Annotated in this window: 192 protein-coding genes and 8 pseudogenes (2 of these 200 only partly in view); 91 read left to right on the forward strand and 109 right to left on the reverse strand. The window is 69.8% G+C overall.

Annotated features, from left to right (window positions below):
• From MJQ72_RS10530 to MJQ72_RS10545, 4 genes are all read left to right on the forward strand, one after another.
• On the forward strand, positions 1-425 hold the 3' end of the coding sequence (locus MJQ72_RS10530) for a histidine kinase (protein ID WP_240598988.1). Its footprint begins 646 nt before the window's first position; the window shows 425 of its 1,071 coding nt (coding positions 647-1,071); its start codon lies beyond the left edge, outside the window; its stop codon occupies positions 423-425.
• Positions 404-1,060, forward strand: coding sequence for a response regulator transcription factor (locus MJQ72_RS10535; RefSeq protein ID WP_240598989.1), 657 nt, complete (start codon positions 404-406; stop codon positions 1,058-1,060). Before MJQ72_RS10530 ends, MJQ72_RS10535 begins: the two co-directional genes overlap by 22 nt.
• Before the next feature lie 82 nt (positions 1,061-1,142).
• The gene (locus MJQ72_RS10540) at positions 1,143-1,682 is read left to right on the forward strand and encodes a hypothetical protein (RefSeq protein ID WP_240598990.1); all 540 of its coding nucleotides are present in this window, start codon (positions 1,143-1,145) and stop codon (positions 1,680-1,682) included.
• 142 nt (positions 1,683-1,824) lie between these two features.
• Positions 1,825-2,448, forward strand: a complete 624-nt coding sequence (locus tag MJQ72_RS10545) for a hypothetical protein (protein WP_240598991.1) — start codon at positions 1,825-1,827, stop codon at positions 2,446-2,448.
• A 187-nt stretch (positions 2,449-2,635) separates the two neighbouring features.
• Here MJQ72_RS10545 and MJQ72_RS10550 read toward each other — a convergent pair whose 3' ends face one another.
• From MJQ72_RS10550 to MJQ72_RS10625, 17 genes and pseudogenes are all read right to left on the reverse strand, one after another.
• A complete protein-coding gene (locus MJQ72_RS10550; protein WP_240598992.1) occupies positions 2,636-3,679 on the reverse strand; it encodes a 3-deoxy-7-phosphoheptulonate synthase in 1,044 nt (347 codons plus the stop codon).
• Positions 3,666-5,071, reverse strand: a pseudogene (locus MJQ72_RS10555) (DHA2 family efflux MFS transporter permease subunit). The gene MJQ72_RS10550 and the pseudogene MJQ72_RS10555 overlap by 14 nt, the downstream one beginning before the upstream one ends.
• Positions 5,068-15,015 carry a non-ribosomal peptide synthetase gene (locus MJQ72_RS10560; protein ID WP_240598993.1) on the reverse strand — a complete coding sequence of 3,316 codons (9,948 nt, stop codon included), beginning with the start codon at positions 15,013-15,015 and terminating at the stop codon, positions 5,068-5,070. The pseudogene MJQ72_RS10555 and the gene MJQ72_RS10560 overlap by 4 nt, the downstream one beginning before the upstream one ends.
• Entirely contained in the window at positions 15,009-15,326 is a 318-nt protein-coding gene (locus MJQ72_RS45035; RefSeq protein ID WP_396427040.1) for an ABC transporter ATP-binding protein, read from the reverse strand. The genes MJQ72_RS10560 and MJQ72_RS45035 overlap by 7 nt, the downstream gene beginning before the upstream one ends.
• A 12-nt stretch (positions 15,327-15,338) precedes the next feature.
• A pseudogene (locus tag MJQ72_RS45040) lies at positions 15,339-15,784 on the reverse strand (ABC transporter ATP-binding protein); the annotation flags it as partial.
• Entirely contained in the window at positions 15,781-16,803 is a 1,023-nt protein-coding gene (locus MJQ72_RS10570) for an iron chelate uptake ABC transporter family permease subunit (RefSeq protein ID WP_240598994.1), read from the reverse strand. The gene MJQ72_RS10570 and the pseudogene MJQ72_RS45040, both read right to left, overlap by 4 nt.
• Complete coding sequence (locus tag MJQ72_RS10575) at positions 16,800-17,783, reverse strand: iron ABC transporter permease (protein ID WP_240598995.1); 984 nt, start codon at positions 17,781-17,783, stop codon at positions 16,800-16,802. Before MJQ72_RS10575 ends, MJQ72_RS10570 begins: the two co-directional genes overlap by 4 nt.
• A complete protein-coding gene (locus MJQ72_RS10580) occupies positions 17,780-18,784 on the reverse strand; it encodes an ABC transporter substrate-binding protein (RefSeq protein ID WP_240598996.1) in 1,005 nt (334 codons plus the stop codon). The genes MJQ72_RS10575 and MJQ72_RS10580 overlap by 4 nt, the downstream gene beginning before the upstream one ends.
• Before the next feature lie 27 nt (positions 18,785-18,811).
• Positions 18,812-19,666: a siderophore-interacting protein gene (locus tag MJQ72_RS10585; protein WP_240598997.1), complete on the reverse strand. Its 855-nt coding sequence runs from the start codon at positions 19,664-19,666 to the stop codon at positions 18,812-18,814.
• Positions 19,663-19,896, reverse strand: coding sequence for a phosphopantetheine-binding protein (locus MJQ72_RS10590; RefSeq protein WP_016333892.1), 234 nt, complete (start codon positions 19,894-19,896; stop codon positions 19,663-19,665). Before MJQ72_RS10590 ends, MJQ72_RS10585 begins: the two co-directional genes overlap by 4 nt.
• Complete coding sequence (locus MJQ72_RS10595; RefSeq protein ID WP_240598998.1) at positions 19,893-20,564, reverse strand: isochorismatase family protein; 672 nt, start codon at positions 20,562-20,564, stop codon at positions 19,893-19,895. Before MJQ72_RS10595 ends, MJQ72_RS10590 begins: the two co-directional genes overlap by 4 nt.
• On the reverse strand, positions 20,561-22,183 hold the full coding sequence (locus MJQ72_RS10600; RefSeq protein ID WP_240598999.1) for a (2,3-dihydroxybenzoyl)adenylate synthase: 1,623 nt from the start codon (positions 22,181-22,183) through the stop codon (positions 20,561-20,563). The genes MJQ72_RS10595 and MJQ72_RS10600 overlap by 4 nt, the downstream gene beginning before the upstream one ends.
• Positions 22,180-23,373 carry an isochorismate synthase gene (locus MJQ72_RS10605; protein ID WP_240599003.1) on the reverse strand — a complete coding sequence of 398 codons (1,194 nt, stop codon included), beginning with the start codon at positions 23,371-23,373 and terminating at the stop codon, positions 22,180-22,182. The genes MJQ72_RS10600 and MJQ72_RS10605 overlap by 4 nt, the downstream gene beginning before the upstream one ends.
• A gap of 156 nt (positions 23,374-23,529) precedes the next feature.
• Positions 23,530-24,279, reverse strand: coding sequence for a 2,3-dihydro-2,3-dihydroxybenzoate dehydrogenase (dhbA, locus tag MJQ72_RS10610; RefSeq protein WP_240599005.1), 750 nt, complete (start codon positions 24,277-24,279; stop codon positions 23,530-23,532).
• A 304-nt stretch (positions 24,280-24,583) separates the two neighbouring features.
• Positions 24,584-25,045 carry a GerMN domain-containing protein gene (locus MJQ72_RS10615; protein ID WP_240599006.1) on the reverse strand — a complete coding sequence of 154 codons (462 nt, stop codon included), beginning with the start codon at positions 25,043-25,045 and terminating at the stop codon, positions 24,584-24,586.
• On the reverse strand, positions 25,042-26,448 hold the full coding sequence (locus tag MJQ72_RS10620; RefSeq protein WP_240599007.1) for a sensor histidine kinase: 1,407 nt from the start codon (positions 26,446-26,448) through the stop codon (positions 25,042-25,044). Before MJQ72_RS10620 ends, MJQ72_RS10615 begins: the two co-directional genes overlap by 4 nt.
• Positions 26,445-27,179, reverse strand: a complete 735-nt coding sequence (locus MJQ72_RS10625) for a response regulator transcription factor (RefSeq protein WP_315860849.1) — start codon at positions 27,177-27,179, stop codon at positions 26,445-26,447. Before MJQ72_RS10625 ends, MJQ72_RS10620 begins: the two co-directional genes overlap by 4 nt.
• 154 nt (positions 27,180-27,333) lie before the next feature.
• On the opposite strand from MJQ72_RS10625, the gene MJQ72_RS10630 reads away from it, so the two are divergent.
• Positions 27,334-27,864 carry a M15 family metallopeptidase gene (locus MJQ72_RS10630; protein ID WP_240601295.1) on the forward strand — a complete coding sequence of 177 codons (531 nt, stop codon included), beginning with the start codon at positions 27,334-27,336 and terminating at the stop codon, positions 27,862-27,864.
• A 15-nt stretch (positions 27,865-27,879) separates the two neighbouring features.
• Here the strand turns inward: MJQ72_RS10630 and MJQ72_RS10635 are convergent, their stop codons facing one another.
• Positions 27,880-28,896 carry a trans-acting enoyl reductase family protein gene (locus MJQ72_RS10635; protein WP_240599008.1) on the reverse strand — a complete coding sequence of 339 codons (1,017 nt, stop codon included), beginning with the start codon at positions 28,894-28,896 and terminating at the stop codon, positions 27,880-27,882.
• 99 nt (positions 28,897-28,995) lie between these two features.
• Between MJQ72_RS10635 and MJQ72_RS10640 the strand changes: the two genes are divergently transcribed.
• Positions 28,996-29,928 (forward strand): helix-turn-helix domain-containing protein, encoded by a 933-nt coding sequence (locus MJQ72_RS10640; RefSeq protein WP_240599009.1) that lies wholly within the window; start codon positions 28,996-28,998, stop codon positions 29,926-29,928.
• Here MJQ72_RS10640 and MJQ72_RS10645 read toward each other — a convergent pair.
• Genes MJQ72_RS10645 through MJQ72_RS10660 form a run of 4 tightly spaced genes read right to left on the reverse strand, consistent with a single transcriptional unit; the run spans position 29,909 to position 34,694 of the window.
• Entirely contained in the window at positions 29,909-30,730 is an 822-nt protein-coding gene (locus MJQ72_RS10645; protein WP_240599010.1) for an SGNH/GDSL hydrolase family protein, read from the reverse strand. The genes MJQ72_RS10640 and MJQ72_RS10645 overlap by 20 nt on opposite strands.
• A gap of 10 nt (positions 30,731-30,740) precedes the next feature.
• Positions 30,741-31,997, reverse strand: coding sequence for a carboxyl transferase domain-containing protein (locus MJQ72_RS10650; RefSeq protein ID WP_240599011.1), 1,257 nt, complete (start codon positions 31,995-31,997; stop codon positions 30,741-30,743).
• Positions 31,990-33,405 (reverse strand): acyl-CoA synthetase, encoded by a 1,416-nt coding sequence (locus MJQ72_RS10655; protein WP_240599012.1) that lies wholly within the window; start codon positions 33,403-33,405, stop codon positions 31,990-31,992. The genes MJQ72_RS10650 and MJQ72_RS10655 overlap by 8 nt, the downstream gene beginning before the upstream one ends.
• Positions 33,406-33,416: 11 nt before the next feature.
• A complete protein-coding gene (locus tag MJQ72_RS10660; RefSeq protein WP_240599013.1) occupies positions 33,417-34,694 on the reverse strand; it encodes an SLC13 family permease in 1,278 nt (425 codons plus the stop codon).
• A 145-nt stretch (positions 34,695-34,839) separates the two neighbouring features.
• Here MJQ72_RS10660 and MJQ72_RS10665 point away from each other — a divergent pair, with 145 nt between their 5' ends.
• Positions 34,840-35,544: a FadR/GntR family transcriptional regulator gene (locus tag MJQ72_RS10665; RefSeq protein WP_240599014.1), complete on the forward strand. Its 705-nt coding sequence runs from the start codon at positions 34,840-34,842 to the stop codon at positions 35,542-35,544.
• Here MJQ72_RS10665 and MJQ72_RS10670 read toward each other — a convergent pair.
• Entirely contained in the window at positions 35,541-36,149 is a 609-nt protein-coding gene (locus MJQ72_RS10670; RefSeq protein WP_240599015.1) for a TetR/AcrR family transcriptional regulator, read from the reverse strand. The two genes, MJQ72_RS10665 and MJQ72_RS10670, sit on opposite strands and share 4 nt — an antisense overlap.
• 81 nt (positions 36,150-36,230) lie before the next feature.
• Between MJQ72_RS10670 and MJQ72_RS10675 the strand changes: the two genes are divergently transcribed.
• Positions 36,231-37,121 carry an alpha/beta fold hydrolase gene (locus tag MJQ72_RS10675; protein WP_240599016.1) on the forward strand — a complete coding sequence of 297 codons (891 nt, stop codon included), beginning with the start codon at positions 36,231-36,233 and terminating at the stop codon, positions 37,119-37,121.
• Between the two features lie 216 nt (positions 37,122-37,337).
• On the opposite strand, the gene MJQ72_RS10680 is transcribed toward MJQ72_RS10675, so the two are convergent.
• Positions 37,338-38,516 carry a PLP-dependent aminotransferase family protein gene (locus MJQ72_RS10680; protein ID WP_240599017.1) on the reverse strand — a complete coding sequence of 393 codons (1,179 nt, stop codon included), beginning with the start codon at positions 38,514-38,516 and terminating at the stop codon, positions 37,338-37,340.
• A 112-nt stretch (positions 38,517-38,628) separates the two neighbouring features.
• Here MJQ72_RS10680 and MJQ72_RS10685 point away from each other — a divergent pair, with 112 nt between their 5' ends.
• A complete protein-coding gene (locus tag MJQ72_RS10685) occupies positions 38,629-38,979 on the forward strand; it encodes a hypothetical protein (protein ID WP_240599018.1) in 351 nt (116 codons plus the stop codon).
• Here MJQ72_RS10685 and MJQ72_RS10690 read toward each other — a convergent pair.
• Positions 38,976-40,199, reverse strand: coding sequence for an FAD-binding protein (locus MJQ72_RS10690; RefSeq protein ID WP_240599019.1), 1,224 nt, complete (start codon positions 40,197-40,199; stop codon positions 38,976-38,978). The two genes, MJQ72_RS10685 and MJQ72_RS10690, sit on opposite strands and share 4 nt — an antisense overlap.
• Before the next feature lie 74 nt (positions 40,200-40,273).
• Here MJQ72_RS10690 and MJQ72_RS10695 point away from each other — a divergent pair, with 74 nt between their 5' ends.
• The 4 genes from MJQ72_RS10695 to MJQ72_RS10710 all read left to right on the forward strand — a co-directional run bounded on the left by MJQ72_RS10695 (position 40,274) and on the right by MJQ72_RS10710 (position 44,073).
• A complete protein-coding gene (locus MJQ72_RS10695) occupies positions 40,274-41,509 on the forward strand; it encodes an ArsB/NhaD family transporter (RefSeq protein ID WP_240599020.1) in 1,236 nt (411 codons plus the stop codon).
• A 12-nt stretch (positions 41,510-41,521) separates the two neighbouring features.
• Positions 41,522-42,292, forward strand: a complete 771-nt coding sequence (locus tag MJQ72_RS10700) for an IclR family transcriptional regulator (protein ID WP_240599021.1) — start codon at positions 41,522-41,524, stop codon at positions 42,290-42,292.
• Between the two features lie 32 nt (positions 42,293-42,324).
• A complete protein-coding gene (locus MJQ72_RS10705; RefSeq protein WP_240599022.1) occupies positions 42,325-43,500 on the forward strand; it encodes a 4-hydroxybenzoate 3-monooxygenase in 1,176 nt (391 codons plus the stop codon).
• A gap of 93 nt (positions 43,501-43,593) precedes the next feature.
• Positions 43,594-44,073: a hypothetical protein gene (locus tag MJQ72_RS10710; RefSeq protein WP_240599023.1), complete on the forward strand. Its 480-nt coding sequence runs from the start codon at positions 43,594-43,596 to the stop codon at positions 44,071-44,073.
• A 59-nt stretch (positions 44,074-44,132) separates the two neighbouring features.
• On the opposite strand, the pseudogene MJQ72_RS10715 reads toward MJQ72_RS10710, so the two are convergent.
• Positions 44,133-44,707, reverse strand: a pseudogene (locus MJQ72_RS10715) (TetR/AcrR family transcriptional regulator).
• Between the two features lie 104 nt (positions 44,708-44,811).
• Here MJQ72_RS10715 and MJQ72_RS10720 point away from each other — a divergent pair.
• A complete protein-coding gene (locus MJQ72_RS10720; protein ID WP_240599024.1) occupies positions 44,812-45,321 on the forward strand; it encodes a hypothetical protein in 510 nt (169 codons plus the stop codon).
• Here the strand turns inward: MJQ72_RS10720 and MJQ72_RS10725 are convergent.
• Positions 45,298-47,079, reverse strand: a complete 1,782-nt coding sequence (locus tag MJQ72_RS10725; RefSeq protein ID WP_240599025.1) for a bifunctional sugar phosphate isomerase/epimerase/4-hydroxyphenylpyruvate dioxygenase family protein — start codon at positions 47,077-47,079, stop codon at positions 45,298-45,300. The two genes, MJQ72_RS10720 and MJQ72_RS10725, sit on opposite strands and share 24 nt — an antisense overlap.
• Positions 47,069-47,917 carry a shikimate dehydrogenase gene (locus MJQ72_RS10730; RefSeq protein ID WP_240599026.1) on the reverse strand — a complete coding sequence of 283 codons (849 nt, stop codon included), beginning with the start codon at positions 47,915-47,917 and terminating at the stop codon, positions 47,069-47,071. The genes MJQ72_RS10725 and MJQ72_RS10730 overlap by 11 nt, the downstream gene beginning before the upstream one ends.
• A gap of 112 nt (positions 47,918-48,029) precedes the next feature.
• Here MJQ72_RS10730 and MJQ72_RS10735 point away from each other — a divergent pair, with 112 nt between their 5' ends.
• The 3 genes and pseudogenes from MJQ72_RS10735 (at position 48,030) to MJQ72_RS10745 (ending at position 51,106) form a co-directional block, all read left to right on the forward strand.
• Entirely contained in the window at positions 48,030-48,671 is a 642-nt protein-coding gene (locus MJQ72_RS10735) for a TetR/AcrR family transcriptional regulator (RefSeq protein ID WP_240599027.1), read from the forward strand.
• A 122-nt stretch (positions 48,672-48,793) separates the two neighbouring features.
• Positions 48,794-50,100 (forward strand): annotated as a pseudogene (locus MJQ72_RS10740) (MFS transporter).
• A gap of 64 nt (positions 50,101-50,164) precedes the next feature.
• A complete protein-coding gene (locus MJQ72_RS10745) occupies positions 50,165-51,106 on the forward strand; it encodes an alpha/beta hydrolase (RefSeq protein WP_240599028.1) in 942 nt (313 codons plus the stop codon).
• On the opposite strand, the gene MJQ72_RS10750 is transcribed toward MJQ72_RS10745, so the two are convergent.
• Both MJQ72_RS10750 and MJQ72_RS10755 read right to left on the reverse strand, forming a co-directional pair.
• Positions 51,103-52,218, reverse strand: a complete 1,116-nt coding sequence (locus MJQ72_RS10750; RefSeq protein WP_240599029.1) for a CdaR family transcriptional regulator — start codon at positions 52,216-52,218, stop codon at positions 51,103-51,105. The two genes, MJQ72_RS10745 and MJQ72_RS10750, sit on opposite strands and share 4 nt — an antisense overlap.
• Positions 52,219-52,619: 401 nt before the next feature.
• Positions 52,620-53,195, reverse strand: a complete 576-nt coding sequence (locus tag MJQ72_RS10755) for a TetR/AcrR family transcriptional regulator (protein ID WP_240599030.1) — start codon at positions 53,193-53,195, stop codon at positions 52,620-52,622.
• A gap of 79 nt (positions 53,196-53,274) precedes the next feature.
• Between MJQ72_RS10755 and MJQ72_RS10760 the strand changes: the two genes are divergently transcribed.
• Positions 53,275-54,162 carry an SDR family NAD(P)-dependent oxidoreductase gene (locus MJQ72_RS10760; RefSeq protein WP_240599031.1) on the forward strand — a complete coding sequence of 296 codons (888 nt, stop codon included), beginning with the start codon at positions 53,275-53,277 and terminating at the stop codon, positions 54,160-54,162.
• Here MJQ72_RS10760 and MJQ72_RS10765 read toward each other — a convergent pair.
• Positions 54,152-55,419, reverse strand: a pseudogene (locus MJQ72_RS10765) (PepSY-associated TM helix domain-containing protein). The gene MJQ72_RS10760 and the pseudogene MJQ72_RS10765 sit on opposite strands and share 11 nt — an antisense overlap.
• A gap of 234 nt (positions 55,420-55,653) precedes the next feature.
• A complete protein-coding gene (locus MJQ72_RS10775) occupies positions 55,654-56,199 on the reverse strand; it encodes a hypothetical protein (protein ID WP_240599032.1) in 546 nt (181 codons plus the stop codon).
• Positions 56,200-56,256: 57 nt separating this feature from the next.
• Here MJQ72_RS10775 and MJQ72_RS10780 point away from each other — a divergent pair, with 57 nt between their 5' ends.
• The 6 genes from MJQ72_RS10780 (at position 56,257) to MJQ72_RS10805 (ending at position 63,750) form a co-directional block, all read left to right on the forward strand.
• A complete protein-coding gene (locus tag MJQ72_RS10780; protein ID WP_240599034.1) occupies positions 56,257-57,453 on the forward strand; it encodes an MFS transporter in 1,197 nt (398 codons plus the stop codon).
• Positions 57,454-57,485: 32 nt separating this feature from the next.
• The gene (locus tag MJQ72_RS10785) at positions 57,486-58,490 is read left to right on the forward strand and encodes a LacI family DNA-binding transcriptional regulator (protein WP_240599035.1); all 1,005 of its coding nucleotides are present in this window, start codon (positions 57,486-57,488) and stop codon (positions 58,488-58,490) included.
• 422 nt (positions 58,491-58,912) lie between these two features.
• A complete protein-coding gene (locus MJQ72_RS10790; RefSeq protein WP_240599037.1) occupies positions 58,913-60,286 on the forward strand; it encodes an ABC transporter substrate-binding protein in 1,374 nt (457 codons plus the stop codon).
• The gene (locus tag MJQ72_RS10795) at positions 60,264-61,238 is read left to right on the forward strand and encodes a carbohydrate ABC transporter permease (protein ID WP_240599039.1); all 975 of its coding nucleotides are present in this window, start codon (positions 60,264-60,266) and stop codon (positions 61,236-61,238) included. Before MJQ72_RS10790 ends, MJQ72_RS10795 begins: the two co-directional genes overlap by 23 nt.
• Positions 61,235-62,104 carry a carbohydrate ABC transporter permease gene (locus MJQ72_RS10800; RefSeq protein WP_240599041.1) on the forward strand — a complete coding sequence of 290 codons (870 nt, stop codon included), beginning with the start codon at positions 61,235-61,237 and terminating at the stop codon, positions 62,102-62,104. Before MJQ72_RS10795 ends, MJQ72_RS10800 begins: the two co-directional genes overlap by 4 nt.
• A gap of 47 nt (positions 62,105-62,151) precedes the next feature.
• Positions 62,152-63,750 carry an alpha-amylase family glycosyl hydrolase gene (locus MJQ72_RS10805; RefSeq protein ID WP_240599043.1) on the forward strand — a complete coding sequence of 533 codons (1,599 nt, stop codon included), beginning with the start codon at positions 62,152-62,154 and terminating at the stop codon, positions 63,748-63,750.
• Here MJQ72_RS10805 and MJQ72_RS10810 read toward each other — a convergent pair whose 3' ends face one another.
• Positions 63,751-65,301, reverse strand: coding sequence for a BTAD domain-containing putative transcriptional regulator (locus MJQ72_RS10810; protein WP_240599044.1), 1,551 nt, complete (start codon positions 65,299-65,301; stop codon positions 63,751-63,753).
• Between the two features lie 139 nt (positions 65,302-65,440).
• Here MJQ72_RS10810 and MJQ72_RS10815 point away from each other — a divergent pair, with 139 nt between their 5' ends.
• Complete coding sequence (locus MJQ72_RS10815) at positions 65,441-65,872, forward strand: organic hydroperoxide resistance protein (RefSeq protein WP_240599046.1); 432 nt, start codon at positions 65,441-65,443, stop codon at positions 65,870-65,872.
• Positions 65,873-65,904: 32 nt separating this feature from the next.
• On the opposite strand, the gene MJQ72_RS10820 is transcribed toward MJQ72_RS10815, so the two are convergent.
• Positions 65,905-68,616: a LuxR family transcriptional regulator gene (locus MJQ72_RS10820; protein ID WP_240599048.1), complete on the reverse strand. Its 2,712-nt coding sequence runs from the start codon at positions 68,614-68,616 to the stop codon at positions 65,905-65,907.
• A 132-nt stretch (positions 68,617-68,748) separates the two neighbouring features.
• On the opposite strand from MJQ72_RS10820, the gene MJQ72_RS10825 reads away from it, so the two are divergent.
• The 5 genes from MJQ72_RS10825 to MJQ72_RS10845 all read left to right on the forward strand — a co-directional run bounded on the left by MJQ72_RS10825 (position 68,749) and on the right by MJQ72_RS10845 (position 74,074).
• Positions 68,749-69,183 (forward strand): cupin, encoded by a 435-nt coding sequence (locus MJQ72_RS10825; protein ID WP_240599050.1) that lies wholly within the window; start codon positions 68,749-68,751, stop codon positions 69,181-69,183.
• Between the two features lie 17 nt (positions 69,184-69,200).
• The gene (locus MJQ72_RS10830; protein ID WP_240599052.1) at positions 69,201-70,772 is read left to right on the forward strand and encodes a tannase/feruloyl esterase family alpha/beta hydrolase; all 1,572 of its coding nucleotides are present in this window, start codon (positions 69,201-69,203) and stop codon (positions 70,770-70,772) included.
• Between the two features lie 340 nt (positions 70,773-71,112).
• Positions 71,113-72,450, forward strand: a complete 1,338-nt coding sequence (locus MJQ72_RS10835) for an alpha-lytic protease prodomain-containing protein (RefSeq protein WP_240599054.1) — start codon at positions 71,113-71,115, stop codon at positions 72,448-72,450.
• The gene (locus MJQ72_RS10840; RefSeq protein WP_240599055.1) at positions 72,435-73,076 is read left to right on the forward strand and encodes a sigma-70 family RNA polymerase sigma factor; all 642 of its coding nucleotides are present in this window, start codon (positions 72,435-72,437) and stop codon (positions 73,074-73,076) included. The genes MJQ72_RS10835 and MJQ72_RS10840 overlap by 16 nt, the downstream gene beginning before the upstream one ends.
• Positions 73,073-74,074 (forward strand): LysR family transcriptional regulator, encoded by a 1,002-nt coding sequence (locus MJQ72_RS10845; protein WP_240599056.1) that lies wholly within the window; start codon positions 73,073-73,075, stop codon positions 74,072-74,074. Before MJQ72_RS10840 ends, MJQ72_RS10845 begins: the two co-directional genes overlap by 4 nt.
• A gap of 12 nt (positions 74,075-74,086) precedes the next feature.
• Here the strand turns inward: MJQ72_RS10845 and MJQ72_RS10850 are convergent, their stop codons facing one another.
• Positions 74,087-74,323 (reverse strand): hypothetical protein, encoded by a 237-nt coding sequence (locus MJQ72_RS10850; protein ID WP_240599057.1) that lies wholly within the window; start codon positions 74,321-74,323, stop codon positions 74,087-74,089.
• A 144-nt stretch (positions 74,324-74,467) separates the two neighbouring features.
• Here MJQ72_RS10850 and MJQ72_RS10855 point away from each other — a divergent pair, with 144 nt between their 5' ends.
• Genes MJQ72_RS10855 through MJQ72_RS10865 form a run of 3 tightly spaced genes read left to right on the forward strand, consistent with a single transcriptional unit; the run spans position 74,468 to position 76,458 of the window.
• Positions 74,468-74,941: a DUF6130 family protein gene (locus MJQ72_RS10855; protein WP_240599058.1), complete on the forward strand. Its 474-nt coding sequence runs from the start codon at positions 74,468-74,470 to the stop codon at positions 74,939-74,941.
• Positions 74,928-75,347 (forward strand): thioesterase family protein, encoded by a 420-nt coding sequence (locus MJQ72_RS10860; RefSeq protein ID WP_240599059.1) that lies wholly within the window; start codon positions 74,928-74,930, stop codon positions 75,345-75,347. The genes MJQ72_RS10855 and MJQ72_RS10860 overlap by 14 nt, the downstream gene beginning before the upstream one ends.
• Positions 75,348-75,366: 19 nt before the next feature.
• Complete coding sequence (locus MJQ72_RS10865; protein ID WP_240599061.1) at positions 75,367-76,458, forward strand: aldo/keto reductase; 1,092 nt, start codon at positions 75,367-75,369, stop codon at positions 76,456-76,458.
• Positions 76,459-77,646: 1,188 nt separating this feature from the next.
• Here MJQ72_RS10865 and MJQ72_RS10870 read toward each other — a convergent pair.
• Complete coding sequence (locus tag MJQ72_RS10870) at positions 77,647-78,210, reverse strand: ABATE domain-containing protein (RefSeq protein ID WP_240599062.1); 564 nt, start codon at positions 78,208-78,210, stop codon at positions 77,647-77,649.
• Between the two features lie 80 nt (positions 78,211-78,290).
• On the opposite strand from MJQ72_RS10870, the gene MJQ72_RS10875 reads away from it, so the two are divergent.
• Positions 78,291-79,433, forward strand: a complete 1,143-nt coding sequence (locus tag MJQ72_RS10875) for an epoxide hydrolase family protein (protein WP_240599064.1) — start codon at positions 78,291-78,293, stop codon at positions 79,431-79,433.
• 78 nt (positions 79,434-79,511) lie between these two features.
• On the opposite strand, the gene MJQ72_RS10880 is transcribed toward MJQ72_RS10875, so the two are convergent.
• A complete protein-coding gene (locus MJQ72_RS10880; RefSeq protein ID WP_240601297.1) occupies positions 79,512-80,156 on the reverse strand; it encodes an alpha/beta fold hydrolase in 645 nt (214 codons plus the stop codon).
• A complete protein-coding gene (locus MJQ72_RS10885; protein ID WP_240599066.1) occupies positions 80,156-81,163 on the reverse strand; it encodes a hydroxyacid dehydrogenase in 1,008 nt (335 codons plus the stop codon). Before MJQ72_RS10885 ends, MJQ72_RS10880 begins: the two co-directional genes overlap by 1 nt.
• 182 nt (positions 81,164-81,345) lie before the next feature.
• Here MJQ72_RS10885 and MJQ72_RS10890 point away from each other — a divergent pair, with 182 nt between their 5' ends.
• The 9 genes and pseudogenes from MJQ72_RS10890 to MJQ72_RS10930 all read left to right on the forward strand — a co-directional run bounded on the left by MJQ72_RS10890 (position 81,346) and on the right by MJQ72_RS10930 (position 91,094).
• On the forward strand, positions 81,346-82,674 hold the full coding sequence (locus tag MJQ72_RS10890) for a sugar ABC transporter substrate-binding protein (RefSeq protein ID WP_240599071.1): 1,329 nt from the start codon (positions 81,346-81,348) through the stop codon (positions 82,672-82,674).
• On the forward strand, positions 82,671-83,627 hold the full coding sequence (locus tag MJQ72_RS10895) for a carbohydrate ABC transporter permease (protein WP_240599073.1): 957 nt from the start codon (positions 82,671-82,673) through the stop codon (positions 83,625-83,627). The genes MJQ72_RS10890 and MJQ72_RS10895 overlap by 4 nt, the downstream gene beginning before the upstream one ends.
• Positions 83,624-84,490: a carbohydrate ABC transporter permease gene (locus tag MJQ72_RS10900; protein WP_125690702.1), complete on the forward strand. Its 867-nt coding sequence runs from the start codon at positions 83,624-83,626 to the stop codon at positions 84,488-84,490. The genes MJQ72_RS10895 and MJQ72_RS10900 overlap by 4 nt, the downstream gene beginning before the upstream one ends.
• 21 nt (positions 84,491-84,511) lie before the next feature.
• Positions 84,512-85,813 (forward strand): alpha-L-fucosidase, encoded by a 1,302-nt coding sequence (locus MJQ72_RS10905; RefSeq protein ID WP_240599075.1) that lies wholly within the window; start codon positions 84,512-84,514, stop codon positions 85,811-85,813.
• Between the two features lie 13 nt (positions 85,814-85,826).
• Positions 85,827-87,269, forward strand: a complete 1,443-nt coding sequence (locus tag MJQ72_RS10910) for a polysaccharide lyase 6 family protein (RefSeq protein WP_240599077.1) — start codon at positions 85,827-85,829, stop codon at positions 87,267-87,269.
• Between the two features lie 82 nt (positions 87,270-87,351).
• Positions 87,352-88,388: pseudogene (locus MJQ72_RS10915) on the forward strand (LacI family DNA-binding transcriptional regulator).
• Positions 88,385-89,146 carry a sugar phosphate isomerase/epimerase gene (locus tag MJQ72_RS10920; RefSeq protein WP_240599079.1) on the forward strand — a complete coding sequence of 254 codons (762 nt, stop codon included), beginning with the start codon at positions 88,385-88,387 and terminating at the stop codon, positions 89,144-89,146. The pseudogene MJQ72_RS10915 and the gene MJQ72_RS10920 overlap by 4 nt, the downstream one beginning before the upstream one ends.
• Positions 89,143-89,775: a GDSL-type esterase/lipase family protein gene (locus MJQ72_RS10925; protein ID WP_240599081.1), complete on the forward strand. Its 633-nt coding sequence runs from the start codon at positions 89,143-89,145 to the stop codon at positions 89,773-89,775. Before MJQ72_RS10920 ends, MJQ72_RS10925 begins: the two co-directional genes overlap by 4 nt.
• A gap of 17 nt (positions 89,776-89,792) precedes the next feature.
• Positions 89,793-91,094: a protein kinase domain-containing protein gene (locus MJQ72_RS10930; protein WP_240599082.1), complete on the forward strand. Its 1,302-nt coding sequence runs from the start codon at positions 89,793-89,795 to the stop codon at positions 91,092-91,094.
• Positions 91,095-91,174: 80 nt separating this feature from the next.
• Here MJQ72_RS10930 and MJQ72_RS10935 read toward each other — a convergent pair whose 3' ends face one another.
• The 3 genes from MJQ72_RS10935 to MJQ72_RS10945 all read right to left on the reverse strand — a co-directional run bounded on the left by MJQ72_RS10935 (position 91,175) and on the right by MJQ72_RS10945 (position 93,618).
• The gene (locus tag MJQ72_RS10935; RefSeq protein ID WP_240599083.1) at positions 91,175-92,191 is read right to left on the reverse strand and encodes a LacI family DNA-binding transcriptional regulator; all 1,017 of its coding nucleotides are present in this window, start codon (positions 92,189-92,191) and stop codon (positions 91,175-91,177) included.
• Positions 92,192-92,836 carry a flavodoxin family protein gene (locus tag MJQ72_RS10940; RefSeq protein ID WP_240599085.1) on the reverse strand — a complete coding sequence of 215 codons (645 nt, stop codon included), beginning with the start codon at positions 92,834-92,836 and terminating at the stop codon, positions 92,192-92,194.
• Between the two features lie 77 nt (positions 92,837-92,913).
• A complete protein-coding gene (locus tag MJQ72_RS10945; protein ID WP_240599086.1) occupies positions 92,914-93,618 on the reverse strand; it encodes an alpha/beta fold hydrolase in 705 nt (234 codons plus the stop codon).
• A 126-nt stretch (positions 93,619-93,744) separates the two neighbouring features.
• On the opposite strand from MJQ72_RS10945, the gene MJQ72_RS10950 reads away from it, so the two are divergent.
• The 4 genes from MJQ72_RS10950 (at position 93,745) to MJQ72_RS10965 (ending at position 97,342) form a co-directional block, all read left to right on the forward strand.
• Positions 93,745-94,305 carry a TetR/AcrR family transcriptional regulator gene (locus MJQ72_RS10950; protein ID WP_240599088.1) on the forward strand — a complete coding sequence of 187 codons (561 nt, stop codon included), beginning with the start codon at positions 93,745-93,747 and terminating at the stop codon, positions 94,303-94,305.
• A gap of 80 nt (positions 94,306-94,385) precedes the next feature.
• Positions 94,386-95,969 carry an AMP-binding protein gene (locus MJQ72_RS10955; RefSeq protein WP_240599090.1) on the forward strand — a complete coding sequence of 528 codons (1,584 nt, stop codon included), beginning with the start codon at positions 94,386-94,388 and terminating at the stop codon, positions 95,967-95,969.
• Positions 95,970-96,061: 92 nt separating this feature from the next.
• Positions 96,062-96,502, forward strand: a complete 441-nt coding sequence (locus MJQ72_RS10960; protein WP_240599091.1) for a hypothetical protein — start codon at positions 96,062-96,064, stop codon at positions 96,500-96,502.
• A gap of 66 nt (positions 96,503-96,568) precedes the next feature.
• Entirely contained in the window at positions 96,569-97,342 is a 774-nt protein-coding gene (locus MJQ72_RS10965; RefSeq protein WP_240599092.1) for a tyrosine-protein phosphatase, read from the forward strand.
• A 131-nt stretch (positions 97,343-97,473) separates the two neighbouring features.
• Here the strand turns inward: MJQ72_RS10965 and MJQ72_RS10970 are convergent, their stop codons facing one another.
• Both MJQ72_RS10970 and MJQ72_RS10975 read right to left on the reverse strand, forming a co-directional pair.
• On the reverse strand, positions 97,474-98,751 hold the full coding sequence (locus tag MJQ72_RS10970; RefSeq protein ID WP_240599094.1) for an MFS transporter: 1,278 nt from the start codon (positions 98,749-98,751) through the stop codon (positions 97,474-97,476).
• A complete protein-coding gene (locus MJQ72_RS10975) occupies positions 98,748-100,130 on the reverse strand; it encodes a M20 family metallopeptidase (protein WP_240599096.1) in 1,383 nt (460 codons plus the stop codon). Before MJQ72_RS10975 ends, MJQ72_RS10970 begins: the two co-directional genes overlap by 4 nt.
• A gap of 120 nt (positions 100,131-100,250) precedes the next feature.
• On the opposite strand from MJQ72_RS10975, the gene MJQ72_RS10980 reads away from it, so the two are divergent.
• Complete coding sequence (locus MJQ72_RS10980) at positions 100,251-101,174, forward strand: LysR family transcriptional regulator (protein ID WP_240599098.1); 924 nt, start codon at positions 100,251-100,253, stop codon at positions 101,172-101,174.
• Here MJQ72_RS10980 and MJQ72_RS10985 read toward each other — a convergent pair.
• On the reverse strand, positions 101,149-102,732 hold the full coding sequence (locus MJQ72_RS10985) for an FAD-binding oxidoreductase (protein WP_240599099.1): 1,584 nt from the start codon (positions 102,730-102,732) through the stop codon (positions 101,149-101,151). The genes MJQ72_RS10980 and MJQ72_RS10985 overlap by 26 nt on opposite strands.
• Before the next feature lie 149 nt (positions 102,733-102,881).
• Here MJQ72_RS10985 and MJQ72_RS10990 point away from each other — a divergent pair, with 149 nt between their 5' ends.
• Both MJQ72_RS10990 and MJQ72_RS10995 read left to right on the forward strand, forming a co-directional pair.
• Positions 102,882-103,403 (forward strand): HAD domain-containing protein, encoded by a 522-nt coding sequence (locus MJQ72_RS10990; protein ID WP_240599101.1) that lies wholly within the window; start codon positions 102,882-102,884, stop codon positions 103,401-103,403.
• Positions 103,404-103,615: 212 nt separating this feature from the next.
• Positions 103,616-106,138 carry a LamG-like jellyroll fold domain-containing protein gene (locus tag MJQ72_RS10995; protein ID WP_396426936.1) on the forward strand — a complete coding sequence of 841 codons (2,523 nt, stop codon included), beginning with the start codon at positions 103,616-103,618 and terminating at the stop codon, positions 106,136-106,138.
• Between the two features lie 21 nt (positions 106,139-106,159).
• On the opposite strand, the gene MJQ72_RS11000 is transcribed toward MJQ72_RS10995, so the two are convergent.
• Positions 106,160-107,815: a DUF885 family protein gene (locus tag MJQ72_RS11000; protein ID WP_240599102.1), complete on the reverse strand. Its 1,656-nt coding sequence runs from the start codon at positions 107,813-107,815 to the stop codon at positions 106,160-106,162.
• Positions 107,816-107,944: 129 nt separating this feature from the next.
• On the opposite strand from MJQ72_RS11000, the gene MJQ72_RS11005 reads away from it, so the two are divergent.
• A complete protein-coding gene (locus tag MJQ72_RS11005) occupies positions 107,945-108,943 on the forward strand; it encodes an enoyl-CoA hydratase/isomerase family protein (RefSeq protein ID WP_240599103.1) in 999 nt (332 codons plus the stop codon).
• Here MJQ72_RS11005 and MJQ72_RS11010 read toward each other — a convergent pair.
• Genes MJQ72_RS11010 through MJQ72_RS11020 form a run of 3 tightly spaced genes read right to left on the reverse strand, consistent with a single transcriptional unit; the run spans position 108,931 to position 112,623 of the window.
• A complete protein-coding gene (locus MJQ72_RS11010) occupies positions 108,931-109,635 on the reverse strand; it encodes a hypothetical protein (RefSeq protein WP_240599104.1) in 705 nt (234 codons plus the stop codon). The two genes, MJQ72_RS11005 and MJQ72_RS11010, sit on opposite strands and share 13 nt — an antisense overlap.
• Complete coding sequence (locus tag MJQ72_RS11015; protein ID WP_240599105.1) at positions 109,628-111,544, reverse strand: DEAD/DEAH box helicase; 1,917 nt, start codon at positions 111,542-111,544, stop codon at positions 109,628-109,630. The genes MJQ72_RS11010 and MJQ72_RS11015 overlap by 8 nt, the downstream gene beginning before the upstream one ends.
• Positions 111,448-112,623: a hypothetical protein gene (locus MJQ72_RS11020; RefSeq protein WP_240599106.1), complete on the reverse strand. Its 1,176-nt coding sequence runs from the start codon at positions 112,621-112,623 to the stop codon at positions 111,448-111,450. The genes MJQ72_RS11015 and MJQ72_RS11020 overlap by 97 nt, the downstream gene beginning before the upstream one ends.
• Before the next feature lie 90 nt (positions 112,624-112,713).
• On the opposite strand from MJQ72_RS11020, the gene MJQ72_RS11025 reads away from it, so the two are divergent.
• On the forward strand, positions 112,714-113,325 hold the full coding sequence (locus MJQ72_RS11025; protein WP_240599107.1) for a hypothetical protein: 612 nt from the start codon (positions 112,714-112,716) through the stop codon (positions 113,323-113,325).
• A 1-nt stretch (position 113,326) separates the two neighbouring features.
• On the opposite strand, the gene MJQ72_RS11030 is transcribed toward MJQ72_RS11025, so the two are convergent.
• Positions 113,327-113,755 carry a MarR family winged helix-turn-helix transcriptional regulator gene (locus tag MJQ72_RS11030; RefSeq protein ID WP_240599108.1) on the reverse strand — a complete coding sequence of 143 codons (429 nt, stop codon included), beginning with the start codon at positions 113,753-113,755 and terminating at the stop codon, positions 113,327-113,329.
• Between the two features lie 70 nt (positions 113,756-113,825).
• On the opposite strand from MJQ72_RS11030, the gene MJQ72_RS11035 reads away from it, so the two are divergent.
• On the forward strand, positions 113,826-114,458 hold the full coding sequence (locus tag MJQ72_RS11035; RefSeq protein WP_240599109.1) for a TIGR03086 family metal-binding protein: 633 nt from the start codon (positions 113,826-113,828) through the stop codon (positions 114,456-114,458).
• 85 nt (positions 114,459-114,543) lie between these two features.
• On the forward strand, positions 114,544-115,698 hold the full coding sequence (locus tag MJQ72_RS11040; RefSeq protein ID WP_240599110.1) for a hypothetical protein: 1,155 nt from the start codon (positions 114,544-114,546) through the stop codon (positions 115,696-115,698).
• Here the strand turns inward: MJQ72_RS11040 and MJQ72_RS11045 are convergent.
• Positions 115,643-116,524, reverse strand: a complete 882-nt coding sequence (locus tag MJQ72_RS11045; RefSeq protein ID WP_240599111.1) for an alpha/beta fold hydrolase — start codon at positions 116,522-116,524, stop codon at positions 115,643-115,645. The two genes, MJQ72_RS11040 and MJQ72_RS11045, sit on opposite strands and share 56 nt — an antisense overlap.
• 87 nt (positions 116,525-116,611) lie before the next feature.
• Here MJQ72_RS11045 and MJQ72_RS11050 point away from each other — a divergent pair, with 87 nt between their 5' ends.
• The gene (locus MJQ72_RS11050) at positions 116,612-117,217 is read left to right on the forward strand and encodes a TetR/AcrR family transcriptional regulator (protein WP_240599112.1); all 606 of its coding nucleotides are present in this window, start codon (positions 116,612-116,614) and stop codon (positions 117,215-117,217) included.
• Here MJQ72_RS11050 and MJQ72_RS11055 read toward each other — a convergent pair.
• Positions 117,201-117,920: a TetR/AcrR family transcriptional regulator gene (locus tag MJQ72_RS11055; protein WP_240599113.1), complete on the reverse strand. Its 720-nt coding sequence runs from the start codon at positions 117,918-117,920 to the stop codon at positions 117,201-117,203. The genes MJQ72_RS11050 and MJQ72_RS11055 overlap by 17 nt on opposite strands.
• A gap of 83 nt (positions 117,921-118,003) precedes the next feature.
• On the opposite strand from MJQ72_RS11055, the gene MJQ72_RS11060 reads away from it, so the two are divergent.
• On the forward strand, positions 118,004-119,470 hold the full coding sequence (locus MJQ72_RS11060) for a carotenoid oxygenase family protein (RefSeq protein ID WP_240599114.1): 1,467 nt from the start codon (positions 118,004-118,006) through the stop codon (positions 119,468-119,470).
• Between the two features lie 45 nt (positions 119,471-119,515).
• Here MJQ72_RS11060 and MJQ72_RS11065 read toward each other — a convergent pair whose 3' ends face one another.
• The 7 genes and pseudogenes from MJQ72_RS11065 to MJQ72_RS11095 all read right to left on the reverse strand — a co-directional run bounded on the left by MJQ72_RS11065 (position 119,516) and on the right by MJQ72_RS11095 (position 127,355).
• The gene (locus tag MJQ72_RS11065) at positions 119,516-121,534 is read right to left on the reverse strand and encodes a DUF5682 family protein (RefSeq protein WP_240599115.1); all 2,019 of its coding nucleotides are present in this window, start codon (positions 121,532-121,534) and stop codon (positions 119,516-119,518) included.
• A 2-nt stretch (positions 121,535-121,536) separates the two neighbouring features.
• Positions 121,537-122,280 carry a hypothetical protein gene (locus MJQ72_RS11070; protein ID WP_240599116.1) on the reverse strand — a complete coding sequence of 248 codons (744 nt, stop codon included), beginning with the start codon at positions 122,278-122,280 and terminating at the stop codon, positions 121,537-121,539.
• Positions 122,277-123,388, reverse strand: a pseudogene (locus tag MJQ72_RS11075) (AAA family ATPase). Before MJQ72_RS11075 ends, MJQ72_RS11070 begins: the two are co-directional and overlap by 4 nt.
• A gap of 19 nt (positions 123,389-123,407) precedes the next feature.
• The gene (locus tag MJQ72_RS11080) at positions 123,408-124,778 is read right to left on the reverse strand and encodes a VWA domain-containing protein (protein WP_240599117.1); all 1,371 of its coding nucleotides are present in this window, start codon (positions 124,776-124,778) and stop codon (positions 123,408-123,410) included.
• Positions 124,775-126,148 (reverse strand): hypothetical protein, encoded by a 1,374-nt coding sequence (locus MJQ72_RS11085; protein WP_240599118.1) that lies wholly within the window; start codon positions 126,146-126,148, stop codon positions 124,775-124,777. The genes MJQ72_RS11080 and MJQ72_RS11085 overlap by 4 nt, the downstream gene beginning before the upstream one ends.
• Positions 126,148-126,645, reverse strand: a complete 498-nt coding sequence (locus MJQ72_RS11090; RefSeq protein ID WP_240599119.1) for a hypothetical protein — start codon at positions 126,643-126,645, stop codon at positions 126,148-126,150. The genes MJQ72_RS11085 and MJQ72_RS11090 overlap by 1 nt, the downstream gene beginning before the upstream one ends.
• 71 nt (positions 126,646-126,716) lie before the next feature.
• Entirely contained in the window at positions 126,717-127,355 is a 639-nt protein-coding gene (locus MJQ72_RS11095) for a haloacid dehalogenase type II (protein ID WP_240599120.1), read from the reverse strand.
• A gap of 64 nt (positions 127,356-127,419) precedes the next feature.
• On the opposite strand from MJQ72_RS11095, the gene MJQ72_RS11100 reads away from it, so the two are divergent.
• Complete coding sequence (locus MJQ72_RS11100; RefSeq protein WP_240599121.1) at positions 127,420-127,974, forward strand: CGNR zinc finger domain-containing protein; 555 nt, start codon at positions 127,420-127,422, stop codon at positions 127,972-127,974.
• Positions 127,975-128,046: 72 nt separating this feature from the next.
• On the opposite strand, the gene MJQ72_RS11105 is transcribed toward MJQ72_RS11100, so the two are convergent.
• From MJQ72_RS11105 to MJQ72_RS11115, 3 genes are all read right to left on the reverse strand, one after another.
• A complete protein-coding gene (locus MJQ72_RS11105) occupies positions 128,047-131,052 on the reverse strand; it encodes an AAA family ATPase (RefSeq protein ID WP_240599122.1) in 3,006 nt (1,001 codons plus the stop codon).
• Positions 131,049-131,474 (reverse strand): hypothetical protein, encoded by a 426-nt coding sequence (locus tag MJQ72_RS11110; protein WP_240599123.1) that lies wholly within the window; start codon positions 131,472-131,474, stop codon positions 131,049-131,051. Before MJQ72_RS11110 ends, MJQ72_RS11105 begins: the two co-directional genes overlap by 4 nt.
• Positions 131,475-131,793: 319 nt before the next feature.
• Positions 131,794-132,513, reverse strand: a complete 720-nt coding sequence (locus MJQ72_RS11115) for a trypsin-like serine protease (protein WP_240599124.1) — start codon at positions 132,511-132,513, stop codon at positions 131,794-131,796.
• Between the two features lie 280 nt (positions 132,514-132,793).
• Here MJQ72_RS11115 and MJQ72_RS11120 point away from each other — a divergent pair, with 280 nt between their 5' ends.
• The gene (locus tag MJQ72_RS11120) at positions 132,794-133,489 is read left to right on the forward strand and encodes a nitroreductase family protein (RefSeq protein WP_240599125.1); all 696 of its coding nucleotides are present in this window, start codon (positions 132,794-132,796) and stop codon (positions 133,487-133,489) included.
• A gap of 174 nt (positions 133,490-133,663) precedes the next feature.
• Complete coding sequence (locus MJQ72_RS11125; RefSeq protein ID WP_240599126.1) at positions 133,664-135,055, forward strand: Gfo/Idh/MocA family protein; 1,392 nt, start codon at positions 133,664-133,666, stop codon at positions 135,053-135,055.
• A gap of 48 nt (positions 135,056-135,103) precedes the next feature.
• Here MJQ72_RS11125 and MJQ72_RS11130 read toward each other — a convergent pair whose 3' ends face one another.
• Positions 135,104-135,892, reverse strand: coding sequence for an adenylate/guanylate cyclase domain-containing protein (locus tag MJQ72_RS11130; RefSeq protein ID WP_240601299.1), 789 nt, complete (start codon positions 135,890-135,892; stop codon positions 135,104-135,106).
• A gap of 227 nt (positions 135,893-136,119) precedes the next feature.
• Between MJQ72_RS11130 and MJQ72_RS11135 the strand changes: the two genes are divergently transcribed.
• Entirely contained in the window at positions 136,120-136,716 is a 597-nt protein-coding gene (locus MJQ72_RS11135; RefSeq protein WP_240599127.1) for a DUF6801 domain-containing protein, read from the forward strand.
• Positions 136,717-136,786: 70 nt separating this feature from the next.
• Positions 136,787-137,614 (forward strand): hydrolase, encoded by an 828-nt coding sequence (locus MJQ72_RS11140; RefSeq protein WP_240599128.1) that lies wholly within the window; start codon positions 136,787-136,789, stop codon positions 137,612-137,614.
• Here the strand turns inward: MJQ72_RS11140 and MJQ72_RS11145 are convergent.
• From MJQ72_RS11145 to MJQ72_RS11170, 6 genes are read right to left on the reverse strand one after another with little or no spacing between them, the layout of a single operon-like run.
• Complete coding sequence (locus tag MJQ72_RS11145; protein ID WP_240599129.1) at positions 137,607-138,932, reverse strand: MFS transporter; 1,326 nt, start codon at positions 138,930-138,932, stop codon at positions 137,607-137,609. The two genes, MJQ72_RS11140 and MJQ72_RS11145, sit on opposite strands and share 8 nt — an antisense overlap.
• Positions 138,933-138,953: 21 nt before the next feature.
• Positions 138,954-139,799, reverse strand: a complete 846-nt coding sequence (locus MJQ72_RS11150) for a DUF3592 domain-containing protein (RefSeq protein ID WP_240599130.1) — start codon at positions 139,797-139,799, stop codon at positions 138,954-138,956.
• Between the two features lie 9 nt (positions 139,800-139,808).
• Positions 139,809-140,336 carry a hypothetical protein gene (locus MJQ72_RS11155; protein ID WP_240599131.1) on the reverse strand — a complete coding sequence of 176 codons (528 nt, stop codon included), beginning with the start codon at positions 140,334-140,336 and terminating at the stop codon, positions 139,809-139,811.
• A gap of 58 nt (positions 140,337-140,394) precedes the next feature.
• Positions 140,395-143,418, reverse strand: a complete 3,024-nt coding sequence (locus MJQ72_RS11160; RefSeq protein ID WP_240599132.1) for a tetratricopeptide repeat protein — start codon at positions 143,416-143,418, stop codon at positions 140,395-140,397.
• Between the two features lies 1 nt (position 143,419).
• Positions 143,420-144,463, reverse strand: a complete 1,044-nt coding sequence (locus tag MJQ72_RS11165) for a hypothetical protein (RefSeq protein WP_240599133.1) — start codon at positions 144,461-144,463, stop codon at positions 143,420-143,422.
• Positions 144,460-145,767 (reverse strand): hypothetical protein, encoded by a 1,308-nt coding sequence (locus tag MJQ72_RS11170; RefSeq protein ID WP_240599134.1) that lies wholly within the window; start codon positions 145,765-145,767, stop codon positions 144,460-144,462. Before MJQ72_RS11170 ends, MJQ72_RS11165 begins: the two co-directional genes overlap by 4 nt.
• Positions 145,768-145,911: 144 nt before the next feature.
• Here MJQ72_RS11170 and MJQ72_RS11175 point away from each other — a divergent pair, with 144 nt between their 5' ends.
• The 4 genes from MJQ72_RS11175 to MJQ72_RS11190 all read left to right on the forward strand — a co-directional run bounded on the left by MJQ72_RS11175 (position 145,912) and on the right by MJQ72_RS11190 (position 153,058).
• Positions 145,912-147,624 carry an ABC transporter ATP-binding protein gene (locus MJQ72_RS11175; protein WP_315860851.1) on the forward strand — a complete coding sequence of 571 codons (1,713 nt, stop codon included), beginning with the start codon at positions 145,912-145,914 and terminating at the stop codon, positions 147,622-147,624.
• Positions 147,621-149,390, forward strand: coding sequence for an ABC transporter ATP-binding protein (locus MJQ72_RS11180; RefSeq protein WP_240599135.1), 1,770 nt, complete (start codon positions 147,621-147,623; stop codon positions 149,388-149,390). Before MJQ72_RS11175 ends, MJQ72_RS11180 begins: the two co-directional genes overlap by 4 nt.
• 9 nt (positions 149,391-149,399) lie before the next feature.
• Positions 149,400-149,954: a TetR/AcrR family transcriptional regulator gene (locus MJQ72_RS11185; protein ID WP_240599136.1), complete on the forward strand. Its 555-nt coding sequence runs from the start codon at positions 149,400-149,402 to the stop codon at positions 149,952-149,954.
• 119 nt (positions 149,955-150,073) lie between these two features.
• On the forward strand, positions 150,074-153,058 hold the full coding sequence (locus tag MJQ72_RS11190) for a family 16 glycoside hydrolase (protein WP_240599137.1): 2,985 nt from the start codon (positions 150,074-150,076) through the stop codon (positions 153,056-153,058).
• Between the two features lie 70 nt (positions 153,059-153,128).
• Here MJQ72_RS11190 and MJQ72_RS11195 read toward each other — a convergent pair whose 3' ends face one another.
• From MJQ72_RS11195 to MJQ72_RS11205, 3 genes are all read right to left on the reverse strand, one after another.
• Positions 153,129-154,922, reverse strand: coding sequence for a collagen binding domain-containing protein (locus MJQ72_RS11195; protein WP_240599138.1), 1,794 nt, complete (start codon positions 154,920-154,922; stop codon positions 153,129-153,131).
• Positions 154,923-155,006: 84 nt separating this feature from the next.
• Positions 155,007-155,753, reverse strand: coding sequence for an EI24 domain-containing protein (locus tag MJQ72_RS11200; RefSeq protein WP_240599139.1), 747 nt, complete (start codon positions 155,751-155,753; stop codon positions 155,007-155,009).
• Positions 155,754-155,762: 9 nt separating this feature from the next.
• Entirely contained in the window at positions 155,763-157,103 is a 1,341-nt protein-coding gene (locus tag MJQ72_RS11205; RefSeq protein ID WP_240599140.1) for an FAD-binding protein, read from the reverse strand.
• Positions 157,104-157,184: 81 nt separating this feature from the next.
• On the opposite strand from MJQ72_RS11205, the gene MJQ72_RS11210 reads away from it, so the two are divergent.
• Together MJQ72_RS11210 and MJQ72_RS11215 are read left to right on the forward strand one after the other, a co-directional pair.
• On the forward strand, positions 157,185-158,357 hold the full coding sequence (locus MJQ72_RS11210; RefSeq protein ID WP_240599141.1) for an MFS transporter: 1,173 nt from the start codon (positions 157,185-157,187) through the stop codon (positions 158,355-158,357).
• Positions 158,354-158,770: a Dabb family protein gene (locus tag MJQ72_RS11215; RefSeq protein WP_240599142.1), complete on the forward strand. Its 417-nt coding sequence runs from the start codon at positions 158,354-158,356 to the stop codon at positions 158,768-158,770. The genes MJQ72_RS11210 and MJQ72_RS11215 overlap by 4 nt, the downstream gene beginning before the upstream one ends.
• Before the next feature lie 8 nt (positions 158,771-158,778).
• Here the strand turns inward: MJQ72_RS11215 and MJQ72_RS11220 are convergent, their stop codons facing one another.
• Entirely contained in the window at positions 158,779-159,774 is a 996-nt protein-coding gene (locus MJQ72_RS11220) for a hypothetical protein (protein WP_240599143.1), read from the reverse strand.
• Between the two features lie 127 nt (positions 159,775-159,901).
• On the opposite strand from MJQ72_RS11220, the gene MJQ72_RS11225 reads away from it, so the two are divergent.
• The 3 genes from MJQ72_RS11225 to MJQ72_RS11235 all read left to right on the forward strand — a co-directional run bounded on the left by MJQ72_RS11225 (position 159,902) and on the right by MJQ72_RS11235 (position 162,982).
• Positions 159,902-160,474, forward strand: a complete 573-nt coding sequence (locus MJQ72_RS11225) for a TetR/AcrR family transcriptional regulator (protein ID WP_240599144.1) — start codon at positions 159,902-159,904, stop codon at positions 160,472-160,474.
• 8 nt (positions 160,475-160,482) lie between these two features.
• Positions 160,483-161,625, forward strand: coding sequence for a GDSL-type esterase/lipase family protein (locus MJQ72_RS11230; RefSeq protein WP_240599145.1), 1,143 nt, complete (start codon positions 160,483-160,485; stop codon positions 161,623-161,625).
• Positions 161,626-161,887: 262 nt separating this feature from the next.
• On the forward strand, positions 161,888-162,982 hold the full coding sequence (locus MJQ72_RS11235) for a S1 family peptidase (protein WP_240599146.1): 1,095 nt from the start codon (positions 161,888-161,890) through the stop codon (positions 162,980-162,982).
• 18 nt (positions 162,983-163,000) lie between these two features.
• On the opposite strand, the gene MJQ72_RS11240 is transcribed toward MJQ72_RS11235, so the two are convergent.
• Entirely contained in the window at positions 163,001-163,897 is an 897-nt protein-coding gene (locus MJQ72_RS11240; protein WP_240599147.1) for a LysR family transcriptional regulator, read from the reverse strand.
• Positions 163,898-163,977: 80 nt separating this feature from the next.
• Between MJQ72_RS11240 and MJQ72_RS11245 the strand changes: the two genes are divergently transcribed.
• Complete coding sequence (locus tag MJQ72_RS11245; RefSeq protein WP_240599148.1) at positions 163,978-164,385, forward strand: hypothetical protein; 408 nt, start codon at positions 163,978-163,980, stop codon at positions 164,383-164,385.
• On the forward strand, positions 164,382-165,950 hold the full coding sequence (locus MJQ72_RS11250) for a multicopper oxidase family protein (protein WP_240599149.1): 1,569 nt from the start codon (positions 164,382-164,384) through the stop codon (positions 165,948-165,950). The genes MJQ72_RS11245 and MJQ72_RS11250 overlap by 4 nt, the downstream gene beginning before the upstream one ends.
• A 371-nt stretch (positions 165,951-166,321) precedes the next feature.
• Here MJQ72_RS11250 and MJQ72_RS11255 read toward each other — a convergent pair whose 3' ends face one another.
• From MJQ72_RS11255 to MJQ72_RS11265, 3 genes are read right to left on the reverse strand one after another with little or no spacing between them, the layout of a single operon-like run.
• A complete protein-coding gene (locus tag MJQ72_RS11255; protein WP_240599150.1) occupies positions 166,322-167,071 on the reverse strand; it encodes a fumarylacetoacetate hydrolase family protein in 750 nt (249 codons plus the stop codon).
• Positions 167,068-169,965: an FAD-binding and (Fe-S)-binding domain-containing protein gene (locus tag MJQ72_RS11260; protein ID WP_240599151.1), complete on the reverse strand. Its 2,898-nt coding sequence runs from the start codon at positions 169,963-169,965 to the stop codon at positions 167,068-167,070. The genes MJQ72_RS11255 and MJQ72_RS11260 overlap by 4 nt, the downstream gene beginning before the upstream one ends.
• 10 nt (positions 169,966-169,975) lie before the next feature.
• Entirely contained in the window at positions 169,976-171,142 is a 1,167-nt protein-coding gene (locus MJQ72_RS11265) for an alanine--glyoxylate aminotransferase family protein (protein WP_240599152.1), read from the reverse strand.
• 156 nt (positions 171,143-171,298) lie between these two features.
• Between MJQ72_RS11265 and MJQ72_RS11270 the strand changes: the two genes are divergently transcribed.
• Complete coding sequence (locus MJQ72_RS11270) at positions 171,299-172,624, forward strand: SLC13 family permease (RefSeq protein WP_240599153.1); 1,326 nt, start codon at positions 171,299-171,301, stop codon at positions 172,622-172,624.
• A 69-nt stretch (positions 172,625-172,693) separates the two neighbouring features.
• Here the strand turns inward: MJQ72_RS11270 and MJQ72_RS11275 are convergent, their stop codons facing one another.
• On the reverse strand, positions 172,694-173,431 hold the full coding sequence (locus MJQ72_RS11275) for a GntR family transcriptional regulator (RefSeq protein WP_240599154.1): 738 nt from the start codon (positions 173,429-173,431) through the stop codon (positions 172,694-172,696).
• A gap of 112 nt (positions 173,432-173,543) precedes the next feature.
• On the opposite strand from MJQ72_RS11275, the gene MJQ72_RS11280 reads away from it, so the two are divergent.
• Genes MJQ72_RS11280 through MJQ72_RS11290 form a run of 3 tightly spaced genes read left to right on the forward strand, consistent with a single transcriptional unit; the run spans position 173,544 to position 175,490 of the window.
• Positions 173,544-173,897 (forward strand): RidA family protein, encoded by a 354-nt coding sequence (locus MJQ72_RS11280; protein WP_240599155.1) that lies wholly within the window; start codon positions 173,544-173,546, stop codon positions 173,895-173,897.
• Complete coding sequence (locus MJQ72_RS11285) at positions 173,890-174,534, forward strand: transcriptional regulator (RefSeq protein ID WP_240599156.1); 645 nt, start codon at positions 173,890-173,892, stop codon at positions 174,532-174,534. Before MJQ72_RS11280 ends, MJQ72_RS11285 begins: the two co-directional genes overlap by 8 nt.
• Positions 174,531-175,490, forward strand: coding sequence for a pyridoxal-phosphate dependent enzyme (locus MJQ72_RS11290; protein ID WP_240599157.1), 960 nt, complete (start codon positions 174,531-174,533; stop codon positions 175,488-175,490). Before MJQ72_RS11285 ends, MJQ72_RS11290 begins: the two co-directional genes overlap by 4 nt.
• A 252-nt stretch (positions 175,491-175,742) precedes the next feature.
• Here the strand turns inward: MJQ72_RS11290 and MJQ72_RS11295 are convergent, their stop codons facing one another.
• The 10 genes and pseudogenes from MJQ72_RS11295 to MJQ72_RS11340 form a co-directional block, all read right to left on the reverse strand.
• On the reverse strand, positions 175,743-176,720 hold the full coding sequence (locus MJQ72_RS11295; protein WP_240599158.1) for an alpha/beta hydrolase family protein: 978 nt from the start codon (positions 176,718-176,720) through the stop codon (positions 175,743-175,745).
• A 13-nt stretch (positions 176,721-176,733) separates the two neighbouring features.
• Positions 176,734-178,299 carry an acyl-CoA carboxylase subunit beta gene (locus tag MJQ72_RS11300; RefSeq protein ID WP_240599159.1) on the reverse strand — a complete coding sequence of 522 codons (1,566 nt, stop codon included), beginning with the start codon at positions 178,297-178,299 and terminating at the stop codon, positions 176,734-176,736.
• Positions 178,296-184,715, reverse strand: coding sequence for a type I polyketide synthase (locus tag MJQ72_RS11305; RefSeq protein ID WP_240599160.1), 6,420 nt, complete (start codon positions 184,713-184,715; stop codon positions 178,296-178,298). Before MJQ72_RS11305 ends, MJQ72_RS11300 begins: the two co-directional genes overlap by 4 nt.
• A pseudogene (locus MJQ72_RS11310) lies at positions 184,712-186,471 on the reverse strand (fatty acyl-AMP ligase). The gene MJQ72_RS11305 and the pseudogene MJQ72_RS11310 overlap by 4 nt, the downstream one beginning before the upstream one ends.
• A gap of 169 nt (positions 186,472-186,640) precedes the next feature.
• Complete coding sequence (locus MJQ72_RS11315; protein ID WP_240599161.1) at positions 186,641-188,017, reverse strand: MFS transporter; 1,377 nt, start codon at positions 188,015-188,017, stop codon at positions 186,641-186,643.
• Between the two features lie 124 nt (positions 188,018-188,141).
• The gene (locus MJQ72_RS11320) at positions 188,142-189,059 is read right to left on the reverse strand and encodes a helix-turn-helix transcriptional regulator (protein WP_037336653.1); all 918 of its coding nucleotides are present in this window, start codon (positions 189,057-189,059) and stop codon (positions 188,142-188,144) included.
• 182 nt (positions 189,060-189,241) lie between these two features.
• Positions 189,242-191,011 (reverse strand): alpha/beta hydrolase, encoded by a 1,770-nt coding sequence (locus MJQ72_RS11325; RefSeq protein WP_240599162.1) that lies wholly within the window; start codon positions 191,009-191,011, stop codon positions 189,242-189,244.
• 279 nt (positions 191,012-191,290) lie between these two features.
• Complete coding sequence (locus MJQ72_RS11330; RefSeq protein ID WP_240599163.1) at positions 191,291-191,773, reverse strand: flavodoxin family protein; 483 nt, start codon at positions 191,771-191,773, stop codon at positions 191,291-191,293.
• A gap of 62 nt (positions 191,774-191,835) precedes the next feature.
• Entirely contained in the window at positions 191,836-192,738 is a 903-nt protein-coding gene (locus MJQ72_RS11335) for a serine hydrolase (RefSeq protein WP_240599164.1), read from the reverse strand.
• A complete protein-coding gene (locus MJQ72_RS11340; RefSeq protein WP_240599165.1) occupies positions 192,735-193,616 on the reverse strand; it encodes a LysR family transcriptional regulator in 882 nt (293 codons plus the stop codon). Before MJQ72_RS11340 ends, MJQ72_RS11335 begins: the two co-directional genes overlap by 4 nt.
• 101 nt (positions 193,617-193,717) lie before the next feature.
• Between MJQ72_RS11340 and bla the strand changes: the two genes are divergently transcribed.
• Entirely contained in the window at positions 193,718-194,608 is an 891-nt protein-coding gene (gene bla, locus MJQ72_RS11345; protein ID WP_240599166.1) for a class A beta-lactamase, read from the forward strand.
• 53 nt (positions 194,609-194,661) lie between these two features.
• Here the strand turns inward: bla and MJQ72_RS11350 are convergent, their stop codons facing one another.
• From MJQ72_RS11350 to MJQ72_RS11360, 3 genes are all read right to left on the reverse strand, one after another.
• Complete coding sequence (locus MJQ72_RS11350) at positions 194,662-196,536, reverse strand: Calx-beta domain-containing protein (protein ID WP_240599167.1); 1,875 nt, start codon at positions 196,534-196,536, stop codon at positions 194,662-194,664.
• Positions 196,537-196,889: 353 nt separating this feature from the next.
• On the reverse strand, positions 196,890-197,432 hold the full coding sequence (locus MJQ72_RS11355) for a hypothetical protein (protein WP_240599168.1): 543 nt from the start codon (positions 197,430-197,432) through the stop codon (positions 196,890-196,892).
• A gap of 158 nt (positions 197,433-197,590) precedes the next feature.
• Positions 197,591-198,067, reverse strand: a complete 477-nt coding sequence (locus MJQ72_RS11360; protein WP_240599169.1) for a MarR family winged helix-turn-helix transcriptional regulator — start codon at positions 198,065-198,067, stop codon at positions 197,591-197,593.
• An 81-nt stretch (positions 198,068-198,148) separates the two neighbouring features.
• Between MJQ72_RS11360 and MJQ72_RS11365 the strand changes: the two genes are divergently transcribed.
• The 3 genes from MJQ72_RS11365 (at position 198,149) to MJQ72_RS11375 (ending at position 199,975) form a co-directional block, all read left to right on the forward strand.
• Positions 198,149-198,574, forward strand: coding sequence for a Rid family hydrolase (locus MJQ72_RS11365; protein WP_240599170.1), 426 nt, complete (start codon positions 198,149-198,151; stop codon positions 198,572-198,574).
• Positions 198,575-198,649: 75 nt separating this feature from the next.
• Entirely contained in the window at positions 198,650-199,045 is a 396-nt protein-coding gene (locus MJQ72_RS11370) for an ATP-binding protein (protein ID WP_240599171.1), read from the forward strand.
• Positions 199,046-199,057: 12 nt separating this feature from the next.
• Positions 199,058-199,975, forward strand: a complete 918-nt coding sequence (locus MJQ72_RS11375) for an LD-carboxypeptidase (RefSeq protein ID WP_240599172.1) — start codon at positions 199,058-199,060, stop codon at positions 199,973-199,975.
• A 1-nt stretch (position 199,976) separates the two neighbouring features.
• On the opposite strand, the gene MJQ72_RS11380 is transcribed toward MJQ72_RS11375, so the two are convergent.
• The 3 genes from MJQ72_RS11380 to MJQ72_RS11390 form a co-directional block, all read right to left on the reverse strand.
• On the reverse strand, positions 199,977-200,900 hold the full coding sequence (locus tag MJQ72_RS11380; protein WP_240599173.1) for a chlorophyllase: 924 nt from the start codon (positions 200,898-200,900) through the stop codon (positions 199,977-199,979).
• A 66-nt stretch (positions 200,901-200,966) separates the two neighbouring features.
• Positions 200,967-201,698, reverse strand: a complete 732-nt coding sequence (locus MJQ72_RS11385; RefSeq protein WP_240599174.1) for an aminoglycoside adenylyltransferase domain-containing protein — start codon at positions 201,696-201,698, stop codon at positions 200,967-200,969.
• A 17-nt stretch (positions 201,699-201,715) separates the two neighbouring features.
• Positions 201,716-202,618, reverse strand: coding sequence for an NmrA family NAD(P)-binding protein (locus MJQ72_RS11390; RefSeq protein ID WP_240599175.1), 903 nt, complete (start codon positions 202,616-202,618; stop codon positions 201,716-201,718).
• Between the two features lie 97 nt (positions 202,619-202,715).
• Between MJQ72_RS11390 and MJQ72_RS11395 the strand changes: the two genes are divergently transcribed.
• Positions 202,716-203,270 carry a TetR/AcrR family transcriptional regulator gene (locus MJQ72_RS11395; RefSeq protein WP_240599176.1) on the forward strand — a complete coding sequence of 185 codons (555 nt, stop codon included), beginning with the start codon at positions 202,716-202,718 and terminating at the stop codon, positions 203,268-203,270.
• Positions 203,271-203,315: 45 nt separating this feature from the next.
• On the opposite strand, the gene MJQ72_RS11400 is transcribed toward MJQ72_RS11395, so the two are convergent.
• Entirely contained in the window at positions 203,316-207,011 is a 3,696-nt protein-coding gene (locus MJQ72_RS11400) for a CARDB domain-containing protein (RefSeq protein ID WP_240599177.1), read from the reverse strand.
• Between the two features lie 268 nt (positions 207,012-207,279).
• Here MJQ72_RS11400 and MJQ72_RS11405 point away from each other — a divergent pair, with 268 nt between their 5' ends.
• The 3 genes from MJQ72_RS11405 to MJQ72_RS11415 all read left to right on the forward strand — a co-directional run bounded on the left by MJQ72_RS11405 (position 207,280) and on the right by MJQ72_RS11415 (position 209,663).
• Positions 207,280-207,636: a hypothetical protein gene (locus MJQ72_RS11405; protein ID WP_240599178.1), complete on the forward strand. Its 357-nt coding sequence runs from the start codon at positions 207,280-207,282 to the stop codon at positions 207,634-207,636.
• A gap of 315 nt (positions 207,637-207,951) precedes the next feature.
• Positions 207,952-208,605: a trypsin-like serine protease gene (locus tag MJQ72_RS11410; protein ID WP_240599179.1), complete on the forward strand. Its 654-nt coding sequence runs from the start codon at positions 207,952-207,954 to the stop codon at positions 208,603-208,605.
• 62 nt (positions 208,606-208,667) lie between these two features.
• Positions 208,668-209,663 carry a LuxR C-terminal-related transcriptional regulator gene (locus MJQ72_RS11415; RefSeq protein ID WP_240599180.1) on the forward strand — a complete coding sequence of 332 codons (996 nt, stop codon included), beginning with the start codon at positions 208,668-208,670 and terminating at the stop codon, positions 209,661-209,663.
• Between the two features lie 174 nt (positions 209,664-209,837).
• On the opposite strand, the gene MJQ72_RS11420 is transcribed toward MJQ72_RS11415, so the two are convergent.
• Positions 209,838-210,479, reverse strand: a complete 642-nt coding sequence (locus MJQ72_RS11420; protein ID WP_240599181.1) for an SMI1/KNR4 family protein — start codon at positions 210,477-210,479, stop codon at positions 209,838-209,840.
• 242 nt (positions 210,480-210,721) lie between these two features.
• On the opposite strand from MJQ72_RS11420, the gene MJQ72_RS44610 reads away from it, so the two are divergent.
• On the forward strand, positions 210,722-210,853 hold the full coding sequence (locus tag MJQ72_RS44610) for a hypothetical protein (RefSeq protein WP_255355316.1): 132 nt from the start codon (positions 210,722-210,724) through the stop codon (positions 210,851-210,853).
• Here the strand turns inward: MJQ72_RS44610 and MJQ72_RS11425 are convergent.
• The 3 genes from MJQ72_RS11425 to MJQ72_RS11435 all read right to left on the reverse strand — a co-directional run bounded on the left by MJQ72_RS11425 (position 210,843) and on the right by MJQ72_RS11435 (position 212,916).
• Entirely contained in the window at positions 210,843-211,058 is a 216-nt protein-coding gene (locus MJQ72_RS11425; RefSeq protein ID WP_240599182.1) for a hypothetical protein, read from the reverse strand. The two genes, MJQ72_RS44610 and MJQ72_RS11425, sit on opposite strands and share 11 nt — an antisense overlap.
• A 55-nt stretch (positions 211,059-211,113) precedes the next feature.
• Positions 211,114-211,866: a trypsin-like serine protease gene (locus tag MJQ72_RS11430; protein WP_240599183.1), complete on the reverse strand. Its 753-nt coding sequence runs from the start codon at positions 211,864-211,866 to the stop codon at positions 211,114-211,116.
• Between the two features lie 75 nt (positions 211,867-211,941).
• Positions 211,942-212,916 carry a LysR family transcriptional regulator gene (locus tag MJQ72_RS11435; RefSeq protein ID WP_240599184.1) on the reverse strand — a complete coding sequence of 325 codons (975 nt, stop codon included), beginning with the start codon at positions 212,914-212,916 and terminating at the stop codon, positions 211,942-211,944.
• A gap of 97 nt (positions 212,917-213,013) precedes the next feature.
• Here MJQ72_RS11435 and MJQ72_RS11440 point away from each other — a divergent pair, with 97 nt between their 5' ends.
• A complete protein-coding gene (locus tag MJQ72_RS11440) occupies positions 213,014-213,970 on the forward strand; it encodes a M64 family metallopeptidase (protein WP_240599185.1) in 957 nt (318 codons plus the stop codon).
• A gap of 7 nt (positions 213,971-213,977) precedes the next feature.
• Here the strand turns inward: MJQ72_RS11440 and MJQ72_RS11445 are convergent, their stop codons facing one another.
• The 5 genes from MJQ72_RS11445 to MJQ72_RS44810 all read right to left on the reverse strand — a co-directional run bounded on the left by MJQ72_RS11445 (position 213,978) and on the right by MJQ72_RS44810 (position 218,408).
• Positions 213,978-214,427 carry an SRPBCC family protein gene (locus MJQ72_RS11445; protein WP_240601301.1) on the reverse strand — a complete coding sequence of 150 codons (450 nt, stop codon included), beginning with the start codon at positions 214,425-214,427 and terminating at the stop codon, positions 213,978-213,980.
• A 68-nt stretch (positions 214,428-214,495) separates the two neighbouring features.
• Positions 214,496-215,380, reverse strand: coding sequence for a helix-turn-helix domain-containing protein (locus MJQ72_RS11450; RefSeq protein ID WP_240599186.1), 885 nt, complete (start codon positions 215,378-215,380; stop codon positions 214,496-214,498).
• A gap of 80 nt (positions 215,381-215,460) precedes the next feature.
• Complete coding sequence (locus tag MJQ72_RS11455) at positions 215,461-216,516, reverse strand: LLM class flavin-dependent oxidoreductase (RefSeq protein WP_240599187.1); 1,056 nt, start codon at positions 216,514-216,516, stop codon at positions 215,461-215,463.
• A gap of 257 nt (positions 216,517-216,773) precedes the next feature.
• A complete protein-coding gene (locus MJQ72_RS11460) occupies positions 216,774-217,385 on the reverse strand; it encodes a SecDF P1 head subdomain-containing protein (RefSeq protein ID WP_240599188.1) in 612 nt (203 codons plus the stop codon).
• Between the two features lie 18 nt (positions 217,386-217,403).
• A complete protein-coding gene (locus MJQ72_RS44810) occupies positions 217,404-218,408 on the reverse strand; it encodes a YbhB/YbcL family Raf kinase inhibitor-like protein (protein WP_315860852.1) in 1,005 nt (334 codons plus the stop codon).
• A gap of 76 nt (positions 218,409-218,484) precedes the next feature.
• Here MJQ72_RS44810 and MJQ72_RS11475 point away from each other — a divergent pair, with 76 nt between their 5' ends.
• The gene (locus MJQ72_RS11475; RefSeq protein WP_240601303.1) at positions 218,485-219,135 is read left to right on the forward strand and encodes a GntR family transcriptional regulator; all 651 of its coding nucleotides are present in this window, start codon (positions 218,485-218,487) and stop codon (positions 219,133-219,135) included.
• 101 nt (positions 219,136-219,236) lie between these two features.
• Entirely contained in the window at positions 219,237-221,915 is a 2,679-nt protein-coding gene (locus tag MJQ72_RS11480) for a beta-N-acetylglucosaminidase domain-containing protein (RefSeq protein WP_240599189.1), read from the forward strand.
• On the opposite strand, the gene MJQ72_RS11485 is transcribed toward MJQ72_RS11480, so the two are convergent.
• The 6 genes from MJQ72_RS11485 to MJQ72_RS11510 all read right to left on the reverse strand — a co-directional run bounded on the left by MJQ72_RS11485 (position 221,896) and on the right by MJQ72_RS11510 (position 228,558).
• Positions 221,896-222,777: a hypothetical protein gene (locus MJQ72_RS11485; protein ID WP_240599190.1), complete on the reverse strand. Its 882-nt coding sequence runs from the start codon at positions 222,775-222,777 to the stop codon at positions 221,896-221,898. The two genes, MJQ72_RS11480 and MJQ72_RS11485, sit on opposite strands and share 20 nt — an antisense overlap.
• Positions 222,778-222,790: 13 nt before the next feature.
• Complete coding sequence (locus tag MJQ72_RS11490; RefSeq protein WP_240599191.1) at positions 222,791-224,086, reverse strand: choice-of-anchor B family protein; 1,296 nt, start codon at positions 224,084-224,086, stop codon at positions 222,791-222,793.
• A 93-nt stretch (positions 224,087-224,179) separates the two neighbouring features.
• Positions 224,180-225,322 (reverse strand): epoxide hydrolase family protein, encoded by a 1,143-nt coding sequence (locus MJQ72_RS11495; RefSeq protein ID WP_240599192.1) that lies wholly within the window; start codon positions 225,320-225,322, stop codon positions 224,180-224,182.
• 102 nt (positions 225,323-225,424) lie between these two features.
• Positions 225,425-225,988 (reverse strand): hypothetical protein, encoded by a 564-nt coding sequence (locus tag MJQ72_RS11500; RefSeq protein ID WP_240599193.1) that lies wholly within the window; start codon positions 225,986-225,988, stop codon positions 225,425-225,427.
• 112 nt (positions 225,989-226,100) lie between these two features.
• Positions 226,101-227,354: an HNH endonuclease signature motif containing protein gene (locus MJQ72_RS11505; RefSeq protein WP_240599194.1), complete on the reverse strand. Its 1,254-nt coding sequence runs from the start codon at positions 227,352-227,354 to the stop codon at positions 226,101-226,103.
• Between the two features lie 595 nt (positions 227,355-227,949).
• Positions 227,950-228,558 (reverse strand): TetR/AcrR family transcriptional regulator, encoded by a 609-nt coding sequence (locus MJQ72_RS11510; RefSeq protein ID WP_240599195.1) that lies wholly within the window; start codon positions 228,556-228,558, stop codon positions 227,950-227,952.
• Positions 228,559-228,723: 165 nt separating this feature from the next.
• Between MJQ72_RS11510 and MJQ72_RS11515 the strand changes: the two genes are divergently transcribed.
• The 3 genes in view from MJQ72_RS11515 to MJQ72_RS11525 are tightly spaced (at most 26 nt apart) and all read left to right on the forward strand, a layout consistent with a single transcriptional unit that may run on beyond the window.
• Entirely contained in the window at positions 228,724-229,512 is a 789-nt protein-coding gene (locus tag MJQ72_RS11515) for an SDR family NAD(P)-dependent oxidoreductase (protein WP_240599196.1), read from the forward strand.
• A gap of 26 nt (positions 229,513-229,538) precedes the next feature.
• The gene (locus MJQ72_RS11520) at positions 229,539-230,666 is read left to right on the forward strand and encodes a DUF5938 domain-containing protein (RefSeq protein ID WP_240599197.1); all 1,128 of its coding nucleotides are present in this window, start codon (positions 229,539-229,541) and stop codon (positions 230,664-230,666) included.
• A 16-nt stretch (positions 230,667-230,682) separates the two neighbouring features.
• A protein-coding gene (locus tag MJQ72_RS11525) for an AMP-binding protein (protein ID WP_240599198.1) crosses the window boundary here: on the forward strand, positions 230,683-230,686 show its 5' end (the start). Its footprint extends 1,526 nt past the window's final position; only the first 4 of its 1,530 coding nucleotides appear in the window; it begins with the start codon at positions 230,683-230,685; its stop codon lies beyond the right edge, outside the window.

Genomic DNA, 230,686 nt, shown 5'->3' on the forward strand with positions numbered 1-230,686 from the left:
ACCGCACCCTCGACCCGCGTGACGACGAGGTCCGGCGGCGATGCGCGCTCGCGGCCACGCAATTACGGCGCCTGTTCGCGGAGAACGACGACGTCCCCGACCCGCTGCTGCACGAGGTGTCGGCCTGCGTCGATCTCGCCGAGCGGCGGGGCCTGACGGTCACGCTGGCGGTCAGCGGCGAACCGGCCCCGGTCCCGACCGCCGTCCGCCGCGCACTGACCGCTCCGCTGATGACCGCGCTGGTCGCCGCCCGATCCCAGGCCAGGGTCAGCGTCCTGCGCGCGGACGACGAGATCCGTGTCGCGGCGATCACGGACGGTGAACCGTGTGTGACGGAGAACGGATCGGGCGCCGTCGACGTCGAATGGCACGCACTGGGAGAACGATCGTGGATGGAGGCGAAATGGCGTTCGCGACCGAACTGACCGCGGTGGTCGTCGACGATCATCCGGCCGTACGGGCCGGGGTCGTGCACTGGCTGTCCTGCGGCACCCCGCCGGTCACCGTCGTGGCCGAAGGCGAGGACGTGCGGGCCGCGTGGATCGGCGAGGGCGCGCAGGCCGACGTCGTCATCCTCGACCTGCACCTCAACAGCACCACCCCGGCGATGGGCGATCTGCGGCGGCTCACCGAGGCGGGCCGGCGCGTCGTCGTCTACTCGATGCGGGCCGACGACGAGACCGTCCTGCAGTGCCTCGAACTCGGCGCGCTCAGCTATCTCACCAAGGCCGAGGGCGCGGAGCATCTCCTCGAAGCCGTGCGCACCGCGGCGGCCGACCGGTCGTACACGCCGCCGTCGCTGGCGGGCGCGATGGCCGGCGACCGCTCCGAGCGGCGCCCCGCCCTTTCCGCGCGGGAGACCGAGGTGCTCATCGAGTGGTTCCAGTCCGAGTCGAAGGACTTCGTGGCGCACCGGCTGGGGATCTCGCCGAACACGGTCAACTCGCATCTCGAGCGGATCCGGGTCAAGTACGCCCAGATGGGCAGGGAGGCCCCGACCAAGGCCGCGCTCGTCGCGCGGGCGATCCAGGACGGGCTGATCGGCGTAAGCGATTTGTGACCGGTTGTGGTGCGATCGGACCACTCTCGCCTCCTCCCGTTGCGGCTACGTTGCGTGACGAGCCACGAGTCCGAGGAGAGCCATGAAGTCCGCCCTGATCGCCACCTGCTGCGCCGCCGCGCTGCTGCTTTCCGCCTGCGGCGGGGAAGAGAAGGGCGACAAGACCGTCCGGGCCGACGGCACCCTGGCGCCGGGCAGCACGCTGAAGGTCGGCGAACGCGCCGTCGTCCCGTTCGAGGACGCGGGCAAGTCCGGCACGATCGCGATCACCGTCAAATCGATCGACATCGGCCCGAAGGAGGACCTCGCCGAGTTCAAGAACAAGGGCGAGGGCACGCTCCCGGTCTACGTCCGGATGGTGGTCGAGAACGTCGGCGGGACGGATCTCTCCGGCACTTCGGTGTCGGTGCGCGCGCTGGGCCCGGACGGCAAGAGCACCAAGGTGGTCATGGCCAACAGCACCGCGGCCTGCAAGGGCGGCGAGGCGGCGGCCGACTTCACCACCGCCGGCGCGACCTACGAGACCTGCAAGACCGAAGGCGTCAAGGACGGTGACGAGGTCGGCGGCGTGGCGTTCCGCGACGGCGAATACCAGGACGACCCGATCACCTGGAAGAAGTGAACCCGTCCCCATTAGGCCGATAAGCGTAACCGATTCGTGACCTGCACTGGTGCGAATGGACCACACCGATGTAGTCCTTCATCAACTACGGTGCGTGGCGAGAACGCCGGAGCAGAGTTCGGCGGGGAGTCCGAGGAGATCCATGAAGTTCGACCGTATCGCTCTGTCCGCCACCGGCTGCGCCGCCGTGCTGCTGCTTTCCGCCTGCGGCGGTGAGGAGAAGGGTGGCAGTCCGGCCCCCGCCCCGTCGCCCGCGCCGACGTCGGCACCCGCGTCCTCGCCCGCGACCAGCGGTACCGTCCCGGTCTCGAACGCGGACGCCACCGCGCCCGGCACCTCGCTGAAGGTCGGTGAGCGCGCCGTCGTCCCGTTCAAGTACGGCAACGACAAGAGCGGCACCATCGCGATCACCGTCAAGGCGATCGAGCTCGGCCCGAAGGAAGACCTCGCCTCCTACGGCGAGAAGGCCAAGGGCATGACGCCGGTCTACATCCGGATGACGGTCGAGAACGTCGGCGGCACGGACCTCACCTACAGCACGGTGCGGATGCGCGCGGTCGGCCCGGACGGCAAGAGCACCGGCGTGATCATCACCGGCGAGACCTCCGCCTGCCAGTCCGAGTCGGCGAAGAAGGACTTCAAGACCGCCGGCGCGACCTACGAGACCTGTGAGCTCCAGGCCATCAGGGACGGCGGCGAGCTCGGCGGCGCGGAGTTCAACGACGGTGACGGGTACAAGGACGACCCGATCGTCTGGAAGAAGTAGCCGCTACCGAGCGGCAATCCGTGAAGGCCTCCTTGAGGGACTCTGGGTCCCTCAAGGAGGCCTTCACGGACTTCCGACCCCGGTTCAGACCGCCGTCGGCGGTCTGTGGCACAACGTGTCCGAGTTCCGCGGCAAGAAGATCGAGCTGACCTCCCCTCGTGAGTGGTGAGGACGGTTCTAACCGGCCTCACCACTCACGAGGCAGCCCTTTCCGCGGTCCGCTCAGCCGCCGCACCGCGTTCGCGCAGGCGAGGGACTCCAGCAGCGGGACCGTCCGCTCCCAGCCCAGGCAGGCGTCCGTGATGCTCAGGTCGGGCCGGGGCCGTGCGGAGCCGACCTCCTGCCTGCCGTCGGAGAGGTACGACTCGATCATCACCCCGGCCAGCGCGTCGTTGCCCGCCGAGATCTGGTCCGCCAGGTCGGCGACGACCACGGGCTGCCGGTTGTGGTCCTTGCCGCTGTTGCCGTGCGAGGCGTCGACGACGAGCCGGTGCGGCAGGCCGGCGGCGGTCAGCGCGTCGAGGGCGTCCGCGACCGCATGGGCGTGGTGATTGGGTTTCGGGCCGCCGCGCAGGACGAGGTGCGCGTCCGGGTTCCCGGCGCTGCGCTGGATCCGCGGGCGTCCGTCGGCGGCGGCGCCCGGGAACACGTGGGGCAGTGCGGCCGCCCGGACCGCGGCCACGGCGGTGTCCAGCCGCCCGGACACACAGTTCTTCATGCCCACCGGCATCGGCAGCCATGACGCCAGCTGCCGGTGCGGCTGGCTGGCGACGGTCCGCGCGCCGATCGCGCCCCAGCTGACGGTGTCCGCGAAGTACGGCGCCAGGAACGGGTCGACGAACTCGTACGCCAGCGGCAGCCCGGTCGCCGCGGCGTCGTCCAGGAACCGCCGTCCGATCCGCACCCCGGAAGCGAGATCGCCCTTGCCGTCCAGGGTGGGGTCGGGCACCAGGCCGGTCCAGCCCGCGATCGTCCGCGGTTTCTCCAGGTAGGCGCGCAGGACCACGACGAGGTCGTCGGCGAACCGGCGCGACGCCTCCGCGAGCCGATTCGCGTACTCGAGCGCGCCGTCGGTGTCGTGCACCGAACAGGGGCCCACGACGACGAGCAGCCGCGAGTCTCGCCGCGCGAGGACGTCGGCGACGGTTTCCCGGTGCCGGGTGATCTCCTCCGGGACGAAGCCGTTCGTGACCACCTCGGCCGGGCTGGGCAGCTGGTCAAGCATCCGCATGACCTTTCTCCTTGTCGGGGGCGGCTTCCCCGGCCCGGGGCAGCCGCGTCGCACCGGCCACCGCCACGACGGCGAGGCCGAGAACACACCAGAACGCGTCGGCGAAGGCGGCGGCGACATCCGGGCCGCGTGCGGCCAGCCGGGCCTGCAGCACCACGGCCAGCACCGCGGTGCCGATCGATCCGCCGAGCGTGTTGAGCAGATTCAGGGCCCCGGCCGCGCGGGGCAGCCGGGCGGGTTCGACCCGGCGGTAGACGATCGTCATCACCGGCGCGCCGATCAGCGCCGCGCCGAAACCGCGCAGCAGCAGGGAAACCACGATCACCCAGTCCGGGAGACCCGGGCCGAGCTGGGTGAACGGGGCGGTGCCGAGGGCGACCAGCCCGATCCCGCTCAGCACCAGGGTGCGCGGCAAGAGCCGGTCGACGAGCCGGTTCACCAGTACCGATCCGACCGCCGCGCCGATGCCCTGGGGCACCAGCAGCAGTCCGGTGTCCCAAGTGGACAGTCCGGGGCCGCGCTGGAGATAGAGCGGGAGCAGGAACATCGTGCCGAACACCGACGCGCCGAGCAGCACCAGCGCCAGCGCGGCGACCCCGAACGGCGGCTTGGTGAACAACCGCGGATCCAGCAAAGGCGCTTCGGCCCGCAGACCGTGCCGGACGAACGCCGCCAGCATCACGACGCCGAGCGCGACGGCGATCCCGGCGACCACCGGTGTTCCTCGCTCGAACCAGGTGAGCCCGAAGACCAGTACCGCGAGCCCCGGCGACAGCAGCAACGCGCCCCGGAAGTCGAAGGGCTCGCCCTTGCCCCGGGTTCGCTCGCGGGAACCCAGCGCCGGGCCAGGAACACCGCCGCCACACCGATCGGGAGATTGACGTAGAACAGCCACGGCCAGTCGGCGACCGCGAGGATGGTGCCGCTCGCCAGCGGGCCGAGCACCGGCGACAAGAGCGGCACGAGGCCGACGACGGCGATGACCCGGCCGATCCGGTCCCGCCCGGCGGCCCGCGCCAGCAACGCCTGGCCGGTCGGCGGGAGCAGACCGCCCGCGAGTCCTTGCAGGACACGGAACGCGATGAGCGCGGGCAGCGTCGGCGCCAGCGCGCACAACAGGGACGCCAGCAGGAACACGACGACGGCGGTGAGCCAGACGCGACGGCCGCCGAACCGATCGGCGAGCCAGCCGGACGCCGGCACGGCGGTGACCACGGCCAGCAGATACGCCGTCGTCACCCATTGGACGCCGGTGACCGGCGCACCGAACTCGTCGGCGAGGGTGTCGACACCCACCGAGACGATCGTGCTGTCCAAAGTGGCCATGAAGGTGCCGAGCACCAGCACGGCCGCCGTGCGCCACAGCGCGGCGTCGATCGGGCGCGCGGTCACCGCTCCCCCACGAATCCGGCGGCGTCGCCGTCGAGCCAGGACGGCAGCTTCCGCAGGTACCGGACCAGGTCTTCGGCCAGCGACCGGGCGTCCGCCTCCTTCGCGTACAGAACGCCTTCCCAACCGTGTTCGCCGGGGACGACGGTGACGCTCACCGGGTGATGCGTGCGTTCGCGGAACCTCGTCCCGGTGACGGTCAGGCCGGGCGCGGGTTCGCGCAGCTTCGCCGGATCCACCGGGTAGTTCTCGAATACGAGCAGGCTGTCGAACAGCCGCTCACGCCCCGCCAGCGAAGCGAGTTCGAGCAGGCCCATCCGGTGGTGCGCGGTCATCGCCTGCTGCCGTGCCTGGAGGTCGGCGAGCGCCTCGGCGACCGTCCCGGTGAACCTGGCGCGGACCGGGACACTGTTCGCCAGCAGGCCGATGACGTCCTCGACACCGTCCACATCGGACGTCCGGTTCGAAGTCATCACCCCGAAGCTGACGTCGGAACGTCCGGCGTGGGTCGCGAGCACGGCCGCCCACGCACCTTGGAGCAAGGTGTTGGCGGTGAGGCCCCGCGCCGCGCCCAGCTTGGTCAGTTCCGCGACCAGCGCACTGTCCACAGTGAACAGAGCGGGGACGGCGGAGCCGCCGGTGCGCGGCAAGTGGTCGCCTTCGGGAAGGCCGTCCAGCTCCCTGCGCCACGCCCGGACGTCGGCCGAGTGATCGGCCGCGGCGAGCAGTCGCGTGTACCGCGTCGGCGGCACCGGCTCCGGCAACGGCTTTCCCGCGTACAGCGCGAACAGTTCGCCCAGGATGCGCGGTGCGGACCAGCCGTCGGACAGCAGATGATGGCTGGTCAGCACGAGCGTGTGACTGCCGTGCCTCAGGACAGTGACCCGCCACAAAGGACCGTGGGCCAGGTCGAACGGTTCCGCGAGTTCCTCGTCCAGCGCTTCGTCCACTTCGGACACATCACGCACGCGGAAACCGGCCCGCGGCTCGGCGGGGATCACCTGAACCTCGTGCGACGGCGGGAACACCGCGCCCAGGTTCGGCTGCCGTCGCACCAGCGCTTCCGCCGCCGACCGCAGTGCCTCGACGTCCAGGTCACCGGACAGCGTGAACGCCGCCTGCACCGGGTACGGATCTTCGTCCCTGGCCCGGGACTCGCGCAGGATCACCTCCTGCAACGGGGTCAGCGGCAGGATCTCGCCGGGCCCCGGCACGTCGGCGGCGAGAGCGTCCAGCTCACGCCGGAAGTGCTCGCCCAGCACGGCGATCTCGTCTTCGGTGAACAGCGCGGACGGCCAGGTGAAGCGGACACCGAGCGTGCCACCGTCGGGGACCATCGCGTTCACCGTCAGCGCGTACGGCAACGGCATCGCCGCGCCGCCTCCCGAACCGAGCGGATCGGCGTCCGGCGGGCGCTGCCAGAAGGATTCCTCGACCGGGGCCGCGGGGAAGCGGCCGAGGTAGTTCCAGGCCACCTCCGGCCGGGGGCCGTCGACGTCGAGAATCCCGTGTCCGAGCCCGTCGCCCGCCGCACGCAGGTGATCGCGCACGGCCCGCAGCGCGTCCGGCAACGGTCCGGACGGCGGGGCGATCCGCGCAGGATGCACGGCGGTGAACCAGCCCGCGGTCTGCGCGAGGTCGACCGTGCCCGCGAAGTCGGGGGTGTGTCCCGGACGTCCGTGACTTTCGACGGCGACGAGCAGGTCGGCGCCGGTCCCGCGCCAGGCGCCGACCGCGCGGGCGAGCGCGGTCAGCAGCACGGTGTCCGGGCCGGTGCGGTAGGCCGTCGGCAGCGCGGTGAGCACGGCGTGGGTCGTTTCCTCGCCGAGGTCGATCCGGTGGTGCCGCGCGGTCGCCACGGTGTCACGCGCCGGATCGAGCCTGGTCCGGCCGAGCGTGCTCTCCGGCGCGGCGGCGACACCCTGCCAATACCGCGTTTCGTCCTCTCGATGCGGGGCGGCCGCGCGCAGCGACCGTGCCCAGCCCAGGAACGACTGCCCGCGCCGGTGCAGGGTGTTGCCGTGGAAGGCCTGTTCGACGTCGTCGAGCAGGACACGCCAGGTCACCGCGTCGGCGACCAGGTGATGCGCCACCAGCAGCAACCGTCCGGGACGGTCGCCGGTGTCCGCCAGCACCGCCCGCACCAGCGGGCCGGTGCGCGGGTCCATCCCCGCGACGATCTGCTCGATATGGACGTCCAGCGCCGCACGAGGATCACCGGACACGCGGACGGCCGTGAGCACGTCGGCACCGGTCACGGCGCCGACGTCCGGAACGCGAAGCGCGTCTTCGACCAGATGCGCGCGCAGGACGTCGTGGCGGGCGAGAACGGCGTCGAGCACCGAGGTCCAGCGGACGACGTCGTCCGCCGAGGGCACGCAGATCTCGACCCACTGGCAGAACCCGTCGGCCGCCTTTCCCGCGCGCCGCACCAGATCGCGCATGATCGGTGTGAGCGGGGCGTCACCGACCGCGTGGACCTCTTCGGCCCGTTCGGGTTCGCCACAGCGCGCGGCGATCCCGGCGACCGTGCCGCCTTCGAGGACGTCGCGCGCGGTCAGGTGCAGCCCTTCCCGGCGGGCGCGGGAGACCACCCGCAGCGAGGCGATGCTGTCCCCGCCCGCGTCCAGGAATCCGTCGTCGAGGCCGACGTCGGGGCCGAGCAGCTCGCGGACCACCCGTAGCAGTACGGCTTCCGCCGGGGTCGCGGGTTCCCGTCCGCCGTCGGAGCGGGCTTCCGGCGCGGGCAGCGCGGCCCGGTCCAGCTTGCCGCTCGGGCCGAGCGGGAGCCGGTCCAGCGGCACGAACGCGGCAGGCACCATGTACGCGGGCAGTTCCGCGGCGAGGTACTCGCGCAGTGCCGCCGGGTCTGGCTCGGCGCCGTCCACAGGGACGACGTAGGCGACCAGCCGGTCCTCTCGGACGATCACGGCGGCGGCACGCACGGCGTCGTGCGCGGTCAGCGCGGTCTCGATCTCGCCGAGTTCGATCCGGAACCCGCGCAGTTTGACCTGGTGGTCGGCGCGGCCGAGGAAGACGATCTGCCCGTCCGAGCGCCAGCGGACCAGGTCACCGGTGCGGTACATCCGCTCCCCCGGCGGACCGAACGGATCGGCGACGAACCGTTCCGCCGTCAGCGCCGAACGGCCGACGTAGCCCTGCGCGAGCTTCGGCCCCGCGAGGTACAGCTCGCCGGTGACGTTCGTCCCGACCGGGAGCAGCCCGCCGTCGAGCACATACGCGCGGACCTCCGGGTCCGGGCGGCCGATCGGCAGCGGACCGGGGTCGGCCGGGTCGTAATGCCAGGTGACCGAGTTGATGGTGACCTCGGTCGGGCCGTAGGCGTTGAACAGCGCCCGCCGGTTCCCCCAGCGCCGCGCCAGTTCCGGGTCGAGCCGTTCGGCGCCGACGACGAAGAACACGTCCGGGTCGACGGTCGCGTCGTCGGGCATCGCGGAGAGGAACGAGGGCAGCAGGTTGAGCCCGGTGACGCGGTGCTCCGCGGCGTAGGCGAGCAGGTCGTCGCCGGACACCCGCACCTCCTCCGGCGCGATCACCGAAGTGCCGCCGGACAGCAGCGGCAGCATGAACTGCCAGAAGGCGACGTCGAAACTCGTCGAGGCGAAATGCAGGTACCGCTCGGCGGTCCCGATCCCGACGATGTCCTCCTGCAGCGCGATCAGGCTCGGCACGCCGCGATGCGGCACCGCCACACCCTTGGGTTTGCCGGTGGTGCCGGAGGTGTAGATGACGTACGCGATCGCGTCCGCACACAGGGAAACGCCCGGATCTGCGTCCTCAGTGGACAGTGAAGCCGGGTCGATCACCGGGAGGCCTTCGACGTCCGAAGTGGACACGACGGCGGCGGGCGCGATGTCGTCCAGCATGTACGCGAGCCGATCGGCCGGGTAGTCCGGGTCCATCGGCACGTGCACCGCACCGGCCTTGATCACGCCGAACAGGGCGACCACGAGGTCGACGTCGCGGCGCAGCAGGACCGCGACCGGGTCCTGTGGTTCCACCCCGGCGTCGATCAGGGTGTTCGCGAGCCGGTTGGCGCGGCGGTCCAGTTCGGCGTAGGTCAGGCTCCGGTCGCGGCACACGACAGCCTCGGCGTCCGGCGTCTCCCGGACCCAGCGCCCGAACTCCTCCAGCATGCCGCCACGTTCGCGCTTCGGTTCCGGTCCTTCCCCGAGCCGCAGCATCGCGCGTTCTTCCTCGGCGCCGAGCGCCCGCAGCCGGGAGACCGGTCGCGCCGGGTCCGCCACGATCTCGTGCAGCACCGCGCGCAGCCAGCGACCGTAGGACTCGGCCTCCTCGCGGGTGAACGCCTGCTGCTGGTACCCGAGACCGACGGTGAACTCGTCTCCGGGCAGCACGATCACCGTGAGCGGGTAGTGCGTCGCATCGGTGATGTCGACGCCGACGAGATCGAGGCCGGGTGCCAGGGTGGTGCGGGCGCGGCTGGAGAGCGGGAAGTTCTCCATCACCAGCATCGTGTCGAACAGGTCGCCGACCCCGGCCGCGCGCTGGATGTCCGGCAGCCCGGCGTGATGGTGCTCGGTGAGCCGCACGCTTTCGGTGTGCACGCGCTCCAGCACGGTGGCCGCGGTGTCGGCGGCGTCGAACCGCACGCGCACGGGGATCGTGCTGCCCAGCTGACCGATCATGCGCTCGACGCCGGGGACGTCGGCCGGGCGGCCGGAGACCGGGCAGCCGAAGACGACGTCACGACGTCCGGTCAGTCTGGCGAGCAGCACTCCCCATGCGGTCTGGAACACCGTCGTCGGGGTGATGCCGCGTTCGCGGGCGAAGGCGCGCAGCCGTTCGCTGAACTCCCCGCCCAGTTCCACGGTGACCCGTTCCGGACGATCCACAGTGGACTCGACACTCGCCGGGGCGAGCCGCGTTCCTTCATCCAATCCGGACAGTGCCTCGCGCCACGCCGCCAAAGCCGCATCCGGGTCGCGTTCGCCGAGCACCCGGTGGTACTCCGAAAGCGGGGGCGCGACCGGGGCCGCCGGGCCACCGCCGAGTTCGGCGTAGGTGGCCAGCAGCGTGCGGCCGACCAGCGGCATCGACCAGCCGTCGAGCAGCGCGTGGTGATTCGTGAGCACCAGGCGGTGCTCGTCCGGGCCGAGGGTCAGCAGCAGGAACCGGATGAGCGGCGGCGTGGCCGGGTCGAAGGGCCGGACGAGTTCGGTACGGCACTCGGCCTCGACCTGATCCGGCGAGACGGTCGCGAACCGCCAGTCCAGCGTGACCTCGGCGGGCACCACCTGGACGACCTCGCCCGCGTCGGTGGTATGCAGGTGGACACGCAGCGCGGGATGCCGCCGCAACACTTCCGCGGCGGCCTCGCGCATGCGGTCCGCGTCGAGCGCGCCGCTGAGCAGGGTGACTGCCTGCACCACATAGACGTCGGTGTCTTCGGTGCCGCGCGCCAAGGTGTGGAAGGAAAGCCCGGTCTGCAACGGCGTCGCGGGCAGGACATCCTCGACGCGGCCGAGGCGTTCCAGCGCGTCGATGTCGTCCTGGCCGAGGCCGACCAGCGGCAGATCCGACGGGGTGAGCCCGCCCCCGTCCGGACCGATCCGGTCGGCGTGCGCGGCCATCGCTTCCAGCGCTCGCGACCACTCTTCTTGAAGCGCGGCAACGCTTTCCTGCGGCAAGACCGCGCCGGCCGCGGTCCACTCCACGGCGAGCCGCGGACGGCCGTCCTCACGGACGAAGCAGTTCAGCGCCAGCACCTGTTCCAGCGACTTGGCTTCCGGTTCGGTGACCGCGAACGGGTCCTCCTCCGGCAGCCGCCAGCCGGTGCCGGGCAGGGCCGCGAACCGGCCGAGGTAGTTCAGGACGACGTCCGGCGGCGGGACGGCGGCGAGTTCGTCCCGGGTGAGCGGGTCGAGATACCGCAGGACACCGAAGCCGACGCCGTTGTCCGGGACCGCGCGCTTGGCCTCCTTCGCGGCCCGCAGCAGCTTCCCGGCCGCGTCCCCGCCCGCGAGCGCGCTGTCGAAGTCCGCGGTCGCCGCCACCGCGCCGGCGGGCACGCGCAGCGGATGCTCGGCGGTGAACCAGCCGACGGTACGCGAAAGGTCCAAGCCGTCATGGTCGCGGCCGTGTCCTTCGAGCGACACGGTTTCGGCGTCGACGGGGGCGCCACGCCATGACCTCAGAGCCAGCACGAGCGCCGCGAGCAGGACGTCGTCCGGCCCGGCGCGATAGGCCGCCGGCAACGCGGTGAGCACCGCTTCGGTCTGCTCCGGGGTGGCGAGCGTGACCGACCGCCGGGCGGTCGCGACCGTGTCGATGCCGCGGTCGAGCGGCCGGTGGCCGAGACGCGGGCCGTCGAGCGCGCCGCGCCAGTGGTCGAGTTCGCCGCGCCGGGCGCCGGAAGTCCCTTGCTCCGCGAGCAGGAGCGCGTGCCGCCGCCACGACGTCCCGACCGGTGCGAGCGGCTCACCGGCACAGGCCGCGCGCAGATCCGGCAGGAGGACCCGCCACGAGACCCCGTCGACCGCCAAGTGGTGCAGCACGATGACGAGGTGGTCCGGCAGCAACGCGACCTTGAGCACCCCGGCCCGCGGGTCCAGGGACTCCGCGAGTTTCGCCGCGACCTCGGCCGGTTCGCCGGTCGTCTCGACGATCACGTCGGACGCCCGCACCGCCCCACGTTCCCGGATCCGCATTTCGTCCTCTGAATGCAGGCGGAGGACATCGTGATGGTCGAGCAGCGTTTGCACGCCTTCGGTCAGCAGGGTGGGCGGAAGGTCCTCGTCGAGCCGGACGGCGGTCCATTGCGTGTAGCCGGCGATAGCCGTGACGTCCGGATGCGGATCGAGCAGGGCGCGGACGATCGGCGGTGCGGGTACGATGCCGACCGGCTCGTCCGGCGGGTCGGCCGGGGCACCGATCTCCGCGCTCGCCGCCGCCAGCGCCTCGAAACTACGGCGGGCCAGCAGGTCACGCGGGCGCAGGTCTAGACCGTGCGCGCGCAGCCTGCTGCTGACGCTGATCGCGGTGATGCTGTCGCCGCCCAGCGCGAAGAAGTCGTCGTCGACGGCGACCTCGTCGACGCCGATCACCTCGGCGATGGTGGCGCACAGCAGCCGTTCGCGGTCGGTGGCCGCGGTGCGCCCGGCCGCCGCGCGCGGGGCGGGCAACGCGGGACGGTCGATCTTCCCGTTGGGGGTCAACGGAAGCGTGTCGAGCACGACCACGGCGGCGGGCACGAGATGCTCCGGTACCCGCGCGGCGAGTTCGGCGCGGACCTCGTCCGGGACGACCTCGCCGACGACGTAGCCGACGAGCCTGGGCCCGCGCACCGCGGCGGCGGCCGCGCGCACCCCGGGAACCGCGGCCAGCGCCGCCTCGACCTCGCCGAGTTCGACGCGATGACCGCGTACCTTCACCTGGCCGTCACGGCGGCCCAGGTACTCCAGCCCGCGGCCGGGCACCCAGCGGGCGAGGTCCCCGGTGCGGTACATGCGGTCGCCGGGCGCGCCGAACGGATCGGCGACGAACCGCTCGGCGGTCGCGCCGGGACGGCCGAGATAGCCGCGCGCCAGATGCGGGCCCGCCAGATACAGCTCTCCCGGCGTTCCGGCGGGCGCGGGACTCAGCGCGGCGTCGAGCACCCGCACCGCCGTACCCGGCACTGCGGTGCCGATGGTCGGTTCGCCGTCGTCCAGCCAGGATCCGGCACCGTCCACAGTGGCCTCGGTCGGGCCGTACATGTTGCGGGCGCGGACACCGGACTCGGCGACCCGGCGCCACAACGCGGGCGGAGTCGCCTCGCCGCCGAGGACGAGCAGCGCGGGCGCGCCGGGGCCGTCGAGCAGCCCGGCGTCGACCAGCGGCGCGGCCATCGACGGCGTGGTGTCGACGACGTCGATCCGGTCGCGGGCGAACGCGGCCAGCAGTTCGTCGGCGTCTCGCGCGACGTCGGTGCCGTAGACGTGGAGTTCGTGCCCGAACAGCAGCCACATCAGCTGGTCGAGCGCGGAGTCGAAAGCGAACGAGTAGGTGTGCGCGACACGCAGCCGCCTGCCCGCGGCGCGTTCGGTCTCGGCGACCGTGGTCGCGCGGTGGTGGCGCAGCAGCGTCGCGAGCCCGCCGGCCCGGCCGAGGACGCCCTTGGGCCGTCCGGTCGAGCCGGAGGTGAAGATGACGTAGGCGAGATGTTCCGGGTGGCGGACGATCTCCAGCGGCGAAGAGTCCAGAGTGGACAGATCGGTGTCGCCGAGCAGCAGCTGCGGTCCCGGCACGATTTCCGGGTCGTGGGCCACCGTGAGCACCGCGCCGGCTTCGGCGGCGAGCTCCCGCAGGCGCTCGACGGGATGCGTGAGATCCAGCGGCAGGAAGGCGGCCCCGGCGTCGAGCACCGCCAGCAGAGCGACGACGAGATCCGCCGACCGCGGCAGGGCCAGCGCGACGACGTCGTCCGCCCCGACGCCGCGCGCCCGCAGCGCCCGGGCGAGACGGTGGACCCGGGTGACGAGTTCGCCCGCGGTCAGCCGTTCGACGCCGGAGACCAGCGCGGTCTGTCCGGGATCCAGCCGGTCGAGAAGTTCAGGTACGTCGAGGAGTTCGCTCTCCGGGGCGGGTGTCGACCAAGCCTCCAGCAGCGTGTTCCGCTCCCCCGCCGGGACCAGATCCGCACCGGCGACCGCCGGTCCGTCCGGTTCGGTCAGCGCGGTGATCAGGCAGCGCAATGCGGTCAGCTTGGCGTCGACGGCGGCCTGATCGTGCGTCCGCGCGTCGACCTCGAAACCGAGCAACAGCCCGCCGTCCGAGGTCGGGAGCACGGACAAGCCCATGTCCTCGGGCGGCCCGCCGGCGACGTTGCGCATCGTGCCGTGCGAGCCCGCGAAGTCGAGCTTCAGGTCGAACGCCTTGAGGTTGATGCCGCGGCCGTGCAGCAGCGCTCCGGCGCCGGGCACCGCGAGATCCTGCGGCAGGTCTTCCCCGCGGTACCGCTGGTGCGTGCGCATTTCCTTCAGCGCGCCGGCGACCCGCGCGGTCAGCTCGGCCGCCGAGTCCTCCGGGAGGACGGTGACCCGCAACGGCAGCACGTTGACCGCCATCGCCGGCGTCCGCAGCGCCGCGCCCTCGCGGCACATCAACGGCATCGCGAACACGACGTCGGTCCAGCCGAGCACGCGGTGCAGGAACGCGGCGTAGCAGGCGATCAGCGCGTCGCCCCACGTCGTCCCGGCGCGTTTGCCCAGTTCACGAAGCCGGGCCAGGTCCGAAGCCGGCAGGACCGACCGGGCGGTGACCGTGTGCTCCGGCGGGCCCGACGCGCTTCCGGAGTCGTCGAGATCCGGCAACGGCGTGAACCGCTCGCGCCAGTACTCGCGGTCTTGGGCGAACCGTTCGCTCTCGCGGTAGGCACGATCGGCCTCGACGAGATCGGCGAACCGGGCGAACGTCGAAGCCGGAACGTCCTTGCCCTGGACCGAAGCCGTGTAGCGGGCGGCGGTCCGGCGCGCGAGCATCGCCGCGGTGTAGCCGTCGAACACCAGGTGATGCCCGAGCTGGGTGAACCACACGTGCGAGTCGGACAGCCGCAGCACCAGGTGGGCGAACAACGGCCGGTCCACCATCCCGCGGCAGGCCTCGGCGACCCGGCGGCGTTCGGCGTCCACGCGCTCGTGCGCGGCGGCGACCGGATCGGCCTTCCCGCGCAGATCCACCACCTGCGGCAACGGCAGCGCGTCTTCCGACACGACCTGACGCGGACCGTCCGGTGTCTCGAAGACCCGCAACCGCAGGCTGTCCGCCTCTTCGGCGGTCGCCCGGATCGCTTCGGTCAGCGCGACGACGTCGACCGGCTCTTCACCGACGATCTCGATGACGTCGCCGACGACGTAGTACGGCGAGTCGGGTTCGAGGCGCTGCGCGGTCCAGATGCCCAGCTGGGCACCGGTGAGGTTCAGCATGAAGGCACCACCATCGGGGTTCCGGTCACCGGGTCGGGCACGACGACACTGGGGAGATCGAAGACCTCCTTCATCAGCTCCGCGTCGACGATGTCTGAGGGCGCGCCCTCCGCGACGATCCGGCCGTCCCGCAGGGCGACGAGATGGTCGGCGTACCGGCAGGCCTGGTTGATGTCGTGCAGGACCGCGATCACCGTGCGGCCTTCGTCGCGCAGCCGCGCCAGCAGGCTCAGCAACTGGTACTGGTGCGCGATGTCCAAAAAGGACGTCGGTTCGTCGAGCAGCAGGTACGGCGTCTTCTGCGCGAGCACCAGCGCCACCCACACCCGCTGACGCTGCCCGCCCGAGAGCTCCTGCACCGGCCGGTCGGCCAGCCCGCCACCCCGGCCGCGGTCATCGCGTCGAGCACCGCGCGTTCGTCCTCTTCGGACCAGGTGGCGAACAGCGATTGGTGCGGGAACCGGCCGCGCGCGACCAGCTGCCGGACGCGCACGTCCTCCGGCGCGACCGGATCCTGCGGCAGGAAACCGAGTTCCCGCGCCAAACCCTTGCCGTGGAAGGAACCGACGTCCTTGCCGTCGAGCAGGACGTCGCCGTCGGACGGCCGCAACAGCCGGACGAACGCGCGCAGCAAGGTGGACTTGCCACAAGCGTTCGGCCCGACGACGGCGGTGAACGCGCGGTCGGGCACGTCGAGGCTCAGCCGGGTCGACACGACCCGGTCGCCGTAGCGCAGGGTCAGGTCGCGAGCGGTCAAGCGGGCACTCATATGCGCCGAACCTCCTTGGTGAGCAGCCAGATCAGGTAGCCGCCGCCGATCACGGTGCTGACCACACCGACCGGCAGCGATTCCGGCGCGAGCAACATCTGGGCGGCCAGGTCGGCGCTGGTCAGCAGCACGGCGCCGGTGAGGGCCGCGGGCAGCAGGGCGATACCGGGCGTGCGGGCCAGCCGCCGCCCGATCTGCGGTGCCGCCAGCGCGATGAACGCGATCGGACCGGCCACGGCGGTGACCGTGGCCGTGCAGCCGACGCCGATCAGCACCAGGGCCAGCCGCAGCCGGTCCCAGCGGACGCCGGTGGTGACCGCCAGCGCGCCACCGAGCGCGGCCTGGTGCAGCGCCGGTGCCCTCGTGAACAGCACGACGAACAGCACCGCGAGCACCCCGAACGGGATGGCGACGTCGTCCCAGCCGACCCCGTTGAGGGAACCGGCGTTCCAGCCGACGGCCGCGATCGCGATCTCGAGTTCGGCACGCAGCACGATCCACGAGTTGAGCGCGGTCAGCATCGCGTTGATCGCGATCCCGATGACGATCAGCCGCAGCCCGGACAGCCCGCCGCCGAGCGACAACGCGTAGACGACGGCCGCCGTGATCACGCCGCCGAGCACCGAACCGATGGTCAGCTGCGTCGACGTCCCCGAGAGCACGGTGATCGCGAACAGGGCGCCGGTGTAGGCGCCGGCGTCGAGACCGATCACATCCGGGCTGCCGAGCGGGTTGCGGGTGACGTTCTGGAAGATCGCGCCCGCCAGGCCGAGCGCGGCACCGAACACCAGCCCGGCCAGTACCCGGGGCAGCCGCCATTCGCGGATGACCACGCCCGGCCCGCCACCCGAACCGGTGAGCGCGGCGAACACACGGGCGGGACTCGCCCACGCCGCGCCGTAGCAGAGCCCGAGCAGGGTCAAGCCGGCGATGACCACCAGCATCGCCACGAGGAAGACGAGGGTGCGGCGTTCGATCCGGGCGGAGAACCGCCCGCGCCGCAGGACGAGTGCGTTCACAGTGGCGCCGCCCCGTATTTGCGGACGGCCCAGATCAGCACCGGGCCGCCGAGGAACGCGGTCACGATCGCGACCGGCACCTCGCCGGTCGGCAACAGGACCCGGGAACCGACGTCCGCGGCCAGCATCAGGACCGGGCCGAGCAGCGCGGCGAACGCGATCAGCCACGGGATCGAGGCACCCGCCACCCGCCGGGCCAGATGCGGCACGATCAGCCCGACGAACAGGATCGGCCCGGCCAGCGCGGTCGCCGCGCCCGCCATCAGCGTGATCAGCAGCAGGGTGATCGTCCGGACGCGGGCGACGTTCGCGCCGAGCGTATGCGCAACCGTCTCGCCGAGCGCGATCGCGTTCAGCTGGCGGCTCACCGCGAACGCGCCCAGCAGGGACAGGCCGATGACGATCAGCGGGACCGTGGTCGGCGCCTGTTCCCGGCCGGCCAGCGAACCCACCGACCAGAACCGGTAGACGTCGAAGGTGTCCGGGAACAGCAGCCGCAGCCCGAGGGTCAGGCCCAGCAGCACCGCGCTCAACGCGGTCCCGGCAAGCACCAGCCGCAGCGGCGACTTGCTGCCGACCGCGTACACCAGTGCCGACGCGCCGAGCGCGCCCAGCACCGCCAGGCCCAGTTCGGCGGGCGCCGACGCGGCGAGACCGAACGACGAGCCCACCGCGATGGCGAACCCGGCCCCGGCGGTCACGCCGAGTACGCCGGGTTCGGCCAAAGCGTTGCGGGACAAGGCCTGCACGAGCACCCCGCCGACGGCGAGCGCCGCGCCGACCCCGATCGCCAGCACCGCCCTCGGCATCCGGATGTCCAGGACCACCGCCCGGTCACTCGGATTCCCTTCGCCCAGCAGGGCACGCACGACCTCGCCGGGGGCGATGGCGTGCGCGCCGATGCCGACGCTCAGCACGGCGACCACGACGAGCCCGAGCAGTGCGGCGCCGAGCAGCGCGGACCGCCCGGTGGTGGTCACTTCTTGAGCAGCGGCGCGAACGCCTGGTCGACGGCGTCCAAAGTGGACGTCGCGGCGCGGTAGGTGGCGGCCTCGGTGTAGCGGAACGGGTAGACCTTGCCCGCCTTCACCGCGGGGAGTTCCTTCCACAGCGGCGAGTCGAGGACGTACTTGACCGGCGCGGGCACGGAACCGTCGGCGGCGACCGAGTAGGTGATGGCGTCGGCCTGGGCGAACGCGGTCGAGAGCTCTTCGATCGACGGGTACTCGCTGACGTCCTTGGAGCCGCCGCCCTTGACCTTGACCTGGCCGTAGTAGGTGGCGCCGACGTCCTGCGCGACGTTGGTGCCCCAGGAACCGTTGAACTCACGCTGGAAGTTGCCCTTGGCGACCTCGCCGTAGGCACCGACGTGGCCCAGCTTCAGCTGCGGCAGCACGGCCTTGTACTTCTCGGCCAGTCCCTTGGCCTTGGTGTCGTACGCGGTCTTCAGCGCGTCGAACCCGGCGGCCGCACCGGCGGCGTCGGCCTGCTTGCGCGACAGCTCGCGCCACATCGACGGCACCGACGGGCCGATGGCCACGACCGGCGCGATCGCTTCGAGCCGCTTGATGTCGATGTCGGCGAGCACCGGCTTCGGCACGCCGATCACGATGAGGTCTGGATCCGCCTGCGCGATCGCCTCGTAGTTCGTCTCCGACGCCGACTCGCCCGCGACCTTCGCCAGCTCGTCGTACTTCTTGCGCTCCTGCTCGTTGAACAGCGGGATCCCGCGCTTCCAGCTGGACACCCCGACCAGCGGCGCGCCCGCTTCGAGCAGGGCGGGCACGGCGTAGCCGGTGGCGATGACCCGCTTCGGCGAGACCGGGATGGTGATCTGGCCGTTGTCGGCCGCGAACACCCGGGTCTGACCGCCGTCGGCGGCCTTGCCGTCGTCGCCAGCACCGCAGGCGGTGGCCGCGGTCGCGACCGTCAGCGCGAGCGCGATCGCTCCGGCGAGGCGTCGGGTTCTAGTGGTGCGCATGGGTTTCCTCGTTCTTCTTGGTGGGGATCAGTGGTCGTGCTCGTCGTCGAAGTCCGCGACGCCGCGTTTCCAGTAGCCGGTCACGTCGTGGTCGTCCTTGCCGAGCCCGAGGTCGTTCTTGAGCCAGCGGCGCAGCGGTTTGATCTGCCCCGCTTCACCGGCGACCCAGGCGTAGAGCCGTTCGCCCGCGGGGACCTCGATCGTCTGGACCGCACGGGCGAGGACGTCGGAGGCGCCCGGCGCGACGTCGCCTCGGTACAGCCAGTGCACCTCGACGTCTTCGGGCGCGGACAGCTCGATCTCCTCGCTCGCGTCGGTGACCTCGATGAACGCCCAGCCCGCGGCGGTACGCGGCAGTTCTTCGAGCCAGCGCGCGATCGCGGGAAGCGCGGTGACGTCACCGGCGAGCAGGTACCGGTCGTAGGTGTGCGGCACGATCAGCCCGCCGGGCGGGCCGGCGACGTGCACCGGGGTGCCGGGCGTGACCTTCTCGGCCCAGCCGGAACCGAGCCCGCCTTCGTGCAGCGCGACGTCGAGGTCGAGTTCCCCGGAAGCCGGGTCGTACCGGCGGACCGTGTACTCGCGCGACGTCGGCGACGGCTTCGGCCAGCGCAGCATGTCGCCGTCCTGCACCGGGAGCCGCGGCTCGGCGTCGAGCTCCGGGAACAGGATCTTCACGTGTTCGTCGGGTGAATGCGCCTCGAAACCCGCCGTTCCCGGCCCGCCGAGGGTGACCCGGAGCAGCCCCGAACCGACCATTTCGGTGCGCACGACCTCGGCCTGCCGGATGCGGATCGGATACGGCACCTTTTCCGCGTGCCGTCCCGCCCGGACTTCGGCGATGCGCTCCAGATGCCGGTGGCGATGATCGGCGCGGCTCACGCGGTGCTCCCGGTGAGGACCCGCGTCCAATGGCCGAGGGTCGGCTGTTCGGCGAGGTCGGCGAACTCCAGGGTGTCGGCGCCCTCGGTGCGCCACTGCTCGACCAGGCCCATGATCCGCATCGAGTCGAGGCCGAGATCGGTGAGGTCGGTCTCCGGCTTCAGCTCGGCCGGGTCGCAGCCGAGCAGTTCGGCGACGTCGGCGTGGATCTTCTCGACGGTCAAGCTCATCCCTGTGCTCCGGCGTGGATCGGGGCCAGCGCGGCGAGCGCGGCGGCCGTGGTGGTCAGTGCGCCGCAGCGCTGGGCGACGTACTCGCAGGCCTGGTCGTGGCGTTCGCGGGAGAAGTCCGCGACCGCGTCGCCGACCAGGAACGGCTGGATGTCGCGCATGAACGCCTCGACGGCGGTGGCCTGGCAGCCGATATGCGCGTAGACACCGGTGATCAGCAGCTGGTCCCGGCCCGCTTCGGCGAGCTGCTCGGTGAACGTGCTGCGCTGGAACGCGCTGTAGCGCCACTTCGTCAGGACCTTGTCCCCCGGCTTCGGGGCGAGCTCGGGCACCACATCGGCCGCGGCCGGGTCGTCCTCGATGACCGCGCCGATGCCGTCGCCCCAGAACTCGGTGAGCAGGCCGCGGTCCTCCGCGGCCTGGTGGCCGGGCTGCGCGGTGTAGAACACCGGCACACCCGCGGCGCGGGCGGCGTCGGCCAGCGCGGCGATGTTCGCGACCATCTCCGGGACCGGGGATCCCGCGTACGGCGCGAGGAAGTACCGCTGCGCGTCGTGCACCAGCAGCGCGGCGCGGGCGGCGTCGGGCTTCCAGCCGACCCGTCCGGCGGGCAGCTCGGCCTCCGTCGGGAGGGCGTAGGGCTCGATCTTGGGCAGTGACACGTTCACTTCTCCTTCGCCAAGGCGGCCAATGCCGCCCGCAGCTCGCGTTTGCTGGTCTTGCCGACGCCGGTCACCGGGAACTCCGGCACCACCTGGACCAGATCGGGCACCTTGAACGCCGCGACCCCGCGCTCGCGGACGAACCGGCGCAGCTCCGCCGCGGCGGGCTCGGCACCGGCCGCGGGAACGACGTAGGCGCAGGTCCGCTCGCCCAGGTACGGGTCCGGCACCGCGACGACGGCGGCGTCGAGTACACCGGGATGGGCCATCAGGTGGTTCTCGACCTCTTCCGCGGCCACCTTCTCGCCACCGCGGTTGATCTGTTCCTTGGCCCGCCCGACCACTTCCAGATGTCCGGACGGGTGTTGCCGCACGAGATCCCCGGTGCGGTAGAAACCGTCCTCGGTGAACGCGGTCTTGTTGTGCTCGGCCGCGCGGTAGTAGCCGCGGATCGTGTACGGCCCCCGGGTCAGCAGGGCGCCGACCTCCCCCGCCGCGACGACGTCGTCCGAAGTGGACAGTGGGTCGTCCGGGTTCACGACACGGATCTCGTCGTCGGGCGAGATCGGCCGTCCCTGTGTGGCGAGAACGTACTCGTCCGGGTCGTCGAGCCGGGTGTAGCAGACGAGCCCCTCGGCCATGCCGAACACCTGCTGCAGACGGCAGCCCAGCGCGGGCCCGATTTTCTCGGCCAGTTCACGGGCGCATTTCGCACCGCCGACCAGCAGGACGTCCAAAGAGGACAGATCGCGGGTGGTCCGCGCGGCCGCCTGCGCCCACGCGGCGGCCAGCGGCGGCACGAGCCCGGTGATCGTCACGCCCTCGGCTTCGATCAGCCGGAACGCGGTGTCGGCGTCGGGACGTGGCGCGAACACCGTCGCCGCGCCCGCGTGCAGCGCGCCGAGCAGGCCGGGCGAGCTGAGCGGGAAGTTGTGCGCGACCGGCAACGCGGCCAGGTACACGCTTTCCGGGCGCAGGCCGCAGATCCGGGCGCTTTCCCGGACGCTGTAGAGATAGTCGTCGTGCGTGCGCGGGATCAGCTTGGGCAATCCGGTGCTTCCGCCGGACAGCTGGAGGAACGCGACACCGGCGGGATCAGGATCCGGCAGGGCGCGCGGAGTCGCCGCTTCGAGTACGGCGAATTCCTCCGTGCCGACGACGAACACGTTGCGCACCGAAGGGATTTCCGCGGCGACTGTGCGTGCCATGGCCGCGTGGTCGAACCGTTCGTGTTCGCCGACGGTCAGGATCGCCGCGGCCTCGCTCTGCTCGGCGAAATGCCGCAGCTCGCTCGCGCGGTGCGCGGGCAGCGCGAACACCGGCAGCGCGCCCGCCCGCCACAGTCCGAACACGACGGACGCGAATTCCGGCACGTTCGGCAGTTGCACGACGACCCGGTCGCCGGCCTGGATCCCGGCCCCGGCGAATCCGGCGGCGAGCCGGTGCGCCCGTTCGTCGAGTTCGGCGAACGTCCAGCGGGCTTTCTCGCCGATCACGGCGAGGCGCTCGGCGTAGGCCTCGGCGAGGCTGGTCAGCAGGTTGCCGAAGGTCTGGCCGCGCCAGTATCCCGAAGCCCGGTAGCGCGCGGCGGTTTCCGGCGGCCAGGGCACGTGGTCGGCGGTCATTCCACTCCCTCCAGACCGAGGGCCCGCAGCATGGTGCCGAATTTCGCGCCGGTCTCGGCGAGTTCGGCCGCCGGATCGGAACCCGCCACCACTCCCGCGCCGGCGAACAGCCGGACGGTCCGGTCACGGACTTCGGCACAGCGGATCGTGACGACCCATTCGCCGTCGCCGTCCTGATCGGTCCAGCCGACGAGACCCGCGTAATAGCCGCGATCCTCCGGTTCGAGCGCGGCGATGGTGTCGCGGGCGAGCGCGGTCGGGACGCCACAGACGGCGGGTGTCGGATGCAATGCCTCGGCCAGTCCGAGCGCGGACGAACCGGCGTCGGTCGCGTCGGCGAGGCGTCCGCTGATCTTGGTCGAGAGGTGCCACATCGTGGGCGTGCCGATCACCTCGGGTTCGGCGGGGACGTCCAGGTCGACGCAGAACCGGCCCAGCACTTCGGCCACCTGGGCGGCGACGTGGGCGTGTTCGTCACGGTCCTTTTCGGACGCCAGCAGATCGTCGATCCGGCGGGCGTTCTCGGCTTCGTCGGCGACGCGGGGCCGCGATCCCGCCAGCGGATTGGCCGTGACGACGCGACCGCGGCGGGAAACCAGGAGTTCCGGGCTCGCGCCGATCAGGGTGCGCGGCGCGAGATCCCCCGGCGCGCTGACGTCGACGGCGAAGGCGTGGGCCGCCGGGTCGGCGTGGACGAGACGGGCCAGCAACCGCGGCACGGCGACGGGGTCGCCGCCGGTGACGTCGAGGCAGCGGGCCAGCACGATCTTACGGAGGTCACCGTCGCGGATCTCGTCCAGCGCCTTGGCGACGGCAGTGGTGTAGACCTCTGGCGCGGGCCGCGGCGACACCGTCCAGTTCCCGCCGAGCGGGGCGACCGGACCACTCGCCTTCGGCGGTCCTGCCTTGCGCACGAGGGCGGGCACCACCAGGCTGCTCGGCGCGTCGGGCCGGAATCCGATCGCGCCGACGACGACGGGTTCGGTCACCCCCGCCACGAGAGCGGCGTCGAGGACTTCGGCGGCCGCACGGGCCCGCTTGCCCGGCGCCGCGTGGACCGGGGCGTACACCCCGTCGGCGAGCAGCGATCCTCGAGCGGACGAGTAGTAGAACGATCCGGGCAGGTACGCCGCCAGCAGATCGGCCGCCTGATGGACCGGCCTTGGCCGGGCCGGTGCAGGTGAGGACACGACTGGATTCCCTTTCGCGAATACTACTGACCAGGTCGGCACTCTTGTGGTGTCGCAGTGCCTCATCTCGGCGCGGAACGCAACCCCCGGACCCGCCTTTTCGGTTAGCCTAACCTAATCGTACGGACCCGAAAAGTCTTCGTTGCGTCATCGAGATCACGCGCGGAGCGTCGCGCCGCCGTCGACGTAGAGGTTCTGCATCGTGATGTGCCGCGCGCGGTCGGAGGCCAAAAACAGTACGGCGTCTGCGATATCGGCGGGTTCGGCTATCCGGCCCAGTGGTATGCCGACACGGTATTGCTCCGGATTTCCCGCGATGACACGGTCCGCGCCGTTCTCGTCCGTCCACAGTAGACGTTGCATATCGGTGTCGGTCGAGCCGGGCGAGACGATGTTGCAGCGGATACCGGAACCGGCGAGTTCGAGCCCGAGACAGCGGGTGAGCATCGTCGCCGCGGCCTTCGAAGCGGCGTAGGCCGCCATCCCGGTGCGCGGGACTCCGGCGGCGTTCGACCCGACCGTCACCAAAACGCCGCTGCGGCGAGGAAGCATCCGGCGGGAAGTCTCGCGGAGCACGGTGAAGACGCCGGTGGAGTTGACCGCGAAGGTCGCCGCCCAGTCCTCGTCGCTCGTGTCGCAGACAGACCCGGGCTTCAGTACACCCGCGACGGACACGCCGATCCCGATCGGCCCGAGTTCGCTTTCGACCTCGCCGACCACCCGCGCGACGGCGGCGGGATCACCGACGTCCGCGACGAACGAGGTCACCCCATCCCGGGAAGCGCCTTCGGCCAGATCCACCGCCGCCACGATCGCGCCCGCCTCGGCGAGCCCGTCCACGACGGCCGCCCCGATCCCGCGCGCGCCTCCGGTGACGAGCGCGACCTTGCCCCCGATCCCGTCCACCCCACGACCACCCTACATCCCGTTTGCTTAGCCTTGCCTAAGCTAGCGGGCCGGGCCGGGCAAAGCGAGGGACCGACACCGGTGATTCGGGCCACTCCCGATCTTGGCGCGAGACGGCAAAAATGCCGTGGTACACGCCGCCGGCGTATGCCTCGGCCCTAGGAAGCAGCCGGCCGGAAGACGTAACTCGCGTGATCAGACGCGTAACTCGCGTGCTTGAAGGCGTAACTCGGGTGTGCGGCGCCTGAGCACGCGAGTTACGCCTTCAAGCACGCGAGTTCCGTGTTCGAGCACGCGAGATCGCTTAGCCGGGCAAGGGACACGACAGCGGACCGCGCACGGATCCTTCGCCCCGCAACGTGATCTGCGCGCTGCCGCCGAGGGAATCCCTGGCGGTGCACACGATCTGGTCGACCGCTCTCGCCGACAGCCGGGCGACGCCGACCGAGAGGGTCACCGTGATCCCGTTCGGCGCGGGCGTCTGGTCCAGCACCGCGGTTCCAGGCGGGACTTCGGTGGTGTAATGCCGTTCCCGCTCGCTCTCGTCCGGTCCGGCGGCGAGCAGGTCGAGCGGGCTCGCCGGGGACAACTCGTCGGCGAGCGGGCGCAGCACCCGGACCGGTTGCCCGCCGGACAGGAAGTAGAGCACCGCGGCGTTGGCCGGGCCCGCCGGTGCGGGCGCACCGGTGATCACGGCGCTGGGCCGGACACCGCAGCCCGCGACCACCGCCACGAGCAGAAGCACCGCGAGCCAGGTCTTCCTCATGCCGTCGCTCCCGGTCGGGGCAGGCGCAACGTGAACACCGCGCCACCGTCGGCACCGTTGGCCGCGCTCAAGGTGCCGCCGTGCAGACGTGCGTTCTCCCAGGCGATCGCCAGCCCGAGCCCGCTGCCCCCGGACCTCGTCCTGGCCGAATCCGCCTTGTAGAACCGGTCGAACACATGCGGCAGCACGTCGGACGCCAGCCCGGGACCGCGATCCGAGACCTCCAGCGTGATCTGCTCCCCCGCTTCGAAAAGCCGGAGCGTGACGGGCTTTTCCCCGTGCCGCAACGCGTTCCCGACCAGATTCGCCACGATGACGTCCACCCGCCGCGGATCGCACTCGGCGAAGATGCCGGAGGGCAGGTCTCCCTCCACCTCGCCCGTCCAGCCCCGGATGCGCAGGCTCGCCGCGATCACCTCGGCGACGTCGACTTCTTCCGGTGCCAGCGCGGCGGCCCCGGCGTCGAAGCGGGAGACCTCGATGAGGTCGTTCACCAGCCGCGTCAGATTGTGCGTCTCCTCGATGCTCATCTTCGCCGCGCGCCCGGCGTCCCCGGGCAGCCTCGACGCCTCCTGCTCCAGCACGTCCGCGACCGCGGTCATCGCGGCCAGCGGGGTGCGCAGTTCGTGCGAGACGTCGGCGACGAACCGCCGCGCGTCGGATTCCATCCGTTCCAGCTCGCCGACGTGGCGTTCGAGCGACTCGGCCGTCTCGTTGAACGTCCGCGCCACCCCGGCCAGCTCGTCCGAGCCGCGGACGCTGACCCTGGCCCGCAGATCACCCTTGCCCAGCCGCAGCGCCGCGTCGCCCAGCTCCCGCACCGGCCGCAGGACCCCGCGGGCGGCCAGCAGCGCCAGCCCGATGGCGAAAACCAGCGCCACGCCGCCGATCAGCCAGGCCCGGGCGGCGAGTTCACCGATGTTCTGCTGCTCCGGTACCAGCCAGCGGGCCACGTAGGCCTCGATTCCGGAGGCCTGCCGCTTGCCGTTCGGAAGGACGACGGTGAACGCGGTTCCCACCACCAGCATCGGTGTCCCTTCGGACATGACCCGCTGCCAGGCGACCGACCCCGACTTGACCTCCGCCCGGAGCTCCGGCGAGATCAGCGCTCGCATCTGCTCGCTCCCGACCGCCTTGTCCTCGTAGAAGACCAGGGAGTTCAGGTCGCGATCCGCCAGTTCCCCGCTGATCCGGTGCAGCGTCCCGTCGCTCGGCGGCAGCGGGCCGAGCGGATACAGCGCGGTGGCCTTGTCGACCAGGACGCGGGCGGTGGCGTCCTGTGCCTGCTGGAGGATCAGTGTCCGGGACTGGACATAGGTGCCGCCGGCGACCGTCGCGGCGGTGATCACGACCAACAGGCTGAACGCCACCAGCAGACGTGTCCGCAGACCCCAGAACTTCACAGCGGCCCGAACCGGTAGCCGAATCCCCGGACCGTCTGCACGTACACCGGCGCGGACGAGTCGTCCTCGATCTTCGCGCGGAGCCGCTGCACACAGGCGTCGACGACCCTGGAGTCGCCGAAGTAGCCGTGCTCCCACACGCTTTCCAGCAGGTACTGGCGGCTGAGCACCCGGCCGGGCACCTGCGAGAGTTCCAGCAGCAGCCGGAGCTCGGTCGGGGCGAGGGCGACGGGATCGCCGGCCTTGGTCACCGTCAGCCCGGCGCGGTCGATGCCGAGATCGCCGTGGCGCTCGATCTCGGTCTGTGCGGGCACCGCGGGCGCCGGTTGCCCGGTCCGCCGCAGCACCGCGCGGATCCGCGCCTCCAGCACCTGGGCCCTGGCGGGTTTGACCACGTAGTCGTCCGCGCCGGCGGCGAGCCCGGCCACCACGTCGATGTCCTCGTTGCGCGCGGTGAGCATGATGATCGGCAGATCCCCCGCCGCGCGGATCCGGCGGCAGACCTCGAAGCCGTCGAGTCCGGGCAGCATGAGGTCCAGCACCACGATGTCCGGCGGGCGCGACGCGAGCCGGGCGAGCCCTTCCTCGCCGGTGGCCACCGCGTCGACCGCGTGGCCACGTCCGCCCAGCGCCATGCTGAGCCCGTCACGCACGGCCTGATCGTCCTCGATGAGCAGCACCCTGGGCATGCCGACGACTATCGCAGCGCCGGACGGAATCCGCTCGTCCATGACACGCCATGATGCCCATCCTGTTTCCGCGGGACGTCCACGGAATGTCATCGTTGCGTCACGGCGCGATCCGTGCGGAACGGTGACATTTTCGTCGGCGTCCGCGCACGTCGCCGCGATCGGGTTCGGACAGGCGGCGGCGACCGTTGACGGCATGAAGGAACTCGTGCTCGCCGCGATCACCCGCGTCCTCGCGGTACTGCTGCTGATCCCGGCGTGGCTGGCCTCCCCCGGCCAGGCCCGCCGTCTCGCCTGCGGATGGGCGCTTTCGCTCCGGTTCCCCGCCGAGAACCTCGCCGGGCTCACCGCCGGAACGCTCGCCGCGTTCGCCGACGCCAGGACCGAGGCGTTCTGGCGGCATCGCACGCTTCTCGGCGTCACCTCGGGGCATCGGGACGCGGCCGAGCAGCATCGGCTGTTCCTCGACGAGGCCGGGCGAGGGGGAAAGCGTGTCCTGCCGCCCCAGGATTCCGCGCACGTCAGCGGTACCGCGCTGGATGTGCGGCCGCGTGAGGGCGCGCAGTGGCTCGAAGACCATGGCGCCCGCTTCGCGCTCTACCGGATCTACGACAACGAATGGTGGCACTTCGAGTACCGGCCCGGCGAGGCCCCGCCCGCGCGGCTGCCGCATCCCGGCTGGCGGATGACGCACTCGCGTACCAGCGAACAGCCGGGGCCGTGGTGAACCGGATCGCGCCACTCACACCGGAACTCCGAACCCCTCCACCGTCACCCGTGGTGCCAGCGCCGCCAGGAAGCCGGCCGCGTCGAAGATCTCGCCCGCCGACACGACCCCGGTCGCCTTGGTCCGCCCGTCGAGCACACGCTCGGCGGCCTCCACCACCAACGGTGCCGTGATCGCGTAGATGTCCTGCCCCCGCGCGACGATCCGCCGTTCCTCACCGCCGGACCGCACGACGACGTCGACCACGAACTCCTGCGAAGACGGGCCGTCCGCGGCGCGGGTCGGCGTCTCGGGCGTCACCACCTCCCGAGCCGCGTTCACGGTCATGTACGTGGTCACTTCGGGAATGTCGAGATGGCTCGGGACGGTAACGACGTCGGCCATCGTGAACTCGCCGAGCACGGCACGGGTCCCGAGCGGTGCGGGGAAATCCCAGTCCAGCTCCGGCAGCGCGTCGTCACGGCGTTCGATCCGGCCGCCGGAGAACCGGATCCGCTTGCCGTCGCGCCGTTCCCGCGAGACCCTCCCCGCCGCCCGGGTCCCTTCCGTCGGATGCCAGCTGCTCAACGCGTAGGCGACGTGTGCTTCGTCCGCGGACGTCCACTCGCCCATCGCGGCGGTGACCATCAGGTCGCCGAGCCCGCCGAAGAACGCCATCGCCGGGATCACCGTCGCGCCCTCGGCCCGGTCGCGGAATTCCGCGAAGGTGTCCATGTTCGCTTCGAGTTCCGCGGCCACGTCCAGGTACGGGATGCCCGCCCGCAGCGCCGCTTCGATCACCGGGGCGGCGGTGTCGGCGAACGGTCCGGCGGCGTTGATCACCGCGTCCGCGCCCGCTAACGCGCGGTCGAGCGAACCCGCGTCGCCGACCGAAGCCTGCCGGATCTCGACGTCGGGCCAAGGCAGGCCGCGCAGCTTGGTCTCGTCGCGCCCCACGGCGAGCACGCCGAATCCGCGCTCGCGCAATTCCGCCACCACGAACCGCCCGGTGTGCCCGTAGGCCCCGAACACCGCGACGTCGTACGTACCCATGGTTTCTCCTGCCCTCGGTTGATCCACTGTGGACCATCCTGTCCACGGAGCCCGCCGATCGACAGTGTCCGGAACGCCATCATGCGTACACTTTCGGACATGAGCACGGTCGCCCTCGCCGCCACGGACGGCATGCTGCAGTTCGAACTGTCCATCGCCCACGAGGTCTTCGACACGGGCCTGTACGAATTCGGTGTCCACGGCTCGAAGCCGGTGAAGGTCGGGCGCTTCCTGCTCGAACCGGATCACGGGCTCGAAAGCCTCGCGCGCGCCGGCACCGTCATCGTCCCCGGCTGGGCCGACATCGACGTCGATCCGCCCGCGGACCTGGTCGAGGCGGTGCGCGCCGCCCACGAAGCGGGCGCGCGGGTCGCCTCCCTGTGCACGGGCGCGTTCGTCCTGGCGGCCGCCGGCCTGCTCGACGGCCGCCGCGCGACGACACATTGGGCGCACACCGATGTCCTCGCCGCCCGGTATCCGGCCGTCGAGGTCGATCCGGACGTCCTCTACGTCGACAACGGCAGCGTGCTCACCTCGGCGGGCAAGGCCGCCGCGATGGACCTGTGCCTGCACCTGGTCCGTCGCGACCACGGGTCGGCGGCCGCGAACACCGTCGCCCGGCGCCTGGTCGTCCCGCCGCACCGCGCGGGCGGGCAGGCCCAGTTCGTCACCACCCCGGTGCCCGACCAGGACGACCATCCGCTCGGCGGGCTGCTCCCCTGGATCACCGAACGGCTGGACCGGCCGCTGACCGTCGAGGACCTCGCCCGGCAGGCCACCATGAGTTCCCGCAACCTGGCCCGGCATTTCCGGTCGGCGACCGGGACGACGCCGCTGCGCTGGCTGCTGATCCAGCGCATCCGCCGCGCGCAGGAACTCCTGGAGCGGACCGACGACAGCGTCGACCTGATCGCGGAGGCCACCGGGATGCGCACCGCCGCGACGTTGCGGCGGCATTTCAACCGGACCGTCGGCGTGCCGCCGGACACCTACCGGCGCACCTTCCGCGCGACTAACGCAGACGTGCCGTGATCAGGTCCGCGACGGCCGCCATCCCGGCCTCGTTCGGGTGGTACGGCACGCGGCCCTGCGCGGCCGGGTAGCGCTCCATCCACGGCACGGCGGCGCAGGCGTCGTGCTCCGCGCTGGCCGCGGCCGCCGGGATCAGGGTGGCCCGCTCGTCGCGCGCCGCCCGCCGGGTCGCCGCCGCCAGCCGGTCCGCCACCTCGCGTTCGAAGGCGAGTTGCTCCGGAGTGAGCGGGACGCCGTCGCAGGCGGGCCGGGTGCCCGGCACGATCGTCAGGTAGTCGACGACCAGCACGCGTGCCCGCGGCGCGCGGCGATGGACCGCCTCGATGACGGCGCCGATCTTCTCGTGCACGGTGGTGAGCGCTGTGCGGACGGCGTTTCGGTCGACCTGGCCGCAGTTCGTGCCGCCGGTGTTCTGGCAGCCGTAAGCGAACAGGCTCCCGACATAGCCGACGTCGTTGCCGCCGATGGTGATCGTCACGAGCCGGGTGTCCCGGGTGACGGCCTCGATCTGCGGCGGCTGCCCGGCCTGCCCGGTGGTGAGGATGTTCGCCGTCGTCGCGCCGCTGCAGGTGACATCGGTGAGGGCCAGACCGCGTTCCCCGGCGACGAGACTCGCGTAGTTCTTCGTCGAACGTCCGCACGCCGCCGGGGTTCCGGGCTGTTGTGGCGGGATTCCCGGCCCCGCCGCGAAGGAACTGCCCATCGCGACGTAGCGGGCGGGCGCGTCCGCTTGTGCGGGTGGGGTGGCCAGGAAACCGAGCGAGGCCGCGGCGAGCACCGCGGCGGATATCCGCTTGAACATGTCGAACCCCTTATCTCACGAAGGTGACCGGTTCCGGTCCCGCGATGCCGTCGATGGCACCGAGGGCGAGCAGATCTTCGGGGCGTGGCTTGAGCGCGTCGGCGAGCGCGGGGACGTCTTCGTGGCCCCGCTTGAGGATCCCGGCCGCCAGTTCCGGGGCGATGACGGAGAAACAGGCGTCCGGGGTGAGCCAGATCCGGTCCGCCGAGCAGAAGGCGAGCGCGCCGCCCGATCCTCCTTCACCGATCACCAGGGTAGTGATCGGCACCTGCGCCGACGCGATCGTGCCGAACAGTCCGGCGATCGCGTTCCCGGCGCCGCCTATCTCCGCCGCCGGATCGGCGGCCGCGCCCGGGGTGTCGACGAGTGTCAGTACCGGCAGCCCCAGCCGGTCGGCGAGACGGATCAGCCGGGTCGCCGACCGGAAACCGCCGGGTGCGGTCGCCGTCCCGGTCTGCGCCGCGAACGCGATCGCCCGTCCGCCCCGGCTGCCGATCCCGCAGACGGCGCCGTCGTCGGCACCGCCTCGGAGGGTGACGCGGGTGTCGAAGTAGTCGCGGAGGTAGGCGTCCGCGCGGGGCCGGTCCGCCGATCGGGCACGCTCGACGGCCCGCCAGCCGTCCGGCGCGGGATCGAGGGCGCCGAGCGCGCGAGGCAGATCCGCCGGACGGTTCCGGGAACCGCCGGTCAGCAGGCCGAGCCAGACCTCCAGCCGGTCGGCGATCGCCTCCTCGGCCACCAGTTCGTCGACATATCCGGCCGCGAACTGGTTTTCCGCCGTATAAGCGGGATCGTCGGCGTACCGCGGCGGCCGGACCCGGCGTCCGGCGAAGCCCACCTGGGCGCCGGGCACGGCGAGCACGACATCGGCGTCGGCGCCGAGTGACGCCCAAACCCCGCCGGTGGTGGGGTGCCGCGCGACGGTGATGTGCGGCAGTCCTTCTTCCCGCAACCGCGCGAGACCGCGCGCGATCCGTTGCAGTTGCCGCAGCGCGGGAACACCTTCCTGCATCCGCGTGCCGCCCGTGGACAACAGGGACACGACGGGAAGCCGGTGTAAGCGGGCCTGATCAAGCGCCTCTTCGAGCAGCGCGCCGGTCCTGGTGCCGACCGAGCCGCCGAGGAAACCGAACTCGAAGCGGATCGTCACGACCTCGTGGCCGCCGATCTTCGCGCGCTCCCAGACGACCGACTCGTCCGTGCCCGTACGTTCCCTGGCGCGGGCCAGCGCATCGGCGTAACCGTCCCAGCCCAGCGGGTCAGTCATGGAGCGCCCGCTTGAGGACCTTGCCCATCTCGTTGCGGGGCAACGCTTCCAGGTAGCGCACCACACGCGGCCGCTTATGCGGTGACAGCAGCCCGGCGACGTGGTCGGCGAGTTCGCCCGCCGTCGGCTTGTCCGCGGCGGGGACGATCCAGGCCACGATGCGCTCGCCGAGGTCGTCGTCCGGTTCCCCGGTGACGGCCGCTTCGGCGACCCCCGGATGCTCCAGCAGCGCGTTTTCGATCTCGCCCGCGCCGATCTTGTAGCCGCCGCTCTTGATCAGGTCGGTGGCGCGGCGGCCCACGATGCGCACGTAACCGTCCGGATCGCGCATCGCCATGTCGCCGGTCTTGAACCATCCGTCGTGCAGCGCGGCTTCCGTGGCGTCCGGCCGGTTCAGGTAGCCGAGGAACAGGTTCGGCCCACGGACCTCGATCTCGCCGACCGTCTCGCCGTCGAGCGGTTCCCCGGCGTCGTCGACCAGCCTCAGTTCGACACCGGGCACCGGCGGGCCGACCGCGCCGGGCCGCCGGTCACCCGTGGCGCGGACGCCGCAGTTCATCAGTGTCTCGGTCATGCCGTACCGCTCGACGACCCGTTGCCCGGTCGCGGCGGTGATCCGCTCGTGATCGGTCGCGGGCAGGGCCGCCGAACCCGAGACGAGCAGCCGCGCCGCGCCCACCCCGGCGGCCAGTGCGGGATCGGCCTCGCAGTCGGCCGCCAGCCGGTGATACATCGTCGGGACACCGAAGAGCATCGTCCCTTCCCCGGCGAGTTCCTTCGCGGCGGCTTCACTCGAGAACCGCCCGAGGTGGTGCAGCGAGCCGCCCCGACGCAGCGGGCCGACCACGCCCAGGATCAGGCCGTGCACATGGAAGAGCGGGAGGGCGTGCACGAGGACGTCGGCTTCGGTCCAGTCCCAGATCTCGGCGAGCGCGTCGAGATTCGACGCCACGGCCCGGCGCGGCAGGAGGACCCCCTTCGGCGGCCCCGTGGTCCCCGAGGTGTAGATGACGAACGCCGGAGCCTCCGGATCCGGTTCGCCGCCTCGCCATGGCGTGCCTCCGGTGTCCAGCTCGATCGGAACCCGCCGCAGCGCCCCGAGTTCCGGCGGCAACGCGGCATCCGGCTCGGCCAGCACGAGATCCGGCGCGCTGTCGGCGACGATATGCGCCAGTTCGCGTGATCCGGCCTTCGGATTGATCGGCACCACCGGGACCCCGGCGGTCAGCGCGGCGACGATCGCGACACAGGTCCGCAGTGTCGGTGTCGCCCACACCGCGACCCGTGTGCGACCGGCCAGCCCGGCGGCGAGCGGGCCCGCGACGGACGCGAGTTCGCCGTAGGTCAGGGATTCGTCGCCGAACCGCAGGGCGGCGCGGTCGTTCCCGGCGGTCAGTCCGGACAGCATGGATCTCCTCCTCAGCCCCAGTTGGGCACGACGAACACGAGCCAGGCGATCAGTGGCACGACGGCCACCACGAGCGCCCCGTAGACCAGCAGCTGTTTGAAGAACTTGTCGCGGTCGACGTCCTTCGCATTGGCGAGGACGAGCGCGCCGTTGGTGGAGAAGGGACTGACGTCCACCATCGTCGCCGAGACCGCGAGGGCGGCGATCATGCCGACCGGCCCGATCGTGCCCTGCGCCAGGAACGGGACGGCGAGCGGGATGAGCGCGCCCATCAGCCCGACCGAAGACGCGAACGCGGAGACGATACCGCCGATGTAGCAAAGGAGAAGCGCGGCGAGCAGCGGGATCCCGACGGTGGTGACCGCGTTGCCGACGTAGTCGATGGTGCCGATCTCCTTCAGCACCGCCACGTAGGTCAGCACACCGCAGATCAGCAGCACGGTCGGCCAGGTGATCTCGGAGACCGCGGAACGGCTGGTCTTGGGCCACGCGACGCTCAGCAGGACGGCGACGGTGATGGCGGTCAGTCCGGGGTCGAGGTCGAACACCAGGGTGCCGACGACGAGCGCGACCAGGCCGGTCAGCGTCACGATCTTGGGCCCGTCCAAGGGAATGCGTTGTTCGTGCGGCAGCGGTTCCTCGTCGGTCTCCGCTCCGCCGGCGCCCGCCGTCACGAGCTGGCGGCGGCGCAGTTTGGTCCCGCCGAGGACGACGAAGAGGACGCCCGCGATGGCGAGGTTCATGCCCAGGCTCGCGAAGAACAGCACCACGGGACTGCCGTCGATGTGGTTGCGTTCGACGATCCCGTTGACGATCGAGCCGTAGACGCTGATCGGCGAGAACCCGCCGCCCTGCGCGCCGTGCACCACCATCGCGCCCATCAGCAGCGGGCTGATCTTGTAGCGGGCGGCGAAACCGAGCGCGATCGGCGCGACGATCGCGCAGGCCGCCGGGCTCACCGCGCCGATCGCGGTGAGCGCGCCGGTGACCACGAACATCACCCACGGGATGAGCGCGATCCGGCCGCCGACCAGCCGGACGGCCGCGGCCACCAGCCAGTCGGTGGTGCCGTTCGCCCTGGCGATGGCGAACAGATAGGTGACCCCCACCAGCACCACGAAGATGTCGCCGGGGAAGCCGGCGAAGATGCCGTCGGTGTCCAGTCCACCGGCGAGGGTGCCGACGAGGAACGCGCCGGCGAAGGCGAGCGCCCCCATGTTGATCGAACGGGTCGTGGCGAGGGCGAAGATCACCACGAGGACGAGGATCGAGATCAGCTGGGCGGACATGACCGTCCTCCTTGACGGCGGGAGCCCCCTGGCGAGTGGCCGAGTGGACTAGTGGCTGAGCCACTTTCCCTGCGAGTGGCTCACCCTGTCAAGAGATGAGTGGTAAATTGGCTTAGCCACTTGTCCAGTCAAGGGAGGGGGCCGGGTGCCGGAGGCGTTGAGCCGGTTGAACCGGGCGAAGCTCTACGAGCAGGTCGTCGAGCGGATCAAGGCGCACGTCGAGGAGTCCGGCCTGCACGCGGGAGACAAGCTCCCCAGCGAACGCGACCTCGCCGAGCGGCTCGGGGTCAGCCGCGCGTCGATCAAGCAGGCGATCGTCGTGCTCGAAGTGCAGGGGCTTCTGGAGTCCCGGCACGGCGGAGGCACCTACCTGCGCAACGATCACCTCGACGTCGAGCCGGTCGACGAACTCGTCGCCCGCCGCAGCCGGCTTCCGGAAGTGCTCGAAGCCCGTGAAGCGCTGGAGACCAAGCTGGCGGAGCTGGCCGCGCTGCGGCGATCCGACGCGGATCTCGCGGCCATCGACGCGGCACTGGAGTTCATGAAGTCCGAGATCGAAGACGGCAGGCACGGCGCCGAAGGCGACCGCCGGTTCCACGAAGCGATCACGGCGGCCGCGAACAACGCCCTCCTCGCCGAGTTCATGCGCTCGATCGACACGCAGATCGCGGAAAGCCGGAACGAGTCGCTTCGGCAACCCGGCAGGCCGTGGCGTTCGCTGAGCCAGCACCGCAGGATCGCCGAGGCCATCCGAGCCGGCACCCCGAAGGCGGCCGCGAAAGCGATGCGAGAGCACGTGCAGACCGTCAGCAAGGTCCGGCTGCTGACCTGGGACCCGCAGGCCGACTAACGCGCGAGCAGGCCTTTCGCGGCGATCTCCGTGGCCACGGTGAGCAGGCGGCGAAGCTGCTTTTTGTCGCGGCGCAAGGCATCCGGCCGCCAGCCTAGGCTGATGACGCCGTTCCAGGCCGCCCACAGCACCGTGGCGGCCTCGTCGGCGTCGACGTCTCGCAGGTCGCCCGCCGCCATCCCCTCGCGCAGGGCGCGCACGAGCCGCGAGTTCTGCTCGGCGACCGACCGGGCGAGCCGTTCGGCGAGTTCGTGGCCCGCCGCGTAGCCGCCGGGCTCGCGGGGGAACGCCAGCATCCGGAAGTAGTCGGGGTTGGCCAGATAGAACGCCAGGTACTCGTCGGCCGCGGCGTAGATCTGCTCGATCGGCGTGCGGCCCGGGACATAGGCGCGGTCCATGTACTCGCGGTCGGCCTGGAGCGCGCGTTCCACCACCGCCGCATGCAGGCCCGCCTTCGAACCGAAGTGGTTGTAGAGCGAGCCGACCGCGACGTTCGCCCGTTCGGCGATCTGCTCGACGGTGACGTCGTCGACGGGGCGTTCTCGAAAGACCTCGTCCGCCGCGCGCAGGAGCGCGGCGATGGTCCGTTCCTTGCGCGGGTCCACGCGGTGAGCCTAGCGGTTCTTGTAACCGTTGCAAGAACCACGCTACAGTTCTTGCAACGGTTACAAGAAAGGGCGGCGGCCATGACGGACTGGGCGGGTACCGGCTGGCGCGATCCCCGGCTGGGCGCCGTGAAGGAGGCCGAACTCCCCTCGGGGACCGTGCGGTACCACGAGGCCGGGACGGGGCCAGTGCTCGTCTTCGTCCACGGCTACCTGGTGAACGCGAATCTCTGGCGAGCGCTCGTCCCGCTGCTCTCCCCCGCTTTCCGCTGTGTCACCCCGGACTGGCCGCTGGGCGGCCATCTGGTCCCGATGCGGCGGGACGCCGACCTGAGCCCGCCGGGGATGGCCGCCGTGATCGCGCAGTTCCTCGAAGCGCTCGACCTGACCGACGTCACGCTGATCGGCAACGATTCCGGCGGCGCCTACAGCCAGATCGCCGCCGCGGCGTACCCCGGCCGGATCGCGCGCCTGGTCCTCAACAGCTGCGAAACCCCGGAGTGCTCCTGGCCGCCAGGGCCCGGCGGATTCGGGCTCCTCAAAGCGACCGCCGCCCATCCGGCGACATATCGGCCGCTCTACCAGGTGCTGCGGATCCGCCGCACCTGGCGCTGGCGCAACACTTACGGCTGGCTGGCCAAGTACCCGATCGACGCCAGGGCCATGGAGAGCTTCATCGGCCCGGTGCTGACCGATCCGGCGATCCGCCACGACGGCCGCAAGGCCATCGGCAGCGTGTCCGCGCGGTACAGCCGCGAGGCGGCGGCCCGCCTCACCGGCTCCTTCGCCAAGCCGATCCTGCTGGCGTGGGCGGCCGACGATCGCGTGTTCCCGCTCGCCCACGCCCGCCGGTTCGCCGAGCGGCTGGGCGCGCCGTTGAAGACCATTCCCGACAGCTACGCGTACACGGCCGAAGACCAACCGGCGAAAACCGCCGCCGTGATCACCGAATGGGCGCGGCAGCTTCTTTGAGAGACCGGACGGCACCCGTGATCAGACGGACGCCACACGTGACTGCATGGACGACACGCGTGACTGCTCGGACGGCACCGGCCCGCGGCCGGTCCGCCGCAAGTCGTCCACCTGATCACACGTGTCGTCCGCCTGGACACGCGTGTCGTCCGTCTGGACACGCGTGCCGTCCCCGCAGTCACGCGAAACCGCCCGGCTGCGGGGACGCCACTCACGTCACGGCGTCAAGACCTTGCCCAACCGCCGCAATCCTTCGGCGATCGTCTCCGGCCCGTGCGCGGCGAACGAGAGCCGCAACGCCGACCGGTCCGGCTCCCCCACCTGGAACGCCGAGCCCGGCACGAAAGCGACGTCGTGACGCAACGCCTCGGGCAGCAGCCGGTCCGTGTCCGCGCCACCGGGAAGGGTGACCCAGACGAACATGCCGCCGTCCGGGTCGGTCCATGTCGTTCCCGGCGGGGTGATCGCGGGCAGCTCGGCCATCATCGCGTCACGGCGCACGCGGTAGGCCGCGCACAGCCGCCGCACATGCGCGTCGAGATCCGCAGTGGCCAGGTACTCGGCCGCGGCCGCCTGATCGACGGTCGAGGTGTGCAGATCGGTCGCCTGCTTGAGGATCGTGACCCGCCGCAGGAGCTCACCCGGCGCCCGGAACCAGCCCAGCCGCATCCCCGGGGAGATCACCTTCGAGAAGGAGCCGAGGTAGATCGTGCGCCCGGCGAGTTCCGGACGGGCCGACAGCGGTTCCTCGCGTTCGCCGCGATACCGGAGCTCGTGGTACGGGTCGTCCTCGACGAGCCAGAACCCGTGGCGGGCGATCACTTCCGCGAGCGCGCGACGTCGTTCCGGACCGACCGTGCGCCCGGACGGATTCGAGAACGTCGGGACCAGATACAGCAGCGAAGGCCGTTCCCTGGCCGCGATCTCGTCCAGCGCGACCGGGTCGATCCCTTCCCCGTCACCGGGAACGGGCACTATCCGCGCTTCGGCGAGCTGGAAGCACTGCAGTGCCGAGAGGTACACCGGTTCTTCCACCAGCACGGTGGCGCCCGGGTCGAGCAACGCGGTGCTCAGCAGTTGCAGGCCCTGCTGCGATCCCGTGGTGATCAGGAGATCGTCCACAGTGGTCGGAAGCCCGCGGCCGGACAGCCGCCGCGCGAGCAGCTCACGCAGCCGCGGATTCCCTTCGGTGGGCGAATACTGCAAGGCGCGCCGGGCGGGGCCGTCCGCGAGCGCCCGGTCGAAGGCGGCGCGGAGGCCGTCCACATCGAACAGTTCCGGCGCGGGCATGCCGCCGGCGAACGAGATCACGCCCGGACGGGCGGTGAGCGCGAGCAGGTCGCGCACGGGAGAACTGGTGACGCCGTCCATCCGACGGGCGAGAGGAAGAGACATGGAAGCTCCTCGGGAGAAACGTGCGGCTCCGGTGCAGCAGCCGGGGATCTTCCCGTGCGAGCAAGCAACTGTCGCCACGATAGCAGTTTCCGCCTGCCCTAGGCTGTCGTCCGTGCCACTCGTGGAAATCACCTACGCGCCCCACCTTCCCGAAGCCACACTGCGCGAACTCGGCTCGGTCCTGCCGCATCTCGTGTCCCTCGCGGTCGAATGCCCGGAGGAGCCTTACGACGGCGACCTCCAGCCGGGCGACGTGGAACTGCGCTTCCGCACGCCGGGACCGTTCGACCGCTTCGGGCTCGACCTCCTGGTCGAGGTCCGGTCGAAATGGTTCCCCAGCCGCGCGGACAACCGCCAGGAGCGGGTGGACCTGCTGCGCACGAGCATCGAGTCCGCGACCGGGATCGACGACGTCGGCGTGTATCTCTCGCTGCCCGTCGCGGCTTGGTCGCAGTCGGACTAGCGCTCCCCGAACACGTGCCGCCGGACGAACGGGCCGCGGAACTTGCCGTCCGGGTCCAGTTCGGTGGCCAGCGCCCGGAAATCCGCCAGCTTCGGGTAGTCCGCCGCCCGGTGGAAGAGCTTCCCCCAATGCGGCCGGACCTCGAACGGCGCCAGCCGGTCCTCCATGACGGGCAACAGCGCGCGGACCGCGTCCTCGTCCGGCAGCCAGGTGAAGTGCAGTGCCACCCGGTCGCCGCCGTGGAACGGGCTGAGCCACAGCTCGTCTCCCGCGACCGTGCGGATCTCCGAGGTGAGCAGGAGCGGTGCCAACCGGTCCCCGATGGCGCGCATCGCCTCCATCGCCGCGACCGCGTGCCGGACGGGCACGAAGTACTCGGTCTGCAGCTCGTTCCCGATACTGGGCGTGAAATCCAGGCGGAAATGCGGGATCCGCTCGTGCCACGGCCCCGGCACCCCGAGCTGCCGCGTGCAGTTGTCCGCCGGGATACCCGCCGCGTGGGCCGGATGCCGCGGCCCGTCCGCCGCCTTCGCGCCGAAGAAGTCCGCCTCCGGCAGCCCCGGTCCCTTCACCCAGACCTGGTCGACCTCGTCGCGGGCCCAGTTCGTGAACAGGCTGACGCTGTAACCCGCGTCCTGGATCTCGTCGAAGCGTTCGTACACCGACTCCCAGGGCAGGCCGTCGAAGACGTCCTGTCGGAGGTCGAAGGACGGCACCAGGTCGAGGGTCAGCCGCGTCACCACCCCCAGCGCGCCGAGCCCGACCACGACCCCTTCGTGCCCGGAGTACGTCTTCACCTCACCGTCGGCGGTGACGAGCTCCAGACCGGACACCGCCGACGCCAGGCTCTGGTTACGCCGCCCGGAACCGTGGGTCGCCGTCGCCACCGTGCCCGCCACGGTGCAATGAGGCAGTGAAGCGAGGTTGGCCAGCGCGAAACCGGCCGCGTGCACCTGCACGGCGATGTCGCCGTAGCGGGCCGCCGCGGGCACCGTGACCGTCGCCGACTCCGGGTCGAGGACGACCTCCGTGCCGAGCGCGGACAAGTCGAGCAGGACACCACCCGGACAGTCCGCGATGTCGTTGAAACAGTGCCTGCTGCCGAGAGCCTTGACCGCGTCCGCCCGGGCGACCGCTTCCTGGACCTCGTCGAGGCCGCGCGGGCGGAGGATCCGTTCCGCTTCGTAGGTCCGATTACCCGCCCAGTTCGTCTCGCGCACCGGGCCCAGCCTAGATTGCGGACGTCGGCTCCACACCGAGGAGGTTCGCGCTGACCGGCATTCCCGGCGAGACGATGTCCATCGCGCTCCTGCTGATCGTCCTGGCCTTCGCGGTGATCCGGCCACGCGGTCTCCCGGAGGCGGTCGCCGCCGTCCCCGCCGCCGCGATCGTGCTGGCGGCCGGGGCGATCTCGTTCCCCGACGCCCTCGACGAGGTCACCAGGCTCGCCCCGGTCGTCGGTTTCCTCGCCGCGGTACTGGTCCTGGCCAAACTGTGCGACGACGAAGGGCTGTTCCAGGCGGCGGGAACGCTCATGGCGCGGTTCAGCCGGGGAAGGCCGCGGCGCCTGCTGCCCGCGGTGTTCGCGGTCGCGGCGGCGGTCACGGTGGTGCTCAGCCTGGACGCCACCGTCGTCCTGCTGACCCCCGTCGTGTTCGCCACCGCCGCGCGGATGGGCGCGCGGGCCAAACCGCACGCCTACGCCTGCACGCATCTGGCGAACTCGGCCTCGTTGCTGCTGCCGGTGTCCAATCTGACCAATCTGCTCGCCGTCGCCGCGACCGGGATCTCGTTCCTGCGGTTCACCGCGCTGATGACCTTGCCCTGGCTCGCGGCGGTCCTCACCGAATACGTGGTGTTCCGCCGGTTCTTCGCCGCCGACCTGGCGGCCCGGCCGCGGGGCGGGAAGGTGGTCCCCGCCGGGAAGGTGCCGGCGTTCGTCCTGGTCGTGCTCGGCCTGACGCTGGCAGGCTTCGTGCTCACGTCGCTGCTGGACGTCAGTCCCGCGTGGGCCGCGTTCGCCGGCGCCGCCGTCCTGGCCTGCCGCGCCCTCGTGCGGCGGCGGACCTCCCCCGCCGCGATCGTCCGCTCGGCGAGCCTCCCCTTCGTCGCTTTCGTGCTCGCGCTGGCGATCGTGGTCCGCGCCGTGGTCGACAATGGACTCGACGAGGCGCTCGGCCATCTCGTGCCGACGTCGACCTCCTTCGCCGCCCTGCTCGGCGCCGCCGCGGTCGCGGCCGTACTCGCCAACCTGATCAACAACCTGCCCGCGGTGCTCGTGCTGCTGCCGCTGGCCACCCCGGGCGGGACACCGGTGGTGCTGGCCGTGCTGATCGGGGTCAACCTCGGCCCGAATCTCACCTACGTCGGCTCGCTGGCCACGTTGTTGTGGCGGCGGATCCTGCACCGGCACGACGCCCGGCCCGATCTGGGCGAATTCACCCGGCTCGGGTTGCTCACCGTTCCGGCGTCCATCGTGCTCGCCGTCGCCGGCCTGTGGCTCGGGCTCGCCCTGACTTCCACTCAGTGAGAACATGGACGAATGCCCGGCAATCTGTCCACGCCCGGCGCCGGTGTCGTCTCGCGGGCGTTCGCGCTGCTCGGCGCCTTCGACGTCGACCATCGTGAGCTGTCGCTGACCGAACTCGCGAGCCGGGCCGGCCTGCCGCTGCCCACCGCGCACCGGCTCGCCCGCGAGCTCGTGGGCCTGGGCGCGCTGGAGCGACGCGATGATCGCTATGCCGTCGGCAGGCGGCTGTGGGACCTCGGACTGCTCGCCCCCGTCCAGTTCGGACTGCGGCAGATCGCCGCTCCGTTCCTCCAGGATCTCTACGGCGCGACCGGCGCCACCGTGCACCTCGGCGAGCGGGACGGCGACCAGGTGCTCTACCTCGACCGGCTGTCCGGGAACGCGTCCGTACCGGTCGTCAGCCGGATCGGCGGACGGCTGCCGCTGCACGCCACCGGCGTCGGGAAGGTCCTGCTGGCCTGGGCGCCGGAGGACGTCCAGCGTCAGGTGCTCACCTCGCTGACCCGCGTCACGCCCTACACCGTCACCCAGCCCGGGCGCCTGCGGGAACAGCTGCGGCGTGTCCGCCGGGAGGGCTACGCGCAGACCGTCGAGGAGATGAGCCGGGGCGCGTGTTCGGTGGCCGTCCCGGTCCGCCCGTCCGGTGGCGAGGTCGTCGCGGCACTCGGCCTGGTCGTCCCGGATCTGAGCCGCGGCAAGGCGCGGCTGGTCTCCGCGCTCCAGGTCGCGGCCGCCGGGATCGGCCGGAGCCTGCGGGTTTCACTGAGTGGAAGCGAACGCTAGGACTTCGGCCGCCACGCGACCAGACTCCGGTCATGCGTACCCCAGTCGCCATCGTCGGTGCCGGCCCGGCCGGACTCCTCCTGTCGCATCTGCTCGATCTGGCGGGGGTCGAATCGGTGCTCGTGGAGACCCGCTCGCGCGAGTACGTCGAGGCGAGGATCCGGGCCGGCATCCTCGAACAGTCCACAGTGGACCTACTCCGCGAGACCGGCCTCGGCGACCGGCTCGACCGGGAGGGCGACGAGCACCGCGGGATCTACCTGCAGTGGCCGGAGGAACGGCACCATCTCGACTTCGTGGACCTCGTCGGGCGGAGCGTCACCGTGTACGGCCAGACCGAGGTGACGAAGGATCTCGGCAAGGCGCGTGCGGCCGCTGGGCAACAGATCCACTACGAAGTCACCGACACCGCCGTGCACGACATCGAGACCGATCGGCCGTACGTCACCTTCACCGACGCGGACGGCGCACAGCAGCGGCTGGACGCCGACGTCGTCGTCGGCTGTGACGGCTCCTTCGGGCCTTGCCGCACCGCGATCCCCGACGCCGCGAAGCAGACTTGGGAGCGCACCTATCCCTACTCGTGGCTCGGCGTCCTCGCCGACGTCGCCCCGTCGACCGACGAACTCATCTACGCGTGGCATCCCGACGGTTTCGCCATGCACTCGATGCGGTCGGCCACCGTCAGCCGGCTGTACCTGCAGGTGCCCAACGGCACCGACATCGGCACCTGGTCCGACGAACGGATCTGGGAGGTGCTCGCGACCCGGCTCGGCCACGGTCAGCACGGCTGGACCCTCACGCCGGGACCGATCACCGACAAGAGCGTGCTGCCCATGCGCAGTTTCGTGCAGCAGCCCATGCGGCACGGCCGTCTCTTCCTCGCCGGCGACGCCGCCCACATCGTGCCGCCCACCGGCGCCAAAGGCCTCAACCTCGCCGTCGCCGACGTCGCCCTCCTCGCCCCCGCGCTGGCCGCTTTGGTGCGGGACAAGGACTTCAGGCTCGCCGACGCCTATTCCGACACCGCGTTGCGCCGGGTCTGGCGGTGTACGCATTTCTCGTGGTGGATGACGACGATGCTGCACCGCTCGGACGACCCGTTCGACCGGCAGCTGCAGCTTTCGCAGCTGCAGTGGCTGGCACGGAGCGAAGCGGGCCGGGCCGGGCTCGCGGAGAACTACGCGGGGCTGCCCATCGGGTTCTGAGCCGAACCCCACGACACGAAGCGTTGTCACCGCATAGGATCGTCCCGACGTGGCCGGACGTCCCGATCTCCGGCGGAGAGCTGGAAGGCAGACATGTCACCCTTTGCGTTCGCGAGCATCGAGACCATCCCACTGGTACTACAGCTCGCGGTGGGCCTGCTCGGGCTGATCGTCTCGGTCAAAGGACGCGCTCGTGGGGTCTCCGGCCTGATGGTGGCCGCTTTCGCGATCATGCTCGCCACGACGGTGCTGGCCATCGTGTGGCAGTTCGTGGCGTTGAACGTGCCGGACTGGAGCGAATCCGGCGGCCTGAGCATCGACGGCATCCGTACGATCTACCTCGCGGTCGCCCTCGTGTTCGACATCGCCTCGCTGCTCTCCTGGCTGCTGGTCGCGATCGCGGTCGTCAAGAGCGGCCGCTTTTCCCGGCCGCAGCAAGGCTTCGCGCCGCCGGCCAGCTACCCGATGGGCGGCCAGCCGGGCTACCCGGCCGCGCAGCCGGGCTACGCCCCGCCCGCTCCTCCGCAGCAGGCGCAGCAGCCCACCCCTCCGGCACAGCAGCCGCCGAGCTAGCGGGCTCCGCTGCCTCAAGACTCGTGAGTGGCAAGGACGGTTAGAACCGTCCTTGCCACTCACGAGGTGACGTGAAGCCGCAGCAGGTCTTCGACTCCCTCAAGGAAGGTTTCACAGATCGGCCCCGGGTCGGTCAGGCAGCCGGTGGCCATCGCGCCGTCCCGCAGCAGGACGAAGCGCCGGGCGGCGACCTCGGCCCGCGCGCTTCCCGAGCGGTCCAGTACGGCGGTGATCACCCCGGCGAACCAGTGGCGGTGCGCGAGGACGGCTTTGTGCACCGGATGGGCCGGGTCCGGATACTCCGACGCGGCGTTGAGGAAGGCGCAACCGCGGAAGCCGGGTGACCGGATGCCCTCGGTGATGTTCGCGGCGATCGCCCGCAGCGTGTCGGCGGCCGCCGCCCCCGGGCGACGATGGCCTCGATCTCCCCGCGGATCGCCTGGTCGGCTTCCTGCAGGTAGTAGACGATCAGATCGTCCTTGCCCGGGAAATGCCGGTAGAGGGTCGCGCGGGTCACCTTGGCCTCGGCCACGATCCGATCGATGCCCACGGAGTGGATGCCCTCCGTGTAGAAGAGCCTGGTCGCCGTGGTGAGCAGCCTTGCGCGCGCTTCGGAAACTTGACCTTGAGACATTACGACCAGCTTACGGGATAGAACGTTCGGTCTTGACCGCACCGCACCCTCCTGTCAAGGTCGCGGTAGACCGAACGTTCTCCTCACCTCATCAAGGAGCTCCTGTGAGCAGCCAAACCGCCACCCTCCGGCGCTTGTACTTCGTCCGTTTCGGCTTCGCCCTCGTGTGGGCGGGCCTGCTGTTCACGAGTGCGTCGAAGCTCGGGCCGGTCAGTGTCGCGCTGCTCGTGCTGTACCCGCTGTTCGACGTCGCCGCCGCCGTCATCGACCTTCGCTCGTCAGAGAAAGCACCGGGCCTGTACGTCAATATCGCGATCAGCGCGCTCGCCGGTATCGGCCTCGTGTTCGCCGCCGCGTCCGGCATCCCGGCGGTGCTGCGTGTCTGGGGCGTCTGGGCGATCGTGTCGGGCCTCGTCCAGCTCGCCGTCGGCCTCGGCCGCCGCAAGCTGGGCGGTCAGTGGGCGATGATCGCCAGCGGGGCCATCTCGACCCTCGCCGGCACCGCCTTCGTCCTGCAAGCCGCGCAGCCGGATGCTTCTTTGCTCAACCTGGCCGGATACGCCGTGCTCGGCGGGGTGTTCTTCCTCGTCTCAGCGATCCGCCTGGGTCGCTGACGCCAGGCTGAGGCGCCGCTCCCGGTGCGCGGTCATGTACACCGGCGTGTTGACGACCCCGTAGCCGCGATAGCCGCCGATCCGTTGCACCACCTCGAAAAAGACCCGGGAGCCGACCAGCTCGGTGCAGAAGTGCAGGAATTCGCCGTGTTCGTCGCGGTCGTACAGCACCGAGTTCTCCCGCAGCCGCGCGGCGAAGGGCAGATCGAACCGCGCTTCGAGGTCGTCGTAGTAGTTCCCGGGGATCTCCAGCACCGGCGCACCGGCCTCCCGCAGGGCGCGTGCGACGGCGATCGCGTCGTCGCACGCGAACGCGATGTGCTGCGGCGAAGGCACCGCCGGTGCCCACTCCCCTCGTCTCACCAGTGCGCTGTCCAGCGTCAACCGGACCTCACGATCGCCGACCGCCCGGCTGCGCACGAGCCCGAACGGCGCCGCGAACTCGGACACCGGCTCGGGCCGCAGGCCCAGCACCGAACGGTAGAACAGCGTCGCCTCGTCGAACTGGTCGAAAGGCTGGGTCAAGGCGATGTGGTCGATGCCGGTGATCCCCGCCCCGGACGGCGCCGTCCCGGTCGGGACGAAGTCCTGAAGCCATCCGTCGTTGCCGCAGAAGAAGATCTCGGTGCCGTCCGGCGCGGCGACGGCGGAGAGGTCCGCCTCGCCGGGGCCGTGCTCGCGGGGCAGCACGGGCGCGAGCAGGGTCTCCGCGCGCCGCGCCGACCCGGCCGGGTCCGCGCTGGTCAGGCCGAGGGCGCCGATCGTGCCGTCCGCGGCGGCCTCGTTCACCAGCAAACGCGCCGATCCCTGTTGCCACAGCTGGACCGGCTTCGTGCGATGGGTTCCGACGTGCGCGAAACCGAGGTCCGCGAGCACGGCCCCCGGAACGGCGAGTTCCGCGAAGGCGGGCCCGTCCAGCCGAGGAGCCTCGGGAACCTCAAGGGCACCGACGGATTCGCGGAGGGCCACCAGCGATCGCATGGCGTCGACGGCGGCGGGCCGCGGATCCGCCTGCCGGAAGACGTCGTTGAAGACCTCCAGCGAAAGCGGGCCTCGATAGCCGGCCGCGAGCACGTGCCCGGTGAACGTGGTCAGGTCGAACGCGCCTTGCCCGGGGAAGAGCCGGTGGTGCCTGCTCCAGTGCAGCACATCCATGTCCAGCAAGGGCGCGTCGGCCAGTTGCAGGAAGAAGATCTTCTCCCCCGGGATCGTCCGGATCGCGCGGGGATCGCTGCGCCGGGACAGGATGTGGAAGCTGTCGAGACAGACGCCCAAGGCCGAGTGATCGGCCCGCCGCACGATGCGCCACGCGTGCTCGTAGGTGTTCACGAACCGGCCCCACGCGAGCGCTTCGTAGGCGACGCGGATTCCGCGCGACGCGGCCAGCGAGGCCAGCTCATGCAGCTGCGCGGCGGCGAGATCGTCGTCGTCGACGGCGTCCGGCGAGACCGATGAACAGACCAGGACGGTGTCCGCCCCGAGTTCGGCCATGAGGTCGAATTTCCGGCGCGCCCGGCGGAGATTCGCCCGGAGCACGTCCGGCGGCACCGCCTCGAAATCGCGGAACGGCTGGTAGAGGTCGATCGTCAGCCCGAGATCGGCGCAGAGCCGCCGGATCTCCGACGGCGACCTCCTCGACGCGATCAGATCGTTCTCGAAGATCTCGACACCGGGGAAACCCGCCGCGGCGGCCGCGGCGAGTTTGTCCTCCAGCGTGCCGGAAAGGCAGACGGTCGCGATGGCGGTGTCACCAGACATGGGCGGGTTTTCCTTCCAGCGCTTCGAAATGCCGGAGCATCCGGTCGGCGTCCGGCTCCGCGCCGGTGAACAGGCGGAACGAGTCCGCCGCCTGGAAGACCACCATCCCGCCGCCGTGCAGCGTCCGGCATCCCCGTTCGCGCGCCTGCTTGAGCAGCGTGGTCTCCAGCGGCCGGTACACGATGTCGGCCACCCACATCCCCGGGTGCAGCGATCCGGCGGGAACCGGCGACCCCGGGTACGCGGCCATCCCGGTCGGCGTGGCGTGGACGAGGCCGTCGGCGCCCCGGACGTCGTCCAGCGAACCGGAAAGGGCCCTGCCCTCGCCGAAACGCCGTCGCAGCGCGGAGACCAGGGTTCCGGCGCGTGCGGCGTCGACGTCGTGGACGATCAACCGTCCGGTGCCCAGGGAAAGCAGGGCGTGGGCCACGGCCGCGCCCGCCCCGCCCGCGCCGAGGAGGACGACGGTGTCCATGTCGGCGTCCGGCAGCCCTCGGGTGAGGTTGCGGGCGAAACCGGTCGCGTCCGTGTTGTGCCCGGTCGCGAGCCCTTCGCGGAGCACCACCGTGTTCACCGCGCCGAGCGCCGCGGCGTCGGGTGCGACCTCGTCGAGATACGGCAACACCTGTTGCTTCACCGGATGCGTGATGTTGAGACCGTCGAAGCCCGCGGTCCGCGCGGCGGCCAGCACGTCGCCGATCGGCTGCCTCAGCACGTCGAGGTCGAGACGCCGGTAGAGATAGCGCAGCCCGAGTTCGTCGGCTTCCCGTTCGTGCAGCGCCGGGCTCAGCGACGGCCCGATACCGGTGCCGACCAAGCCGATGAGGTAGCTGCTCACCAAGATCCTCCGTTAATGTACGAACTAGTGAGTTCACTGTAGCGCGGACCGGTCGGCACGAGAAGGGCTGCGCTACAGTGAGGCCTTCCACCAGCGGTTCGGAGGGAGTCAGGTGGCCGCACTGTCGTCCGAGGTCGAGCGCCAGCGCGACAAGGAACGCACCCGTGCCGAAATCCTCGCGGTGGCCACCAGGGAGTTCGCCGACAAGGGCTACGCCGGCGCGAGGGTGGACGAGATCGCCGCTCGCACGAGCACCACGAAGCGGATGATCTATTACTACTTCGGCGGCAAGGAGCAGCTCTACGTCGCCGCGCTCGAACGGGCGTACGCGACCATCCGCGGGCTCGAACAGGATCTGGACGTCGACCACCTCGAACCCGAGGACGCGATCCGCCAGCTCGCCGAGCTCACCTTCGACCACCACGAGGCGAACCCGGATTTCATCCGCCTCGTGAGCATCGAGAACATCCACCACGGCGAGCACATCGCACGCTCGGAAGCCTTGTCCGGCATGGCGAACCCGGCCCTCGACGTGCTCTCCCGCATCCTCGACCGCGGCCGTGAGGCCGGCCGGTTCCGCGAGGACGTCGACGCCCTCGACGTGCACATGGTGATCAGCTCGTTCTGCGTGTTCCGCCTCGCGAACCGGCACACCTTCTCCGCGATCTTCGGCCGGGACATGCTCGATCCGGCGCGCCGCGCCCACTATCGCCTGATGCTGGGCGACCTGGTGATCGAGTACCTGACCGCCTGAATTCCCGGCTCTTGACAACCGGGGCACGGTCTCGCACGCTGTATTAACTAACTAGATCGTACATTGATGGTTCGTCCCCTTGGAGCGTCGACGTGGCCTCTCCCTCCCCTGTCACGCAAGGCATGCCCCGCAAGGCCGCATCGGCCGCCTGGATCGGCAGCGCCTTGGAGTACTACGACTTCTTCATCTACGGAACCGCCGCCGCGCTGGTGTTCAACAAGGTCTTCTTCCCCGCCTCCTCCCCGCCACCGGCACCCTGCTCGCGCTGGCGACCTTCGGCGTCGGCTATCTCGCCCGCCCGGTCGGCGCCTTCGTGCTCGGGCACGTCGGCGACCGCCTGGGCCGCAAGAAGGTCCTCGTGTTCACGCTGGTGCTGATGGGTGTCACGACGTTCCTGGTCGGCTGCCTGCCGACGTATGCCTCGATCGGCGTGCTCGCGCCGGTCCTGCTGGTGGTCCTCCGTCTGCTGCAAGGACTTTCGGCCGCCGGCGAGCAGGCGGGCGCCAACTCGATGTCACTGGAACACGCGCCGCCCCACCGGCGCGGCTACTACACGAGCTTCACCCTCAGCGGCACCCAGGCCGGGCAGATCCTCGCCACCGCCGTCTTCCTGCCGATCGCCACGCTCCCCCAGGACCAGTTGCTCACCTGGGGCTGGCGGATCCCGTTCTGGTGCAGCGCCGTCGTGGTGGTCGTCGGTTTCGTGATCCGGCGCAAGATCGACGAAACCCCGGTGTTCGAACAGAACCGGTCCGACGTCGCCAAACTGCCGGTCGCCGTGCTGTTCCGGTCGCACTGGAAGGACGTGCTCCGCGTCGTCGTCGCGGCCACCATCGCCTCGGTCAGCACGATCTTCACCGTGTACGCGCTGAGCTACGCGGTCAACACGATCGGGCTCGAGCGCGGGCCGATCCTGTGGGTCGGCGTGCTGGCCAACGTCGTCGCGCTGCTCGCGATCCCTCTGCTGGCAGGGCTTTCCGATCGGATCGGCCGCAAACCCGTGTTCATCGCGGGCTGTCTCGCCTGCGCGGTGCTGATCTTCCCGTACCTGTGGTCCATTTCGGACGGTTCGTATCCGCTGATCTTCGCGGTCGGCATCCTGCTGTTCGGCGTCGCCTACAGCGCCGTCAACGGGGTGTGGCCGTCGTTCTACGGTGAGATGTTCAGCGCCAAGGTCCGGCTTTCGGGGATGGCGATCGGCACCCAGATCGGCTTCGCCATCGCCGGATTCGCCCCGAGCGTGGTGGCCGCGATCGGCTCCGGGAAGGACGACTGGCTCGGCGTCGCCGTCTTCACCGCCGCCGTCTGCCTCCTCAGCGCCGCGGCCGCGCTCACCGCGCGCGAGACGCACGGCGTGCCGACCGAGGACCTCGGCGTGGTGCGCGTTCGGCGGATGAAGGAGCCCGCTTCCGCGACGCGTGGCGGATGACTCCCCGCGGCCGGGGCGGCCATCATCGGTGGCGGATCCTCCCGCCGAGTCAGGAGTGCGACCGATGACCTACGCGTACGACCCGGAAATCGCCCCGGCCGTCCCGCTGTTGCCCAAGCTGGATCTCGCCGATCTGCCCGCCACCCGGGAACGGCTGAAGGCGGTGCTCGCCGAACTCCACGGCGTGGTGGACGAAACGGGTGTCACCATCCGTGAGGAACGGGTGCCCGGCCCCGAAGGCGCCCCGGACGTCCGGGTGCGGATCTACACGCCGGACCGGATCGCCGCCCCCGCCGCGATCTTCGACGTCCACGGCGGCGGGTTCGTCATCGGCGATCTCGAGATCGACCACGCGGCGAACGTGCGTTTCGCCAGGGAGATCGGCGTCGTCGTGGTGTCGGTCGACTACCGGCTCGCACCGGAAGCACCGTATCCGGCGGCGCTCGAAGACTGCTACGCGGCGCTCACCTGGCTCGCGAAGAACGCGGCCGAACTCGGCGTCGACCCCGGCCGGGTGGCGATCCACGGCATCAGCGCGGGCGGCGGGCTGTGCGCGGCGCTCGCCCTGCTCGCCCGCGACCGGGGCGGGCCGGCGATCGCGTTCCAGTACCTCGGGGTGCCGGAGGTGGACGACCGGCTGGAGACGCCGAGTATGCGGGCGTTCGTCGACACTCCACAGTGGAACAAGCCGAGGGCCGAGATCAGCTGGGATTGCTATCTGGGCAAGGGGGTTCGCGGCGGCGCGGACGTCCCCGTCCACGCGGCGCCCGCGCGGGCGGTGGACCTGAGCGGCCTGCCGCCCGCCTACGTTTCCGTGATGGAGTTCGACCCGTTGCGAGACGAAGGGATCGCTTACGCGCAGGCCCTCCTCGCCTCCGGGGTCACCACCGAGCTGCATCTGTTCCCGGGGACGTTCCACGGCTCGTCGTCGGTGGAGCACGCCGCGGTGAGCAAACGCGAGGTCGCCGAAGCGATCGCCGTGCTCGCGCGGGCGCTGGAGGTCTAGGCCCGCGCCAGGCGGCGGGCGAGCAAGGCGAGACGCGCACGGAAGCGATCGCCCGGCTCGTCCAGCCGCCAGCCCAGCGCGTCCTCGACGTGCGCCAGCCGTGCCGCCACCGAACTGTGGTGCCGGTGCAGCGCGATCGCGGCCTGCCGTAGCGATCCCGTGCGGCAGAACGCTTCCAGTGCCGCGACGTCGGCGGCCCCGGTCGGCGTCGCGGCGAGGGCGTCCAGTGCCCGCACGTCCTCCTGTCCCCGTAGCCGGGCCACCGGCACCTCGGCGAGCAGGGTGAGCGACCCCAGGTCGCCGTGCACCACGATCGGCTCGACGGCGGGAACGGCGAACCGCTCCGCCAGCCTGGCCTGCAGCCACGAATCACGCGCCGCGAGTCCCGGGACGGCGTCACCGACACCGACCCGCACCCCGTCGGCGGCATCGCGTTCCTTCGCCCGATCGGCGAGGGCGGAGCGCAGCGCGTTCACGATCGCGTCGTCGTCGCGAGGTTGCAGCAGTACAGCGGCCACCTCGCCCACTGTCGCCACATGCAGCCGGGGCAGCGAACCACCCCGTGCGAGCAGCCCGACCGCGGCCGCTCCGGGATCGCGGCCGTCCTCGGCAGCGACGGCCAAGACGCGGACCGGCCGTCCGGCGGTCAGGCCGAGCAGCCGGAGCGCCCTGGCCCGGTCCTCCTCCCCCGCCTGCTCGCCCAGCAGCAGCTCGACGAGCGCGGGATCCGCCAGATGTGGCGCGTTTCCCTCGGGTTCGGCGCGGCCGAGGACGCGCGCCGCCATCGCGAACCGCTCCAGTACGAGATCGTCGAGCGGCCCCGGCGCCCCGGCACGCTCCAGCCAGACCTTCCCCGGTGGCTCACCGAGGTCGGCCGAAGCGGGCTCTGTCACCGCTTCGGCGGCGGGCTCGCCGTCCGGCGCGAACCGCAGTGGCGCCGGGACGCCGTCCCGGCGCAGCCCGGCCACGCAGCCCGCGAGCGCCGCGGTGGCCCGCACCAGATCGGAGAGACGGGCCTGCCGGGCCACGAGCTCGTCGAAATAGGCGATGACCCGGACGGCGGCTTCCGCGTCGGCGTCCACCTCGGACAGCCGCAAGAGCAGACCCTTCATCGCTCCAGGTTATTCGAGGGGCAGGGCAAAGGTGGCTTCCTAGCCGGGCGCTTCGGTGCCCCGATGCGCCCAATGTGGCATTGGGGACGCTCACCGTCTCCCATGTCGCATTGGGCGCACTCAACTCGCCGAGACGCTAAGGGGCCCATCGCCGCATCAGACGCAGCGAAAGCCCCCTTCAGCCCAGCTGACGAGCACGCCACCCTTGCCTCACCTCTGGTTGTCGAGAAGAGGGTTAGAACGACCATGGCCACTCACGACCCCCGCGCAAAGCATCCAAATCGGACAGGCAGAGGGATCTTGATGTCCTTTATGGATGATCGGCTTACGCCTGCTTGGGCGGTCGACGGGAACAGCCTGCGGCAGGGTTCGCACCACCGGTCACCTTTGCCTCGCCCTGGTCAGAACCCCGGCCAGCCGCGACGGAGAAAGGCGAACGCGGCGTCCAGCGCGGCGGCGGGATCCGCCTCGACCCCGGCCAGATCCGGGACCTCCAGGACATAACGCGCCAGCAGCCGCACGGAGAAATCGTCCTGCCCCGACGCTTCGGCGATGACCTTCGCGAGCGCGTCCTCACACCCCGTCCACAGCGCCCTGGCGTAGGCGCGCAGCGCCGGGGTGGCCACCACCAGATCCGCGACCCGGCGTGCCGTCGGATCGCGATCCGGGTCGAACGGACCGCGAGTCGCGAGGAAATCCCGCAGCGCCTCCAAGATCGAGGTGCCCTCGGCCCTGTCACGCACCGCGGCGGCCAATGCCGCTTCGCGCTCCTGGCCGTGGCCGAGGACCAGCGCCTCCTTGCCACCCGGGAAGTGCGCGAACAGCGTGGACACCGCCGTGTCCGCGGCGTCGGCGATCTCCGCGACGGTGACGTTGTCGAAACCCCGTTCCAGGAACAGTTCTCGCGCCGCCTCCGACAGGGCCTGCCGTGTCGCCGCCTTCTTGCGTTCACGCCTGCCCGGCTCGGTCGCTCCCATGCGCCCACACTACATCGAAGTCACTCCGAATTCGAAACGAGTGTATCTTCGGAGTGACTTCGACTTCGAGGAGCGCGCCGTGAGCCACTGGGACGTCCACCACCTGCCGCGTGCCGACGGCAAGACCTTCCTGGTCACCGGCGGCAACGCGGGGATCGGCTATTTCGTCGCCGAGCAGCTCGCCGGAACCGGTGCCACCGTGCTCCTCGGCAGCCGGGACACCACCAAGGCGGAGGCGGCGATCGCTTCGATCCGGTCCTTGGTGCCGGACGCGAAACTCGGGCACCTGCGGCTCGATCTTTCCGACCTCTCGTCCTCAGTGGACACTCAGGGGATCGAGCGGCTCGACGCCGTCGTCTGCAACGCGGGCGTACTCCTGGAAGGCCGGCCAAGGCAGGAGACCGCCGATGGCCTCGAACTGACCTTCGCCACCAACCATCTCGGGCATTTCGTGCTGGTGCACCGGCTGATGCCGTTGCTCGAAGCGGCGGAAGCCGGTCGCGTCGTCACCACGGGCAGCTTCGTGGGCAAGTCCGCGGAACTTGACCTGGACGACCTCCAGAGCAAGCGGGACTACCAGCCCAAGCGCACTTATGCGCGCTCGAAGCTGGCGCAGATGCTGTTCGCCTTCGAGCTCGACAGGCGGCTGCGCGCGGCCGGGAGCCAGGTACTGAGCGTCGTCGACCATCCCGGCGGTGCGCTCGATTCGCTGACCCCGCCGAGGCCGGTGCGCACCGAGGCCGCCGGACGGAAGTTCCCGGCCGGGCTTCTGTTGCAGGGCAAGGACGCCGGCGCTTGGCCCGCGGTACGCGCGGTGCTCGATCCTTCGGTGCGCGGCGGCGAGATGTTCGGCCCCCGCGTGTTCGGCCTGCGCGGTGAGCCGAGGCGGGAGCCGGTTCGAGGGAAGCTCGCCGACACCGCGCTCGCCGCCCGATTGTGGGCGGCGAGCGCGGAACTCACACGGTGACGTCGGTCGAGTCCGGTGTGGACTTGCCACGGGATCGCAAGCCCAGCAACAGATCGATCACCAGGAACGCCAGCAGGCTGATGCCGAGCAGCGGCACGAACCAGCCGATCGCGGCGGCCAGGACGAGGAGCCCGACCAGCAGCCAGGGCGGCGCCTTGCGCCACTGACCGCGCGGGATGGGCCGCCCGAAGGTGAGCCCGGTGGCGCGGGTCGGCCTGCGCTGCCACCACATCCGGTAGCCGAGCACGACCAGCGTGACCAGGCCGGCGCCGAGCAGGAGCAGCACGATCTGGTTGGGCCAGCCGAACAGCACGCCCATATGCGCGTCGATCCCCCAGCGGGCGAGCTTCGCCATCAGCGGGTAGTCGGCGAACCGCACCTCGCCCAGGATCTGCCCGGTGGTCCCGTCGACGGCGACGGCGTCGACCTGCGTCGGCCAGCCGCGCTCGATTTCCGCCACCTGCCAAGGCGCCCCGGGCTTCGTGGGCAGCCCGATCTCCACCGAGGCGGCGTCGATCCCGGCGGCGCGGGCGGAGGCCAGCATCGCGTCCACGCTCTCGGGTTTCGCGGGCGCCGGTGCGGCGGGGGCTTCGCCGTGGCCGGCGTGTCCGGCGTGTTCGTCAGCACCGGTCACCTTCAACGCCGGAGTGGCCCAGCCGAGGGATTCGCGCAGCGCGGAGACGTTCTCGCCCGCGTACGCCGACCACGTGAGCCCTGTCGCGGACAGGAACAACGCGCCGAGCAGTACCCACAGGCCGACGGATCCGTGACGGCGCATCGACTTCCCGCGTGCGGACTCGGCCTTCTCGGCCCGGCGGGCACGACGGCGGCTCACCCACAGCACCAACCCGCCGAGCGCGACCACCCACAGCCAGGAGGCGGCGAGTTCGCTGTAGAGCCGCCCCGGCTCGCCGAGCAGCAGGTTGCGGTGCAACTGGTCGAGCGTGGTCCGGAACGGCAAGGCGCCACTCGTGCCGTACGCGACGAGGTCGCCGCGCACCTGCGCGGTGGCCGGATCGACGAACACCGCCCGCCGTTCGGACTCGCCGAGTCCTTCCTCGGCGAACAGCACCCGGGTCGTGTCTCCCGGCTCGGGGCGGGCCGGACGGCGACCAGATCGCCGCCGGGGTGGGCCGCTTGAGCCGCCTTGACCTGGTCGGCGAGCGAGGCCTGGTTCAGCCCGACCGGAGCGCGGAGCTGGTCGGAGTAGATCCAGGACTCCATCTGCGGTGTCGCCGCGTAGAGAACGCCGCTCAACGCGGCGATGAGGATGAACGGTCCGACGAGAACGCCGGCGTAGAAGTGGAGACGGAGGAACAGTCCGCGCCAGCCGGTCGCGCGCGGCGGGCTCGTGGTCGGTTCGATTCGCGTTGCCATGGGGGAACTCCTGAGGCGTCGGTGGGGAGGCGTGCGCCTGCGCCGCGCGCCGGGGTGGTCACGGCACGCGCGCTGAGCCCTGCCGCGACACGGGTCTCGGCAGGGTTTCGGGGATCAGGCGGACGTCACCGGCGGGCCGCGCCGGGAAAGCACGTCTCGCAGGAGCGCCTCGGTCGCGGGGAACTCCAGCGCGAGCGGGACGCGGATCCGCAGCGGCGCCGTCGCGGGCCGCGGTGTCAAGCGCCGGGGAAGAACCGAGGCGATGAGCGTCGTGAGCGCGTACACGACGTGCTCGGCGCCCGCGAGCACCATCGCCACCACCAGGGTCGCGGCGGCGTGCCCGGCGGCCATGGACAGGCCGTTGCCTGGGGATTCGGCGTGGTGGGCGTGCGATTGCCAGGTCAGGAAGGTCAGGCAGGCGTGCATCGCCAGCTGCCCGCCCGCCACCAGGCCGAGGATGGCGAGCGGGCCACGGCGGCGTCCCGCGAACGCGTACGCCACCCAGCTCAGCAGGGCGACGAGCAGCACGACGACACCGAGGTCGGGGACGCGACCGCTGGTCCCGACGTGGGCGCCGGTCGCCAAAGTGCCGGTCAGGACCCCCACGGCCCCGCCGCGGAGGCGCCGGGCCGGGCCTCGGGTCGGGGTCGGCGTGCGCACGGGAGGCAGAGTAGAGCGCGAACGGGCCCGTTGTCTCTCCTTGCTATCGTCGGCCCGGTGTTCCGCAGCCTGTCGTTCCTCCGGCTCTGGACCGGGAACACCGCCTCCGGGCTGGCGACCTGGGCCCTGCCGTTCATTCTCGGGCTGGCGGTGCTGGAACGGTCGCTTTCGGCTGTGGACCTCGGCATCGTGCTCGCCGCGCGGACGGCGGGATTCCTCGTGGCAGTCCCGGTGGCCGGTGTACTGGCCGACCGGCACTCCCGTCGCGGCGTCGTGCTCTGGGCAGGTCTCATCGCCGGTCTCGCCACTCCGCTGATCGCCACGGGAATGGGCCGGTCGGTCCTGCTGATGGCCACCGCGGCCGCCGTCGTCGGGGTCGGGCAGGGCGCGTGCCGTCCGGCGTTCCAGGCGCTGACCGCCGAGGTGATCGCCGAAGACCGGCGCCAGCAGGCCAACGCCGCGATGACCCTCGCCGTCCGGGTCACGACCTTGGTCGCGCCGGGGCTCACCGCCCTGCTCTCCCAGTTCGCTTCGACGTCGGCGCTGGTGATCGGGACCGGCGTGCTGTGGCTGGGCGCGGCGCTGATCCCGCCGCGAGGCACTTTCACGCCCGCCCCGGCCGCCGCCGGGGCCCGCTTCTTCGGCGAGTTCGCCGACGGTCTCCGTGAAGCCCGCCGCCACCCGTGGTTCCTGGCCGGGCTCGGCGCGCTGACCGCGGTCGTCGCGACCGGCTATTCCGCCACCGGTGTCGTGCTGCCGCTGGTCAGCCGGGACCGCTATGACAGCGAAACGGTACTGGCCGCCGGGCTCACCGCGTACACCCTCGGCGCGCTCGCGGGCGCCGTCGTCATCGCGCGCTGGCGCCCGAAGCGCCAAGGCTGGACGGCGCTGGCAGGGCTCGGCTGCTACGGATTCGCGCCCTTGAGCCTGCTGTTCCCGGTGCACCCGGCCTTCGTCGCCGCCGCCTACGCCGTCGCCGGGCTGGGCATCGAACTGTTCAACGTCCCCTGGTTCACCGCGACCCAGCGGGAGGTCGAGCCGGGGAAGCTCGCGCGCGTGTCCTCTTTGGACTTCCTGTTCTCCTACGGCCTCGCGCCCGCCGGGCTCGCGTTCATCGCGCCCGCGATCGACGGGTTCGGGGCGGCGCCGGTGCTGGCCGCCTGCGCGGTCGTCTGCTTCGCCGCTCCGGCGGCCGCCGCCCTCGTTCCTTCCTCGCGGGACTTCCGGGCAACCGCACCGATCAAGAGTGTCTAGTTCTTGCGCTCGCTTGCGGTAATGTTTCAGCCATGACGCGTCGTCTTGCCGAAGTCGCCCGCAAGGTCGGGGTCAGCGAAGCCACGGTCAGCCGGGTGCTCAACGGCCGGTCCGGGGTCTCCGCGAGCACCCGGGCCGCCGTCCTCACCGCGCTGGACGTGATGGGCTACGAACGGCCGACCCAGCTGCGCGGAGATCGCGCCCGCCTGGTCGGACTGGTCCTGCCCGAACTCCAGAACCCCATCTTCCCCGCACTGGCCGAGATCATGGGCAACGCACTGGCCCAGCAGGGATTCACCCCGGTCCTGTGCACCCGCACCGCGGGCGGTGTCTCCGAAGCGGAGTACGTCGAACTGCTCTTGCAGCAGCAGGTCTCCGGTGTCGTGTTCGCCGGCGGGCTCTACGCCCAGGCCGACGCGGTGCACTCCCACTACCACCATCTCGCCGAGCGCCGCCTGCCGACGGTGCTGATCAACGCCGCCGTCGACCACCTCGGGCTGCCGCAGATCTCGTGCGACGACGCGGTCGCCGTCGAGCAGGTCGTCGGGCATCTGAGCTCGCTCGGCCACGAGAAGATCGGCCTCGTCCTCGGCCCGAACGACCACGTCCCGTCCCAGCGCAAACTCGAAGCCTTCCGCGCCTATGCGGGGAAACTCGGGCTCCCGGTCCTGGACGAGCTCGTCGAACACGGCATGTTCTCCATCGAAGGCGGGCACGCGGCCGCCGCCCGGCTGTACCCGCGAGGCGCGACCGCCGTCCTCTGCGCGAGCGACCTCCTGGCCCTGGGCGCGATCCGCGCGGCCCGGCGGCAGGGACTGTCCGTCCCCGAAGACGTCTCGGTGGTCGGGTACGACGATTCCGCCCTCATGAACTGCACCGACCCGCCCCTCACCACGACCCGCCAGCCGATCGAGGCGATGGGCCGCGCCGTGGTGGAACTGCTGGTCAAGCGCATAAACGGCGGCGAGGTGGCGGCCGAGGAACTGCTGTTCGCGCCCGAACTCGTCGTCCGGGGCTCCACCGCGCGCCGCACCTAGCCACCCCGACGAAGGCCACCCGAGACGGACACGGGGCGAAGGACGCTTTCCGCTCGTGCGATGCGGGGAAAACGTCCTTCACCCCAGGCCGGACCCCGTGTGCCGGAAGCCGTATCACGCGTGCCTGGAGCCGTATCACGCGTGCTTGAAGCCGTATCACGCGTGCTTCGGGGCGGATCTGAGTGTTACGCCTCCAAGCACGCGAGTTACGGCTTCAAGCACGCATGTGCGGTGAAGTACGTGAAGGCCCCCTTCCCTCGACTCAACCGAAGGAAGGGGCCTTCACGCGCTTGGGGCACCAAGCGACGGGCACTGTCGGGAAGTTGCAAGTTCTCATCCAGTTATTGCGTTAATCCGGGGCTTCACTTTAGAGTGACCGCAATCACGTGACAGCCGTCGCGATCCCGAGATGAGGCTTGAAGATGAGCAGCACTTGGTCCCCCACCGTGCGCCGCCGGATGTTCTGCCTGCTCCTTGCGGGTGGACTCACCCTGGGGACGGCCGCCTGCGGTGCCGATTCCGGCGAGAGCGCCGGGGGCAAGGTCAAGATCACGGTCACCGGCCAGCCCCCGACCAGCCAGCCGTTCGAGCGCGGCGTGTTCGACGCCGACGTCAAGGAGTTCGAGGAGAGCCACCCGGACATCGACATCGAGCCGCACGAAGGGTTCATGGACCCGAAGACGTTCTCCGCCAAACTCGCCGGCGGGCAGCTCGAAGACGTCTACTACGTCTACTTCACCGATCCGGCGCAGATCATCGCGCGCCGCCAGGCCGCCGACATCACCGAAGCGGCCAAGGGCCTGAAGAACTTCGGCGACATCAAACCGGAATTACTGGACAACTTCCGGGATGCCGACGGCAAGCTCTACGGCCTGCCGACGATGAACTACAGCCTGGGCCTGCTCTACAGCCGCCCGCTGTTCCAGAAGGCCGGGCTCGATCCGAACAAACCGCCGCAGACCTGGGACGAGGTCCGCGCGGCCGCGAAGAAGATCGCCGCGCTGGGCAACGGCACCGTCGGATACGCCGACTACAGCAAGAACAATCAGGGCGGCTGGCATCTGACCGGCTGGCTCTACTCCATGGGCAGCGAGGTCGCCCGCAAGGACGGCGACAAATGGGTGGCCGCCTTCAACAACGAGAAGGCCAAGGCCGCGCTGAACCAGTTGCGCGCCATGCGCTGGGAAGACGACACCATGGGCAGCAAGCAGTTGCTCGAAGCCCAGGACGTCCAGCGCATGATGGGCGCGGGCCAGCTCGGCATGTACATGGCCGCCCCGGACAACGTCCCGGTGCTCGTCAAGCAGTTCAACGGCAAGTACGAGGACTACGGCGTCGCGGGGATGCCGGGCGGGCAGGGCACACTGCTCGGCGGCGAAGGCTACATGATCAACCCCAAGGCCTCGCCGGAGAAGATCAAAGCGGGCCTGGAATGGGTCCGCTGGAAGTACCTCAACCCGGAGCGCTTCGAGAAGCACGTCCAGCAGTACGTCGACGGCAAGCAGCCGGTCGGGCTGCCGGCCGAGCCGACCCCGGACGTCTGGCAGGGCGCCGTCCGTGATCAGCAGCTCGCGATCAAGGCCAAGCACGCCAACGTTCCCGCCGAGAACTTCCAGTCCTATGTGGACTCCAGCGCGCGGATCAAGGGCAGTATCGAACCGCCGAACGCGCAGCAGGTCTACGCCATCCTCGACAGTGTGATGCAGGCGGTGCTCACCGATCGGAACGCGAATATCGATCAGCAGCTGTCGTCGGCGGAGTCGAAGGTCAACAGTGTCCTCGCCCAGGTCAAGTAGCGTCCTCGACTGGCCCGCGACGGCGTCGTCGCGGGCCGGTCGGCCGGTCGCCTCCGCGGCCGAACGCCGCCGGAACCGGTTGCGCCGCAAGCTCAAGGAGAACGTCACCGCGTACGGCCTGCTGTGCGCCGCGCTCGTGGTGTTCGCCCTGTTCTCGTGGTACCCGATCGTGCGCGGGGTGCTGCTGAGCTTCCAGCAGGTCGATTTCGTCAACCCGCCGACGTGGGTCGGGTTCGACAACTTCACCCGCCTGTTCGAAGACCCGCTGTTCGGCATCGCCTGGCGCAACACGCTGTTGTTCACCGGGCTCGCGCTGGTCTTCGGGTTCGTGGTGCCGTTCCTGACCGCGGTACTGCTCAACGAACTGCGGCACGCCAAGGCGTTCTTCCGGCTCGCGGTCTACCTGCCGGTGATGCTGCCCCCGGTGGTCACCGCCCTGATGTGGAAGTGGTTCTACGACCCGGGTGCCGGCCTGTTCAACTCCGCGCTCGGCGCCGTCGGCCTGCCCGGCGGCCAGTGGCTGGACTCGAGCGACACGTCGATGCTGTCGCTGGTGTTCGTGTCGACGTGGGCGAACATGGGCAGCACCACGCTGATCTACCTCGCCGCGCTCGGCACCATCCCCGGCGAGCTCTACGAAGCCGCGGAGCTCGACGGCGCGGGGCTGTGGAAACGCCTGATCCACGTCACCCTGCCGCAGACGAGGTTCGTGCTGCTGGTGCTCCTGCTGCTGCAGGTGGTCGCGACCATGCAGGTGTTCACCGAACCGTACGTGATGACCGGCGGCGGACCGGACGACTCCACCGTCACCGTCCTCCTGCTGCTGTACCGCTATGCCTTCGTCTACAACGACTTCGGCTCGGCCAGCGCGTTGAGCCTGCTGCTGTTCGTCGCGCTCGGGGTGTTCTCCGCGTTGTACGTGCGCCTGACCCGGAAGGCGGATGAGTCATGAGGACGCTCGTCTCCCCCAGCACGCTCCGCAGCCCCGGCGGCAAGATCGGGTACGCCGTGATCTTCGGCTGCACGCTGCTCCTGTTCGTCATCGCGTTCCTGTTCCCCCTGTACTGGGCGGTGACCGGCGCGATGAAGTCACCGCAGGAACTGGCGCAGACGCCGGCGACGTTCATCCCGGACGAGTGGCATCCGGAGACCTTCGCCGACGCGTGGGACCAGCTGAGCCTCGGCAAGTACTTCCTCAATACCGTCGTCGTCGCCGGCGGCGCCTGGCTGGCGCAGCTGGCCATCGACGTCCCCGCCGCGTTCGCGTTGTCGAAGCTGCGGCCGAAGTTCGGCAACGTCGTGCTCGGATTGATGCTCGCGACGTTGATGCTTCCCGCCGCGGCCTTGCTGGTGCCGACCTACGTGACGATCACCGACCTGCCGTTGCTGGACATCAACCTGATCAACTCACCGGCGGCGGTCTGGCTGCCCGCCGCCGCGAACGCGTTCAACATCTACCTGCTGAAACGGTTCTTCGACCAGATTCCGGACGAGCTGATCGAGGCCGCCCGGCTCGACGGCGCGGGGCCGGTGCGCACGCTGTGGCGCATCATCCTGCCGATCTCCCGGCCGATCCTGGCCGTGGTCTCGATCCTCGCGGTGGTGGCCGCGTGGAAGGACTTCATCTGGCCGCTGCTGGTGTTCCCGGACACCGAAAAGCAGACGCTGTCGGTGATGCTGCAGCGCGTCGCCATCGACATGCCGCTGAACGTGCTCGTGGCAGGCATGGTGCTGGCCAGCCTGCCGATGGTGGCGCTGTTCCTGGCGTTCCAGCGGCATATCCTCGCCGGGCTCACCGCCGGCAGTCTCAAAGGCTGACTCTCGCCGCATTCGGGGTTTCCACCAACGATTGGGAGGGCATTTTCGTGACCGCATCAGGGCAGACCGTCGGATGGTGGCGGAGCGCGGCGATCTACCAGGTCTACCTCCGCAGTTTCGCGGACGGGAACGGTGACGGCGTCGGCGACCTCGCCGGTGTCCGCGCGCGGCTGGACTACCTGGCCGAACTGGGGATCGACGCGATCTGGTTCACCCCGTGGTACCCGTCGCCGATGGACGACGGCGGCTACGACGTCGCCGACTTCCGGGAGATCGACCCGCTCTTCGGCACGCTCGCCGAAGCGGAGGACCTGATCGCCGCGGCCCACGCCAAGGGGATCCGCGTGATCATCGACATCGTGCCGAACCACTGCTCCGACGAGCATCGCTGGTTCAAGGAGGCCCTGAACGCCGAGCCGGGATCACGCGAGCGGCAACGGTTCTGGTTCCGGCCGGGCCGCGGGCCGGACGGCTCCGAGCCGCCGAACAACTGGAAGTCGCGCTTCGGCGGCTCCGCCTGGACGCGGGTCCCGGACGGCGAGTGGTACCTGCATCTGTACAGCTCGCGCCAGCCGGACTTCAACTGGGACAACCAGGAGATCCGCGCCGATTTCGAGGACGTGTTGCGGTTCTGGTTCGACCGCGGGGTCGACGGTTTCCGCATCGACGTCGCCGACGGGCTGGTGAAGGACCCGCGGCTGCCCGACGTCGATCCCGGCGACGAGACTCCGTTCTCCGATCAGGAGGGGCTGCACGAGATCTACCGGTCGTGGCGCAAGATCGCCGACAGCTACCCGGGTGACCGGGTGCTGGTCGGCGAGATGTGGCTGCCGGACATGTCGCGGGCCGCGCGATACCTGCGCCGCGACGAGCTGCACGCGGCGTTCAACTTCGATTTCCTGGTGTGTCCCTGGGATTTCGCCCGGTTCAGAGATGTCATCCAGCGCACGCTGGCGGCGCACGAGGAGGTCGGCGCGCCCGCGGCGTGGGTGCTGTCGAACCACGACGTCACCCGCCACGTGACCCGGTACGGCCGCGAGGGCGACACCGGTTTCGCGTTCGCGGACCGGCTGCACGGCACCCCGGTGGACCGCGAACTCGGGACGCGCCGGGCGCGGGCGGCGGCGTTGCTGACCATGGCGCTGCCCGGCGGTCTCTATGTGTACCAAGGGGAAGAGCTCGGCCTGTGGGAGATCGAGGACATTCCGGGCGAACTCCGGCAGGATCCGGTGTGGGCCCGGACGAACGGCGCCGACCCCGGCCGTGACGGCTGCCGTGTCCCACTCCCCTGGTCCGGTGACGCGCCGCCGTTCGGTTTCGGCACCGGTGGGTCGTGGCTGCCCCAGCCGGGGGAATGGCGTTCCAGCACGGCGGAGGCGCAGGCGGCCGAGCCTGCGTCGATGCTCCGCCTCTACCGCTCCGGTCTGCGCCTGCGGGACGAACTCCCCGCGCTCGGCCCCGGCGACCTGGAGTGGCTGGAGCTGGGCGAAGGTGTGCTCGCGTTCACCCGGGAGCCGGGTTTCGCCTTCGTGCTGAACTTCTCGGACGGGCCCGTGCCGCTGCCGCCGCATCGCGAGGTGCTCATGGCCAGCGGCCCGGTCGACGGCGAGCTCCCGTCGGACACGGCGGTGTGGCTGCTCACCTGATCACCGGCCGGTCGTGACCCGGCTGATCCGGCCGCGCATCCGTGCGCGGCCCACCGGGTCACGCCAGGCGAGGTGCCTGTCGAGCACCTCACGGAGCACACCACCGAGGACGAGGCCGTGGGGGGCGGTCTCGACGCAGGCGTGGTCGCGGAGCCAGTCGAACAGCTCCGACGAGCGTCCTCCCGGCAGCACGGACCTGAGGAGGTCTTCGGTGGTGTGGTCCGCTTGCGCGCACACGTACAGCGCCCAGCGATGCGCCTCCGTCGGTGGATCACCGGCCAGGTGCGCATAGACAGTGTCGACCACGTAACGTGCCGCGTCCGCCCGGGGCGACCTGCTGACCTCGGCGGCCAAGGCGAGCGCGAACGGGTTGCCCGCCGCGAAGTCCACAATGGACTTTCGAAGCTCCGGACCGACGCCGCGTGCTTCGAGCAGCGCCGCGGACTCGTTGTCGCTCAAGGCTTCGAGCTTCCGGATCGTGATCCGCCCCGACCACGCCGGATCGACCAGCAGCGTGGCGTCCGGACCGCTCCGGCCCGCGATCACGACCGTGACGTCTCCGGGCAGGCGGCGCAGGACCTCCGCCGGATCGGCGAGCCCGTCGACGAGCCGCACGGGTTTGCCCATGGCCGCCGCGTCGTCGGCGAACTTCCGCAGCAAGGTCGACTTCCCGATCCCCGGCGGTCCGGTGAGGAACAGCACCCCGCCTCTCGCGAGCAGCCGACGGAATTCCGCACGTTCGCGTTCACGTCCGACGAACAGCGGGTCCGGTGCGCGGAGCGGGGGCGTTCGCTCGTCTTCGGCCCGGAGCACGTTCTCGTGCAGCGCCCGCAGTTTCGGCCCCGGCCGGACCCCGAGTTCCGCGTCGAACAGGTCGTGGATCGAGCGGTAGAGCTCCAGCGCCTCGGCGCGGCGCCCGCCGCGCTGGAGGGCGAGGAGATAGATCTCGTACAGCGGTTCCTCGAGACGGTGGCGCTCGATCAGCGCGGGCACCTCGGCCATCACCTCGTCGTGTTCCCCGAGTTCGAGGCGCAGCCGGAGCAGCTCCTGGGTGGCGGTCAGCTTCAGCCGCTCCAGGCGCGTGCGCTCGTGTTCGGCCGCCTCACCGGGGACGCCGGCCAGCGCCGTTCCCGTCCACAGTCCGAGCGCCCGCTCCAGCAGCTTCGCCGCCGCCTCCACGGTGTGCGCCTGACGCGCGCTCTCGATCAGCCCGGCGAATTCGACCGCGTCCACCTCGAAGCGATCCGGGTCCAGCCGGTAGCCGCCCGACCGCGAGACGATCGCCGAACCCAATCCCTGCAAGGAGAGCAGCCGCCGGAGACGGGAGATGTAGGTCCGGATGACGGCCTCGCCGGTCGCGGGCGCCCGCTCGCCCCAGAGGCCGTCGATCAGCTCGCCGGTCCGGACGAAACTGCCCGCGTTGGCCAGCAGCAGCATCAAGACCGCCTGCTGCTGCGGCGAGCCGAGGTCCAGCCGGGTGCCGCCGCTGGTGAACCCCGGCGGGCCGAGCACGGTGAACCGGTACCGGACTTCCTGCGGCAGAAGGGACATGCGCGGAAAGGTAGGCGGGCCCCGCCCGCGGCGGCGACCGTCGGACGACGTCGTCGGCGTACGTCGTCCACCGGTGACGTACAGGAATGACGTCATCCGACGGTCGCCGAGGTCGGGGGCGGGTTCCTACGGTTGCGGCATGTCTGAAACCACGTACACCGCCGTCGCCACTTCGACCGCGGAAGGCCGCAACGGCGGCCGCGCGACCTCCGACGACGGCGTGCTCGACCTCGGCCTCGCCGTCCCGAAGGCCTTCGGCGGCTCCGGCGACGGCACGAACCCCGAGCAGCTGTTCGCCGCGGGCTGGGCGTCCTGTTTCGTCGGCGCCGTCCGCCGTGTCGCGGGCGTCAAGAAGGTGAAGCTGGAAGACCTCGCTGTCGTCGCCGAGGTGACCCTGCACCACGACACCGACGCGGGCGAGTTCCACCTGAGCGCCGCACTGCACCTGGAGGCCTCCGGTATCGACCAGGCCACCGCCGACGAACTGGTCCAGGGCGCGCACCAGGTGTGCCCGTACTCCAAGGCGACGCGCGGGAACGTCGAGGTCACGCTGGACGCCACCGTCGCGTGAGGCGTCACGCCTCGTGAGTGGCAAGGACGGTTCTAACCGTCCTTGCCACTCACGAGCCCCAGCACTCCCTTGAGCTCCGCCCGCGAACTCACCCCGACCTTCGGGAAGATCCGGTGCAGATGCGTGCCGACCGTCCGGTGCGAGAGGTAGAGCCGCTGCCCGATCTCCCGGTTCGTCAGGCCTTCGGCGGCCAGTTGCACGATGCTCAGCTCGTGCGGGGTCAGCTTCTCCCGCGCGTCGGGACCGCGGTTGGGGCTCGACTCCCCCGCGCTCCGCAGTTCGCGGCGCGCCCGTTCGGCCCACGCGGTCATGCCGAGCGCGTCGAACGTCTCCCGCGCGGTGCGCAGGTGCGCCCGCGAGTCCACGGCTCGCCGTTGCCGCCGCAGCCATTCGCCGTAGGCCAGGTGCAGCCGCCCGCGTTCGGCGGGCCAGCCGTCCAGCTCCGCCCCCAGCGCGGTCTCGAACAGTTCGTCGCTCGGTTCGAGTACGGCGCGGGCGTAGCGCAGGCCGATGTGCAAAGCGGGCGCCGGGGTCGTCACGGCGAGCCGCTCCATCTCCGCGACGATCTCGCGCAGGGTCTCGGCCTGTCCCGCCCGGACCGCGACCTCGGCGAGTTCCGCGACGAAGTAGACGCGCAGCGCGAGCTGGAAGGCGGGATCGGCGGGGTCGAACAGTCGCCGCAGGTCGGCGAACGCGTCGTCGAAGCGGCCCTCGCTCGACGCGGCGATCCCTCTGGCGAGCTGCACGGTCGCCAACACCGGACGGGCACCGGCGGCGAGCGCGGTCCGCTCGGCCTCGTCCGCCAGCGTCTTGGCCTGTTTGTGCTCACCTCGCAGCGCGGCGATCTCGGCCTGGACCGCCGTGGCGAACCCGTACATGAACGGCTGCCCGGTCTCCTTGGCGAATTTCGCCGCCTCCGCCGCGGCAGGCACCGCGCCAGCGAGGTCACCGAGCCGGACCCTGCTCCACGCCTGGACCGCCAAAGCGCGCGGCAGCAACCCGAGCCTGCCTTGCGCCCGCAGCCCCGGAGCGGCGGCCGCGGAGAACCGGGCGGCCAGATCGACCGCGCCGACCTGCAGTGACGCGCTGCCGAGAAAGCGGTCGACCTCGGGATCTTCACCGGTGGCGGCGGCGAGTCCGCGCAACTGCCCGAGCACGGCCTCGGCCCGTTCGAACGGCGCCACGTAGGCGGCGACGGCCACCAGCCGCGGGTCCGAATCCTCCACCGGGAGACGGTCCGCGACGGCCAGCAGCGTCCGCCGCGTGTCCGCGCCGGGTTCGGCCCAGAAACAGCGCATGGCCGCACCCCACAGGACACGCATCGCCGGATCCGGATGCCCGTCCTCCGCGACCGACTCGGCCAGCCGCGCCAGTTCCGCGATCCGCGACAGATCCTCCCGGGCGCCGTCCTCGAATCCGCTGAGCAGCCAGCTCGCCGTCGCTCGCTGCCGTGGCGTGAGCTCGCCCGCGCGTGCGTCCCGGACGAGCCTCTCCGCCGTCTCCCGGCCACCGGATTCGACGGCCAGCTCGGCCGCGCGCAGCAACCGGTCCGCCCGGCGCTCCGGATCGAGGCTCAGCAGGGCCGCCTGCTCCAGCGCGGCGACGGCGGCCGTCGCTCCGCCGCGGTGCCGGGAACGGCCCGCGGCGTTCTCCAGTTCCCTGGCCACGGTCTCGTCGGCGCCGGTCGCGGCCGCCGCCTGATGCCAGGCACGGCGATCGGGCTGTTCGCGGAAGATGCCGGCGAGGCTCAAATGCGCGCGTCGCCGTTCCTCGACCGGCACCGAAGCGGGAATGGCCGAACGCATCAGCGGATGCCGGAAAGACAGCGTCCTGGCTTCGAGGTCGATCAGCCGGGCTTCGGCGGCCGGCGTCAGCACCGACGGCTCGACCTCTTCGCCCAGCAGCGTCGTGGCCGCCGCGAGGGTCTCGGTGAGCGAGCCGGTCTCGTTCAGTGCGGCGACCAGCAAGGTCGTGCGAGCCGGTTCCGGCAGGGCGGTGAACCGGGCGCCGAACGTACGCTCGAGCCGTTCGGTCAGCGGCAGCACGGGATCCGAGGTGCCGGTCACGGCCGACGGCAGCTCGGTCAGTGCCAGCGGATTGCCGTCGGCCTCGGCGAGGATCCGGGACCGGACCGACGAGGTGATCCCGGGGGCGACGGAGTCGAGCAGCTCGGCCGCCACTTCCCCGGGGAGGCGTTCCAGGTCCATCGAGGACAGTCCCGCGTCGCGCAGCGGCGATGGCTCCCCGTCCCGCAGGGTCGCGATCAGGACGATCGGTTCCGTCTCGATCCGCCTCGCCACGAACGCGAGCGCGTCGGCGCTCTCGCGGTCCATCCACCGGACGTCTTCGGCGACGATCAGCAACGGCTTGGCCGCCGCCTCCTCCGAAAGCAGGCTCAGCGCGGCGAGCCCGACCAGGTACGCGCTCGGCTCCGCCCCTTCAGCGAGCCCGAGCGCCGCCCAGAGCGCCGCTCGCTGCGGCGCGGGCAGCATGTCCGCGCCCGCCCGGACCGGATGGAGCAGCTGGTGCAGCGCGGCGTACGCGAAGTTGCGTTCCGCCTCGACGCCGGTCGCCCGCAGCACCCGCAGGCCCCCGAGCGTCGCCGCGGCCACGGCCTCCGCGACGAGGGCGGACTTCCCGACGCCCGGTTCGCCCCGGATGAGCACGCCGCCGCAGCCCGCGGCGGGACCGTCGACGAGCTCGCTCAGGTCCTTCAGCTCGGCTTCCCGTCCGAAAAGCGGCATGGTGCGGCATTCCTCCCCTCGGCCGTGGGCGGCCGCCCGTCCGACGATACCCAAACGGTCCGGTTAGGACTTCCCGGCGGCGTCCACAGGATGTAGACGGCGTGTCAACACGATCGGCCTAGCTTCGGTCGCGTGCACCACGTTTCCCGGCTCGCCCTCGCCCTCGCGCTCACCGGTTCGGCCGTCGGGCTCGCCCCCGCGACCGCGAACGCCACCCCCGGCCGCGGTGTCAGCGCCGTGACGCTCTTCGACCACGTGGTCGGCGGCACCCAGTACGTGCTGAAGGAGATCACGCTGGCGCCCGGCGGCAGCACCGGCTGGCACTTCCACCCCGGCCAGGTACGCGGCGTGGTCGAGCGTGGCGTCCTGAGCCACCACGACGCGACCTGCGCGAGCGACGGCGTCTACCACGCCGGGCAGGCGATCACCGAGGAGAGCGGCCCCGGTTACGTCCACATCGGACGCAACCTCGGGACCGAGCCGGTCGTGCTCGAAGTGCTCTACCGGGTGCCCGCGGGCCAGGCACTGGCCGTCGACGTGCCCAACCCCGGCTGTTCGTTCGACTGATTCCCCGAAGGAAAGTGATGAGACGCAAGAAGTTGTTCCTGGCGGCCGCACCGTTGGCCGCCCTGCTGCCGCTGGTGCTGACCTCGGTCACCCAGACGGCGCCCGCCGCCACCGCGGCGACGTCGTGTGCGGCGGTCCCCGTGGCGGCGCCCGAGGGCGCACGGATCGAGTCCGTCCAGGCGGAGCAGAAGCCCGGCGGCACCGTCACGTTCCCGCCCACCCAGTTCACGCCGCCCGCCACGATCACCGACGTGCCCGCGTACTGCGAGATCACCGTCACCCTGACCCACGGCAAGGCGGGCGATCACGTCAAGGTGGCCGTCACCCTGCCTCAAACCGGGTGGACCGGCAGGCTTCAGGCGGTCGGTGGCAGCGCGTACACCGCCGGCCACTTCGGCGCCCCGCTCGTCCAGGCGGTCAAGGACGGCTTCAGCGGCGTGACGACCGACGCCGGCGTCCCGTTGACCTTCCTCGACACCTCGTGGGCACTCACGCCCCAGGGCGAGATCGACAAGCCGCTCGTGACGAACTTCGCGACCCGGTCCGTGCACGAGGCCGCCCTCGTCGGGAAGGACGTGACGCAGAAGTTCTACCAGCGAGAAGTCGCCTACTCGTACTGGAACGGCTGCTCGACCGGTGGTCGTCAGGGCTATTCGGAGGCGCAGCGGTATCCGGGTGACTTCGACGGCGTCCTGGCGAACGCGCCCGCCGTGCACTGGGCGGAGTTCGCGGTCGCGACGCTCTGGCCGCGGGTCGTGATGAACCAGGAGAAGACCTTCCCGGCGACGTGCGTCTTCACCGCGTTCCAGCAGGCCGCGATCAAGGCCTGCGACGGCAGGGACGGGGTCACGAACGGCATCGTCGACCGGCCGGACGAATGCGGTTACGATCCGCGGTCGCTCATCGGCACGAAGGTGCTCTGCGGCGACAAGGAGGTCACCGTCACCGCGGCGGACGCCGAGGTCGTGCGCAAGATCTGGGCCGGGCCGACCGACGAGCACGGACGACGGCTCTGGGCAGGACTGCCCAAGGGAGCGGATTTCGGCCCGGTGACGACGGCTCCCGGCTTCCCCGTGGCCACGGGCTGGGTGCGGACGTTCCTGAAGAAGCAGCCCGCGTTCGACACCGAGAAGATCACCTACCGGCAGTTCGCCGACCTGTTCCGCCAGTCGGTGCGGGAATACGACGACGTCATCGGGACCTCGGACCCGGATCTGTCGGACTTCCGCCGCGCGGGCGGCAAGCTGATCACCTTCGTCGGCACCGACGACCAGCTGATCCCGCCGGGCGGCACGCTGCGGTACCGCCACGAGGTGGAGCGTGAGCTGGGCGGCTCGAAGCGGGTGAACGACTTCTACCGGCTGTTCCTCGCGCCGGGTGTCGCGCACTGCGGCGGCGGCGCGGGCGCCGCACCGACGAACGCGCTGGGCGCGCTCGTCGACTGGGTCGAGCACGGCAAGGCACCGGCGACCCTGCCCGCCGCGAACGGCGGCAAGACCCGCGATCTCTGCCCGTATCCGCAGGTTTCGCGGTACCGCGGCCACGGTGATCCCGCGGTGGCGTCGAGCTACCGCTGCACCGGCCGCTGAGGTCCTCCACACCCGTGTCCGTCGTGCCGGCGCCCCCTCCGGCACGACGGGCACTTCCTCACGTTGTGAGAAGTCTTTGCCCTACCCGTCAAAAGTACGGTATTGACGACAGTGGACACCGCGACGGGCCAGCTCGCGCGGCCGCGCACCACTTCTCGTGAAGACGGCTGAACCGTTGCACCGCAACGGAATCACCGGCCGGATCAGCACGGAACACCGCCATATCGCCCCGCGTCACAGCCGGGCGATATGACCCAAATGGTATGTACCAGTCGAGTGATGCGCCTCGTACGGTCGGGAACGAATCCCCCTCCCCGCCCGTTTCGAGGAAAGCGTTGAAATGAACAGAAAGATCTTAGCCGCGGCTGCCGCGGCCATAACCGGGGCAGGCTTGGTCACCGCCATCGCCCTCACTCCCAGCGCGAGCGCCGGTCAGCAAGCCACCGCCGGCGACCAGGCCCAGTCCGAAATGCTGGCCGCGATGGCCCGCGATCTGAAGATCAGCCCCGAACAGGCCAAAATCCGCCTCGCGAGCGAACAGCGCGCCGCGGTCGCCGACACCACGCTGAAGAAGCAGCTCGGCACGTCGTACGCCGGATCGTGGCTGGACGGCAGCGGGACCACGCTGACCGTGGCGGTCACCGACGCCGCCGTGGGCGACCTGGTGCGCGCCGCGGGGGCGACCCCCAAGACCGTCGCCCGCAGCGCCGCCGACCTCGACGCGGCGAAGCTGCGCCTGGACGCCAAGTCCACCCAGGCACCGAAGACCGTGCCCGGCTGGTACACCGACGTCACCACCAACTCGATCGTCGTCCTCGCCAACGCCGGTGGCGAAACCGCCGCGAAGTCCTGGGCGGCCGCGGCCGGCGTGCCGGCCGGTCTGTTCCGCGTCGAGGCGAGCACCGAACAGCCGCGTCCGCTGATCGACATCATCGGCGGCAACGCCTACACCTTCGGCTCGGGCCGCTGCTCCATCGGTTTCGCGGTCGAGGGCGGCTTCGTCACCGCGGGCCACTGCGGCACCACCGGCACCCGCACCTCGAACCCGAGCGGGACCGTCGCCGGCTCCAGCTTCCCCGGCAACGACTACGCCTGGGTCCGCGCCGACGCGGGCAACACCCCGCGCCCGCTGGTGAACCGCTACCCCGGCACCGTGCCGGTCGCCGGTTCGACCGAGGCGCCGGTCAACTCGTCGGTGTGCCGCTCCGGCTCCACCACCGGCTGGCGCTGCGGCACCATCCTGCAGAAGAACACCTCGGTCACCTACCCCGAGGGCACCATCACCGGCCTGACCCGGACCAACGCCTGCGCCGAACCCGGCGACTCCGGTGGTTCGTGGCTCACCGGCGACCAGGCGCAGGGCGTCACCTCCGGCGGCTCCGGCAACTGCACCTCCGGCGGCACCATCTACTTCCAGCCGGTCTCGGAGATCCTGAGCGTCTACAACCTGCGCCTGACGGTCAGCGGGAACCCGCCGTCCAGCACCACCACCACGCCCACCACCCCGACCAGCCCGACGACGTCGAACCCGCCGGGCGGCACCTGGGCGCCGTACACGTACTACGGCTCCGGCGCGACCGCCACCTACGGCGGCAGCAACTACCGGGTCATCCAGCCGCACACCTCCATGCCCGGCTGGGAACCGCCGAACGTGCCCGCGCTTTGGGAACTCGCCTGACCTGGACCGCCCCCGGCGACCCGACCTCGCCGGGGGCGGCCCCTCCCCTTCACGACGGCGCGCGGGCGGCGGATCTCGAATCCCTCGTCCCCCGCGCCCGCCGCGGTGACCCCGCGGCCACGAACGAGCTGATGAGCATCGTCCAGCCGGTGGTCGCGGACTACTGCCGGAGCAGGATGGACGGAACAGACGCGCGGGAGATCGCCGCGGAGGACGTCGCGCAGGAGACCTGCCTCGCCGTGCTCACCGCCCTGCCCACCGCGAGGACCGCCGGCGGTTCCTTCCTCGCCGCCGTTCTCGGGATCGCCGCCCGGAAGGTCGCCGCTGCCTTCCGGCGGCGAGCCCGGGACAGATCGGTTCCCACGCCCGATCCGCCCGAACGCGCGACACCCGAGACCGACGAACCCGAGCGCCTCGCCCTCGCCGCCGACGGCCACGACCGGTTGACGCGGCTGATGAGCACCCTTCCCGGGATGCAGCAGGAGATCCTCCGGTTGCGGATCACGGTGGGGATGACGGCGCCCGAAACCGGGGCGGTCCTGCGGGTGAGTCCCGGCCTGGTCCGGGTCGCCCAGCATCGCGCCCTGCACAAACTCCGCACGATCATCAGCGAGGAAGACCTGTGATCAGCCCCCTGATCGGTCCCGCGGACGGCCACACCTGGCCGGTGGAGATCGATGTCCGGCATCTGCGCCTGCTCGACGCGATCGCGTCGGCGGGCAGCATCGCGCAGGCCGCGACCTCGCTCGGGCTGTCCCAGCCGGCGTTGAGCGCACAGCTCCACCGGGTCGAGCGGGCACTTGAGCGGACGGTGTTCGAACGCGACCGGCACGGCGTGCGTCCCACCGCCCTGGGCGAAGTGCTGCTGAACCACGCGCGACGCGTACTGGCCGCCGCGGACGACCTCGAACTGGCGATCCGCCGCTTCCGCACCGCGCCGTCCGAGGATCTGCTCCGGATCGGCGCGCTCCCGACCGTGTTCGCCGAGACGTTGAGCGGCGTGGTCGCCGCGGCCGCGCCCGGCCGTCCGGTCGAACTGCTCGCGATCACGAGCCGGACGGCGTTGTTCTCCGCGCTCCTCGACGGCACGGTGGAATTGGCGCTGTACGTGGATCACCCCGGCCAGGAGATCGAGCCGCCCGACGGCGTCCACCTGCTTCCCGTCGGGACGGAGCCGGTGTTCGTGATCGTGTCCCCGGAGCATCCCGTCGCCGGACGCGGCGAGGTGTCCCTGGCGGAACTCGACGGGTCCTCCTGGCTCGCGGTGGCGGGCGGGGACGACGAGTTCCACGAGCACCTGACCGACCAGTGCGCCCGCGCCGGTCTCGGCGCGATCACCGTGCAGGAGCTGGCACCGGCGGTGCTGCGCCGGACCGTCCGGCGTGACCCTCGCGCGGTGGCACTGGCCCAGTCTCTCGATTCGGGCTCCACGATGCCCGGTTCGGTGGTGGCGCTGCGAGGCGTGCCGCTGAGGACGCGGCATCTCCTGCTGTGGCGCGACGGTTCACCGGTCGACGTCCAGGCTGTCCGAAGTGGACTGGTGCACGCGATCACCGAGCTGGCCGCGATCCGGCACCGCCTTCCCGAGTGGGCCGCGGCCAACCCCGGGTGGCTCGGCACCTGAGCGGTGCCCTGGTCAGCGCTGGATGCAGTCGAGGCCAAGCCCGAACGCCGTGACGACGTACTGGCAGATATGCGTCGCGTGCTCCTCGTCGGTTTCCAGGCATCCCACCGGAACACCCAGCAGATCGACGGCGCAGGACGCGTAGAACTGGTTCGGGCTGCCGGGCACCGGGTCGGCGACGGCGGGCGAAGCGCTCGCGGCGACCAGGAAGGTGACGGCGGCGGCCAATGCGGCGATACGGGACTTCATGATTCTCTCCCTTGCCGGATATCCGGGGTATTCCCCGGTCCACCCGCCTTCACCTGGTGATCACCGGAAAGTGTCACGGTGACGTACACCGATGACGTCATCCGACGGGCGCCGCGGGCCTTTCGCCCGGCCTAGCGTGATCTCATGCCCGCACTTGGGAAGTTCGCCCTCGCCGCCGCCGTTCTGCTCACCACCGCCTGCAGCGCCTCCCCGCCCGCTCCGGCTGCGCCCGCTCCCCCGGCCGCGGCCGCCGCCTGGTCGCCCGCTCCCGTGGTGCCGCTGCCGTCGCAGCCTCCGCCGTCGCTGGTCGTCGACGCGCCTTTGCCCGATCAGCTCGCGATGGGCCTGGTCGTCCTGCGGTACCGGGCGGAGAACCTCCGGATCGTCCCGGTCTACGGCCCGGCCGCCCTGGACGTGTCGCCGCGGATCGGTCACATCCACGTGACCGTCGACGACGCGGCATGGCACTGGGCGGACGGCAGCGGAGAACCGCTGATCATCCAGTCGCTGCCGGCGGGACCGCACAAGGTGTGGATCGGTCTCGCCGATCCGACGCACAAGATCCTCGACGAGAAGACGGTGAACTTCGTCGTTCCTGTCCACAGTGGACACCATTGAGATGGCCGTCTTCACCCTGACCTTGACACCGCGCCGGGCCGAAACCGACTTCAACGGCCACGTCACCGCGATCGCCTATCACGAGTGGGCGGATCGTGCCCGGGTCGCCTATCTGCGGCGCGCCGGAGTCGCTTTCGTGCAGGGCGAATCCGGCCCTGTCCTGCTGGAAGCGCGGATCAATTACCTGAACGAAATCCGCTTCGGCGACGAGATCACGGTCTCCGTCGAACCCGACTTCGGCACCGGGAAGACCTGGCGTGTCCGACAGCGCTTCCTGCGCTCCGACGGGGTTCTCGCCGCACGGATCGAATCGGTCTGGGGCCTGCTCGACCACTCGACCCGGCGGCTGACCGAAGACCCGCTCCATGCCCTCACCGCACTGGCGACCGACCCCGGCCACCTCTGAATTCCCGGAGTTTCCTTCCATGACACTCGATCAGTACTACCTGCTCGGCCGCTCGGGACTGCGCGTCAGCCGGATCGCGCTCGGCACGATGAACTTCGGCACCGGCGGTTTCCACGCCGCGTACGGGAAGACCGAGGACGAGGTCCGCCCGATCTTCCGCCGGTATCTCGAGGCGGGCGGGAACTTCGTCGACACCGCGGACTTCTACACCGCGGGCGAAAGCGAGACCATCCTCGGCCGCCTCATCGCCGAGGCCAAGGTGCGCGACCGGGTCGTGCTCACCACCAAGTACACCAACAGCGTCGACCCCGGCGACCCGAACGCCGGCGGCAACGGCCGCAAACATCTGATCCGGGCACTCGAAGCGTCGTTGCGGCGGCTCGGCACCGACCACGTCGACCTGTTCCTGCTGCACACCTGGGACCGCGTCACGCCGGTCGAAGAGGTGATGCGCACGTTCGACGACCTCGTGCGCGCCGGAAAGATCCGCTACGCCGGGCTTTCCGACGTACCCGCTTGGTACGCCGCGCGAGCGCAGAGCTTCGCCGAGGCGAACGCGCTGACCCCGGTCGTCAATCTCCAGCTTCCCTACTCGCTCGTGGAGCGGACCATCGAGACCGAACACGTGCCGATGGGACGGCATCTCGGGCTCGGCGTCACCGCTTGGAGCCCGTTGGCCGGCGGATTCCTCACCGGCAAGTACCGGCCGTCCGGCGAGACACCGTCCGGCGAAGGCAGGCTGAGCGATCCGGGGAACCCCGGGAGGTCCTGGACGGACCGGGACTGGGCGTTGCTGAAGCCGCTGGAGAAGGTCGCGGACGAACTCGGTGTCACGATGGCCCAGGTCGCGATCAACTGGGTCGCGACCCAGCCGGGCGTCGCGGCCGCCATCGTCGGCGCGAGCAGCGCGGACCAGCTGGGCAAGAGCATGGCCGCGCTCGACTTCGAACTGCCGCCGGAATCGCGGGCGCTCCTCGACGAGGCGAGCGCCGTTCCGCCGGAGTCGGTGTACCGGATGTTCACGCCCGAGTATCAGAACTGGGTGATCTCGCCCGGGGTGAAGATCGGAGACAAGCCGGCGGGATACGCGCCTGGGGTGCGGAACTGGTGATTTGAGCTCCAGGTGTCGTGGGGGTTGCGACGGCTGTTTCGCGGGGACAGCACCGGTCGTCGGTGGTGCGGTTTGCTCCCGTGTGCCTGAAGCCGTCGCCGTTTTACGGTGATGGACTGGAATGGCTGGTTGCCATTTCCTGGCAACAGCCTGGGCGATCGACTGGCGAAGCCGACCTCGTACCGGCGCCGCTGATCGGACTGTCGCCGGTTCGCGGCAACGCACCGGAGTTCCATGGCGCGGTCCGCGCGCCTGAAACCGTCGCCGTTCACCGGCAACCGGCCAGACAGCCAAGACGAGTTTCACGTGACCTCGTCGCCGAATCCCGGCAACAGCCTGGGCAGCCGATACGCGAAGCCGACCCCGCGCGGCAGCCACCGTCAGGACAGTTGCCGGTGCTCGGCAACGAACCAGCCCTCCGAGACAGACCGCCCGGACGGCATTGCCGCGTGCCCGAACCCGCCGCCGTTTTCCGGCCACGGCCCGGAATAGCTGGTCGCCATTTCACGGCAACAACCTGAGCGACCGACTCGCGAAGCCGACCCCGCACCACCGCCGCCGACCGAACTGTCGCCATTTCGCGGCAACGCACCGGTCTTCCACGGCACGGACACTCCCGTCAACCTGAACCCGTCGCCGATTCCCGGCAACAGCCAGGGCAACCGACCCCGTCAAGACGATTGCCGTTTCCCGGCAACGAACCAGCCCACCGAGACGGACCGCCCGACATCACTGCCGCGCGCCTGAACCCGTCGCCGTTCTCCGGCCACGGCCCGGAATGGCCAACTGAGCTGGTCGCCATTTCCCGGCAACACAGCCTGAACAGACAAGCCGCGAAGCAAACCCAACAGTTGCCACATCCCGGCAACCAACCAGCCACCGCGTCACAGACCATCCACCACACAACCGCAGACAGGAACCCGTCGCCCTTCTCCGGCCACGGCCCGGAATCGCCAAGTCAGCTGGTCGCCATGCCCCGCCGACAGCCCGAGCGACCCAACCCACGAAACCGACCCGTCAGAACAATTGCCGATTCCCGGCAACGAACCACCCGCCGTGGCGCGGACCGCACCCGGCAGCACCGTCGGCCACCAGACCCCCTCGCCGATTCCCGGCAACAGCCAGCGCCGCCCAGGCAGTCACGCCCCCCAGCAACGAACCGCCACAAGCCCGAGCGCACAAGCCCGATCAAGAACTCCCGGAGTTCTTCCGCTGATTGGCATGGAACCGCGCCTTCTTCTGGCGATTCCCGCACGTGTTCATGTCACACCACCGGCGCGTGCGGCTCTGGCTGGTGTCGAAGAACGCCGCCAGACAGGTCGGCGACGCGCACAACGCCATTTTCCCGTCCCGTTCGCCCGAGATGATGCTGATCGCGTCGGCGGCGATCACGCTGAGGGCGTCTTCCACGCAGGCCACCCGCCATCGTCGCTCCCCTTCGGGCGTCAGGACGGCCGCGGCCCGCCCCTGAGTGCTGCGGTCGTTGATGACTTGGACGGCAGCGGCGGGCAGGGTTTCCCGGGTCGCGGTCGCCGTCGCGGCGGCGTGAATCGCTTCCCTCAGTTCGCGGGCGAGATCGAGCTCGGCGGTGGTGCAGGACTCCACGGCGAGGCCGCTCACCGCCAGCCAGTCCACGAGCCGCTGCGGCGTGGGGATGCGCTCCACGGCCTCACCGCGACGCTCCGTCAGAGTCGCCGTGAAGCTGGTCGCCAGCACGCTGCCGAGGCGGAAGTCGGGGAAACCGGAACGCATGGAACCACCTTAGCCGGTTGCGCTCCGGCTGGGCGACCTGTTAGAACCGTCTTAGCCGGTTCCAACGACGAGGAGGCCAAATGACCAGCGACGTGCACCCGTTCGAAGCCCACGCGACCGACGCCGACCTCGACGATCTGCGTGCGCGATTGGCCGCGGCGCGGCTACCGGAAGCCGAGACGGTGCCCCGCTGGGGACAGGGCGTTCCGCTCGCCGATCTCGTCGAGGTCGTGGACTACTGGCGCACCGGGTACGACTGGCGACGGTTCGAAAAGCGCCTCGACCGGATCGGCCAGTTCCGCACGACCATCGACGGACTGGGAATCCACTTCCTGCACCGCCGATCCACCCGCCCGGATGCCACTCCCCTGGTACTGACGCACGGCTGGCCGGGCAGCGTCGCCGAGTTCGTCGACGTGGTGGACGAACTGGCGGACCCGACGGACCCGGCCACACCGGCGTTCCATGTCGTGGTCCCGTCGCTGCCAGGTTTCGGTTACAGCGACAAACCGGCCACCACCGGATGGGGCACCGAAAAGATCGCGGCCGCCTGGGTCGAGCTGATGGGCAGGCTCGGGTACGACAGGTTCGCGGCCCATGGCGGCGACTGGGGAGGCAACATCACCACGGTCCTCGGCGGGAGGTTCCCGGAACACGTCCTCGGCATCCACACGACGTTCGCGGAGGGACCGCCCGGGCTGACGACGGAGGGGCTGACCCCGGCCGAACGCGAGTGGACCGAGGAAACCCACGACTTCTGGCACCACCGCGCGGCTTACGCCAAACAGCAGGCGACGCGCCCGCAGACCATCGGTTACTCGCTCGTCGACTCGCCGGTCGGCCTGCTCGCCTGGATCCTCGACAAGTTCGCCGAGTGGTCGGACACCGAGGACAGCCCGTTCGAGACGATCTCCCGGGACCGCGTCCTCGACGACGTCACCCTGTACTGGCTGACCCGGACCGGCGCGTCGGCGGCCCGCATCTACTACGAAAGCCACAACTCGCTCGATCCCGAGCTCCGGGTCGACGTCCCGTCGGCGATCACGATGTACCCCCGCGACATCGAGAAGTATCCGCGTCCCTGGGCGCAGGAGCGGTACCGGCGGCTCGTCCGCTGGAATTCACCCGAATCCGGCGGCCATTTCCCGTCACTGGAGGTTCCCGGATATTTCGTCAAGGATCTGCAGGCCGGACTCGCGGCCGTCCTGGCCGCCGCGGTATAGGTCGTTATACGAAACCGTCGGCTATCGCCCTCGGCCAGCGGGTCACCCCGGAGAACCTCCCCCAGGCACGAATCCGGATCACGCCGGCCCGAGGAACTCCCCCGCCACCGCCGCGAACTCCGCCGGCCTGGAGCTGTGCACCCGGTGCCCCGCGTCCTCGATGATCTCCAGGCGGCAGTCCGGGATCAGCCCGCACATCCGCTCCAGCGACGCACAGGTGACATGGCTGGACGGCCCGCCGCCGATCAGCAGAGTCGGCGCCGTGATCGCGCCGAGCCGCTCCCACCAGGCGGGGTCGGGCGTCCGGAGCTCGGTCATGATCGGATCGATCAGCCGCCAGTCGAACGGCAGCGGTTCGGACGGCCTCTGCGTGGGAGGCAACGGCTCCAGTGGCTCAAGCGGTGGCGGCGGGGTGTCCTCGACGACCAGCCGCCGCACGCGCCCGGGCAGTCTCTGGGCGAGCAGCACGGCGACCCGGCCGCCCATCGAATGGCCGACCACGTCCGCTTCCTCGCCGAGGAGCCCGGCCACGCCGTCGGCCATCGCGTCGAGCGAGTAGTCCTCGATGTGGGCACTCTCGCCGTGTCCCGGCAGGTCGACGGCCAGGACACGACGAGCCAGGCGGGCAGCGAAATCGTCCCAAGTGCCCGCTTTGCTGCCCAAGGCGTGCAGCAGGACGACGGGCACCCCGCCGGACGGGCCGATCTCCCGGAAGGCGAGCATCACGCCCGCAGGTGCGCCCGGTCCGGCGCGACGGCGTGCCGCAGCGGCTCCCCGAGCACGAACCGCCGCAGCTCTCCCGCCACGAGTTCGCCCATCCGCGCGCGCTCGGCGCCCAGCGCGCCCGCCAGATGCGGGGTGAGCACCACGTTCGGCAACGTGTACAGCGGCGAGTCCGGCTCCGGCGGTTCCGGCCAGGTGACGTCGAGGATCGCCGTCAGATCCGGACGTCCGGCCAGCACCGGGACGACCGACGGCTCGTCGACGACGGCACCGCGGGCGGTGTTGATCAGCGTCGCTCCGACGCCCATCCTGGCCACCAGCTCGCCGTCGACCAGCCCTTCGGTCTCCGGGAGCAGCGGCGCGTGCAGGCTCACCACGGGGCAGGTGGCGAACAGTTCCTCCAGGCCGACCAGCCGCACGCCGAGGCCCTCGGCGGTCGCCGGGTCGACGACGGGGTCGCTCGCGAGCACCTCGACGTCGAAACCGCGCAAATGCGACGCGACGAGAGCACCGATCTCGCCGAGGCCGAGCAGGCCGACGCGGGACCGGTAGGCACCCGCGACCCGTGGATCCGGCGGATAGACCCGCCGCTCCCGGATCTCCCGGGAGATGCGATGCACCTGCTTGAGTCCTAAGAGGACCTGGGCAAGGGTGAACTCGGCGACCGGGACGGCGTTCGCGGCCGCGGCCGACACGATCGGCAGCTCGCGCGCCCAGAACTCGGGCGTGGTCAGCGGCCGGACCGAGCCGGCGGCTACGAGCACGGCCCGCAGATCGCGCGCGTGTCCCAAAAGGACGGAGTCCAGCACCGGCGCGCCCCAGCCGGACAGCAGGATTTCGACGCCTTCCAGCGCCGACGGATGCTCCGCCAGCCGCTCGCGGGTGAGCGGCTCGCGCAGGTCCGCCAGCGTGCCGATCTCCTTCAGCACCGCCTCGGGGTAAACGTCGTCGCGGCGGCGCTCCTCCATCACGAGAAGTGCCGTCGGCCGGTGTCGCAGCTCGGTCATCCCTACCTCCGGCGGCGACCATACATCGGATGCTCGAGCCGGTCCACGCCCGGCGAGTCCCGCGCAGAGGCAAACAGGGGCGATTGAAATTCGTAATGATCGGACCATTGACCGGAGACCGGGAAAGCGCTTACCGTCCCCTCCGAGGTAGACAGCGTGGTCCACAGTGAACAGGAGAAGCGATGCGGAAATCGCGGTGGATCGGCGTGGGACTCACTGTCTCAGCGCTGGTCCTTTCGGGCTGCTCGGCAGGCCCCGCCGGAACGAACGTCGCGCAGGACACCAAGGCGCCGTTGGAACTGTGGACCCGGACGACCCCCGGCGGCGCCGGTGAGCAGGCCACGAAACGGCTCGCGGAAGCCTTCGAGAAGGCCACGGGGTTCAAGGTGCAGGTCACCGCGATCTTCGACGACTTCGAGACGAAGCTGGCCCAGCGCGCCGCCCAGCGCGACCTGCCGGACATCGTGATGAACGACGTCACCCAGGTCGGCACGCTGAAGAGCCAGGGTCTCGTGCGCGAGATCGACCAGGGCAAGATCAAGCACGCGTCGGAGCTCACCGAGCAGGCGCTGAAGTCCAACCAGGCCCCGGACGGCAAGCTGTACGGCCTGCCCTACAGCGCGCAGGCCTCCGCGCTGCTGATCCGCAAGGACTGGCGCGAGAAGCTCGGCAAGGGCGTCCCGCAGAGCTGGGCCGAACTGGCGGACCTCGCCAAGGCCTTCACCACCGGCGACCCCGACGGCAACGGCAAGGCCGACACCGCGGGCCTGAACGCGACGTTGTCGACCAAGCGGGGTTACGCCTCCTGGTACTTCTCGAACTTCCTGTGGGCCGCGGGCGGCGACTTCATCACCGAAACCGGCGGCGGCAAGTACAAGCCGGCGATGAGCACGCCCGAATCCGTGGCCGCGGTGCAGTGGTTCCGCGACCTCGGCTGCAAGGACAACGTGATCCAGCCCGGTTCGGTCACCATGCCGACCCCCGCGACCAACGAGACCTTCGAAGCGGGCAAGGCCGGGATGTACGTCGTCGGCCCGTACCTGCTGCCCCGCTTCGACAAGTCGCTCGGCAAGGACAAGTACGAGGTCGTCCCGATGCCGAAGGGCGCCAAGAACGCCGACGTGCTCGCCGAGGGCCTGTCGATCTTCATGATGGCCGGTTCGCCGAACCAGGCGGGCCAGGACGCTTTCGGTGACTTCGCGATCTCGGCCGACGGCCAGAAGATCGGCATGGAGGGCGAGTCGGCCTTCATCGTGCAGCTCCCGGTGAACAAGAACGTCGACATCTCCCAGGTCCGCTCGGACCCGCGCTGGAAGACCTACGCCGAGATCTACGCCAAGTCCGGCCACTACGCGCCGTCCATCCCGAACTGGACACCGGTCCGCCAGGACACCGCCGACACGATCAGCGCGCTCGTCGCCGACTGCAAGCTCGATCTCAAGGCGGAACTGTCCAAACTCGACACCAAGCTCACCGCGACCTTGCAGCAACAGGGGATCAGCGCCTCATGACCGTAGATCACGCCAAGCCGGCGGCCGTCGGCGCGGATCGACCCGCCGTGAAGCGGGCGCCCGCGCCGAAGGCCCGCAGGCGCAGCGACCGCGACGGGAAGTGGTGGACGCCGTGGCTGTTCCTGGCACCCGCCCTCATCCTGTTCGTGTACTTCAAGTTCATCCCGATGATCACCGCGGTGACGATGTCCTTCCAGGACGTCCAGCCGTACCTGGGCAACCAGTGGGTCGGCGGGCAGAACTACAGCACCGTCCTCGGTGACGAGGCGTTCCACTCCGCGATCTGGCACACCGTCGTGATCGCGGTCGGGCAGACCGCGGGGTCGATGATCCTCGGCCTCGCGCTCGCCCTGCTGATGGAGGGCCAGAGCAAGCGGCTGAAGTTCCTGCGGTCGGCGGCGTTCCTGCCGGTGGTCGTGCCGATCGCGGTGGTCGCCGAACTCTGGCGGATCATGTACCACCCGACCGAGGACGGGATGCTGAACTCCATCCTCGGCCTGGTCGGGCTGGGCCCGTCGGGATTCATCAACGACCCCGACTCGTCGATGATCTCGGTGATCATCACCGGGATCTGGCGCGGCGCCCCGTACGACATGATGATCTTCCTCGCCGGTCTGGCGGGCATCGACCGCGGTCTCTACGAAGCGGCCACTGTGGACGGTGCCTCCCGCTGGCGCAAGATCCTCCATGTGACGCTGCCGGGCCTGCGGTCGGTGTTCTCGATCCTGTTCGTGCTCGCGGCGATCCGCGGCCTGCGGGTGTTCACCGAGGTGTTCCTGCTGACCAACGGCGGGCCGAACGGCTCGACCGAGGTAGCGATGACCCTGATCTACAAACTCGGCCTGGAACAGAACAGGCTGGGCGTCGGTGCGGCGGGCGCGGTCCTGTTGTTCCTTGCGACGCTCGTGCTGACCCTGTTCGTCCAGGTGCTCCGACGGAGGCGAGACGCATGACCGCGGCCAACGATTCCGCACTCGGCCTCGACGCCGTCAAGTCGCCGGCCGGGCGGATCCTGAAGTTCGTCCTGTACGCCCTGCTGCTCCTGGTGTTCGCGGGACCGCTGCTGGCGCTGCTGGTCAGCGCGTTCAACGACGTCTCCGACCCGACGGCGCTGAGCGTCGTCCCGTCGAGCCCGACCCTGGACAACTTCGGCATCGCCTTCGACCTGGGCGTGGGGATGTACCTCCTCAACTCGTTCCTGGTGGTGGGCTTCGGCCTCCTGCTGCAGGTCGTCATCTCGGTGCTCGCCGGTTACGCTTTGGCACGCAAGAAGTTCCGGTTCATGACCTTCGTGCTGGTCGCGATCCTGGCGACGCTGATGCTGCCGGAGGAGATCCTCGCGATCCCGCTGTCGCTGATCCTGTCGGATCTGCCGGTGGTGCATCTCAATCTGATCGGCAGCCTGGCCGGGATGATCGTGCCGCTGGGCGCGTGGGCCTTCTCGATCCTGGTGATGACCGAGTTCATGAAGGACGTCCCCCGCGAACTCGAAGAGGCCGCGCGCATCGACGGGGCAGGCGACCTGCGGATCTTCGCGCAGATCATCCTCCCGATGTGCAAGCCCGCGCTCGGCGTGATCGGCGTCTTCGGCTTCACGATGATCTGGGACCAGTACCTGCTGCCGTTGCTGGTGTCGACCGACGCTTCGACCTACACCCTGCCGCTGGCCCTGCGGACATTGCGGATCGACACGAACGTCACGCCCGGCGTGATCATGGCCGCGTCGCTGCTGGCGCTGCTCCCCTCGGTCGCCGCGTTCCTGTTCTTCCAGCGTTCGTTCGTCCGCGGCCTGGCCTCGGGCGCGCTCAAGGGCTGACCCACCACACCAAGGAGCGAAGTGAGTTCCACCGCCTGGTTCACCCACGACCGGTTCGGGATGTTCGTCCATTGGGGACTGTATTCCCTTGCCGCCCGGCACGAATGGGTCCAGAACCGCGAAAAGCTGACCGACGAGCAGTACCGGGTGTACTTCGACCATTTCGAGCCGGACAAGTACGAACCGCGGTCCTGGGCGCGGGCCGCGAAGGCCGCGGGCATGACCTACGTCGTGCTGACCACCAAGCACCACGACGGTTTCTGCCTGTGGGACAGCGATCTCACCGACTTCAAGGTGACGAACACGCCGTATGGCAAGGATCTGCTCGGCCCGTTCGTCGACGCCTGCCGCGAGGAAGGCTTGAAGGTCGGCTTCTACCACTCGCTGATCGACTGGCACCACCCGGCTTTCCCCGTCGACGGCACCCATCCCCGCCGTGACGACGCGGAGTACATCGCGGCGCACCAGTACGCCGACATCGCCGAGTACCAGCTCTATCTCCACGGTCAGGTGCGCGAACTGCTCACCCGCTTCGGCACGATCGACTACCTGTTCTTCGACTTCTCCTACAAGGGCCGCAAGGAATGGTGGGGCGGCAAGGGACCGGACGACTGGGACTCCCCCGGCCTGCTCGAGCTGGTCCGCGAACTGCAGCCCGGCATCCTGGTCAACGATCGCACCGGGATCCCCGGCGACTTCATCACCCCGGAGCAGTATCAGCCGTCCGGTCCGATGGCCCGCGACGGTGTCCCCGTGGTGTGGGAGGCGTGCCAGACCCTCAACGGCAGCTGGGGTTACGACCGCGACAACCTCGACTACAAGAGCCCGGAACTGCTGATCCGGATGCTGGTCGACGGCGTGTCCAAGGACGGCAACCTGCTGCTCAACGTCGGCCCGAACGGCCGGGGCGAGATCGACCCCCGCGCGCACGAAGTCCTCGCCGAGATCGGCCGCTGGATGGACCGGCACGAACGCTCCATCCGCGGCTGCGGGCCCAGCGAGTTCACCGCGCCCGCCGACGGCCGCTACACCCAGCGCGGCGACCGGCTGTACCTGCACCTGTTCAGCTGGCCGATGAACCACGTCCACCTGCCCGGGCTCGCCGGGCGGGTGCGTTACGCCCAGTTGCTCGACGACGCCTCGGAAATCCGGCAGGTGCACACGGATCCCGGGCAGACCGCGCAGAACACCCAGATGGGCGGGCAGCCGGAAGGCACGCTCACCCTCAAACTCCCCATCCGGAAACCGGACACCCCGGTCCCGGTGATCGAACTGTTCCTGAGCACGAAGAGCCCCGCCGCCGAAACCCTCCCCACCGATTGAGCACGGAGGCATCATGGATCGCAGAAGGTTCCTCAGCGGCGCCACCCTCGGCGCCGCGCTGATCACCGTCCCCTGGGTCACCGCGGGCACGGCGTCGGCCACACCGAACGGGTTGTGCGCCCTGAACGTCAGTTCGCTGACCGAGCTGCAGAACGCGATCAACAAGGCGGGCCCCGGTGCCGTCATCACCGTGAACAACGGCACCTACACCGTGCCCACGGGCAAGCCGATCAGCATCAAGGGCAGGCGCGGCACGAAGGACCAGCCGATCACCATCGTCGCCCAGTCCCGCGGCGGGGTGACGTTCAACGGTGAGCAGAGCTTCGTCTTCGACGACTCCACCGGCGTCACGATCAGCGGGTTCAAGTTCCGTCAGAGCACCACGCTGGAGATCCCGGCGAACTGCTCGCGGATCCGGCTGACCCGCAACGATCTCCAGTTCGCCGACCTCCCCGACCTGCACTGGGTGATGGTCCGCGCCGACAACAGCAAGATCGACCGCAACCACTTCCACCACAAGACGACCCTCGGCGTCATGCTCTGCATCGAGGGCGCCGACGAAGACAAGATGGCGGCGGACGTCGAGGTCTTCCGGAACTACTTCTCCGACCACACCTTCCCCGGTGACAACGGCGGCGAGCCGATCCGGCTCGGCGTCAGCCCGCGCGCGCTGAGCACCGCCGGCGCCAAGATCGAGTTCAACCTGTTCGAACGCGCGAACGGCGACCCGGAGGCGATCTCGATCAAGTCGTCGGGCAACTTCATCCGCAACAACACCATCCGGAACAGCCTGGGCGGCATCGTGCTGCGCCACGGGAACAAGTCCGTCGTCGAATCCAACTTCATCCTCGGCGGCAAGGAGGGCATCCGGATCTACGGCAACGACCACAAGATCCTCAACAACTACGTCGCCGGGGTGTCCGGCACCGCGCTGGTCGTCGGCAGCGGCTCCGTCCGGGACCACTTCCCGGGTGAATCGAAGGAATCGCGGCGCGGCAACGACGCGGCGGACCGCGTGCTCATCGCGCACAACACGCTGCTGAACAACGGCGGCACGCTTTCCGGCGAGACCAAACGGACGATCGAACCGCGCGACTGCACGATCTCCGACAACATCCTCGTCGGGAGCAACGGCGACCTGGTCACGATGAGCACCACGGGCAACTTCACCTGGTCCGGCAACATCCTGTGGGGTTCGGGCGGGGACGGCAACATCCCCGCGGGCACCTTCCGCCGGGTCGACCCGAAGCTCGTGCAGGGCGGCGACGGGGTCTCGCGGCTCGCCGCGGGCAGCCCCGCGATCGACGCGGCGACCCTGTCGGCCGCGCCGGTCACGCTGGACATCGACGGTCAGGCCCGCGGCAGCCTGCGTGACGTCGGCGCCGACGAGTACTCGACGGCCGCCATCGCCAACCGGCCGCTCACCACCGCGGACGTCGGCCCCGCCGCTCCGTAGCCGGGCGGTCGCCATCAGAGCCGGGCTCACGCCGGTGTCAGCCCACACCGGCGTGAGCCCACCGCACCACCGAGGAGGAAGCATGGCGCAGCGTGCCGCGGGTTCGGCCACCCTGGCCGATGTCGCCCGCGAGGCCGGAGTGTCCCTCGCGACGGCGTCGAGGGCGCTCAACGGCGGGACCAGACAGGTCAGCGGGACGCTGCGCGAATCGGTGCTGCGGGCCGCGGAACGCTTGCAGTACACGGCGAACGTACCCGCGCAGGCGATGGCCCGGGGTCGCGGCAACGTCGTCGGGCTGCTGGTGCACGACATCGTCGACCCGTACTTCTCCTCGATCGCGTCCGGCGTGATGCGCGTGGCCGCCCGGCACGGGCTGACGGTCACCATCGCGAGCACGGAGAACCATCCGGAGAAGGAACTCGAGTACGTCACGACCTTGCGCGGGCAACGGGCGCGGGCGGTCATCCTCGCCGGTTCGCGTACCGAAGGCGATGCCCTGCAACGAAACCTGACCAAGGAGCTCAAGGCGTTCGAGGCCGCCGACGGCCAGGTCGTGGTGATCGGGCAGCGGAAGCTCCCCTTCGACACGGTCATGCTGGAAAACCGCGCGGGGCGGCTGATCTGGCCGAACAGCTCGCCCTGCTCGGACACCGCGACTTCCTCGTCCTCGCCGGGCCGCTCGGCCTGATGACTTCACGAGATCGTGTCCTCGGCTTCCGTGACGGCCTCGCCCGGCAAGGTATTCAGCTGCCCGAGAACCACGTGCTGCGCGCGGAGTTCACCCGTGACGGTGGCTACGCGGCGATGGTGCGAGCGATCGAGAACGGCTTCCGCGGCTGCGTTTTCGCGGTCAACGACGTGATGGCCGTCGGCGCGATGGCCGCCTGCCGCGACCGTGGTCTGCTGGTCCCCACGCAGATCGCGATCGCGGGATTCGACGACATTATTACCTTGCGCGACATAAGGCCTTCGCTGTCGACTGTGCGTGTGCCGATCGAGCGTATGGGCGAGCGGGCGATCGACTTCATCCTCGACACCCGCGCCGACGACCCTCGTGTCCTGGCGATCACCGGCGAGGTCGTGCTGCGGGAAAGCACTCAACCGTTGGAGGGAAAATGATCCGCCCGGGACTGTGTTCGGTGACGCTGCGGCGGCTGGACGCCGACGAAGTCGCCCGTCGCGCCGAGAAGGCCGGACTTCAGGTGGTCGAATGGGGCGCCGACGTCCATGTGCGCCCGGGTGACGACTGGGCGGCCGAGCGCGCGTTCGAGGCCATGGCACGGCACGGGCTCACCTGCGACTCCTACGGCTCCTACTTCCGCGCGACCCCGATGGAGGCCGGGAAGTTCGGCGAGATCGCCGCCACCGCGGTCCGCCTCGGTGCCTCGCGGATCCGGGTGTGGGCGGGGAAAGCGGGCTCCGAGGACGTCGACTCGTACGAACGCGAGCAGATCGTCGCCGGTCTCCGCGAGGCCGCCGACGTCGCCAACGAGCACGGCCTCGAAGTCGCGCTGGAGTTCCACGGCGGAACGCTGACCGACACCGCCGAATCCACCGTGCGGCTGCTCGAAGAGGTGGGCCGCGACAATCTCGGCACCTACTGGCAACCGCCGCAGGACCTGCCGGACGAGCAGGCGCTGGCGGGGCTCGAGCTGGTCCTCGACCAGGTGCGCGCGGTGCACGTGTTCTCGTGGTGGCCCAGCAACGAACGGCGTCCGCTGACCTTCCGGGCCGAGCTCTGGACCCGCGCGTTCGGCCTGCTCGCCAAGGCGGGGCGACCGCTCGACGCGCTGCTGGAGTTCGTCCCGGACAACGACCCCGACCTGATCCCCGGCGAGGCGGACTCGCTGCGGAAGCTGATCGAGGCGGGCGCGTGAGGTTCACCGAAGCCGACCGCCTGCTGTTCGCCGGCGACTCCATCACCGATTCCAGCCGCGACCGCACCGATCCCGCGTCGCTCGGCAAGGGCTACGTGCGGCAGATCGCGGACCTCCTCGGCGACGGGCCGGAGGTGGTCAACCGCGGGATCAACGGCAACCGGATCTACGACCTCGAAGCCCGCTGGGCCGCCGACGTCCTCGCGGCGGATCCCACGGTGCTGACGGTGAAGATCGGCATCAACGACACGTGGCGGACGTTCGACCGCGGCCTGTCGAGTCCGATCGGAAAGTTCCGCGACGCCTACTCCCGGCTGCTGGCCGGCGCGCGGGAGCACCTCCCGGCCGAGCTGTACGTGATCACGCCGTTCCTGCTGCCGGTGGAGCCGGAGCAGCAGGACTGGGTCGCCGATCTGGCGCCCCGCATCGAAACCGCGATCGACGTGGCGACCGAGTTCGGCGCGCGGCTGATCCGCGCGGATCTGTTCATGCCGCGCGCGGCGGAAGAGCACGGGGCGGCGACGCTGGCGCCGGACGGCGTCCACCCCAGTCCGCTGGGACACCGGCTGCTCGCCGAAGCCTGGCTCGCGGCGGCCGGGGCGCCGGTCGGAGAGGTTCCGCTCCGCTAGCGGATACAGTTGCGTCCGTGAACCGGGATGCCGTCATTGCCGGACGTTACCGGCTGGAGCGCGAGGTCGGCCGGGGCTCGATGGGCGTGGTGTGGCGGGCGCGGGACGAGCGGCTCGACCGCACGGTGGCGCTCAAGCAGATGCTGCCGGACACCTCGCCGGACGGCGCGCCCTTCCGGTCGATCGTGCGCGCGATGCGGGAGGCCAGGGTCGCCGCGCGGCTCAAGCATCCGCACGCCGTCACCGTGTACGACGTCGTGGAGCAGGACGGAACCCCGTTCCTGGTGATGGAGTACCTGCCGTCGCGGCCGCTGACGGAACTCCTCGCGGACGACGGCCCGCTCCCCGCCGGCCGGGTGGCGGAACTCGGCGCGCAGATCGCCTCGGCGCTGGCCGCCGCGCACGAGGACGGGATCCTGCATCGCGACGTCACGCCCAACAACGTCCTCATCACCGGCGACGGCCAGGCGAAGATCGCCGACTTCGGCCTGTCCCACGCGACGGGCGAAGGGACCATGACCGGCGGCGGGCTGGTCGTCGGCACTCCCGCGTACCTCTCCCCCGAGGTCGCGGACGGCGAAGAGCCCGGCTATCCGTCGGACGTGTTCTCACTCGGCTCCACGCTCTACACCGTGGTGGAAGGCGCGCCGCCGTTCGGCACCGACGCCAACCAGATCGCCCTCCTCAAACGGGTCGCCCGCGGCGAGATCGTCACGCCGCGCACCACCGGCCCGCTCACGGACGTCCTGCTGCGCATGCTCCGGCGCGATCCCGCGGAGCGGCCGGACATGGCCGAGGCCGCACGGATGCTCGCCGCCGTCGCCGACGGCCGTCCGGCGATCCTGACCGGTACGAAACGGCTTCCCGCGCCCACCCGCCGATCGCGCCTGCCGATCGCCATCGCGGGCGGTGTCGTGGTGGCGGGTGGTGTCCTGGCGGGGATCCTGCTGTCCGGCGGCGACCCACCCGACCCGGTCGCCCCGGTGGCGGCGCCGACCCCGCCTGCCGCGAAACCGGTGTGCGAAGCGCGTTACGAGATCGCCAACCGCTGGCCCGGCGGCTCGGAGATCCGCGTGTCGGTGCGCAACGCCCAGGACACCCGGCTCACCGGCTGGGAGGTCAGCTGGACCCTGCCGCCCGGCACCCGCATCGCCAACCTGTGGAACGGTTCCCTCGTCCAGGACGGCGACCGCGTGCGAGTGTCCGAAGTGGACTGGAACGCGGTGCTGCCCGCCGGCGGGACGACCACTTTCGGCTTCATCGCGACCACCGAGGGCGACGGCGGGGACGCGCCGGTCGCGGTGTGCCGGAGCTCCTGACCGGAGGCTGAAGGGGACTTTCCCCGCATCTCACGCGGTGAAGGACGCTTTCGTCGCATGACATGCGGTGAAAGCGTCCTTCAGCAACGGCAAGTGGATGCCCGCGCGTTGAGCCGCACCGGAACCTCGATCCGGTGCGGTCCACCGTCCATGCCCTCCACGAGATCCATCAACGCCGTGGCCGCGCGGCCGCCCACCTCGCGGGGATGCACGAACATCCCGGTCACCTGTGGCGAAACGAGCTGAAGCGAACCACTGTCGACGGCACTGCAGATCCCGAGCCCGCCGGGTACCGCGAGCCGCCGGCGGCGGGCCTCGTGCAGGACTCCGAGGGCGAGGTTCTCCGACGTCGTGAAGACGGCGTCGGGGCAGACGCGGCGGTCGAGCAGGCTGCCCAGCGCCTCCGCCGTGCCTTCGGTGGTCGGCGGCTCGTCGATCTCGGCCACCACCGGCTCCAGCCCCCGGTCTCGCATCCAGCCGGTGTAGCCCGCGACGAGGTCCGCCGCGTAGGACCGGCGGGTGTCGGTGGTGATCATCGCCGGCCGCTCGTAACCGTTGCCCGCCAAGTGATCCAGCATCAGCCGGGCGGCCGCGACCAGGTCGTTGTCGACGACGACAGGCACCGGGCACGGCGCCGCCATCGGACGCCCAACGGTCACCAGCGGCCGGTCGCGGCACCAGCCGGTCGCGAAGAAGGGCTCGTCTCCCCTGGGGTCCACCAGGATCGCGCCGTCGACGGCGAAGGCGTTCAGCCGGTCGAGGTCGGCGTCCGTCGGCGCCAGGAGCAAGGCGTACGACCGTTTCGACGCGGCTTCGGCCGCCCCGTTGAGCACTTCGAGGAAGTAGTCCGAATTGGGCACGAGCGCGCAGGCGCTGCTCGCGTCGACGGAGTTCGCGAGCTGGATCGCCAACGTGCGGCTGCGCCGGGTGACCAGCTGCTGCGCGTGCACACTCGCCTGATAGCCGAGGTCGGCCGCCGCCCGCGCGACCCGCTCCCGGGTCTGCTCCGAGATCCGGCCCTGCCCGCTGAGCACGTGGGAGACGGTGGTGATCGAGACCCCCGCGGCGGCGGCGACGTCACGGATGGTCGGCGACACTCAGGCCTCCACGGGCGGTCCCCAGACGCGGTTCGGCCGGTCGGTGTCCAGCCGATAGTCGGTGACGTGGGCGTCGCCCAGCCTACGGCCGAGGTCCTCCGCCGCCGCCAACGGCCGGGCGGGATCGCGCTCCACCTCGCCCCGGCTGTTGCCGACGCCGACCACGATCCCGGCGAGGTCCTGGCGCAGGTACCGGGTGAGTTCCTGGAACTGGGCCTCGAGGCCGAGCGTCGCGCCGCGATAGCTCTCCTCGCACGAGATCAGCACCGCGGCGCGTTTGCCCATCAGCCCCGGTACGACCTCGGCGGTGTGCGGCGAGCTGCCGGAGGTGTAACAGAAGAACCGGTCGAAGAAGGATTTGAGCCGCCCGGTCATGCCGTACCAGTGCAGCGGTGTCGCGTAGACGATCGCGTCCGCCGGGAGCACGTGCTCGAACAGCAGGCGCTCGTAACCGTCCCCGATGCCGCAGGACCCGTCGTTCAGCCGGCAGTCACGGCAGTCCCCCAGCGGCGACTCGACGAAATCGGAGAGCCGGACGAAATCGACCGTATGCCCCGCTTCCTCCGCCCCCTTGGCCAGCGCCTGCGCGAGAGCCCAGGAATTGCCTTCACGACGCGGGCTCGAATCGAGCACCAAGACCTTCACGTGGTTCTCCCCGGAGAGGCTGCCAAAACGCTTTTGCAGTCTCTCCGGGGAGGGTTTCACCTGTCAAGCGACCGAGGTCAGGCGACCTTGGCGGCCGCCGCGAGGACGACCTCCGCGACGACGTCCGGCCGCGAGACCGAGACGGCGTGCGAAGCATCGACCCTGGTGACCTCCGAACCGGCGCGTTCGGACATGAACGCCTGCGCGGCGGCGGGGATCGCGTGATCCCGTTCGGCGATCAGCGCCCACGACGGCAGGTTCTTCCACGCCGGCTCACCGTCGAACGGCGTGCCGAGGGCGCGCTCGGTGACCGGACGCTGGGTGACCGCCATGACGTCGGCGGTCTCCGCGGGGACATCGGCCGCGAACACGTCCGAGAAGTTCTCGGGCTTGATCGACAGCTCCCCCTGGGCGGCCAGGACGTTCGTGGTGTCCGGGCCGAGCTTGCCGCCCTCGAACCGGCCGGACAGCTCGAACACGCTCTCCCCCGCCTCCGGCTGGAAGGCGGCGATGTAGACGAGCGCCTTGACGTTCGGCGCGGTGGTGGCCGCGCGGCTGATCACCACACCGCCGTAGGAGTGCCCGGCCAGCACCACGGGGCCGTCCACTCCGTTGACGACGTCGGCAACATAGGCCGCGTCGGACTCGATGTCACGCAGCGGGTTCGCCGCCGCCAGAACGCGATAGCCCTGCTCGCGCAGCTTCGGGACGACACCGTTCCAGCTGGACGAGTCGGCGAACGCACCGTGAACCAGGACGATGGTGGGCTTCTGGTTGCTCATGGCTGGCTCCTTCGAGTCAGAGAGAATGATCGGTCTTTCTCCCTCAACCATGGCGCCCCGGGATGCCTTCCGCAACGTGACGAAGCCGACCTGGTGGAATGACCGTTCTTTCTCTAGAGTTGAAAGATGCCGACTGTCGACCGGGACGTACACCCCAAGATCCGGCTGCTCGAGACAGCGTCGCGGCTCTTCTACGCCGAGGGCATCCATGCCGTCGGCGTGGAGCGCCTGGTCTCCGAAGCGGCCGTGACCAGGGCGACGTTCTACCGCCACTACCCCACCAAGGACGACCTCGTCGCCGCCTACCTGAGCACCACGAGCGAGCGGATCCGCGCGGGCGTCGGCACGGCGACACAAGGGAAGCCAGCCCGCGAAGCGCTGCTCGCCGCGCTGGGCATCATCGGCGACCGGACACTCGACGACGACTTCCGCGGTTGCCAGTTCCTCAACGCCGCCGCCGAATACCCGGATCCCGCACACCAGGTGCGGCAGGTCATCGACGACCACCGGACCTGGTTCTTCGGCGTGCTTCGCGACCTGGCGCGCGACGCGGGTCATCCCGATCCCAGCCACGCCGCCCGCACCCTCGTCCTCCTCCGCGACGGCGCGCTTCACGGCGGGAACCTCGACGACCCCGAAACCGTGCGGGCCACCCTGGCGCGGGCCGTGACCGACGTCGTGGACTGAGCTTCATCGCGTCTTCTCGACGGTCGTAACAAGTGCTACCTTCGCGGGAGGGGGCACGGCCGGACCGAGGAGCGGCGACGATGAGGCTTTCTCCCAGCGCGCATGTCGACCCGTTCTGCCGCGACCGGCTGCCTCCCGCCGATCAGTGGCCGGAGTTCGTCTTCGCCCTGCCGGAGCTCCGGTATCCCGACAGGCTGAACGCCGCGACCGCGCTGCTCGACGACACCGTCACCCGGTTCGGGCCCGACCGGCCTTGCCTGCTCTCCCCCACCGAAACGTGGTCCTACGGCGAAGTCCTGGCCCGCGCCAACCGCGTCGCCCACGTGCTGGTCGCCGAATTCGGTGTGGTTCCCGGAGATCGCGTGCTGCTGCGGGGCACCAACACACCGTGGCTCGCGACGGTGTGGCTGGCCGTGCTCAAGGCGGGAGCGGTGGCCGTCACGACCATGCCGATGCTGCGGCGGGCCGAACTCGACAAGATCATCGGCCGCGCGAAGCCCGCGCTCGCCGTCTGCGACGAGCGCCTGCTGGACGAACTCCCGCCCGATCTGCCCGTCGTGGCGTACGGAACGGAACTCGCCGCCCGCGCGGAACGGCATCCGGCGACGTTCGCCGACATCCCGACCGCGGCCGACGACGTCGCCCTGCTGGCCTTCACGTCCGGCACGACGGGCTCCCCGAAGGCGACGATGCATTTCCATCGCGATCTGCTGGCGATCGCCGACACGTTCTCCCGGCACGTCGTGCGCCCGACATCCGACGATCTCTTCTGTGGCACACCACCGCTGGCCTTCACCTTCGGCCTCGGCGGCCTGCTGGTCTTCCCTTTGCGCGCGGGAGCGGCGACGCTGCTCGTCGAACGCGCCACTCCCGCGGAACTCGCCGCCATCGTCGCCGAGAAGGCGGTCACCGTCCTCTTCACCGCCCCGACCGCCTACCGCGCGATCCTCAACGCCGGCGAGGGAAAACTGCTGGCCGGAGTGCGCCGGGCCGCCTCCGCGGGCGAGTCGCTTCCCGCTCCCGTGGCCGAGCGGTACCGGGAGATCGTCGGGCGGCCGCTCATCGACGGGCTCGGCAGCACCGAAATGCTGCACGTGTTCATCTCCGCCGCCGACGACGACGCCCGCCCCGGCGCGACCGGAAAGGTCGTGCCCGGCTACGAGGCGGCCGTTCTCGACATCGACGGTTCGCCCGTGCCGGACGGCACACCCGGGTTCCTGGCGGTCCGCGGCCCCACCGGCTGCCGCTACCTCGAAGACCCGCGCCAGCGCGACTACGTCCGCGACGGCTGGAACTTCACCGGCGACACCTACGTGCGCGACGCCGACGGCTACTTCCGGTTCGTCGCACGCAGCGACGACATGATCATCTCGTCGGGCTACAACATCGCCGCCCCGGAGGTCGAAGAGGTCTTGCTGACGCATCCGGACGTGGACGAATGCGCCGTGATCGGCACGCCGGACCCGGATCGCGGTTCGGTCGTCACGGCGTTCGTCGTCCCCCGGCCCGGCGCCGAACCCGGCACGGATCTCGTGAAAGCCCTGCAGGACCACGCGAAGGCGACCGCGGCGCCGTACAAGTACCCGCGGCGGGTGCGGTTCATCGAGGCGTTGCCGCGCAACGCGAGCGGGAAGCTGCAGCGTTATCTGCTGCGGGAATTGTGATCCTGCTTCTGCTTTCATGGCATGAAAGCAGAATAAAAGCGCTCCCAGGATCCTAGGTGCTTCGCTGTCGGACAGAGCACGAGGGGATTGTCATGAAAGTTCGTTCGAGGGTCGTCGCATGTCTTGTGTCGGTGTTCATGGCGTTCGCGCTGACGTTCGCCGGCGCGGGATCCGCGGCGGCGGACCAGTCGAAATCCATCTCCGGGAAGTCGCCGGACGGCGGCGCGAGCTTCAGCGGGACGCTGACCTGGACCGGCCGGGGCAGCTTCAAGGCCGACGTCACGTTGAAGGACGCGAAGTGCGACGGGAACCCCGTCTACTTCTACTTCATCATCAACAAGGGGTGGACGAGCGAGTGGCAGGGCAAACGGCGCGACAACAACGAGGGCTGCGGCAAGACCATCACCTGGAAGGGCATCGCGGGATCTGACACCAACGGTATCTACGGTCCCACGCTGCGGGTGTGCACGGACATCCGTCCGGGGTTGGACTCTTGCAAGGAGTACGGCTACGACAACCCGTACTTCCCGTAACCGGCCTCACCCGCCGATCGGCTCGGGCTTCCGGGCCGATCGGCGGATCTTGGAGAATGCTCGACCATGCGCACAAGCAGAGCTGTGAACTGGGAAGGCTTCTACAACACCAGGGATCTCGGCGGCTTGCCGACCAGGTCGGGCCACACAACTCGCTACGGCGCCTTCTTCAGGGCGGCCGACCTTCGTTTTGTCACCGGCGAGGGCTGGGCCCAGGCGCGGCAATCCGGCGTCCGAACCATCGTCGACCTGCGCAACGCCGACGAGATCCGGCCCGCAACGGCAAAGTCCCCGACAGCGGTGGCCGGGTCGGCGCACTTCACCGCCACCGCCGCAGGGACGACCACACCGGCCGGCATCGACCGCATCGAGGTACCCCTCGACGAAATCGAGGACGGAGAGTTCTGGCAGCACATCAACCGTGAGCAACTCAACGGCAGTCCGCTCTACTACCGTCCCTTCCTCGAACGGAAAGCCGGCCGATGTGCCGCCGTCATCACCGCGCTCGCCCGCTGCGGACCTGGCGGCGTCCTGTTCCACTGTGGAGCGGGACGAGACCGCACCGGCCTGATCACTCTCCTGCTGCTGGCGCTGGCCGACGTCCAGCCGGAGGCCATCGCAACGGACTACGACCTGTCCACCGAGGCCCTGAAACCCCTGTTCGCCGCGATGGGCACCGAGGACCAAGGACCAATCATCCAGTCCATCCTCACCAACCGCGGCACCACGACCCGAGCCGCCGTCCTGAGCACCCTCGATGGCCTCGACGTCGAGCGATATCTCCTCGCCGCCGGTGTCAGCAACACCGACCTCGACAGCATTCGCGGCAGACTCCTGTAATCATGCACACTGCCCGAACCCGGTCAGAGGTGACATCAAAATCCCGGCAATGCCTCAGCATGCCCGGACGAAGCCAGACCTAGCCAACCGTTTCCTTCCGCGGAACGACGAGGGTACGGATACGCCCGCCTTCACCGAATCCCGCGCCGCCGATTCGCCGCGACCAGCGCGACAATACTCAGCGACGCCGTCGCCAAAAGGTAGTAGCCGGGCGAAACCGGCGATCCGGTGGCCGCGATCATCGCGGTCGCGATGGTCGGCGTGAATCCGCCGAAGACCCCGACGGTGGCGTTGTAGGCGAACGAGAGCCCCGTCGCCCTGGTGTGTGCCGGGAAGACGTCGGCCATCACCGAAGGAAGCGCGCCGAAGTAGGCGGCCTTCAGCAGTCCCAGGATCGTCATCGTCACCGTGAGAGTGAGGAACGACGGCGAGGTGGTGACCCACAGGTACAGCGGCACCACGCCGGCCCCGATCACCGCCGCGGCGCCGATCATGATCCTGATCCGGCCGTGCCGATCGGTGAGCAGTCCCACGATCGGCGTCACGACGGTCAGGATCGCCGCGGTGATCATCAGCGCGACGAACGACAGCGAGTCGTCCAGGCCGAGGTTCTTGATCGCGAACGTCGGCAGCGACTGCAGGATGAAGTTCAGCGAAGTCGAGACGACCAGCGCTCCCCCGGCGATCAGCAGACCGCCCCAGTGGAAGCGGAACAGCGTCCGGACCGGCGTGGACTTCGGCTGATCCTCCTTGGTGGCCACGGGTTCGTCGACGTGACGCCGGATGTAGTAGCCGACCGGGCCGACGAGCAGCCCGAAGACGAACGGGATCCGCCAGCCCCACGACGTCATCGCGTCCGCGCTGAGCGAAGCCGTCAGAGCGGCGGCGAACCCGGCCGACATCAGCGTCGCGAAACCCTGGCTGGCGAACTGGAAGCTGCCGAGGAAACCCTTGCGGCGATCGTCCTGTTCGATCAGGAACGACGTGGCCGCCCCGAATTCCCCGCCCGCGGCGAATCCCTGGATCAGCCGCGCGACGATCACGCCGACCGGCGCGAGGAACCCGATCGTCGCGTAACCCGGCATCACCGCGAGCAGGAACGTCCCGATGACCATCAGCCAGATGGTCAGCACCAATGCCTTCTTGCGGCCGAACCGGTCGGCGTAGGCACCGAGCACGAGCCCGCCGAGCGGGCGCACGAGGAACGTGATGCCGAAGACGGCGTATGCCTGGACGAGCTGGACGGCGGCGTTCCCGCCGGGGAAGAAGGTCTTGCCGATGTAGGCCGCCATCAGCGCGTACACACCGAGGTCGAACCATTCGAGCGCGTTGCCGATGGTCGCCGCGGCGATCGCGCGCCGCGTCGACGACGGCGTCCGGGGCTTGGCCTCCGTCTGGTCGGTCGTCATGCCTCCTCCCCGCGCCGTCCGAGCGCGTGGAACAGCGCCGTGGCGAGGACGAGCCCTTCCCGGGCGATCGGCGCGGGCAAATGCTCGTCGGGCGCGTGCTGGAGGCATCCGGGATAGGAGTGCGGCAGCCACAAAGTCGGGAGGCCGAGCAGGTCGGTGAACACATGGTTCGGCAGTCCGCCGCCGAAGCTCGGCAGGATCGCCGCCCGCCGCTCGGAAACCTCGTCGAGTACGCCCTTCGCCCAGCCGACCCACGGGTCGTCGACGGGGGTGCGGCTGGCGAGGAAGCTGCCCTCCGCGGTGACATCGACCATCGAGAACCCGTTCGCGGCAAGGTGTTTCGTGATCGCCTCGCCCACGCCGTCGACGTCGGTTCCGGCGACGTAGCGCAGCTGCAGCATCGCGCGGGCGCGGCCGGGGATGGCGTTGACCGGCCGGTCGATGTCGGCCGCGCCGAGCGAAAGGACTTCGAGCGTGTTCCAGCCGTACAGCCGCTCGGCCGCGGTCAGGCCGGTGTCTCCCCATCCGGCGTCCAGCGCCGGATCGCCCGGCTTGTTCCCGATCTCGAGGTCCGCGAGCGCCGCACGGACACTGTCCGGGAGCTCGGGCGGCAGGAGTTCCGGCACCTGGACACGGCCGTGCCCGTCGACGAGACACGCGATCGCCCCGGCGAGGGTGGTGGCGGGATTGCGCAGGACGCCGCCCCAGTTCCCGGAATGGTAGGCGTCGGGCCGGAGATCGACGTCTAGGGCGATCCGGACGCTGCCCCGCGCGCCCAGGAACAACGTCGGCGTCGCCGCGTCCAGGCGCGGACCGTCGGATGCGATGAGGACGTCGGCGCTCAGTGCCTCCCGGTTCGCCTCGACGAACTCGTCGAGCCCGGGTGAGCCGATCTCCTCCCCCGTCTCGAAAAGGAACTTGAGGTTGAAGCCGAGCGAACCCGTTTCGGCGAGGAGCAGCCTGAGCGCGGTCAGGTTGATCAGGTGCTGTCCCTTGTTGTCCGCCGAACCGCGGCCATACCAGCGCTCGCCGTCGGCGGTCAGTGTCCACGGATCCCGGCCTTCGCTCCACCGGCCCTCGTGCCCGTCGACGACGTCGGCGTGGCCGTAGCAAAGCAGGGTGGGCAGCCGCGGGGACTCCACGCGGGTGCCGATCAGGAACGGCCCGCCGTCCGGGTCGGGGTTCGGGTACGTCTTCACGGAACAGCCGAGCGCGGTCAACGCCGGGGTCAGCACTTCGTCCAGGTATGCCTTGATGGCAACGCGGCCGCTCGGATGATCGCTCACCGTCGGATATCGGACGAGTTCGGCGAGCTCGGCGAAGAACGCGCCCGAGTCGACGTGTTCGTGGGCCTTCGTGACCAATTCCGCTGGGATCACCGCGTTGTCTCCCGATTCGCTCGACGGGTGTCGCAGAGGAGCGTAAGTCGGTTTGCGTACCGTGACCATTGCCGTTTACCGTGCTCCGCGTTCTCATTGCGGCAAACCTGCGGAGTTCTGATGCGACTACTGCCGATCGCGTTGACGTACTTCCTCGAAGTCGCCCGCACCGGCTCGGTGTCCGAGGCGGCGACGGAACTGACGGTGGCGCCCTCGGCGATCAGCCGTCAGATCGCCAAACTCGAAGCGGGTATCGGGGTGCCGTTGTTCGTCCGGCATCCGCGCGGCATGGTGCCGACCGAGGCCGGGACCCGGCTGCTCGACCACGTCCGCCGCAGCGAGGCGGAATCGGCCGTCCTCGTCGACGAACTCCGCACCGGCCGCGGGCTGCACGCCCGGTCCCTGACGGTCGCCTGCTCCGAAGGATTCGCCCGCCGCGTGGTCCCGCAGGCCATCGCCGCCTTCCGGCGCGACCACGACGTCACGTTCCACATCGATGTCGTGACCAGGGAAGAGGCGACGCGCCGGGTCCTCGAAGGCGCGGCCGACGTCGCCGTCACGTTCGCGACCGGGCCTCAGCACGGGGTGCGCGTCGAGAGCGCCGTCGTGGTCCCGGTGTACGCGATCGTCCCGCTCGATCATCCACTGACCACTCGTGACTCCGTAGGACTCGCCGAACTCTGCGCGCATCCGCTCGCACTTCCCGCGCCCGGGCAGAGCCTGCGCGACCTGTTCGACATCGCCGCGCGGATCGAGAACCTCACCGCGCATCCGGTGCTGGAGTGCAACGAACTGAGCCCGAAGTACGAATTCGTCCGCTGTGGCGGCGGGATCGCCCTGGTCGGCGGGCTGGGTGACATCGAACGGGACGCGGCCACCGAAGGGGTCGCGTACGTGCTGCTCGACAACGCCGTGTTCCGCAAACGCGAAGCCCAGGTGCAGACCATGGCCGGGCGGACATTGTCCTTGGCGGCCATGCGGTTCACCGCGCTGCTGACGTCGTTCGTCCGCCCTCCGGTCAGCCGATCAGCACTCCCGGATTGAGGATTCCCGCCGGGTCGAGCGCCGACTTGGCGGCGGTGATCGCGGCGGCGAACGGATCGGGACGCTGCCGGTCGTACCAGGGCCGGTGATCGCGGCCGACGGCGTGGTGATGGGTGATCGTGCCGCCATGGCCCGCGATGGCCTCGGAGACGGCGGCCTTGATCTCGTCCCATTGGGCGACCGTGCTCCCCCAGCGCCCGGCGGCGTAGATCCCGTAGTAGGGCGCGGGACCGTCGGGGTACACGTGACTGAACCGGCAGGTGACGACACCCGCGCCACCGCACACCGCGTCGATCGCGGCGCGGGCCGCCGAGGTGATCGCGTCGTGGAATTCCGGGAAGCCGTCCCACGTGCACGCGGTCTCGAAGGTCTCCACGATGAGGGAGCGGCGGGCCAGCGCGTCGCGTTGATAGGGCATCCGCAAGAACGACGATCGCCAGGCCGAGGCGCTGTCCTGACCGGAGGATTCCCTGCCGCGCCTGGCTTTCACGACACCGCCGTGGCCGGCGGTCAGTTCGAGCGAGCGGTCGAGCCAGGTGTCGACCGGGTGATCGGCGGATTCGAACGCGACGAGCAGGAGGCCGCCGCCCACACTCGCGCCCGCGTTGATGAACGCCTCCGCCGGGTCGAGCAGACGGCAGTTCGACGGGTACAGCCCGGACTGCGCGATGGCGCGGGTGGCGGCGACGGCGTCTTCCTGCCGTTCGAAGGCGACGGACGCGGTCACCTGCCAGACCGGCCGGTCCTGCAGGCGCATCCAGGCTTCGGTGATCACGCCGAGCGTTCCCTCGGAGCCGAGGAACATCCGGTCCGGCGAAGGGCCGGCGCCCGATCCCGGCAGGCGCCGCGATTCGCTGATCCCGGCGGGCGTGACGACACGCAGCGCTTCGGTGAGATCGTCGATATGCGTGGCGAGGGTGGCGAAATGCCCGCCCGCGCGGGTGGCGAGCCAGCCGCCGAGGGTCGAATGGGCGAACGACTGCGGGAAATGCCGGAGGGTCAGCCCCAGCGGCCGGAGCCGGTCTTCCAGCGCCGGTCCGAAAATCCCGGCCTGGATCCGGGCCGCGCGGCTGACCGTGTCCACTTCGAGCACCTCGCCGAGACCGGCCAGATCCATCGAAACCGCGGGGCCGTCGAACCGCGGCTCGACCCCGCCGACCACGGAACTGCCGCCACCGTAGGGAATCAGCGGGATCCCGGAGGAGGTGCACCAGTCCAGGAGGTCGACGACGTCCTGTTCCGTACGCGGGCGGGCGACCAGATCCGGGACGTGGTCGAGCCGTCCGAGCAGGTTGCGGACGACGTCGCGGAACGCCTTGCCGCGGGCGTGGGACAGCCGGTCGACCGGCACGTCACTGCACAACGCGGCGAGCGCCGCGGGCGGCCGGATCCTCGGCGCCGGGAGGTCGAGATCCGCGGGGTCCGGTGGCGCGTGATCGGTGAAGTCGTGGCCGGGCAACACACCCGAGGTGCGGGCGACCAGCGCGTCGGACTCTTCCTTGGACAGTTCGCCGTCGGTGGTGCCCCAGCCCCACCACGAACGCTCCTCGGCCGGCATCGTCGCCTCCGTTCGATCTGACTCGATAGTAAGTTACTTGCGAGTCAATTCTCGTGTCAACGCGTGAACCTCTCCCGGCCTCCGGCACCTTCAGCGGCTTCGCGCGCCTGCCTCCGCGCAGGCGCCGCGAAGACGGATAGCGTCGCTCCATGACATCCGGCCCCGAGCGGCCCCCTCTGATCTACCTCGACGTCGACGGCCCGCTCATCCCGTTCGGCTTGGAGCCGTCGCACTACCCGTCGTTCGAGCCTTTGCCGCAACACGACGAGAACCCGCTTCTCGGCAGGCTCGACCCTTCGCACGGACCGCGGCTGCGGGCCCTCCCCGGCGAACTCGTCTGGGCCACGACCTGGCTGCACGACGCCAACGACTCCCTCTCCCCCAGGCTCGGCCTGCCCCGCCTGCCCGTCGTGGACTGGCCGGAGCCGTCCGACAGCGACGAGTTCGACGCCCGCATCGGCCTGCACTGGAAGACCCGTCCCCTCCTGGACCACGCCCAGGGTCGCCCGTTCGCCTGGATCGACGACGAGATTTCCGGCCTGGATCGCGACTGGGTGTCCGGCCACCACGCCGGACCGGCCCTGCTGCACCGCGTCGATCCCCAGCGAGGCCTGACCGGCGACGACTACCGCGAACTCGACGAGTGGCTGCGGGAATCCCGCCGCTCCTGACACACCGGACAGCTCTTCCGCGCAGGACCGATTCGACGCCTTCGACGCTTTACAACGTTGTATCAACGATGTAAAAACATCCTGACGGCCAGCCGTGGCCCGGCTCACACCGGTTCCCACCGGCCACGGGGTCGTGGTTTCACGCCTGCACAGGTCCAGTGGGAGGCGCACCTCCGCCGAGGCGGCCGCCCCCGGAGAAGGGTGTCGAGCAGATGTTGCCAACGTTGTCACCACAACGCCCCCGGAGGCCGAGACGCTTCCGGAAACCCCTGACCGCCGCGGTGGTCGCCCTGACCGCCCTGGCGTTGACGTCGGGGGCCGCGACGGCCGCGGAGAGCGGCTGGAAGATGGGCAAGCCACGCCTGACCACCCCGTGGACGAACCAGGTTTCGCCCGCCAACGCGTTGCCCGAGTACCCGCGGCCGCAGCTGGTGCGCGAGAACTGGCAGAACCTCAACGGGGTCTGGGAGTTCGCCGGCGCCGCGCCCGGCGAGGTCCCGCCCTTCGGCGAGAAGCTCGCCGAGAAGATCCTGGTCCCCTACCCCACCGAATCGGCGCTGTCCGGGATCCAGCGGCACGAGGACTTCATGTGGTACCGGCGCACGTTCACCGTGCCCCGGAACTGGAACGTCGGCAAGGACAACACCCTCCGGATCAACTTCGGCGCGGTCGACTACAAGGCGAAGGTCTACGTCAACGGCAAGGAGGTCGCCGCGCACCAGGGCGGCTACGGCGCGTTCTCCGCGGACGTCACCTCGGCGCTGAAACCCCGGGGAGAGCAGGAGATCATCGTCGGCGTCGAGGACCGCACCGACGCCACCTGGCAGCCCGTCGGCAAACAGCGCCGCGTCCCCGACCGCGGGATCTTCTACGAAGGCGCCTCGGGTATCTGGCAGACGGTGTGGATGGAACCGGTCGCGGCCAAGCACGTCGGCACGCTCGGCATGGTCCCCGACCTCAAGTCCTCCACGCTCAAGCTCACCGTCGACACCGGAGGGAACTCCGGGCTGACCGTCGAGGCCGTGGTCCGCGACGGCCGGAAGGTGGTCAGCCGCAGCACGGCGTCCGCGGCCGGGACGATCTCGCTGCCGGTGCCCAAGGCGAAACTCTGGTCACCGGATTCGCCGTTCCTCTACGACCTCGACGTCGAACTGAAGGACGGCCGCCGCACCGTCGACAAGGTGTCGTCCTACTTCGGCATGCGTGAATTCGGCACCGCGAAGGGCGCCGACGGCAAACTCCGGTTCACCCTCAACGGCAAGATCCTCTTCCTCCAGTCCACTTTGGACCAGGGCTACTGGCCGGACGGCATCTACACCGCGCCGACCGACCAGGCGCTGCGGTTCGACCTCGAACAGCACAAGGTCCTCGGGTTCAACACGGTCCGCAAGCACATCAAGACCGAACCCGACCGCTGGTATCACCACGCCGACAAGCTCGGCCTGCTCGTCTGGCAGGACATGCCGTCGATGCGCACCGGCGGCCGCCCGCCCGTCGACGCCCAGCAGCAGTTCAAGGCCGAGCTGAGGGAACTGGTGGAGCAGAAGAAGAACTGGACCTCGATCGTCGGCTACGTGCCGTTCAACGAAGGCTGGGCGGAGTGGTCGCGCGAGGAGACCGGCAAGGTCGCCGAGAGCGTCAAGGCCCAGGACCCGACCCGGCTGGTCAACGCGCACAGCGGGGTCAACTGCTGCGATTCGCTCGGCGACTCGGGTAAGGGCGACGTCCTCGACTGGCACGCCTACCCCGGCCCCGCGAAGCCGATGCCCGACGCCAAGCGGATCTCGATCGACGGCGAGCACGGCGGCTACGGTCTCGAGATCGAGGACCACATGTGGTTCGGCGAAGGACACGCCTACGAGATGGTGAAGGACCAGGCGACCCTGAACAGCCGCTACGTCCAGAACCAGCGCGACGTGCTCGCGGCGGCACAGAGCTGCGGTATCAGCGGCTCGATCTACACGCAGATCACCGACGTCGAGCACGAGGTCAACGGCTTCTTCACCTACGACAGGCAGGTGAAGAAGATGGACTTCGCGCAGGTGCGGGCGGTCAACCAGGCGATCATCCGCAACGCCGACGGCAGCGGATCGGGCGCGCCCGATCCGGGCCCCGGCACTCCCGGGATCGACGGTGTGCACGCCTACAAGTTCGACGAGGGCACCGGATCCAGCGCCAAGGACTCGGTCGGCACGGCGCACGCCACACTGACCAACGCGCAGTGGGCAGGCGGTGTCCAGGCCGGTGCGCTGGCCTTCGCGGGCAACGGGCAGGCCGATACCGGGGCGAACCTCGTCAACACAGCCGGGAGCTACTCGGTTTCGGCGTGGGCCAAGCTGGATGAGGCGAGCGGCGCGTTCCAGACCGTCGTCAGCCAGGACACCGGCCGCGACAGCGCCTTCTTCCTGCAGTACTCCGGGCAGGACCAGCGGTGGGCGATGAGCTTCGTCGGCCTTCGCGCCCTGTCGCCGGAGAAGCCGGAAGTCGGTCGCTGGTACCACCTGACCGGCGTCCGCGACGCGAAGGCGGGCACGTTGTCGCTGTACGTCGACGGCACGAAGGTCGCCTCGCAGAACGCCTGTTCGGCCGCCCCGAGCACCGGGCACACGGTCATCGGCCGCGGCCAGTACGGCGGCCAGCAGGTCGACTTCCTGCGCGGCGCGGTGGACGACGTCCGGTTCTTCGACCGGCCGCTGTCCGACGCCGAGGTCGCGACGCTCGCGAAGCGCGACTGAGCCCGAGCACGCGGCGCCGGGTCACTCCCGGCGCCGCGTGTCCGTCACCCATTCCCGCACGATGTCGCCGAGCACGGGCAGCGGCACCTGCCCGTTCCTCAGCACCACGTCGTGGAAGTCGCGGATGTCGAACGCCTCTCCGAGCTGTTCCACGGCGAAGGCGCGCAACCGCTGGATCTCCAGCCTGCCCGTCATGTACGACAGCGCCTGCCCTGGCCATTCGATGTAGCGGTCGGTCTCCGACTGAACCTCGACATCGCTGAGCACGCAATGTTCGGCGAGGTAGTCCACGCATCGCTGCCTGCTCCAGCCCAGCGCGTGCAGTCCGGTGTCGACGACGAGCCGCGCGGCGCGCAAGGAATCTTCGGCGACCATGCCCAGCCGCATCACGTCGTCCGAGTACAGCCCCATCTCGTCGGCGAGCCGTTCGGTGTAGAGCGCCCAGCCCTCGTCGAACGCCGACAGCGGGACGAGTTTGCGCAGCCGCGGCACGTCGTCGAGTTCGAAGGACACGCAGGCCTGGAAATGGTGCCCTGGAACGGCTTCGTGGAAGGCGACGGACTCGGCGATGAACCGGAACCGCTCGGTCACCCGGTAGGTGTTGGTGGAGTAGACGCCGGGACGGCTGCCGTCCGCCGACGGCGGCATGTAGTACGCCTGCGCGGCCGACGGCCCGTCGGCTTCCGGCACGGGGCGCACCACGCATTCGGCCGACGGTATCCGCCGGAACCAGCCGGGCGCGGCGGCCGCGGCCCGCGCGACCGCTTCCGACGCGGTCGTGATCATCTCGTCCGCGTCCCGCCAGCGCAGCGACGGATCGGTGCGCATCCGCAGCCGGACCGCGGCGGGATCGTCCTCGCCGAACACGGCCGCGCCGAGCCGCCGGTACTCCTCGTCCAGCGCCCGGCCGAGTTCGAGACCGGTCTCGTGCAGTTCCTCCGGCGAGATCCCGGTGGTGGTGTGCGTCTTGACCAGGCCGGCGTAACTCTCCTTGCCGCCCTCCAGCCAGCAGAGGCCCGGCCGGTCGTCGGGGCGGCCACGTCCGGCGATCTCCCGGACGAGCACCTCGCGATAGGCGACAAGCGCCGGCCGCACCCGCTCGGTGAACAGCCGCTCCCGTCGCGCGACACGGTCGCCGGTCAGCGTCGGGACGAGCACCGGGTGGCGTTCGGCGGCCAGGATCCGGTCCAGGTAGTCGACGGCGTTACGCACCGCGCGTTCCGCCGGCGTCCGGCCCGCCGCCACCCCGGCCCGGTGGCGCTCGGCCAGTGCCGCGAAGAACTCCGGGAACGCCGCCAGCCTGGCCAGATAGTCCTCCTCCGCCTGTTCCCCCGACGGCTCCAGCTGCGGAAGCCACGCCAGCGCCCCGATCCCCTCGGCCACCATCGGATCGGCGAGGATGAATTCCGTCAGCCGCGAATCGAGCCTGGTCAGGAGCGATTCCGCGTGATGGGCGACGACCCCGAGGGTGATCCGGTCCGGATCGGTGGACCGCGCGGCCTGCCCGGCGATCCGGACGGCCCGCTCCCGCAACCGGTCGTCGCCCGCCTCCGAAACGTCCCGCAGTTCGTGGTCGTGCCCGGGGACGTTGTCGAACGTCGCCATCAAAGGGAGTTCGGTCGCGAGGACGTCGAGGAGTTCGTCGGCCAGCTCCGCCGCGGTGGGCTCATCGCTCATGACCGATGACTACCAGACCGGACCCGGCGATCGCTGGCAGATATTAGCAATCGCAAAGCGGGTTCCTCGAGATCGAGGCGTACGCCACAACCTCCACATAGTAGGACTTCCTACTTTTAGGGTGGCTTGGTGAACGACGTCCAGTTCCTTGTCGAGAGCGGAATCGGCCGGATCACGCTGAACCGGCCGCGTGCGCTGAACTCGCTGAACCACGGCATGGTGCTCGCCATGCTCGACCACCTCGAAGCGTGGCGCGCCGATCCCGAAGTCCGTGCCGTGCTGATCGACGGCGCCGGCGATCGCGGGCTCTGCGCCGGCGGCGACATCCGCGCCATCTACGAAGACGCGCGCGGCGGCGGCACCGCGTCGTTGCGGTTCTGGGCCGACGAGTACCGGCTCAACCTCCTGATCTCGCGCTACCCCAAGCCGTATCTCGCGCTCATGGACGGGCTCGTGATGGGCGGCGGGGTCGGCGTCTCCGCGCACGGCAGCCACCGGATCGTCACCGAACGCTCCCGCGTCGGCATGCCCGAGACCGGCATCGGTTTCGTCCCCGACGTCGGCGGCACGTATCTGTTGTCGCGGACTCCCGGCGAACTCGGGACGCATATCGCGCTCACCGCCGGGGCGATCTCCGGGCCCGACGCGATCCACTGTGGACTCGCCGATCACTTCGTGCCCAGTGAACGGATCCCGGACCTGCTCGACGCACTCGCGTCGCGCCCCACGGACGCCGCGCTGGAGCTGATCTCCGAGCCCGCGCCGCCGAGCGCGCTGGCCGCGGACGCCGCCTGGATCGACCACTGCTACGCGGCGGACACCGTCGAAGAGATCCTGGCCCGGCTTCACGCCGGGGGTGACGCGGCCGCCACCGCCGCGAAGGAGATCGAGGCGAAGTCGCCGACCACGCTGAAGGTGACCCTGCGGGCGCTCCGATCGGCGGCGGCGATGCCCGACCTGGGAACCGTGCTGGCTCAGGAATACCGGATCTCGGCCCACGCACTCTCGACCGCCGAGTTCGCCGAAGGCATCCGGGCACAGATCATCGACAAGGACCGTGCGCCGAAGTGGTCGCCCGCCACTCTGTCCGAAGTGGACGAAAGGATCGTCGACGCCTACTTCTCCTGACCGGTGATCGCCCGGTAGAGCGGCCGTAGCAGGGCGGTGACCGATTTCCCGTCCACTGTGGCCTTGAGCGGCGGGACCTCGTCGAGCAGTCCCAGCGGATCCCCGGCGGCCGGGCGTCGCCTGTTCGTGACGTCCCCGGCCGGGCCCCAGCCGAAGAAATCGTCCATCACCTCGTCGAGCACCGGTGTCTCGTCTTCCGCGGCGGGAGCTGTCACGCGCGCACCCGCCTGCCGTCCGATCTCTTCGAGCAGGGTCGCGCGATCGCGGCCGCGGAGCGTGAAGATCGAGAACGGATCCGTGTCCCCCTCGAGGGCGATCAGGCTCGCGACGAGGTGATCGCACGGGACGCGGGTGCCGGGACACGTGCAGTCCAGCGACAGTTCCCACGCCGCCTCGGGGAACAGCGGCACCTGCTCGGCGGCGAAGAAGCGATCGATGCCGTCCGGGACCCGTCCGTCGAGCAGGGCGGCCCTCGTGGGCTCGTCCGCGACGACGGCGGCGACGACGGCCGTCCACACCTGTTTGCCGAACGCTGGCAAACCGATCCGGACCTCGTAGAACCGTTGCCTGGTCACCCGGACCCTGGCGACGGCGGCCCCCGGCCCGAGCGTGAACGTGTCGACCGTGCAGGGCGGCACGAGTCCTCTGTGGACACCCAATTCGTCGAGCGCCCGGCGGAATCCCTCAGTCATCGGCCGCCTCCCGGCCGAGCGTGAAGACCTCGCGCAGCGAATCGGTGGACAGCTCGGTGAGCCAGTCCTCCCCGTCGGTGACGACGAGATCGGCCAGCGCCTCCTTCTTGGTGATGACGTCGTCGATCCGTTCCTCGATGGTTCCGGGACAGACGAACTTCCGCACCTGGACGCTGCGCCGCTGGCCGATGCGGAACGCGCGATCGGTGGCCTGTTCCTCGACCGCCGGATTCCACCACCGGTCGAGATGCAGGACGTGGGTGGCGGCGGTGAGGGTCAGCCCCGCTCCCCCGGTCTTCAGCGACGCGAGCAGGATCGACGGGCCCTCGCCCGACTGGAAGTGCTCGACGATCGAGTCTCGGCGCCGCTGTGACAGTCCGCCGTGCAGGAAGGCGATCTTCACGTTCAGCCGGTGCGAGAGATGCGGCACGAGCAGGTGGCCGAACTCGGCGAACTGGGTGAAGCACAGCGCGCGGTCGCCCGAGTCCAGGATCTCCGCCAGGAGTTCTTCGAGCCGGTCGACCTTGCCGGAGCGGTGCCCGATCGGCGAACCGTCGTGCAGCAGATGCGCGGGATGGTTGCAGATCTGCTTGAGCTTGGTGATCGCGGCGAGGATGTTGCCGCGCCGTTTGACCCCGGCGCTGTCGGCGATCTTCGTCATCATCTCGTCCACGGTCGCGCGGTACAGCGTCACCTGTTCGCGGGTGAGCCGGTATTCCTGCAGGATCTCGATCTTCTCGGGCAGGTCCTCGAGGACGGTGGGGTCGGTTTTGAGGCGCCGCAACAGGAACGGCCGGGTCAGCCGGCGCAGCTCAGTGGCCGCGGCGAGGTCTCCCCGGCGCTCGATCGGCACCTCGAACCGCTCACGGAACTCTTGCCTGCCACCGAGGACGCCGGGGTTGAGCAGATCCGAAAGCGACCACAGGTCGGCGAGCCGGTTCTCCACCGGCGTCCCGGTCAGCGCGACCCGGTGCCCGGCCGGGATCCGGCGCAAGGCCTGTGCGGGTCCGGTGTTCTGGTTCTTGACCGCCTGCGCCTCGTCGAGCACGAGCCGGTGCCAGCGGATGCCCGCGAGTTCGTCGGCGTCGCGGGCCGCGGTCGAGTAGGTGGTGACGACGAGATCCACGCCCTCGGCCCGCACGCGGCCGCGCTCGGCACCGTGATGGAGGTGGACACGCAACTCCGGGGCGAATTTGGCGGCTTCCCGCTGCCACGTCCCGAGCAACGACATCGGGCAGACCAGCAGTGTCGGCCCTGTGTCGCCGTGCGCCCTCTCCCTCGCTTCGAGCGCGAGGAGCTGGACGGTCTTGCCCAGCCCCATGTCGTCGGCGAGGCAGGCGCCGAGCCCGACCGACGTCATGAACGAAAGCCAGGCGACACCACGGCTCTGATAGGGCCTCAGCGTCGCCACGAAGGTCGGCGGCAGCTCGACCGGCTCGATCGTGCGCTGGATTCGTCCGGCGAGGAAGTCGTCGATCCAGCCGTCGGTGGTGACTTCGGTGACCGGCAACGGCGCTTCGAAGCCGCCGCGGAGCAACTCCAGCAGGTCCGCCGGGGTGGGCAGCGGCGGTTTCTCGCGGCCCGGATCGCGGCGGAGGTACTCCAGGCCCGCGCGCAGCAGCTCCGGGTCCACGCTCACCCACCGGCCGCGCAGCCGCACCAACGACGACTTCGCGGCCGCGAGCCCGGCGAGTTCCTCGTCGGTCAGCGCGTCCTCCCCGACCGCGAGCGCCCAGCGATACGAGGCGAGCTGATGCCGCCCGAGCCGGTGCACGGCGGCCTGGTCGACCGGCGCGCCGCGGACGGACAGCTTCAGCGCGAGCTTCCGCCTGCCGCCCCAGCTCGCCGGGAGCTGGACGTCGAATCCGGCCGCGACCAGCTGTTCCGCGCCGCCATCGAGGAACTCCACGGCTTCGGCGACAGTGAGGTCGTAGGTGCCCGGCCTCTCGGCCTCGACCGCGGGGCCGAGCAGCGGCAGTACCCCGGCGGCACGCTCCAGCTCGGCGGCGAAGAGACCTTCGGGTCGGTGAACTTCGCGCCCGCCTTGCCGGACCAGACGTCCTCGGCCGGGAGCAGGAGACTGGGGTCGGCCGCGGAGCGCAGGAGGAAACGCAGCTGCCACTTGGTCCCGTCACCGGTCTGGTCGTCCGGATCGTCGGCCGGGCCGTGCAACGTCGGAACCTCGTCGAGCCGGAGGCAGACCGTGCCCTCGGTGAGGTCCGTGTCGCCGATCGCGTCCCACGCCGCGATGCCCTCGGCGACGATCCCCATCCGTCCCGGCGACTGCGTTACCCGGTCATCGGCGCTCTTCAGCGCGTGGAGCCACGACCCGAACGGTCCTTCGCGCCCGTCGCTTTCCGTGGCGAGCCCGGCGGCACCCAGCCGATCGCGGACCGCGGCGTCGACCAGGGTGTGGAGGGCGTCGGTGACGAGCGCCGCCGGATCCGGCCCGGGATGTTCGGCCCGGCCGACCGGTGGGGTGGCCGCGATCAGCGCCCGGACCGCGACCGCGTCACCACCCCTGGCCACCGGACGCCAGCGCGCCCGCGCCACGATCTCGTTCCGCACGAGCGTCGGCAGCACCCGGCCGCGGCGGACCAGGTCGTCCGCCAGCCGGACGACGGCACGGAGATGGCGGACCGAAGTGCCGTAGCCGACCGTCTCGGCCAGGTCCTCCAGCTCCGACGGGTCGATCAGGAGCGCCGGCACCGACCAGGGTTCCAGCGTCGGTTCCGGCTGCGGACGGCCCCGCGCGCCCAGCTCGGGCGAGGCGATCGGGCCGCCGCGCCGCGACGGCAACAGCAGGACTGCCGTCGCCGGCTTGCCGGGATGCAGGGCGGTCAGATCCGCCACCGACGCGGCGAACGGATGCGGCCGGGCCGCGCTCGACGGCCGCATCGACGTCGTCGCCGGGCGGGCGCCGTGTTCGCCCCAGAGCACGATCCCGCGGCCACGGGACCACAAGCCGTGCACGACCAGTGGCGACATGTTCCCCCTCTCCGCGGTCTGGTCCCTCCAGCATGCCCGGCCCCGATCAGCGGCCGGTCAGCGAGGGGCCCGGCTGCTACGGTCCTCCCGATGGAAACGGTCCTGGACACGATCGATCCGCGCGAGGCGCTGACCATCCTCGGCCCCTCGAAGGGCAAGCACCGGGGCGGCGACGTACTGGAATCCGGTGCCACCTGGCCGGAGCCGATGCTTCGCGCACGGGCAGACGTCCTGGCGATGTCCAAGGTGGACGATGGCGGACTGCTGCCCGCGTGGCAGCGCTACAACGGGAACTTCTACCGCAACGTCGGCGGCGCGCTGGGCGAGGCCGCCGCGTCCGGACGGTTGCTGATCCTCAGCGGCGGCTACGGGATCCTGCGCGCCGACGAGCCGATCTCCTACTACGACCGGAAACTGCGGCTCAGTGACTGGCCGCCAGGCGTGCTCGCGGACGCCGTACTGGGGGAAGCACGCCGGATCGGCGCGACGAAGGCGGTCACGTTCGTGTCCGCCAGCGCCGACTACGCGAAACTGGCCCGGCGGATCCCCTGGGATATCGAGGCCTTGCTGGTCACGATCGAGTTCCATGGGGGCGGTGCGCAGGTCGAGGTGCCGCGGCGGCTGGCACAGGCGTTCAGCGCGTGGTGGCGCCGGTCGCCGTCGGACTATCCGGCCGGGATGGTCGTGGAGGAGCTGGGCTGACTCACGGCCAGCGCGCTTCGGAAAGCACGCGCGCGGCCTTGAGGAACGCCTTGCGGTCGGCGGCCGACAGCTGACCGAGCAACCGTTCCTCCTGCTCCTGGATCCGGGCTTGAGCCGACCGCCGCGACGCGCGGCCCGCCTCGGTGATCCCCAGCAGCCGGACCCGGCGGTCCTTCGGATCCGGCTCGCGGGTGATCAACCCGTCCGCTTGGAGGGCGTCGAGGGTGCCGATGATCCGGGTCTTGTCCGCGCCGATCGCCTTGGCGAGGGCGGCCTGCGTGCGGACGGGCCCGTCGTCGAGGGCGCTCAGCACCACGTAGCCCCACATGGTCAACCCGTGCTCGGCCAGCACCGGCGTCTCGGCGTTCATCAGCCGTCGCATCAGCCCACCGAGCATCGCCGCCAGATCCGGCCTCCCCTGCTCCGCCATGCGCAGACCATACCGACCGGAGTTCCGGTACCGGTTGACGAACTCGTATGCATATGTAGATGATATGCACATGCCTATTGATGAACTCCGCATCCTCGACGCCATCGTGACCCGGGCCAGCCTGGATCTCGTCACCAAGATCACCCCCGCCGACCTGGCGAAACCGACACCGTGCAGCGCCTGGACCCTGCACGGCCTGCTGGCGCACATGGCCACCCAGCATCACGGCTTCGCCGCCGCGGCCGAAGGCGAAAGCCACCTCGACCATTGGCGGCTGCTCCCGCTGGGCGACGACCCCGTCGGCACCTACCGCGCCTCGGTGAACCGCGTGCTGAACGCCTTCGTCCCCCACGACCTCGCCGACCGGAAGTTCGCCCTTCCCGAGTTCTCCACCGAAGTCACCTTCACCGCGGAGCAGGCTCTCGGCTTCCATTTCGTGGACTACCTGGTGCACTCGTGGGACGTGGCCAAAACCCTCGGCCTGCCGATCACGTTCCAGCGAGAGGTCCTCGACGCCGGGCTGCGGTTCGCCAAGGCGATCCCGGACGGAAAGAGCCGGAACGCGCCGGGAGCCGCTTTCGCACCGGCCGTCGACGCGACGGGACAGTCCGATTTGGACACGATCATGGCCCTGCTGGGTCGCTCCCCATCGTGGCCGGACGAGGTGGTCCCCCACAGGAACCTCACGCCGCGCTCTGCGTGAGAACCGCTGCTCCATCGGCTCGATGTCGACCGGCATCGGTGTGACGGCCGGTGACAGGGGCCAAGACGTGGTTCACCGTCGGAGGATGGACCATTCGCTGGACGCGTTCCGTGGCCGGCTGTTGATCCAATGCCGGTCGGCCACGGTGGCGTCTGTCCTCGACATCGCCGAGCAGACCGGCGCGGGTCTCGTCCTGACCGGTGCCTCGCCCGAGAACACCGTCCGGCGGCTTCGGGACCGGAGGTTCGACGGCCCGATCCTCTGCGACGCCGACCGGTATTCGGGCAGGCGCAGAATCAGTGCGGGCCGAGGCACCCACCCTGCCTGGATCCGCCGCCAACGCGACCTCGGCTTGGTTCCCCTGACCGACTCCGGCTACCTGGCGCCTCGCAATTGGACGGGACTGAAGGCGATTCTCCAAGCGGCGAGCAGGGAGCCGGCACCCACCGTCGCAGTACTCCCCATGTCCACACGATGGTTCGCCACAGCGGCGATCTGTGCGGCGCTGGTACGGGAGATCAACCGTTACGCCGTGCCCGTCGCGCTCGTACTCGAGCACGAAGCCGATCCATTCGGACGCCAGTACCTTCTCAAGGGCATCCTCCGGCTCTTGGCCGCCGCGACGGCTCCGGTCCTCTTGTTGCGGTCCGACGTCTCCGCGGTCGGCGCGCTCTGCCACGGCGCCCACGCCGCGGCCGTCGGCACGATCGGCGCGCTTCGCCATCTCTATCCCGTCACAGCCCGCGGCCCGCGACGTCCGATCGGATCGTCAGCGTTCGTGACGCGCCTTCTCGGCTACCACCGACTCGAGACCTGCAAGGAGGTCTTCGCCGACACACCCGACCTCGCCCATCTCTGGACCTGCGATTGCCCCGTCTGCGGAGGAGCGCCACCAGACCGGCTCGGCACGGCCGACAACCCGGGTGTGGCAGCCGCCCGTCATTCGCTCTACTGCGTCCTCGACCTTCACGCGGAGCTCTTCCGTGGCCTGAGAACTCGCGAGCAACTCGTCAGTTCGTGGCACGAAGCGTGCAGCCACGCCCTCTACATCCACGATCAGGTCGCCGAGACCGCCGACCGCTGGCGAAAGCCCGCCAATCTCCGCACGTTGAACGCGATCACCGAAGACCCGCTGCCGTATCGCGACCGAATCCCCGGACAACCCGTGGAGCATGGACCGCGAGTCACCCCGCCGCATCGGCGCGAGACCCTCGCACCGACTCGAGAATCCGGGCGGTGACGAGGTCGGGCTTCTCCAACGAGAGCCCATGAGTCGCCTTGGGCACGACCTCGACCTCGATGTGCGGGCTCAGTGACCCGAGCCGGGACGCCACCGCGCGAGCGTCGTGGATGACACTGCGCTCGCCGACGACGATCCGGGCGGGTACGTCGATCGCCGCCAGCTCGTCATCGCCGAACAGGTGCAGCTCAGGAAGATGCTGCTTGTACTTGAGCGCGGCGAAGAGCAGAGGTCGCACGGTGTGCCGCACGTCCGGATCTCCCGACGCCACCAGCCGCAGGAGCCACTTGGGCAGGAACCAGCGGAAGATCTCGCGGAAACTCCACCAGATGAAGCTCCGGCCGATCACGCCGAACCCCGCGGCTTCGATGGCGACGACACCGGCGATCCGAACGGTGGACCGCGTCGCGAGATTCAGCGCCAGCCAGCCACCCCTCGAAACACCGGCGAGATGGACCTTTTCGTGGCCTGTTCCCGCGAGCACGCCTTCGACGACCTCGGCGAGCCAGTCCGCGCAGTCTTGCGCGGACTCGAGCGGCGCGGTCTGGATCGATCGCCCGGGCTCGCCGAGGGAGTCGACCGCGTGGACCCGGTACCGGACGGCGAGTTCGGCGATATGCGGATACCAGGACAGTGACGTGCCCATCCCGCCGGAAAGCAGCACGATCGGCGGGCCGCCCTCCGGGCCGGAGCTGCGAACTCGCGTCGGGCCGAATCTCGTGTCGACGTCCAGCTCTTCGGCGGGAACCGGCCACTTCCGCAGAACCTCGTCGTAGACGGCGAAGAAACGCTCCTCGGCCTTCTTGTCGGTGAACTCCCCCAGCATCGGGCCTCCTCGGTTTTATGGTGCACTTGCACCATAACAGTGGGTGGCCATTTCGGCCACCCCTCACCGGCATGGCAGAGTGACCGCGTGCCGAAACGTGTGGACCACCAAGAGCGCAGGCGCGAGATCGCGGAGGCGCTCTTCCGGATCGCCGCCGCCCAAGGACTGCAGGCGGTCACGCTGCGTGCGGTGGCCGCGGAGGCGGGCATCTCGATGAACCTGGTCCAGTACTACTTCCCGACCAAGGAAGAGATGCTGCGCTTCTCCTGGCAGCGGATCGTCGAGCTGACCATGGAGCACGCCGGGAAGACCATCGGCGAGGCGATGAAGTCGGAGGACGAGCGCACCATCGTGCGCGCCTATCTGACCTCCGTCCTGCCGGACGGCGAGCGCGCCCGCATGCTCTCCGCCGTCCAGATCGCGTATTTCGCCGTCGACGTCACACGCGGGAGCCAGGATCCCGATCAGGAACCGCTTCTGCCCCACCTGGTCCACGCGATCACCGAGCTGCTTCGCGCAGCCCAGGAGAAAGGCGACGTTCCCGCCCGCCTCGACCCCCGTCTCGAGGCGGACTCCCTCGCGACGATGTCCGCCGGCCTCGTCACGGCGATCATGGTCGACGCCTACACGGCCGAGCGCGCGTCGGAGATCGTCGACTACCGGCTGGACGGGGTGTTCAGCGGCGCTCGATGAGCGCTTCGATGCCGTCCAGGATGCGACCGAGACCGAACTCGATGTCCGCTTCCTCGATTCCCTCTTCGGCGTACGCCTCACCGGAGATCACGGCGGCGACGCGGATATAGCCCCGCTCTTCGAGACGCGGCCCCAGGAACGAGCCGAGCGCCCGCACCTGATCGGAAGGGCTCGCGTTCACGTCCCGAAGCAACGACGCGGTGCTGCGCACCCATCCGTCGACCAGCACCGCGCAGCCCGTGACGTCCTGGGCGCCCAGTCCCGAATCCGCCATCCCCTCAAGGAAGTTCTCCAGCCACCCCAAGAGATTCGGCGTACTGGGCGCGCGCCGCACCGGCAGGTCGATCAGCCACGGATGACGGCGGCAGCGTTCCAGGAGCGCGCGGGCCCAGGCCGTGACCGCGGCGCGCCAATCGCCGGGCGCCGGCTCCGGCGGCGGCCCCCAGGCCGCTTCGGCCACGAGCACGAGCAGTTCCTCTTTGGAGCTCAGATACCGGTAAAGCGCGTTCGCGGTGACGCCGAGGCGTTTGGCGATCGAAGGCATGGACAGTCCCGCATAGCCTTCCGCGTCGGCCTGCGCGATGGCCGCGTCGACGATCTGGTCGAGGCTGTATCCCGGTTTCGGCCCGCGCCGGGGCGCCGGGGCGTGCCCCCAGGCCAGCGCCGTGCCCGGCGGCAGCAACTCGATCTCGACGTCGTCCATCGGGGCATTGTTGCACCCAAAACCGGTAAAGGCATACACTGTTCATGGCATACACAGTTACGGCATGATTCGGGGGATCGACCATGACCGAACCGACCAGGCGGAACGTGCTCCGCGGGGCGGCCGCGCTCGCCATCGGCGGAACCGCCGCGAGCTTCGGAAGCAGCACACCCGCCTTCGCCGCGCAGGCTCCGGCGAAACCGCACTACCCGTTCCTCGAAGGCGCGTTCGCGCCGGTCGCCGAGGAGGTGACCGCGTTCGGCCTGCCGGTCACCGGCCGCATCCCGAGCGATCTCTGCGGGCGGTACCTGCGCACCGGGCCGAACGTTCTCGGCCTCGAAGATCCGCGCGCCCACCACTGGATGCTGGGTGAGGGCATGGTGCACGGTGTCCGGCTGCGCGACGGCAAGGCCGAGTGGTACCGCAACCGCTGGGTGCGGTCGTCCGGGGTCGCGGCGAAACTCGGCGAGCGGTACCCATGGCCCGTGCCCGCCGAGGATTTCGCGCCGAACACGCACGTGATCGGCCATCACGGCCGCATCCTCGCCCTGCAGGAGTCGGGCGCCCCGCCCTACGAACTCGACGGCGAGCTGAACACGGTGGGGCCCTTCGATTTCAGCGGTTCGCTGGAAGGCTCCTACACCGCGCACACCAAATTCGACGCCCGCGCCGACGAGTTGCACGCGGTCACCTACCACCCGACCTGGGACCACGTGCGGCATCTGATGGTCGACCGGACCGGCCGTGTGGTGCGGACCACCCGCATCCCGGTCACCGACAGCCCGATGATGCACGACTTCGGCCTCACCGAGAACTACGTGGTCGTCTTCGACGTGCCGGTCACCTTCGATCCGCAGCCGGGCAAGGTGGTGCCGTACAAATGGAACACCGATCACCCGGCCCGGGTCGGGGTGATGAACCGCGACGGAGGCCCGGTCCGCTGGTTCGCGGTGGATCCGGTCTTCTACTCGCACACGCTCAACGCCTACGAGCAGGGCTCCACGGTGGTGGTCGACCTGACCACGATGCCCGCGCCGTTCGAGGTGGCCGGTAAGCAGGGCTTCGGCGGTCCGTCGGCGTCGGGCCCGCCGGTGCTGGAGCGCTGGACGATCGATCTCGCGCAGGGCCGGGTCCGGCGCCGCGTTCTCGACGACCGGCCGCAGGAGTTCCCGCGGGTCAACGAAAGCCTGGTGTCGCGACGGCACCGGTACGGCTACTCGGCCTCTCCCGGCGAACTGTTCGACGTCTACCTGGACAAGCCGTCCGGCTCCTTCGGCAACGCGCTGATCAAGCACGACCTGCGGAACGGGCGCTCGGAAGTGCACCGATTCGGCAGGGGCGCCGACGCGAGCGAAGCGGTGTTCGTGCCGTCTTCCCGCGGCAAGGCCGAGGACGACGGCTACGCCCTCGCCTACGTCAACAATCCCGACCGCAACGCGTCGGACCTGGTGATCCTCGCCGCCCAGGACTTCACGGCGAAGCCCTTGGCGCGTATCCACCTGCCAAGGCCGGTACCGCTGGGCTTCCACGGAAGCTGGGTCGCCGACTGATCGAGAGGGCTGTCGCCGGGAGCCCCGGCGACAGCCCTCTCGGTTTCACACTCCGGTGAGCACCTCCTCCAACGCGGCGGCGGAGTCCGGATACCGTTCGAGCAACGCCAAACCGGTGGGTGCGGTGCTCCCCCACGGCTCGTCGCAGCCCAGCAGACCTGCCACCGCGTCACACGCCGCCGGATGCGCCGCCAGCAGCGCGAGGCCGCCGCCCTTGGTCTTCCTTGTCACCGCGCGGGGTTCCGGCCGGCTCTTCCAAGGCGGAACCCATTCGTCCAGCGCCGCGAGGCGGCCGGGGAAGATCCGTCCGGCTTCCCGTACGAGCAACGGCACCAGCTCGGCTCCCCGGGACCGCAGCGTGGTGATCAACGTCGGCAACCACGGCAGCAGCAACCTGTCCGGGAGCTCGGCGAAGGCGTTCGATACCGCTTCGACGACGAAGTCCGCCAGTCCCGGCGCCGGCTCCAACGCGTGCACGAACCCGCTCAGGTAGCGCGGATATGCGGGCAGCACCATCGGGTTCGCCAGCAAATCGGCGCACCGCTCCCGCAGCTCCGCACGGGAGAGACGACCGAGCTGCACCTGCGCGGCCCACAGCAACGCCACCTTCGACGGCTCCTGCGGATGCGATCCGACGATGGCCAGCTCCAGCTGCGTGCGGTCGCAGCCCAGCGACAAGGCGAGCGACTCCATGCTGAACAGGAAGCCCAGCATCGCGGCGACCTGCTCGACACCGGCTTCCTCGTCGGCGAAGGCCGCCGGGAGCAGCGTGCAGTAGTGCGCGTACCCCGTCCTGACGAAGTCCTCGATCCATCGAGGCAGCACCGGTTCGCTGGTCCGGTAGTGCGCCAGCAGCCTCCGCACCCGTCGCAGCACTTCCGGAGCGCCGTCGACGGTGCGTTCGGTGGCCAGCACCTCCAGCGCACGCGTCCCCAGCTCCCCCGCGAGGCGGGCGCTGCGCAGGTAGAGCGTCGCGTCTTCGACCGCGCCGAGCACCTTCGCGGCGGTGGCGTGCGGATGGTAGGCAGCGCGCCGAAGCCGTTGCTCCAGCACCTGTTCGACGCTGACACCCTCGTAGCCCAGCTCGATGAGGGCCCGTTGGTGCGTACCCAGCGCCAGATCCCATGACTCCTGGATCGGCCGCTCACCGAGCCGCCGCTCGCCCATGATCGGCCTCGCCGCACCGTGCGGCATCAGGTAGCGCAGCATCCACAGCAGATCGGAGCAGGGCTCCAGCTCCGGCCTCGACGCGATGTCGAGCAGCGCCCGTTGCACACCGCGTTGCTGCAGCTTGAGGTTCAGCGGCTCCAGCCTGTCGTGCACGTCGCGGGCCAACGGCGGCAACGCGTCGTACCCGACCTGGCCGATCCGGTCGCCGCCCATCATGATCTCGACGAGGCGGCGTACGTCGCGCCTGCCGGGCACGACGTCCTTCTCGATGCAGGTGACCGCCGCGTCCTGGAAGTCGTACGGTGTCGGCTTGGCGCGGTCGCGCATACCCGCCAGCAGGATCGAGGTCTCGAAGACCGCGATGGCGTCGGCCGTCGAGGCCAGGTACCCGTTCCGACGCGCCGCCCGCACGATCTCGACCGACCAGCCCAGCAGCTCCGCTTCGTTCAGCCTGTCGAGCACAGGGGGCCGTTGCAGGAAGCCGGAAAGCTGGTCCGATGGATCCACTACCACCGGATCCGGTGTCGGCGCGGGCAGCTCCGCGGCCTTCTTCCGCTTCGGCCCGCCCACCTGGCCTTCCAGCTGGAACTGCTTCACCTTGGTGCGTTTGAGGTTCTTGGCCCACTCGGTCGCGGCGATCGACACCGATCCCCCGGCGAGCCCGAACTGTGCCTCGATCGAGGCGTGGCTCGACGGGATCAGCCCGTACTGCCAGGTGCTCTCGCTGCGCGGGCTGATCACGAACCCGTCGGTGCCTTCGACGCCGAACTCCGCGACCCGGCTGGCCGCGTGGAAGGCGCCGCAGATGTAAAGGCAGTCCGCCGGGTCCGCGCCCGAGGCGGCAAGGTGCTCGCGCATACGGGTCCACATGTAGCGTTCGCGATCTTCGTCCACCTTCACATGCCGGGTGTCCCCGGCGCGAGACGGCGGAACAGGCTGCCGATCAGGAACATCACCTGGCGATAGGTGTCGTGGTCGCTGTCGCCGAGTGGCAGCTCGACGTACTGGTGCCACCATTCCGACCAGTGCCGCACCCGCCCGTGCCGCAGCAGGTGTTCCTCGAGTTCGGCGAACCGGGGCCGCAGATCACCGATTTCGACGCCGACCGCGTCACCGTGCAGCGCGGCTTCCTCCTCGGCGGGCGGCGCGTCCGGATCGGTGGACGGTTCACGTTCGTTCCATTGGAAGACGTGGTCCGCCGACCGGTCGACGAGGACGAGCTCGACGCCCGGGGTGTCGAGGGCGTACGCGATCGCCTGGTACTCCGCCGAAGCCTCGGTGATCGGCGCGACGACGGACAAGGGCGCCCACTCCGCGGGGAAGCCCTTCACCTCAGTCGCGAAAGCCTGCACCGCCACCGGGAGACGGCAGTTGCGCAGCTCGGTCAGCAACGGCGCCATGTCCTCGCACAGTTCGAGGTACACCACCTTCGGCTGCTTCTCCCGCAGCCGCCGTGCCATCGCCACGGCCGAAGCCGGGGAATGGTGGCAGACCGGGAAGATCTCCAACGGCTCACGCACCGCGCGATCGACGTCGTCAACGAGCCCGAGCAGGATGCCCTCCAGCGCGCCGGGCCCGTCGGCGAAAGCGGCCGCGGCCTCCTGCAGCTGGCCGCGCAACGCCTCGAAGGCGCCGCTCACGAGAGGGAGGCGATCGCGTCGCGGCCGCCGTCGAGGAACTCCGGCCAGTCCCCGCCCTCGTCCTTGCTGCGCGGCTCGACGACGCCGTGCAGGTATTTGTTGAGGATCGCCAGATCCTCCGGCTCACGGCGGGCGAGCGAGCCGACCAGCGAGGATGCGAGCGTACGGGCGGTCAGCTCGCGCTCCCCGAAGAAGTTGCTGTGCAGTACCGCGTCTTCGAGTACACCGATCTGTTCGGCCGTGGACAACGCCGACTCCAGCTTCTCGTCGTCGCTGCCCGCCGACGCCGCCGCGGCACGAAGGTCGCCGAAGCTGCGCAGGAGCACGTCGAGCAGGGTCGGCGGCACGTCCAGCTCGATCTGGTGGCGGCGCAGGAGTTCCTCGGTGCGGAAGCGGACGATCTCCGCCTCGCTCTTCTTGTTCGTCACCACCGGGATGCGGACGAAGTTGAAGCGACGCTTGAGCGCGGACGACAGGTCGTTCACACCGCGGTCGCGGCTGTTCGCGGTGGCGATCACGGAGAAGCCGGGTTTGGCGAAGACGATGCCGTCGCTGTCCAGCTCCGGCACCGAGATGTACTTCTCCGACAGGATCGAGATCAGCGCGTCCTGCACGTCACTGGTGGACCGGGTCAGCTCCTCGAACCGGCCGATCGAGCCCGCCTCCATCGCGGTCATGATCGGCGACGGGATCATCGATTCGCGGGACTGGCCCTTCGCGATGACCATCGAGACGTTCCACGAGTACTTGATGTGGTCCTCGGTGGTGCCGGCGGTCCCCTGCACGACGAGGGTGGAGTTGCGGGAGATCGCGGCGGCCAGCAGTTCGGCGAGCCAGCTCTTGCCGGTGCCGGGGTCGCCGATCAGCAGCAGCCCCCGGTCCGAGGCGAGTGTGACGATGGCCCGCTCGACGATGCTCCGGTCGCCGAACCATTTCTGCGCGATCTCACGGTCGAGGCCGTCGGCGCGCTCGGAACCCAGGATGAACAGGCGCAGCATCTTCGGGACAGGCGCCAGGCGAACGGCTTGGGGTTGTCGTCGACCGACTCCAGCCAGTCCAGTTCTTCGGCGTACTTGATCTCGGCGGGGGCGCGCAACAGGTCGGACATGTCTTGCCTTTCGGGGAGTTCAGGAGGTGAGGAAAGTCTTGAGTTCGTGGACGAGCTTGGTGATGTGGCCGGAGATCACGGGCGTGCCGAGATCCTTGAAGCGCTCGCGGAACCAGGGATTGACGCTGCCCCGTCCGGCGCTGGTGACCGAACCGACCGGGATGAACTTCGCCCCGGACCGGTGGATCGCGGCCATGCTTTCGAAGAGCTGCTCGACGCGGGTCTCGTAGAAGTCGGAGATCCACACGACCACGGTGTTCGCGGGCTCGGCGATCTTCGGCTGGGTCAGCCCCATCGCGACCATGCCGTCGTTGCCGCCGCCCAGGTTGGTGCGCAGCAGTGTTTCGAACGGATCGTGGACCCACGGCGTGAGGTCGAGCGCCTGCGTGTCGTAGGCGATCAGGTGAACGTCCACTTTGGGCAATCCGGCGAAGATCGAGGCCAGGACGGCGCAGTTGACCATCGAGTCCACCATGGAGCCGGACTGGTCGACGACCGCGATGAGCCGCTGTGGCGTGGTCTTCTTCGCGGTCTGCTTGTAGTAGAGACGATCGACGTAGAGCCGTTCTTCTTCCGGGCTCCAGTTGGTGAGGTTCTTCCAGATGGTGCGATCGAGGTCGAGGTTGCGGAACACGCGCTTCGGCGGGACCGAACGATCCACCTTGCCCGTCGAGGCCTTCTCGACCTGGGTCCGCAGGACCTCCGCGATCTCGTCGACGTAACGCCGGATGAGCGACTTGGCGTTGGCCAACGCCACTCCGGACAGATTGTCCTTGTCCCGCAACAACTGTTCGATGAGGGACATACTCGGGCTCAGCTTCGCCGCGAGCGCGGGATCGGCGAGGACCTCGCGCAGATGCATCCGCTTGACCAGATCCGCCTCGATGTCGCCGAGGTCCGGGCCGATCGCCGGGAACAGGGTGCTCAGATCGGGTGCGCCGCCTCCGCCGGTGCCGCCGAGCCCGGTCGGGGCGCCACCCGGACGGCCGCCGCGCAGTTCGCCCGGACGGCTGCCCAGCGCGCGCTCGAGCCAGCCCGCGTCGGACTGCCAGCAGGACAGTCTGCCGGCGGTCACCGTGTGCGGCGGCTGCGCGAAGACGTTCAGCAGGACCTTCGACACGAGCGCCGCGCGCCGCACTTCCGCGGCCTTGTCCCGGCTGCCCTCGGCTTCGGGGACCATCAGCCCGTCGAACTCGGCGGCCAGCTCCGGATGACGCTGGACGACCGAGTCGACCGCGACGTTCGGATCCAGCAGCGCCGACGGCAGGCCGATGTCCTCGACCACGGCCACACTCGCCGATTCGAGCGCGGCCTGCTCCTCGGTGTCGAAGAGCCGGGCGAGCAGCCGCCAGTACAGGACCTGGCGGCGGTTGTCCTCGGGTTCGGTCATTTCCGCAACAGCCTTCCGGCGCGCTCGCGCAGTACGGCCGCGGCGTCGGTGGCCGCCTTCTCGGCTTTCACCCCGGCCTTGTCCGTGGTGCCGCCGGCCCAGGCTCCGGCGTGCACGGCCGTGGTCTTCTTCCGCACGGTGGTCTCGACGGCGAGCGGCTGGAGACGGAATCCGCCGTCCCACCGGATCAGGCCGATGCACGCGCTGGAACTCGCGACCGCCTTCGGCGTCAGCGGGCCGGCCGCTGGGATGCGGTCCGTCTCGACGGGGAGCCGATTCCCGGCAAAGGTGAACGTGACCTCGTCTTCGTCGCCCTCGATGTCGTAACCCTCGAGGAAGACGGGGACGGCGATCCGCACCGGATGCCGGTCCAGCGGTGCGACCACCGACGTGACGGCCTTCGGCAGGGCTACGCGCGCCGTGGAGAACGCGTCCGCGGGCTCGCCAAGGCGGGCGTGCTCGTCCTGCCAGAGCAAGTCGCCCTCCGCGGTGACCGGCATGTCGGCGAGGTCCATGGAGCGGCCCTCGCTGATCGCCGTGAGCAGGGAAAGGTGCGGGCGCAGCAACTGCCAGATCCCGGCGCCGATGATCGTGTCCGGTTTGGGCACGGTCACGTTCGCACGCACGAGGCGGGGCGCCGTGCCGTCTTCGGGTTCGAACACGGCGTGGACCTGGGCCTGCGCGGCCGTCGAGTGTTCCAGGAGGTCGACCCCGAGCGGCAGCAAACGGCCGGTGACCGCGCTGATCGCCGACGTCTCCGAGGGAAGGGTCAGCAACATGCCACGCGACCACAGGTCGCCCCAACGCCTGGTGGGGACGCGCTCCAGCGCCGCACCAGGGCAGGAGGCCGCGAGCTCGGCCGCGAACCCGTCGAGCAGGACCGCCAGCCGACGCAGGCTCGGTTCGGCGAGGAGCGCCGAGATCACCTGCGACGAGCCCGAGATCAGGTCGTGGTCGATGCCCTGCCAGCCGGCCCGGGCCAGGTCGGCGAGCCAGGAACGAGCGGCAGCCAGCAGGTTTGGTGACTCGGCCGCGGACGCCTGCCGCGTCGCGTCCTCGCCCTGCGGCCGACCAGTCGCTTCGACAAGGCGCGCGAAGACCGCGTCGTGCACGGCGCCGAACACCGCGATCCGTGCCGCCGCAAGGGAAATGAAGTGCTCCTCCCCCGCCGCACCGGCCGCGGTCTTCTCGGCCGCCTCCGCGACCCGCGCCGCCAACGGCGACCCCGCGACGGCATCGGCGAGCTCGGCCAGACCGGCGACCTTCTGCGGACGAAGCAATCCGGCGACGAGCATGTCGTCGAAGCCGTCGACGACCGCCAGCGCCTCGTCGAGACCGGCGATGGGATCGGTGAGCAGATCGATGCGCATCACACCACCGCCCTGGTCGACGGGAACCACTGAAGCTCCGGCACCGGCGCCGTCGACGCCTCGAATTCCAGATAGGCCAAGTGCCGCAAGAATTGGCTGAACACGGAAGCCGCGGCGGTGTTGTCACCCTGCGACGGCCGTGTCGCGCTCATGGTCTGCGAAATGGCCTGCGCCGTCGGCTCGGGAACCTCGACGCGCAAGTATCGCGCCACCCGCTCGGCACCGTATTGAAGGGTGGATTCGTTGAGCAAGGCGAGAATGTGATTGCAGAACATCCCCCGCGCCCCGCCACAGGGCCGGTTGTTGTTGGTACTACAGGAGAATTCGTACGTGCCCGCCGCGACCGACGAGACGTACACCCGCCCGATGTCCGATCCGCTGGACACCACGCCCTGCACCCGTCCGTCGGCCAATTCGACGAACGGGACCTTCGCGAGCTTGCGCGGGCGGGCGGGTGGCAACACCCGGGCCGTGCTCGCTCTTTCCCAGTCTGACAACGCATCTTCTCCTTGCGGGGTGCCTCGGTGGGGACTGGGATGAACCTAGCGGGAGGCACCGACAGTTTTGATCACATCCGGAGTTTTGCGAGCTGAAGGGCCAGATCGGCGAGGCCGTCGGCATGGAAGTCGAACCGGTCCGTCGCGGACGGCGGGTCGCCGACAGGCCTCGCGACGTAGGCGGTCCGGAGACCGACGCTCTGCGCTCCCCTCAGGTCCCACGCGTGGGCGGCGACCATAAGCAGCCGCTCCGGCTTCGTTTTGGCCAAGTCGACAGCCAGTCGGTAGACCGCTGGATCCGGCTTATAGGTCCGCGCCTCCTCCGCGGAGAGCGCTTGATGCCATCGGAGGCCCGCGTGGGCGTTGATCCGCAGCAGGCTCGTCCGGCCGGCGTTGGAAAGCCCGATCAGCGTGTGGTGTTCAGCGAGCTTGGCCAGCCCTTCGACGGCGTCGGGCCACGGCGAGAGCTTCGGCACCACGTCCGTCTTAGTGGCGAGCTGAGCCGCTTCGCGGTCGAGAACGTCACTCGGCACATACGGCCTCTCCCCTGCGACGATGCGCCGCTGCTCGGTCTCGACGTGGCCCTGCCACTGATCGACCAGCTTGTCCGCATCGGCGTCGGGTGCGGCCTGCCGGACGGCCGCGCGGATCCCGGCCGGCTCGTCGACGAGCGTGCCGAGGATGTCGAACACCACCGCGTCGATCTCCACGGTGAACCTCCCGGTAAGGGTTAAAGTGTCGGTTAACCGCGAACGTACGAGAGGTTGGTAAGGGATGCAAGTGGCGTTAGACGATTACGTCTGGGCGGCGGGCGTCGCTACCGACCTGGTCAACACGGCGCCTGAGGTCTGGCATGGGGAAGACAAGCTGCCCGATCTGGCGTCTCTCGTCGCCTTCGCTGAGCAACACTCGATTCCAGTGAGCACCCGGCCTGGTGACCTGCGCGCTGTTCACCGACTGCGGACCACTGTGCGAGACCTAATCGACCATCCGACCCAAGACCGCTTGATCACCGGCGCGACCGAGCTCACTGCGACGGCCGCTTATGTCACACTTCAGGCCGGTGCCGGGCGCGCGAGATGGGCCGTCTCGCTGCAACCTACCGCGACGACTTCGGACGCGTTGTCCCTGATCTCCGGCGTCGGAATACTCAGCGTGGTCCAGACTCTTGGCGCGGAACGGTTTCACACCTGTAGCGCGCCTACCTGCCAAGGCGCGTTCATCGACACCACACGCCCCGGGCGGCGCCGTTATTGCATGCCGGGACTCTGCGGAAACCGCGTCAACGTGGCGAACCACCGAGCAAATCTGCAGCAGCGCGGCACTTGAAGACCTCCACCCCAGCTGCCGGACTGTCGAGCAGTAAGTGGGAGATAAAGAAGCTCCACCGTGCAACAGTCATCAACGACATGGCGGCCCATACGGGATCGCAGGAAGGTATTCTTTCCATTGTTCAACACTGAGCCTAGGGGTTGTAGCACAGATCCGTCGCACGTTCTCGTCAGTATTCATATTCCACAAGAGAACTGTCGACAATGGCAGGAAGCCATTGTCTTCGCGGTACGCATCAGCACTACTGGCTATAATGTTCCCGCCCGGGCTATACGTGACAGCCCCAATTGAGCTTTCGTGCCCGGTCAAGGGCTGACCGAGAGGTTCCAGGTTGTCGACATTGGCAACATTCCATAGGCTAACACTTGGACTAGTACTGTGACCACTGGCCAGAATTCCACCGTCAGGACTAAAGCTTAATCGACCGGGCCCACTGCCGACAACCCCGGAAACCACACCTCGCTTGACCGCATTCCCCGCAGCGGAGACATCCCACATCTGCAGGCCACCGTCATCCAGCATGGCAAGTTTGCCAGCGTCCACACTAAGCGCCAGATCATGTCCAGGAAACCTGTTACCAGGATTTCTTACAGTAGTCAAAACGACCGGATCCTGAGGGCTACCAACATCCCAAAGTTGGCTTTTGATATTTGCCGTACCGTTTTGAGACGCAGACATCGTCGCGTTTTGATTGACAAGCGCTAGATGATTCCGTGGGTCCACAGCGACAAGGCTGATCATTCCGGAAGACGTCTCCGCCGGAGGCGGCACTTTACGAGGTTCGCGCGGGTTTGTTATATCCCAGGGCTGAATAGTGGATACGGTAATATCACTCGAGATACTCTGATATGTGGAACCAACCAGAAGGTATCTATTAGCAATGTAACCAACGGTTCTCGCCACTAGTTCACAGTCCTGCGCAGCTACTCTCACCAGCGCATCGGTCGCCCCAGAGCCCGCCACATCACAGTTACCACCATCGTCGAAGACGTGGAGTACCTCCGGTTTCATCGGATTCCGCACATCCCAGAGAACTGCAGTCCCATCCTCGAAACCTGCGATCAACATTTCCCCATCAGGACTAAAAGCAAAGGAGGTCGCAGTAGCCCGACTCCCCTCAGCCATGGGGAGATCAGAGGCAAGTCGCGGTTCGTCATGATCGGAAACGTTCCATAACTGAAGGACGCTGCCCACGATTGCCCTGTTGGAGATCGCGAGGAATTGACCGTCAGGACTGAAAGCCAGAGCCAATCTGGACACCTCGGAATTAAAGGCAACCCTGTTGGTTCTCAATGGAATTGGAACACTGGCGTCGATCATCAGTCCGGTGTGGAGCACGGAATCGATCGCCAAGCCCGAGTCGGCGAGAAGTTTCCATGCCGCCAGGTCGAGCTGCCGCGCAAGGACTAGGTTATCGATCTGACCAGTGCTGCGCAGGCGCCGGGCTTCCGTAACGAGATTGCCGGCCGTCGCCTGTGCGAGCGCAGTCTGTGCACGAGACTTCTGGAAAACGGCGACACCTGCAGCAACACTCGCGGTTACAGCTAACATGCACAGCGTCACGAAAATCGCTCGCCGGATCCGGCGAACTCGGGCACGGCGCCGGACTGAGGCCGTATAGAAAGCCACCCCCCGTGGCCCCAAGCCGTGTTCAGCGCGCGCAGTTTCAATCCAGGCGCGGGCATTGTCCAGACGACTCCCCTGCAACAGGAGCGCGGGATCATGACTATCTTGTTCCCACCTTGCTGTGGCCTCCTCTAGAAATTGCCGGGAGAGATTACTCGTTCGGTCGTCATCGATCCACCCGCGCAGCCTCGGCCAAGCTCTCAGAAGCGCTTCATGCGAAATGAAGATCGCGCCACGTTCCTGCGTTAACAGTCTGCCGGCCGTGAAGGCTTCAATTACACTGAAGACAATTTCATCATCCGGCAAATCGCTAGGAGCGAGCGTACGGCGAGTATCTTCGGCGCCGTCACCGATCTTGATCATTCGAAGAAATAGCGTGCGCGCGATCTTCTGCTCGTTGTCGCCGAGGCGGGAGTATACACTTTCCGCAGTGGTGGCGATCGCGTCGGGAATTCCACCGGTCGTGTGATAGCTCTCGACCGTCAGCAGATGCCCCTTCCGCTCCTGCCAGACGGCTCGTAACGCGTGTGCCAAGAGAGGTAGTCGTCCGGCCTCATAAACGCCAGTCGGCGTAAGGCCGAGGTCGCGCAGCAGGAGTTCGACCAGGCCCGGCTCAATGTCGAGGCCGACCTGCCTGGCAGGCAATTGCACAGCCTTACGGAGCTCAGCTTCCGTCATCGAGCCGACAACGACTTGCCCGTGATTCACAGCCTCAAGCAGCAAAGGATGACTGACACAGTGGAAATAAGCGTCAATTCGGAGGCCGAAGACCAGGAGACCTGGTCCTCCTTCCGCTGCGACGCCGGCAAGTAAGTCGAGGTAGGAGTTGCGCTGCGGTTCGTCCTCACATAAGGCGAACAATGCTTCAAGCTGGTCGACCACGACGATAATGCGTGCACCGTCCCCGTAACGCACCAGTTGCGCCTTGATCGCGTCGACCAAGACATCGGGACTGTTGACCCACTCACTCACCACCGCCTCTTCGAGACAAAACAGCTTCGCCAGTCGCCGTACGAGCTCGACGACAGGTTGATCTGTCGGCGTCAGGACGAGTTGAGGCCAGCGAGAGGCTCCAGATGCTGGCAGGACTCCCCGGTCGCGCACGGCGGCGAGGAGCCCGGCACGCAGCAGCGACGACTTCCCGACACCGGAGGGACCGACAACGATCAAGGGGCCACCACCGTCGATCCTCGCCGCCAGATGCCCTGCTAGCCGCGCCGTCAACATGTCGCGGCCGAAAAACCATGACGCTTCCTCAGCAGTGAACGCGGACAATCCCGGATAGGGGCATACATCGTCCGGTACCGGGCTTATTACGCGGCGGGTCGTATTCCCACCGTCCACGTAGTGGATGTGGACGTCCCTGCCAGCTAAGGTCGATTGCCCGTTTCCAGAAACCTCAACGTAGAAATTCGCCGGAACGTTGGCTGACCGGTCCGAACCGGTCACGATTTCGTGATGTGTGCGTCCCGACCTGCGAGCGTAACTTGGGAACTTCCGGACGCCTTGACACGTATGTTGACTTCGCGAGAACGCGCTTCATCGGCATCTCCCTCCGACGGCGTCCACTCCCCGAGAAGCCTCCGCAACTCGTCCGCGATGCCGGGATCTGCCGCCATGAGCCTTCGCAGCCGCCCCTGCCATTCTTTGACGGCATCAGGCTCGACGTCAGGATCCTGGGCATCACGGGCAGCGAGGATCGCCGTCCGAGTCTCTTCGGCTTCGGCTTCCACGGTGGCACCACGTTCCGGATGTACCTTGCGCCAAAGTGAACCAACCGCCGACACGATCTTCTTCCAGCTGTCCGTCGTCAGTAATCTCACCAGAATTGTCGCCGACGTGCCCGCCAAGGCCACCAGTTCGGGATCCATGCACGTCCCTCCCAGAAGTTGCATGTCCTCCGTTCAGGCTAGACCCTCAACACCAGGACGCAGCCAGGGGGTACCACTCTGCAGCAAAAAACCTGACAGGTGCACGCCGCAGCAAGGAGTTGGATACCACCGTTGCCGGGCACGTTCGACAGAGCGGACGTGTATGCGCGGGAACTCACTGGATGGCGGCGAGGAGGGCACTCGGGCCAGGCAACCCGCTTGGATGCGCAGATTAAAAGCTGCTATTGACAAGTACTCAGCTCTTACAAATGAAGCCCTCCCCGGCAACCGCCGAGGAGGGCCCCGCTACAACCAAACGTCAGACGCCGGCGATCTGCTGGATCCAGGGCCGGTACCGCGTGATGTTCGTGTACGCGGTCGTCGTCTGCCGGTCGCTCGTCGACGCGACGCCGACCTGGCGGCCGGAGGCGAACATCGGGCCACCCGAGTCCCCGCCGGCGGTGATGCCGTCGCCGCGGCGCGCGCACACCGCGATGCCGCCGTTGTAGTCACGGCAGGAGACCGACGTGACCGAGACGTTGGCGACCTTCAGGTAGCGCGACTGGCAGTTGATCTCCGAGCCGCACTGGCTCGTCGCGCCCCAGCCGTAGACCTGGACGGTCTGGCCGACGGAGACGTTGGCGGTGGTGCCCAGCGGCGAGTAGGTGGCGTTGACCGAGGTCGTCAGCTTCACGATCGCGAGGTCCGCGCTCGGGTGACGGGTGACCGTGGAGCCGGTGGCCATGGTGCCGCCGCTCTGCTGGTCGAGGCTGCCGATCCGGAAGGTGAACGTGCCGCCACTGGCCACGCAGTGCTTCGCGGTCAGGATGTACTGCGGCGCGATGATCGTCGAGGTACAGGTCTGCCTGCCGTTGGCGAAGAGCCTGGCCGCCCACGGGCCGCTCGACGCGTTCTGGCCGCCGATGATCATCGGCTGGACGTCGGAGGACGGTTCCGCGGCGGACGCCACGGGGGCGGTGACGCCGAGCAGCGCCGCGAAGGCGGTGCCGGCGATCAGTGCGAAGGAGCGCAGTCGCATGGTTCCGACTCATTTCTGCGGCCGGGATTCGGCCGCGCGATGGGGACGGGTGTGCTGATTCTGGGACCCGGCAAGAGAAACCGGACACCTCCGAAAGTCGTGGAGTAGGTACTTATCTCTTCGGCGCGCCTACCGCTAAGTGCCCCTCTAGGTACCGGAACCACCCGCCGGTTACGACACCCGGCGTCCGTCCACTTGAGACAGATGGCGGCATAACTCCAGGGACATAACCCGGCGCCGGGGCTTCCCGAAAGGCCTTTCCGCCGACAGAATCGCCACCATGACCGCAGCACAGTGGACCCCGACCTACGGTGACCCCTTCGAGCCGGTGCCCTATCGTCCGGCGCGCATGCCCGCGGAGGAATCGCTGGCCACCGCCGCCGATCTGCGCCGCCGCATGGACGGCCGCCGCACCGTGCGGATGTTCTCGACCGATCCGGTGCCCGAGCAGGTGGTCGTCGACGCCATCGCGGTGGCCTCGACCGCGCCCAGCGGCGCGCATCAGCAGCCGTGGACGTTCGTGCTCATCAAGGACGCCGCGACCAAACAACGGATCCGTGAAGCAGCCGAAGAGGAGGAACGCGTTTCGTACGAGGGCAGGCTCGGCGAGGAGTGGTTGTCCGCCTTGCGCCCGCTGGGCACCGACGCCGTGAAGACGCACCTCACCGACGCCCCGTACCTCATCGTGGTCTTCCAGCAGCGCTACTTCCTCGACGAGGACGGCACCAAGCACAAGCATTACTACGTCGACGAGTCGGTGGGCATCGCGGTGGGCATGCTGCTCACGGCGCTTCACCTCTCCGGGCTGGCCGCGCTGACGCATACGCCGTCGCCCATGCGGTTCCTCGGCGAACTGCTCGAACGCCCGCAGAACGAGAAGGCGTTCGCCGTCATCCCGGTCGGCTATCCGGCGGACGACTGCGTCGTGCCGAACCTGGTGCGCAAGTCCATCGACCAGGTGATGATCCGCCGGTGACCCCGAGCGCGACCCGGGTGCGTGCGCGCACCCGGGTTGCGCGAAGCGGCCTCCAACACACAGCCAAACTGCGCATTAATGCAGTTTTCTGCTCACTTTGGCGCATCTCTTGACATATCCGGCGGCGATTGGACAGGGTCTGGGCACCGAAGGCGACACGAAGGAGTGTTCTTCATGGCCGACGACCTGCCCTCCGTTTCCCGGCGGACACTGTTCGGTGGCGCGCTCGCCGCCGGGGCGCTCGCCGCGATCCCGGCGACCGCCACCGCCGCGGAAGAAGCCGCGACCTCGCCCCGCCGTCCTGGTCAGCGCAGCATGATCGGCGTCCCGTTCGAGCGGCACCAGACCGTCCGGATCGGGATGATCGGTCTCGGCAACCGCGGGATGTCCATGATCGGCGGCTGGAGCGCCGTGCCGGGCGCCACGGTCACGGCCGTCTGCGACATCCGCGCCGAGCGCGCGAAGGCCGCGGCGGACAAGCTCGCCGCCGCCGGGCGTCCGCGTCCGGCCGAGTACGGCGGCTCCGCCGACGCGTACAAGAAGATGCTCGCGCGCGACGACATCGACCTCGTCTACATCGCCACGCCGTGGGAGTTCCACTACCCGCAGGGCAAGGCCGCGCTGCTGGCAGGCAAGCACGTCGGCGTCGAACTGCCCATCGCCACCGAGCTCGATCAGCTGTGGGATCTCGTAGACACCAGCGAGCAGACCCGCAAGCACCTGTTCCTCGCGGAGAACTGCAGTTACGGCCGCAACGAGCTGGCCATCCTCAAGATGGCGCACGAAGGCGTCTTCGGCGAGGTCACCAACGGGCACGGCGGCTACCTGCACGACCTGCGTGAGCTGCTGTTCTCCGACACGTACTACACCGACGCGTGGCGCCGGAAGTGGCACACCCGCAGCACGGCGAGTTTCTACCCGATGCACGGTCTCGCGCCGATCGCCGCCTGCATGGACGTCAACCGCGGCGACCGGTTCACCACGTTGCGCGCCACGGCGACCGAGCCGAAGGGGCTCGCCGACTACCGGAAACGCCACATGCCGCCGGGCCACCCGTCGTGGAAAGAGACCTACATCAACGGTGACCTGGTGACCTGCCTGATCGAGACCGAGCAGGGCCGGATCATCCGCGCCGAACACGACGTCAGCTCGCCGCGCCCGTACAGCCGCATCAACAGCCTCGCCGGCAGCCGCGGCATCGTGGAGGACTACCCCGCCCGGATCTACGTCGAGCCCGACCACAGCGGGCACGCGTGGAAGGACTTCGGGCCGTACCGCGACCGCCACGACCACTGGCTGTGGAAGAAACTCAAGGACGACCCGAACCTCGGTGGGCACGGCGGCATGGACTACGTGCTGCAGTGGCGGATCGTGCAGCAGATGCGCGCCGGGCTGGTGCCGGACATCGACGTCTACGACTCGGCGGCCTGGTGCTCCCCCGTGCCGTTGAGCGTGGTCTCCCTCGCGCGCGGCGGGAAACCGGTGGCGGTGCCGGACTTCACGCGTGGCGGCTGGACGAAGCCCCGGCCAGGCCTGGACTCGCAGCCGTCGGAGATGCCCGGCTAGCCGTACCGCCTCGTGAGTGGCGAGGACGGTTCTAACCGTCCTCGCCACTCACGAGGAGTACCGGGGAACGACCCGGAAGACCCGGAGATCCTTCGGGGTCCCCTTGGCCCGGAAGTTCCGGCGCGGGCGCACGGTGAAGGAGTCCTGGTCCAGCTCCTCGACGACGCTGGCGCTGGCCAGGACCTCGTCGCCGTCGGCGGCGGCCATGATCCGGGCGGCGATGTTCACGTCGACGCCGAGGTAGTCGTCGCCGACGCGCTGCGGATTCCCGCGGTGCAGCCCCGCACGCAGGTGGGGCAGATAGCCTTCGGCCTTGATCACGCTCACGGCTGAGCACGTCTCGTAGGCGGCGTTCACCGCCTCGCCCGGGTCGGCGAACACGGCCATCACGCCGTCGCCGAGTCCCTTCACGACGCTGCCGCGATGCCCGGTGACGATCGACTCGGTCACCTTGGAGACCTCCCGCAGCAGCTCCAGCACGCGATCGTCGCCGGCCTCCAGTGCCCAGGTCGAGAAGCCGACGAGATCGGTGAACAGCACGGTGATGCCGTCCGAGGACAGCGGCGGCGCGCCGGAGCGGCGGACGGCCTGCCACGCCTGCACCGCGGCCAGCCCCAGCTCGCGGGTGGCGCTGGGCCGGTCCGCGCCCGCCTCGGCGAGCAGCCGGGCGAGCCGGTCGGACGAGCGGCCCGTCGACAGCACCGGCGGGTCGGCGTCCCCGGGAACGAGGCCGCGGAGGAACCGTGCGCCGCGCACCAGTTCCCGGCGCTGGTCCGTCGCGCGCAGGAACCTGCGTGTCCGTAGGTGCCACGGCTCGGGTCGTTCGGTCACGATCAAGACGATAGTCGTTCGCCGCGCGGACGGCGCACCTGTCACCAGGGTGACAATAATGCGGACGGCATTTCCCCTTTCCGCCTTCGAATGACAAACGGCGTCCAGGGTATTCCACATACACGTGACAAGATCGAAGCGTAAAGAAAACGCGAGAGATCTTTTCCTTTCCTCGTTGGTGACTTTCCACCTACATTCGGTTTCGAGCCCATTCAACGACGAAAGGACCTGACATGACGGAAACCCTCGTACGGAAGGGTGTCCGGCGATTCTGCGCGGCCGGGATCGCGGCCGTGGTCGCCGGAACCGTAATGCTCACCGCGGCCGGGACCGCGGCCGCCGTCGAAAAGAATCTCACCTACAAGGGCGGTTTCCCCATCATCGGCGACCAGCAGGTCGCGGTGGTGGTGAAGGCGGAAATCCCGGCGACGGCGAAGGCGGGTGAGCCCATTTCGGTGCCGTTCACCCTCGACGTCGATTCCGGCCAGGCCGCCGGTGACGGGCTCCGGCTGGTCGGCGCCAAGAAGCTCTCCGGCACCATCGCTTCGAAGGTGAACATCGCGCTCGGCGAGCAGAAGGTGTCGATCCCGATCGATCTGCCCATCCCGGACACCGAGGTGCCCGCCGAGGGCTCACTGAAGTTCACCGCGACGGGCAAGGTCGACTTCACCATTCCGGCGGGAACCCCCGCCGGTGAGGCGACCAGCAGCGTGGACGCCGCGGCGACCTCGCATATCGTCACCGACAGCTCGCTCGGCGAGTTCGACGTCAACCTCACCCTCGACCCGCCCGACCAGGACGCCGTCCTCGGCAAGACGACGGTCAGCTGATCACCCGTCTTCCCCCGGCTCGGCGAGCCGGGGGAAGACGCGTCTTGACCTCCAGCGCACTGGAGGTCGCATGCTCTCGATCATGTGGATTTGCGACAGGTGCGGTATCGAACACCCAGCCTCCCCGGAGCCGCCCCGATGCGTGCTCGACCGCGGCGAGGTCGGCATGGAGGAAGCCGGTGACCTCGGCGCGCACACCGGACGCTGGTGGACGCACGAGGAACTGATCTCCGTGCCGCACAAGACCTTGCTCCGGGATCACGGGCGCGGACTGTACAGCGTCAAGCGGGATCCTCAGTTCGCGATCGGGCACTGGTCGTTCATCGCGACGACCCCGGCGGGCACCCTGCTCTGGGATCCACCGTCCTGGTTGGACACCGAGGTGCTCGACGTCGTACGCGGCCTCGGCGACGTCGCCGTGATCGCCACCAGCCATCCGCACATGTTCGGCGCCCAGCTCGGCTGGAGCCGCGCGCTGGGCGGGGTCCCGGTGCTGGTCAACGAACGCAACCGCGAATGGCTGCCCGCACCCGATCCGGCGTTCGAATTCTGGGACGAGCACGTGGAACCCTTGCCCGGCCTCGAACTGATCCGGCTCGGCGGGCATATGCGCGGCAGCGCCGTGGCCAGGACACCGGACGGCAGCATCCTGGCCGGCGACACCATCTCGGGCGGGCTCGCGCCGGATTGGGTGTCGTTCCAGCGCAACTTCCCCAAGCACATCCCGCTGTCGGCGGCCGTGGTCCGCCGCGTCGTCGACCGGCTCGACGACTTCACCTACGACCGGCTCTACACCCTGGGCGGCGACACGATCGATCGGGACGCCCGCGCCGTCGTGCGCCGGAGCGCCGAGACCCATATCCGGTGGGTGAACGGCGACTTCGACCACCTCACTTGACCGCGACCTTCTCCTTGGCCTTCTCCTTGCGGCGGAAGAACAACGCGATGACACCCGCCATCCCCATGAAGAACGCGACGGCCCACATACCGGGCCGGAAGCTGCCGGTCAGCCCCTGCAGCCAGCCGACGAGGTAGGGGCCCACGAAACCCGAAAGGTTGCCGAAGGAGTTGATCAGGCCGATCCCGGCGGCCGCGCCCACCCCGGTGAGGAAGGCGTTCGGCAGCTGCCAGAACACCGGGACCGCGGTGAACACACCGACCGCGCAGAGCGTCACCGCGGCCATCACCAGCAACGGCGAACCCAGGTAGAGCGCGGCGGCGATCGAGACCGCGCCGACGAACGCGGCGATGGCGACATGCCCCGCCCGTTCGCCGGTGCGGTCGGAATGGCGTGCCCACAACACCATGGCGACGGCGGCGATGGCATACGGGATCGCCGTGACGAGCCCGATCTCGACGATGCCGTACTTGGTCTGGAACTGCTGCTCGAAGCCCTTGATCACCTGCGGGAGGAAGAAGGCGAGCACGTAAAGGCCGAAGATGATCCCGAAGTAGACGGCGCTCAGCGCGAGCACGCGCGGATCGGTCAGGGCCGACCGGGTGCTCACCTCGTGGCCGACCTCGCGGGTGTCCTCCGAGTCGAGGGTCGACTGCAGCGCGGTGCGCTGGTCCGGGGTCAGCCATTTCGCGTTCTTCGGCCGGTTCGGCAGCAGGAACAGCACCGCGATACCGAGCAGGATCGAAGGAACGCCCTCGGCGAAGAACATGAAGCGCCAGCCCGCGTCGAAGCCGAGCGCCCCGTCGCCGTGTTTGATGAGCAAGGCGGAGATCGGGCTGCCGATGACCGACGAGAGCGGGACCGCCAGGAAGAACAGCGCGACGATCTTGGCCCGCACCTTCCGCGGGAACCAGTAGGTCAGGTACAGGATGATGCCGGGGAAGAACCCGGCCTCGGCGATACCGAGCAGCACCCGCACGATGTAGAAGCTGACCTCGCCCTGGATGAACGCGGTGGCCGAGGCGACGATGCCCCAGGTGACCATGATCCGCGCGATCCAGACCCTCGCCCCGACCTTGTGCAGGATCACGTTGCTGGGCACCTCGAAGAAGAAGTACCCGACGAAGAAGAGGCCGGCGCCGAGCCCGTAGGCCGCCGAGCTGATGCCGAGGTCGGCGTTCATGGTGAGCGCCGCGAACCCGACGTTGACCCGGTCGAGATAGTTGAGCAGATAGAGCAGCCCGAGGAACGGGACCAGCCGGATCATCGCTTTGCGGACCGCCTGCGCGGTGGACACCTCTGCCGTCTGTTCGTCCATCCGCGGGAGTGTAGAGGGCGATCAGAACAACGGGGGCAGGAAGGCGCCGAGGTTTCCGCCCGACGCCCGATCCGCCGGATCCGGATCGATCCGGACCGAGTCCGGATCGCGCGGGTCGTAGGTGACCTTCACCGTCGAACCGCGGGCCGGGGCCTGCAACGGCGGCGTGATCATCGTGGCGACGACGGTCCGCTCCCCCGCGTCGGTGGGGAACCGGACCTGCACGGTGAACCGGGGATTCCCCATCACCCAGACGTTGGTGAACTCGACGCCGAGCACGTGGCCCATCACCTGGCGGCCGGTCTGCGCCAGCGCCTGCGCGCGGTCGTCCGCTTCGGCCTTGGTGACGAACGCCCGTCCCAGCACCATGATCATGACCAGCGCGGCCACCCCGGCCACCGCCGGGACGAGATACGGCTCGTAGTAGACGATCCAGTCCGCGTCGGTCCAGGGTTCCGACGGCAGCCGCTTCCCCACCGACTCCGGCGGCGTCCAGGACGGAATCGCGGCGCCGGTGCCCAGCGCGATACCGAGGGACGCGGCCAGGCTGCTCGCCCGGAAGCCGACGCCCATCCCGCGTAAGGACATCCCGCCGCCCCACAGCATCGCGAAGCCGAGCGACGAAGCCACCGTGATCGAGATGCTGAAGAGCAGGACGAGGGATACCGCCGGGCCCGCGTCGGCCCCCCACGTGTCGACGCGATTCAGCGACATCAACCGGAATCCGTCCAGCAGCCCGAGGGCGCCCGACCAGCCCGCGACCGCCCAGGCGAGCGTCGTGGGCACGCCGAGCAGCCACAGCCGCAGGCCGGGGCGGCGGGCCTGCCGGGGGTCTTCCGGCAGGCCGAACTCGAAGGTCCCGAACATCGCTACCGCCTAACCGATCGGCCCGAACACGGCGACCTTCGCCGGGTCGGCGGGGTCGACGCGGGCTTCGTGGCGGGTGCCGGGCGCGTACTGCTGGATCGTCGCCAGCGGCGTGATCAGCTGTGTCACCGTCCGGTAGGTGGTGCCGTCGGCGCGGGTGACCTCGAGCGTCGCGGTGTACTGCGCCTGCCCGGCGATCTTCCGGCCGGTCGGTTCCAGGCCACGAACCACCAGGGTGGCGGGCTCGCAGGTGTCGTAGAGCCGCCGCAGCTCGGTGCCGTAGGCCTGCAGTTCCTGCTGCTGGCGCAACTGCTCGTCCATCGGCAGCGCCAGGAACGCCGCCATGTCCGGGTCGGCGTTGAGGTTCCGGAACGCCTGCGCGGCCAGCTGCGGTGTCGGCAGCTGCGGGGTGATGTCGTGGCCCTGCGCGGCGGCGGCCTGCCGGAACTGCTCCGCGTGGCGCTGGAAGTCCTGTTCGCCCCGCGCCATGCCCTGCTGCGTCGCGTCGTTGATCTTGTCGCGGATCTTCTTGAACATCGGGTGCCGCCTCTCGCCGTGTCGTCGGTGTCGGACACAGCTTCGGCGGCGCGCGCCGCTACCGAACCCAGGTTTTCCCGTCGTCGGTCGCGTCGAGGCAGGTCAGCGGCGCCCAGAAGACCGGCGAGGCCGCCGGTTCGGGGTTCTCGCGCCAGCGAGCGAGCTTCGACCGCTGCCAGGCGCACAGCTCGGTGACCGGGTCTTCCCCGGCGAGCGCGGTGTCGACGGCGATGACCAGTCCGGACATCGGGTCCGCACCGGGCACGGCGGCCGACGTCGGCAGCGCCCACACCGTGGCGGCGACCAGACCCGCTCCGGCCGCGACGGCGGCGAGCAGCACGCCGAACGGTTCGGCGAGGCCGAAATCGCTCGCGCTGGCGCAGCCGATCAGCGCCACCCGCGCCGGCATGTCCAGTTCGGACAGTGCGAGGTCGGCGGCGGTGAACGGCCGGTGCGTCCCGATCGGGGCGGCCGTGCCCGGCAGATCGGCCGGACAGGACAGATGCAGCGCGGTCTGCGCGCCGTGCTCGTCACGGACGCGGCTGACGTGCCCGACGAACACCAGCCGCGAACAGGGCCCCGCCAGCAGTTCGGCGAGCAGACGGCGGTCGGTGTCCGTGCGGCGCACCAGTTCGAGCGCGCGTTCGGCGGCGGGAAGGACCGGGCCATCGGCGAGCCGCTCGTCGAGATGGCGGATCAGCGGCGAGGTCGCGTCCTGTTTGCCGAGCACGGAACCCAGCTCGCCGAACGCGCTCTGGCCGGGGATGCGCGGGTCGAGCAGGTAGACCGGCGGGCCGCCGGACGGGGAGGGGCGGCGCGGAATCGCCGCCGGGGCGAGCAGCGACACGTCGGCGACGTCGATAACGCGCTCGTCGCCGTCGAAACAGAACCCGATCTCGTCGATCTCCAGTACACGATCGGCCCGCCGGTCGGGCAGCGCCAGCAATCCCCACGGGACCCCGGCGAGGCTCGGCGACGGCTGGATCCGCAGGAGCGGACGGTTTCCTCCGGCGGCGGCACGACGGAGCCGGTCGACCAGGTCGGCGGGGAGGAGGTTGAGCGCGAGGACACGGGCGAGCCGTTGTTCTCCGGCGAAACTTCCGAAGGCGTCTTCGCTCAGTGAGCGCCGGACGGCGTCGGCGACGCTCTCGCCTTCGTGTGGTGTCGGGGACGCGGCGTCCAGATACTGACGCGCGGTGCCGACCAGGGCGAAGTCGATCGGATGCGTGTGGACGGTGTCGAGGTCCTCGGTGGTCCGCCAAGTGAGGAAAGTGTGCCCGGCGTCGGCGAAGCGCAGGAGGAACGTCTCGCGCCCGGGCTTCGCGGCAGGCCAGGTCTCGACGGTTTCGGTGACCGGACGGGGCAGCCGGTACCGCTCGGCGGCGAGGCGGAGCCACGGATCCAGCTCCATGGGCGACGAGGGCGACCAGCGCAGCGCGGGCGGCGGGGCGAGCCGCAGCGGAAGCGACGCGGTCACGGAACCCAGTGCCGCCAACGGAAGTCCTTCGGCGACCGGCCCCACTTCGAGCGTGGGCAGCGCGCCCGTGAGGTCCAGCGAGTGTTCCTCCACACCCGTGTACGCACCGACGGCGCAGGCGCGCTCGACGAGTTCCGCCGCCAGCCTCGGCTCCTGAAGCCGAGCCAGCAACGCCAGCGCCATCCCCATCGTCGGAGCCGCGATGTCGCGTGCCCAGGCCGTGCGCGCCTCCGGCGAGACGAACTCGAACCGGTACTCCGCCGCCGCGAGCGCCAGCGGGAGCAGCAGATCCAGCACCGCGGGGAGGTCTTCTCCACGCGCGAACCCGATCGAAGCCGCGACGAAATCCGTGTGCAGGCGATCCGACCAGTCCCCCGACGCCCGCGCCGATTCCCTCGCGCGGTTCGCGTGGTCCTCCGCCGTCGCCCAGTCGCCGTCCGCCGCCGCGCAGCGGGCCAGTGCCGTGTCCACGAGACGCAGGCCCGGGCCGTCGCCGTTGGCCGTCCGGATCGTCCCCGCGTGTTCGAACTGCGCTCTCGCCTGCGCGACGTCGCCCGCGTGCAGCAGCAACATGCCCAGCGCGTGGCTCGCCTCCGCGACATCGCCGGTCAGGCCCGCCGCCGCGAGTTCGTCGCGGGCGGCGACGATCGCGGCGACCGCGCCGGGGAGATCACCCGCGAGGGCGCGGGCCTCCGCCAGCCCGATGCCCACCTTCGCGGCCATCGGGCTCCCCTCGTGCTGGGCGGTCAGCCTCAGCAGGTCCGCCCGCGCCTCGGCGTCCTCACCACCCGCCTGGCGGATCCGGGCCCGTTCGGCCCTGACCATGGCCTGCTGGTGCACGACCCGCTCGCGGACTTCGTCGTTCTCCGCGAGCGAGTCCAGCGCCGCCAAGATCTCCTCGATCGCCGTCCGCGCGCCCGCGAAATCCCCGGCGGCGATCTGCACGCGTACGTCGAAGATCCGCAGTTCCAGCTCGTCGACACCGTGGACGTCGAGCAACTCCGGCGGATACTGGTCCGGCCCCGCCTCCTTCCGGAACGCCGCCCGGCGCCGCTGCCCGGCGATCAGCTCGCGCGCCTTGGCGACGTCGCCTTCCTCGGTGGCCAGGGAGATGAGCACACGCTCGGCGACCTCGCGCGAGCCTTCGATCATCCGCGCCTCGGCGTACTGTCCGAAGTGGACGATGGCGGCGGCGCTCACCTTGAAGACGTGGAGCACGGCTTCGGCGCATTGCCGCGCGTTGCGCAGATCGCCCGCCGAATAACAGAGCGTGGCCAGATCGCTGACGGCGGCAAGTTCCAGATCCGTCCGGTCGAGCCGCTGCGCGATCTCCCGCATCCGGGCGTACTTCCGTTGCGCTTCCGCGACGTTCCGCGTGACAGCCAATCGTTTGGCCTGGTCCTGCACCTTGCCCGCTTCGACGAGCAGCTTCCGGTACTGGCGTTCGGACAGCGAGCACGCGGGAAGCTCGCCGTACGGTGCCGGGTCGAGACCGAAATGCCGTGCGACGCAACGACAGTTGTATCCGTGCGAGCTCGCGGGGCCCAGTTCGGGTGGGAGCGGGCGATCCGGCGGGTTCCGGGGCGGTGGCATGCCGACGAGCACGTCAGAACTCCTCGTCGGCGGAAGCGGCCGCCGCCCGTTCGGCGAGCGTCCTGACCTCCGGCGGGCGGGCCCGCACGAGCGCGACCACTTCGGCCCGGTCTTCCGCGGTGGTCCCGGCGACCCCCTCGTCCGCCACCCCGACGACGACCGCGATCTGTCCACTATGGACACGCGCCGCGAGCCGGGCCGCGGTCTCGTCCAGGTCGGCCGCACCGGTGAACCGCCCGGCGCCCAGCTCCAGCGGCACCTCCGCGAACGGCTCGCCCTCGTGGCTCGCGAACGCGGTGATGGCCGCGTCGGCGAACGCGCCCTCGACGACGACTTCGAGCCGGGTGGCGGTCGCGGCGGCGACGATCCGCCAGGTCACCGTGCCTTCACCGGCGTCCAGGATCCCTGGCGGCACCCGCGCCCAGTCGACGCTCGCACGTCCGCTCACCAGTACGCCTTCGCCGGGTGCGATCGGATCGAGGCCGGCGGCCAGCGCGTACGCGCGTCGTCCCGGCGCCACTGTTTCCCAGCGTGCCGCTGCTTCGGCGCGCACGACGTCGTCCTGCTCGTCGAACCAGGCGGCGAGGCGGGCACACAGTCCTCGTACGTCTTCGGCGACCGGCCGCGCCGCCGCCGCGAGCGCGCCATCCGCGATCGCCGCGTCGAACAGCTCCGCCGGAGAGGCTTCGAAACCGTCGAGAAGCCCTTCGGCCAGGTCTTCCACCTCGGCGGTCGCGACCGCCGTTTCGAGGTCCAGCAACGCCGGGTCCAGCGACGGGACTCCGAGCGACGGACCGGCAGGCCACCAGCGGCGGAGCCACAGCAGCAGCGCGAGCCTGCCCAATTCCGGCCGGGCGGGGAGATCCGCCTGCCCCTGGCCGAGCGCGGTGAGACTCGCATCCGCGCCCGCGAGCCGGGTCAGCCACGGTTCGGCGGCCCCGGCGTCACTGAGCTCGACGCGCATCGTGGTCGTCCGGCCCGCGAGGAGATCGGCGAGGGCGAAGCCGATGAGGCCGCCGTCGGCCGCGACCACGGGCGTGTGCACCGGATGCGTCACGACACGGCCTCCAGATCCGGCAAGCGGGCCATGAGCGCGCGGCGCACCTTCGTCCGCAGATCCAACGACGTCGAGCGGACCACGCCGGTGACGAGATCGCGGACATCGGCGGCGTCGGCGGGCTGGTCGCCGCGCACGTCGAACCCGTGCAGCCGGACCCAGAGCCTGCCGAGGAAGTGCTTCGCGAACTCGCGGAGATCGCGCAGGAGTTCGGCGTCGGGCCGAGGGGCGAGCGGCGTGGCCCCGGCCAGGGCACGGCGGGCGTGCAGGACGTAGCCCTCCCTCGCGACTTGCGCGTTGAGCCGCCGCGCGAACTCGGGGACACCGGCGGGTGCCGCGCCGTCGAGCGGCCGCAGCGCGGGTGCGAGGACGACTCCCAGCGCGAAGCACGCGGCCAGCGCGGGCAGGCCGAGCCCGAATCCGGCGGCGACCCGGGTGAGTTCGGCGTCGACGAGGTCCTCGACGGGAGCCCGCTCGTCCGGGGGAAGACGGCGCAAGGTCGCGCGCACCCGCCGTTCGACACTGCGTTCGAGGAGTTCGGCGCCGGTTTCGTCGCGCCGGCTCAACGGCGGGACGGCGGTGCGTTCCCCGCGCTGCAGACCGAGATCCGGTGCGGGCAGCCCGGAGATCTCCCGGACGATCTCGCCGAGCGCCCGTGTCCCTCCCGGCTGTCTCAGCCCGAGCCCGAGAGCGTGCCCGGTGACCGAATCGGCGAGTGCGTGCCAAGCGCTGTCGGAAAGGCCATCGACGAACGCCCGGAGCGCGGCGATGTCTTGCGGCACGGGCGATTCCGCGTGCCAGCGGCGACGCAACTCCGCGGTCAACCGCGCCTCGTGCCGCGGATCCGCGAGGTACGCGGTGAGCTGATCCACACCCGCCGTGCCGCCTTCGCCGTGCAGATCCCGCAACGCCGCCTCGGCCGTCTCCGCCGCGCCGGGGCCCGGCGAGCCGAAACCCGTCGCCAGTTCGTACGCCAGCGGGAAACAGACGTCCTGCACGTTGCCCGCCGTGATACGCAGGACGCGGCGCTGACGTTTGAGATGGGTGAACCACGCGGCCGTCGCACGCAGCCTGTCCGCGTCGGCCAGCAGGAGTTCCGTCACCTCCGCGGCCGTGGCCGCGTCCAGCACGGGACGGCCGAGCCGGGGACGCGCCGCCGTGCGGATCACCAGCGGGTCGATGATCTTCTTGATCGTCCGGGTCAGCGGCCCGCCGTCGGCCGAGGACAGGACCTCGACACCGTCGATGCGTTGCCACGCCTGCGCGAGAACGGCCGACCTCAGCTCGCCCGATCCCGTCGTCACTCGCCCTCCCCCTCGCGCCGTCACCAGCCTATCCGAGCCCGGCGAGCCACCGGCCTCGTGAGCCACGTCACAGGCATCCCTCTTGACTGACCGTCGGTCAGTCGAACTAAGGTAACCCTAAATCGACTATCGAAGGGGGTGCCGGTGGGACGCATCATGACGCTGGCGACCGGAGTCCGCCGCTATCTCGTGGCCGGCGTTCTCCTGCGCGTCGCGGTGACTTGCACTTACATCGGCCAAGGATTGCTGCTGGCCCGGGTACTGGAACAGATGCTGACCGGGCACGGGATCGGCGAACAGGCCGGGCCGCTGGCCGGGGTCGTGGCGATCGCGCTGGCCCGGTTCGGGCTGACCTGGGTCGCGGAGATCGTCGGGCAGCTCACGGCGGCCGCGACCAAACAGGAACTCAGGACGCGGGCGTTCGCGAAACTGGCCGAACTCGGTCCTGGGTACACCTCCGGTGAACGCACCGGCGAGCTGAAGGGCGCGCTCGTCGAAGGCATCGAGTCCTTGGAGGCCTACTACGCCCGCTACGTGCCCTCGCTCGTCGCGGTCGCGGTGACACCGCTGATCGTGCTGGCGGTGCTGGTGGGCCACGACCCGTGGTCCGCGGTGATCGTGGCGGCGTTCGTCGTCGCCGCGCTGATCCTGCCCAAGCTGTGGTCACGGATGCTGAAACGGCGCAGCGACGAGTTGATGACCGCGTACCTCGGCATGGGCGCGACCGTGCTCGACACGCTGCAGGGATTGGTCACTCTCAAGGCGTTCGGGGCGGCGGGACGACGCCGCGAGGAACTGGCGACCGTGTCGGATCGGCTGATCACCGGCTGGAACCGGGTGATGGCGGTCGCGCTGATCGCGCAGATGATCTACGCGCTGGCGATCGTCGGCGGGGTGGCGTTGACGGTCGCGGTCGCCTCGGTCCGCGCGGCGAGCGGCTCCCTGGACGTCGGGGCGTTGTTCGTCGTCATGGTGCTCTCGGCCGAGGCGTTGCGGGCGGTCGGCGTGCTGGCCACTTCGTTCCACGCCAGTTACGACGCCGCGAGCGCGGCCGACGTGCTGCACAAGCTGTTCGCCCAGAGCCCGCCCGCTCCGGAACGTCGTGGGGTCGTTCCGGCCGAGGGGCTGACGGCGTCGGTCGGCTTCGAAGACGTGTCCTTCTCCTACACCGAGGGCAAGTCCGTCCTCAGTGGACTCTCCTTGCGGCTCTCCCCCGGTGAGACGGTCGCGGTCGTCGGCCCGTCGGGAGCGGGGAAGTCCACTCTCGTCTCGCTGCTGCAACGGTTCGTGGATCCCGGCGCCGGGCGCGTGACGCTGGGCGGGCACGATCTGCGCGACCTGCCGCTCGACCAGATCCGCTCGATGGTCGGGCTCGTCACCCAGGACACCCACCTCTTCGCCGGCACGATCCGGGACAACATCGCGCTCGCCCGCCCGGACGCCTCGGACGAGCGGATCGCGGCCGCGGCACGGGTCGCCGACATCCACGACTTCGTCACCGGGCTGCCGGACGGGTACGCCACCGAAGTCGGGGAACGGGGATTGCTGCTCTCCGGCGGGCAGCGGCAACGGGTGGCGATCGCCCGGGCGGTCCTGCTGGACGCCCCGATCCTCGTGCTGGACGAGGCCACGGCCAGCGTCGACGCCTCCACCGAGGCGTCGATCCAGACGGCGCTCGGCAGGCTGACCAGGAATCGCACGACGCTGGTGATCGCGCATCGGCTTTCCACCGTGCGCGACGCGGACCGCATCGTCGTACTCGACGAGGGCGTGATCCGCGAAACGGGAACCCACGACGAACTCCTCGCCCGCTCCGGGCGCTACGCCGATCTTCTCTCCGCACAAGGAGTCTCATGAACACCACCGCCGTCCGTTCCCCGCTCCGCACGACGCTGAACCGCGCGCGGCAAGGGAAAGCCGCCTTGGTCCTCGCCCTCGCCGGCGGGGTGGCCCAGCACGCCGGCGCCGTCGTCGCCGCGGCCGCGGGGGCCTGGCTGATCGCGACCGCCGTGACCGGCGCCGAACCCGGCGACCTCTCCCCCGGCCTGATCGTCCTCGGTGCCGCCGTGGTCGTCGCGGGCGCCGGGACGTGGGCGGCCGCGCAGTTCGGGCACGCCTTCGCCTTCCGCTACCAGGCAGGTCTGCGGCTGGCCCTCTACGACGGCCTGGAGCGCAGCGCTCCCCGCGAGTTGCAGGGAAGGCGCACCGGCGAGGTCGCGGCTGTCGCGATGGGCGACATCGAGCAGCTCGAACTGTTCTTCGCCCATCTGCTTCCCGGTGTCCTCAACGCGGTGACCATCGGCATCGCGAGTGTCGCCGCGCTCGCCACGATCGACGTCCGGCTGGCGGCCGCGGCGGGGATCGGCATGCTGCTCACCAGCCTCGTGCCGATCGTCGTGGCGCGCCGCACCGAACGCGACGGACAGCGGCTCCGCGAGGAGATCGGCGGGCTCAACGGCGATGTCGTCGACGGCGTGCAGGGAATCCGCGAGTTGCTGGCCTTCCGGCGAATCGACGCGTGGCAGGAGAAACTCACCGCACGCACGTCGGCGATCCGCCGTCATCAGCTCGCGCACGGCCGCGCGGTGGGTTTCCAGAACGGCGTGACCGATCTGCTTTCGTCGGCCACCATGATCACCGTGCTGATCACGGCCGTCGTGCTGAGCGCGTCGGGCGGGATCACGCTCGCGACCGCCACGGTCGCGGTCGGTCTCGTCATCGCCGCGGTCCGCCCGGTCACCGAAGTGGTCGAGATGGCCGGTCAGCTCTCGCCGTTGCGTGCCAGCGCCCGCCGGGTACTGGAGCTGATCGACCAGCCGGCGCAGGTCCCCGACGACGCGACCACCACACCGCGCGTGGAGACCTCCGCCGTGCGGTTCGACCACGTGTCGTTCTCCTACGAGCCCGGGCGCCCCGTTCTCGACGACGTCACCTTCGAGGTGCCCGCGGGTTCGACGGTGGCGATCGTGGGGCATTCCGGGGCGGGCAAATCGACGTGCGTCAACCTGCTGCTGCGGTTCTGGGACGTCGACGCGGGCGCGGTCACCCTCGGCGGTCACGATCTGCGGGACTTCCCGCTCGCCGGGCTGCGGGACCACATCACCGTCATCCCGCAGGACGTCTACCTGTTCGACGCCACCATCGCCGACAACCTCCGCCTCGGACGGCCCGGTGCGAGCTCCGCCGAACTCGAAGCCGCCGCCCGCGCCGCCAACGCGCACGACTTCATCATGGCGCTGCCCGAGGGATACGACACGAAGGCGGGCGAACGAGGACTGCGGCTTTCCGGCGGTCAACGGCAACGGCTGGCCATCGCCCGCGCGCTCGTCTCCCCGGCCTCGGTCCTGGTCATGGACGAGGCCGCGTCGAACCTCGACACCGAGAACGAACGGGACATCCAGGCGGCGCTGCGGAATCTGCGACACGGGCACACCACGATCGTCATCGCGCATCGGCTGTCCACGATCCGCGACGCCGACCGCATCGTCGTCCTCGACTCCGGTTCCGTCGCCGAAACCGGCACCCACGACGAACTCTTCGTCCGAGGCGGGCCCTACGCCCGGCTCATCGCGGCGCAACGTGACGGCGTCGTCGGGCGCGTACCGGATCTTGAGGCGTCTTAAGCTGGGGGCATGAAGAGCACGGCACCCAGGACCAAACCCTCGGACGAGCGGCGGACGGATCTGCTCGACGCGGCCGAAGAACTGGTCCAGAGGCAGGGAGCCGAGCGTTTCACCGTCGAGGACGTCACCTCCGGGGCCGGCGTCGCGAAGGGCACGTTCTATCTCCACTTCACGAGCAAGGGGGATCTGCTGGACGCGCTGCGCGACCGTTACGTACGCCGCTTCGCCGATGTTCAGCTCTCCGCCGCGCACGCGGAGGGCGGGGTCGCCGGGGTGCGGGCGTGGATGCGGGCGGGCGTCACGGAGTACCTCCGCGACGTCCGCCTCCACGACGTCCTCTTCCACCCCACGGCGCGCGGGGAGCGGGACTCGCCGAACACGCTCGTCGACACGTTCGCCGAATTCCTCGCGGCGCTGGAGTCGCCACCGCCGGATCCGGAGACGACGGCGCTGATCCTCTACTCGGCCATGCACGGGGTGACCGATCACATCGTGCACGCGCCGGAATCCGGTGACCGGTTGCTGGCGGGACTGGACCGGCTCGTGGTTTCGGTACTGGGGTAACACGACCGTTCGGACTAACTTTCGTCCGTTCTGTACATACTTTCGTTGACTTCGATCGAAAGTCCTCTTAGGTTCAGCGGCGTCACAGAGGTGCTCCGCCGCCGACCCGAGGAGCAACGATGCTTCCGTTTGTCCGCAAGCGCTTCAACCGGTCCATCGTCGCCTCGCTGGCGCTGGTCACGGCACTGTCCGGGCTGGCGACGGCCCCGGCCGAAGCGGCCATCCCGCCCCAGCAACCCGGTGTCACGCTCCGCACGTACGACCTCCAGCGCGAGCTCACCAAGCTCTGCGCGATCAAATCCGGCCAGACCCCCAACGTCGACAAGCTGATGCCGACGATCGACTGGTCCACCACCGCCGACTTCGGGCTCGACGAACGCTTCGTCTCCGAGGTCATCGCGAACATCAACGTCGCCGCCGCGGGCCAGTACGAATTCCGGCTCACCAGCGACGACGGCTCCCGGCTCCGGATCGACGGCCAGACGGTGATCAACCACGACGGCCTGCACGGGGCGACCCCGGCGACCGGATCGGTGCAGTTGAGCACCGGGTACCACGCGCTGCGGATCGACCATTTCGACAACACCAACGACCAGCAGGTCACCCTCGAATGGCGGCCGCCGGGCGCGGCGGATTTCGCCCTCGTGCCGAATTCCGTGCTCAGCACCGACGCCGACGTCGTGCGGGTGACCTCGCCGGGGCGCAAGGAATGCGAGGGCGCCACGGACTCCCCCGGAGACGGCCTGCCGCTGAACGGCGTCCACCCCGGCTTCACGCTGACGAATCTGCGTCCCGAGGGATTCCAGCCGCAGGTCACCGGCATGGACTGGCTGCCGGACGGGCGGCTCGCCATCGCCACCTGGGGCGGCTCCGACAAGGTCCTCGGCGAGGTCCACCTGCTGAGCAACGTCAGCGGGAACACCGACCCGAGCAAGGTGCGCACGCAGCGCGTCGCCAGCGGGCTCAAGGAACCGATGGGCGTCAAGTACGTCGACGGCAAGCTGTACGTCTCGGAGAAGACGCGCCTGGTCGAGCTGAACGACACCAACGGCGACGGCGTGACCGACGACTACCGCACCGTCGCCACCTGGCCGTTCGGCGGCAACTTCCACGAGTTCGCGTTCGGCCTGCTGTACAAGGACGGCTTCTTCTACGCCAACCTGTCCGTGTCGATCAACTATGGCGGCGCCACCACCGACCCGCAGCCCGCGCCGAACCGCGGCACCACGATCAAGGTCGAGAAGGCCACCGGCAAGGTTTCCTACGTCGCCGGCGGGCTGCGCACGCCGCACGGCATCGGCTGGGGCCCGGAAGGCGACGTCTTCGTCACCGACAACCAGGGCGGCTGGCTTCCGGCGAACAAGCTCGTGCGGGTCAAGCAGGACCGCTTCTTCAACCACTACACCAATCCCGCGGGACCGTTCGACGCGAAGCCGGTGACCGCGCCCGTGTTGTGGTTGCCGCACAACGAGATCGCGAATTCGCCGAGCAATATGGTCATGCTGCCGACGGGCCCGTTCGCCGGGCAGATGGTGTACGGCGACGTGACCTACGGCGGATTGCAGCGAGCCTTCCTGGAGAAGGTCAACGGCGAGTACCAGGGTGCGGTCTTCCGCATGACCCAGGGCCTCGAGTCGGGCGTCAGCCGGATCAGCCTCGGCCCCGACGGCGCGATCTACACCGGCGGGATCGACGGCGGCGGGAACTGGGGCCAGCCCGGCAAACTCGCCTACGGCCTGCAGAAGGTGACGCCCAACGGCACGAACGCCTTCGACATCCGGGCGATGCGGGCCGTCGCGGGCGGATTCGAACTGGAGTACACCCAGCCGCTGTCGGCCGAGACCGCGCAGAACCTCGCGGCGAAGTACCAGGCACAGCAATGGCGTTACCAGCCCACACCGGCTTACGGCGGGCCGAAGATCGACGAGCAGACGTTGTCCGTCACCTCCGCGAGCCTGTCGGCCGACCGCAAGAAGGTCACGCTGCAGGTGGCTGGGCTGAAGGCCGGGCACGTGGTGCATCTGCGGTCGCCGCGTCCGTTCGCGGCGGAGTCCGGTGCGGCGCTGTGGAGCACGGAGGCCTGGTACACGCTCAACTCCCTGGTCGGTGGCCCTCCCGCCGCCACGACCTACGAGGCGGAGCGGGCCGCGCTGAGCGGTGGCGCGGGGACGAACACGAACCACGCCGGCTACACCGGCACCGGATTCGTCGACGGCTATTGGAACCAGGGCGCCTCGACGACGTTCACCGTGAACGCGCCGAAGTCCGGCGCCTACAACGCGGCCTTGCGCTACTCGAACGGCCCGGATCCGGCGCCAGGGACCAAATCGGTGACCGTCTACGTCAACGGGACGAAGGTGAAACAGGTCAGGCTCGCGAGCACCGGCAACTGGGACACCTGGAACACCCAGCCCGAGACGCTGAACCTCAAGGCCGGATCGAACACGATCTCCTATCGCTACGACGCGGGCGACGCCGGCAACGTCAATCTCGACAGCCTCACCCTGACCGAATCCCGGCGTATCCAGTTGTTCAAGGGCACCGATCTGAACGCGTGGGAGAAACGCGCGGGCGGCGCCGCGACCTGGCCGGTGTCCGGCGGTGCGATGGAGTCGCTCGGCGGGGACATCCGCACGAAACAGCAGTTCGGCGATTTCCGGCTGCATGTCGAATGGAACGAGCCGAACTATCCGCCGGAGGTCACCGGGCAGCAGAGGGGCAACAGCGGGGTCTACCTCCAGGAACGCTACGAAGTGCAGGTGCTCGAATCCTTCGAGGACACCACGCTCGCGAACAACGAGGCGGGCGCGATCTACTCGAAGAAGGCGCCTGACCGGAACATGGCGACGGCGCCCGGGACCTGGCAGACCTACGACGTCACCTTCCGTGCCGCCAGGTTCGACGGTGCCGGGAACAAGACCGACAACGCCCGCGTGACGGTGGTGTGGAACGGCGTCGTGGTCCACAACGACGTGGCGATCGACGGCGGTACGGGCGACAGCATCCCGGAGAGCGCGGCACCGGGCGCGATCCGCCTGCAGGACCACGGGGATCCCGGGGAGAACCCGCGATTCCGCAACATCTGGATCGAGCCCATCGGCTAGTTCCGGCGTTGTCCGTGAAGGCCTCTCCTTGAGGGACTCTGGGTCCCTCAAGGAGGCCTTCACGGACTTCTCAGCGACGGCAGGGGCGGAGGTCGATCCCTCCGGTGGTCTGCCCGGCGGTGACCGGAATCGGTGTGGCGGAAGCGAAATCGGCCGCGTCGCGGTACCAGCAGTCGGCGTCGGTGTAGTGCTTGATCTTGACGTTCTGCGTGGTGAGGCCGTTGACGGTGTACTGCCCGTTCGAATCCGGCGTTGCCCAGTCCACGATGTCGCCGGTGCGCGCGTTGAAGGCGTAGACGTAGCCGAACGTCGGCTTGCCGTCCTTGTCGAGGATCCGCCCGCTGACCGCGCCGTTCGGCACGAGCGCGGCGTTCTCGGTCACCGTCGCGCCGGGCTGGACCCGCACCGGGCGGGCGGCGAACCGGTCCGAGGCGCCTCCCGACCACTGCCATGCGTAATTGCCCTGTGAGGAAGCGAATTCGAGCGGCCACTTGTACGGCCCGAGTCCCTTGATCGTGTAGATCCCGCCGTTCCGGCTGCAGTTCACGTCGAAGCGGAAGCCGATCCGGGGATCGACCGCGAACGGGTAGACGCAGACGCCGTTCACCGGGGCCGCCGTGGCGCGGTCGGTGACCTTGCCGGTGATCGTGCCGGCGGGATCCATCTTGATGTCCGCGGTCGGGGCGGCCTTGCCGAGTTCGGCGGTGACCGTGCGGGCCTTCCCGATGTCGCCGGTGCCGCCGTCCGGCCCGGCCCACTGCATGCCGTAGCGCTCGTCGAGCGGCTTGACCAGCAGCTTGTACGCGCCCGGTTCGATCGGCCCGATCACCAGTTTCCCGTTCGCGTCACTGCAGTAGTACTGATAGTCCGCGTCGAGGACACCGACGATCGGGAGGGCGTAGGTGTCGACGCAGATCCGCTCCAGCGGCGCCTTGGTCTTCGCGTCCCGCACGGTGGCCACGACCGACGCGGCGGGTTTCATCGACGCCCGGAAGTCGGTGGTCTGCCCTGGGGTCAGATCGACATGCTGCCAGTTGACCGGGTAATGCGTACCGTCCGGGCCCCACACGCTCAGCGTGTAGTAGCCGAACGGCGGCAGGTCCTCGTACAGCATGACTCCGTCGGCGCCCGCGCACTTCCGCAGCTGCGGCGGATGTCCTTGCTCGACCTGCGAGCACGCGCCCGCGACGGGCGCGCCGGTCTTCTCGTCCGTCGCGACCACCCGGAGCTTTCCGTACGGCGCCATGGCCTCGTCGACGACGGCGACCTGGCCCTCCTCGACCGCGAAGGTGTCCGCGCCCGGGAAGCTCGACTTCTGCCGGATCCATTGCGTGCGGTCGCCGTAGGTGATCGCCATCGTGTAGGTGTCCGCTTTGACACCGCTGAACGAATAGGTGCCGTCCGCCGCGGTGAGGACCGTCGACCACCACCGCTGGTTCTGGTCGGTGAGGCTCACCGAGGCGCCCGCGGCGGGCCTTCCCTGATCGGTGATCTGCCCGCGGACCGTGGCCGTGCCCTGGCGCAACGCGAAGTCCAGGCCGTGCGGCAGGTCCAGCACTTCGGCGGCGAGCGCGCTTCCCTTGTTGTACGCCCAAAGCTCGGCGTATCCGGCGGCGGTCGCGCGTGCCTTGTACTTGCCGGGTACTACGCCCGCGATCTCGTAGCGGCCGTCCGCGCCCGCGCTCCCCGAACCGGTCTCCTTCAGGTCGAGATCGAACAGCGTCACACACGCCCCGGCCACCGGCTCGCCGGAGTCGGCGGCCTTGACCACCCCGGCCACGATCCCCTCGTCGGCCAGCGCCGGACCGGTCGTCAGCAGCGCGACGATCGGGATGGCGGCCGCCAGGAAAAACGCTCTCTTCATCGGAAGCTCCCCTCAGTGTCACGCCAACGATGGCGCCGGGGAGCCGCCGGTGTCTGCGTCATCTGACACAGACACCCGGGAGGCTCAGGCCGTCTCCGCCGCCAGGACCTCGCGCGCCACGAGCACACCGCCGACGAAACCGACCGGCATCACGATCAGGGCGGCGAACGGGATCAGGCACAGCAGCGACACTGGAAGCCCGAGCCCGAGGGCGAGCGCGCGGTGCCGCCGCAGCAGCAGCCTGCGCTGCTTCAGGTCCATCCCGCGCCGGTAGAACGGCACGGCGATCAGTTCCAGCACCAGGAACCACGCCGTCACCAAGGCCAGCAGTACCGGCACCACGGTCTGCCCCACCACGGGGATGAAGCCCGCGATCAGCAGCGGGATCGTGAACATCAGCGAACGCAGCACCAGGACCAGGCCGTCCTTGAGGCCCATCACCAGCAACCGCCACCCCGACAGGTCCACCGCGCCGGGCACGCCGCCGAGATCGTCCTCGACCTTCTCCGCGATGTGCTCGTAGAACGGCCCGCCGACGGCGAGGGTGATCGCCGTGAAGCCGATCATGGCGATCGCCAGCACCGCCCCGAACACCGCGACGCCGACGGCCACCCGGATCGTCGTCCGCCAGCCCGGCGACCAGTCGTCGGCGAACGGCGTGATCAGCAGCGAGAGATCGTCGATCCAGAACGCCAGCGCGACGATCCCGCCGATCAGCAGCACCGTGGTCAGCAACGCGGGCAGCGCGCCGATCAGCAGCAGCCTCGGCGACCGCGCCAGGATGCCGAGGCCTCGCCCGAACATCCGGATACCCTTGAAGAAGTCCCGCACCGGACATTTCTACCAGTGCAGACGTTGACCGGGGTTGAGCAGGTCACCCGGCGCGTACCGGGCCTTGGCGTCGGCGAGTTTCGGCCAGGCGTCGCCGAAGTGCGCGCGCCAGTCCTCTTTGGACATCGGCAGCGCGTTCGACGGATAGACCTTTCCGCCGAGGCCGCGTGCCTTCCGATAGAGGTCCACATTGAGCTCCAGCAGGCGTGCGTTGTGCAGTGGATCCTCGGGAGAACCGACCCGCAGCGGGGAAAAGAGCCACGAGAGCTCTCCTGGCGGCACGCTGAACAGGGCGGTGTTCAACCGGTTGTTCCGCACCGGGTAAAGGAGGATCAGCCCGGTGGCCCCCAGTTCGGGTTCGCCGGTGGCGGCGAGGGTTTCGGCGACGAACCGCTCGACCGTGTCGTCGGTGAGAAACACGTTCAGCCACGGATGCGGATGGAACCAGCTGCCCATCGCCCGGAGCGCCGCTTCCCCGTCTGCCATCCGGTTCAGGAAGTCGAAATACGCCGTGTCCTCGTCCTCGGACTCGTCGAAGTCGAGCGAGTCCAGCAAGGCGGACTCGTCCGGCTCGGCGTGCGGCGGGTGATAGGCGACCGCCTCCAGCATGTACCGCCAGCCGCCCTCGACCGGAATCAGCTGCCCCTCCACGTAGTCGAAACGACCGTCGCGGACCACGGCGCGTTGATCGGCGAGGAACGCCGGAAGCGTGTCGTAGTAGAGCTTCCATCGGCGGGCGCGTGCGGGGGCGGGGGTCAGCCGCAGGGTCACGCGGGTGATCACCCCGCATTGCCCGAGACCGGCGAGGACGGCGTCGAACAGGTCCGCGTTCGTGTCACGGGAGCAGGTGAGCACCTCGCCGGTGCCGGTGACGACCTCCAGGTCCACCACGCAGTCCGTCTGCGTGCCGTGGTGGTGGGTCGCGCCGCCGATCCCGCCGACCACCAGCGTGCCCGCGACGGTCAGCTCGAGATAGTCGGTGAGCACCGGCGGCGCCAGCCCGTGCGGCAGCGTCGTTTCCAGCACCTCCCGCCAGCGGGCGCCGGCGTCCACCGACACCAGATCACCGGTGACCACCCGGCGCGGCGGCAGCGACGTCATGTCCAGCACGATCCCGCCGTCGACCTGCCCCTGCCCGTACGGCGAATGCCCGGCACCCCGGGCGGCGACCGGAAGGCCCCGCGCGGCGGCGAACCTCAGCACGACGGCCACGTCGGTCACCGAAGCGGGCCTCACCACCAGGCCCGGCCTCGCGTGGATCAGGTTCCCCCAGTCCTTGCCGGCGATGGACAAGGCGGCTTCCCCGGTGAGGATCTCTCCGGCGATGGCGGGCAGGATCTCGTCGGTCATGATCGCACGCTACCGAGCGCGGGCGGACATAGGCGATTTCCACCGACGCGAACCCCGGCGTCCCGCTGCGAAGTTGGTGGCGTGACGGACACCTTGGCACCGACGAGGCGGGCTCGTGGCACCGTGCTGGCCGCCGCGCCCCTGACCATCATGGCCGCGGCGATCATCGCGCCCAGCCTGCCCGCGATGCGGGAGGACTTCGCCGATACGCCCGGTTCGGGTCTTCTCGTCCGGTTGGCGCTGACCGTGACCTCGCTCGCGATCGCGATCAGCGCGCCCCTCGCCGGGATCGTCGCGGATCGCGTCGGACGCCGCCCTCTACTGTTGGCGGGCCTGGGTCTCTACGCGGTTTCCGGTACGGCCGGGTTCTTCGTGGACGACCTCTACCTGCTGCTGATCACCCGGGCGGGGCTCGGGCTGGCCGTCGGCGGGATCATGACCGCGATCAGCACCCTGATCACCGACTGGTTCACCGGCGAACGCCGTGCCTCGTTCCTCGGTCTGCAGCAGGCTTTCGCGAGCCTGGGCGGGGTCGTCTTCCTGCCGCTGGCCGGGCTGCTGGCCACGGTGAGCTGGCAGGCGCCGTTCTGGATCTACTCGGTTTCCGCGGTCGTGGCGGTCTTCGCGATCGTGTCCCTGCGCGAACCGGTACGGGACAGCCCCTCGGCCCGGGAGGACGGCCGGTCCCGGCTGCCCGCACGCATCGTCGGCGTGTACGTCCTGGCGTTGGTGGTGACGCTGGTCTTCTACATGGCGCCGACCCAGTTGCCGTTCCTGCTGGAGGGATTCGGCAGCGGGCCCGCCGTCATCGGCGTCGTGGTCGCCGGGAGCACCTTGACCGGCGTCGCGGGCGCGCTGGCCTTCCCCCGGCTGCGTGGGCGCAGGGGCCCGACGGCGATCACCACCGTCAGCGTCGCGCTCATGGGTGTCGGCTGGCTGGTGATCGGTACCGCGGGCACCGTCGCCCAGGTCGTGGCGGGGCTGCTCGCGGGCGGGCTCGGCGTCGGCCTCGTGGTCCCGAACCTCAACCTGCTCCTGGCCGAATTCGCCCATCCCGCGCAGCGCGGCCGAGTGCTCAGCGGCCTGGTCACCGGGATCTTCCTCGGCCAGTTCCTGTCCCCGCTCGTCGTCCAGCCACTCGTCCAGGGCATCGGCATCGCCGGCTCGTTCATCTGGACCGGCATCGCCCTCGGTACCGGAGCGGCGCTCGCCGCTCTTCTCTCGAACCGGAACAACGGAAAGGAAACACGATGATCTACCACGGCAACCGTTTCACCCTGCGGCCCGACGCCTCCCCTGAGCAGATCGAGGAGGCGTTGGAGAGCCTGCGCAATCAGGGCCGGGTCATCCCGGCGGTGAAGTCCTTCGTCGTCGGCCGCGATTTCGGCGGCGACTACGAATGGGGCGCGGTCTTCGCGATCGAAGACCTCGACGGGTACTGGGAGTACCTCATGCACCCGGCGCACCGGAACACCGACCGGGTCGGGCTCCCGCTGGTCGACCGGTTCGCGTCCTTCGACGTCACCGACGACCCGGATCCGCAGATGGGTGCGAAGATCGCCGAACTGCACCAGCGCCGTTACGACAACGACGCCGAGCTGACCCAGCTGATCTCCGACCTCGGCGAGTACTCCGGCAGCGCCGCGCCGGGAAAGCACGGCGCCTGACCACGACGTCAGCCACCGTCCGCGAGGGAACCACTGCCGTCGGGGCCGGTCACGATCACCCTGCTGCTCACCGCGGTCCCGAACGGGATGATCGTGACCTGCCACGTCTGCGGCTCCCCGACGTCGATGGTCGCCTTCGCCCGCTGGACGAGGGCCAGGACGCGGTCGACCGCCACCGCACGGAGGTCGAACCGCGGCACCTGGGCCTCCGACGGGGCGAAGACCACGGTCAGCCGCCGGTCCTCGACGACCGCGGTGATCACCCGGGAGACGTCCGTGGCGAGCGCCAGCGCGTCGATCGCCCGGCGCAACTCCCCCTCGCCGAGAAGCGATCTGTCGACGTTCACGGTCGCGGATCCCGAGGAGGACGTGGTCGTGCTCGACTGGGTTTCTTCCGGTCGCGCGGGCGCTTCCGGCGCGAACAGCTCCGCGCGGAACAGGACCAGCACGAGAGCCGCGCCGAGCACGAATCCGAGGACCGCGAGCGCGCCGAACGCGCAGCCCTCCTCCGGTTCCTTCACCAGGCTGGATTCCGGGGCGGATTCGATCGCCGCTGCGGCCACGCGCCGCTCCCACTCCGGCGACAGCCGCTCGACGATCTCCGCCTTCCACGGCCGCTCTTGCCGATACCGCACGACGAGGACGTCGCCCGGCCGGTAGTTCGGGAGGTCGACCAGGTTGACGCCCTGGGTGACCTTCAAGCGATACGTCGCCAGGCCATCGGGGGCGACGGTGAGGTCGAAGTAGACCGGGATGTCCCCCGTCTCGGTGCCCCCGGCACGAAGGCCCTCGACCTTGGCGAGCGCGAACACCGGCGCGATCTTCGCCTCGCGAGCACGCCGCGGCGCCCCTGCGAGGTGGAGCAGGATTCCATAGGCGATGGGAAGTCCGGCGCCCGTGACCATCAGTGGCACGTACTCGATGACGATCCCCACGATGAACGCGCACAGGGTCGTCCCGGTGATGATCCCGGTCAGGAATCCGCGGACGAGGGCGAGCGACATGGACGTGACTCCAGACTTCCGGGGCGTGTGCGGTCAGCCTTCGCCGTACCGGGCGCTACCGAACCCACCTTTCGGCTACCTAATCTCATTAGGCAAATCCCGAATGGACTATGGTACGGTGGCCGTCATGGCGAGAGCGGGACTGACCACGGAACGCGTGGTCCTGGCGGGCGCGGAGCTCGCCGACGAGATCGGCTTCGAGCAGGTGACCCCCACTGAGCTCGCGAAGCGGTGCGGCGTCAAGACGGCGAGCCTGTATTCGCACGTGCGGAACGCCCACGAGCTGAAGACCGAGATCGCCCTGCTGGCCTTGGCCGAACTCGCCGATCTCGCCGCCACCGCGGTGGCGGGGCTGGCGGGCAAGGACGCGCTGATCGCCTTGGCGAACGTCCACCGCGACTACGCGCTCGAACATCCGGGCAGATTCACCGCCGCGAGATTCCGGCTCGCCCCGGAGAAGGCGTCCACCAGCGCCGGCGTCCGGCACGCCGAACTGACGCGGGCGATCTTGCGCGGGTACGACCTGGCCGAGCCGCACCAGACACACGCGGTCCGGCTGCTGGGCAGTGTGTTCAGCGGCTTCGTGGGCCTGGAGGCCGCCGGAGGTTTCAGCCACAGCACCCCCGGCTCGCAGGAGAGCTGGACCGAGATCCTCGACGCGCTCGACGTCCTGCTGCGCGCTTGGCCCCGAACGAAATGAACGGAAGCATGTTCACCACCCCGATCACCGCCGACCTCGTCCGCGGCGCGCTGGACCTCGAAGACACCGAACGCGGCGTGCTCCCCCACCGGCTGCCCGCCCGGACCAGGCAGCAGATCCCCGACGGTCAGCTGGCCATGGCGGAATCGCAGCCGTCCGGTGTGCGGCTGGTCTTCCGCAGCACGGCGACGCTCGTCGAACTCGATGTCCTGGCCACCAAACGGGTTTTCGCCGGTACACCGCCCCGGCACGATGGCGTCTACGAACTGTTCGCCGACGGCCGGCTCGCCGGGCACGCGAGCGTGGCCGAGGGCGACACGATCACCGTCGACCTGGCCACCGGCACGGCGCGGCACCAGCCCGGCCCCGTCCGGACCCTGCGGTTCGACGGGCTTCCCGGGCACGAAAAGAACGTCGAGATCTGGCTGCCGCACAACGAAACGACGCGGCTCGTCGCCCTGCGCACCGACGCGACCGTCCACAGTGTCCGATCGTCCGGCCGCAAGACCTGGCTGCACCACGGCAGTTCCATCAGCCACGGGTCCAACGCGGCGACTCCGACCGGGATCTGGCCTGCCAGGGCCGCGGCCATCGCCGGAGTGGAACTGGTCAATCTCGGCTTCGGCGGCAGCGCGCTGCTCGACCCGTTCACCGCCCGGGCGATGCGGGACACGGCGGCCGACTTCATCAGCGTCAAGATCGGGATCAACGTCGTCAACGCGGACCTGATGCGGCTGCGCGCGTTCGGCCCGGCGGTGCACGGTTTCCTCGACACCATCAGGGAAGGCCGGCCCACCACGCCGTTGCTGGTCGTCTCGCCGCTCTATTGCCCCATCCACGAGCACACACCGGGGCCCGGCGAATTCGATCCGGACGCCTTGCGGGAAGGAAAAGTGCGGTTCAGGGCGACCGGCGATCCCGAGGAGACCGCCGCGGGAAAGCTCACGCTCACCGTGATCCGCGACGAACTCGCCCGCATCGTCAAGGAGCGGAGCGCGGACGATCCGAACCTGCGCTACCTCGACGGCCTCGAACTGTACGGCGAGGCCGACCACGCCGAGCACCCGCTGCCCGACCACCTCCATCCGGACGCGGCCACGCACCGGCTCATCGGGGAACGCTTCGCACGCTTGGCCTTCGCCGCCTCGTGAGTGGTAAGGACGGTTAGAACCGTCCTTACCACTCACGAGCCCCATCGGTTACTGTGCGCGTATACCTCGGTAGCCCCGTTTGCGGGTACCTATTTTTCTTCCTGTCCAACGAAAGTCGGTATCCGCCTCCGGTGCGGCGGATCACCATGATCGGCACCGGATCACCGGTGCCGGGTCGCCTTGGCCGTGCCCGGCGACCCCACTGTGTCCAGTGCGGCCACCCCTCGCGCTGGATCCTCCCTCGCGAAAGTGAGTCACCGGTATGCGCACAACCCCCTTAGCCCGTACCGCCACCACACTGGTGGCCGCGGCCGCGGCCGTCGGCTTCCTCGCCCCGTCCACGGCCACCGCCACCACCATCGCGGGCTACTCCCCCACGGTGCAGCACGAGGCCGTGACGTCCCTCGCCGCCGAAGCCGGGATGAGCCAGGCCGCCGCGGTCGAGTTCCTCCGGACGCAGACGGCCAGTGTCGAAACGCTGCAGAAGGTCACCGCGTCGCTCGGCTCCCGTGCCGCCGACGGTTACCTCGACGACGCCGCCAAGCCGGTCGTGAACGTGCTCGACCAGGCCGCCGCCGACCAGGTGACCGCGACCGGCGCGCGGGCCCGCGTGGTCAAGCACTCCAGTGCGGCGCTCACGAGCGCGCAGAACGCCCTGCAGGCGTTGCCCACGGTCGCGCACACCTCGATCGGCCTCGACCCCAAGGCCAACCAGGTCGTGCTGACCATCTCCGACGCCGCGAAGGGCTCCGAGGCTCTCGTGAAGGCCGCGGAAGCGCTCGGCGACCGGGTCCGCGTGGAGCGGACCACCGGCGAGATGCACACCGCGATCTACAACGGCGAGGCCATCACCGGCGGCGGCACCCGCTGTTCGGCCGGGTTCAACACCAACCGCGGCGGCCAGAACTACATCCTCGACGCCGGCCACTGCACCCGCGCGGTGTCGCAGTGGAACGTCGGGCCGTCGCAGGGCGCCAGCTTCCCGACCAACGACTACGGCCTGATCCGCAACACCACCGGCAGCGCGCCGGGCGCGGTCACCCTGTGGAACGGCTCCACCCAGCGGATCGCGTCCGCCGGTTCGGCGACCGTCGGGCAGCGGATCAGCAAGAGCGGCAGCACCACCCGGCTCACCTCGGGTTCGGTGCAGCGGCTCAACGTCACGGTGAACTACGCCGAAGGCTCGGTGTACCAGCTGATCCAGACCAACGCGCTGGTCAACCCCGGCGACTCGGGCGGTTGCCTGTTCTCCGGCAGCGTCGGGCTGGGGATCACCTCCGGCAAGGGCAGCGGCACCTCGTACTTCCAGCCGATCGGCGAGGCGCTGAGCGCCTACAGCGTCACGCTCAACCCGTAGGCACGTCACGGGCCCCGGTCACCGCGACCGGGGCCCGGCCTGCGCGTGGAAGTGCTCGACGGCGTGATCACGGAAACGTCGTGCCGCGGCGGAAAGATAGGTGTCCTCGCGCCACGCGACGCTGAGCACGCGGCGGCACTCGGGATCGTCGACGTCGAGCCAGACCACCGTCCGGCTCGTTTCCGGCCGGAGCCCGAGCGACGGCACGAACGCGAGGCCGAGGCCCGCGTCGATGAGCTGGAAGAGCACCGCGGCCTCGTCACCCTCACAGACGATGTGAAGTTCGAGCCCGGCCTTCGCGAACAGGCGCTCGGCGAGCTCGCGCTGCCAGTATCCGGGGCGCGTGGTGAGGAACGGCTCGCCTTCGAGATCCGCCAGGCCGACCCGGCCACGCCCGGCGAGCCGGTGCCCGGAAGGCACGCAGAGGAACACCTGTTCGTCGAGCAGCACGCGGCTGCGGATGTCGTTGCCCGCCAACGGTTGCGATGAGATGCACAGGTCGACGTCGCCGGATCGCAGCTTCTCCGCCATGCCTTCCCCCGATGCCTGGGACAACCGCACGTCCACCAGCGGGTGCTCGGGAACGAAGGTGCGAAGCGGCTCAGTGAGGGCGAGCAGGCTTTCGGCCGCGACGGTGACGGTGCCTCGTTCCAGCCCGGCGGCGTCGTCCAGCTCCTGACGGGCGTCGTCGAGTTCGGCCAGCGCCCGGTCGACACGGCGGAGGAACACGGCGCCGAAGCGGTTGAGCCTGATCCGGCGCCCGTGCCGGTCGAACAGCGGTACGCCGAGGTCGTTCTCCAGCCTGGCCAAGGTCCGGCTGAGCGAGGGTTGCGCGACCCGCAGCTTCTCGGCGGCGCGGCCGACGTGTTCGAGCCGGGCGACGGTCTGAAAGTACCGGAGGGCCAGAAGATCCACTGCTGATACCTCACCTGTTATGAACAGATAACCGATCTTGTCTTGGACAGCATAAGGCGTCGGCTCCTACGTTCGATCGCGTGAGTGAAATCCTGACCGGCCCGAGCCGGAAGGCGAACGGGACGCTGGTGGTGAACCGGGTGCTGGTGAGCGCCCACGCCGTCGCGATCATCGGCCAGCCGGTGTTCGCCGGCGGCTATCTCGGCGGCGATTACGACATGCTCTGGCTGCACCGCTGGGGCGCGGACGCGGTGTCGTACCTGGCGTACGCGCAGATCCTGGCGGCGCTGGTGCTCTGGCTGGTCCGCGGACCGCGCTGGCTGTTCTGGATCAGCCTGCTGCTCGCGGCGGGCGAGACCGGGCAGTACCTCGCCGGGATGGCGGGCGCGCTCGATCTGCACATTCCCCTCGGCGTCGCGCTGGTCACCGGTGCGGTGCTGACGACCATCGCCGTCTGGCGGCCACAGACCTGGCGGGCGGGCCGATGAGCCGCCGCCTTCCCCGCCGGACCTTCCTCGGGCTCGCCGGTGGAGCCGGTGTCCTCGCCGCCGCCGGGATCGCGGCACCCCGCCTGCTGGCACAAGGCGCGCCGGGGACCGGTGAACTGCTGCGCAGCGGGCTCCCGTTGCCGGAACCCTTCCGGGTGCCGCTGCCGATCCCGCCGGTATTGCGTCCACAAAGGACAGCCGACGCGGATCACTACACGATCACCCAGCGGGCGGCGACGGCCGAGATCCTGCCCGGTGTCCGGACGCCGATCTGGGGCTACGACGGGATCTTCCCGGGTCCGACGATCGAATCGCGGCGGGATCGGACGGTGGTCGCGCACCATCGCAACGAACTTCCCGTGCCGACCGTGGTCCACCTGCACGGCGGGCACACCCCCGCCGAATCCGACGGCTACCCGACCGATCTCGTCCTGCCGCGGTCCGGCTGGAGCGCGGCGCACGCCGGGCACGGCATGGTCGACGCCCGCGCCCGGATCTCCGACGGGGAGCGCGACTACATCTTCCCGCTGCGGCAACGGGCCGCGACCCTCTGGTACCACGACCACCGCATGGACTTCACCGGTCCGGCCGTGTACCGGGGCCTGGCCGGATTCCATCTGATCCGTGACGACGAGGAAGACGCCCTGGGGCTCCCGTCCGGGGACCGTGAACTGCCACTGATGATCGCCGACCGCTCCTTCGACGAGCACGGCGAATTCGCCTATCCCTCCCTCGACCGGACGCTGCGGACCACGCCGGGGGTCGAAAGTGCTTATGTGGAGGGCGTTTTCGGTGACGTGATCCTCGTCAACGGCGCGCCGTGGCCGGTGCACGAGGTCGCGGCCGCGCGGTACCGGCTGCGTCTCCTCAACGGCTCCAACGCACGGCGTTACGACCTGGCGCTCGACCCGCCGCCACCCGGTGGCGGCGGTTTCGTGCAGATCGGCGCCGACCAGGGCCTGCTCGACGCGCCGCGCGCACACGACCATCTCCCCATCGCACCGGCGGAACGGTACGACGTCGTGGTCGACTTCGGCCGGTATCCCGTCGGCACCGAGGTCACCCTCGTGAACCGGCTGGGCTCCGGCTCGACCGCCCAGGTGATGCGGTTCGTCGTCGCGCGCCGTGCGGCGGACGACAGCCGTGTTCCGGCGAAACTAGGCGAAATCCCGCCGCTCGCCCGCGAGCGGGCCACGACCACGCGCGACTTCTCGTTCCGCGCGGGGACCGTCCACGGTCGCGCGGGGTGGGTGATCGGCGGGGAACCGTTCTCGCCGGACCTGATGTCGGCGAGCCCGCGCCTCGGCGACACCGAGATCTGGCGGTTCGTCGCCGACATCCACCATCCCGTGCATCTGCATCTGGTGGGATTCCGGATCCTTTCGCGCGGCGGACGGCCGCCGGGACCGTTCGACGGCGGCATCAAGGACACCGTCGATCTGGCCCCTGGCGAGTCGGTCGAGGTCATCGCGCGCTTCGACGGGTATCGCGGCCGCTACGTGTTCCATTGTCACAACGCCGAACACGAGGACATGGCGATGATGGCGAACTTCGAGGTGGTCTGAAGATGGCGGCCGGTCCGTGAGGGCCTCCTTGCCTACCCTGAAGGTAGGGAAGGAGGCCCTCACGGACTCCGCGATCGCCACCGCAGGACTGGCGACACGACTGGCCCCATTGGTCACAGCGGCGGCGCGTGAAGGGGGCCTTCACGTACTGCAGGGGCGAGCAAGGACGGCGATGGGCCCGGTCTCGTGAGTGATCAGGGCGGCGGAGCAGACCGGTACGTGATTACCCACGCCTGAACAGGGCGAATGTGCAGGGTCAGTGGTCGAGTGTGGAGCTTTCGGGACGGTGAACGTCCCTGATCCTCCACACTCGGCTCACCGAGCGCCGCCCGCCACAGACAACGACGCACTAAACAAGGCAAGTACCGCTTCTACCACTCACGAGACCGGACCGGGTTGGTCAGCTCCCCGACACCCTCGATCGCGACGGTGACCTCGTCCCCCGGCTTCATCGGCCCGACCCCCGCCGGGCTGCCGGTGAGCACGACATCGCCGGGCCGCAGGGTGAACCAGCGGGTCACCCACGCGAGGATCTCCGGCACGCCGAAGATCATCTCCCGGGTGGCGGCCCGCTGGACGGTCCGGTCGTTGATCCGCGTGGCCACCTCGAGGTCTCCGTTCTCGATGCCGGTGGTGATCCAGGGCCCGAGCGGCAGGAACGTGTCGGCGCTCTTGGCCCGTGCCCATTGACCGTCGGCCCGCCAGTCGTGCGCGGTGACGTCGTTGGCGCAGGTGTAGCCGAGGACGTGCGCCGAAGCGTTCTCGACGGTCAAGTTCCGCGCGGTCCTGCCGATGACGACGGCCAGTTCGCCCTCGTACTCCAGGCGTTCGACCTCGGGTGGGTGCAGGATCGGCTGTCCCGGCCCGGTGACGGCGTTGGGCGCCTTGAGGAACAGGGCGGGCCGCTCCGGCCACGGGCGGCCTTTTTCCTTCAGCTGGCAGGGATAGTTGCTGCCGACGCACACGATCGTGCGCGGCTCGCACGGCGCGAGCAACCGGACCCCGGCCAGCGGGCCGACGACCTCGCCCGGCCCGGTGACCGGGTCGTAAGCGAACACGAGATCGCCGTCCACACACCCTGTCCGAGCGGTTCCGCCGTCGTCGAAGCGGATCAGCTTCATGCCGGGCCGCCGAGCGCTTCACGGACCAGTTCGAGCGGATGCCACGCCGTGCGGCCCGCGCCGTGGAAGATCTGCTGACGGCACGAAACGCCCGTCGCGGCGACCAGTGTGCCGTCCGGTTCCTGTTCCAGCGCGGGGAAAAGCCGGTCGCGGCCGACGGCCATCGAGGTCTCGTAGTGCTCGGCCTCGAAGCCGAACGAGCCCGCCATCCCGCAGCATCCGGAGTCGATCTCGGCGACCTCCAGCCCCGGGATGCGCCGCAGGAGCGCCATGGTGGCGGCGGTGCCGACCTCCGCCTTCTGGTGGCAGTGGCCGTGGAAGACCACGCGCCGCCCGCTCAGCCACGAGCGTTCCGGCAGGGTCAGCCTGCCGTCGTCGATAGCCTCGACGAGCAGTTCCTCCACCTGGCGGACGCGCTCCTTGATCTGCCGCGCTTCGGGAAGTTCCGGTAGCAGCGCCAAAGTCTCGTCGCGCAGCGTGAACACGCACGACGGCTCACAGCCGACGATCGGCGATCCCGGTTCCGTGTCGCGTGCCAAGGCCGTGACCAGTCCGGCGGCCTTCTTCTTGGCGTCGTCCAGCAGGCCTTTGGACAGGCTCGACCGTCCGCAGCAGCCCCCGGACGCGAGTTCCACCGCCCAGCCCGCGCTTTCGAGCAGCTCGATGGCAGCCTTGCCGATCTGCGGTTCGGTGAAGGTGGTGAAGGAATCCGCGAGCCAGTTCACCGTGCCCGCCGTCCCCGGCGCCGCCACCCGGCGGCGGTTCCAGCGCACGAGGTTTTCCCGCACGAATTTCGGCAGCGGACGTTCGGCCTTGATGCCGACTGTCCGTTCCATGACCTTGCGGAGCGGCCTGATCCGTCCGGGCACATTGGACAGTGGCGCGGTCGCCGAGCCGAGCCGGTTGAAGAACCGGATCGAGCCGAAGATCCGCGACCGCAGCGGCGTGCCGTGCTCCTCGTGGTGCTGGTGCAGGGTTTCGGCCTTGAGCGAGGCCATGTCGACGCTCATCGGGCATTCGCTCTTGCACGCCTTGCACATCAGGCACAGGTCGAGGATCTCGTGCAGTCGTTCCCCGCCGAGCGCGGCCTTCGGGTCCGGCTCGGAAAGAGCCTTGACCAAGGCGTTGGCCCGGCCGCGCGTGGAATGCTCCTCCTGCAGAGTGACCTGGTACGACGGGCACATCACGCCGCCGGTGGTCTTGCGGCACAGCCCGATGTTCATGCAGCGGTCGGCGGCGCCGCGCATCCCGCCGACGACCTCGAAGGACAGCATCGTCCGCAACGGCGGCGCGGGCGGCAGGGCGTCACGGTCGCGCAGGTTCTCGGTCATCGGGGGCGCGTCGACGATCTTGCCGGGATTCATCGTGCCCGCGGGATCGAAGAGCTTCTTGACCTGGCGCATGGCCTCGTAGAGTTCGTCGCCGAAGATCTCCCGGTTGAACTCCGAGCGGGCGAGGCCGTCGCCGTGTTCGGAGGAGTTCACGCCACCGAATTCGGCCACGAGGTCCTTGATCTTCTCCGCGACCGCGCGCATCGTGTCGACCTGGGCGGGGTCGGTGAGGTCGACGAACGGCCGGATGTGCAGGCAGCCGACCGAACAATGGCCGTAGAACCCGGCTTCCAGGCGGTGCTCGTCGAGGATTTCCTTGAACCGCGCGGTGTATTCGGCGAGGTGCTCGGGAGCGACGGCGGTGTCCTCGATGAACGCCAGCGGCCGCTTGGTCCCCTCCCCTGCCGCCATCAGCAGCCCGAGACTGGACTTGCGCACCTTGAGCAGCGCCGCCTGTTCGGCGGCCGTGACGAGTTTGAGCGTGTGATAGCCGTGTCCGTTGCGCTCCCAGAGCCCGGCGACCTCGTCGAGTTTGCCCGCGAGCCGAGTCTCGTCGTCGCCGGAAAAGGACACGAACAGCAGCGCCGCCGGATCACCGACGAGATGGTCGCCGAGATCGGCGTACTCGATCTTCTGCCGTGAGAGGTCGAGAATGGTCTTGTCCATCATCTCGACCTGATGCGGCTCGCAGCTGAGCGCGTCGAGCGTGGCCGAGATCGCGCCGTGCGTGGTCTCGAAATGCCCGACAGCGTAGACGGTCTTCTTCGGCTTGGGCACCAGATCGACTTCGATCCTGGTGGCCAGCACGAGTGTGCCCTCCGCGCCGACGACGAATTTGGCCAGGTCGAAGGGTTTTCCGTCGCCGTATCCGGCGAGGCGGTCGAGCCGGTAGCCGCACGCGCGCCGCCAGAACACCGGCATGCCCTTGGCGATGGCGTCCTCGTGCGCGCTGACGAGTTCGGGGAGCTCGCGGTAGATACGCCCTTCCAGGGTGTCCGCCTCGGCGCGCCGCGCGCGTTCGGTCTCGCTCACCGGTTCCAGCCGGGCGGTGGAGCCGTCGGCGAGGACGACGTCCAGCGCGCGGACGTGATCGATGGTCATGCCGAAGGTCAGCGACCCGGAACCCGCCGAGTTGTTGCCGACCATGCCGCCGATCGTGGCGCGGTTGCTGGTGGAGGTGTCGGGCCCGAACATCAGCCCGTGCGCGGCCGCCGCCTGGTTGAGCTGATCCTGGACGACGCCGGGTTCGACGACGGCGGTCCGCGCGACGGGATCGATGTCGATGATCCGGTTCAGATGCCGCGACAGGTCGAGCACCAGACCGGGACCGACGGTCTGCCCGGCCAGGCTGGTGCCGGCCCCGCGCGGGACGACGGGCACGCCGAACTCCGCCGCCGTGGCGACGGCCGCGACGACGTCTTCGTGATCGACGGGGAACACGACCCCGCGCGGCATGATCGAGTACATGCTCGCGTCGCGGGAGAACAGGTGGCGCGTGTAGTCGTCGAAGGCGGCTTCCCCCTTGAGCCGCGTGCGCAACGCTTCTTCGAGAAGGCTGGTCATCGGCGGGCCCTCAGTCGTTCTGCAGCACGTCGAGGGCGTCCCGCAGCCCGCGTGGATCGGCGGGGGCGCCGGCGAGCGTCAGTCCCATTTGGACTCCCGCGAGAGTGCCGGCGAGGGTGAGATCGTTGAACGCGCCGAGATGCCCGATCCGGAAGATCTTCCCGGCGAGTTTGCCCAATCCCGCGCCCAAGGACATGTCGAACCGGTCGAGGATGATCGCACGGACCTTGTCGGCGTCGATCCCTTCGGGCATCAGGACCGCGGTCAGCGCGCCGGAATGTTCGCGCTCGTCCTGGCAAAGGACCTCCAGGCCCCAGCCGCGGACGGCGGCGCGCGTGGCGGCCGCGTGCCGGGCGTGCCGCGCGAAGACGTTCTCGAGCCCCTCTTCGTAGAGCAAGCGCAGGGCTTCCCGCAGGCCGTACATCAGGTTGGTGTTGGGGGTATACGGGAAGAATCCACGTTCGTTCGCGCTGAGCATCGGCCCCCAGTCCCAGAAGATCTTCGGCAGGCTCGCGGTCCTGGCGGCGTCCAGGGCCTTGTCGCTGATCGCGTTGAAGCTCATGCCCGGCGGGAGCATGAGGCCCTTCTGCGAACCCGCGACGGTGACGTCGACGCCCCATTCGTCGTGCCGGTAGTCGATCGAACCCAGCGACGAGATGGTGTCGACCAGCAGCAGCGCGGGATGTCCGGCGGCGTCGATCGCGGCGCGGATCTCGGGGATCCGGCTGGTGACGCCGGTGGAGGTCTCGTTGTGGACCACGCAGACGGCCTTGATCCGGTGCGCGGTGTCGGCGGAGAGCTTGCCGGCGACCACCTCGGGGTCGGCTCCGTGCCGCCAGTCGCCCGGCACGAAGTCGACGTGCAGGCCGAGCCCTCGCGCCATTTCCTGCCACAGCGTGGCGAAATGCCCGGTCTCGAAGGCCAGGACGGTGTCGCCTGGGCTGAGGGTGTTGGTCAGCGCCGCTTCCCACGCGCCCGTCCCGGTGGAGGGGTAGATGACGACCGGGTTCGTGGTGCCGAAGACGGGCTTGATGTCTCGCAGCAGCCGCGTCGCGAGCTCTTGGAACTCCGGTCCGCGGTGGTCGATGGTCGCCGCCGACATCGCCCGGAGCACCACGTCGGGAACGTTCGTCGGACCCGGGATCTGCAGGAAGTGCCGTCCGGCCGCGTATGTCATGTGCGCCTCCACGCTCGGCTTCGAAATGTTCCACGGGCGAAACCTTGGTCTCGCCGCTTGAACGGTATACCGTGTACCGAACTCCGTCGAGGGGGTACCCGGAACAACTTCGACCCGATTCCCTGAATGTGTCAGCGCCGACCGCAGAGGATTCCGATGTCCATACAACTCGTCACCGTCGTGGCGCTCGCCCTGGTCTTCCTGATCGCGACCGTGCTCCCCGTCCACATGGGAGCGCTGGCGTTCGTCGCCGCCTTCGTGATCGGCACGGCCTTCGCCGGGGAGAGCACCGACGACATCGTCTCGGGCTTTCCCGGCGATCTCTTCGTCATCCTGGTCGGGGTGACGTTGCTGTTCGCGATAGCCAAAGGCAACGGCACCGTCGACCGGCTCGTGCACCTGGTGGTGCGCGCCGTCGGCGGGCGGATCGCCCTGATCCCGTGGGTGATGTTCGTGGTCACCGCGGCCCTGACCGCGGTCGGCGCGGTGGTACCGGCGGCGGTGGCGATCATCGCCCCGATCGGCATGGGGTTCGCCCGCCGCTCTTCGATCAACCCGATGCTGATGGGCCTGCTGATCATCAACGGCGCCAGCGCGGGCGGCTTCTCCCCCATCAGCATCTTCGGCAGCATCGTCAACGGCGTCGTCGCCCGCGACAACCTGCCGAGCGACCCGGGGCTGTTGTTCGCGTCTTCCTTCGTCTTCAACCTGGTGCTGAGTGTCGTGGTGTTCTTCCTCTTCGGCGGCCGCGAACTGATCCGCCGGTCGTCCGCCGAACCCAAGGTCGCCGCGCTCGCGCACAGCGGCTCCTCGACGGTGACGACGCTGACCGGCGACCCCGCGCCTTCCAGCGGTGGCACCGACGAGCCCGAGGAACGTCTTCCGCTCACTCGCGACCACGTGTTCACGCTGATCGGGCTGGCGGCGCTCGCGGTGGGAGCGCTGGTGTTCAAACTCGACGTCGGCTTCACCGCGCTGACCGTGGCGACGGTGCTGTCACTGGTCTCGCCGGGGTCGGCCAAGGCGGCCGTCGGCGAGGTCGCGTGGCCGACGGTGCTGCTGATCTGCGGGATCGTCACGTTCGTCTCGCTGATGGAGCGGGTCGGCACGATCGACTGGCTCGGCAACCTGGTGACGCGGATCGGTTCCCCACTGCTGGCCGCGATCCTGATCTGCGCGATCGGCGCCGTGGTCTCGGCGTTCGCGTCGACGACCGGGATCCTCGGCGCGCTCATCCCGCTCGCCGTGCCGTTCCTGCTGGCGGGCGAGGTCGGCGCGGTCGGCATGATCATCGCGCTGGCGATCTCGTCTTCGGTCGTCGACTCGTCGCCGTTCTCCACCAGCGGCGCGCTGGTCGTGGCCAACGCGCCCGCCGGCCAGAACGACAAAGTGTTCCGGGGCTTGATGATCTGGGGGTTCAGCATGTGCGCGATCGCGCCGATCGCGACCTGGCTGCTGTTCATCCTGCCCGGCTTGGGCTGAAAGGAGCTTTCGCCGCATCTCACGCGGCGAAGGGAGCTTTCCTCGCGTCACACGCGGGGAAAGCTCCCTTCAGCGACTCCGGCGTTCGGCCAGCCAGCGTTCCGAATCGGGGGTGCCGCCGTCGAGCTGGTCCACCACCGCGTCGAGGAAGCTGCCGTGACCGTGATCGGCCAGCGCCCGCAACACCGCTTCGGGGTCTCCGCCCTCGATGATCGTGAGCAGCTCGCGGTGCCGCTCGACGTTCTGCATCAGCGATTCGCCGTCGCGGCGGGCGCTGCGGTTGAGGGCCATGCACAGCTGCATCTGCAGGGAAAGCGCGCGATAGGCCTCGGTGACGCGCTCGTGCCCGGCCAGCGCGACGATCGACTGATGGAAGTCGTACTTCCGTTGCGTGAACACACCTTCGTCGCCGTCACGGCCCGCCTGTTCGAACGCCGCGAGGGCATCCCGGCAAGCCTGCAACCGCTCCGGCGAGCGCACCGGGATGCCGATCCGGACGGCGAAGGCTTCGAGCTCTTCGCGCAGGGTGACGATTTCGTAGACGTCATGGCGGGTCAGCGGGCGGACGATGACGCCGCGCCGAGGGTGCGGCACGACGAGGCCTTCGAAAGCCAAGACCTGCAACGCTTCGCGCAGCGGCGGGCGGGACACCCCGAGCCGTTCGGTGAGCTTGGCCTCGACCAAACGCGTGCCGGGCGGGAGTTCGCCGGAAAGTATCATCGCGCGCAGCGCCTGGGTGGCCAGGTCGGCCATGCTCGGCGGCGCGACGATGCGGCCGTCGTCGTCCTGCACGGAACTCATGGTCATACGGACCCCTCCCTGTCTGTATACGGTATATCAATCACTGTCGTCGCGCGTGAGCGGTAGGTCACTCCCTAATTGGTTGGACAATCCGTCCAACGCTTATACAGTCGGTCTCGTGATCAACGAGCATCCGTATCCGCCCGCCTTCCGCAGCGGTGACCTGGTTTCCGTGTCCGGACGGCTCGGCGTGACCGAGACCGGGGAACTGGTACCCGGCGGATTCGACGCCGAATGCCCGCGGGCCTTCGCCAACCTCGACGCCGCACTGCGTTCGGTGGGCGCGACGCGGGCGGACGTGGTGAAAGTCGTGGTCTACCTGACCGACATCGCCGACCGCGACGGCCTCAACCGGGTCTACGAGGAGTTCTTCTCCGAGCCGAGGCCCGCCCGCACCTGCGTCGGGGTCGCGTCCCTGCCCTACGGCGGCGTCGTCGAAGTCGAGGCCCTCGCCCGAGTACGCGATGTCTGAGCAGGACGCGATCCTCGACGCGCTCGCCCCGGTCGCCGACGGCATCGCGGCGACGCTCGGCTCGTTCTGCGAAGTCGTGGTGCACGACTTCCGCCGCCCGGAGAAGTCGGTGGTCGCGATCGCCGGCTCGGTCACCGACCGCACCGTCGGCGGGTCGATGAGCGAGATCGGCATGGGTCTGCTCGCCCGCGGCGACGACGCCGAAGACCAGCTGAACTACGTCACGAGGACGGCGTCCGGGAAACTCGTGAAGTCTTCGACCATGCTGCTGCGCGACAGCGGCGGCTCGGTGTTCGGCGCGCTGTGCGTGAACCTCGACGTCACCGCGCTGGGCCAGCTGCGGACGCTGGTCGGCGAGCTCGCCGATGTCGGCACCGCCGCCGAAACGCCGACCACCACCTTCGGCGACGACGTCGACGCGGTGGTGGACGCGATCGTCGACGAGCATCAACTCCGGCTGAACAAACCGTGGACCGCGCTCAGCCGCGAAGAACGTCTCGACCTGTTCCGCAGCCTGCACGCGCGTGGCGTGTTCGCCGTGCGGCGGGCCGTGCCCCAGGTCGCGGCCCGGATCGGGATCTCCCGCGCCTCCGCCTACAACTATCTCGCCGAAATCCGTGAGCAAGGAGCATCATGACCGCCCCCGTGACCATCGACGACATCCGCGACGCGGCCGCCCGCCTGGCCGGGGTCGCGCACCGGACCCCTGTCGTGCGTTCCCGCACCCTCGACGACCTCGTCGGCGCCGAGGTCTTCCTCAAGTGCGAGAACCTCCAGCGCGTCGGGGCGTTCAAGTTCCGTGGCGCGTACAACGCCGCCTCCCGGCTCTCGCCGGAACAGCTGGCCAAGGGCATCGCCGCGTACTCCTCGGGCAACCACGCGCAGGCCGTCGCGCTCGCCGCGCGCGAACTCGGGAGCAGCGCGGTCATCCTGATCCCGGAGGACACCCCACAGTCCAAAAAGGACGCCACCGCGGGCTACGGCGCCGAAATCGTTACCTACGACCGGTACACCGGTGACCGCGTCGCCATCGGCGAGGCGCTGGCGGCCGACCGCGGTCTCGCGCTCATCCCGCCCTACGAGCACCCGCACGTGATCGCCGGCCAGGGCACCGCGGCGCTGGAACTGCTGGAGGACACCGATTCCCTGGACACCCTCGTCGTCCCGATCGGCGGCGGCGGCCTGATCGCGGGCAGCTCGACCGCCGCGAAGGCCGTGCGGCCCGGCATCCGGGTGGTCGGCGTCGAACCCGCCGCGGGCGACGACACCAAACGCTCGCTGGAGGCCGGGGAACGCGTGTCGATCCCGGTGCCGCGGACCATCGCCGACGGCCAGGCCGCCGAGATCCCCGGCGAGCTGACGTTCTCGATCAACCGGCGGCTCGTCGACGACGTCGCGCTGGTCACCGACGAGCAGGTCCGGGACGCGATGCGGTTCGCGTTCGAGCGGCTGAAGCTCGTCATGGAGCCGAGCGGGGCCACCGGTCTCGCCGCACTGCTGTCCGGTCAGGTCTCCGCGCCGGGCCGGGTCGGGGTGATCATCAGCGGCGGGAACGTCAGCCCGGAACGCTTCGCCGAACTGATCGCCGGCTGACCCTCTCCGCATTTAGTCCTCTAAATGCGGTGGGTCCGTGAAGGGCCCGCGGTGCCGGTGTCGCGAAAGTGGCTTTCGCAACACCTTGGCGAAGGCCGAACGCGTGACTCGCGTGATCAGACGCGTAACTCGCGTGCTTGCAGGCGTAACTCACGTGATTGAGCGCGGAACTCGCGGTGCGGCGTCTGATCACGCGAGTTACGTCTTCAAGCACGCGAGATACGGCTCTGATCACGCGAGTTACGCCTGCACTCACAGGCCGAGGCCGCCCGCCAGCACCGGCCACGAGTTCCGCAGCGCCCGCTGCCAGTAGGGCCAGCTGTGCGTACCGTCGCCGTAGTAGTCGACGGTCGCCGGGATCCCCTTGGCCTTCAAGCGATCCGTGAAAGTCACCGACGAGGCCAGCGCCTGGGGTTCGAAGATGTCCGATTGGCCAGGCGGGTCGAGCGGGCCGGTCTTGCCGTTACCGCACGAGATGTAGAGCGCCGTGCCGCGCAGGCCGTCGATGTTGTCGTACGGGTTGTTCGCCGTCCAGATCGGCCGCATCCCCCAGCTGTCGCCCCAGAGTTCCAGGTAGTTGAAGATCCCCGCGCGGGCCAGGATCCCCTGGATGAACAGCGGGGCTCCCTGGTTCAGCGTGTTCGGCACCCCGCTGTAGGACGCCGCCGCGGTGAACATCCCCTTGTGCTTGTACGAATACGCGAGCGCGCCGTAGCCGCCGATCGACAGCCCGGCGATCACTCGCCGCGTGCCCGCCCGGTAACCGCGTTCGACGATCTGCCGCACCTCCAAGGTGTGGAAGGTGTCCCAGTCGGGAGTGCTCCTGAGCCCGAAGTTCCACCACTTCGTGTACATGCCCGCCGGGCCGCCCGTCGGCATGACGACGAGGGCGTCCTTGTCGGCGGTGAACGCCTTGACGTCGGTGAACTGGTCCCACGAGCGGTAGTCGACCGGTTCGCAGCAGCCGTGCAGCAGGTACAGCGTCGGCCAGGTCCGCGTGGGTTGCGCGGCCCAGCCGGCCGGCACCAGCAGGCGGACCATGCCGGTGGTGCCGAGCGCGGGCGAACTGATCTTGAGGTCGACCGTGCGCGCGTCCAGCCAGGTCTCTTCGACGACCTTCGCCCCGTTGTCGGCGGAGACCGGCGCGGCCGCCGCGCTCGCGGGGACCGGGCTTCCGAGCAGGACCACCATGGCCAGCGCCAGCAGACCCCACCGCCGGGTTCGCTTCATCACTTCTCCTCGCTCACAACGGGATGTTTCCGTGTTTCTTGGCCGGGAGGGTCTGCCGTTTGGTCCGCAGCGCGTGCAGGGCCCTCGCCACTTGAAGGCGGGTCTGCGACGGCGCGATGACCTGATCGACGTAGCCGCGTTCCGCCGCCACATAGGGGCTCGAATGCCGTTCGCGGTACGCGTCGGTGAGCCGCTTTCGTTCGGCGGTCCGCTGTTCCGGTGGCAGGGCGGCGAGTTCGTGCCGGTGCAGCACCCGCACCGCGCCTTCGGCGCCCATCACCGCGATCTCGGCGGTGGGCCACGCCAGGTTGACGTCCGCGCCGAGGTGTTTCGACCCCATCACCGCGTAGCCGCCGCCGTAGGCCTTGCGGATCACCACGGTCACCTTCGGCACGGTCGCCTCGGCGTAGGCGTAGATCAGTTTGGCACCGCGCCGGATGATCCCGTGCCGTTCCTGCGCCTCACCGGGCAGGTAGCCGGGGACGTCGGCGAGGGTGAGGATCGGGATGCCGAAGGCGTCGCAGAACCGGACGAAGCGCGCCGCCTTCTCCGACGCGTCGATGTCGATCACGCCCGCCTGGTGGCGCGGCTGGTTCGCCACGACCCCGACCGTGCGGCCCCGCATCCGGCCGAACGCGCAGATCATGTTCGGCGCGAAGGCACTGTGGATCTCGGTGAACTCGCCGTCGTCGACGAGCCGCGAGATCACCTCGGTCATGTCGTAGGCCTGGTTCAGCGAATCGGGCACCAGCCGGTCGAGTTCGAGATCAGCCGCGGTCAGTTCGGGATCGGTCTCGTCGGCGTATTCCGGTACGGGGTCGAGGTTGTTGGACGGCAGATAGCCGAGCAAGGTCTGCACCCAGTCGATGGCGTCGTGCTCGTCGGCGGCCCGGTGGTGGGCGTTCCCGGAGACCTCGCTGTTCACCGCGGCGCCGCCGAGCCGCTGGGCGGAGACGCGCTCACCGCTGACGGCGTGCACGACGTCCGGACCGGTGACGAACATATGCGCGGTCTCGTCCACCATCACGGTGAAGTCCGTGATCGCCGGCGAGTACACCGCCCCGCCCGCGCACGGCCCCATGATCAGCGAGATCTGCGGGATGACGCCGGACGCGAGCGCGTTGCGCCTGCCGAGCTCGGCGTAGTAGGCCAGCGAGACGACGCCTTCCTGGATCCGGGCGCCGCCGGAGTCGTTGATGCCGACCACGGGGCAGCCCAGCGTCATCGCCAGGTCCATCACCTTGAGCACCTTCTCGCCGAAGACCTCGCCCATGCTGCCGCCGAACACGGTGAAGTCCTGGGAGAACACGCAGATCTGCCTGCCGTCGACGGTGCCGTGCCCGGTCACCACGCCGTCGCCGTAGGGCCGGTTGACGTCCATCCCGAACTCGGTGCACCGATGCCGCGCGAACTGGTCGAGTTCGACGAAGGAACCCTCGTCCAGCAACAGCTCGACCCGTTCGCGCGCGGTCAGCTTGCCCTTGGCGTGCTGCCGGTCGACGGCGCGTTTCTCGGCGATCCGCAGATCTTCCCGCCGGGCCGCGAGATCGGCGATCCGGAAGGCCGTCGTGTCGGTCATGGCCGGGCCGCCTTGGGTGCCCCGAGCCGGGCCGCGAGCGCGGCGGCGACCACCTCGACGTGCGGCGGGTCGATCATCGACAGATGGTCGCCCGGCACCCGCACCACCTCCAGATCCGCGCAGAAGGCGTCCCAGCCCAGCGCGTCGTCGGTGCGCAGGTACCGCGGGTCGAGGGTGGTGGTCAGCGGATGCGGCTCCTGCGCGCGCACCAGCAGCACCGGCCCGGCGTACGGTTCCGGCTGGTACCGTTCGGCCACGCGTGCGTCCACATAGGACTCGTACTGGTGCCGCAGCACGCCGTGTCCCATCCCGGGCACCTGCTCGGCCAGGCGGGCGATCACCAGCCGGATCTGTTCCTCGTCGCCGAGCCGGACGAGGTCCTCACGCGGGATGTCCAGCGGGACACCGTAGGTCCGCTCGACGTGCTCGGCGAAGCGGTCGAACCGGTCCAGCAGGATCTCGTGCGCCGGCTTCCCCGGCGCGGGCAGCGGCAGGATGCTGTCGATCATGAACACGAGGTCGACCCGCTCCCCCGCCGCCGTCAGCCGCCGGGCGGTCTCGTAGGCGAGGCAGCCGCCGAACGACCAGCCGCCCAGCCGGTACGGGCCCCGCGGCTGGATCTCGCGGATCAGTTCGAGATAGCACTCGGCCTTGTCCTCGACCGTGTCCTCTTCGTCGATCCGTTCGAGCCCGTAGACGGGCCTGCCGTCCGGCAGCAGGCGGACGAGTCCTTCGTAGACGCTCGTCGGACCACCCGCCGGGTGGAACAGGAACACCGGATCCGTGCCGCCCTCGCGCAGCGGCCGGACAGGGCAGCCCCCTCGTCCCTCGATCGCGTCGCGCAGCAGATCGGCCATCGCGGCGATCGTCGGCGTGGCGAAAAGCCGTTCGGGCACGGCGCCGAGCTGCGCGGTGAAAACGACACGGAGCCGCTCGGCGGCTTCGGCGTCGCCACCGACGGCGAAGAAGTCGTCGTGGACGCCGGGCTCCGCGCCGCCGAGTTCCGCCTGCCAGTGCCGGGCGATCCAGCGTTCGGCCGGATCGCGTGGCCCGACGGCCGCGCTCGGTCCGGCGGGCCGTGCGCCCGCCTCGCCGAACCCGGCCTGTTCGGCGAGATGGTCGGCGAGTTCGCCGAGGCTCGCGCCACGCAACAACAGCGGGATCGGCAGCGGCAGGCCGAAATCGCGTTCCACGACTCCCCTGGCGCGCATGGCGGCGAGGGAGTCCAGGCCGAGCCGGGTGAGCGGCGCGTCCCGGTCGATCCCGTCGGCGGCGAGGCCGAGCATCCCGGCGACGAGCCCGGCCAGGTAGTCGGCCAGCATCTCGCGGGCAGCGTCCGGCAGCGCCGCCCGCAAGGCTTCCAGTCCGTCCCAAGTGGACTGACCGGTGACCGGTTCGTCCCGTGGTACCAGCATCTCGAAGAACGGCCGCCCGGCCAGCCGGGGGAACAACGCCAGAACGGTCCCGGCGTCGACGCGGGCGATCCCGGTCGAGGCGCGGTCGCGTCGCAGCACGGCGTCCAGCGCCGCCAGCGCCTCCTCCGTGCCGAGCGGTTCGAGCACGGGATTGCGGTTGCCGACCGCCGCCCCGGCCTCGCCCCAGGCACCCCAGCCGACGGTCGCCGCCGGCAATCCGGCGGCCCGGCGCCACGCGACCAGCGCGTCCACCCACGCGTTCGCCGTGGCGTAGGCGGCCTGACCCGGCGATCCGAACAGCGCGGCCGCCGACGAGTACGTCAGCCACCAGTCGAGTTCGTGCCCGGCCGTCGCTTCGTGCAGACGCCACGCCCCCAGCGCTTTCGCGCGCCAGACGGTCTCGACGGCGTCTTCGTCGAGGCCGACGGCGGCACCGTCGGACAGCACACCGGCCGCGTGCAGCACGCCACGCAGCGGCAGACCGCCCTCGGTCGCGGCCGTGACCAGCGCTTCGGCCGTCCCCGGCGCCGCGATGTCCCCCGTCACCACGCGGACGTCGACGCCCTGGTCGCGCAAATCCGCCAGCAGTGGTTCGACGGCGGCGCTCGCACCACGCCGGCCGGAGAGGACGAGCCTGGTCGCGCCGCGTCCCGCCAGCCAGTCCGCCGCGACCAGGCCGAGACCACCGAGACCACCGGTGAGCACGTAAGCGCCCTCGCGCACCACGGTTTCGCGGCCGGGTCCGCCGAGTTCCGGCCGGGCCAGCACCCGGGTGTACCGGACGCCCTCGCGCCAGGCGATCTCGTCGTCCGGCGCGTCCGCGCGGAGCTCCGCCGCCAGCTTGCCGACCCAGAGCCGGGCGGGATCCGGCTCGGCGTCGAAGTCGACCTGGCTCACCCGCAGCTCGGGATGCTCGAAGGCGAGCACACGGACCAGCCCGCGCAGCCAGGCCTGGCCCGGGTCTCCGGGCTCGCCGGGTTCGATGGCCGACGCACCCGCGCTGACAAGCCACAGCCGCGGCGCCCGCTCGACCACTTCGGCGAGGACGCCGGAGAGCCTCGCGGCCATCCGCGCGTCCCGCATCGGGTCGATCCCGCCCGGCCCGGCGCAAACCAGGACTCCCGTCACCTCGCGGGCTCTCAAGGCTTCCGCCAGCGCGGCCCGGTCGCCGAGCGGAACGGTCACCAGTTCGTCCCCGTCGAGCCGGTCACGCAACTCCGTCAGCCACGGCGCGTCCTCGTGCAGGACGACCCAGCGGCGGGGACCGGACGTGGCCGGCGGCAGATCGGCCTGCCGCCAGACCGTCTCGAACAGCAGCTCCGCCATCGGCACCGGCAGCGCCGAACGCTGGAACCGGCGGCAGTAGACCTCGCGGAACTCGACCAGGACGACGTCGTCGGCGTCGACCAGCTGGACACCGCCGACCAGCCCGTCACCGGCCGGATCGAGCGAGTCGAGCACGGCGTCGACCCGGACACCGCGGCGAGGGTCACCGGCGAGGACGACCTCGCCCAAGGTCAGCGGCAGGAAGACGCCGTCCGCTTCGCGCAGCACGTCGCCGGCGGCCGCGGCCAGCGCGTGCAGGCAGGCGTCGGCGATCACCGGATGCAGGACGTACGCCGGATCGTCGGCGGGCATGGTGATCGACGCCGAAGCCCGCCCTGGTGCCGCCAGGACGTCGCGCAGCCCGCGGAAAGCGGGGCCGTAACTCTGCCCCATCCCGGCCAGCACCCGGTACAGGTCGATCGGCCGGGCATCGTCGCCGACGGCGCCGAACGGTATCACCGCGGTGTTCCCGTCGCGGACCCGGGCCGTGGCGTGCCGCACCCAGCCGCCGTCCGCGGACCGCGCGTAGACGTCCACTTCGGACGGTCCGGTGCTCAGACTGGTCGTCACCTCGGTGTGCGCGGCCAGCGGGAGCACGCGATGCAGTTCGAGGCCGCCGACGCGCAGCTGCCCGCCGGACCGCAGAACCGATTTCGCCGCCGCGAGCGCGAGTTCCAGGAATCCGGCGGCGGGGAACAGCGGGACACCCATCGCCGCGTGGTCGGCCAGCCACGGCAGCGTCTCGGTTCCGACGTCCGCGCGCCACAGGTGTCCGCCGCCGGTCGGTTGTTCGATGTGGACACCCAGCAAGGGATGCGCGCCGCCGGATCGGGGCGCCGGGCGCCGCGGCCAGAACCGCCGGTGCCGCCAGCGCGGGGCGGGCAGTGCGACCGGAAGCGGTCGGGGGCCGCCGTCGTCGAGTACGACGGGCAGCCCGACGACGTGGAGCCGGGCGAGCGTGGTCAGGAATGCCCTGCGCTCGTCGATCTTGCGGCTCGCCGACGGGAGCGCGACGGCGCCGGTGCTCTGTTCGATCGCGGCCAGTGCCACCGGATGCGGCGAGATCTCGACGAAGACGCCGTACCCGTCGGCGGTGGCCGCCGCCAGCGCCTGGCTGAACCGCACCGGACGCCGCAGATTCGCCGCCCAGTAGTCCACGTCGAACAACGGAGTCCACTGTGGATCGTCGAGAACGCTGCTGTAGCAGGGGATCTCAGCCGGTCTTGGAGACAGCCCGGCGAGCTCGGCGCGGAACCGGCCGAGAACGGCGTCGACGGCTTCCGAATGGCCCGCGCCGCCCACGGGCAGCCGCTTCGCCAGCCTGCCGAGGCTCTCGACGTGCGACACCAGCGCCTCGACCTGTTCGGCTCCACCGCTGACGGTGCACTGGACCGGCGAGGCGTAGACCGCGACCGTGATCCCGGGGAAGTCCGCTTCCAGGTCGGCCAGTTCGGCCGCCGAGAGTTCGACCACCGCCATCGCGCCGTCGCCCGAGGCGTCCACCTCGGCCAGCAGCCGGGCGCGGGTGGCCATCACGTGCAAGCCGTCGGCGACGTCCAGCGCACCGGCGACGACGGCGGCCGCGACCTCGCCCATCGAATGCCCGAGCACCGCGGCCGGGACCACACCGCGCGCACGCCAGAGCCCGGCGAGGGCGAGTTGCGTGCCGAACAGCGCGAGTTGCGTCGCGCCGAGGTCCGGCGGCTCGTACTCGCCGGAGAACACCGCGCGCAGGGAGAATCCGGCTTCGGCCAGGAACACCGGGTCGAGCGCCTCCACCTCGGCCCGGAACGCGGGCTCGGTGCGCAGCAGGACGCGGCCCATCCCCGGCCACTGGGAGCCGTAGCCGGAGAAGACGAACACGACGCCGGACCCGGATCCGGCCTCGCCGAGGACGACGTCGCCGCGCTCATGTCCGGCGGCCATCGCCCGCAAGGCGTCGGTCACCCGGTCCCGTCCTTCCGCGACGACCGCGCCACGGACAGGCAGGTGGTCCCGGCTCGTGGCCAGCGTCGCGGCGACCGAGCCGAGCGAGACCTGCCGGTGGGCTGGGTCTTCGAGCCAGTCCGCCAGATCGGCGGCCCGCGCCCGGAGCACCTCGGCCGAGCGAGCGGAGAGCGCGAACACCCGCGAAGTCCCGGTTTCCTTCCCCCGGGCGGCGAACGACGCGGCAGGCCACTCTTCGAGGACGACGTGGGCGTTGGTGCCGCCGAAACCGAACGCGGAGACCCCGGCGCGCACGACGTCGGAGTAGCGCGGCCAGTCCGTCCCGGTGTCCACCACGCGCAGGCGGAGACCGGCGAAATCGATATGCGGGCTGGGTTCGTGATGATGCGGGGTCGGCGGCAGCCGCCGGTGGACCATCGCGAGGACGACCTTGATCAGCCCGGCCATCCCCGCCGCGCCTTCCAGGTGGCCCAGGTTCCCCTTCACCGAGCCGATCAGGAGCGGGCGGCCGGGGTCGCGGCCGGCTCCGAGCACCTCGCCGAGCGCGCCGGCCTCGATCGGGTCGCCCACCTCGGTGCCGGTCCCGTGCGCCTCCACATAGTCCACAGAGGACGGTTCGACGCCCGCCGCCGCGTACGCGTCGCGCAAGAGGTCCGCCTGCGCGCCGGGGCTGGGTGCCACGAGCCCGTTCGACCGGCCGTCGGAATTGACCGCGCTGCCGCGGATCACCGCGAGCACCCGGTCGCCCGCGCGGCGAGCGGCCTTCAGCGGTCTCAGCACGATCACCCCACAGCCTTCGCCGCGGGCGATGCCGTCGGCGGCGGCGTCGAACGGTTTGCAGTGCCCGTCCGGCGCCAGCACCCCGGCCCGCTCGAAGGACGCGGTGACCGCGGGCGAGAGCAGCAGGTTCACCCCGGCGACGAGCGCCGTCCCGCATTCGCCGCGGCGGAGGCTCTGCACCGCCTGGTGCACCGCGACCAGCGACGACGAGCACGCGGTGTCGAGCGTGAGACTGGGGCCGCGCAGGTCGAACAGGTACGACAGCCGGTTCGCGGCGATGCTGGTCGCGGCGCCGGTGGCGGACCAGACGTCGACGGCGGCGGGATCGGCCATCGTCAGGTGGCCGTATTCGCCCGCCGAAAGCCCGACGAAAACCCCGGTCCGGCTGCCACGCAGGGTGGACGGCGGGATGCCGGCGTGTTCCAGCGCCGCCCAGGCGACTTCGAGCAGCATCCGCTGCTGGGGATCCATCGTCTCGGCCTCGCCCGGGGTGATGCCGAAGAACTCGGCGTCGAAACCGGCGACGTCGCCGAGGAAACCGCCGCGGGCGGGGGTCTCCCAGCGGTCTTCCGGGACCTCGCGGATGCCGTCGCGTCCGGCGTCCAGGAGCCGCCAGTACTGCTCCGGGGACTCGACACCGCCCGGCAAACGACAGCCGACACCGACGATCGCGATCGGTTCCTCTTCACGGCCTTCGCCGCTCACGACCGCCGAGTCCTCCACTGTGGACAGACGTGCGGCGAGCGCGGTGATCGTCGGGTACTGCCACACCAGTGTCGGCGGCAGCGGGCGGCCGAGATACCTGCCGAGCTCCGCTGCCAGTTCCATCGACTCGCGTGAGGACAGCCCGCTCTCGTGCAGTGGCCGATCGGGATCGACCTGGTCGGCGGGCGAGCCGGTCCGCTCGGCCACCCGCGCGATGAGCCAGGCGCGGATCTGGCCGGTCACCCGAGCCGCCGGGCGGTCAGCGAACCGTCCAGATAGGACTTCCGGCACAGCGCCCGGCTGATCTTGCCGCTGGAGGTGCGCGGAATCTCGCCCGGAGCGAGGAAGACGACGTCGTACGGCCGCAGACCGTGCGCGGCCGAGACCGCCCTCCGGATCTGGCCGGTCGCCGCGACGATGTCGGCCTCGCTCCCTTTGGCGCGCTCCGCCAGCACGACCGCCGCTTCGCCGTCTTCGCGCTCGATCGCGAACGCCGCGGCGGAATGCGGCCGGACCGCGGGATGGGTCTCCACGGTCTGCTCGATGTCCTGCGGATAGTGGTTGCGGCCGTCGACGATGACGAGGTCCTTGAGCCTGCCGGTCATGAACAGTTCGCCGTCGTACCGCACGCCGAGGTCCCCGGTCGCGAGCCAGCCCGCGCCGGACTCCGGATCGATCGGCGGCAGGCCGAAGACACGGCCGGACTCGGCGGGCCGCCCCAGTACCCGACTCCGACGTTCGGGCCGTTGACCTGGATCTCCCCCACCCTGCCGGGTTCGACCAGCGCGCCGGTGACCGGATCGGCGATGCGGACCCGTTGCCCCGCCGGGAATCCGCACGAGACGAGCGTGGTGGACGCCGCGCCGGGGAGCGCGGGCGCCGCCAGCCCCGCGGCGAGCTGATCACGGTCGAAGGCGACCTCTCGCGGCGCCTTGCCCGCCTCGGTGACGGACACGAGCACGGTGGCCTCGGCCAGCCCGTAGGACGACCGGTGCACCTCCGGGCGCAGCCCGCATTCCTCGAAGGCGCCGTGGAACTTCGCGATCGTCGACGGGAGGACCGGCTCGCTGCCGTTGATCAGCGAGACGACCCGGCTCAGTTCGAGGTAGCTCTTCTCTGCCTCGGTCACGCGGGAAGCGCTGTAGGCGTAGGCGAAATTGGGTGCCGCGCTGATCGCGCCGGGGCTGGCCGAGAGCGCGCGCAGCCAGCGTGACGGACGTTCGAGGAAGGCGAGCGGATCCATCAGGACCGACGCCGCGCCCGCCGCCATGGGCGCGCCGATCCCGAGGATCAGGCCCATGTCGTGGAAGAGCGGCAACCAGCTGACGGTGGACGTCGTCCCGGTTTCGATCGCGTACGCGTCGCACGCCTGGCGAGCGTTGGTGAGCGCGTTGCGGTGGGTCAGCATCACGCCCGCCGGCGTCCTCGTGGAACCGGACGTGTACTGCAGGTACGCCACTCCGTCCGGTTCCGGTCGCGGCCAGGAGCGGTCACCGGCCGCGACCGGAGCTGTGGTGTCGACGGCGAGCACGGCGGGGCGCTCGATCTCCGTCGAGGTGAGGAAACCGGCGACGGCGTCCAGCCCGTCGGAGGTCGTGAGCACGACCCTCGGCGCGCAGTCGGCGAGCACGGCGGCCAGCCTGCCCGCGTGCCCGGGGAGGTCCGGGGCGAGCAGCGGGACCGCGACCAGCCCGGCGCGGATCGCGCCGAGGAAGGCGACGACGTAGTCGACGGACTGCCGCGCCAGGATCGCGGCCCGGTCACCAGCGCCGGTGAACGAGGTCAGCCGGGTGGCGAGGAGGTCGACCCGGTCGTCGAGTTCGCGCCAGGAGAGGGTGATCGCCCGGCCGTCCGCTCCGGCGCGATGGTCGAGGTAGGTCACCGCGACCTCGTCGCCGAGCCGCCACGCCCAGTACCTCAGCAGTGTCGCGAACGACTCCCCACCGGGTGCGTCGTCCGTGCCGCGGGCGGCGACGACCGTTTCCGAAATGGTTTCCATGGCCCCTCGTTTGACGACGTGAGCAGGAGCGGGTGAATTCGGAACGGCGCCGTTGCCGAAAGCGGATTCCATTCCGGAGACCGTTCTTTATCTGCCCGGAACTGTATGGACGTCCCGGGAAGGGTGTCAATGAGCCGATGATGGAATGCCGGTGCCCGCGCGGACGTGCTCACCGGGAAGTGAGAAAGGGGGCACCCGGCTTGTCACTTCGAGACGAACTTCGGGGGTTCAGCAGCCTGAGCGCGAGGAACGCACCGGCGAGTTGCAGCGCCGCCGCGGTCAGCAGCCCCGCCGTGTAGCCGTCGGCCAGCGCGGCCGGGGCACCTTCGCCGAGCCTGGCCGTGCGGACCACCGACAGCACGGCCCCGATCAGCGCGACCCCCAACGCGCTCGAGAGTTCACGGGACGCGGTGAGCAGCCCGGAGGCGGTGCCCGCGTGCCGCTCGGCGACGATGTCCAGCGCGTACGAAGTCAGCGGGGTGGTCAGGGCCGATCCGGCGCCGATCAGCACGAGCCCGGGAATCCTCGGCGGTATCTCCGGCACGTGGTTGACCGCGGCGATCGCCAGCAGCCCGGCGGCCACCGTGGCCAGCCCCGCCGCGACTGTCCGATGTGGACCGAAGCGTGGCACGGCCCAGGGCACCAGCGGCGTGGCGGCGACGACCGCGAGCGCCACCACGACCAGCGGTGATCCGGCGAGCATCGGCCCGAGGCCGAGGGATTCCTGATGCAGCAACGGCGTGAAGAAGAAGACCCCGGAAACCCCCAGCCCCCACAGCAGCTGCACGGTGAGCGCGCCGGTGAAGACCCGCGTCCCGGTCAACGCCGTCGGCACCAGCCGCACTCGCGCGCGTCTTTCCCTGAACACGAAACAGATCGCGAAGGCCGCCCCCACCGCACCGAGCACCGCGCTCAGCTCCACCACCGCGGCGGTGGTCAAGACCATCGCGGTGGTCACGACCAGCATGGACACCACAGCAGGCCGCGAGGCCGCCGGACCACGGTCCGCCAGGGCTACCCTGGGCACCAGTACCAGCATAGCCGCCACGAACGGGAGATTGACGAAGAAGATCCAGCCCCAGCCCAGATATTCGCTCAGCACCCCGCCGAGCGTCGGGCCGAGCGCGAGGGCGGCCGCGAGGCAGGCGGTCCAGACCGTCGCTCCCACAGCGCGCCTCCGCGCGTCGAGGTTGGTGCGGAGCAGGCTGAGCAGGGCCGGGACCAGGAGCGCCGCCGCCGTGCCTTGCAGCACCCGCGCGGAGAGGATGAGCCACGCCGTCGTGGCGAACCCTCCGACGGCCGCGCCGGCGCCGAAGGCGAGCAGCCCGGCCCGCAGCGTCGCCGCCTGGCCCCAGCGGTCCACCAGCGTTCCCGCCACCGGCAGCAGCCCGGCGAACGGGAGCATGTAGCCGATGCTCACCCATTGCAGCGTGGGCAGATCGAGCCCGAGTTCCCGGGCGATCGAGGGCGCGCCCGCCGCGACGATCGTGTTGTCGAGGGTGGTGACGAACGCCCCGAGCCCGATCATGAAGAGCGTCGCTCTCATTGTCCATCCTCGTGAGTGGCAAAGACGGTTCTAACCGTCCTTACCACTCACGAGACTGGACCCCACTCTCCCGTGACAATTCCTCGGACTCCCGTTCACGCTCGCGCTATAACTCACGCTCGCGCTACAACCACCCTTGCCGCGACGCCTGCGCTCCCAGCTGGAACCGGGTCTGCGCGCCCAGCAGTTGCTGCAGGCGGCTGATCCGCCGGAGAACCGTGCGTTCACTGATGCCGAGCTCGCGCGCGATTGCTTCGTCGGTCAGGCCTCCGCTCAGCAACGCGAGCAGACGGCGTGTGGCGACGGTCGGTTCCTGTGTCGCCTCCGCGTCGTCCGGGCCACCCGCGCGCACCGGTACGCCCATCCGCCAGAACGATTCGAACAGCTCGATCAGCGCGCTCAACAGCATCGACGGATGTATCAGCAGGGCCAGCACGTCACCGGCGTCGGAGTTCGGGACGGCGATCAGCGCGCGGTTGCTGTCAGCGATCACCAGCTTCAGCGGCAGCCTGGGGAACACCCTTGCCTGCTCCCCGAGCGCGATACTCGACTGCACCTGGGCGAATCCGTCGTCGGTCCGCAGTACGGACGAGTCGTAGACGACGCGGTACGCGATGCCGCGCGCCATCGAACCCGGCTGCACCGTGCTCACTTCGGCCTTCGGGCTCATGTACGACCCGGGATCCAGCGCGACGATGTCCACACCCGCCTGCGTTTGCATGGCCTCGAAGGTGGCGATCACCTCGTCCCGGCTCCGCAGGACCTCGACGAAGTCCGCGTCGCGGCCTGTCCGCAGGGAGTAGGCGGCGCCGAGCACCTCGGCCGCTTCCCGCGCGCGGACGGCCGCCGCTTCGTGCTGCGCCGCGAACGCCGACAGCGCGGCACGCGGCGGGCACACCTCGACGCCGGACGCTCCGGCGCGGATCAGGCCGAACCGCTCCAGCTCCGCCAGTTCGGCGCCCGGCGGGCCAGGTCGCCCCTCCAGCAGGGCTCGGTACAGCTGCTCGGCCTCCACCGACAGGCCTCGCGACTCGGCGAGCATGACGCCTCTCCTCCCGCCCAGGATCGATCGACGTGACATCGATGTCACGCCACACAGTTCTTGAGGGGGAAAACGGCCGGATCGTGCGCCTGGACCGATAACGAAACCGTCACGGATCACGCCGAAGAGGCTCCCGCGAACCGGATCGGTTCGCGGGAGCCCTTGTGCGACGCTGCCGGGGATCAGGCGTTGGCGGGCAGGCCCTTCTCGTCCGCTTCCGGCGTGGCGGTGCCTTCGAGCAGCTCACGGACGATCTCGTTCGCCTTGCGCACCTGGGGCGTGATCATCTTGATCTTGATCTTCCCGTCGTGCCCGAGGTTCCCTCCGACCTCGACCGTCTTGTCCTCACCGGGCAAGGGCAGGCCCTGGCAGCCGGTGAACTTCTTCTTCGGCGTGAGACCGGTCTGGAAGTAGGCGACGATCGGGTCGTCGACGCAGTCGGTGTTGTACGGGAAGATCCCGTGGCTGCCTTCGTTGTCGACGCTGATCATCTTGGCGCCCGGCAGGCCGTTCGCGGTGGCGAGCGCGCCCTCGTACGGCGTGGCCGCGTCGAGTTCGGTCTGCGCGATCAGCAGCTTCGGGAACGTCTTGGCGTCCGGCGCCGGCTTGGCGTTGGTGGTCGGCCAGAACGCGCACAGCGGCGCACCCGACAGGGCCATGATCGGCGCGATGAACGGCGCGTTCACCGTCAGGTCCGCCTGCCAGTAGGTCCAGTAGTGCAGGTTCTGGTTCCACTGGCCGTCCTGGCAACGGATCGCCTCGAACGCCGCGTCCCAGGTCTCGACCTCGGCGCCGCCCTGATAGGAGGCCTTGCGCTCGACCGAGTCCTTCTTCGCGATGGCCTCCAGCGCGTTGCCCTTGGCCTTGTTCAGGAACGCCTTGTTCGCGTCGGTCAGGCCGGGGGTGGCGAGCGCCTTCGCGACGACCTGCTCCAGCTTCTCCGCGTCGGTCCCGGTGGGCGCCGGTCCCTTCGCCAGCGCGGCCACCATGGAGGCCGCCGACGGATACTGGGTGGTGTCGTACATCGCCGGGATGATGAACCACGCGGCGTAGAGCATGCCCGCGAATTCCCGCGTGCCGCCCGCCTTCTCCCAGTTGCGGCGGATCTCCAGCGGGTCGGTGCCCGCCTTGTACTTGGCGTCGTTGCGCGCGACGTAGGGCAGCAACGCCTCCTGGAACTGGCGGTCACGGCTGCGCGGCTGCAGATCCCAGGTCTTCTCCAGGGTCGAGCGGCTCGCGTCGGTCGAGGAGTCGAGCAGGAAGCGGTGCGCCTTGCTCGGGAACGTGGTGGCGTACCAGGTGCCGAGCCACGTGCCGTACGAGTAGCCGATGTAGCTGGTCTTCTTCTCCCCGAGCAGCACCCGGATGAAGTCCATGTCGTACGCGGTCTGCTCGGTGGTGATGAACTTCGTCAGCGGGTTCTTCAGGCAGCCCTCGACCTTCGCCCGGCTGATCACGTTCTGATCCGTGCTGTCCGGCACGGTGTAGCTACAGGTCAGCGGGGTGCTCTGGCCGACGCCGCGCGGGTCGAAGCCGACGAAGTCGTACTGCGAGGCCAGCACGGGGCTGCGCATCGCCATCGCGGCGCCCCACGGGAGACCTTCGCCGCCGGGTCCGCCGGGGTTGACCAGCGCGATGCCCTGCCTGCCGGTGCCGGGGTAGGCGGTCCCGGTCTTGGAGACGCGGACGCCGATCGTGTTGCCGTCCTGCGGGTTGTGCCAGTCCCGCGGCACCTGGACGGTGGCGCAGGCCAGCCCCTTGACCTTCTTCAGTTCCGCTTCCGTCGCCGGCGCGACGGACGGGAACGAGCACTCGCCCCAGGCCACGGCCTGCTTGGTCAGCGCGCCGGCGAGCGCCGCGGTGTCCGGCTCGGCCTTGGCCGCGGGAGCCGCACCCGCGGCGGGGGCCAGCACCAGGCCCGAGGCCAGGAACGCACCGGCGACCACGGCCACCGTGCCTCTCCGCGTCTTTCTCGTACTACTGATCACCATGATCCCTTTCGACAGGAGCCCCCCGACGTCCGTACGTGAAGTAAAGACCGGTGATCAGCTTTCCCACACGGCCACGAGCTGGCGGATACCCGACATGGCGGGATCTCGACACGAACGGTCAGCTGGGACGCCAGGGCGATCACGCGTGCTCAGAGACGGAACTCGCGTGCCTGGAGGCGTAACTCGCGTGCTTGGAGGCCGCACACGTGAGTTACGCCCCTGAGCACGCGAGTTACGTGCTCAATCACGCGAGTTACGGCCCACGCGGGTGTGCGCGAGGCGTTCGGCGAACCGGCGCGCCGCGTCGAGATCGGCCGTGCCGGGGCGATTCCTGCCGATACCACCGACGAGCTTGAACGGGAGCCACGTGTCGAAGCCGCGGCACGAGAACGTGCCCACCACGTCGAACCCCTTGTGGCCGAGCAGCCGCGCCAGGCGGCGGAGGTAACGCCGGAACGGCGGTTCGGGCAGCCCGCTCGTGGTGAACACGAACGCCTTCCGCCGCTGTTCCCCCGGCAGCTCCTCGACGAACCGGCGCAGGCGCGGATGGAAGTCCATGCCGAAGATCCCCGAGCCGAATCCCACCAGGTCACAGGATTCGAGGTCGGCGGGCTCGATCCCCTCGGGGCTGACGACGCGGGCGCCGAGCACCCCCGCCATTGCTTCGGCGACCCTTTCGGTGTTGCCGTGCGACACCGAAACGCACACGATGACGACCTTCACGCCGATCCTCCACTTCGCCGGTCCTTTCCCTTAGGAACCGGGCAGCGGCGGAGAACGTGACATCACCCCTCGCGCAGGTGATCCCGCAGCTCCCGCGCCACGCGGGCCATCAGCACTTCGGCCTCCGGCTGGATCGCCGCCGGCACCCTGGATTCGGTCAGCGCGGCGATCGCGAACATCCCGCCGTCGGCGTGCTCGACCACTCCGACCTCGTGCCGCAGGTTCAGCACGGTGCCCGTCTTCGACGACCATTTCGTCGCGTCGGAGACGAAATCCGGGCTCAGCCGCTGACGCAGCAGGTTGAGCCCCATGAGCTCACGCACCCGCGCCGCCACCTCTTCGTCCACTTTGGACGGCTTCCACAGCGCTTCCAGCAGGTTCACGAACGCGCGCGCCGAACCGGAGCTCGCGCGCGTGACGTCGAGCTGCGGAACGGGATGGCCCTGCCCCGCCGTGCCCGCGTTGATCGCGAGCGCGTGCGCGAGGTGGACGTCGGCGGGGTCGAAGCGTTCGGCGGGGGTGTCGCTGAGATCCGCGGCCGGATGCCGCGCGGTGATCCCGGTGACGCCCCATTCGCGCGTCATCCTGGTGACCTCGGCGGGCGGCGTCAGCGCGAACAGCGCGTCCGCGGCGGTCTCGTCGCTGATGGCCATCGTCAGGTAGAGCAGGTCATCGATCGCCACCCTGGCCGGATGCCGGAACCGGGTCAGCCCGGTCGGCCCCGGCGCGGTGGCCCGCCCCGGCTCGACGTCGAGCGGCGCCGAGCCGTCCAGCTCGCCGCGCCGGATCCGCTCCAGGGTCGCCGCGGCGAGCGGGATCTTCACCAGCGAGGCGCTCGGGAACTCGAGGTCCGGATCGATGCCCGCCTCGTGGCCGGTCCGCAGATCACGCACGAGGAACGAACCCCGCAGGCCGCCGTCGCCCAGTTCGGCGCGCAGCCGCACGAGCAGCGTTTCCGTGTTCACGTCGTCTCCTCCGCGCCGAGACACCGGGCGATGTCCGGCCACAATCGTGCCCGGAGCCGCTGCGCGTCCTCGCCGGGCCCCACTGTGATCTCGAACCCGCGCACGAGCCGGATCTCGCCGATGGCCCGCCAGGCCAAGCCGAGCTCGGTGGCCTGCGCCGCCGAGCACAGCAGCAGATCGTCCGAACCGAACACGGCCGCGGCGGCCGCGGTGAGCGAATCGGCGACGGACACCTGCGCGGGCCGCAGCCCCACCGCGTCACGGATCCGGAAGAGGCGGTCGGCCAGATGCGGGACGTCGTCTTCCGGCTGGATCCAGACCCGGCGCGGCGCACCGCCGGACCGGCCGACCCGCAACGTTTCCAGATGGAGGACGTCCGCCCGCAGCCTGCCCACGCCCGCCAGCCCGAGCGGCACCTTCCAGGTGCCCTCTTCGCCGGGGACCGCGGTGAGCGCCGCCCGGACCTCCTGCGTGCGCACGAGTTCCGCCCGCTCTCGCGGCGGCGCCTGCCGGAACTCCAGGAAGACGTCCAGCGCCCGCGCCGCCGCGTCGAGTTCGGCGAGCTCGCGGACGGTGCAGGTTTCCGGCATCGCCAGCCGCATCGGCCGCAGCCTGGCGCGCCGCGCGTCGTGTTCCAGGGTGTCGGCCAACGCCACCAGCCGTTTCGCCGACGGCAACATGTCCCGCCCGAACGGGGTGAGCACGGCGCGCCGGGTGGAGCGGTCGAACAGCCGCTCGCCGAAATGCCGTTCCAGCGCGGCGATCCGGCGGCTCGCCACCGGCTGGGGGATGCGCGCGAGCGCGGCTCCGGCGGTGAACGTCCCGGCCTCGCTCACGCTCACGAACGCCCGGCAGCTCCCGATCAGGTCCACGACCACATACTATGCGCGATTCGCATGAAAGACGTCATTCGTGTCTTGGACAGCATGACCGGCGCTGGACAGACTGCGGACATCGAACGATCTTGAAAGGAATCACCGTGTCCGTCACCCCTCGCCGGTGGGCCGCCCTGCTGGCGCTCTCGGTCGCCTCACTCACCGCGTGTTCCACGCCCGCACCCGAGCAGCCGCCCGCCGCCACCCCGTCCGTGTCGACCGAACGACCGGACTTCGAAGGGCTCGAACGCGCTTACGGCGCCCGGCTCGGCGTGTACGCGGTGGACACCGCGACCGGCCGCGAGGTCGCCTTCCGCGCCGACGAACGGTTCGCCTACGCCTCGACCCACAAGGTGTTCAGCGCCGGCGGCGTCCTGCAGCGGACGCCGGTCGCCGAGCTGGACCGCACGGTGACCTACGGAAAGGAGGACCTGGTCACGAATTCGCCGGTCACGGAGAAACACGTGGCGACCGGCCTGCCGTTGCGCGCCGTCATCGACGCGACCCTCCGGTACAGCGACAACACCGGCGGGAACCTGCTCTTTCGCGAACTCGGCGGCCCCGAAGGACTCAACGCGGTGTTCCGCGGGATCGGCGACACGACGAGCCACGCCGACCGGATCGAACCCGAACTCAACGACACGGCGCCCGGGGACGACAGGGACACCAGCACACCCCGCGCCCTCGCCGTGAGCCTGCGTGCCTTCGCGCTCGGCGACGCCCTCCCCGAGGACAAGCGCAAGATCCTGGTCGACATGATGCGCGCCAACACCACCGGCGACCAGAACATCCGCGCCGGGGTGCCCGGGTGGGCGGTCGCCGACAAGACCGGCACGGCGGCCTACGGCACGCGCAACGACATCGGGGTCGTGTGGCCGCCGAACCGGGCGCCGATCGTCGTCTCGGTGCTCACCGAACGGCAGGCCAAGGAGGCCGAGATCGACAACAAGCTGCTCGCCGACGCCACCGCGGCCGCGATGAAGGCACTCCCCTGACCAGTCCCGCCGGGACGGACGACGATCCGTCCGTCCCGGCGGGATTCAGCGGCTCAGCGACGGCAGGGGTTGCCCGCCGGATGCGCCGAGGTTCCGTGCACGTCGGCCTGGGACTCCGCGAGCACGATCTTCGCGAGCGCGGTTTCCAGCGCGACGGCCTGCTGCTTCACGACGCCGTTCGCCACGGTCTGGCCGTTGAGCTTCAGCGAACCGATGACCAGCGGAATGGTCAGCGGCGCCGAGCCCACCGTGATCGACTCGCCGTTGATCTTCAGCGAGGCGACGTTCGAGCTGCCCGCGAGCACCGGCGCGAGCCCGCCCGGCGACGGCTGGCAGGTCGCGGTCGCCTGCGACTGGATCACGCCGAGCTCGACGGTCAACCCGAGCGTGCTGATCACCGTCTTGTCGATCTTGGCCGACGCCAGCGCGCGATCGCCCGCGGCCGGAGCCGCCGACTGGTCGTCCGGCGTGAGATCGGTCGACGCGGTGAGGACCTTGGTGTCCACCTTGATCAGGCCGGCGTTGAGCGTCGCGGCGGCGACGGTGCTGCTGTCGTCGGCACACGGCAGGTTCGCCGGGTTGGCCCGCGCCGCGGTCACACCGAGGACGTTCGCCGCGGTCCCCGTGCAGGAGAAGACGCCGTCACGGTCGTCGTCGACGATCGTGCCGACCCCGGTCGCGTCGAGGAGACCGGCACCCGACGGGGCCGACAGGTTCACCGTGAAGGTCTCGTCCGGCTCGTCGACCTTGTCCGGGGCGACCAGGACGGTCACCGGTCTGGCCGTCTGACCGGGCGCGAACGTGACCGTCCCGCTCGCCGCCGCGTAGTCGGCGGGCGCGGTCGCGGTGCCGTTGGCGGTCGCGTACTGGACCGTCACCGGATGGGGGCTCGGGCCGCCGAGCAGCGACACCGTGAACGTCGCCGGGACTTGCGCGCCACCGGAGCCCTCGCCGACCGTCACGTCGTTGATGGTCAACCCGAGCACGCGCACGGTCGTGGTCTCGACGTACCCGCGGGACATCCCGTCGACCTGGTAGTCCACGACGCACTGGTAGGTGCCCGGGGCCGCCCCGGCCGCCACCTTGATCGTCTCGGTGAACGTGGCGACCTGGCCGCTGGTCACCTTGACGCTGCCGGGATCGTTGGTGACAGTGAGCTGCGGGTCGCAGCTGGTCACCTTCGGGGTCACGGTGACCTCGATGGACTTGATGCCGTCCAAGATGGCTTGCGAGACCTGCCCGGCCGGGACGTTGTTCAGCAGGACGCCGCCCGTCGCCGAGGTGATGGCGGAGGCCTGCCCCGTGGCATCGAGTGCGCCGACGTTGACGGCGACCACGCGGATCTTCGCCGCCTGCAGCGCCGCGATGGTCTGGGCCAGCGTGTGCCCGCCGCTCGGATCGTGCGACGGCGCGTCGCCGAACCACGCGATGATGCGGGTGCCGTCCGGCCGGAAGGCGACCGCGCCGGTGGCCAGCTGGTAAAGCGCGTTCAGGTTCGCCTCGGGCGTGTCCCCGCCGCCCGCCGCCACCCACTGGTTGATCCCCGCCTGGACGGCGTTCGTGTCCCCGGTGATGCCCTGGTTGACCTTGAACGGCACCGAATCGGTGAAGTCCTTGTACTCGGCGACGCCGAACTGCGCGGTCGGCTGCGCGGCGAGCACGTCACCGGTGATGGCGCTGGCGTTCGACCGCACGTTGCCGATCGGGCCGCCCATGCTGCCCGTGGTGTCCGCGAGCAGGACGAGGTCGGGATTCGGCGGCACGGCCGAGGTCGTCACGTTCTTGGTGACGGTTTTGCTCTGCCCCGCGTCGAGGGTGAGATCGACCGTGGCCGGGTCGACTCCCGGCGGGGCCGCGGCGGCGACCGCGGTGGACGCGACCATCGCCGTGACGGCGGCCAGGACGACGAGTAGTGGTCTTCGTGACATGGACTTCCCTCCGCTGCCCCGGCCGGAGCCGGAATTCCTGTGGGCTGCCTGAGAAAGACGGAATATTTCGCATTTCGTTAGCGCGAGACCCGGGCTTCACCCAAAGCGCCCTATGTCAAGGCATCCAATGGGCTGTTACCGCGAATCCGGGCTACGCGGACCAGGTCCGCATTGCACCGTCCAGCCGACGAACCTTCGGCACCTCTCACTCTTCCGCGTGAGAGGTGCCGAACGTTCCTGCGTTTTCCGTGATCGCCGCGCCGGACGCCCACCGGTGAACAATCACCGAATGTCGCAACGTGGCCCGCCGATCGATACCGCGGCGAGACATCGGGCCGCGTCGGGGCACCCGGTCAGTAAACGCACTGGATGATCGCGTCGTCCAAGCGGACGTACTTCGCCGGCCCGCCATTGTTGCCGTAGATCGGCTGGAGATAGACGGTACCCGCGCCGTTCAGATTGAGATTGGACAGCGTGATGGGCTGATATTCCGCCCAGTCGTCGATCCACTTCACGGTGTGGGCGATTTTCCGCCAGCCATTGGGATCCCAGATCTCGAGGCCGACGTTCGCTCCACCACCGACCGGGTCGGCGTAGATGGCGGCGGCACAGTTCGATCGATTCGACGGGAAACTGCTGAGCGACTTCGCGGTCCTCATCGCCGACCAGCCCTTGTCCGCGAAGAGCCAGCCGTTGTTCTGAGGCGTCCGCGCCACTCCCATGCCGATGTCGAACCAGGAATGCCCGTCACCGCCTTGGATTCCCCGCTCCCAGACACCGAAGGGATTCGATTCGTAACCGTCGGACCATTGCGTGATCCCGGCCTGCGCCGTTCCCGCGAGCCCCAGGAGCACCATCGAGAACACCGACAGTACGGCGAATGTTTTCTTGAACACGAGAGTTCCCCCTCTTCGTGCGAAATGAACCCCGTCAGGGGACCAAAATGCACGACGAGAGCACAAGGTACCTTCGCGCGCACAACCGACTGCCTCTAAGTACCGCCCTATGGAGGGGATCAGGCGAATCCACTACGCCACGTTCGCCTTGCCCCTCGCTAACCGAGATCGGCGGGCCGCGTCCTCAGCTTGGCGGCGATCCGGGCCAGCGCCCGCTGATCCTCCGCGGTCAACGGGTCGAGGACGAGCTCCCGCACCGAACGGACGTGCGTCGGCGCGGCCGCGGCGACCACGTCGTAGCCGTCGTCGGTGAGCACGGCGAGGGTGTAGCGGCCGTCGGCGGGGTCCGGCGTCCGCTCCACCCAGCCGCGCTGCTCGAAGCGTTTGACCACATTGGACAGACGAGAGAGCGAGCCGCTGGCGAGGTAGGCCAGCTCGCTCATCCGCAGCCGCCGCTCCGGGGCCTCCGAAATATGACTGAGGGCGAGGTACTCGAACAGCGTCAGCCCGGCGTCGTGCTGCAGTGGCGATTCGAGCCGCCCCGGCAGCAGGAGAACGAGGGAGACCAGACCGGTCCAGGCCTCTTTTTCGGCAGGGGTCAGCCACAGTGCTTCGTCCGGGTCCGGGGTGGCCATGGCGGAACCTTACCCACTTCACGCGTGAAGTGAAATCGTGTTAGCTTGACTTCAAGCATGAAGTCAAGGAGAGGATCCACCATGACCCAGCCGGAGTTCTTCGCCACGCCCGGATACGGCGACCGGCAACTGGCCGACATGCGCTACAGCCAGGCGGTGCGCGTCGGCGATCGCATCGAGATCTCGGGGCAGGGAGGCTGGGACGACGACTGGAACTTCCCCGAGTCGCTGGAGGAGGAAATCGTCCAAGCCTTCGCGAACGTCGCCCGCACCCTCGCCACCGCGGGCGCCACTTGGCGCGACGTCATCTCTGTCGACTCGTACCACGTCCCGGAGGTCCCCGGCTTCATCGGCGAGACCCACAACCGCGTGATGGTGGCGCAATTCCGCGAGCACATGGGCGACCGGGCGCCGATCTGGACCGAGATCGGCGTCCCCGCCCTCGGCGCGCCGAAGATGCGGGTCGAGATCAGGGTCACCGCGATCGCCGGGAACGCCCGCGTGTGAACCCCGCGCTCCTTGGGTACCCCATCACTGCGCCCATGCTCTTGGCCCAGCTGGGAAACCCGCTAAGGAGAACGCGTGGGTATCACGAAAACACGACAGGCTTACGAATTCCCCACCGGCATCGCCCCACCGCTGAGAGCGGTCCGGGCTTGGCTGCGAGAGCAGCTGAGCGAGATCGGAAGCACCACCATCTCGGACACCGAGTTACTGACCACGGAACTGGTCACCAACGCGCACGAGCACGCGGACGGCGTCGCCGAGCTCAGGGTCTCCGTCCCCTCGGGCCGGGACGTCGTCCGCGTCGAAGTCGACGACCGCCGTCCGCGGCTGCGGCCGCGCCGCGTGCTCAAGGACGACCCGACGAGCCCCCACGGACGCGGGCTGGCGCTGGTCGAGGCGATCAGCACCGACTGGGGCGTGGACACGGGCGCGGGATTCAAGACGGTATGGGCGGAGATCCCGGTGCTCTGACACGATCATCGCGTGACCGCCCAGCGCAGCACCCTGGTCGCGCCGATGCCTCGGCCGGGTGACCACGTTCGTCTCGTCTCCCCCGCCAGCTTTCCGAGCCCCGAGCTGGTCGCCCGGACCAAGGCGGTGCTGGAAAGCTGGGGACTGGTAGTCGAGATCGGGGCGCACGCGCTCGATCGGCGAGGCTTCCTGGCCGGCCGGGACGAAGACCGGCTCGCCGACCTCGACGACGCGTTCCGCGATCCCGCCGTCCGCGCGGTGATCGCCACCCGGGGCGGAGCGGGCGCGTACCGCATCGCCGACGACCTGGACTTCGCCGCGGTCCTGGCCGATCCCAAGCCGATGATCGGTTTCAGCGACATCACCGCCCTGCACCTCGCGCTCTGGCGGCACTGCGGACTGGCGGGGATCCACGGTTTCCTGGTGGGCGACCGTTCCGCGGCCGCGACCCGAAGGCTGCTGATGGACGGCGAACCCGCGGTCCTGCACCGCGATCCGCGGGCCATGACCATCGCGGCCGAAGTGCCCGGCACCGCCGCCGGCGACCTCGTCGGCGGCAACCTCGGCACCGTCGCCCACGCGGTCGGCGTCGGCCTGCCCTCGCTGTCGGGCGCCATCCTGTTTCTCGAAGCCGAGCGGACGATGGGCCTCGGCCAGATCGATCGCCAGCTGACCCAGCTGATCCGATCGGGCGCGCTCGACGGCGTCCGCGGGATCGCACTCGGCCGGTTCCCCGGGTTCGAGGACTTCAGCGATCGAGGCTGGACGCTCGTCGATGTCTTCAAGGACCGCCTCGGCTCCTTGAACGTGCCGGTACTCGGCGGAATCGACGTCGGCCACGGCCCCGATCCGCTGTCGCTGCCGCTGGGACCGGCCGCCGTCCTGGACACGGACGCGGGAACGCTCACCGTCGAACCGGCGGTGCTCTGAACTACTTCGACTCGACCCGGCCCAGCGGATCCGGAGCCGCCGCCAGCTCCTCGCAGGCCGCCTGCCAGGCGGTGTCGCCCGGGTAGAGCTCGGAGCGCAGGTAGGCCCCTGTGAGGCGCCCCACCGCGGCCACGCGCCCGGGGTTCTCGTCCGTCGTCTCGGCGACGTCGTAGCCGGACACCCCGCCGAGCCCGTGCTCGGCGCCGAACAGGGTGAGCAGCGTTTTCCGGCCCGGCGAAAGGAAGTACGGGTCGGTGTGCCATTCCGGGCCCCGGACCGTCAGGTGACCGGAGGCGTCCTGATCCCCGGCGACGACGAGCGCGGGGGTCGTCATCGCGGAGAAGTCCGTGCTGAGAAAGAAGGGATAGTTCTCGGCCACGAAGCCGGTGACGGCGTCGCCGCCGCGGCCCGGCGCGGCGAGCAGGACACCGGCCGAGATCCGCGGCTCGGCGAGGCGCACTTCCTCACCGCTGCCAGGGTCGGTGTAGCGCGCCCCCAGCAGAAGGCTCGCGGTGTGCCCGCCCATCGAATGCCCGGCCACCGCGACCCTCCTCTGGTCCAGCTTGCCGCGCAGCAGCGGGACGGCGTCCTCGATCTCGTCGAGCCGGTCGAGGATCCGGATCATGTCCTCGGCCCTGGACCGTTGGTACAGCGGTGCTTCCGGGTCACCTGGCGGCAGGTTCAGCGTCCGCGAGCTCAGATGGGTCGGCTGGACGACCGCGAACCCGTGCGCCGCCCAGTGATTCACGAGCGGGGCGTAGCCGTGCAACGACGAGAGATGGTTCGAAGGTCCCTGGCCGTGTGACAGCAGGATGATCGGCAGCTCCTTTCCGGTCGCCGGCACGGAGATCCGCAGCCGCAGGTCCACGGCCCGGTCCGGCGTGGACAGCTCCACCGGGGCGATCGAGATCACTGGCGTGCTCATGTGAACTTCCTTCACGAGTTAAGCGGAACACTGTTCCACAAACATACGGAGCAGTGTTCCGCTTTGTCAAACGCCTCTCGCCCGGTCCGCGAGGGCCCTCGCGAGCGCGGCGACCTCGGCCGAGAGCCCGGTCCAGTCATCGGAAGCCGCGCCGAGGTAACCCGCTCGCGCGCGCTCCAGCAGCGCACCGCCGCCGACCATCGCCGCCGCGGCGTCCTTCGAGACGATCCGGCCCGTTTCGACGGTCGCGACGATGCGCGCGAGCGTGAGCAGGACGTTGCGTTCGTCGCCTTCGATCTCGGCTAGGAGGCCCGGGATGACACCGAGTGCCGCATCACGGAGCAGATCCGGCGGCACCGGGTCGAGCACCTCCGCGAGCGCGGGGCCGAGCAGGACCCGGTGCGCCGCATGGGCCGTGGCCGCGAGGATCACGACATCGGGATCGTCCACGGGCCCGGGAAGACAGCCCTCGACGAACTCTTCCCGAAGCCATTCCCCGCATTGGAAGTCCCGACGAGCCGGTGGACCCCCGGCCACGATCCCGGTCAGCTCGATCGGACGCCGGTCCACGGCGTCGGGAAAGCGGCCGGCGTGACCACGCCAGCCGGAAAGCCGCAGCAGCAGCGACACCAGGGCTGCGCGTTCTTCTTCTGCCAGCGACCGGCGGGTGACCAGCAGTAGGTCGACGTCACTGTCCGGTTTGAGCCCGCCCGCCGCGGCGGAACCGTAGAGGTACAGCCCGAGGACGCCGCCGGGATCCTCACGGTCGAGATGGCCCAGCAGGGGCTCGATGCGCATGCCTCAACGATCACCCACTACGCAAGGTGTTTCCGTGCCCAGCCGGCGAAGCCGGTGAGCGGCAGGCCGAGGTCCCGCGCGAATTCCGGACGCCCCGGCTGGCCGATCACGTTCAGCCACTCGTGCGAGGCACCCATCGGCGGCATCCCGGCGGCGACCGCCTGCTCGACGGTCATGTCCGGGGCGGTCAGCCTCGTCCCCAGCACATCGGACAGGACGTCGGCGATCTCGGCCATGGTCAGGAAGTCGCTCGCGAGCTCGAGTTCGACGCCGGTGAACCGCTCCGGTTCGGCGATGGCCGCGGCGGCGGCGGTACCGATGTCGTCGACGGCGGCCAGCGAAAGGGACGTCGAGGGCTTGATGACGCTCACCAGGCCGCCGTCCACCCCGCGCGGGAACAGGAATTTCATGTCGGGCAGGAAGTTCTCCATGAAGAAGCCCGGCTTGAGCAGTGTCCACCGCGGGAAGCCCGCCTCCCGGAGGTGGTCCTGGATCGCCGCCTTGGCACCCAGCGTCGGCTCCATCGAGGACCAGCGGCCTTCGGCCCATCCGTCCGCCTCGACATGTTGCCCGGCCCCGGAGACGGAAGTGTGCACGAACTGAGGCACCCCGGCCGCCTTCGCGCCCTCGATGAGGTTGACGCCTTGAGTCACCTCGCCGGCGAAATCGAAGCCGTCCTCGTTCACCGCCGGCATCTGCACCGAGAACACGGCGCGAGCCCCCTTGGCCGCGCGGATCACGGAGTCGACGTCGTGAAGATCGCCGACGACGAGTTCGGCGCCGAGCGCTTCGACGGCCTTCGCCTTGGCCGGGTCGCGTACGAGCGCTCGGACGGGGACGCCCGCCGCGAGCAGGGCGCGGGCGGTCGCCCCGCCCTGCCTGCCGGTGGCGCCGGTGACCAGAACAGGTGCTGCGGACATGATGACTCCTTCGGTCAGCTAAGTGGCGGGGCCCGCCACTTATCGTCCGCTACAATATGGCGGGCCCCGCCACTTACGCAAACACCGAGGTGAAGCCATGTCCGACGGTCAGCGCGCCGACGCACGGCGGAACTACGCGCGTATCCTCGCGGTGGCCGAGGAAGAGGTCGCGGCCCACGGCTCCGGCGCCTCGCTGGAACAGATCGCCCGCACCGCCAACGTCGGCTCGGCGACCGTCCGCCGCCACTTCCCCACCCGCCGGGCGCTGCTCGAGGCGGTCTCCGCGAACCGGATCGCCGCGTTGTGTGCCCGCGCCGCCGAACTGACCGGCGAGGACGACAGCCGGAAAGCGCTCCTGACCTGGCTCGACGAGGTCGTCGTCTACTGCGTCTCCGCCCGTGGCCTGGCGGCCGCGCTGTCGTACGACGGGCCCACGCACGAGAACTCCTGTTCCAACGCCATCGAGGACGCCGGGGAACCTCTCCTGCGGCGGGCCGCACAGGACGGCGCGGTGTCCCCGGAGGTCACCGTCGCCGACCTGATCACGCTGATCGTCGGCATCGTCCTGGCCACCGAGCACCACCCGGATCCGGCAGCCCGGGCGGACCGGCTGTTCCGGCTGGCCGTGGCGGGGCTGAGCCTCCGGACGTGAAAAGGGCCGGAGTGGTCGCCCACTCCGGCCCGGCACGGATTCCGCCTACCGGGTGCCGCGGCGGCCCGATGAGACCACCGCCGGCACCGGAGCACCGTTGATCACGAACTGCGACCCCGGCTCACGGACGATGTCGCCGTTCGCGGAGTTGCTGATCGCCACGTTCGTCAAGGTCGCGCTGCCACGGGCGCCGCTCATCGCGAGGATGCCCGCGCCGTTGTTCGACTTGTCGATCTTGACGTTGGTGAGGGCCGCGGTCACGACGCCGCCGCCCGTCTTGAACTGGACACCGTCGTAGGTCGAGTCGTGGATCTCCGTGTCCCGCAGCACGACCCCGGGGATGTCCTTGCCCTGCGCGAAGAACGTGATCGCGCCGAACTCCTGCTGTTCGCCCCAGAACACGCCGCCGCAGCGGTACAGGGCGTTGTTCGCGATGAGGGTCTCCCCGGAGAACGGCAGCGGATCGTGATCCGTCGCCAGCATGATGCCCGGGTAGTTCATCGTGTCGTGGACGATGTTGTTCTCGATCTTGTTGCCGTAGCCGCCGTAGACCGCGATCCCGTTGGCACGCCACGGAAGCTGGATCGTGTTGTTGGCGAACACGTTGTCGTGCGCGATGTCCTGTGAAGGGTCCTTCACGTACTGGTTCGCCCACACCGCGAGCGAGTCGTCACCGGTGGTGCGGAAGGACGAGTTGAACACCTTCGAGTTCCGTGTGCCGTTGGTGAAGTTGATGCCGTCGGCATAGGTATTCCGGATCCTCATGCCGCTGAACTCGAGGCCGTCGCCCGGACCCCAGAGCGCCGGGACGTTGCTGTAGTCCCGGCCGACCCACGCGCCGACGTTGGCGTGCTCGATCCACACGTTCGTGATCTTCGTGCCGGTGCCGAACCGGCCGTTGAGCCCGACGCCGCCTTCCGCGCCGCCGTCCCCGCCCCGGATCCGGCCGGAGCCGAAGATGGCGATGTCGGAGATCTGCGTGTTCTTGTCGATGTCGAAGCCGAAGTTGCCCTCGTGCGGATGGTTGATACCGCCCGCGTTCTGCGGCTCGATCAGCGAGTACAGCTGCGAATGCCACATGCCGGCGCCCCGGATCGTCACGTTGGAGATGCCGACCTGGTTGTACTGGCCGCCGCCGTTGGGCACGTTCGGGTCGTCGGTCAGGATCTTCTTCTCCTGCCGCCACTGCCCCGCCGGGATCCAGACACAGGCGATCACACCGTTCTGGTCGTCGGTCACCGCGCGCTGGATCGCGGCCGAGTCGTCGTTCCCGTCATTCGGCACCGCGCCGTACTCCGTGATCGACGTGCAGTTCGCGGGTTTCTCCGCCGCCGGGGCGACCTGCTCCAGATCGATGAGATCCACGATGTAGAACGCCGCATTGTCACCACTGTCCCGCTGCAGCTTGAACTTCGTGCCCGGCGGATACGACCGGGACAGCAGCGCGTGCGACTCGTCGAACAGCCGCCGCGCGTTGGCCTGCGGGGTGTTGGTCAGGCCTTCGGGGTCGTCGGTGCTGCCGTAGAGCCAGCTGTGCTTCGACGACAGCGTCAGCTTCTGCGCGAACGTCCCGTTGACGTAGAGGCTGATGGTCGCGTCCTGCCCGCCACCGCCGGGGGCGTCCGGGATGGAGTTGCGCACGACGATCGAGTTCGCCTCGTTCGCCGAGGTGAACTCCACGTACTGGCCCTGATTCGCCAGCCGCACGGATTTGCGGCCGGAGGACTCGGTCGCGAAGTTCGTGTGGCCGAAGGTGCGCAACGGGTCGGCCTCCAGCAGTTGCCCTTGGTACTGCGCGGCTTCCGCCTCGTACTCGACGTACGGGACGGCCGCGCCGCGACCGACGACGATCGCCCGCGAGAGGCTGTTGTTGGACTCGTTGGTCTCCGTGACCACCCCGGTCGCGTCGGCCGTCGCGGTCAGGGTCGCGCCACCGTCGGCGGCGGTCCAGGTGCCCGAAATCGCGACGTTCGCGGTGGCCCCCGCCGCGATCGCCCCGGTGGCACCGGTCAGTGTGGTGCCGCCGACGGCCAGCCGCGTCACCGAAGCGTCCGCGCCGCTTGTACCGCGGTTGTGCACCGCGACGGTGAAGGACACCGCCGCACCGGCCGCCGGATTGGGCGGGGTCGACGTGATGCCGGTGACCTCGAGGTCCGGCCCCGGCGCCTGCGCGACGACCAGCGGGGTCGGCGAGGTGTAGGTGTTGTTGGTTTCGTTCTGCTCGGCCACCGTGCCCGCCGGATCCGCGGTCGCGGCCACGGTGTACGTGCCCTGTGGACGCGTTCCCGCGTCGACGGTCACCGTCGTGGACGCGCCGGCGGCGAGTGCCCCGACCGCCGCTTCGCCGACAACGGTGCCGCCGAGGCTGACGTTCACGGTCGTGGCCGCCGCGTTCGCGGTGCCGGTGTTCTTCACCGTCGCCGAGACGGCGAGCTTGCTGGTCTCGGTCGGATTCGACGGCGTCCACGCCGTGCCGGTGACGACGAGGTCCGGATTCGGCGCGGGAGTGCCGATCACCTGGAATTCCGCGACCTGCCCGCCGGGAGCGCCGGAGTTGGCGAAGAACTGCAGGCGTACGTCCGAAGCGCGTCCGCTGACCGACACGACCACCGAGTTCTGGTTGGTGGCCGGGTCGAAGCGGTGGTCGGCACGCGCGGAAAGCGACGTGAACGCGGTGGCGCCCTGCGCGCGGCCGAGGATCTCGAAGTTCTGCGTCCGCGCACCCCAGATCGCGTCCGGGTTGAGCTTCACCACGACCGAGTCGACCTCCGCGTCGACCCCGAGTTTCACCGTCAGCGAGTTCGGATAGCCCGCGGCGGACTCCCAGTACGTGGCGGTGTTGTTGTCGTTGGCGTTGGCGGGGACGAACGAGTGGACCGCCGAGGTGGCCTCGATCGGTTTGCCCGCCGCCAGGTTCGCGCCCGCGCTCGTCCCGGAGCGTACGACGTGGTTGCTGTCGCCGGACTCGTTGCCCGCCGCGTCCTTGGCGCGCACGAAGTACTCGACCCGTGTCCCCACGGGCCGGGTTTCGGTGAACGTGGTGCCGGTGATCGTCGTGACCGGCGTGCCGTCGCGATAGACGGTGTACCCGGTGACCCCGACGTTGTCCACCGAGGGCGACCAGGTCAGCCGGATCTGGCCGGCGGCGGGCTCGGTCAGCGCGAGATTCGCGGGCGCGCTGGGCGCCTGGGTGTCACCGGTGTCCGGTCCGTACAGCTCGAATTCCGACAGCTGCGCGGCGGGCCACCGCGTGTTCGCGGTGATCTGCAGCCGCACGTAGCGGGCCGACGCGGTCATCGGGATCGTGACGGTGTTGACGCCGGGCGCGAACGCGTAGCCGGTCGGCGCGGCGAGGTCGGTGAACGCGGTGCCGTCGGTGCTTCCGCGCACGGCCAGCGTCTGGGTGCGGGATTCCCAGCCGGACGGCAGTTTCAGCACGATCCGCGACAGGGATTTGGCCGACCCGAGGTCGGCCTGGATCCACTGCGGGAACGCGTTGTTGGCGGATTCCCAGTAGCTCTCCCGATTTCCGTCGACGGCGTTCGCGACGGGGTAGCCGGGCAGCGCGCTGCTCGCCGACACCGTGCGCGTCAACGGCACCTCGGCGAGCGCCGCCGGGCCGGGTGGGGCGGCGGGGTCCGGTGGTGGCCCGCTCGCGGCGGAGGCGAAGGAGAGTCCGGCGACGGAAAGCCCCGTGACCAGGAGACCGGCGACGATCCGGGACAGGCGCATACGTGTCATGGCGTCTTCTCTTCTTTGAGACGGCGGGGAGGGAGCCAGAGCCGTACGAGCATGCAACAACCCGGAGACGAAATGCAAGAAGTTGACTTCTTTCCGAAAATTTGCGACAGCCAGCTGTCAGCCGGATTACGCCTCGGGCAGCGGCACGCTTGTTCTCCCAACCCCGCTTCTCTTCCGCGCGACAAGGGAAGGAGCGATTACATATTCCGCAGTTCTGGTGCACAGCTGTACACTCAACGCAGGCGAGCCGCGTGGAGGTCGAACCCTGATGGACGTGACGAAAACCTTGAGGTCAGCACTCACCGGGACGACGACCGAGTCGAGGTCCGCCGTCCGGGAGCTGCGACGGGAGACCGAAGACCTCGTGGCGCGCCGTGCGGGCCGGACGGCGAACCGGCTGACCGAACTGGGCGAGCGGCTCGCCGATCTGGTGCTGGTCTCGGGGAGCAGGCTCGCGACCCTCGCCGATCGGCACAGCAAGCCCGCGGGCGAGGGCGTGCGCCGGGAAGCGGGCCGGATCGGCGAATCGGTGGAGCGGTTGTCCGTGACGCTTTCGGACCGGGCCATCCTTCTCGCCGAAGAACTGCTCGACCCGCGACCTCCCAGGAAACGCCGGCGTCGATAGGCGATCGGCCACGGTTCGTACCGATGTCGCCGGGTGGGCAGGCGGATGGGACCACCAACGGCCAGAACCCGCGTAGGTACCAAAGTGGCACATCGGTGCCACCGGCACTCAGATGCCGAAAGCGCGGGTCCCCTGCCGCCCGGCGCCGCCTTCTCCCGTCTTTAGTCGCTATCAACCGCCGTATCCGCTTGCCTAGCATGGGAAAACCGGTATCGGATCCGGCCGGGCGATCCCTGGTGATCCGCCGTGGCCGTAAACGGGTGACCCGTCGCTTTCCCGTTCCTTTCCCTGATTCCCCTGCATTGGAAGGCACCCATGCGCATCCGAGGTCTCCTCACCGCCCTGCTGTGCGCGGCCGGGCTCACGACGGTCGCGCCCGCCGCCGACGCGGCCCCCATCATCGACGGCGAATACGCCCAGTCCGGCCCGTGGGCGGCCATGATCGAACAGAACGGCGAGCAGTGGTGCTCCGGTTCGATCATCAGCGCCCGCTGGGTGCTCACCGCCCAGCACTGCATCGACGAACCCGGGGCCGAATACTCCGTCCGGGTGGGCGACGTCGACCACCAGGCCGGCACGTACGCCGCGGTGGCCGACATCTACACCCCGTCCAGCGGCGCCGACATCGCACTGTTGCAACTGGACCGCTCGGTGACCACGACGTACGCGTCCCTCGGCACCTCCGTCGCCGTCGGCGACACCGAATACGTTTATGGCTGGGGCTACAACGAAGACGGCGATCTGCAGCGTTACCTCAAGGTCGCCCGGATGACGGTGACCAGTGTCGGGAGTGGACTGATCAAGGCCCGCCGGGGCAACGGGTTGACCAACGGCGGCGACTCGGGCGGGCCGGTCTTCGTCGACGGCAAGCAGGTCGGCGTGCACATCGCGGGCAACAAGGTGGACAGCTCGACGCACACCGCCATCTCGGCGAACCGCACCTGGATCCGGAACACCTCGGGGGTCTAGGTCCGAACCGGTCCGGGAGCGGTCGCGCCACCGCTCCCGGACCGCTGAGAGGCAGGTGGGAAGTGGCATCGACGACTCCGGACGGGCTCGGCCCGCAGCTGGGCAGACTGGGCCTCGGCGAGACCGCCGCCCGGATCTACCGGCGGATGCTCGAAAGCGCGCCCGTCAAGGCCGAAGACCTGGCCTGGCGGGAGGACGACGCGGAGAACGTCGAGCTGGCGCTGAAGGAACTGGCCGACGCCGGCCTCGCGGTGTCGTCCGGAGTGGACGGACGCGAATACCTCCCGGCGAACCCCAGTGAAGCGCTCACCGCGTTGACCACGCGAAGACAGGCCGAACTGCACGACGCGCGGCTCGCGGTCCAGACCGCATACCGCGCCTTCAGGCGGGCTCATTCGGGGATGCCGAACGCGCAGGACCTGCTCGAAGTGGTCACCGGCGACGCCATCATCCCCCGGCTGCAGCATCTCGCGACCACGGTGCGGCATCAGGTGCGCCGTCTCGATTCCCCGCCCTACTTCACCGGCGGCCGCCGGAATCTCCTGGAGGAGGAGCAACTGCGGCGCGGGATCGGCTACCGCTGTGTCTACAGTGGAGCGTCGTTCGGCGATCCCGGCTATCTGGCCGCGAACATCCTGCCGTGCCTGCGAGCCGGCGAGCAGGCCCGGCTGCTGCCCGAACTCCCGGTGAAGCTGACGCTGTTCGACGACCGTGCGGCCACCATCGCGCTGACCATTCGCGAGGCCGATCACAACCAGTCCATCGTCATCGTGCGCCCCTGCAGTCTTTTCTCCGCGCTGGAGGGACTGTTCGAGACGTCCTGGGCGGCCGCGCTCCCGATCGACCGGCGGGGCCGGACGTCCGGGCAGCCGATCCGGCCGGTCGAACGGGAACTGCTGCTCCTGCTCGCCGCCGGGCGCAAGGACGACGAGATCGCCGCCGAGCTCGGCGTCAGCAGACGCACCCTGTTCCGCTATCTCGAGAACCTGATGGACCGCGCGGGCGTGTCCAGCCGGTTCCAGCTGGGAATCTTCGCCGCGCACAACGACTGGCTCTGAGAACCGACCGGCCGACCATTGTCGGATCGCCTCGCTGACCACGGCCCGATTGCTCATGGTCGTTATGAACGTGCTGGGTGCCGGGCGTTGGTGAGGTGTTGGCTCGGTCGCGGCACAACGGGGTACGGAGCGGGCGGCGGTACGCGTTCTCGCTGAAGGTGTGGTCGGACTTCATCATCGGTCTGTCGCCCAAGAGCGGGCGCGCCAGTCAGTCAAGCCCTCATCGAGCCATTGCTCGACGACGCGCCGCCAAGGGTCGTCCGGAGCAGCGTGCTGCACGTCTTCCCAGTTCATCTGGGCGGTTTCGTCGTCGATGAAGAGCGCGTCAACGTACTCATCGAACGTATCCGCGACGGTGGCCAGGACAGTGCGCTCCCTCAGCCCCGTCCACCGTGGCAGCCCCTGCACGAAGGCGACAAGTCGCCCGGTGTTCTCCGGGCCGAGATCGAGGAACAACGTGTCGTTGCCACCACTACCAGCAATCGGGAGCAGCCACTCCATCGAGATGTGTTCAGCCAGCCACCAGTCTTTTCTCCGCCGGCATTGGCCGAGGAGCGTGCTGTAGCCATACTCACCACGCTGGTCCCTGCCGACCTGGTACAGCTCGGTGAACCCGACGACCTCTCCAGCGTCGCCGGGAGGTACGCGGATGTCGTACTCCAACCGGCCACCGTTGGCCAGTCCGATGAAGGCTCGGTAATCGTCCGGAAGTCGGCCGATCTCGCCTTCAAGCGCTCGGAGTTCGTCAGGATGCACACCCGTGAACGGGCCGAACATTACCCGCCCCCGGTATCGGCGCATCAACTTGTCATCCATCACGCGATCATCCCAGCATCTGCTGGCCGGCAATCGTTCACCCCAAGAGCGACCGCGCTACAACGTCGTCAAGCTCCACGCCGGACGTCGCCGCCGGACATGACCACCGTTCTCTCGGCTTCGACAGGTGTGTCAGCCAGTGAATGCGGGTCGCTCACCCGGCCGGGGTCACCCGGATGGACCTTCCCCGCTGCGGCGAACGCGCCGGAAGCGGATGGTGATCTTGGAAGGAGGGCGGAATCATGGGGAATCACCGACACCACACCGGCACGGCGTCACTCCGGATCGCCACCGCCGGCCTGCGGGTGTTCGCGGTCGTCGTCGCGATCGCGGCCTGCGCCTGGCTCGCGCTCTGGCTCGCGTTCACCCTCTGAGACCCGCCGGTCCCGGCTGGGATTCGGGCGGGCTCTCGGGTTCCGGCACCGGGCGGTCCGGTCCCGGATCGGGGACCCGTTCGGGCACCCCGGGGTCCGGGACCGGCTCCGGCCTGCCCGGGTCGGGCACGGGTTCGGGAATACCGGGATCCGGCGGCATGGGGTCCGGCGGCGCCGGAGGCGCGGTCGTTCGAGGACTCGTCATCGCACTACCTCCTGATCACGCCACTACCCGATGCGCCACCGGCCGAAACGGTCCGTTAGCCCGTATGGGTGGCGATCCAGTCCGCGATGACGTCCGCGCGGGAGGTCGTCTCGATCCCGGCGTGCGGGCAGTCCGGCCCGGTGGCCTCCAGCGACACCAGTGCGCCGCCCGTGGCTCCGGGGACGAAGTACGGCGCCCCCGAGTCGTAGGTGCAGGCGCTGGTCGTGATCGACGGCGCGGCGCCGCGGACGCCGACCGTCGTCGGGGCCACCGTCGCCACCTGCACGGTGCCTTGCTGCATCCGGGTGGCCGGAGCGGGATTCGTGGCGGTCAGGCTCCCCCAGCCCGCCAAGGTCAGCTGCTGGCCGACCTTCGGGAGCACGCGGCTCACCGTCAGCGGGGTCACCGTCGTCACCGGGGTGTCCAGTTTGATGAGGGCGACGTCGTTTTCCTTCGCCTGCAGCACTTCGGTCGCCTTACGGGCCACACCCGATTCCACCGCCTCGTCGACCAGGCCCAACGTCACCATCGTCGGATACGGCATCTTGCCGGCGACCCGCTTGCGGTGCGCGTCGTGGAAGCAGTGCCCCGTGGTGACGACCCAGCTCGGCGCGACCAGCGCGCCCGTGCAGTAGCTGCTGTAGGTCGAGCCGTCGGGGCGCGGGATCTTCGTCATCGCGATCTTCGCGACGAACCCGAACCGCCCCGGTGGGACATCGGTGCCGTGGGCGACGTCCGGCGCGGCGAGCGCGGCCGGAGCGGTGGTGATGGTCAGGACAGCAGCGGCCAGCAGGGCGCGCAGACGCAATTTCTTACCCTTCGTCGATGAGGTGATCCGAGGCTAGGACCCCCTGCCCGACAAGGGGAATTCCCCGACCAGGTGTCACCCGATGGCACGCCTGCCGCCGATCGGTCCCGCGCGGCGGGCGAGCCAGTGGCGATAGGGGAGGCTGGTTTCGGTGTCGGACCGGTAAGCCGCCTCGGCCGCCGCGATCAAGGCGTCGGTGTCCCCGCCGAAGGCTCCTTCCGCGCTCCACGCGATCAGATACCGCATCCACAGCGGATCCCCCGCGAGGGGCCGGATCGCGATCCCCGGTGAAGCGGGAAAGCTGACCTGGCACGGGGAAATCGCCCGGCCCGCCGCGATCAGGCGTTGCAGTGGGCGCAATTCCGTGCTCCGGTGCGCGACCTGTGGCCGGAATCCCGCGCGGGCACAGGCTTCTTCGAAGCACTCCGGCCACCCGGCGCCGTCGGACGGCCCGAGCACCCACCGTTCCCCGGCGAGCTCGGCGAGGTCGATCTCGGCGCGGCGGGCGGCGGGATGATCCGCGGCGACCGCCACGAACACCGGCTGCGTGGCCAGCGGCCGCGACGCCACCCCAGGGGCCTGCGGCAGGAGATGGCCGGGATAGTCGGCGACGACGGCGGCGTCGAGTTGCCCACCGGCCACGAGATCCAGCAGCCGCAACGGCGAGAACTCGGTGGTCACCGAAACCGCTTGTCCCCGGCCGGAATCACCGAGCCGGTCCGCCAGCTCGACGACCATGGACCCGCCGATCCCACCCAGCGCGACAGGACGTTTCTCGCCTTCCGCCAGGAAACGCGCCGCGTCCCGGTGCATCGTGTCCGCCGCGGCGAGGACGGCACGGGCGCGGGCGAGCACGCATTCGCCGAACGCCGTCGGGAAGACGCCGTCCCGCCCCCGGACGAACAAGGTTCCCCCGAACGCGCGCTCGATCCGTTGCACGGCGGCGGTCAGCGCGGGCTGGGTGCTCCCGATCCCGATCGCCGCGCGGGTGATGCTGCCCGCGTCCGCGACGGCGCACACCACTCGCAGATGACGTAACTCGACGTCCATCACGCGGACCTTATGGCCACTTGGGATGTGCCGGAAGCCGTCGAAAGTCGGGATCGTTTTTCGTACTCCCCTCCTCCCCTCCCCGCAAGGAGTACGCATGCGACGCGTCTGCCTCATGGTCGCGCTGACCGCCGTCCTCGTCGCCGGGTTCGTTCCCGCGACGGCGTCGGCGGCTCCCCGGTTCACGACGTCGATGGAAGCCTTCGAGCCAGGAGGAACCATCACCCGGGTGGACGTCACCCGGCCCGTTTCGGACCGGGCCGCGGCGACACAGCGGATCGCCGCCGCGGTGACCCCCATCGAGACCAACGGCCCCAGCGAGACCACTTTCGACCTGGTCTTCGTCGGTGACGGCTACACCTCCACGCAGCTGGGCACCTATTCGCAGCACGTGCGCTCCAGTATCGCGGCGCTGTTCTCCATCGAGCCGTACAAGGGCTACCGCAAGCAGTTCAACCTCTGGCAGGTCGACGTCGTCTCGCCCCAGTCCGGCATCACCAACGACCCGACCCAGGGCATCCGGCGCAACACCGCGCTGGGCTCGTACTTCTGGTGCGGCGGTATCGAACGGCTGTTGTGCGTCAACGAAACCAAGGCGAACCAGTACGCCGCGGCCGCGCCGGACGTCGATCAGGTCATCATGCTGGCGAACACCACGAAGTACGGCGGCGCCGGCGGCGGGGTCGCGACGTCGTCCGGCGGCAACATCCAGGCCAGCCAGATCGTCGCCCACGAACTCGGGCATTCCATCGGCGGGCTGGCCGACGAGTACGACTACGGCACCTGCGACGCCAGGGAACCCCGGGAGCCCAACGCTTCCGCGCTCACGGCCCAGCAGATGAAGGACCGCCAAGCCAAGTGGTACAAGTGGCTCGGCAAGCCCTCCCCCGACGGAGGCACGGTCGGTGCCTTCGAGGGATCCCGCTACTGCAAGACCGGGATGTACCGCCCCAGCGTGAACTCGCTCATGCGCACCCTCGGCCAGCCGTTCAACCCGCCGAGCACAGAAGCGATGATCGCGGGCTTCCACCGCGAAGCCGCCCATCGGCACTGAACCCTCGTCATGGCCTCCGGACCGGGCCGCCGGCGTGACCGGCGAGCCCGGTCGCCATGTCGCGCATGAAGCGGCGGAGGTACCAGCGGAAGATCCACGCGCTCCCCTTGCCCACGCGATACGTTCCGTGCCAACGGATCCGCGTTCCACCACCGGGTGTTTCGCACAGCTCGACCGAGGCCTGGTAGTCCAGCATCACCGGAACGTCCACGCCCTCGTAGGAGAACCGGCGTTCCGGGTCGAGGGCGGTGATCCGCTCCTTGGTGACCGTCTTGCCGGTACGAAAGGCGCGAACCGCGCCGACCCCGTCCCGGCCGTCGGTGGAAAGTCCTTGTGACGCGGCGACTTCCAGGGAACCGATGCGCGACCAGACCGGCCAGCTGCGGGCGTCCAGCAACAGGGCCCACACCGCGGCGGGCGGCGCCGGCGATTCGGCGGTGACGTCGTACGACTGCATTCCACTCACAAGGCTCACCCTAGGAACGGCCGGACGGGGCCACCATGCGCCGGATTGCGGCGCGGTGATCAGGAATTGCGGTATTCCGAGGGCCGCGATCCGGTGTGCTTCAGGAAAGCGGCCGACAGGGCGCCGGGAGTGGCGAACCCGCACCTTCCCGCGATGGCGGCGATCGGGAGATCGGTGCTCCGCAACAACCTTCGCGCCTCCTCGATCCGGAGCCTGCCGAGGAAACGGTGTGGTGTCTCGCCGGTCTTCTCCTTGAAGACCCGGATGAAGTGATAGACGCTCAGATGTACTCCGCCCGCGATTTCGGCGACGCTGAGCGGATCGGCCAGCCGGTCACGCATCACCGCGACGGCGGCGCGGACACGGTCGTCCTCCCGGCCCGCGCTCGGCGGGCCCGGCTTCCGCGCGTGGCGGGTGAGCAGGTGCACGGTGAGGAAGGCGGCCGCGGATTCGGCGTAGAGGTCGTCGTCCTCCCTCGCGTTCCCGACCGCCCGGACCAGCTCGTCGAGCAGCGGATCTCCCCCGGCGACGGACGCCGCCATCGCCTCGTGGTCCACCGCGCGGCCGCCCAGCCGCGCGGCGACCGATTCCACCGTGGTGCCCGGGATGTGCACCTGCAGGCTGCGCATCGATTCGTCCCCGCGATAGCGACGCCGCAGGGGCCTGCCGGGAACGGCGAGTTCGAGCCGTCCCCATTCGTGCCGGCTCCAGCGGCCGTCGCCGCGGGTCTCCATCACCGCCCGCCCGGAAAGCGGCAGGACGAGATGCAGATCCGCGACGGCGGGCAGCCGCATGTCCTCCGCCACGGGAACGTGCTCGAACCGCTGGACGAGCAGCGACTCCCAGCCGGAATCCTCCCAGCTGCAATAGGTCCGCCGGACATAGCGGGACATGTCGAAACCGGTGTAGGGCTGAAGGTCGAATCGCTCGGAATCGAACACCACGGCTTCGAGGCTAGCTTGTCTCTCTCAAGGCGCGCGCGTGTCCGCACCTACCAGCCGAACTTCGGTCTGAGAGACACGCCCTAGCCGAGGAGTTCCTTCACGCGTGGGACGACCTGCTCGCCGTAGAGCCGGATGGAGTTCAGACGCTGCTCGTGCGGAAGCGCGCCGACGCTGTACTTGAGCTGGAACCGCGACAGGCCCAGGGTCCGCACCGCCCAGGCGATCTTCTGCGCGACGGTCTCGGGAGAGCCGACGAACAGCGCGCCGCGCGGACCGGCCATGGCGTCGTAGTCGGCCCGGGACATCGGACCCCAGCCCCGTTCGGCGCCGATCTTGGCGAAAGCGGCCTGATGGTGCGAGAAATGCTGGGAGACGGCCAGTTCGTCCGTCTCCGCGATGTGGCCGGGGCTGTGCATCGAGATCGGCAGCTCCTGGTGGCCCGCCTCCTTCAGCGCGCGCCGGTACAGGTCGGCGAGCGGGGTGAACCGCTCCGGGGACCCGCCGATCACCGCCATCACCAGCGGCAAGCCGTACGCCGCCGCGCGGACCACCGACTGCGGCGTACCGCCGACCCCGACCCACGCGGGCAGGCTGCCCGATTCGGTGACCGGGAAGGCCTGCGCGCCTTCGAGGGCCGGACGGAAGGTCCCGGACCAGTCGACCGGCTTCTCCTCTTGGAGATGCGTGAACAGATCGAGCTTCTCGGCGAACAGCGCTTCGTAGTCTTCCAGCGAGTAGCCGAACAGCGGGAACGACTCGGTGAACGAGCCCCGGCCGAGCGTGACCTCCGCGCGTCCCCGGGAAACCGCGTCCAGCGTGGCGAACCGCTCGTACACCCGCACCGGGTCGTCCGAGCTGAGCACCGTGACCGCCGTGCCCAGGCGGATCCGCTCGGTCCGGCCGGCGATCGCCGCCAGCACGACGTCCGGCGAGGACACCGCCATCTCCGCGCGGTGGTGTTCGCCGACGCCGAAGTAGTCCACGCCCACCTGGTCGGCGAGGACGCCCTCGGCCACGACCTCGCGGATGGCCTCGGCCTGGCTCACCGGCTGGCCGTCGGCGCCGTTCGCGACGTCGCCGAAGGTGTCCAAGCCGAAAGTCGGCGCCTGCGGGGTGCCCAGGATCTCGTAACCCATGTCCAACTCCTCAAGTAGTTGAACGCTCAAACGTCGAGTGCGGTGATCGTATTCCGCCCGGTGCATCTCGTGACCGGGCGGACGGCACGGGTGATCAGATGGACGACACGCGTGACTGGACGGACGACACGCGCACGCGACCGGGTCCGCCGCGAGTCGTCCGCCTGATCACGTGTGTCGTCCATCTGATCACGTGTGCCGTCCCCGCAATCACGCGAAACGGCCGGCTCCGACCGTCCCTGCCCGCACGGGAGAGGTCAGCCGCCGGCGATGTCGCGCGCCAGCCGACGGGCGTCGTCCATGGTGAACTTGCCGGTGATCTGGGTTTGCCCGCCGGTGATGGCCGACTGGATCGTCGGCGCGGTCAGCACCCGGCTCTTCAGCACCATCGCGACCTGCTTGCCGACGTTCGCCGCCGTCCACTCCCCCCACGTACGCGCGCCCGCGTCGGTGAAACTGAGCCCGACGAGCGGGCCCCCGGACTGGGTGTCGAGGTGAGCGCTCGCCCGGCTGAGGTCGGCTCCGGTGAGGAATGCCGGGCCGAGCAGGTATTTCGTGCCCTGCACACGGTCGCAGCTGACCAGCGGGAGCGCCGGGTCGTCGCGGCCGTCCAGCGGATCCGGTCCCTCCGAGCAGTCCAGCGCCGCCGCGGCGGCCTGCTGTCCGGCGGGATCCGTGCTCTGGCGGTCGCTCGCCGCGCCCGTCGCCGGTCCGGACGGGAGCTCCGCCAGTACCGGGCGGAACCGCAGCCGCGACCCGTCCTTGATCGCGAAACTGTCGCCTTCGGGCTCGGCTTGGCCGGAAACCCCGCTCTGGCAACCGGTGACACCGAGCAGGACGAGGGCGATCGCTACGAGGATGTTCCGCACCGGGACATTCTGGCGTGTTCAGCGTCCGCGCGTGGGCGAAACGCCCCGACGCCGCACAGTCCGCTCGAGAATCCCGAGCGTGGCCTTGAGCGCGGACTCGGGGACCACGGGGAAGGTGATGCGCTCCTTCCACTCCTCGCCCACTTCCGACCAGTCGTAGTACGACGTGACGAGCGTGCCGCCCTCGGCGGGCTCCAGCCGGTAGCCGTAGATGTGCCGGGCATGCGGCCTGATCCGGCCTTCGACGGTCCAGGCGATCTCCTCGCCCGGAGCGAGCGTGGTGATGACGACCTCGACGTCGTATTTGCCCAAGGGCACGTCTCCGAGCGCCTCCCGGTCCATGTGGACCACGAACCGGTCACCCGCCTGCTCGACCGGATCTCCTTCCGCGTCGATGAGCATTCCCGAGGCGTCGATGTCGACATGCCCCCGCGGATCGCTCAAGACCGCGAAGATCTCGTCGGCGGGGGCGGGGATGAGCCGGGAGACCTCGATGCGTTCGGGGCCCGGGGTTTCCGCCGTGGCGATCAGGACCGCGCGAGCGAGCACGTGCGAGGCCATGGTGAAACCGAGGTAGGCGGGTGTGCAGTCGGCCGGGACGCCGAGCGACGCGACGTCGAGGGCGTGCACCACGACGAAGTAGCGATGCGCCCCGTGCCCGGCGGGCGGCGCGGCACCGAGAAAGCGGGCGAGGCGGGCATCGTTCGGCAGCTGGAAGGCACCTTCGGGGAGTCCGGAACCAGTGTCGTCGCCGGCGCCTTCGGGCAGCTCGGTGACCCCGGCGGGGATGTCGGCGACCGCCCAGTGCCAGAAACCGGAACCGGTCGGCGCGTCGGGGTCGTACACGGTGACGGCGTAGCTCTTGGTGCCGCGCGGAGCGCCGCTCCAGCTCAGCTGCGGCGAGACGTCCTTCCCGGCCAGCTGTTCAGGCGCCCATGCGGCGCCGTCGGCGACAGACGTACTGGTGACGGCGAAGGAGGCCACCTCGGGCAGGCGGGCGAACGGGTCATTGACGGAGATCATGAATCGACCATAACACAAATAATCGATTATCTTCCCGTTCGTCTATGCTCCGGGGATGGCCTCACCGGACAAGCGGATGCTCTCCGAGCAGGTGTACACGCGCCTGCGGGACGCGATCATGCGCGGCGACCACGCCCCCGGCGCCGCACTCAAACCGCAGGACCTCGCCAAGGAACACGGCGTGAGCCTGGCGGTCGTCCGGGAGGCACTCGTCCGTGTGGTCGGCGACGGCCTCGCCGACAGGCTCCCCAACCGCGGCTTCGCCGTCCCCGCCTTCTCCGACCGGCGCTGGCAGGAGATCACGGAAGCCCGCCGGACGATCGAGCCGCTCGTCCTGCGCCTCTCCGTCGAACGCGGCGACCTCGACTGGGAGGCCCGCGTCCGCGCCGCCCATCACCGGCTGAGCCGGACGCCGCCGTTCGTTCCCGAAGAAGGCGAATACATCAGCGGCGCGTGGTCCGAAGCTCATCGCGTCTTCCATCGCACCCTGCTGGACGGCTGCGGAAACCCCGTCCTGCTGGAGACGTTCGACCGGATGTGGACCGCGAGCGAACTGGCCCGGCGCTGGGCTGCGCACCGCGCTCCCGGCCGCGATCATCTCGCCGAACACCGCCTGCTGGAGGAAACGGCGCTCGCTCGTGACGCCGACGCGGCGGCCGAGGCGCTGACCCGGCATCTCACGCTGACCGCTGCGGCCTTGGCCGGAAAATCACCCGGACCGACCTAGCCCGAGTCATCACATCGGGTGTTTGCTTGCTCGCAGAACGTCGTTGATCGACGATTTGGGGGCCGCCGATGTCCTTCCGCTGGGTACTCCGACTCATTCCGGTGACGCTGCTCGTGACCGCGGTGGCCGTGGCCGTCCCGGCTCCGGCGAGTGCGGCGCCCGCCCCGCCCTTGGCGCAGGTATGGCCGACACCTCAGCAGGTGACGCCGCGATCCGGCCAGGTGACCATCCCGCGCACCGTCGTCGAAATCGTCGGAGCGGGTACCGATCCGTCCGCGCTCGCCGTCGTCGACCAGGTTCTCCGCTCGGCGGGCGCGAGCACGATCGTCAAGATCACCGACAACGACCAGGCCGCCGTCGACCGGGAACGCGGCAACGGCGGCCTCGTCGTCTTCGTCGGCGGGCCCACCGAAAGCAGGGCGACCGCACTGGCGCTCGCCGCGCTACGCCTCAAAGGGCCGGAGGGCCTGTCCCCCGGCGGATACGTCCTCGCCGCCGACCGCGGCGTGATCGCACTGTCCGGTGTGGACACTTCGGGGACGTTTTACGCCGCGCAGTCGTTCCGGCAGCTGTTCGCTTCCGGGAGGAGCGGCGCGTTCGGTATCCGCGACTGGCCCGCGGCCCCGCTGCGCGGCGTGATCGAGGGCTTCTACGGCGCGCCGTGGTCCCACGCCGATCGGCTGGCACAGCTGGACTTCTACGGCCGCACCAAGCAGAACATGTACGTCTACTCCCCCAAGGACGATCCGTTCCTGCGCGCCCGCTGGCGCGACCAGTACCCGCCCGAACAGCTCGCGCTGCTCTCGCATCTGGTGAACCGCGCCGACGCGAACCACGTCGAGTTCACCTATGCCCTCTCCCCCGGCCTCTCCGTGTGCTACTCCTCCGACGCCGACAAGACCGCGCTGGTCACCAAGTTCCAGTCCCTGTGGGACATCGGGGTGCGGTCGTTCGCGATCCCGCTCGACGACATCTCCTACACCCGCTGGAACTGCGACGCCGACGCCGCGAAGTTCGGCACCGGTGGCGCGGCCGCGGGTGCGGCGCAGTCGTTCCTGCTCAACCGCGTTCAGCAGGAGTTCATCGCGACGCATCCCGGTGTCGAGCGGCTGCAGACCGTTCCCACCGAGTACTACGACCTCGCCGACTCGCCGTACAAGACCGCACTGCGCACTCAGCTCGACAAGGCCGTGATCGTGGAGTGGACCGGCGTCGGCGTGATCGCCGGGCAGATCACCGAAAAACAGGCCAAGCAGGCGAAAGAGGTCTTCGGGCACGACATCCTGATCTGGGACAACTACCCGGTCAACGACTACATCACCGAACGGCTGCTGCTCGGCCCGTACATCGGCCGCGAGCCGGGTGTCGCGAAATACCTCTCCGGGATCACGGCGAACCCGATGGTGCAGGCCGAGGCGTCCAAGATCGCCGAGTTCACCTCCGGCGACTTCCTGTGGAACCCCGACCGGTACGACCCCGACAAGTCCTGGCTCGCCGCCATCGCCGACCTCGGCGGACCCGCCGCACCCGCGCTGAAGGTGTTCGCGGAGAACAACTATTCGAGTCTGCTCGTCCGCCTCGAAACCGGGAAACCGGACTTGGATTCACCGGTGCTGCGGCCACTGCTCGCCGCCTTCTGGTCCGCGCTGGAGAAGAAGGACCCGTGGGACGCGGCGGCGAAACTGGATCGCTACCTGACCTCGATGGCCGCCGACCCCGAGGATCTGCGACGCGGGATGGCCTCGAATCCGAAATTCCTCGCCGAGGTCGGGCCGTGGCTCGACCAGGTCGGGCTCTACGGTCAGGCCGGCAGGCACGCGGTGCGGATGCTGCTGGCCCAGGTCGACGGTGACGGCGCGAAGGCCTGGGCGGAACGCGCCGAGCTGGTCGCCGCGCTCAAGCGGGCGCAGGCGATCCGCGTGCCGACTTCGCGGGGCCCGCGCAACCCGAGCACCTGCACGGGGGTCTGCGTGCCGTTCCTGAACAGCGCGCTGGCCACGGCCGACCGCTGGTTCGGCCTGCCCGGGATCCGGCCCCAGCCGACGACGTCGCTCGGCACCTACACCGACAACGTTCCCGCCCGGATGGTCGACGGCGATCCCGAGACCTACTACTGGAGCGACTGGGCACCCCGGATCGGCGCCACCATCGGGGTCGATCTCGGTTCCCCGCAACGGGTGTCCCATGTGGACATCCTGATGGGGAAGCCGACCAGCCCGGACGACTACGTCCGCGACGGCGTCCTCGAATATTCCACCGACGGCACCCGGTGGACGACGGTGAAGACGGTCACCGAGCCGGTGATCTCGGCCGATCTCCCCGAGGGCGCCGAGGCACGGTTCGTCCGCGTGCGCACGACCGGCGCCCAGACCTTCTGGGTCGTGGTCCGGGAATTCACCGTGTCCACACCGGACAGTCCGAAGTACACCGTCACCGGCACGCCGGCAGGCTCGAACCTGGCCGCGGCGGCGGACAACAACGCCGATTCGCTGTACACGGCGGCATCGGCGCCCATGACGGGCGACGCGCTCGTCGTCTCGGCCGCCGCGCCGAAGCCGCTGACCAAGGTCGTCGTCCTGGCGGCGGACGCCGGTGCGGGCGCCGACGTCCAGATCGCGGACCCGGCGGGTGGTTGGCGGACGATCGGCCGGATGTCGGGCGGCTACACGGAACTGCCCGCCGAGGGCGTCGTGACCGACAAGGTCCGGCTCCTCTGGTCGCCGGGAGGCACGGCACCGAAGATCGCGGAGGTCGTCCCGGTCAGTCCACGGCGACTGTGATGGCGGCGGTGTGCACCCGCCCGCCGTGTGAGAACTCCAGGAACAGCCGGTACTCGCCGCGTTCCGAGAACAGGGAGTGGAAGGTCAGCTCGCCGTCGGCCAGCGCCGCGCCGAGCGGCTGGAGCGGATGCAGGTGCGTGGCCGACAGCAGCATGGTGTGGAACCCGGTCATATGGCCGTTGGCACCCAGATGCGGGTCGACCGCGGTGAGGGGCGCGCCGTCCGGGCCGCGGAGGGCGAACCGGAGGACCTGCGCCCGCATCGACGGGATCCGGGCCGCCCCGTCCACCCGCGCCACCCGGTATCCCGTGGCCGTCACGGTGTCGCCCGCCGGCGCGGGCACCGGCACGAAGGTGGTGTCACCGGGCACGGTGAACGGGACACCGAGCACCACCGGATGCTTCGGATCCTTGGTGTCGAGCGGGACGAACTCGGCGAACATCCGGTACGCGCCACCGTCGGTCAGCGCGAGCTCCGTGCGCCAGGTGTCCCCTTCCAGCCTCGGATGTACGTGCTGGAAGACGTTCATGTCGTCGCGCACGGCGAAGAAGTGCATCTGTTTGGTCTGGTTGTCCAGGAACCGGGTCACCGGCCGCCCGTCGGGGCCGAGGATCCGGAACGCGACCGGCACCTCGGGACCCCGGACGGCGGGCGTGGTAACCCGCTCGAACCGGTAGCCGCTTTCCGCCTCCGACAGCCCGTCGCTGTGGGCGGCCGGAAGCAGGTCCGCCGTCACGACGGGCTGCTGGTGAGCCGAATGCGCGGAGCCCGGTGTCGGCCGGAGGGCCACGAACACCGCGGCCGTGCCGATCACCAGGGCCAGCGCGAGGAACAGCCAATCCGTCAGCCGGGGTTTGCGCACGCCCTGCCCCCGGTCACTTGCCGCCGAGGTTCGGCTTCACCACGACCAAGCCCTGTTCGATGCCGTTGACGATGACGATGCCGCTGGAGAAGTACGGGTAGTTGCTCCACGCGCCGTTGAAGTTCGCCGCGTCACCCGCCGGGTAGATGTCGAAGTAGCCGACCTCGGACAACTTCGCCGAAGCGACCCCGCTGACGTCCAGGATCCGCAGACCGGCCTGGTAGTTCGCCTGGTAGGAGTACTGGCCCTTGATGTACTGGTTGTGGTCGATCGCGGTGGCGGGCGAACTGTAGACGCCGGTGTGCACGGGGGCGGACAGTTTGGCCAGGTCCCAGACGTAGGTCTTGGTGCGCTTGTCGGTGCCGCGCGACTCGTCCAGCTCGTCGTCGAGCAGGAAGTAGCGCTGGTCGCCGGTCAGCCAGCCCTGGTGCGAGTACTGCGCGCCCGAATAGCCCTTGCGCGAGATCTGGATCGGCCTGGCCTTGTCGGTGACGTCGACGATGGTCAGCGTGTCCTCGTTGGCGTTGAAGCAGATTTCCCTGCCGCTGTAGGCCGCGTCCGGTCCGCGGTAGACGACGCATTGCGTGTCGTGGGTGTAGCCGTCCTGCGAAACGCAGCCCGCCTTGGCCGGGGCCTTCGGGTTCTGGATGTTGACGATATGCGGTCCGCCGCTGCAGGTGTTGGAGCCGATGGCGTAGGCGAACCCGGTCTCCTCGTTGATCGCGATGTTGTGCGCGGGGCCGAATTCCTTGTACAGCGCGTCGGCCGTGAAGGTCTGCGGTGTGGTGACCGTGCGCAGCCTGGTCAGGTCGAACACCTGCATCCCGTGCCCGGTGATGAAGTCGGCCACGATGAACGCGTGGTTCTTGTACACCTTCATGTCCCGCCACGAACTGCTGCCGCCGTTGGAGGGCAGGTTGCCGAGGAACTTCGGCGAGGTCGGGACGCTCAGGTCGACGAACGCGGTGCCGTTGGTCCGCCCGACGATGGCGTATTCCTTGCCGGACGAGGGATCGGTCCAGCCCCAGATGTCGTTGCCGTTGCCGCCACCGAGGCCGGAGAGGGGGAGCACGCTGAGCAGGTCGACGTTCTTGCACGGGTATTTGTCGGCCTTGCCGTTGACGCACGGGACCCCCGCCGCGGTGCCGGTGACGGCGTGCCGCTCGGCCGGGACGTGGTCGGCCAGGAAGGTCCGGGCCGCCGCCTGTCCTTCCGCCGTTTCGGGATCGTGCGCGGACGCCGCGGTCATCGACAACACCAACGCGGAGGCCGTCACCACGGCCAACCCCATCATTCGCACGAGTTTCATCCGAGGTGCTCCTCACCGGGTCGCGGTCGGCCTCCGACGATAGGAGCACCCGCTCCGGGTGTATCCCGTCGAACGTATGGGGCTTTTAACCGTTTACCGAAGGTCCCGGAACGCTTGCCGGATTTCGGACACCAGGAGGTCCGGCTGTTCCAGTCCGGGGAAGTGACCACCGCGATCGAGTTCCGTCCACCGGTACAGGTTCCGGTAACGCCGCTCGGCCCAGCGTCGCGCGGTCGGCCAGGGATCGGCCGGGAACTGCGAGACCGCGGTGGGCACGGTCACCGGCCGCGCGTTCTCCTCCTCCGCGCCGCGCGGCACCCATCGCATCGCTTCCCAGTACCAGCGGGCGCTCGAAGCGCCGGTGCCGGTCAGCCAGTACAACGCGATGTTGTCGACCTGATCGGCCACGCTCACGCCGCCGCCGGCTTCGGGCCGGTCGTCGGCGTAGGCGGCGAACTTCTCGCCGAGCCAGGCGGCCAGCCCCGCCGGGGAATCGAGCAGGGAGTATCCGAGGGTCTGCGGGCGCGTCCCCATGAGCATCCCGAAGCCGTATCCGTCGGCCAGGTGCAGATCGCGCCGGTCCAGCATGCGCCGTTCGTCCGCGCTCGGCGCCGTCCGGTCCTCCGGCAGCGGCGACGCCGACGGCATCGTCAAATGCAGCCCCGTGACCCGCTCGGGCACGAGCCGCGCGAGTTCCGTGCTCACGCAGGCACCCCAATCGCCGCCATGGGCCCCGAACCGCCGGTAGCCGAGCGCGGACATCAAGCCGGCCCAAGCCCGCGCCGTCCGCCCCGGATGCCAGCCGCGCGCACGCGGCCGCTCGCTGAAACCGAAGCCCGGCAACGAAGGCACGACCACGTGGAAGGCGTCGCTCGCGGAAACCGGATCGGTGAGCGGCCTGATCACCTTCTCGAACTCGAGGATCGAGCCCGGCCAGCCGTGGGTCAGGATCAGCGGGAGCGCCGTGCGCTCGGCCGAGCGGACGTGCCAGAACCCGATGTCCAGACCGTCGATCCGGGCCCGGTGATGAGGCAGCGTGTTCCAGTGGATTTCCCTTGCCCTCCAGTCGTGCTCCCGCCACGCCTGGAGCAACGCCGTCAACCGGTCCAGCTCGATTCCCTGCGTCGCGTCGGGAACCGTCTCGGGTTCGGGCAGGCGGACCCTGGCCAGGCGAGCGTGGAGGTCGGCCAGTTCGCGGTCGGGCACACGGATGGTGAAGGGTTCGACATCGGGCACAGGGTCGAACCTATGGCCGGGCGATGGCCTTTCCCATGCCGTCGATTGGGGTCCGTCGGTCCGGGATTGCTGAGTTCTGGGCGCGGTTCGGGAGCGGCGTGCTCAGGGGGACTCTGTTGAGGGGCCGGCGGGGTCTTTTGGTTCAGTACCGAGGACCTGTCTGGTGGTTGCGGCGAAGTTCCGCACCAGAGCGAGCAGGGGCGCTGTGTCCACCAGGTGGCCGCCCAGGAGCGCGGCGGATATCCGGATCAGTTCGGTGGCCTGGTCACGGACATCGGCGGGACCTACGACGCCCAGCGGCGCATAGAGGTCTCTGGCGGTCGCGGCAAGGTCGAGAAGGCGCTCGCGTCGTGGTTGGTCGAGTTCGGCACTCTCTTGAAGCGTGTCGCCGGCGTATCTCATTTCCACCCGTAAGTTCGAGATCGCGGCGAGAAACGCCGTGTAGATCCGAAGGCGTTGATCACGCCAGTATCGCTCGGTTTCGGATTCGCGCTCCTCGGCCCACCGTCGTCGCTCGCGGGCCCAACGCACGTCATCGCGGACTTGCTCTCGGCGCCAGCGCCGGTCTTCACGATGAGCGTTTACAAGCTGACCCGCGACCACGCCGATGATTCCCAACAGCGCCACTACCAGTGGCGTCCAGAGCGGAACCTGACCACCTTGCATTAGCGCAGTCTAAGCGGTTCTCTGCTGTCGCTCGTGGGCCCGAGCCACGCTTCTGTCGGCTGCGGGCATGGCGAGGCGCCCGTCGCCTGGGTGGCTGGCGGGCTCCTCGGGCCTATACGTGGTGCAGGGTGTTGCGGCGAGGTATTCGGAGCGGATCCCGGTATTGGGGTGGGATGAACTCCGGTAACCCGTCGGCCGCCATGCGTACTTCCCAGTCGCCGTGGTGAATCAGGCGATGGTGGAACCCGCAGAGCAGGACCAGGTTTCGGAGGTCTGTGGGGCCTCCGTCTGCCCAGTGGTGAATGTGGTGGGCGTGGCAGTTCTTGGGTTTCCGATGACAGCCCGGAAAGGCGCAGCCACCGTCGCGAATATTGAGGGCTCGGCGTTGGCCGGGTGTGACGAATCTTCGCAGGCGTCCCATGTCGAGGGGTTCGCCCGAGGTGCTCATGACGACCGGCAGCATCAGGCAGTCGCAGGCCGCGAGTCGCGCTTCCCGCGCGGTCATCGTCCCCACAAAATCGAGACACGCGGTACCGAGACCGGATTTGAGTTCCTCAAGCCCGACGGTGACGTGCACCAAGGTCCGGTAGCCGCTGGTCCCGGGCTGGTCCGGGCAGGCGATCGCCAGGTCGAGGAGGTCGGCCCAGGCGTCTCCCATGCGCTCGCATTTCATCCGCAGATCGGCTTGGCCGAACTCGTCCACCGGCCGTGGCTGGGCATGCGCCTCCAACGCGGCCGCCGTCCGAGCCCCGGTCTCATCGTCCAAGAGGCCGGTCAGCTTCCAGAAGCCGTCCTTCCGGCGCTCCAGGGTGATTTCCCGGCGTGGTTCCTTGGGCTCGGGGTCTTTGGGTTCCTTGCCGTCGGGGTCGAGCCAGCCCAGCAGGTTCGCCTCAGCCTTGGTCAGCTGTGCGGGTCCGGCGTTCGCAGCGAGGTCGGCGAGGATCTTCTCCGCCTTCGCCCGATCCTCCGCAGAGGTATCGGCCGGGAGCCGTTTCAAAATCTCCAGGATCTGATCGATCCGCTCATCCCCGACCAGCCCCTCCGCCGCTACCGCGGCGGTCGCGGGAGCAACGGGCGGAACTTCCGTGCCGTCCAGAGCCCGGGTGGGGTTCAACGCGATGGCCCGCTTCACCACCGCCCCCGCCTCGGCACGCGACAATCCCGCCATCTCCGCGAGCCAGCTGGCCGTGCTGCCATGGCCATACAAGTCTTTGACGCCCCGAGATTCGATCTCCGCCAAGAACTGCCCCAGCGCGGCAGTCGCCACCCGAATCACCTGCAAGGACTGCTGCACACCATGCGCAAGCTCCAGCTTGCCAGCACGCCACAACTCCTGCGGCAACTCGGGGAGGAAGGTCTCGGACACGACTCCATAATACCGCATATTCATCGAACATGTGTTCGTAATTTTAAGCAACAATCAAAGAGCCCATTTAACACTGAAGGGTGACACGCGATCCCACCGGCCCAGCCAGAGACGACGACCAGGCCAAACCTCAATAACTGGCATATTTCTCAGCAAGCCCAACGAAAACACAACCCAGCCAAACAAACCGCAACACCCCAAGTAAAAGCTTGCCGATAAGGGAATCGCCCCAACGCGCCGACCATCGAGCGAAGCGAAGGAACAACACGAGGCACCACCGACCACCTGCCCGCCCGGGGCCGACATCACAGCCGAACCCGGTGCACTCCTCGCCTGCAACGTCGACGCGCACGCCTCGCCCCGAAGCAGCCAGGCTGAAACTGCGCACGTACGACATCGTGGACCGCACAAATAACCGCAGCACGACTCAACGCCCACAAGCCCGACGAAGGCCGTGCCGAGTTCGAGCGATCACCGGCCGACTCACGAACGAAAACGACAAAACCCAGGACTCAGATCCACGACACCACCGGAGCCCCGCAATCAACGCCACCGACCAGAAGAAGCCACTCAGCGGGCTCCCCATCGAACGCCCCTACGAAACCAGCCTCTTCAGCAACGACCCGACGTCCTCGGCGAGACCGTTCTCCTCGCCGGCGAGATGATGCAGCAGCGCCTGTTGGAACAGGCCGTCGAAAGCGGCATAGGCGACCTGCCGCGTCACGACCGGCGAAGAGTCGGCGAGTTCGGCGTAGCGTTCCACGACCCGCCAGATCATCGCCTGCCGCTGGGTGTCGATCTCGAGCACGTCGGCGCGGAACGCGGCCTCGAACAGGCTCTGGTTCCGCAGGTCGTACCACAGCCGGTGCATCACGGCGTCGGCTCGGAGCGTGTCCGCCATCGCGGCACCGAAGCCCCGCTCCAGGTCCTCGGCCGAACGCGCCGCGGCCACGGCCTCGTCGTAGCGGGTCACGCACACTTCCTCGAACTTGCGGACCGCGTAGGTCAGCAGTTCCACCTTGTCGGTGAAGTAGTAGTGCAGGACCCCGTGCGAGAAGTTCGACTTCTGCGCGATCTCCCGCAGGCTCGTCCTCGCGTATCCCAGCTCGGACAGCGCCTGCAGCGCGGAATCCGCCAGTTCCGCCCGCCGCTGGGCGAACTTGTCCACGCTCCGGCGTGCGATCCGCTCGCTCGTCTCGGTCACCACGAGTTCCTGTCCGGTCCGGGAGCCCGCGCCTGTCGCGGGGTCCCACAGTCTAGCGTCGCGGATTTCTTGACGACTGTCCAAGAAAATCTTGACGACTGTCCAAAACTGGCTCAGGATGTGACCCACACCGCAACCGCGGACCGTCTCAAGGAGGAGAAGTCCATGGGTTCGTACGACCTTTCGGGCCGGAAAGCCCTGGTCACGGGTGGCGCGCAGGGCCTGGGCGCCGGAATGGCCGAAGCGCTGGCGCTGGCGGGTGCCTCGGTGGTCATCGGCGACGTCCAGGAGGATCTCGGGCGCGTCACCGCCGACAAGATCAACGCGGGTTTCGTCCGGCTCGACGTCACCGACGAACAGAGCTGGGAGCGGGCGGTCGACACGGTGATCGGCGAACTCGGCGGCCTGGACATCGTGGTGAACAACGCCGGCGTCGAGATCACCGGGCTCGTCGCCGACCTCGACCCCGCCGACGTGCGCAAGATGCTCGACGTCAACGTGCTCGGCACCGCTCTCGGCGTGAAGCACGCCTTCCGCGCGATGCGGCCCGGCGGCCCCGCCGGCACCGGCGGCGCCGTCGTGAACATCGCCTCGGTCGCCGCGACCATCGCCTTCCCCGGTATCGCCGGCTATTCGGCGACGAAATCGGCGGTCGACCGGCTCACCAGGGTCGCCGCGATGGAGGCCGGGAAACTCGGCTACGGCGTACGCGTCAACTGCGTCTACCCAGGCCTCGTTCCCACGCAGATGGGCAACCAGCTCGCGCAAGACGTCGTCGAGGTCGGTCTGTTCCCCAGCGTCGAGGACGCCATCGGCGCCGTCGTCGGGCAGACCCCCGCCGGGCGGCTCGGCGAGGTCGCGGACATGGCCGACGCCGTCGTGTTCCTCGCCTCCGACGCCGCCCGCTTCATCACCGGTGCCGGGCTCCCGGTCGACGGCGGCATGGGCATGTGACCAGCACGAACCCGAAAGGAATCACCATGAGCAGCCCCAAACCCGTCGTGGTCTACGGCGCCTCCGGCTACACCGGACGGCTGATCTGCGAATACCTGCGCGAGTACAACGTCCCGTTCATCGCCGCCGGCCGCGACAAGGCCCGCATCCAGGAGGCGATCGACCATGTGCCCGGCCTCGACACCATCGAACACGAGGTCGTCGAGGTCTCGCACGACGCCGAAGCGCTCACCGAACTCTTCCGCGACGCCAAGGTCGTGTGCAACACCGTCGGCCCGTTCAGCGAGTACGGCCACGAGGTCGTCGAAGCCTGCCTGCGCACCGGAACGCATTACCTCGACACCACCGGCGAACAGGACTGGCTGATCGCCGCCGAGGAACGCTACGGCGCGCGGATGGCCGAGAAAGGCCTGCTGCTCTCCCCCGGCATCGCGCAGATGTACACCACCGGCGAGATCGCGGCGAACCTGTGCCTGGAGACGCCCGGACTGGACACTTTGGACATCCTGGTGTTCTGGAAGGGCTATCCCACGGTCGCTTCCACGAAGACCATTCTGGTCAACGCCGCGCTCTCGGCCGCGTACTACCTCGAGCAGAACGAGTACCTGCCCTGGCCCGCGGACGGCGGCCTGCAGGACGTCACCGTGCCCGGCCACCACGAAACCGGGCTGGCCCTGCCCTGGGGCGGCACGTCGCATCCGGTCTGGTTCAAGAACGACGCCCGAGTGGCCAACGTCAAGGCCGTCGGTGGTGTCTTCGACCGCGCGCTCATGCAGGGCGTGCCGCAGATCGTCGCGGCTGTCCTGGAGCAGGTGAAAGACCTGCCGCTGGACGAGAAGATGCGTGTGCTGGCGGAGCAGGCCGCCACGGTGCGCGACGAGATGCCGCCGCGCGAGAACCAGCGGCTCAACACCTCGCTGGATTCGGTGCACGCCTCGGGGCCGCTGGGCCGAGCACACTGTGTCATCCACGGCACCTGCAACTACAAGCAGACCGGGTTGATGCAGGCCTACGGTGCCTACTCTTTGCTGCAGCAGCCGCCGAAGCGCGTGGGGTTCGCCTCCGGATGCCAGGCTTTCGGCCACCGCGAACTGCTCGGCGTGCTACGAAGCTTCGGACTGGTTTCGAATCCGGTCTTGACCGTCCACGACTGACCGGGAGGACGAGCGCGTGC

The organism is Amycolatopsis sp. EV170708-02-1 (assembly GCF_022479115.1).
Lineage (GTDB): Bacteria > Actinomycetota > Actinomycetes > Mycobacteriales > Pseudonocardiaceae > Amycolatopsis.

Bases quoted from the DNA above. Each gene is read 5' to 3' on its own strand.
- MJQ72_RS10535 (WP_240598989.1), top strand. From the start codon at position 404: ATGGCGTTCGCGACCGAACTGACCGCGGTGGTCGTCGACGATCATCCG.
- MJQ72_RS10540 (WP_240598990.1), top strand. From the start codon at position 1,143: ATGAAGTCCGCCCTGATCGCCACCTGCTGCGCCGCCGCGCTGCTGCTT.
- MJQ72_RS10545 (WP_240598991.1), top strand. From the start codon at position 1,825: ATGAAGTTCGACCGTATCGCTCTGTCCGCCACCGGCTGCGCCGCCGTG.
- MJQ72_RS10550 (WP_240598992.1), bottom strand. From the start codon at position 3,679: ATGCGGATGCTTGACCAGCTGCCCAGCCCGGCCGAGGTGGTCACGAAC.
- MJQ72_RS10560 (WP_240598993.1), bottom strand. From the start codon at position 15,015: ATGCTGAACCTCACCGGTGCCCAGCTGGGCATCTGGACCGCGCAGCGC.
- MJQ72_RS10580 (WP_240598996.1), bottom strand. From the start codon at position 18,784: ATGCGCACCACTAGAACCCGACGCCTCGCCGGAGCGATCGCGCTCGCG.
- MJQ72_RS10590 (WP_016333892.1), bottom strand. From the start codon at position 19,896: ATGAGCTTGACCGTCGAGAAGATCCACGCCGACGTCGCCGAACTGCTC.
- MJQ72_RS10600 (WP_240598999.1), bottom strand. From the start codon at position 22,183: ATGACCGCCGACCACGTGCCCTGGCCGCCGGAAACCGCCGCGCGCTAC.
- MJQ72_RS10615 (WP_240599006.1), bottom strand. From the start codon at position 25,045: ATGAGGAAGACCTGGCTCGCGGTGCTTCTGCTCGTGGCGGTGGTCGCG.
- MJQ72_RS10625 (WP_315860849.1), bottom strand. From the start codon at position 27,179: ATGGACGAGCGGATTCCGTCCGGCGCTGCGATAGTCGTCGGCATGCCC.
- MJQ72_RS10630 (WP_240601295.1), top strand. From the start codon at position 27,334: ATGAAGGAACTCGTGCTCGCCGCGATCACCCGCGTCCTCGCGGTACTG.
- MJQ72_RS10635 (WP_240599008.1), bottom strand. From the start codon at position 28,896: ATGGGTACGTACGACGTCGCGGTGTTCGGGGCCTACGGGCACACCGGG.
- MJQ72_RS10640 (WP_240599009.1), top strand. From the start codon at position 28,996: ATGAGCACGGTCGCCCTCGCCGCCACGGACGGCATGCTGCAGTTCGAA.
- MJQ72_RS10645 (WP_240599010.1), bottom strand. From the start codon at position 30,730: ATGTTCAAGCGGATATCCGCCGCGGTGCTCGCCGCGGCCTCGCTCGGT.
- MJQ72_RS10650 (WP_240599011.1), bottom strand. From the start codon at position 31,997: ATGACTGACCCGCTGGGCTGGGACGGTTACGCCGATGCGCTGGCCCGC.
- MJQ72_RS10655 (WP_240599012.1), bottom strand. From the start codon at position 33,405: ATGCTGTCCGGACTGACCGCCGGGAACGACCGCGCCGCCCTGCGGTTC.
- MJQ72_RS10660 (WP_240599013.1), bottom strand. From the start codon at position 34,694: ATGTCCGCCCAGCTGATCTCGATCCTCGTCCTCGTGGTGATCTTCGCC.
- MJQ72_RS10675 (WP_240599016.1), top strand. From the start codon at position 36,231: ATGACGGACTGGGCGGGTACCGGCTGGCGCGATCCCCGGCTGGGCGCC.
- MJQ72_RS10680 (WP_240599017.1), bottom strand. From the start codon at position 38,516: ATGTCTCTTCCTCTCGCCCGTCGGATGGACGGCGTCACCAGTTCTCCC.
- MJQ72_RS10695 (WP_240599020.1), top strand. From the start codon at position 40,274: ATGTCCATCGCGCTCCTGCTGATCGTCCTGGCCTTCGCGGTGATCCGG.
- MJQ72_RS10700 (WP_240599021.1), top strand. From the start codon at position 41,522: ATGCCCGGCAATCTGTCCACGCCCGGCGCCGGTGTCGTCTCGCGGGCG.
- MJQ72_RS10705 (WP_240599022.1), top strand. From the start codon at position 42,325: ATGCGTACCCCAGTCGCCATCGTCGGTGCCGGCCCGGCCGGACTCCTC.
- MJQ72_RS10710 (WP_240599023.1), top strand. From the start codon at position 43,594: ATGTCACCCTTTGCGTTCGCGAGCATCGAGACCATCCCACTGGTACTA.
- MJQ72_RS10725 (WP_240599025.1), bottom strand. From the start codon at position 47,079: ATGTCTGGTGACACCGCCATCGCGACCGTCTGCCTTTCCGGCACGCTG.
- MJQ72_RS10745 (WP_240599028.1), top strand. From the start codon at position 50,165: ATGACCTACGCGTACGACCCGGAAATCGCCCCGGCCGTCCCGCTGTTG.
- MJQ72_RS10750 (WP_240599029.1), bottom strand. From the start codon at position 52,218: ATGAAGGGTCTGCTCTTGCGGCTGTCCGAGGTGGACGCCGACGCGGAA.
- MJQ72_RS10755 (WP_240599030.1), bottom strand. From the start codon at position 53,195: ATGGGAGCGACCGAGCCGGGCAGGCGTGAACGCAAGAAGGCGGCGACA.
- MJQ72_RS10785 (WP_240599035.1), top strand. From the start codon at position 57,486: ATGACGCGTCGTCTTGCCGAAGTCGCCCGCAAGGTCGGGGTCAGCGAA.
- MJQ72_RS10790 (WP_240599037.1), top strand. From the start codon at position 58,913: ATGAGCAGCACTTGGTCCCCCACCGTGCGCCGCCGGATGTTCTGCCTG.
- MJQ72_RS10800 (WP_240599041.1), top strand. From the start codon at position 61,235: ATGAGGACGCTCGTCTCCCCCAGCACGCTCCGCAGCCCCGGCGGCAAG.
- MJQ72_RS10810 (WP_240599044.1), bottom strand. From the start codon at position 65,301: ATGTCCCTTCTGCCGCAGGAAGTCCGGTACCGGTTCACCGTGCTCGGC.
- MJQ72_RS10815 (WP_240599046.1), top strand. From the start codon at position 65,441: ATGTCTGAAACCACGTACACCGCCGTCGCCACTTCGACCGCGGAAGGC.
- MJQ72_RS10820 (WP_240599048.1), bottom strand. From the start codon at position 68,616: ATGCCGCTTTTCGGACGGGAAGCCGAGCTGAAGGACCTGAGCGAGCTC.
- MJQ72_RS10830 (WP_240599052.1), top strand. From the start codon at position 69,201: ATGAGACGCAAGAAGTTGTTCCTGGCGGCCGCACCGTTGGCCGCCCTG.
- MJQ72_RS10835 (WP_240599054.1), top strand. From the start codon at position 71,113: ATGAACAGAAAGATCTTAGCCGCGGCTGCCGCGGCCATAACCGGGGCA.
- MJQ72_RS10850 (WP_240599057.1), bottom strand. From the start codon at position 74,323: ATGAAGTCCCGTATCGCCGCATTGGCCGCCGCCGTCACCTTCCTGGTC.
- MJQ72_RS10855 (WP_240599058.1), top strand. From the start codon at position 74,468: ATGCCCGCACTTGGGAAGTTCGCCCTCGCCGCCGCCGTTCTGCTCACC.
- MJQ72_RS10865 (WP_240599061.1), top strand. From the start codon at position 75,367: ATGACACTCGATCAGTACTACCTGCTCGGCCGCTCGGGACTGCGCGTC.
- MJQ72_RS10870 (WP_240599062.1), bottom strand. From the start codon at position 78,210: ATGCGTTCCGGTTTCCCCGACTTCCGCCTCGGCAGCGTGCTGGCGACC.
- MJQ72_RS10875 (WP_240599064.1), top strand. From the start codon at position 78,291: ATGACCAGCGACGTGCACCCGTTCGAAGCCCACGCGACCGACGCCGAC.
- MJQ72_RS10880 (WP_240601297.1), bottom strand. From the start codon at position 80,156: ATGCTCGCCTTCCGGGAGATCGGCCCGTCCGGCGGGGTGCCCGTCGTC.
- MJQ72_RS10885 (WP_240599066.1), bottom strand. From the start codon at position 81,163: ATGACCGAGCTGCGACACCGGCCGACGGCACTTCTCGTGATGGAGGAG.
- MJQ72_RS10890 (WP_240599071.1), top strand. From the start codon at position 81,346: ATGCGGAAATCGCGGTGGATCGGCGTGGGACTCACTGTCTCAGCGCTG.
- MJQ72_RS10895 (WP_240599073.1), top strand. From the start codon at position 82,671: ATGACCGTAGATCACGCCAAGCCGGCGGCCGTCGGCGCGGATCGACCC.
- MJQ72_RS10900 (WP_125690702.1), top strand. From the start codon at position 83,624: ATGACCGCGGCCAACGATTCCGCACTCGGCCTCGACGCCGTCAAGTCG.
- MJQ72_RS10910 (WP_240599077.1), top strand. From the start codon at position 85,827: ATGGATCGCAGAAGGTTCCTCAGCGGCGCCACCCTCGGCGCCGCGCTG.
- MJQ72_RS10920 (WP_240599079.1), top strand. From the start codon at position 88,385: ATGATCCGCCCGGGACTGTGTTCGGTGACGCTGCGGCGGCTGGACGCC.
- MJQ72_RS10945 (WP_240599086.1), bottom strand. From the start codon at position 93,618: ATGAGCAACCAGAAGCCCACCATCGTCCTGGTTCACGGTGCGTTCGCC.
- MJQ72_RS10950 (WP_240599088.1), top strand. From the start codon at position 93,745: ATGCCGACTGTCGACCGGGACGTACACCCCAAGATCCGGCTGCTCGAG.
- MJQ72_RS10955 (WP_240599090.1), top strand. From the start codon at position 94,386: ATGAGGCTTTCTCCCAGCGCGCATGTCGACCCGTTCTGCCGCGACCGG.
- MJQ72_RS10960 (WP_240599091.1), top strand. From the start codon at position 96,062: ATGAAAGTTCGTTCGAGGGTCGTCGCATGTCTTGTGTCGGTGTTCATG.
- MJQ72_RS10965 (WP_240599092.1), top strand. From the start codon at position 96,569: ATGCGCACAAGCAGAGCTGTGAACTGGGAAGGCTTCTACAACACCAGG.
- MJQ72_RS10970 (WP_240599094.1), bottom strand. From the start codon at position 98,751: ATGACGACCGACCAGACGGAGGCCAAGCCCCGGACGCCGTCGTCGACG.
- MJQ72_RS10980 (WP_240599098.1), top strand. From the start codon at position 100,251: ATGCGACTACTGCCGATCGCGTTGACGTACTTCCTCGAAGTCGCCCGC.
- MJQ72_RS10985 (WP_240599099.1), bottom strand. From the start codon at position 102,732: ATGCCGGCCGAGGAGCGTTCGTGGTGGGGCTGGGGCACCACCGACGGC.
- MJQ72_RS10990 (WP_240599101.1), top strand. From the start codon at position 102,882: ATGACATCCGGCCCCGAGCGGCCCCCTCTGATCTACCTCGACGTCGAC.
- MJQ72_RS10995 (WP_396426936.1), top strand. From the start codon at position 103,616: ATGTTGCCAACGTTGTCACCACAACGCCCCCGGAGGCCGAGACGCTTC.
- MJQ72_RS11000 (WP_240599102.1), bottom strand. From the start codon at position 107,815: ATGAGCGATGAGCCCACCGCGGCGGAGCTGGCCGACGAACTCCTCGAC.
- MJQ72_RS11010 (WP_240599104.1), bottom strand. From the start codon at position 109,635: ATGACTGAGGGATTCCGCCGGGCGCTCGACGAATTGGGTGTCCACAGA.
- MJQ72_RS11020 (WP_240599106.1), bottom strand. From the start codon at position 112,623: ATGTCGCCACTGGTCGTGCACGGCTTGTGGTCCCGTGGCCGCGGGATC.
- MJQ72_RS11025 (WP_240599107.1), top strand. From the start codon at position 112,714: ATGGAAACGGTCCTGGACACGATCGATCCGCGCGAGGCGCTGACCATC.
- MJQ72_RS11030 (WP_240599108.1), bottom strand. From the start codon at position 113,755: ATGGCGGAGCAGGGGAGGCCGGATCTGGCGGCGATGCTCGGTGGGCTG.
- MJQ72_RS11035 (WP_240599109.1), top strand. From the start codon at position 113,826: ATGCCTATTGATGAACTCCGCATCCTCGACGCCATCGTGACCCGGGCC.
- MJQ72_RS11040 (WP_240599110.1), top strand. From the start codon at position 114,544: ATGGACCATTCGCTGGACGCGTTCCGTGGCCGGCTGTTGATCCAATGC.
- MJQ72_RS11045 (WP_240599111.1), bottom strand. From the start codon at position 116,524: ATGCTGGGGGAGTTCACCGACAAGAAGGCCGAGGAGCGTTTCTTCGCC.
- MJQ72_RS11055 (WP_240599113.1), bottom strand. From the start codon at position 117,920: ATGGACGACGTCGAGATCGAGTTGCTGCCGCCGGGCACGGCGCTGGCC.
- MJQ72_RS11060 (WP_240599114.1), top strand. From the start codon at position 118,004: ATGACCGAACCGACCAGGCGGAACGTGCTCCGCGGGGCGGCCGCGCTC.
- MJQ72_RS11080 (WP_240599117.1), bottom strand. From the start codon at position 124,778: ATGACCGAACCCGAGGACAACCGCCGCCAGGTCCTGTACTGGCGGCTG.
- MJQ72_RS11085 (WP_240599118.1), bottom strand. From the start codon at position 126,148: ATGCGCATCGATCTGCTCACCGATCCCATCGCCGGTCTCGACGAGGCG.
- MJQ72_RS11100 (WP_240599121.1), top strand. From the start codon at position 127,420: ATGCAAGTGGCGTTAGACGATTACGTCTGGGCGGCGGGCGTCGCTACC.
- MJQ72_RS11110 (WP_240599123.1), bottom strand. From the start codon at position 131,474: ATGGATCCCGAACTGGTGGCCTTGGCGGGCACGTCGGCGACAATTCTG.
- MJQ72_RS11115 (WP_240599124.1), bottom strand. From the start codon at position 132,513: ATGCGACTGCGCTCCTTCGCACTGATCGCCGGCACCGCCTTCGCGGCG.
- MJQ72_RS11120 (WP_240599125.1), top strand. From the start codon at position 132,794: ATGACCGCAGCACAGTGGACCCCGACCTACGGTGACCCCTTCGAGCCG.
- MJQ72_RS11125 (WP_240599126.1), top strand. From the start codon at position 133,664: ATGGCCGACGACCTGCCCTCCGTTTCCCGGCGGACACTGTTCGGTGGC.
- MJQ72_RS11135 (WP_240599127.1), top strand. From the start codon at position 136,120: ATGACGGAAACCCTCGTACGGAAGGGTGTCCGGCGATTCTGCGCGGCC.
- MJQ72_RS11140 (WP_240599128.1), top strand. From the start codon at position 136,787: ATGCTCTCGATCATGTGGATTTGCGACAGGTGCGGTATCGAACACCCA.
- MJQ72_RS11145 (WP_240599129.1), bottom strand. From the start codon at position 138,932: ATGGACGAACAGACGGCAGAGGTGTCCACCGCGCAGGCGGTCCGCAAA.
- MJQ72_RS11150 (WP_240599130.1), bottom strand. From the start codon at position 139,799: ATGTTCGGGACCTTCGAGTTCGGCCTGCCGGAAGACCCCCGGCAGGCC.
- MJQ72_RS11155 (WP_240599131.1), bottom strand. From the start codon at position 140,336: ATGTTCAAGAAGATCCGCGACAAGATCAACGACGCGACGCAGCAGGGC.
- MJQ72_RS11180 (WP_240599135.1), top strand. From the start codon at position 147,621: ATGAACACCACCGCCGTCCGTTCCCCGCTCCGCACGACGCTGAACCGC.
- MJQ72_RS11185 (WP_240599136.1), top strand. From the start codon at position 149,400: ATGAAGAGCACGGCACCCAGGACCAAACCCTCGGACGAGCGGCGGACG.
- MJQ72_RS11190 (WP_240599137.1), top strand. From the start codon at position 150,074: ATGCTTCCGTTTGTCCGCAAGCGCTTCAACCGGTCCATCGTCGCCTCG.
- MJQ72_RS11195 (WP_240599138.1), bottom strand. From the start codon at position 154,922: ATGAAGAGAGCGTTTTTCCTGGCGGCCGCCATCCCGATCGTCGCGCTG.
- MJQ72_RS11205 (WP_240599140.1), bottom strand. From the start codon at position 157,103: ATGACCGACGAGATCCTGCCCGCCATCGCCGGAGAGATCCTCACCGGG.
- MJQ72_RS11215 (WP_240599142.1), top strand. From the start codon at position 158,354: ATGATCTACCACGGCAACCGTTTCACCCTGCGGCCCGACGCCTCCCCT.
- MJQ72_RS11220 (WP_240599143.1), bottom strand. From the start codon at position 159,774: ATGTCGCTCGCCCTCGTCCGCGGATTCCTGACCGGGATCATCACCGGG.
- MJQ72_RS11225 (WP_240599144.1), top strand. From the start codon at position 159,902: ATGGCGAGAGCGGGACTGACCACGGAACGCGTGGTCCTGGCGGGCGCG.
- MJQ72_RS11230 (WP_240599145.1), top strand. From the start codon at position 160,483: ATGTTCACCACCCCGATCACCGCCGACCTCGTCCGCGGCGCGCTGGAC.
- MJQ72_RS11235 (WP_240599146.1), top strand. From the start codon at position 161,888: ATGCGCACAACCCCCTTAGCCCGTACCGCCACCACACTGGTGGCCGCG.
- MJQ72_RS11250 (WP_240599149.1), top strand. From the start codon at position 164,382: ATGAGCCGCCGCCTTCCCCGCCGGACCTTCCTCGGGCTCGCCGGTGGA.
- MJQ72_RS11255 (WP_240599150.1), bottom strand. From the start codon at position 167,071: ATGAAGCTGATCCGCTTCGACGACGGCGGAACCGCTCGGACAGGGTGT.
- MJQ72_RS11260 (WP_240599151.1), bottom strand. From the start codon at position 169,965: ATGACCAGCCTTCTCGAAGAAGCGTTGCGCACGCGGCTCAAGGGGGAA.
- MJQ72_RS11265 (WP_240599152.1), bottom strand. From the start codon at position 171,142: ATGACATACGCGGCCGGACGGCACTTCCTGCAGATCCCGGGTCCGACG.
- MJQ72_RS11270 (WP_240599153.1), top strand. From the start codon at position 171,299: ATGTCCATACAACTCGTCACCGTCGTGGCGCTCGCCCTGGTCTTCCTG.
- MJQ72_RS11275 (WP_240599154.1), bottom strand. From the start codon at position 173,431: ATGACCATGAGTTCCGTGCAGGACGACGACGGCCGCATCGTCGCGCCG.
- MJQ72_RS11285 (WP_240599156.1), top strand. From the start codon at position 173,890: ATGTCTGAGCAGGACGCGATCCTCGACGCGCTCGCCCCGGTCGCCGAC.
- MJQ72_RS11290 (WP_240599157.1), top strand. From the start codon at position 174,531: ATGACCGCCCCCGTGACCATCGACGACATCCGCGACGCGGCCGCCCGC.
- MJQ72_RS11295 (WP_240599158.1), bottom strand. From the start codon at position 176,720: ATGAAGCGAACCCGGCGGTGGGGTCTGCTGGCGCTGGCCATGGTGGTC.
- MJQ72_RS11300 (WP_240599159.1), bottom strand. From the start codon at position 178,299: ATGACCGACACGACGGCCTTCCGGATCGCCGATCTCGCGGCCCGGCGG.
- MJQ72_RS11315 (WP_240599161.1), bottom strand. From the start codon at position 188,017: ATGAGAGCGACGCTCTTCATGATCGGGCTCGGGGCGTTCGTCACCACC.
- MJQ72_RS11320 (WP_037336653.1), bottom strand. From the start codon at position 189,059: ATGCTCGCCGAGTCGCGAGGCCTGTCGGTGGAGGCCGAGCAGCTGTAC.
- MJQ72_RS11350 (WP_240599167.1), bottom strand. From the start codon at position 196,536: ATGTCACGAAGACCACTACTCGTCGTCCTGGCCGCCGTCACGGCGATG.
- MJQ72_RS11360 (WP_240599169.1), bottom strand. From the start codon at position 198,067: ATGGCCACCCCGGACCCGGACGAAGCACTGTGGCTGACCCCTGCCGAA.
- MJQ72_RS11365 (WP_240599170.1), top strand. From the start codon at position 198,149: ATGACCCAGCCGGAGTTCTTCGCCACGCCCGGATACGGCGACCGGCAA.
- MJQ72_RS11380 (WP_240599173.1), bottom strand. From the start codon at position 200,900: ATGAGCACGCCAGTGATCTCGATCGCCCCGGTGGAGCTGTCCACGCCG.
- MJQ72_RS11385 (WP_240599174.1), bottom strand. From the start codon at position 201,698: ATGCGCATCGAGCCCCTGCTGGGCCATCTCGACCGTGAGGATCCCGGC.
- MJQ72_RS11390 (WP_240599175.1), bottom strand. From the start codon at position 202,618: ATGTCCGCAGCACCTGTTCTGGTCACCGGCGCCACCGGCAGGCAGGGC.
- MJQ72_RS11395 (WP_240599176.1), top strand. From the start codon at position 202,716: ATGTCCGACGGTCAGCGCGCCGACGCACGGCGGAACTACGCGCGTATC.
- MJQ72_RS11400 (WP_240599177.1), bottom strand. From the start codon at position 207,011: ATGACACGTATGCGCCTGTCCCGGATCGTCGCCGGTCTCCTGGTCACG.
- MJQ72_RS11405 (WP_240599178.1), top strand. From the start codon at position 207,280: ATGGACGTGACGAAAACCTTGAGGTCAGCACTCACCGGGACGACGACC.
- MJQ72_RS11410 (WP_240599179.1), top strand. From the start codon at position 207,952: ATGCGCATCCGAGGTCTCCTCACCGCCCTGCTGTGCGCGGCCGGGCTC.
- MJQ72_RS11420 (WP_240599181.1), bottom strand. From the start codon at position 210,479: ATGGATGACAAGTTGATGCGCCGATACCGGGGGCGGGTAATGTTCGGC.
- MJQ72_RS44610 (WP_255355316.1), top strand. From the start codon at position 210,722: ATGGGGAATCACCGACACCACACCGGCACGGCGTCACTCCGGATCGCC.
- MJQ72_RS11425 (WP_240599182.1), bottom strand. From the start codon at position 211,058: ATGACGAGTCCTCGAACGACCGCGCCTCCGGCGCCGCCGGACCCCATG.
- MJQ72_RS11435 (WP_240599184.1), bottom strand. From the start codon at position 212,916: ATGGACGTCGAGTTACGTCATCTGCGAGTGGTGTGCGCCGTCGCGGAC.
- MJQ72_RS11440 (WP_240599185.1), top strand. From the start codon at position 213,014: ATGCGACGCGTCTGCCTCATGGTCGCGCTGACCGCCGTCCTCGTCGCC.
- MJQ72_RS11445 (WP_240601301.1), bottom strand. From the start codon at position 214,427: ATGCAGTCGTACGACGTCACCGCCGAATCGCCGGCGCCGCCCGCCGCG.
- MJQ72_RS11455 (WP_240599187.1), bottom strand. From the start codon at position 216,516: ATGGGTTACGAGATCCTGGGCACCCCGCAGGCGCCGACTTTCGGCTTG.
- MJQ72_RS44810 (WP_315860852.1), bottom strand. From the start codon at position 218,408: ATGATCTCCGTCAATGACCCGTTCGCCCGCCTGCCCGAGGTGGCCTCC.
- MJQ72_RS11475 (WP_240601303.1), top strand. From the start codon at position 218,485: ATGCTCTCCGAGCAGGTGTACACGCGCCTGCGGGACGCGATCATGCGC.
- MJQ72_RS11490 (WP_240599191.1), bottom strand. From the start codon at position 224,086: ATGAAACTCGTGCGAATGATGGGGTTGGCCGTGGTGACGGCCTCCGCG.
- MJQ72_RS11500 (WP_240599193.1), bottom strand. From the start codon at position 225,988: ATGCAAGGTGGTCAGGTTCCGCTCTGGACGCCACTGGTAGTGGCGCTG.
- MJQ72_RS11515 (WP_240599196.1), top strand. From the start codon at position 228,724: ATGGGTTCGTACGACCTTTCGGGCCGGAAAGCCCTGGTCACGGGTGGC.
- MJQ72_RS11520 (WP_240599197.1), top strand. From the start codon at position 229,539: ATGAGCAGCCCCAAACCCGTCGTGGTCTACGGCGCCTCCGGCTACACC.